The organism is Methylomonas stagni (assembly GCF_050154735.1).
In the GTDB taxonomy this organism is placed as follows: Bacteria; Pseudomonadota; Gammaproteobacteria; order Methylococcales; family Methylomonadaceae; genus Methylomonas; species Methylomonas koyamae_A.
This window is the reverse complement of record NZ_CP189557.1, coordinates 3,203,778-3,434,463: the sequence shown is the minus strand read 5'-3', so window position 1 is coordinate 3,434,463 and position 230,686 is coordinate 3,203,778. Positions and strand designations below refer to the sequence as shown.

General features: G+C 56.0%; 181 protein-coding genes, 3 tRNA genes, 3 rRNA genes and 5 pseudogenes (1 of these 192 running past the window's edge). 135 read left to right on the top strand and 57 right to left on the bottom strand.

Annotation, left to right across the window (positions count from 1 at the left end; genetic code table 11):
- Positions 1-439: 439 nt before the first annotated feature.
- Positions 440-778, bottom strand: a complete 339-nt coding sequence (locus tag ACP4CD_RS15785) for a tetratricopeptide repeat protein (RefSeq protein WP_426994693.1) — start codon at positions 776-778, stop codon at positions 440-442.
- A complete protein-coding gene (locus tag ACP4CD_RS15780; RefSeq protein ID WP_426991593.1) occupies positions 697-1,299 on the bottom strand; it encodes a tetratricopeptide repeat protein in 603 nt (200 codons plus the stop codon). The genes ACP4CD_RS15785 and ACP4CD_RS15780 overlap by 82 nt, the downstream gene beginning before the upstream one ends.
- Before the next feature lie 444 nt (positions 1,300-1,743).
- Here ACP4CD_RS15780 and ACP4CD_RS15775 point away from each other — a divergent pair, with 444 nt between their 5' ends.
- Positions 1,744-1,944 (top strand): (2Fe-2S)-binding protein, encoded by a 201-nt coding sequence (locus ACP4CD_RS15775; protein ID WP_426991592.1) that lies wholly within the window; start codon positions 1,744-1,746, stop codon positions 1,942-1,944.
- Positions 1,945-1,965: 21 nt separating this feature from the next.
- Here ACP4CD_RS15775 and ACP4CD_RS15770 read toward each other — a convergent pair whose 3' ends face one another.
- The 3 genes from ACP4CD_RS15770 to metH form a co-directional block, all read right to left on the bottom strand.
- Positions 1,966-2,196 carry a glutaredoxin family protein gene (locus ACP4CD_RS15770; RefSeq protein WP_426991591.1) on the bottom strand — a complete coding sequence of 77 codons (231 nt, stop codon included), beginning with the start codon at positions 2,194-2,196 and terminating at the stop codon, positions 1,966-1,968.
- Entirely contained in the window at positions 2,196-2,702 is a 507-nt protein-coding gene (locus ACP4CD_RS15765) for a TIGR00645 family protein (protein WP_197471737.1), read from the bottom strand. The genes ACP4CD_RS15770 and ACP4CD_RS15765 overlap by 1 nt, the downstream gene beginning before the upstream one ends.
- Before the next feature lie 62 nt (positions 2,703-2,764).
- Positions 2,765-6,439: a methionine synthase gene (metH, locus tag ACP4CD_RS15760; RefSeq protein WP_426991590.1), complete on the bottom strand. Its 3,675-nt coding sequence runs from the start codon at positions 6,437-6,439 to the stop codon at positions 2,765-2,767.
- 80 nt (positions 6,440-6,519) lie between these two features.
- On the opposite strand from metH, the gene ACP4CD_RS15755 reads away from it, so the two are divergent.
- Positions 6,520-6,708, top strand: a complete 189-nt coding sequence (locus tag ACP4CD_RS15755) for a DUF2970 domain-containing protein (RefSeq protein WP_064026314.1) — start codon at positions 6,520-6,522, stop codon at positions 6,706-6,708.
- Positions 6,709-6,768: 60 nt separating this feature from the next.
- Here ACP4CD_RS15755 and ACP4CD_RS15750 read toward each other — a convergent pair whose 3' ends face one another.
- A complete protein-coding gene (locus ACP4CD_RS15750; protein WP_064026312.1) occupies positions 6,769-7,188 on the bottom strand; it encodes a hypothetical protein in 420 nt (139 codons plus the stop codon).
- A gap of 209 nt (positions 7,189-7,397) precedes the next feature.
- Between ACP4CD_RS15750 and ACP4CD_RS15745 the strand changes: the two genes are divergently transcribed.
- The 3 genes from ACP4CD_RS15745 to ACP4CD_RS15735 all read left to right on the top strand — a co-directional run bounded on the left by ACP4CD_RS15745 (position 7,398) and on the right by ACP4CD_RS15735 (position 9,816).
- The gene (locus tag ACP4CD_RS15745; RefSeq protein ID WP_255189959.1) at positions 7,398-7,526 is read left to right on the top strand and encodes a hypothetical protein; all 129 of its coding nucleotides are present in this window, start codon (positions 7,398-7,400) and stop codon (positions 7,524-7,526) included.
- A 142-nt stretch (positions 7,527-7,668) separates the two neighbouring features.
- A complete protein-coding gene (locus tag ACP4CD_RS15740; RefSeq protein WP_426991587.1) occupies positions 7,669-9,573 on the top strand; it encodes a DCC1-like thiol-disulfide oxidoreductase family protein in 1,905 nt (634 codons plus the stop codon).
- A 105-nt stretch (positions 9,574-9,678) separates the two neighbouring features.
- Positions 9,679-9,816, top strand: a complete 138-nt coding sequence (locus tag ACP4CD_RS15735) for a hypothetical protein (protein ID WP_168030184.1) — start codon at positions 9,679-9,681, stop codon at positions 9,814-9,816.
- Between the two features lie 378 nt (positions 9,817-10,194).
- On the opposite strand, the gene ACP4CD_RS15730 is transcribed toward ACP4CD_RS15735, so the two are convergent.
- From ACP4CD_RS15730 to glyQ, 4 genes are read right to left on the bottom strand one after another with little or no spacing between them, the layout of a single operon-like run.
- Positions 10,195-10,905 (bottom strand): lysophospholipid acyltransferase family protein, encoded by a 711-nt coding sequence (locus ACP4CD_RS15730; RefSeq protein WP_313729304.1) that lies wholly within the window; start codon positions 10,903-10,905, stop codon positions 10,195-10,197.
- Between the two features lie 13 nt (positions 10,906-10,918).
- The gene (gene gmhB, locus ACP4CD_RS15725) at positions 10,919-11,461 is read right to left on the bottom strand and encodes a D-glycero-beta-D-manno-heptose 1,7-bisphosphate 7-phosphatase (RefSeq protein ID WP_426991586.1); all 543 of its coding nucleotides are present in this window, start codon (positions 11,459-11,461) and stop codon (positions 10,919-10,921) included.
- Positions 11,458-13,524, bottom strand: a complete 2,067-nt coding sequence (gene glyS, locus ACP4CD_RS15720) for a glycine--tRNA ligase subunit beta (RefSeq protein ID WP_426994692.1) — start codon at positions 13,522-13,524, stop codon at positions 11,458-11,460. The genes gmhB and glyS overlap by 4 nt, the downstream gene beginning before the upstream one ends.
- Positions 13,524-14,438, bottom strand: a complete 915-nt coding sequence (glyQ, locus tag ACP4CD_RS15715; RefSeq protein WP_426991585.1) for a glycine--tRNA ligase subunit alpha — start codon at positions 14,436-14,438, stop codon at positions 13,524-13,526. The genes glyS and glyQ overlap by 1 nt, the downstream gene beginning before the upstream one ends.
- A 143-nt stretch (positions 14,439-14,581) precedes the next feature.
- Here glyQ and ACP4CD_RS15710 point away from each other — a divergent pair, with 143 nt between their 5' ends.
- Positions 14,582-15,028: a GNAT family N-acetyltransferase gene (locus ACP4CD_RS15710; protein WP_426991584.1), complete on the top strand. Its 447-nt coding sequence runs from the start codon at positions 14,582-14,584 to the stop codon at positions 15,026-15,028.
- Positions 15,029-15,061: 33 nt separating this feature from the next.
- Here ACP4CD_RS15710 and ACP4CD_RS15705 read toward each other — a convergent pair whose 3' ends face one another.
- Positions 15,062-17,167 carry a hypothetical protein gene (locus tag ACP4CD_RS15705; protein WP_426991583.1) on the bottom strand — a complete coding sequence of 702 codons (2,106 nt, stop codon included), beginning with the start codon at positions 17,165-17,167 and terminating at the stop codon, positions 15,062-15,064.
- 245 nt (positions 17,168-17,412) lie between these two features.
- Here ACP4CD_RS15705 and ACP4CD_RS15700 point away from each other — a divergent pair, with 245 nt between their 5' ends.
- The 4 genes and pseudogenes from ACP4CD_RS15700 to ACP4CD_RS15685 all read left to right on the top strand — a co-directional run bounded on the left by ACP4CD_RS15700 (position 17,413) and on the right by ACP4CD_RS15685 (position 20,949).
- On the top strand, positions 17,413-17,631 hold the full coding sequence (locus tag ACP4CD_RS15700; protein WP_064025375.1) for a cold-shock protein: 219 nt from the start codon (positions 17,413-17,415) through the stop codon (positions 17,629-17,631).
- Positions 17,632-17,812: 181 nt separating this feature from the next.
- Positions 17,813-17,889 (top strand) — tRNA-Pro (locus tag ACP4CD_RS15695).
- A gap of 682 nt (positions 17,890-18,571) precedes the next feature.
- Positions 18,572-19,926, top strand: a pseudogene (locus ACP4CD_RS15690) (IS1182 family transposase).
- A gap of 567 nt (positions 19,927-20,493) precedes the next feature.
- Positions 20,494-20,949 carry a hypothetical protein gene (locus tag ACP4CD_RS15685; protein ID WP_139306335.1) on the top strand — a complete coding sequence of 152 codons (456 nt, stop codon included), beginning with the start codon at positions 20,494-20,496 and terminating at the stop codon, positions 20,947-20,949.
- Between the two features lie 212 nt (positions 20,950-21,161).
- Here ACP4CD_RS15685 and ACP4CD_RS15680 read toward each other — a convergent pair whose 3' ends face one another.
- Complete coding sequence (locus ACP4CD_RS15680) at positions 21,162-22,286, bottom strand: GNAT family N-acetyltransferase/peptidase C39 family protein (protein WP_168030176.1); 1,125 nt, start codon at positions 22,284-22,286, stop codon at positions 21,162-21,164.
- Positions 22,283-23,380, bottom strand: a complete 1,098-nt coding sequence (locus tag ACP4CD_RS15675; RefSeq protein WP_426991581.1) for a DUF2817 domain-containing protein — start codon at positions 23,378-23,380, stop codon at positions 22,283-22,285. Before ACP4CD_RS15675 ends, ACP4CD_RS15680 begins: the two co-directional genes overlap by 4 nt.
- Positions 23,381-23,627: 247 nt before the next feature.
- Here ACP4CD_RS15675 and gltA point away from each other — a divergent pair, with 247 nt between their 5' ends.
- Positions 23,628-24,923, top strand: a complete 1,296-nt coding sequence (gene gltA, locus ACP4CD_RS15670; RefSeq protein WP_064025365.1) for a citrate synthase — start codon at positions 23,628-23,630, stop codon at positions 24,921-24,923.
- A gap of 68 nt (positions 24,924-24,991) precedes the next feature.
- Here gltA and ACP4CD_RS15665 read toward each other — a convergent pair whose 3' ends face one another.
- Genes ACP4CD_RS15665 through ACP4CD_RS15655 form a run of 3 tightly spaced genes read right to left on the bottom strand, consistent with a single transcriptional unit; the run spans position 24,992 to position 27,775 of the window.
- Positions 24,992-25,579, bottom strand: a complete 588-nt coding sequence (locus ACP4CD_RS15665) for a phosphoheptose isomerase (protein WP_071160227.1) — start codon at positions 25,577-25,579, stop codon at positions 24,992-24,994.
- Position 25,580: 1 nt separating this feature from the next.
- The gene (locus ACP4CD_RS15660) at positions 25,581-25,952 is read right to left on the bottom strand and encodes a YraN family protein (protein ID WP_396643012.1); all 372 of its coding nucleotides are present in this window, start codon (positions 25,950-25,952) and stop codon (positions 25,581-25,583) included.
- Positions 25,949-27,775 carry a penicillin-binding protein activator gene (locus ACP4CD_RS15655; RefSeq protein ID WP_426991580.1) on the bottom strand — a complete coding sequence of 609 codons (1,827 nt, stop codon included), beginning with the start codon at positions 27,773-27,775 and terminating at the stop codon, positions 25,949-25,951. The genes ACP4CD_RS15660 and ACP4CD_RS15655 overlap by 4 nt, the downstream gene beginning before the upstream one ends.
- 22 nt (positions 27,776-27,797) lie before the next feature.
- On the opposite strand from ACP4CD_RS15655, the gene rsmI reads away from it, so the two are divergent.
- A complete protein-coding gene (gene rsmI / locus ACP4CD_RS15650) occupies positions 27,798-28,655 on the top strand; it encodes a 16S rRNA (cytidine(1402)-2'-O)-methyltransferase (RefSeq protein ID WP_426991578.1) in 858 nt (285 codons plus the stop codon).
- A 16-nt stretch (positions 28,656-28,671) separates the two neighbouring features.
- On the opposite strand, the gene ACP4CD_RS15645 is transcribed toward rsmI, so the two are convergent.
- Both ACP4CD_RS15645 and ACP4CD_RS15640 read right to left on the bottom strand, forming a co-directional pair.
- Complete coding sequence (locus tag ACP4CD_RS15645; RefSeq protein WP_426991577.1) at positions 28,672-30,141, bottom strand: polysaccharide biosynthesis C-terminal domain-containing protein; 1,470 nt, start codon at positions 30,139-30,141, stop codon at positions 28,672-28,674.
- A gap of 64 nt (positions 30,142-30,205) precedes the next feature.
- Complete coding sequence (locus ACP4CD_RS15640; protein WP_426991576.1) at positions 30,206-30,769, bottom strand: TetR/AcrR family transcriptional regulator; 564 nt, start codon at positions 30,767-30,769, stop codon at positions 30,206-30,208.
- A gap of 109 nt (positions 30,770-30,878) precedes the next feature.
- Between ACP4CD_RS15640 and ACP4CD_RS15635 the strand changes: the two genes are divergently transcribed.
- Positions 30,879-31,526: a glutathione S-transferase family protein gene (locus tag ACP4CD_RS15635; protein WP_071160238.1), complete on the top strand. Its 648-nt coding sequence runs from the start codon at positions 30,879-30,881 to the stop codon at positions 31,524-31,526.
- A 22-nt stretch (positions 31,527-31,548) separates the two neighbouring features.
- Here ACP4CD_RS15635 and ACP4CD_RS15630 read toward each other — a convergent pair whose 3' ends face one another.
- Positions 31,549-32,565, bottom strand: coding sequence for an asparaginase (locus ACP4CD_RS15630; RefSeq protein ID WP_426991575.1), 1,017 nt, complete (start codon positions 32,563-32,565; stop codon positions 31,549-31,551).
- A gap of 58 nt (positions 32,566-32,623) precedes the next feature.
- Between ACP4CD_RS15630 and ACP4CD_RS15625 the strand changes: the two genes are divergently transcribed.
- The 6 genes from ACP4CD_RS15625 (at position 32,624) to phoU (ending at position 39,995) form a co-directional block, all read left to right on the top strand.
- A complete protein-coding gene (locus ACP4CD_RS15625; RefSeq protein ID WP_168030164.1) occupies positions 32,624-33,136 on the top strand; it encodes a dihydrofolate reductase in 513 nt (170 codons plus the stop codon).
- Between the two features lie 130 nt (positions 33,137-33,266).
- A complete protein-coding gene (locus tag ACP4CD_RS15620) occupies positions 33,267-34,253 on the top strand; it encodes a PstS family phosphate ABC transporter substrate-binding protein (RefSeq protein WP_064025348.1) in 987 nt (328 codons plus the stop codon).
- Between the two features lie 215 nt (positions 34,254-34,468).
- Positions 34,469-36,745 carry an ABC transporter permease subunit gene (locus ACP4CD_RS15615; RefSeq protein ID WP_426991574.1) on the top strand — a complete coding sequence of 759 codons (2,277 nt, stop codon included), beginning with the start codon at positions 34,469-34,471 and terminating at the stop codon, positions 36,743-36,745.
- Entirely contained in the window at positions 36,742-38,397 is a 1,656-nt protein-coding gene (pstA, locus tag ACP4CD_RS15610; RefSeq protein WP_064025344.1) for a phosphate ABC transporter permease PstA, read from the top strand. The genes ACP4CD_RS15615 and pstA overlap by 4 nt, the downstream gene beginning before the upstream one ends.
- A gap of 35 nt (positions 38,398-38,432) precedes the next feature.
- Entirely contained in the window at positions 38,433-39,266 is an 834-nt protein-coding gene (gene pstB / locus ACP4CD_RS15605) for a phosphate ABC transporter ATP-binding protein PstB (protein ID WP_064025385.1), read from the top strand.
- A 9-nt stretch (positions 39,267-39,275) separates the two neighbouring features.
- Positions 39,276-39,995, top strand: coding sequence for a phosphate signaling complex protein PhoU (phoU, locus tag ACP4CD_RS15600; protein ID WP_064025342.1), 720 nt, complete (start codon positions 39,276-39,278; stop codon positions 39,993-39,995).
- 78 nt (positions 39,996-40,073) lie between these two features.
- Here the strand turns inward: phoU and ACP4CD_RS15595 are convergent, their stop codons facing one another.
- The 5 genes from ACP4CD_RS15595 to ACP4CD_RS15575 form a co-directional block, all read right to left on the bottom strand.
- Entirely contained in the window at positions 40,074-41,543 is a 1,470-nt protein-coding gene (locus ACP4CD_RS15595; protein WP_426991573.1) for an ATP-binding protein, read from the bottom strand.
- A 100-nt stretch (positions 41,544-41,643) separates the two neighbouring features.
- Positions 41,644-42,219, bottom strand: coding sequence for a YfiR family protein (locus ACP4CD_RS15590; protein WP_426991572.1), 576 nt, complete (start codon positions 42,217-42,219; stop codon positions 41,644-41,646).
- A complete protein-coding gene (locus tag ACP4CD_RS15585; RefSeq protein WP_426991571.1) occupies positions 42,220-44,196 on the bottom strand; it encodes a TonB-dependent receptor plug domain-containing protein in 1,977 nt (658 codons plus the stop codon).
- 78 nt (positions 44,197-44,274) lie between these two features.
- Entirely contained in the window at positions 44,275-44,892 is a 618-nt protein-coding gene (locus ACP4CD_RS15580) for a class I SAM-dependent methyltransferase (RefSeq protein WP_064025334.1), read from the bottom strand.
- A 2-nt stretch (positions 44,893-44,894) separates the two neighbouring features.
- Positions 44,895-45,842 carry a Tim44 domain-containing protein gene (locus ACP4CD_RS15575; RefSeq protein ID WP_426991570.1) on the bottom strand — a complete coding sequence of 316 codons (948 nt, stop codon included), beginning with the start codon at positions 45,840-45,842 and terminating at the stop codon, positions 44,895-44,897.
- Between the two features lie 155 nt (positions 45,843-45,997).
- On the opposite strand from ACP4CD_RS15575, the gene ACP4CD_RS15570 reads away from it, so the two are divergent.
- From ACP4CD_RS15570 to ACP4CD_RS15545, 6 genes are all read left to right on the top strand, one after another.
- Positions 45,998-46,378, top strand: coding sequence for a hypothetical protein (locus ACP4CD_RS15570; RefSeq protein ID WP_426991569.1), 381 nt, complete (start codon positions 45,998-46,000; stop codon positions 46,376-46,378).
- A gap of 117 nt (positions 46,379-46,495) precedes the next feature.
- On the top strand, positions 46,496-47,800 hold the full coding sequence (locus ACP4CD_RS15565; protein ID WP_426991568.1) for a TolC family protein: 1,305 nt from the start codon (positions 46,496-46,498) through the stop codon (positions 47,798-47,800).
- 5 nt (positions 47,801-47,805) lie between these two features.
- Positions 47,806-48,888 carry an efflux RND transporter periplasmic adaptor subunit gene (locus ACP4CD_RS15560; RefSeq protein WP_426994691.1) on the top strand — a complete coding sequence of 361 codons (1,083 nt, stop codon included), beginning with the start codon at positions 47,806-47,808 and terminating at the stop codon, positions 48,886-48,888.
- On the top strand, positions 48,888-51,950 hold the full coding sequence (locus tag ACP4CD_RS15555; RefSeq protein ID WP_426991566.1) for an efflux RND transporter permease subunit: 3,063 nt from the start codon (positions 48,888-48,890) through the stop codon (positions 51,948-51,950). The genes ACP4CD_RS15560 and ACP4CD_RS15555 overlap by 1 nt, the downstream gene beginning before the upstream one ends.
- Positions 51,947-52,252: a DUF3240 family protein gene (locus ACP4CD_RS15550; protein ID WP_064025324.1), complete on the top strand. Its 306-nt coding sequence runs from the start codon at positions 51,947-51,949 to the stop codon at positions 52,250-52,252. Before ACP4CD_RS15555 ends, ACP4CD_RS15550 begins: the two co-directional genes overlap by 4 nt.
- Positions 52,253-52,338: 86 nt before the next feature.
- Positions 52,339-53,049, top strand: coding sequence for a DUF3240 family protein (locus ACP4CD_RS15545; protein WP_064025322.1), 711 nt, complete (start codon positions 52,339-52,341; stop codon positions 53,047-53,049).
- Positions 53,050-53,125: 76 nt separating this feature from the next.
- Here ACP4CD_RS15545 and fdxA read toward each other — a convergent pair whose 3' ends face one another.
- The 6 genes and pseudogenes from fdxA to ACP4CD_RS15515 all read right to left on the bottom strand — a co-directional run bounded on the left by fdxA (position 53,126) and on the right by ACP4CD_RS15515 (position 57,908).
- On the bottom strand, positions 53,126-53,449 hold the full coding sequence (gene fdxA / locus ACP4CD_RS15540; protein ID WP_064025319.1) for a ferredoxin FdxA: 324 nt from the start codon (positions 53,447-53,449) through the stop codon (positions 53,126-53,128).
- A gap of 142 nt (positions 53,450-53,591) precedes the next feature.
- Complete coding sequence (gene fusA / locus ACP4CD_RS15535; RefSeq protein ID WP_071160258.1) at positions 53,592-55,703, bottom strand: elongation factor G; 2,112 nt, start codon at positions 55,701-55,703, stop codon at positions 53,592-53,594.
- A 205-nt stretch (positions 55,704-55,908) separates the two neighbouring features.
- Positions 55,909-56,679 (bottom strand): ketopantoate reductase family protein, encoded by a 771-nt coding sequence (locus tag ACP4CD_RS15530; RefSeq protein ID WP_426991565.1) that lies wholly within the window; start codon positions 56,677-56,679, stop codon positions 55,909-55,911.
- Positions 56,680-56,764: 85 nt separating this feature from the next.
- A pseudogene (locus ACP4CD_RS15525) lies at positions 56,765-56,863 on the bottom strand (ketopantoate reductase family protein); the annotation flags it as partial.
- The gene (hda, locus tag ACP4CD_RS15520) at positions 56,860-57,552 is read right to left on the bottom strand and encodes a DnaA regulatory inactivator Hda (RefSeq protein ID WP_426991564.1); all 693 of its coding nucleotides are present in this window, start codon (positions 57,550-57,552) and stop codon (positions 56,860-56,862) included. The pseudogene ACP4CD_RS15525 and the gene hda, both read right to left, overlap by 4 nt.
- A 5-nt stretch (positions 57,553-57,557) precedes the next feature.
- Entirely contained in the window at positions 57,558-57,908 is a 351-nt protein-coding gene (locus ACP4CD_RS15515) for a DUF2069 domain-containing protein (RefSeq protein ID WP_426991563.1), read from the bottom strand.
- Positions 57,909-58,063: 155 nt separating this feature from the next.
- Between ACP4CD_RS15515 and rph the strand changes: the two genes are divergently transcribed.
- The 10 genes from rph to ACP4CD_RS15465 all read left to right on the top strand — a co-directional run bounded on the left by rph (position 58,064) and on the right by ACP4CD_RS15465 (position 70,000).
- Positions 58,064-58,801: a ribonuclease PH gene (gene rph / locus ACP4CD_RS15510; RefSeq protein WP_064025309.1), complete on the top strand. Its 738-nt coding sequence runs from the start codon at positions 58,064-58,066 to the stop codon at positions 58,799-58,801.
- Positions 58,798-59,385 carry an RdgB/HAM1 family non-canonical purine NTP pyrophosphatase gene (rdgB, locus tag ACP4CD_RS15505; protein WP_426991562.1) on the top strand — a complete coding sequence of 196 codons (588 nt, stop codon included), beginning with the start codon at positions 58,798-58,800 and terminating at the stop codon, positions 59,383-59,385. Before rph ends, rdgB begins: the two co-directional genes overlap by 4 nt.
- Positions 59,382-60,443 carry a phosphotransferase enzyme family protein gene (locus ACP4CD_RS15500; RefSeq protein ID WP_426991560.1) on the top strand — a complete coding sequence of 354 codons (1,062 nt, stop codon included), beginning with the start codon at positions 59,382-59,384 and terminating at the stop codon, positions 60,441-60,443. The genes rdgB and ACP4CD_RS15500 overlap by 4 nt, the downstream gene beginning before the upstream one ends.
- A 56-nt stretch (positions 60,444-60,499) precedes the next feature.
- Positions 60,500-61,033, top strand: a complete 534-nt coding sequence (locus ACP4CD_RS15495; protein ID WP_426991559.1) for a hypothetical protein — start codon at positions 60,500-60,502, stop codon at positions 61,031-61,033.
- Positions 61,034-61,190: 157 nt separating this feature from the next.
- Entirely contained in the window at positions 61,191-63,104 is a 1,914-nt protein-coding gene (locus ACP4CD_RS15490; RefSeq protein WP_426991558.1) for a diguanylate cyclase, read from the top strand.
- Positions 63,105-63,287: 183 nt separating this feature from the next.
- Positions 63,288-64,259 (top strand): hypothetical protein, encoded by a 972-nt coding sequence (locus ACP4CD_RS15485; protein ID WP_082885354.1) that lies wholly within the window; start codon positions 63,288-63,290, stop codon positions 64,257-64,259.
- Between the two features lie 44 nt (positions 64,260-64,303).
- On the top strand, positions 64,304-65,374 hold the full coding sequence (locus ACP4CD_RS15480) for an efflux RND transporter periplasmic adaptor subunit (RefSeq protein WP_064025301.1): 1,071 nt from the start codon (positions 64,304-64,306) through the stop codon (positions 65,372-65,374).
- On the top strand, positions 65,371-68,487 hold the full coding sequence (locus tag ACP4CD_RS15475) for an efflux RND transporter permease subunit (RefSeq protein ID WP_426991557.1): 3,117 nt from the start codon (positions 65,371-65,373) through the stop codon (positions 68,485-68,487). The genes ACP4CD_RS15480 and ACP4CD_RS15475 overlap by 4 nt, the downstream gene beginning before the upstream one ends.
- A 52-nt stretch (positions 68,488-68,539) precedes the next feature.
- On the top strand, positions 68,540-68,974 hold the full coding sequence (locus tag ACP4CD_RS15470) for an HMA2 domain-containing protein (RefSeq protein WP_426991556.1): 435 nt from the start codon (positions 68,540-68,542) through the stop codon (positions 68,972-68,974).
- Positions 68,975-69,190: 216 nt separating this feature from the next.
- Positions 69,191-70,000 (top strand): sulfite exporter TauE/SafE family protein, encoded by an 810-nt coding sequence (locus ACP4CD_RS15465; RefSeq protein ID WP_426991555.1) that lies wholly within the window; start codon positions 69,191-69,193, stop codon positions 69,998-70,000.
- 203 nt (positions 70,001-70,203) lie between these two features.
- Here the strand turns inward: ACP4CD_RS15465 and typA are convergent, their stop codons facing one another.
- The 4 genes from typA to ACP4CD_RS15445 all read right to left on the bottom strand — a co-directional run bounded on the left by typA (position 70,204) and on the right by ACP4CD_RS15445 (position 73,991).
- The gene (typA, locus tag ACP4CD_RS15460; protein ID WP_426991553.1) at positions 70,204-72,027 is read right to left on the bottom strand and encodes a translational GTPase TypA; all 1,824 of its coding nucleotides are present in this window, start codon (positions 72,025-72,027) and stop codon (positions 70,204-70,206) included.
- Positions 72,028-72,109: 82 nt separating this feature from the next.
- Positions 72,110-72,502 (bottom strand): rhodanese-like domain-containing protein, encoded by a 393-nt coding sequence (locus tag ACP4CD_RS15455; RefSeq protein ID WP_064029026.1) that lies wholly within the window; start codon positions 72,500-72,502, stop codon positions 72,110-72,112.
- Complete coding sequence (locus tag ACP4CD_RS15450; RefSeq protein ID WP_426991551.1) at positions 72,499-73,089, bottom strand: class I SAM-dependent methyltransferase; 591 nt, start codon at positions 73,087-73,089, stop codon at positions 72,499-72,501. The genes ACP4CD_RS15455 and ACP4CD_RS15450 overlap by 4 nt, the downstream gene beginning before the upstream one ends.
- Positions 73,086-73,991: a LysR family transcriptional regulator gene (locus ACP4CD_RS15445; protein ID WP_064029030.1), complete on the bottom strand. Its 906-nt coding sequence runs from the start codon at positions 73,989-73,991 to the stop codon at positions 73,086-73,088. Before ACP4CD_RS15445 ends, ACP4CD_RS15450 begins: the two co-directional genes overlap by 4 nt.
- 171 nt (positions 73,992-74,162) lie before the next feature.
- On the opposite strand from ACP4CD_RS15445, the gene ACP4CD_RS15440 reads away from it, so the two are divergent.
- From ACP4CD_RS15440 to ACP4CD_RS15405, 8 genes are all read left to right on the top strand, one after another.
- Positions 74,163-74,321 carry a hypothetical protein gene (locus tag ACP4CD_RS15440; RefSeq protein WP_426991550.1) on the top strand — a complete coding sequence of 53 codons (159 nt, stop codon included), beginning with the start codon at positions 74,163-74,165 and terminating at the stop codon, positions 74,319-74,321.
- Between the two features lie 175 nt (positions 74,322-74,496).
- Positions 74,497-74,826 carry a phosphoribosyl-ATP diphosphatase gene (locus ACP4CD_RS15435; RefSeq protein WP_064029032.1) on the top strand — a complete coding sequence of 110 codons (330 nt, stop codon included), beginning with the start codon at positions 74,497-74,499 and terminating at the stop codon, positions 74,824-74,826.
- A gap of 13 nt (positions 74,827-74,839) precedes the next feature.
- Entirely contained in the window at positions 74,840-75,058 is a 219-nt protein-coding gene (gene tatA, locus ACP4CD_RS15430) for a Sec-independent protein translocase subunit TatA (protein ID WP_064029034.1), read from the top strand.
- Positions 75,059-75,061: 3 nt separating this feature from the next.
- Entirely contained in the window at positions 75,062-75,385 is a 324-nt protein-coding gene (gene tatB / locus ACP4CD_RS15425; protein ID WP_064029036.1) for a Sec-independent protein translocase protein TatB, read from the top strand.
- On the top strand, positions 75,360-76,109 hold the full coding sequence (gene tatC, locus ACP4CD_RS15420; RefSeq protein WP_064029038.1) for a twin-arginine translocase subunit TatC: 750 nt from the start codon (positions 75,360-75,362) through the stop codon (positions 76,107-76,109). Before tatB ends, tatC begins: the two co-directional genes overlap by 26 nt.
- A complete protein-coding gene (locus tag ACP4CD_RS15415; protein ID WP_426991548.1) occupies positions 76,106-76,792 on the top strand; it encodes a YggS family pyridoxal phosphate-dependent enzyme in 687 nt (228 codons plus the stop codon). Before tatC ends, ACP4CD_RS15415 begins: the two co-directional genes overlap by 4 nt.
- A gap of 54 nt (positions 76,793-76,846) precedes the next feature.
- A complete protein-coding gene (gene argS, locus ACP4CD_RS15410; RefSeq protein WP_426991546.1) occupies positions 76,847-78,607 on the top strand; it encodes an arginine--tRNA ligase in 1,761 nt (586 codons plus the stop codon).
- A 137-nt stretch (positions 78,608-78,744) separates the two neighbouring features.
- Entirely contained in the window at positions 78,745-79,266 is a 522-nt protein-coding gene (locus tag ACP4CD_RS15405; protein WP_426991544.1) for an SPOR domain-containing protein, read from the top strand.
- Between the two features lie 5 nt (positions 79,267-79,271).
- Here ACP4CD_RS15405 and ACP4CD_RS15400 read toward each other — a convergent pair whose 3' ends face one another.
- Positions 79,272-79,718, bottom strand: a complete 447-nt coding sequence (locus ACP4CD_RS15400; RefSeq protein WP_064029046.1) for a DUF2721 domain-containing protein — start codon at positions 79,716-79,718, stop codon at positions 79,272-79,274.
- Between the two features lie 200 nt (positions 79,719-79,918).
- Here ACP4CD_RS15400 and ACP4CD_RS15395 point away from each other — a divergent pair, with 200 nt between their 5' ends.
- Positions 79,919-80,989 carry a TIGR03790 family protein gene (locus tag ACP4CD_RS15395; protein ID WP_426991542.1) on the top strand — a complete coding sequence of 357 codons (1,071 nt, stop codon included), beginning with the start codon at positions 79,919-79,921 and terminating at the stop codon, positions 80,987-80,989.
- Between the two features lie 10 nt (positions 80,990-80,999).
- On the opposite strand, the gene ACP4CD_RS15390 is transcribed toward ACP4CD_RS15395, so the two are convergent.
- The gene (locus ACP4CD_RS15390) at positions 81,000-82,367 is read right to left on the bottom strand and encodes a diguanylate cyclase (RefSeq protein WP_426991541.1); all 1,368 of its coding nucleotides are present in this window, start codon (positions 82,365-82,367) and stop codon (positions 81,000-81,002) included.
- Positions 82,368-82,511: 144 nt separating this feature from the next.
- Positions 82,512-83,104: pseudogene (locus ACP4CD_RS15385) on the bottom strand (nitroreductase family protein).
- A 101-nt stretch (positions 83,105-83,205) separates the two neighbouring features.
- Between ACP4CD_RS15385 and ACP4CD_RS15380 the strand changes: the two are divergent.
- The 3 genes from ACP4CD_RS15380 to lspA all read left to right on the top strand — a co-directional run bounded on the left by ACP4CD_RS15380 (position 83,206) and on the right by lspA (position 86,924).
- Positions 83,206-83,418: a hypothetical protein gene (locus ACP4CD_RS15380; RefSeq protein WP_157197881.1), complete on the top strand. Its 213-nt coding sequence runs from the start codon at positions 83,206-83,208 to the stop codon at positions 83,416-83,418.
- A 208-nt stretch (positions 83,419-83,626) separates the two neighbouring features.
- On the top strand, positions 83,627-86,452 hold the full coding sequence (gene ileS / locus ACP4CD_RS15375) for an isoleucine--tRNA ligase (protein ID WP_426991539.1): 2,826 nt from the start codon (positions 83,627-83,629) through the stop codon (positions 86,450-86,452).
- Positions 86,445-86,924: a signal peptidase II gene (gene lspA / locus ACP4CD_RS15370; protein WP_071160292.1), complete on the top strand. Its 480-nt coding sequence runs from the start codon at positions 86,445-86,447 to the stop codon at positions 86,922-86,924. Before ileS ends, lspA begins: the two co-directional genes overlap by 8 nt.
- Positions 86,925-87,042: 118 nt before the next feature.
- On the opposite strand, the gene pgi is transcribed toward lspA, so the two are convergent.
- A complete protein-coding gene (gene pgi, locus ACP4CD_RS15365; protein WP_064029058.1) occupies positions 87,043-88,683 on the bottom strand; it encodes a glucose-6-phosphate isomerase in 1,641 nt (546 codons plus the stop codon).
- A 329-nt stretch (positions 88,684-89,012) separates the two neighbouring features.
- On the opposite strand from pgi, the gene ACP4CD_RS15360 reads away from it, so the two are divergent.
- From ACP4CD_RS15360 to ACP4CD_RS15345, 4 genes are all read left to right on the top strand, one after another.
- The gene (locus ACP4CD_RS15360) at positions 89,013-89,564 is read left to right on the top strand and encodes a hypothetical protein (RefSeq protein WP_426991538.1); all 552 of its coding nucleotides are present in this window, start codon (positions 89,013-89,015) and stop codon (positions 89,562-89,564) included.
- Positions 89,565-89,693: 129 nt separating this feature from the next.
- Positions 89,694-90,602: a cupredoxin domain-containing protein gene (locus ACP4CD_RS15355; RefSeq protein WP_426991537.1), complete on the top strand. Its 909-nt coding sequence runs from the start codon at positions 89,694-89,696 to the stop codon at positions 90,600-90,602.
- Between the two features lie 63 nt (positions 90,603-90,665).
- Positions 90,666-91,088, top strand: a complete 423-nt coding sequence (locus tag ACP4CD_RS15350; RefSeq protein WP_426991536.1) for a YqaA family protein — start codon at positions 90,666-90,668, stop codon at positions 91,086-91,088.
- Between the two features lie 6 nt (positions 91,089-91,094).
- On the top strand, positions 91,095-91,856 hold the full coding sequence (locus tag ACP4CD_RS15345) for a hypothetical protein (RefSeq protein ID WP_426991535.1): 762 nt from the start codon (positions 91,095-91,097) through the stop codon (positions 91,854-91,856).
- Between the two features lie 29 nt (positions 91,857-91,885).
- On the opposite strand, the gene ACP4CD_RS15340 is transcribed toward ACP4CD_RS15345, so the two are convergent.
- Complete coding sequence (locus ACP4CD_RS15340; protein WP_426991534.1) at positions 91,886-92,446, bottom strand: MOSC domain-containing protein; 561 nt, start codon at positions 92,444-92,446, stop codon at positions 91,886-91,888.
- Positions 92,447-92,700: 254 nt separating this feature from the next.
- On the opposite strand from ACP4CD_RS15340, the gene ACP4CD_RS15335 reads away from it, so the two are divergent.
- The 11 genes from ACP4CD_RS15335 to ACP4CD_RS15285 all read left to right on the top strand — a co-directional run bounded on the left by ACP4CD_RS15335 (position 92,701) and on the right by ACP4CD_RS15285 (position 118,563).
- Complete coding sequence (locus tag ACP4CD_RS15335; protein ID WP_426991533.1) at positions 92,701-93,486, top strand: FG-GAP repeat domain-containing protein; 786 nt, start codon at positions 92,701-92,703, stop codon at positions 93,484-93,486.
- On the top strand, positions 93,438-96,152 hold the full coding sequence (locus ACP4CD_RS15330) for a HEAT repeat domain-containing protein (protein ID WP_426991531.1): 2,715 nt from the start codon (positions 93,438-93,440) through the stop codon (positions 96,150-96,152). The genes ACP4CD_RS15335 and ACP4CD_RS15330 overlap by 49 nt, the downstream gene beginning before the upstream one ends.
- Before the next feature lie 18 nt (positions 96,153-96,170).
- On the top strand, positions 96,171-98,207 hold the full coding sequence (locus ACP4CD_RS15325) for a cytochrome c family protein (protein WP_426991530.1): 2,037 nt from the start codon (positions 96,171-96,173) through the stop codon (positions 98,205-98,207).
- Between the two features lie 233 nt (positions 98,208-98,440).
- Positions 98,441-99,028, top strand: coding sequence for a hypothetical protein (locus ACP4CD_RS15320; RefSeq protein ID WP_426991529.1), 588 nt, complete (start codon positions 98,441-98,443; stop codon positions 99,026-99,028).
- 390 nt (positions 99,029-99,418) lie between these two features.
- Positions 99,419-102,430 carry a carboxypeptidase regulatory-like domain-containing protein gene (locus tag ACP4CD_RS15315; protein ID WP_426991528.1) on the top strand — a complete coding sequence of 1,004 codons (3,012 nt, stop codon included), beginning with the start codon at positions 99,419-99,421 and terminating at the stop codon, positions 102,428-102,430.
- Between the two features lie 5 nt (positions 102,431-102,435).
- A complete protein-coding gene (locus ACP4CD_RS15310; protein WP_426991526.1) occupies positions 102,436-103,665 on the top strand; it encodes a hypothetical protein in 1,230 nt (409 codons plus the stop codon).
- Positions 103,666-104,102: 437 nt separating this feature from the next.
- On the top strand, positions 104,103-106,835 hold the full coding sequence (locus tag ACP4CD_RS15305; RefSeq protein WP_426991525.1) for a carboxypeptidase regulatory-like domain-containing protein: 2,733 nt from the start codon (positions 104,103-104,105) through the stop codon (positions 106,833-106,835).
- A 335-nt stretch (positions 106,836-107,170) separates the two neighbouring features.
- Positions 107,171-107,491, top strand: a complete 321-nt coding sequence (locus ACP4CD_RS15300) for a hypothetical protein (RefSeq protein WP_426991523.1) — start codon at positions 107,171-107,173, stop codon at positions 107,489-107,491.
- 62 nt (positions 107,492-107,553) lie between these two features.
- Positions 107,554-108,258 (top strand): DsbA family protein, encoded by a 705-nt coding sequence (locus ACP4CD_RS15295; protein WP_426991522.1) that lies wholly within the window; start codon positions 107,554-107,556, stop codon positions 108,256-108,258.
- Positions 108,259-108,294: 36 nt separating this feature from the next.
- Positions 108,295-118,059 (top strand): Ig-like domain-containing protein, encoded by a 9,765-nt coding sequence (locus ACP4CD_RS15290; protein ID WP_426991520.1) that lies wholly within the window; start codon positions 108,295-108,297, stop codon positions 118,057-118,059.
- A 153-nt stretch (positions 118,060-118,212) separates the two neighbouring features.
- A complete protein-coding gene (locus ACP4CD_RS15285; RefSeq protein ID WP_426991519.1) occupies positions 118,213-118,563 on the top strand; it encodes a hypothetical protein in 351 nt (116 codons plus the stop codon).
- A gap of 140 nt (positions 118,564-118,703) precedes the next feature.
- Here the strand turns inward: ACP4CD_RS15285 and ACP4CD_RS15280 are convergent, their stop codons facing one another.
- From ACP4CD_RS15280 to hisC, 6 genes are all read right to left on the bottom strand, one after another.
- Entirely contained in the window at positions 118,704-119,153 is a 450-nt protein-coding gene (locus ACP4CD_RS15280) for a lysozyme inhibitor LprI family protein (protein WP_064031246.1), read from the bottom strand.
- A 4-nt stretch (positions 119,154-119,157) separates the two neighbouring features.
- On the bottom strand, positions 119,158-119,859 hold the full coding sequence (locus tag ACP4CD_RS15275) for a lysozyme (protein ID WP_426991518.1): 702 nt from the start codon (positions 119,857-119,859) through the stop codon (positions 119,158-119,160).
- Positions 119,860-120,039: 180 nt separating this feature from the next.
- Positions 120,040-120,759: a cytochrome c1 gene (locus ACP4CD_RS15270; RefSeq protein WP_064031248.1), complete on the bottom strand. Its 720-nt coding sequence runs from the start codon at positions 120,757-120,759 to the stop codon at positions 120,040-120,042.
- Positions 120,760-120,762: 3 nt separating this feature from the next.
- The gene (locus ACP4CD_RS15265) at positions 120,763-122,160 is read right to left on the bottom strand and encodes a cytochrome b (RefSeq protein WP_168033431.1); all 1,398 of its coding nucleotides are present in this window, start codon (positions 122,158-122,160) and stop codon (positions 120,763-120,765) included.
- A complete protein-coding gene (petA, locus tag ACP4CD_RS15260; RefSeq protein ID WP_064031250.1) occupies positions 122,157-122,756 on the bottom strand; it encodes a ubiquinol-cytochrome c reductase iron-sulfur subunit in 600 nt (199 codons plus the stop codon). Before petA ends, ACP4CD_RS15265 begins: the two co-directional genes overlap by 4 nt.
- Positions 122,757-122,922: 166 nt before the next feature.
- On the bottom strand, positions 122,923-124,011 hold the full coding sequence (hisC, locus tag ACP4CD_RS15255; RefSeq protein ID WP_426991516.1) for a histidinol-phosphate transaminase: 1,089 nt from the start codon (positions 124,009-124,011) through the stop codon (positions 122,923-122,925).
- Positions 124,012-124,359: 348 nt separating this feature from the next.
- On the opposite strand from hisC, the gene ACP4CD_RS15250 reads away from it, so the two are divergent.
- The 10 genes and pseudogenes from ACP4CD_RS15250 (at position 124,360) to rpmE (ending at position 132,441) form a co-directional block, all read left to right on the top strand.
- Positions 124,360-125,496 carry an acyltransferase family protein gene (locus ACP4CD_RS15250; protein WP_426991515.1) on the top strand — a complete coding sequence of 379 codons (1,137 nt, stop codon included), beginning with the start codon at positions 124,360-124,362 and terminating at the stop codon, positions 125,494-125,496.
- A 164-nt stretch (positions 125,497-125,660) separates the two neighbouring features.
- Positions 125,661-126,170, top strand: coding sequence for a YkgJ family cysteine cluster protein (locus tag ACP4CD_RS15245; RefSeq protein ID WP_426991514.1), 510 nt, complete (start codon positions 125,661-125,663; stop codon positions 126,168-126,170).
- Positions 126,171-126,455: 285 nt separating this feature from the next.
- Positions 126,456-127,283 (top strand): ABC transporter ATP-binding protein, encoded by an 828-nt coding sequence (locus ACP4CD_RS15240; protein ID WP_071158608.1) that lies wholly within the window; start codon positions 126,456-126,458, stop codon positions 127,281-127,283.
- Positions 127,284-127,289: 6 nt separating this feature from the next.
- Positions 127,290-128,072: a lipid asymmetry maintenance ABC transporter permease subunit MlaE gene (mlaE, locus tag ACP4CD_RS15235; RefSeq protein WP_064031254.1), complete on the top strand. Its 783-nt coding sequence runs from the start codon at positions 127,290-127,292 to the stop codon at positions 128,070-128,072.
- A 1-nt stretch (position 128,073) separates the two neighbouring features.
- A complete protein-coding gene (gene mlaD / locus ACP4CD_RS15230; RefSeq protein ID WP_071158594.1) occupies positions 128,074-128,538 on the top strand; it encodes an outer membrane lipid asymmetry maintenance protein MlaD in 465 nt (154 codons plus the stop codon).
- Positions 128,538-128,846: an STAS domain-containing protein gene (locus ACP4CD_RS15225; RefSeq protein ID WP_064031256.1), complete on the top strand. Its 309-nt coding sequence runs from the start codon at positions 128,538-128,540 to the stop codon at positions 128,844-128,846. The genes mlaD and ACP4CD_RS15225 overlap by 1 nt, the downstream gene beginning before the upstream one ends.
- Before the next feature lie 28 nt (positions 128,847-128,874).
- Positions 128,875-130,140 carry a UDP-N-acetylglucosamine 1-carboxyvinyltransferase gene (gene murA / locus ACP4CD_RS15220; protein WP_313729253.1) on the top strand — a complete coding sequence of 422 codons (1,266 nt, stop codon included), beginning with the start codon at positions 128,875-128,877 and terminating at the stop codon, positions 130,138-130,140.
- Between the two features lie 14 nt (positions 130,141-130,154).
- On the top strand, positions 130,155-130,787 hold the full coding sequence (gene hisG / locus ACP4CD_RS15215; protein WP_071158592.1) for an ATP phosphoribosyltransferase: 633 nt from the start codon (positions 130,155-130,157) through the stop codon (positions 130,785-130,787).
- A pseudogene (gene hisD / locus ACP4CD_RS15210) lies at positions 130,784-132,084 on the top strand (histidinol dehydrogenase). The gene hisG and the pseudogene hisD overlap by 4 nt, the downstream one beginning before the upstream one ends.
- Positions 132,085-132,240: 156 nt before the next feature.
- Entirely contained in the window at positions 132,241-132,441 is a 201-nt protein-coding gene (rpmE, locus tag ACP4CD_RS15205; RefSeq protein ID WP_082885273.1) for a 50S ribosomal protein L31, read from the top strand.
- Between the two features lie 93 nt (positions 132,442-132,534).
- On the opposite strand, the gene ACP4CD_RS15200 is transcribed toward rpmE, so the two are convergent.
- Positions 132,535-134,835, bottom strand: a complete 2,301-nt coding sequence (locus ACP4CD_RS15200) for a penicillin-binding protein 1A (RefSeq protein ID WP_426991512.1) — start codon at positions 134,833-134,835, stop codon at positions 132,535-132,537.
- A 245-nt stretch (positions 134,836-135,080) separates the two neighbouring features.
- Between ACP4CD_RS15200 and ACP4CD_RS15195 the strand changes: the two genes are divergently transcribed.
- From ACP4CD_RS15195 to ACP4CD_RS14925, 55 genes are all read left to right on the top strand, one after another.
- Positions 135,081-136,142, top strand: a complete 1,062-nt coding sequence (locus ACP4CD_RS15195; protein ID WP_064024049.1) for a pilus assembly protein PilM — start codon at positions 135,081-135,083, stop codon at positions 136,140-136,142.
- On the top strand, positions 136,142-136,714 hold the full coding sequence (locus tag ACP4CD_RS15190) for a PilN domain-containing protein (protein WP_071158586.1): 573 nt from the start codon (positions 136,142-136,144) through the stop codon (positions 136,712-136,714). The genes ACP4CD_RS15195 and ACP4CD_RS15190 overlap by 1 nt, the downstream gene beginning before the upstream one ends.
- On the top strand, positions 136,711-137,322 hold the full coding sequence (locus tag ACP4CD_RS15185) for a type 4a pilus biogenesis protein PilO (protein ID WP_064024033.1): 612 nt from the start codon (positions 136,711-136,713) through the stop codon (positions 137,320-137,322). Before ACP4CD_RS15190 ends, ACP4CD_RS15185 begins: the two co-directional genes overlap by 4 nt.
- Before the next feature lie 2 nt (positions 137,323-137,324).
- Positions 137,325-137,885 (top strand): pilus assembly protein PilP, encoded by a 561-nt coding sequence (locus ACP4CD_RS15180; RefSeq protein WP_082885274.1) that lies wholly within the window; start codon positions 137,325-137,327, stop codon positions 137,883-137,885.
- A 64-nt stretch (positions 137,886-137,949) separates the two neighbouring features.
- Positions 137,950-140,136, top strand: coding sequence for a type IV pilus secretin PilQ (pilQ, locus tag ACP4CD_RS15175; RefSeq protein ID WP_426991511.1), 2,187 nt, complete (start codon positions 137,950-137,952; stop codon positions 140,134-140,136).
- Positions 140,137-140,247: 111 nt separating this feature from the next.
- A complete protein-coding gene (gene lptM / locus ACP4CD_RS15170; RefSeq protein WP_139306267.1) occupies positions 140,248-140,364 on the top strand; it encodes an LPS translocon maturation chaperone LptM in 117 nt (38 codons plus the stop codon).
- A 10-nt stretch (positions 140,365-140,374) separates the two neighbouring features.
- The gene (gene lysA / locus ACP4CD_RS15165; RefSeq protein ID WP_064024039.1) at positions 140,375-141,625 is read left to right on the top strand and encodes a diaminopimelate decarboxylase; all 1,251 of its coding nucleotides are present in this window, start codon (positions 140,375-140,377) and stop codon (positions 141,623-141,625) included.
- Between the two features lie 8 nt (positions 141,626-141,633).
- Entirely contained in the window at positions 141,634-142,464 is an 831-nt protein-coding gene (gene dapF, locus ACP4CD_RS15160; RefSeq protein WP_426991509.1) for a diaminopimelate epimerase, read from the top strand.
- Positions 142,461-143,141 (top strand): DUF484 family protein, encoded by a 681-nt coding sequence (locus tag ACP4CD_RS15155; RefSeq protein WP_168033409.1) that lies wholly within the window; start codon positions 142,461-142,463, stop codon positions 143,139-143,141. The genes dapF and ACP4CD_RS15155 overlap by 4 nt, the downstream gene beginning before the upstream one ends.
- Before the next feature lie 5 nt (positions 143,142-143,146).
- Positions 143,147-144,046: a tyrosine recombinase XerC gene (xerC, locus tag ACP4CD_RS15150; RefSeq protein WP_071158579.1), complete on the top strand. Its 900-nt coding sequence runs from the start codon at positions 143,147-143,149 to the stop codon at positions 144,044-144,046.
- Positions 144,047-144,411: 365 nt separating this feature from the next.
- A 16S ribosomal RNA gene (locus ACP4CD_RS15145) occupies positions 144,412-145,945 on the top strand.
- 60 nt (positions 145,946-146,005) lie between these two features.
- Positions 146,006-146,082, top strand: a tRNA-Ile gene (locus ACP4CD_RS15140).
- A gap of 32 nt (positions 146,083-146,114) precedes the next feature.
- Positions 146,115-146,190, top strand: a tRNA-Ala gene (locus ACP4CD_RS15135).
- Between the two features lie 292 nt (positions 146,191-146,482).
- Positions 146,483-149,376: ribosomal RNA gene (locus ACP4CD_RS15130) — 23S ribosomal RNA — on the top strand.
- Positions 149,377-149,602: 226 nt separating this feature from the next.
- Positions 149,603-149,718: ribosomal RNA gene (gene rrf / locus ACP4CD_RS15125) — 5S ribosomal RNA — on the top strand.
- The 16S, 23S and 5S rRNA genes sit together here with 2 tRNA genes alongside, the layout of an rRNA operon.
- 683 nt (positions 149,719-150,401) lie before the next feature.
- Positions 150,402-151,154, top strand: coding sequence for a bacterial ammonia monooxygenase, subunit AmoC (gene amoC, locus ACP4CD_RS15120; RefSeq protein ID WP_426991507.1), 753 nt, complete (start codon positions 150,402-150,404; stop codon positions 151,152-151,154).
- Positions 151,155-151,268: 114 nt separating this feature from the next.
- Complete coding sequence (gene amoA / locus ACP4CD_RS15115) at positions 151,269-152,018, top strand: bacterial ammonia monooxygenase, subunit AmoA (protein ID WP_426991505.1); 750 nt, start codon at positions 151,269-151,271, stop codon at positions 152,016-152,018.
- A 95-nt stretch (positions 152,019-152,113) separates the two neighbouring features.
- A complete protein-coding gene (amoB, locus tag ACP4CD_RS15110; RefSeq protein ID WP_064028764.1) occupies positions 152,114-153,358 on the top strand; it encodes a bacterial ammonia monooxygenase, subunit AmoB in 1,245 nt (414 codons plus the stop codon).
- Positions 153,359-153,526: 168 nt separating this feature from the next.
- On the top strand, positions 153,527-153,931 hold the full coding sequence (locus ACP4CD_RS15105) for a hypothetical protein (protein WP_071156217.1): 405 nt from the start codon (positions 153,527-153,529) through the stop codon (positions 153,929-153,931).
- Positions 153,932-154,110: 179 nt separating this feature from the next.
- Positions 154,111-155,463, top strand: a complete 1,353-nt coding sequence (tagH, locus tag ACP4CD_RS15100) for a type VI secretion system-associated FHA domain protein TagH (protein WP_426991504.1) — start codon at positions 154,111-154,113, stop codon at positions 155,461-155,463.
- A gap of 59 nt (positions 155,464-155,522) precedes the next feature.
- The gene (gene tssK / locus ACP4CD_RS15095) at positions 155,523-156,863 is read left to right on the top strand and encodes a type VI secretion system baseplate subunit TssK (protein WP_426991502.1); all 1,341 of its coding nucleotides are present in this window, start codon (positions 155,523-155,525) and stop codon (positions 156,861-156,863) included.
- Positions 156,863-158,182 carry a type IVB secretion system protein IcmH/DotU gene (icmH, locus tag ACP4CD_RS15090; protein ID WP_426994690.1) on the top strand — a complete coding sequence of 440 codons (1,320 nt, stop codon included), beginning with the start codon at positions 156,863-156,865 and terminating at the stop codon, positions 158,180-158,182. Before tssK ends, icmH begins: the two co-directional genes overlap by 1 nt.
- 21 nt (positions 158,183-158,203) lie before the next feature.
- Complete coding sequence (gene tssM, locus ACP4CD_RS15085; protein ID WP_426991501.1) at positions 158,204-161,734, top strand: type VI secretion system membrane subunit TssM; 3,531 nt, start codon at positions 158,204-158,206, stop codon at positions 161,732-161,734.
- Complete coding sequence (gene tagF, locus ACP4CD_RS15080) at positions 161,731-163,269, top strand: type VI secretion system-associated protein TagF (RefSeq protein WP_426991500.1); 1,539 nt, start codon at positions 161,731-161,733, stop codon at positions 163,267-163,269. The genes tssM and tagF overlap by 4 nt, the downstream gene beginning before the upstream one ends.
- A 68-nt stretch (positions 163,270-163,337) precedes the next feature.
- Positions 163,338-163,961, top strand: a complete 624-nt coding sequence (locus tag ACP4CD_RS15075) for an OmpA family protein (RefSeq protein ID WP_064028775.1) — start codon at positions 163,338-163,340, stop codon at positions 163,959-163,961.
- A 104-nt stretch (positions 163,962-164,065) separates the two neighbouring features.
- The gene (locus ACP4CD_RS15070; RefSeq protein WP_426991498.1) at positions 164,066-165,943 is read left to right on the top strand and encodes a protein kinase domain-containing protein; all 1,878 of its coding nucleotides are present in this window, start codon (positions 164,066-164,068) and stop codon (positions 165,941-165,943) included.
- A 104-nt stretch (positions 165,944-166,047) separates the two neighbouring features.
- On the top strand, positions 166,048-172,407 hold the full coding sequence (locus ACP4CD_RS15065) for a hypothetical protein (RefSeq protein WP_426991496.1): 6,360 nt from the start codon (positions 166,048-166,050) through the stop codon (positions 172,405-172,407).
- A gap of 3 nt (positions 172,408-172,410) precedes the next feature.
- Positions 172,411-174,246: a ShlB/FhaC/HecB family hemolysin secretion/activation protein gene (locus ACP4CD_RS15060; protein ID WP_426991495.1), complete on the top strand. Its 1,836-nt coding sequence runs from the start codon at positions 172,411-172,413 to the stop codon at positions 174,244-174,246.
- A gap of 334 nt (positions 174,247-174,580) precedes the next feature.
- The gene (locus tag ACP4CD_RS15055; protein ID WP_426991494.1) at positions 174,581-175,864 is read left to right on the top strand and encodes a hypothetical protein; all 1,284 of its coding nucleotides are present in this window, start codon (positions 174,581-174,583) and stop codon (positions 175,862-175,864) included.
- Entirely contained in the window at positions 175,833-176,861 is a 1,029-nt protein-coding gene (locus tag ACP4CD_RS15050; protein ID WP_426991492.1) for a CHAT domain-containing protein, read from the top strand. The genes ACP4CD_RS15055 and ACP4CD_RS15050 overlap by 32 nt, the downstream gene beginning before the upstream one ends.
- A gap of 28 nt (positions 176,862-176,889) precedes the next feature.
- Entirely contained in the window at positions 176,890-177,927 is a 1,038-nt protein-coding gene (gene tssA / locus ACP4CD_RS15045) for a type VI secretion system protein TssA (protein ID WP_426991491.1), read from the top strand.
- Positions 177,928-178,059: 132 nt separating this feature from the next.
- Positions 178,060-178,482, top strand: a complete 423-nt coding sequence (tssB, locus tag ACP4CD_RS15040) for a type VI secretion system contractile sheath small subunit (RefSeq protein ID WP_426991490.1) — start codon at positions 178,060-178,062, stop codon at positions 178,480-178,482.
- A 3-nt stretch (positions 178,483-178,485) separates the two neighbouring features.
- Entirely contained in the window at positions 178,486-179,973 is a 1,488-nt protein-coding gene (gene tssC, locus ACP4CD_RS15035; protein ID WP_064030003.1) for a type VI secretion system contractile sheath large subunit, read from the top strand.
- Between the two features lie 162 nt (positions 179,974-180,135).
- The gene (locus ACP4CD_RS15030) at positions 180,136-180,618 is read left to right on the top strand and encodes a type VI secretion system tube protein Hcp (RefSeq protein WP_064030001.1); all 483 of its coding nucleotides are present in this window, start codon (positions 180,136-180,138) and stop codon (positions 180,616-180,618) included.
- Positions 180,619-180,672: 54 nt separating this feature from the next.
- Positions 180,673-181,467: a type VI secretion system accessory protein TagJ gene (locus tag ACP4CD_RS15025; RefSeq protein ID WP_281022075.1), complete on the top strand. Its 795-nt coding sequence runs from the start codon at positions 180,673-180,675 to the stop codon at positions 181,465-181,467.
- Between the two features lie 11 nt (positions 181,468-181,478).
- A complete protein-coding gene (gene tssE / locus ACP4CD_RS15020) occupies positions 181,479-181,982 on the top strand; it encodes a type VI secretion system baseplate subunit TssE (protein ID WP_071156198.1) in 504 nt (167 codons plus the stop codon).
- Between the two features lie 3 nt (positions 181,983-181,985).
- Positions 181,986-183,878 carry a type VI secretion system baseplate subunit TssF gene (tssF, locus tag ACP4CD_RS15015; protein ID WP_426991489.1) on the top strand — a complete coding sequence of 631 codons (1,893 nt, stop codon included), beginning with the start codon at positions 181,986-181,988 and terminating at the stop codon, positions 183,876-183,878.
- A complete protein-coding gene (gene tssG / locus ACP4CD_RS15010; RefSeq protein WP_064029991.1) occupies positions 183,860-184,906 on the top strand; it encodes a type VI secretion system baseplate subunit TssG in 1,047 nt (348 codons plus the stop codon). The genes tssF and tssG overlap by 19 nt, the downstream gene beginning before the upstream one ends.
- A gap of 34 nt (positions 184,907-184,940) precedes the next feature.
- Positions 184,941-187,622 carry a type VI secretion system ATPase TssH gene (gene tssH, locus ACP4CD_RS15005; protein WP_426991487.1) on the top strand — a complete coding sequence of 894 codons (2,682 nt, stop codon included), beginning with the start codon at positions 184,941-184,943 and terminating at the stop codon, positions 187,620-187,622.
- Positions 187,623-187,791: 169 nt separating this feature from the next.
- On the top strand, positions 187,792-188,322 hold the full coding sequence (locus ACP4CD_RS15000) for a hypothetical protein (RefSeq protein WP_426991486.1): 531 nt from the start codon (positions 187,792-187,794) through the stop codon (positions 188,320-188,322).
- Positions 188,323-188,866: 544 nt separating this feature from the next.
- On the top strand, positions 188,867-189,547 hold the full coding sequence (locus ACP4CD_RS14995; RefSeq protein ID WP_313729234.1) for a hypothetical protein: 681 nt from the start codon (positions 188,867-188,869) through the stop codon (positions 189,545-189,547).
- 206 nt (positions 189,548-189,753) lie between these two features.
- The gene (locus ACP4CD_RS14990; protein ID WP_281022082.1) at positions 189,754-190,224 is read left to right on the top strand and encodes a putative adhesin; all 471 of its coding nucleotides are present in this window, start codon (positions 189,754-189,756) and stop codon (positions 190,222-190,224) included.
- A 175-nt stretch (positions 190,225-190,399) separates the two neighbouring features.
- Positions 190,400-191,101 carry a hypothetical protein gene (locus ACP4CD_RS14985; RefSeq protein WP_313729233.1) on the top strand — a complete coding sequence of 234 codons (702 nt, stop codon included), beginning with the start codon at positions 190,400-190,402 and terminating at the stop codon, positions 191,099-191,101.
- Positions 191,102-191,231: 130 nt separating this feature from the next.
- On the top strand, positions 191,232-191,825 hold the full coding sequence (locus ACP4CD_RS14980; RefSeq protein WP_064029981.1) for a DUF6931 family protein: 594 nt from the start codon (positions 191,232-191,234) through the stop codon (positions 191,823-191,825).
- A gap of 14 nt (positions 191,826-191,839) precedes the next feature.
- Positions 191,840-192,133 (top strand): PAAR domain-containing protein, encoded by a 294-nt coding sequence (locus ACP4CD_RS14975; protein WP_064029979.1) that lies wholly within the window; start codon positions 191,840-191,842, stop codon positions 192,131-192,133.
- 45 nt (positions 192,134-192,178) lie between these two features.
- Complete coding sequence (locus ACP4CD_RS14970) at positions 192,179-194,242, top strand: type VI secretion system Vgr family protein (protein ID WP_426991485.1); 2,064 nt, start codon at positions 192,179-192,181, stop codon at positions 194,240-194,242.
- 308 nt (positions 194,243-194,550) lie between these two features.
- Positions 194,551-197,358, top strand: a complete 2,808-nt coding sequence (locus tag ACP4CD_RS14965) for a DUF6531 domain-containing protein (protein WP_426991484.1) — start codon at positions 194,551-194,553, stop codon at positions 197,356-197,358.
- 29 nt (positions 197,359-197,387) lie between these two features.
- Complete coding sequence (locus ACP4CD_RS14960; RefSeq protein WP_426991483.1) at positions 197,388-198,917, top strand: RHS repeat domain-containing protein; 1,530 nt, start codon at positions 197,388-197,390, stop codon at positions 198,915-198,917.
- Between the two features lie 4 nt (positions 198,918-198,921).
- Positions 198,922-199,329: a hypothetical protein gene (locus ACP4CD_RS14955; RefSeq protein WP_157197912.1), complete on the top strand. Its 408-nt coding sequence runs from the start codon at positions 198,922-198,924 to the stop codon at positions 199,327-199,329.
- A gap of 366 nt (positions 199,330-199,695) precedes the next feature.
- On the top strand, positions 199,696-200,016 hold the full coding sequence (locus tag ACP4CD_RS14950) for an RHS domain-containing protein (RefSeq protein WP_231883694.1): 321 nt from the start codon (positions 199,696-199,698) through the stop codon (positions 200,014-200,016).
- 43 nt (positions 200,017-200,059) lie between these two features.
- Positions 200,060-202,867, top strand: coding sequence for a valine--tRNA ligase (locus tag ACP4CD_RS14945; protein WP_426991482.1), 2,808 nt, complete (start codon positions 200,060-200,062; stop codon positions 202,865-202,867).
- A 3-nt stretch (positions 202,868-202,870) separates the two neighbouring features.
- Positions 202,871-204,310 carry an HDOD domain-containing protein gene (locus ACP4CD_RS14940; protein ID WP_426991481.1) on the top strand — a complete coding sequence of 480 codons (1,440 nt, stop codon included), beginning with the start codon at positions 202,871-202,873 and terminating at the stop codon, positions 204,308-204,310.
- A gap of 3 nt (positions 204,311-204,313) precedes the next feature.
- Complete coding sequence (locus ACP4CD_RS14935) at positions 204,314-205,108, top strand: response regulator (RefSeq protein ID WP_064029959.1); 795 nt, start codon at positions 204,314-204,316, stop codon at positions 205,106-205,108.
- A gap of 95 nt (positions 205,109-205,203) precedes the next feature.
- On the top strand, positions 205,204-205,743 hold the full coding sequence (locus ACP4CD_RS14930) for a PAS domain-containing protein (protein ID WP_064029957.1): 540 nt from the start codon (positions 205,204-205,206) through the stop codon (positions 205,741-205,743).
- Positions 205,744-205,746: 3 nt separating this feature from the next.
- Complete coding sequence (locus tag ACP4CD_RS14925) at positions 205,747-207,234, top strand: methyl-accepting chemotaxis protein (protein WP_064029955.1); 1,488 nt, start codon at positions 205,747-205,749, stop codon at positions 207,232-207,234.
- Between the two features lie 64 nt (positions 207,235-207,298).
- Here the strand turns inward: ACP4CD_RS14925 and ACP4CD_RS14920 are convergent, their stop codons facing one another.
- Positions 207,299-211,282 (bottom strand): hypothetical protein, encoded by a 3,984-nt coding sequence (locus tag ACP4CD_RS14920; RefSeq protein WP_426991480.1) that lies wholly within the window; start codon positions 211,280-211,282, stop codon positions 207,299-207,301.
- A gap of 136 nt (positions 211,283-211,418) precedes the next feature.
- Between ACP4CD_RS14920 and ACP4CD_RS14915 the strand changes: the two genes are divergently transcribed.
- Positions 211,419-212,894 (top strand): RimK family protein, encoded by a 1,476-nt coding sequence (locus ACP4CD_RS14915; protein ID WP_168031142.1) that lies wholly within the window; start codon positions 211,419-211,421, stop codon positions 212,892-212,894.
- A 52-nt stretch (positions 212,895-212,946) separates the two neighbouring features.
- On the opposite strand, the gene ACP4CD_RS14910 is transcribed toward ACP4CD_RS14915, so the two are convergent.
- Together ACP4CD_RS14910 and tssJ are read right to left on the bottom strand one after the other, a co-directional pair.
- Entirely contained in the window at positions 212,947-214,191 is a 1,245-nt protein-coding gene (locus ACP4CD_RS14910; protein WP_071156173.1) for a pectin acetylesterase-family hydrolase, read from the bottom strand.
- A 78-nt stretch (positions 214,192-214,269) separates the two neighbouring features.
- Entirely contained in the window at positions 214,270-214,779 is a 510-nt protein-coding gene (gene tssJ, locus ACP4CD_RS14905; protein ID WP_426991479.1) for a type VI secretion system lipoprotein TssJ, read from the bottom strand.
- Positions 214,780-215,202: 423 nt separating this feature from the next.
- Here tssJ and ACP4CD_RS14900 point away from each other — a divergent pair, with 423 nt between their 5' ends.
- Positions 215,203-215,589, top strand: a complete 387-nt coding sequence (locus tag ACP4CD_RS14900) for a sirohydrochlorin chelatase (protein WP_313729225.1) — start codon at positions 215,203-215,205, stop codon at positions 215,587-215,589.
- Between the two features lie 345 nt (positions 215,590-215,934).
- Here the strand turns inward: ACP4CD_RS14900 and ACP4CD_RS14895 are convergent, their stop codons facing one another.
- Positions 215,935-216,651 (bottom strand): YebC/PmpR family DNA-binding transcriptional regulator, encoded by a 717-nt coding sequence (locus ACP4CD_RS14895; protein ID WP_064029947.1) that lies wholly within the window; start codon positions 216,649-216,651, stop codon positions 215,935-215,937.
- 376 nt (positions 216,652-217,027) lie between these two features.
- Between ACP4CD_RS14895 and ACP4CD_RS14890 the strand changes: the two genes are divergently transcribed.
- The 3 genes and pseudogenes from ACP4CD_RS14890 to alr all read left to right on the top strand — a co-directional run bounded on the left by ACP4CD_RS14890 (position 217,028) and on the right by alr (position 220,044).
- Positions 217,028-217,156: a hypothetical protein gene (locus ACP4CD_RS14890; protein WP_269454764.1), complete on the top strand. Its 129-nt coding sequence runs from the start codon at positions 217,028-217,030 to the stop codon at positions 217,154-217,156.
- Positions 217,157-217,514: 358 nt separating this feature from the next.
- On the top strand, positions 217,515-218,909 hold the full coding sequence (gene dnaB, locus ACP4CD_RS14885) for a replicative DNA helicase (protein WP_064029946.1): 1,395 nt from the start codon (positions 217,515-217,517) through the stop codon (positions 218,907-218,909).
- Positions 218,906-220,044 (top strand): annotated as a pseudogene (gene alr / locus ACP4CD_RS14880) (alanine racemase). The gene dnaB and the pseudogene alr overlap by 4 nt, the downstream one beginning before the upstream one ends.
- Before the next feature lie 117 nt (positions 220,045-220,161).
- On the opposite strand, the gene prlC reads toward alr, so the two are convergent.
- The 7 genes from prlC to hemB form a co-directional block, all read right to left on the bottom strand.
- A complete protein-coding gene (gene prlC / locus ACP4CD_RS14875) occupies positions 220,162-222,252 on the bottom strand; it encodes an oligopeptidase A (RefSeq protein ID WP_426991478.1) in 2,091 nt (696 codons plus the stop codon).
- Between the two features lie 29 nt (positions 222,253-222,281).
- Positions 222,282-223,640, bottom strand: coding sequence for an HDOD domain-containing protein (locus ACP4CD_RS14870; RefSeq protein ID WP_426991476.1), 1,359 nt, complete (start codon positions 223,638-223,640; stop codon positions 222,282-222,284).
- A 1-nt stretch (position 223,641) separates the two neighbouring features.
- Entirely contained in the window at positions 223,642-224,928 is a 1,287-nt protein-coding gene (locus ACP4CD_RS14865) for an HDOD domain-containing protein (RefSeq protein ID WP_426991475.1), read from the bottom strand.
- A gap of 1 nt (position 224,929) precedes the next feature.
- The gene (locus ACP4CD_RS14860; RefSeq protein WP_064029934.1) at positions 224,930-226,210 is read right to left on the bottom strand and encodes an HDOD domain-containing protein; all 1,281 of its coding nucleotides are present in this window, start codon (positions 226,208-226,210) and stop codon (positions 224,930-224,932) included.
- 61 nt (positions 226,211-226,271) lie between these two features.
- The gene (aroE, locus tag ACP4CD_RS14855) at positions 226,272-227,120 is read right to left on the bottom strand and encodes a shikimate dehydrogenase (RefSeq protein ID WP_426991474.1); all 849 of its coding nucleotides are present in this window, start codon (positions 227,118-227,120) and stop codon (positions 226,272-226,274) included.
- A complete protein-coding gene (locus tag ACP4CD_RS14850) occupies positions 227,117-227,659 on the bottom strand; it encodes a hypothetical protein (protein WP_426991473.1) in 543 nt (180 codons plus the stop codon). The genes aroE and ACP4CD_RS14850 overlap by 4 nt, the downstream gene beginning before the upstream one ends.
- Positions 227,660-227,670: 11 nt before the next feature.
- The gene (gene hemB, locus ACP4CD_RS14845; protein ID WP_426991472.1) at positions 227,671-228,687 is read right to left on the bottom strand and encodes a porphobilinogen synthase; all 1,017 of its coding nucleotides are present in this window, start codon (positions 228,685-228,687) and stop codon (positions 227,671-227,673) included.
- Between the two features lie 144 nt (positions 228,688-228,831).
- Here hemB and ACP4CD_RS14840 point away from each other — a divergent pair, with 144 nt between their 5' ends.
- The 3 genes in view from ACP4CD_RS14840 to cmoB are tightly spaced (at most 54 nt apart) and all read left to right on the top strand, a layout consistent with a single transcriptional unit that may run on beyond the window.
- Positions 228,832-229,479, top strand: coding sequence for an MlaC/ttg2D family ABC transporter substrate-binding protein (locus ACP4CD_RS14840; RefSeq protein WP_064029930.1), 648 nt, complete (start codon positions 228,832-228,834; stop codon positions 229,477-229,479).
- Between the two features lie 54 nt (positions 229,480-229,533).
- A complete protein-coding gene (cmoA, locus tag ACP4CD_RS14835) occupies positions 229,534-230,265 on the top strand; it encodes a carboxy-S-adenosyl-L-methionine synthase CmoA (RefSeq protein ID WP_426991471.1) in 732 nt (243 codons plus the stop codon).
- On the top strand, positions 230,265-230,686 hold the 5' portion of the coding sequence (gene cmoB, locus ACP4CD_RS14830) for a tRNA 5-methoxyuridine(34)/uridine 5-oxyacetic acid(34) synthase CmoB (RefSeq protein ID WP_426994689.1). Its footprint extends 547 nt past the window's final position; the window shows 422 of its 969 coding nt (coding positions 1-422); its start codon is at positions 230,265-230,267; its stop codon lies beyond the right edge, outside the window. Before cmoA ends, cmoB begins: the two co-directional genes overlap by 1 nt.

The window sequence follows — 230,686 nt, the reverse complement described above, 5'->3', positions numbered from 1 at the left end:
ATAAGATAACTTATACAGCTAAAACAGCACAGGAAGGCCGCTAATGCGCTCACGCGGATATTTTTCGATGTGCTACGATTCAGTATGCATTGCGGTACCGGAAATTGATCGGGCTGCTTGCGACCCAAAGCGGAAATTGATGCATTTAATCTTGAATGCCGGTTTGAAATTTAAAGCGGCCATTCAAATAATGAAAATTGTAGGGTGGATAAGCGGAGCGTCATCCACCATGAAATAGAAGAATTTTAAATAGGTGGATGGCGCTTTGCTTATCCACCCTACGGTCCTACAATATCAGGATCGGGTGTATCAGCGATAGGTTGGTTTTTTTGCTAAGAGGTTTGACAACCTGACAAAACAATATTCATTAACACTATGATTGAAATGAGTACCTTGAATTGAGTCATGGGTATTTTCCGGGTGATGAGTAAAGAAAAGATCAATATTTAACAGGATTGCCATCATGTTTGACGGCTGTATCCTTATCATCAAAACCAGCTTCCGATTGTGAATTCAAACTACTTTTATCAATATGAAGAACGGGTCTTTTTTCTGCAGTTAAAACCAAACCTGGAGTATTAGGAGCCGGGAATGGCGTTCGCGAATAATTTAACCCTTGTTTTTCAGCTAATTGAAACCATTTTTCAGCTTCTAAAGGATTTTTAGTTACTCCAAGTCCTTCGTTATACATATAGCCTAGTGCATGTTGAGATGATGCATCCCCTTGCTCAGCAGCCAATTGATACCAATTTGCTGCTTCTTTGTAATCTTTTTTAATACCTTCTCCGTTGAAAAAAGATTTCCAAGGTCATTTTGTGCCTCTTTAAACCCTTGAGTTGCCGCCAAACGAAACCATTTTTCGGCTTCTTCCTCTCTTTGAGCCTCTAATAATAAACGACCTATGTTGTATTGCGCCGCCTGGTGATTTTGGTTAGCTGCTGCTAGAAATAATTCTACGGCCTCTTTGTAATCTTGGCTGACTCCTTTGCCTTTTAAATACAAATAGCCAAGATTATACTGTGCGTCAGCATAACCTTGATCGACTGCTAAACGATACCATTTTATCGCTTCTTTAAAATCCTGATCAACACCTAATCCTTTGCTATACATAGTACCTAATTTACTCTGAGCTCGTTTTTCACCTTTTTCCGCTAATGGTCGCCATAATCGAAGTGCTGTATCAAAATCATTGCGGGATAACGCCTCAGCAGCTTTATCAAAATCATCAGCTACAGCTATGTTGATTGTAAGAAACATAAAAAGCATTGCAAATGCTATCTTACATAAATTATTGCACATTTAGTTTTCTCAAAGTTAATATAAGGCACTATAGCTCAATGTAATCGGTCAACTTCAATTCCCGCTAACGTTCCAAATAGGTAGAATCTGCGCGGACTATATCAGGAATATGTGACATTTGTATTTAGTGCAAGAAATTTTTAAGTGTTTTTTTAAATTTGCGGCAATAGTATTTTGGAAACGACGATTTATATTGCGCAACCCTGTTCTTGCGTTGGAATGACCGCTTTGGCGGAATTTCTTTAGATTTGCTGAGGGCAAATCAAATGTGACGACGGTCCGTTGATGGCCGATACCGAGCATCATCCTCCACCAAATTTTGCAAACACCCAAAACCTCGGAGCGGCGGGAGCCGGGATTCGCTAATATAGGAGCCGGTCGCGCTTGACGGCCAACAAACCTCGCTTGCCGATATATCAACATCATAGCCTCGGAACATTCAGCATGAGCCTAGACCAGGACGACGTCCTTTGTTTTTGTAGCGGCACCACTCGCCGCCAGGTCGAACAATTGATCGCCGACGGCGTGACCGACCCGGAGCGGGTGTCGCGCGTGACCGGTGCGGCGTCCGGTTGCGGCGGTTGCGAGTACGAATTCGAGCAGTTGTTTAAAGCCGAAGCTCGCCGGGCGGCCGGCGGCGCATAAGCGAGTGCGCGGGAAAGGCGATTAGCGTTCCGCCAAGAACGCGGCGATCTGTTCCGCATCGAACGGCCAGTTCAGTTCCGCGCCGTCGGCCGGGTCGCGCAGTACCGGAATCCGAAGCGCATAACGTTGATAGACCGCGTCGTCGTTCAGTATTTCTTGTTTTACGAAGTGCGCACCGGCCTGCACCAACAGCGTTTCGGCGTCCTCGCACAAATGACAGCCGTCGCTGCCGTACAAAATCAATTCCGCCATCAGTGTTTGGAAATCTTGTCCAGATAGCCCATGAAGAAGGCCGACACCACCAGCGTCAGGTGAATGATCACGTACCACTGCAATTTGTCGGTTTCGGTGGCGTGCAGATTCATGAAAATTTTCAGCAGATGAATCGACGAAATCGCCACGATGGACGAGGTGACCTTGGTTTTTAAGGAGCCGTAGTCGTGGGTGCCCAGCCACTCCAGCTTTTCGGTGTCGGACTCGATGTCCATCCGCGACACGAAGTTTTCATAGCCGCTGAACATCACGATCACGGTCAGGCTGCCGACCAAGGCCAGGTCGATGAAGGTCAACAATTTCAGGATGATTTCGGTATCCGGCAAGTCCATGACGTGCGGGATGAAATGCCAAAGCTCCTGAAAGAACTTGACGGCCAACACAGCCAGAATCAGCGTCATACCGAAATAAATCGGCGCCATGATCCAGCGGCTGGCGTACATGGTGCGTTCCAGGAAATGTTCGATGCGTTTTGGGGTGCTCATAGTCGTCTTGGGTCGCCGAGTTAAAGACCGAAAATCAGAGCCGGTCTCTAACTCAGCCAAGCTTAGTGGTTTAAATGTGCCGCCAGCCAACGTTCGGCCACTTCAACGTTGATGCCTTTGCGCCGCGCATAATCTTCCAGTTGGTCGCGATCGATTTTGCCGACATTGAAATACTGCGACTGCGGATGCGAGAAATACCAACCGCTGACCGCCGCGGTTGGGTACATCGCGAAGTTTTCGGTCAGTGCTATCGTGGTATTTTCGGTGACGTTCAGCAATTCGAACAATTTGGCCTTTTCGGTGTGATCGGGGCAAGCCGGATAGCCGGGCGCCGGACGGATGCCCTGATAGGCTTCTTCGATCAGGGCATGGTTGTCGTACTTTTCATCTTCGGCATACCCCCAGTAATCGCGGCGTACGGTTTGATGCATGTATTCCGCAAAGGCTTCGGCCAAACGGTCGGCCAAGGCTTTCAGCATGATGGAGCTGTAGTCGTCGTGATCTTTTTCGAATTCAGCCAACTTAGTTTCGATGCCTATACCTGAGGTAACCGCAAAGCCGCCCAGATAATCGGCAATGCCGCTGCCGACCGGCGCGATGAAATCGGACAAACAGTAATTGGGCCGACCCGGCGCCTTGACATTTTGCTGCCGCAAATGATGCAACACTTCCCGTTGCTCTTTACGGCTGTCGTCGGTATACAGCACGATGTCGTCACCGTCGCTATTGGCGGGAAAGAAACCGATCACGGCTTTGGCGGTCAGCCATTGCTCGCTGACCAGCTGTTGCAGCATTTTTTGCGCATCTTCGAACAACTTGGTGGCTTCCACGCCAACCACGTGGTCATTGAGGATGGCCGGATAGCTGCCGGACAACTCCCAAGTCTGGAAGAATGGCGACCAGTCGATGTAGCCAACCAATGTTTCCAGCGGCAAATCAGTGACGACCTTGGTACCCAGAAATTTAGGCTTAACCGGCCGGTGGTCGGCGTAATCGAAACGATTTTTCCGCGCGCCCGCTAAATCGTGCTGCGGGTTCTTGGCTTGCCGGCCTTTATGGCGCTCGCGTACCAAGGCATATTCTTCGCGGGTTTTTTCGACGAATTCGGCGCGCAAGTCTTCGCTTAACAGCGCACTAACGACGCCGACACCGCGCGAAGCATCCGTCACGTAAACGGTCGGCGCCGCCTGATAATTGGGTTCGATTTTGACAGCCGTGTGGGCGCGCGACGTGGTGGCGCCGCCTATCATCAAGGGGATTGTAAAACCCTGCCTCTGCATTTCCTTGGCGACGTGTACCATTTCATCCAACGATGGGGTAATCAAACCACTGAGACCAATCACATCGACTTTTTCGTCACGCGCGGTTTTCAAAATGGTTTCAGCGGGAACCATCACGCCCAAGTCGATAACTTCGTAGTTATTACATTGCAGAACCACGGCGACGATGTTTTTGCCAATATCGTGTACGTCACCCTTTACCGTGGCCATCAGCACCTTGCCGTTGGTTTGCCGTTCGCTGCCATCGACTTCCGCATCCATAAACGGCATCAGATAGGCTACGGCTTTTTTCATGACCCGCGCCGACTTGACCACTTGCGGCAGGAACATCTTACCCTCGCCGAACAAGTCGCCGACGACATTCATGCCGTCCATCAACGGCCCTTCGATGACATGCAGCGGTTTTTCGGCTTCTAGCCTTGCTGCTTCGGTATCTTCTTCAATGTAATCGGCAATACCTTTCACCAACGCGTGTTCCAAACGCTTGCTGACTGGCCATTCGCGCCATTCCAGGGTTTCTACCTTAGCTGCCTGGCCACTGCCGCGATATTTTTCGGCAATTTCGAGTAGTTTTTCAGTGCCTTCAGGCGTGCGATTCAGGATAACGTCTTCGACGGCGTTACGCAGTTCTTCCGGAATATCGGCGTAAATAGCCAACTGTCCGGCGTTGACGATACCCATGTCCATACCGGCGTGGACAGCGTGATACAGGAACACCGCGTGTATCGCTTCTCGCACCGGGTTGTTACCGCGAAAGGAAAACGAGACGTTAGAAACGCCGCCGGAAACCAAAGCATGCGGCAGGGTTTGTTTGATGATGCGGGTAGCTTCGATAAAGTCGACACCATAGTTGTTGTGCTCTTCGATGCCAGTGGCGACTGCGAAGATATTTGGGTCGAAGATGATGTCTTCTGGCGGGAAGCCAATTTGTTCAGTCAAAATCTTATACGCGCGGCTGCAGATTTCCACCTTGCGCGCCATCGTATCGGCTTGGCCTTGTTCGTCAAACGCCATCACAATCACGGCGGCCCCGTAACGGCGCACCAGTTTGGCATGCTTGATAAATGCCTCCTCGCCTTCCTTGATCGAAATCGAGTTGACAATGCCTTTACCCTGAATACATTTCAGACCTGCTTCCAGAATCTCCCATTTTGAGGAATCCAGCATGATCGGTACCTTGGCGATGTCGGGTTCGGCAGCTAGCAAATTCAAAAACCGCACCATCGCGGCTTTCGAATCCAGCATACCCTCGTCCATGTTGATGTCGATAATTTGCGCGCCGTTTTCGACTTGCTGTTTAGCAACTTCCAAGGCTTCCTCGTAGCGTTCTTCAATGATCATTTTTTTGAAGATCGCCGAACCGGTAACGTTGGTACGCTCGCCGACGTTAACGAATAAAGTTTCCGGCCCGATGCTCATCGCTTCCAGTCCGGCCAGGTGGCAGCGCTTTTCCAACTCGGGAATCTTACGCGGCGGATATTTTTCCAATGCGGCGACGATGGCGCGAATGGTGTCCGGCGAGGTGCCGCAGCAGCCGCCTATGATGTTTAAATAACCGCTGGCGGCCCAGTCGGCCAATTCAGCGGCCATCATTTCCGGCGTTTCGTCGTATTCGCCGAATTCGTTAGGCAAGCCGGCATTAGGGTGCGCCGAAACGTAAGTGTCAGCTATGTTAGACAACTCTTCGATGTATTGACGAAGCTCCTGAGCACCCAAAGCACAGTTGAAGCCAATCGAGACCGGTTGCACGTGCTTCAGCGAATACCAAAACGCCGCCGCAGTCTGACCGGACAAGGTGCGACCCGAGGCGTCTGTGATGGTGCCGGAAATCATCACCGGCAATTTGTAACCAATTTTGTCGAAAGTCTGTTCGACCGCAAAAATCGCGGCCTTGGCATTCAGCGTGTCGAATACGGTTTCGATCAGGATGATGTCGGCACCGCCATCGATCAGACCTTCAGTCGCTTCGCTGTAAGCAGAGACCAGATCGTCGAAGGTAATATTGCGGAAGCCGGGATCGTTGACGTCGGGCGACATCGACGAGGTGCGGTTGGTCGGGCCCAATACACCGGCGACGAAACGCGGCTTGTCCGGCGTGAGCGCGCTGGCCTCCAAGGCGGCTTGCTTGGCAACCCGCGCGGATGCGACGTTGATCTCGTAAGCCAGGTCTTCCATCCGGTAATCGGCCATCGCGATTCGGGTGGAATTGAAGGTATTGGTTTCCAGTATATCGGTGCCGGCGTCCAAATACGCCTTGTGTATCGCCTTGATGATGTCGGGCTGGGTGATCGACAGTAAATCGTTGTTGCCCTTCAGGTCGACCGGCCAATCGGCAAAACGCGCGCCACGATAATCCTTTTCGCTCAGCTTGTAGCTCTGTATCATGGTGCCCATTGCACCGTCCAGAAACAGTATCCGTTGTGACAAGAGCTCGTGTAATGGTTGTGTTCTGTTCATCGATCCGAAGAATAAGAGTGGTTACCGACTCGGAGTGGGCGATGCCATCAAGGAATCCGTTTTAAACACCGAGGGGAAAAATGTCGAAACCCAGCATGTTACATGTTATCAAAAGCGTGCTCGCCGCCGGAATCGGCGTACAAAGCAACAAGAACCGGGAAATTGATTTCAAGCACGGTTCGCTACCGGCTTATATCATCGTGGGACTAATTGCGACGGTACTGTTTGTTTTCGCCATCGTGACGGTGGTCTCGCTAGTCACGGGATGATCAGTACCGGTGGGACGGCGCGTAAGCCCAAATTCAGGCTTTAGGGCTTACGCGCGGCGATTAATTGCTGGAGGTTTTAAAGCTGTCTTTAATGCTAATGAGCATTTCCTTGATACCGCTAAACAGGTTGGCCGGTGTCGGCGCTTCCTTCAAAATGACTAGCGTGCGGATGGCGGCTACGGCTAGAACGCCGGCAACCGACGGGAATAATTCGCACAAGCTGTTGACGAAGAAGCCGCCGGGGTTTTCCTGGGTTCTTCTGTCGCTGACGCTCGCTAAATCGCGATCGTAGCTGTCGCCTATATCCTTGCCGCCCAATGCGTCGATGATTTCAATGCAAAAGATCTGGGCAACGAATTCGACCGCGAAAAACACCACCACGCATGCGGCTACCCACATGAGCACATTGCTCTTTTTGGCTTTCATCATGGTCTGGTAGACCCAGATCGCCGTTAAAACCATTACTATGCCGCCTATCATGATTTCTCCCCTATGACTATTGTTATTGTTATGAAATTAACACGCGCCCATACTACTCATATTCTCTCTGGATGGCAATTGCACCGCGATCTTTAACAATCACCCACCAATTGCTTGACTTTGCAAGCAGCTAAAGTAACATATGATGCTCGACCGCCAACGAACTGGCACATTTTATAACAATTAACTTATTTAGGTAGGAGGCACCCATGGGAGCGATCTTAGACTTAACAGAAATGCTGAAAGAACCTTCAGGCATGATCGGCGCGGTAGTGATTATCGCTGCCGGTTATTTTTTCGTAAAATGGGTGTTTGCCGAACCTAAAGACGAAGAATAAGACAGTTCGGTTACGAACAAGCTTTTCTGGAAAAGGCGGCTACGGATTGATCCGTAGCCGCCTTTTTTTTGCCAAAAATTCGGGAGGGAGGTCGCAATACCTTATAATTCCTGATCTTTTTCTTTCGCCGTTTCGATCAAACATGTATAGAGCCCTTGTTTCCAAATTCGCAACGCTTTACTCAAAGAGAGTTCCAGCCACGGGCGTGGGGCTGTTTCGCATGTTGTTCGGTCTGGTCACGCTTCAGGAAGTGTGCTTTCTGATCTATTTCAATCATTTGATCTTCGACCCCATCCCGTTTCTCGATGTCGAATTTCCGATGATCGTATTCGCCCTGTGGCTCTGGGCCGTTGTCGCGCTGTGTTTGGCGGTGGGCTACCGTTGCCAAGCCGCCAGCGTCGCCAACTATCTGTTATGGCTGATTTTCGTCAACTTCACGCCGATGCAGCGTGATTTCGACGGCGGCTTCGATTTGTTCATGATAGGCGGCAATTTTTTCTTGATGTTTATGCCGATGGATAGGGCGTTTGCTATTGATGCGCTCCTCCGTAAATTGCGGGCGCCGTTTGCTATTTACGACCGCACACGAGTGGAGCAAGTGTCAGCGTTAGTCTATATTCTGCCGGTTTCGATCTGTCTAGGTCTGCTCTATTTTGATTCCGCCATCCATAAAATGTTTGCCGAGCACTGGCGGAACGGGTTGGGTGCCTGGTTGCCTTCCTCAATGCCCTATTATATTTCGGCCGTCGATCTGGCTTGGTTGCTGAATATCGAAAGCCTGCAAAAATTTATAGGCTACACCATCATCGTCTTCCAATTCAGCTTCCCGTTTTTTTACTTTTTAAGACGATTGCGGCCGCTGTACTTTTTGATCGGCGTCGCGCTGCATCTGGGCATCAGCTTGTCGTTCAATATTTATCCGTTCGGTATGGGTATGTTGATTTTCTACGCCTTAGTCATGCCGTTTTCCTGGTATCGGCGCATCGGTACTTGGCTGAGAGGCAAGACCAAGCTGACGGTGTTCTACGACCGGCAATGCCCTCTGTGCAATCGCACGGTGTTGACGCTGGCTCATTTCGACGTTTTACGCCGTGTCGAATTCAAGCCGGCCCAGGTGCATGCGATCGAATATCCCGCGTTGGCCGAATTGGACGAACAACAATTGCTAACCGATCTCTATGCGGTGGATAGCGAGGGGCGTGTGTATGCCGGCGTCGATACCTATGCGCAAATCCTGATCGCAATGGCCTATCCTGCCCCAATCGGTTGGCTGATGAATCTCCCGCTATTGCACGGTTGGTTATATCGACGCTATCGTGCGATCGCCGACAGTCGTGCCCGTCTGGCCTGCGACGTGAGCTGCGTTACAGAGACGGCGCCGGACGTAGCGTTTTCCTGGTATGAGCGAGTCTTCGAGCCGGAGCATGCGACGCCGGCGCGTAGCCGAATTCACAAGATTGCCAAAGTCGTAGTGGTGCTGTTGTTTTGTCAGTTCAACAGCAGCATCCATTACGGTTTGCTATATCGCTTGCATGTCGATACGCGGCAAACGATGCTGGCTGGCATGTTGACCGACGCGAGCAACGGGATTTTAATGCTCTCGCATACCTTTCTAGGCATTACTCCTCACGCGCTTTACTTGCACGACCACTTCGAAGGCTACGATCGCATTCTCGGCATCACTTATCTGAACGCCGATGGCGAAGAGTTCTGGTTACCGTTTGTGAATCGGCAAGGACGCTTACTGGCGCCCAATTGGGGGCGGGTGCATTCGATGTGGGCTAACATCGCCGTGACCCCGAATATCGACGAAGTCAGGCTCAAGAAATTCATCATGAAGGTCACCGCTTTTTGGGGAAAAAAGTCCGGACTGGATTTGGAAAACACCCAATTCATCATCAAAATGAAGCGAACCCGTGCACCGTCTTCTTGGGAAAAAGATCTAAGAAATAATAACTTATCTGGAGATTGGGAGGCGATAGGTTCGGCGGCCTGGTCCGGTAAGGAAATCAAGATTAGCCTGCCAAAAGACATCGATTCGCTATGAATATAAGGGGTGTTGCAAGCCGAGAATGATCATGCTATAAAATCCTGGTGCTCGAGATTTGTGCACGAGAACTATAAAAACCTACATTTTTATTCGGAGGATGTTATGAAAAAAGTTTTGTCTCTTCTTGCGATGGCGATGATGATTGTTAGCTTGAGCGGCTGCATGGACGACCCGGACCAAGGTAATCCAAAACCAAAAAACTACGGTACTCCTGCCCAACAAGGTTCAGGCGTCAACTGATCGTAGTTAGGGATTTAGCAAAATCCTTTTATAAGGCCCGCTTTATGCGGGCCTTATTTGTTCTGAAACCGTTCTCTAAAGATATTTTGTTTGCGAAAATCGGCTTTAGTCTGTATAAGTTTCGCCGTGCTTAATTCTTTTTTGATTTCGTACACGAAAAAATATAAAAAACATTCATTTGGAGGATATTGTGAAAAAAGTACTGTCTTTGTTGGCGATCACCCTGATGCTGGTTGGCCTGAGTGGTTGCATGGACGATCCGGACGCATCCAAACAAAAAGTTTCAAGCTCTACTTCCGTACAGCTCTAAAGCTTAACGGCAAGGCCCGCTGTCGGCGGGCCTTGTTTATGGTTTTTTCCTAATATCCTCTTCAAAAATCAAGCGCTCTCGGCGGAAATCTCCGTCATGGCATTCCCAATCCATTCTTCCGCAGCGGCGTTAATCTCTTTAGCGGTTTTGCCGGTGACTTCGATAGTCGGCCCTATCTTGACTTTAATTACGCCGGGATATTTCAAAAAACTGTTGCGCGGCCAAAATTCACCGGCATTGTGAGCCAGCGGTATTACCGGAAAACCGGATTTTTGCGCCAACATCGCGCCTCCGGCGTTGAATTTTTTGGAGTCGCCTGGCGCGACACGAGTGCCTTCCGGAAACACCAGTACAAACAGACCTTCCTTGAGGCGCGCAGTGCCTTGTTCCAGTAACATTTTCAGTGCCTCTTTTTGCGCGCTTCGATCGATCGCAATTGGTTTTAGCGTTGCCAAGCCCCAGCCGCCGAACGGGATGCGTAATAACGACTCTTTCAAGACAGCGGTTTGCGGCGAGATAAACTGACGTAGCGCGATAGTCTCCCAGGCCGATTGATGCTTGCTCAGGATCACCGCCGCGCGATCCTTGGGAACGTTTTCCAATCCCTCCACCTGGCAACTCAAACCGCAACAAAGCTTAAGCATAAACATCAGGTAGTTTATCCAGATATCGGCGATTCGATACCGCAGCTCGAAAGACAACGGTATTGCCGCCAGTATCAGTACGCCGACAATCGGGGTGGAAAACAGAATGTAAATAAAGAATAGGGTGGAGCCCAAATAGACTCGGAAATCAGCTTTGCGTGACGATGAAGTTGGCTGCGTCATATAGAGTGTCGAAGATAGGACAGTAAAGTTCTGGATGATCTTGCATGGTTTTCAGGCCCTTGCCGGTCTTGACCAGGATAGGCTTGGCGCCGGCCGTTTCGGCGGCTTGCAGGTCGCGGAACGAGTCGCCGACCGCGTAGATTTTGCTCAAGTCGGCGCGGTAGTCGGCGGCGAAGCGGCGAAATAGCCCGTCCTTGGGTTTACGGCAATCGCAGGCATCGTCGGGCCCGTGCGGGCAGAAATAGATTGTTTCGATCTCGCCGCCCGCGTCGATTACCAACTGTTTCATCTTGGCGTGTATCGCCTCCAGCGTTGCGAGATCGAACAGGCCGCGCGCCACGCCGGATTGATTGCTGATCACCACGACTTTAAAACCATGGTGGCTCAATAAGGCGATGGCATCCAGGCTACCGGGTAGTGGTTGCCATTCTCCCGGCGACTTGACGAAGGTATCCGAGTCGACGTTGATGGTGCCGTCTCGATCCAGGATGACATAACGGTCCGTCACGCTTGCAGCTTGGAAATGTCGGCGATCCGCAAGAACTGGTTGGACAATTTGGCCAGCAAGGCTAGGCGACTGTTGCGCAATGCTATGTCGTCGGTGTTGACCATGACGTGATCGAAAAACGCGTCGACCGTATCGCGTAGCTGCGCCAAGCGGCTCAGCGCCAGCGGATAATTGCGCTCGGCCAGCAGTGGCAGAATCGCGGTTTCCGATTCCTCGGCGGCAACCAGTAGATTTTTTTCCTGTGCTTCGGCCAGATTACCGATGGTTTCCGAAACCGGCTGTTCGGACTTCTTCAAGATATTGATGATGCGTTTATTGGCGGCGGCCAGACTTTCGGCTTCCGGCAAGGCGCGGAAGGACTGCACCGCTTTAATCCGCAACCAGAAATCGAACGGACGGGTCGGGTTAACCGCGAATACCGCTTCGAATTCGTCGTTGCTGAAACCTTGATCCAAGCAATAGCCTTTCAGACGATCGAAGATGAAGCCAGTCACCTTGTTTCGGGTTTCGGCCTTGTCGAATGTATGACTGAATTGCGCCAGCGCGGCATCCAGCAATTCGACGACATCCAAATCCAGGCCGTTTTCGATCAAGGTCCGCAAAATGCCCAAGGTGGCGCGGCGCAGGGCATAAGGGTCTTTGTCGCCGGTTGGTATCAGTCCGGCGCTGAAAATGCCGGCCAGGGTGTCGATTTTTTCCGCCACGGACAGCGCCACGCTGATAGCCGCCTTGGGAATCTCGCCACCGGATTGTTTCGGGAAATATTGTTCTTCCTGGGCGTTAGCGACCGCTAAGTCCTCGCCGTCCGCCGCCGCGTAATAACGGCCCATCGTGCCTTGCAGGTTGGTAAATTCGCTCACCATATTGGTCAGCAAATCGGTTTTCGCCAGCAAGGCCGCGCGTTTCGCCAACGCGACATCGGCGCCGAGTTTTTCGGCGATCAAGCCGGCCAGATGGGCGATGCGCTCGGTCTTGTCGAGCAAGGTGCCCAAGTCTTTTTGAAAGACGATGGTTTTCAGGCTGTCGACGCGATCGGCCAGGGATTGCTTGCGGTCTTGTTTCCAGAAGAATTCGGCATCGACCAAGCGCGGCAACACCACGCGTTCATTGCCGGCGCGTATCGCCGCCGGATTGGAGCTTTCGATGTTGGCAAAGGTGATGAAGTGCGCCAGCAAGCCGCCGTTTTCATTCTTGACTGGGAAGTACTTCTGGTTGGACTGCATAGTCGTGATCAATACTTCCTGCGGCAATTCCAGGAAGCGGGCATCGAAATTGCCGACTACCGGCACCGGCCACTCGTTCAAGGCCGCGACCTCTTCCAGCAAATCGGCCTCGATATGCGCGATGCCGCCCAGTTCGGTCGCCGCCCGCTGGGCGCCGGTTTCGATTTGCCGCATGCGCTGTTCGAAATCGACCGTCACTTTCGCCGCCAATAGTTTGTCGATGTACTCGTTCGGATGACTCAATTCGATCGGAGCTGGTGCATGCATGCGGTGGCCGAAGCTATGACGACCGGTCTTCAAGCCCAGGATGTCAGCCTCGATAATGTCGTCGCCGAATAGCAGCACCGCATTGTGCACCGGTCGCACGAACTCGTGGTCGTAATTGCCCCAGCGCATGCGCTTGGCGATCGGCAGTTGCGCCAGGCTTTTGCGGATGATGTCGGGGATAAGCTGGGAGGTCGCTTGACCTTTGACAGCCTGTTTGAAAATCAGCCAGGAACCTTTATCGGTTTCCAGTTTTTCCAGTTGCTCGAAGCCGGCGCCGCAACTGGACGCAAAGCCCAGTGCCGCCTTACTTGGTGCGCCATCCGGACCGTAGGCCGCTTGCAAGGCTGGGCCGCGCTTTTCGACCATCTTATCCGCCTGCTGGCTGTCCAGGTTACGGATGATCACGGCCAAACGGCGTGGTGTTGCGTAGGCCTTGGCCTCGCTAAAATTCAAGCCGGCGTCATTCAAGCCGACGACCATGCCGTCCAGCAAAGACTGGCTAAGCTTCTTCAAGGATTTGGGAGGTAGTTCTTCGCCACCCAGCTCGAATAACAAATCATTGGTGCTCATGATTACGCTCCCTGTCTGGCAAGAATCGGGAAACCCAGCGCTTCGCGGCGGGCGTAGTAGGCTTCGGCGACCGACTTGGCCAGATTGCGCACGCGCAAGATGTAACGTTGACGTTCGGTGACCGAGATGGCGTGGCGCGCATCCAGCAGGTTGAAGGAGTGGGAAGTTTTCAAGACCATTTCGTAGGCGGGCAGGGGCAGGTTTTGTTCGAGCAGTTTTTGGCATTCCGCTTCGAAGGTATCAAAGCATTGGAACAGAAAATCGACGTTGGCGTGTTCGAAGTTGAACGCCGACATCTCCACTTCATTTTGGTGGAACACGTCGCCGTAGGTTACGACGCCTTGCGGGCCGCGAGTCCAGACCAGATCGAACACCGACTCCACGCCTTGCAGATACATGGCGATCCGCTCCAGACCGTAAGTAATCTCGCCGCTGACCGGCTTGCATTCCAGGCCGCCGACTTGTTGGAAATAGGTAAACTGCGTGACTTCCATGCCGTTCAGCCAGACTTCCCAGCCCAGCCCCCAAGCGCCGAGGGTCGGCGATTCCCAATTGTCCTCGACGAAACGGATGTCGTGTTCCAATAGATCCAGGCCCAGATGGCGCAGCGAGCCCAGATACAATTCCTGGATGTTGTCCGGCGACGGCTTCATGATGACCTGGAACTGATAGTAATGTTGCAGGCGGTTGGGATTTTCGCCGTAGCGGCCGTCGGTGGGGCGGCGCGACGGTTGCACGTAAGCCGCGTTCCAAGGCTCCGGGCCTATGGCGCGTAAAAATGTCGCGGGATGGAAGGTACCGGCGCCGACCTCCTGATCCAGGGGTTGTAATAACACGCAACCCTGCTCCGACCAGTATTGTTGCAAGGTCAGAATCAGGCCTTGAAAAGTAGAGACATCAGTGTTGGTCGTCGTCACGTCGCAAGCCATTTTAAGGGATTAAAAAATACTGCGATTATACTCCAAAAGCCCCTCGAACGCGGCGGATGGCAACCGACCAGCGCTGATGGTTACTCGGAAAATTCGGTTACACTGGCTGATTCGAATTAGGAGACGACACTATGCGGATCGATTTGGCCTGTGCGGCCGACATCGCGGTCCTAAGCGATTTATTGACTGAGCTCTTCGATCAAGAAGCCGAATTTTGCCCGGATTCGACGGCGCAACAGCGAGGGTTGGCGGCCATCATAGGTGATCCGACGATCGGCGAAATCCTGGTGGCGCGGGAAGACGGCCGGCCTGTCGGCATGGTCAGCTTGCTATACACTGTGTCCACGGCGTTCGGCGGGCGCGTGGCATGGCTGGAAGATATGGTGGTGACCGCGAATCGGCGCGGGTCGGGGATAGGCCAAGGATTGCTGAAAGCGGCCATCGCACACGCCAAATCCGGCGGTTGCCGCCGGATTACCTTGTTAACCGACGCGGAGAATGCGGCGGCGCAAGACTTTTATCGGCGGGAAGGTTTTAACGCTTCGCCAATGCGGCCTTACCGCTTGTCGTTGGAGTGACGCAGCCGAATGCGTTTGACGTCACGCGCCGGATTATTCGCCGGCCGCCGTAAAGGCGTCGCGTAATATTTGTTCGGCGCTGTAACCGGCTTCAGCCAGGGCTTGGGCGCGCAATATCGACAATCCCAGGCCGTGACCACTGCCCACGCCTTCGAATTGCCAGCCCCTCCCGCCACTGAGTGCTTCGATCCGGTCCGGGCAGGACGGCAATTTGAGGGTATTGCGGAATACTTCGCAGGCTAGGACCTCCTCGCTTTCCGGATAGTATAGGCGGACCAACAATTCGCCGGTTTTGCGGCGTTCGCGGCGGATAGCGTCGATGCGTTGTTCCGCGAAACGGCCCCCCAATTCCGCGGCCGCGATTTGGCGAATCCAGCGCCGGTCGCCGCCGTTGGCGAAGGGCAGCCAAGTTTGTCCGTCCGCCAGCGCATCCAGTAATCGCAACAAGTTGGGGTCGGTTCGCTCTCCGCTACGGGAATGGGCGTTTGGCGCCTCGCCCAGAAACACCATGCAGTGGGTGGTATCGCACAGAGCCTGACTCTCCGAGTGGCGATGCTTGCCGTGGCTGCCGTTCCAAATCACGAGGGCTCGCATCGCTCGGCGGGCACTGCCTGCTAAGGTTTGAGCTTCGGCGGCCAACACGCCATCGGCATAGGTTTCCGCGTCGGTTTCCAAAATGTCGGGACCGTCGCCGACGTCGTTCAATAGACCCGCAATCAAGCGAACGGAACGACTGCCGCGCACGCTGGATACCAGTGTAAACGACCCGCAACGGCTAAATCGTCCGGCCGGCCCGTTCAGTTCCGGGCAGTCTGCGTCGGCTTGCCAGCTATTGCGTTCGGTGGCGGACAGTAAGCGTACCCGGACGGCGGCGAATTCGGCGGGATATTGTTGTTGCCAGCGTTGCAGCCGCGGCGACGCATAGGCTAGGACGCCGGCGCCGTTGACGTCGCGCTGGCGGAAAACCGCTAAATAGACCGGATGCCCGGCCGGCCAGGCCACCATCAGATGACCGATCTCGGCTCGGCCGTCCGCGCTCGAGACCGTGCCGGTTTTTGCCATTGCCTGTAATCGGCGCAATATCGCTAGCTCGGAGTCGGGACGAGCGGCCAAGGTCGAACCCGGAAGACTACCGTTTTGGGCTAGGCCTTGAAAATAGCTGGGCTGGCTTAACATGGCGGCTCGCATGGTCAGCGCCAATTCGGGCAAGTCGGCGACGATCGGGAAGCGGCCGTCGGCGTCGCGTTCGCCTAAAAACACGCGCCAACCTTGGTCGTCAATCTGGGCTGTCGGTGGACCTGGCCGCGAAGCTTCCGGCAAAAATCGTCGGTAAAGGTCGGGTTGAAATTGGGCGCGGCGTTGTAGCAATTTGTCGGTGTCGCTGGTCGCTAATTCGGTGGTCAGCACTTCCGGATTGGCGTTTCGCAATGCGGCCGCATAGGGAATCTTCAATAACGAGCCCGGCGGCAAAGCGGTTTGCGAGTCGCCGCCTTGGTCCAAAATCCGCCCCGAAATCAAGTTCATCAGTAAGTAGCCTGCTCCCGCGCTCGCATTGGAGCTCAACCAAGACAGCCATTGTGGCGGCACGCCACAGGCGCGCGCCGGCCAATCGGCTGTCACCGCGAGGCGGCCCAGTAACGATCTGGCTTTAGCGCTCAATTGATTGCCGGAGCGAATGTCTGCCGCTAGGGCTTCCAACTCGGCAGCATTGAGTTGAGACGGGGCATCGACGTTGGATAGTTCGCCGCTAAAACGCATTGCGGCGGCTTCCTCGATCCAGGTCGGCCAAAGTCCCCCGCAGCTGCGATGGCTGGCTTCATGAAACAGCTCGTGGCGCAGATAGACTGCCGCATCCAAACCGCCTTGCGGTTGCTGGCGCAGGTAAATGGCGCCGGGTCGCCAGCCGCCGGCATGGCTAGCGCTGAATTGGCCCTTCGTTAATGTCGGAAACACTCGTACCGGATCATTTTCGCTGGGGACTCGGTAGCCTTGTTCGATCAATTCGGCCAACGCTGCAACGCCGGCGTCGTGCAAATCTGGCGAATGGGCTAGGCTGCCGAAAAACAGGATAGCGGCGCCGGCTTCCGCGCAGTACCCAAAGCGAAGCAAGGGGCGTATCCAGGCCGCAATGGTCGTCAAAGCTAAAATCCTCCAACAAATAATGTCAGGGTACGTCATCTCTCGTTTAAAGACACGAATTAGATTGACAAGCCGGCGAATCAGCCTAGAATAAGGTCAGCTAGAAAATACGTTTTTACCTTTGTTTATCAAATCGGTGTCGGTAAGTTAGACATTCGTCCTTGTTCTTCATTTAGTAATTCCAGCATTTACCAGCGTTACCGGCCTATCGCAGGCCAAATTTTAATATTTTTCTAGGACTTATCATGTCTACTACTTTCACCACCGGCGTCGTCAAATGGTTTAACGCGGATAAAGGCTTCGGCTTTATCGAGCAAAAACAAGGCCCGGACGTTTTCGTTCATTTCAAAAACATTCTGAACCCGAACAACAGTTACAGAACCTTGGACGAAGGCCAGCACGTGCAGTTTAAATTGGGTCGCGGCCCTAAAGGTCCGCAGGCCGAAGAAGTTAGCATTATTTAATGCGGAGAAAGGCCGCCGAGATGTCGGCGGCCTTTTATGAGCCGCATCCGGTTTGGTGCCAGCTTCTCTATCCAGATGGGCGGCGCTAAACTCCCTCTCCTTACTCGATTCGGTTCTGGTTAGCGAAAAGCTTGCGCCGAAGCTACCCATCTTTGTTAGAATAAGCCATCCAAGACGGCATCGGAGTGTAGCTCAGCTTGGTAGAGCACTGCCTTCGGGAGGCAGGGGCCGGAGGTTCGAATCCTCTCACTCCGACCATTCCAAAATGATTGAAAATCCCTCGTGATTGTCAATTGTCATCGATAGTCTCAAGTATAAAGCCGGCGGTTGCCTGACAATGTGGATCACGCCGTTTCCCTGGCTCGAAGCGGTTTAGGGCATTTGAAAACTTCAGCGTTGTTCCGGAATTGTCTTTGTTGAGATCAATTTAAACTTGCCCTGCTAAGCTATTACCAGCTGGATTTTAGAGCGCAAACGGAATGCTGAAGGTGGCCCGCATCTGGTGGCGGATGCTATCGGCGTGCTTTGGACTTCGCAGATGATTTCCCCGGCGGAGTGTACGCGCAGGTATAGCGGCTGCGGACGCGTAGGGAAATCAGCATTTTCATCCCTCGCCATCGGCCGTGGTACCCGGGTTACAAACTGGAGGAGATGGCTGGCGCCAACTTTTTAAATGCTTGGCACCGATGGTTTGTCTTTCACGATTACAAGGGGATCTGAATGCCGTGAGTTACGGTAAAAATAGATCGTCGGCGTTGCCACTCGTTTTTAATTGACTTCTGAAGTCAATTAAATAAGCACCTGAACTGACTTCCTGGAGCCCCGAAGGGATATCAAACCGTCTAGGAGCCTGTCGGACTTAAAAGCCAATAGTCCATTCGGTAACTTGGTTAGATAAAATAGGTGGTATAGAAAGAACCAGCAACCGGGAGAGCCCTTGATGAGTCGATTCATTCCTGTCAACCGCCATCAAATCTATCTATTACCCCCTCGGTGGACGAATGGTTGCCGGAGGATCACTTGGCGCGTTTTGTCGTCGAAGTCATCGAGCAGTTGGATTTAAGCCGGTTGACGAGCCGCTATCAAGGTCGGGGTTCGGCGGCGCACCATCCGGCGATATTATTGGCACTGCTGGTCTATGGGTACGCCACCGGCGTGTTTTCCAGCCGGAAGATCGAACGAGCCACCTACGATTCGGTGGCGTTTCGTTTCTTGTCTGGTGATACCCATCCCGATCACGATACCCTGGCTCACTTCCGCAAGACGTTCCTGGTCGAGTTGGAAGACCTGTTCGTCCAAGTGCTGAGTCTGGCGCAAGCGATGAAGTTGGTGAAGCTGGGGCAAATCGCGTTGGACGGCACCAAGCTCAAAGCGAATGCCTCCAAGCACAAGGCCTTGTCCCACAGCCATATCGAAAAGCTCGAAGCACAGCTACGAGACGAAGTTCAGGCCTTACTGCAAAAGGCCGACGAAACCGACGCGGTGGACGACCGGGACGGCCTTGATCTGCCGGACGAATTGGCGCGGCGGGAAGACCGGCTGAAAGCCTTGCGTGAAGCGAAAGCCAAGATCGCCGAGCGGGCCAAACCGCGCGACGCGCAAGCCGAACAGGCATACGAGGACAAGGTGTCCCGCCGGGAAGCCCAGCGGCAAGCTGGCCAAAAGCCGCGAGGCCCGGAACCCAAGGCGCCGGTAGCCGGCCCCAAGCCCGACGATCAAATCAACCTGACCGACGAGGAATCGCGCATCCTGCCGAGTCACGAAGGCTTTGTGCAAGGCTACAACAGTCAGGCCGCCGTCGATGTCGATACGATGCTGATCGTGGCCACCACGGTCACGCAGCAGACCAACGACAAACAACAAGTTGAGCCGATGCTGGCCGAACTGAAAAAACTGCCCGACGCCTTGGGCCAAGCCGAAGCCCTACTGGCGGACACCGGCTACTTCAGTGCCGCCAACGTCCAGGCTTGCGAACGAAACCGGATCGAACCTTTAATCGCCATGGGCCGTGACAGTCATCATCGGCCGTTGGCGGAACGTTTAGCCCCGGATGCGCCGGAACCGACTGGCGACGATCCGCTGGAAAAGATGGCTTGGTACTTGAAAACCCGCGAAGGCAAAGCCCGTTATGCCAAGCGCAAATGCACGGTGGAACCCGTGTTCGGGATCATCAAACAGGTACTCGGCTTTCGCCAATTCTCCTTACGCGGTCTGGATGCGGTCACCGGTGAGTGGAAACTGGTGGCCATGGCCTTCAACTTGAAACGGATGCATATCTTGGCGAGGGTCGTCTAATGGTCGAAACGATTGGCCAGCAAAAGGCTCGATTGGCGTTATCGGAATCCAACGCCAAAACGCTCGCCTAACCAGTGGCAAATCCTTCCTTCGACCGCCGTCTTCGCTGAGCTGGATGACAACAGAAGTGCCGGTAAGTTAAGTCCGACAGGCTCCTAGGCCCCATATCTACAGCGCCCTTAGGCATTTCCACTGTCCTTAACGCAATCGTTCTAGCCTGGACGGTGCGCTAGCCAATCTCGAAAAAACGGCCCGAAGCAGCGATGGTATCGCTGAATGTCGTGCAAGTGTGGTCGGAGTGGCTGTCCACGCAAGTAATTTTGTTGCAATCCTCGCTTACAATGGCTGCGAACCAAGTTTTGGGTTCGAGCCTGCCGCGACTTTGGCGTTGGAACGGCGGTTAACAAAGTTTTACCTGCTTTTACCTTTTCGGTGGCCCCGTTGAAGGCGATGTCTTCTAGTATTTCGTTGGCCGGTCAAGTCGCAACCTCCCTCTATTCGATTTGGCCGGCTACCGGCGACGGCGTTGCCGTCGCCACATTCCAACGAAAACCAGGAGTTTTAATCATGACTAGAGCATGGCTGATTTCCAGTCTCTTGATCGCGTTGGTCGGCAGTGCGCCGGCTTACGCCAAATCGTCGCAAACCGCGCTACGGACCGCCGAGTTCGAAGCTGCCAATACCGACACCGCCGACGACTTGACCTTGGCCGAGTACCAGACCTATATCGCCGGTTTGACCGACACTCGTTTCGACGAACTGGATGCGGATGATAGCGCCGACATTTCGCTTAGCGAATTCGTCGTCGGCAAGACCGGGAAGGCGCTGACTTTGGAAACCGAAGTTTTCAATTTGGCCGATGCCGATGCCAGCGGTGCGTTAAGCAGCGAGGAGTTCGCCGTGACCGCATTGGGCAACAGTGATGGCGAAGTATTGCGCCGCTTCGCGGATATGGATCGAGACAGCAGCTTGACGGTCAGTCTGAGCGAGTATTTGGTCGGTTGTCGGAAACAACGTCATTGATTCGCGTACTCCGTCGGAGGGTTAACTGGGCGGCAAACGCACAGAGGCGGTTCGCCTTGATTTAACTCCTTACGGCTCGACACGCCTGTCCGCGAGAGGGAGCTTCGCCCTAAAAAGCACGCAAGACCGGCGCTTGGGCCAATTGAAAATGCAGCTCGAAATTTGTCGAAACTGGCGGCGTTTATCGATGCCGGTTTCGGCGCGGCTCGCGTTTATTGGGTTTTGTGAGCGAGAGCGGAGTCGGGTTTCAAAATCACCGCCGTCCGCAGCCTGGATTTGCCGAAACAGCACATCCGCTCGAAATCCTCGCGGGCGATCGGGATGAACTGGCAATCCAGGTCGCTTTGCCGGCCATCGTCGGGGTCGGAGTCGTGCATGTACAAGCAATCGTTGTCGTAGCCGCTCATGACGACCCAATGCGGGGCTTTCTTACGGTCCATCGCATAGGTGCTGATCAGAATCAAGGGAATTGCACCGGTCTCGAACGCGGCGATTAGATCGGCCTGGCTGATGCTGGCGTAATGTACCGGTATTTGCCGACGCTCGGCTTCGCGTTTGAAATATTGATCAGTGAGTTCGATGACGCGTTTTTTCTCGTCGCTGCGTACGCTGTCGATGAACAAGGTCGAGGTTTGGTTGATCCAGGTTTCAACGTGAAAACCGCGCCGGCCCGCCGCCAGCGCCAAACCGAGCGGGTGGCAGCCGCCGTGGCCGGAGGTCATGAAGACTGTGGTGGCCTCGCGCCAAAGATTGATTTCTTCGTCGGCCGACGGCTGGTAGGTTCGGTTCAAGGCGTGCATCGCCATCATCAGCGCGGCCGGCCCGCAGGTAAACGGCGTGGTTTGTCTGAGCCAGTGCACCGAGCGGTGCTGCGGTTTGTCGCGGTAACGGCGGATGCGTTTTTGATAGCGCAGCGCGTCCTTGTGATCCTGATAATAATCGCGATAGACCCCGAAACGCTGGTAGCCTAGCGCTTCGTAGAGCTTGATCGCCGCCGCGTTATCGACGCTGACTTCCAGGCGCAGATAAAGCCTGCCGTCGTCGCGAGCGGCTTGTTCGCCGGCGGTCATCAAGGCCTTGGCGATGCCGTGGCCGCGCAACTCCGGCGCCACGGCCAGCGAGTAAATTCGCGCCAATCGGGTGCCGGGATGGTAAATGATCAAAATGTAGCCCGCCACCCGATGTTCGAATTCGCCGACCAGCAGGGCGCGATGCTCGTTGGTCAGCCAATGCCGAAAACTGCGCCGACTGAGTTTGTCGGTGGCGAAGCTGGCGTTTTCCAGTGCAACCAGCGCCTCCAGATCGGTCGGCAGCGCCGGGCGTATCGCGGTCGTCATCGTGCCAGCCCGGCTAGTGCTTGGCCGATGACCTGACGGGCGCGAAACAGTACCTGTTCGCGCCAGACCGGGTCCTCCGGACAGAAATGCCGGCGCATCGCGTCGCGGTGGATCAGGCGAGCCGCGTCGTTGCCGGTTTGCGCCCAAAGCAAATGATCTTGCAGCAAGACATCGAACAGCGCATCGGTGGCGTAGGTGCCGAACTCCAGCGTGACGTAGCAACCGGCATCGCCGATTGCCGCGTGCCACAAATAATCCAGCAAACCCCATTTCGGTACCGAACTCGAGGTGCCGGCCGCCGGTAAGGTCACCGCGTCGCCGTACCAAGTTTTTGCAAGCGTCGAGCCGATGCTGTTCGGCGCGTGGTCGCAGATGATTTCTCCGTAACCGTAGGCTCCTAGTCCTGTGTGGATGTCGACGACCGCCAGCCGGTGCCGATTGAGTTGATAGCGAGAAATCAACGCTTCGCATACCTTACGGCCGTGAGCCGGCGCGCGGCCGCCGTAAAAAGGCCCGAGCGGATCGAGGTATTGCCCGCCGCTGATCGCGATTTCCAGCGCGGTTCGACCGTGGCGGGCGGCGAATTCGGCGAACGCTTGTTGGCGGCGGCCGGCATCGGCTTCGAACAAGATCGGCCGCAGTTCGCGGTAATGCGGGTTGTCGGGTGGCGGTAGGGAGAAATCGATTGCATTGCGGTTCAAATCGACGCCGTCGGCATCGCAGCGACGCGACCAGGCATAACCCCACGGCGTTAATGCATGCACCAGCACTAATGCGACACCGTTGGGCAGCAGCAAGGGTTGTGCACTCAAACGGTGCAACCAATCGGTTTGTACCGCCGAACCGGCGTAGCCTTCGATGCCGTGGGTGCCGGCCAGAATCACCACTACTTGTTCGGCATCGGCTGGTCCTATCCAAATGCTGTCCGTGAATAAGGCCGCGCCGTCCGGTCCTTGGCCGGGACAGGGAAAATCCAAACTCTCGCAATGCAAGCTTAGTTCCGCCGCCGCCGCTAGCCAGCCCTGGCGCGCTTCGACGTAGTTGCTTGGAAAGCAAGCGAGGTCTAATGGGTTGGAAGTGGTTGAGCTGGACATGGTGTTTTGGTGGCGGGGCGAAGGCCGGTTTTGCGGATCACGGATTATCGGCCTTCCTCGGCTAGCGAGTCCAGCGCTGACTGGAGAAATACCGGCCGGATTTTTGCATGGATTCGTCCGCAACTATCGGTTATCAGTAAATAGTCAATTCGTGAACAATCCCGATTTTCGGCTGTGTTTATTTGCTGTTTGCAATAGAATAGCTGCATCACCGCCATTAAACGCAAGCTTTCAGGAGAATTCCCCGATGACTGACAGAAAAGTGACGATAAAACGGGACGATCAGGACCAGCACTACGAATTGCCGGTGATGCCCGGTACCTTGGGGCCTTCGGTGATCGACATTCGCTCGCTGTACGCGCAGACCGGCCATTTTACTTACGACCCTGGTTTTACCTCCACGGCCAGTTGTACGTCCAAGATCACTTTCATCGACGGCGACGAGGGCGTCTTGCTGTATCGCGGATATCCGATCGAGCAATTGGCTGAAAAGTGCGACTTTTTGGAGGTTTGCTATCTATTGCTGAACGGCGATTTGCCCAACGGCGCGGAAATGAAGAATTTCGTCACGACGGTCAGTCAACACGTGATGGTGCACGAACAATTGACCAAGTTCTACAACGGTTTTCGCCGCGATGCCCACCCGATGGCGGTGCTGGTTGGCGTGGTCGGCGCGCTGTCGGCTTTCTATCACGACGTCATGGACATCAACAGTCGTGAGGATCGTTACATGTCGGCAATCCGGCTGATCGCGAAAATGCCGACCATCGTGGCGATGTGTTACAAGTACAGCATCGGCCTACCCTTCATATATCCCAAGCGCCGCTTGGGTTACGCCGAAAACTTCATGCGCATGATGCACGGCGATCCGTACGACGATTACATCGCCAATCCGGTGCTTACCCGCGCGCTGGATCGCATCCTGATCCTGCACGCCGATCACGAACAAAACGCATCGACCTCGACGGTGCGTCTGGCGGGTTCCAGTGGGGCGAACCCCTATGCCTGCGTCGCGGCGGGCATCGCTTGCTTGTGGGGCGCGGCGCATGGCGGCGCCAATGAAGCGGTGTTGAACATGTTGGAGCAGATCGGCGATGTCTCCCGAATTGGCGAATACGTGGCGCGGGCCAAGGACAAAAACGACTCGTTCCGCTTGATGGGGTTTGGGCATCGGGTCTACAAAAATTACGACCCGCGCGCCAAACTGATGCGGCAAACCTGCCACGAAGTGTTGGACGAATTGAATTTAAACGACGATCGCCTGTTCAAGCTGGCGATGGAATTGGAACGCATCGCGCTGGAAGATCCGTATTTCGTCGAGAAAAAACTTTACCCCAATGTCGATTTCTACTCGGGTATCGTGTTGCGGGCGCTGGGCATCCCGACCGAGATGTTTACCGCGATTTTTGCGCTGGCCCGTTCGGTGGGTTGGATCGCGCAGTGGGACGAAATGATTTCGGATCCGGAGCTGAAGATCGGCCGGCCGCGCCAGCTATATCGCGGGGTCGGCAAGCGCGATGTCAAGTTTATCTCCGGCCGCTAGCTCTTAAGGCCGCCAGCGGCCGGCGCGCGCCGGCCGCGTTCCGCCAAACTCTTGCTCGATCGCTTAGGTTAGCCGCCAAATAATTGGTGGTCGATCAAATCGCACAAACAATGCGAAATCAACAAGTGGACTTCCTGAATCCGGGCCGTGGAATAGGACGGCACGCGGATTTCGATATCGGCTTCGTTCAATGCGCCGGCCAATATTCCGCCATCCTTGCCGCTCAGCGCGATCACGGTCATGTCGCGGTCGTGCGCGACTTTCACGGCCTTGACGATATTGCCGGAATTGCCACTACTGGTATAAACCAACAAGATGTCGCCGGCCTGTCCCAGCGCGCGGAGTTGTTTGGCGAAGATTTCGTCGTAGTGGTAGTCGTTGGCGATCGAGGTGATGGTTGAGGTATCGGTGCTCAACGCAATCGCCGGTAAGGCCGGCCGTTCGCGCTCGAAGCGGTTCAGCATTTCCGACGAGAAATGTTGGGCGTCGCCGGCCGAGCCGCCGTTGCCGCAGGTTAATACCTTCCGGTCGTTGACCAAGGCCTCGACAATTTTCTGCGAGGCGAATTCGATCAACTCGCACAAACTGGCCATCGAATCTTGCTTGGTTTGGATGCTGTCGGAGAAGTGACTGATGATGCGGTCTTGTAAGCTCATGTTAGGTTTGAAATGCGTTTTTGATCCAATGGAGATGCTTGTCGCCGGAGACGGCCACTACATCGAAGCGAACCGATAGGTGGTTTAGCTTGTGGATTATGACATAGTGCTGAGTGGCGGCGATGATCCGGGCCTGCTTTTGCGGCGTGATACTGGCCAGGGCTCCGCCGTATTGTTCGGATTTGCGGTAGCGAACTTCGACGACGACCAGCATTTCGCCATCGCGCATTACCAGATCCAATTCGCCGCCTTTGCAGCGGAAATTGCTGCACACCCAGATCAATCCTTGGCCTTGCAAATGGTTCAGTGCCAAGCGCTCGGCGTCCGCGCCGCTTTGCAAATGGGCGGGTTTGGGTTTGCCGAAACGGATCAATTCAAAAATCCGTCGGCGATCGGCACGCCGGCCTTGAATTGCGCGCAGACCAGCGCCCGGCCGATCCGGTTTTCGCCGGTCAAGGACAAGCGTCCGGTGGCGCCGGCATAAGCGCCGCCGGCTAACTGGTTCAATTGCCCGCTCAGATTGTAGGCGTCCACGCCCAGCGCCACCAGTTTGATTTGGCTGTCCGACAGACCTTGCCAGATGTTTTGCAACGCCGACTGGCTCAGCGGGCCGGGATAGTATTCGCCGAACAACCATGGCATGTCGCAAAAGCGGATGGCGCCCAAGTCCACGTCCCGCACCGGATTTTGCCGGCCGCTGTAAAGGTTGGGCATCGCGTAAATCGACAATTCGGCACTTTGCGGGTACTTGAGCTGCGGCGCCAATTCGCGGGCGACTTCCGGGCTGGCGCTGACGAATACCGCCAACGGTTGCTTCTTACCGTCGATACTGACCGAGGGCGCCAGCAAAGTGGCGACCGATCCCGAGAAATCGTGCTGCTTGGGGTCGTATTGTTCCAGACCTACAACGCTGCCGCCGCCGGCTTGCCAGGCCGAGGTCAAAAAATGGCCGACGCGCTGGCCCTGTGGGGTATTCGGCACCAGAAACACCGCGTTTTGCAGGCCGTCGCGGCGGGCTTTTCGCGCCAGTTGCTCTGCTTCGTCTTGCGGACTCAGACCGAATTGGTACAGGTTGGCCTTGCCGAGATTGTCGACCTGGTTCAACGCCAGCACCGGTATCGTCAGTTCGCCGGATAGCGCCAAGCTTTGAATGTCTTCCTTAACCAACGGGCCGATCACCAGGCCGGCGCCCTCGGCGATGGCCTTGCGGTACAGTTCGCCCGGTTCGCCCTGGCTGGTGTCGTAAAACTTCAATCCCGGTTGCGGCGCGGCACTGGCCGCCAAGCGGTGGGCCACCGACAAACCCTCCGTGATGGCTTTCGCGGCGGGTGCGTAAGGACCGGCACTGGGTAACAACACGGCTAGGTTGGCGCCGGCGGCGGAGGTTGCCGAGGCCGGGCCAATAGCGGATTCACTCGGCGCGGGTTCGGCCGGGGCCGCCGGCGCAGTCAGGTAAGTTTGCAGATATTCGGCGTTGGCCGGATGGTAGGGATAGGCTTGCCGCCAGCCGGCGATTTGCCCGCTCAAATCGAAACCCGGCGAACCTTGCTGCTTCAGGATCTTGGCCAGCGCCATCCAGCCGCCCAGTTCGTCGGCCACCGGCGCAGATGCATTCAAGGTTTCCACCGGCAGTACGCTTAATGCGTCCAGGATTGCCGCGATATTCTGCCTTTGCTGTTCCGGGGCTTGCAGTAATTGGCCGAGCTTCAAGCGGGCGCGTACCGAGGGCAGGACGTCGCCGAGCAAGGCATGCACGAAGGCCAGGGACTGATAGTAAGCAATTCGGTCGCCTTCGGCCAACACCGCCGGCCGGGTGCCTTCCAGTTTGTGCAACGCTCGTTCGGCGTCTCCGGCGCTCAACGAGATTTGCGCGTCGAGCAGTTTATACTTGCTCAGTTGCTCGGGCGTTAGCTGCTCCGGATTGATCCGGTCCAGGGCTTTTTGCGCGGCTTCGCTGTCGCCGGCCTGTATGCGGGTATCGGCATCGAGCAAATGCAAGCCGTTCTGGTTGTCCGTCATTCGGTAGCTTTGGGCCGGTTCGTTGGGCTTGCCGCGTTTCGCCGCCGACTTGGTCCGCGCGGCCTGAGGTTTGACGGATTTCACCGGCTCTTCGGCGCAGGCCGTCAATAACAGCCCGAAAACCCAGCAGGCGACCAGGCGAGCGGGCATAATGGCGGCGAATTTAAAATCAGACATGGCAAGAGGGCCTGCAGCGGAAATGTCCGGGAAATTATACGTGGTCGCCACGCCGATAGGGAATCTGGCCGATCTCAGCTTTCGAGCCGTCGAGGTTTTGAAGTGCGTCGATTTGATCGCCGCCGAGGATACCCGCCACGCCAAGCTGCTGATGCAGCACTACGGCATCGGCAAGCCGTTGCAATCGCTGCACCAGCACAACGAAGAGCATGCCTCGGCGGGCTTGATCGCCAAAATTCAAGACGGCCAGTCTGTGGCACTGGTCTCGGATGCCGGCACGCCGCTGATCAGCGATCCTGGCCTACCCTTGGTACAACTAGCGCGACGCCAACACATCGATGTCGTGCCCATTCCCGGCCCTTGCGCGTTGATTGCCGCGCTCTCGGCCGCCGGCTTGCCGACCAGCCGCTTCAGTTTCGAAGGGTTTTTGCCGCGCACCTCGTCGGCTCGCAAAGGCTTTTTCGAAACAAAATTAAGCGATACTTCGACCTGGGCCTTCTACGAGTCCAGCCATCGGATAGAGGATGCGTTGGCCGATATGCTGACGGTGTTTCCGCCGGAACATCCCATCGTCGTGGCCAGGGAAATCACCAAATTGCACGAGACCATCGTCGGCGATCGCTTGGACAAGGTTGCCGAGCGCGTTAGAACCGACGAAAACATGCGCAAGGGCGAGTTTGTGGTTATCGTCGCCGGCTATCAAGCGCCGGAAACCGCTGGCGAAATCAGCGACGAAGAGCGGCGGATTCTGGCCTTGTTGTTGACGGAGTGCTCGACGAAAACCGCCGCCGCGTTGGCGGCGGACATCACCGGGCAGCGTAAAAAGTTGCTGTATCAAGCGGCGTTGGCGATGCAGGGCGGCGCCAACGCCGCCGATTAACCTACGTTGCCACGGCTCAGCTTCGACGGATTAGGGGTTTCAGATCGAAGGCCGCGACGACCGTCAGATAAATCGTTAAGCCCAGGCCGCCACTCAGCCAGGCGTTCCAATGGAATTCGCTTAGGGTCCAGCGATTGGCGACGTACAAGCCCAACCCTAGGATCAAGTAACTGAACATCCGTGCCAACGGATACGGAACCGGGTAATAGTGCCGTCCCAGCAGCCAGGAAGCCGCCGCCATGAAGGCATAGCAAGCCAGCGTGGCCCAGGCCGAGCCGATGTAGCCCCAAAGCGGTATCCAATAAAGATTCAAGACTACCGTCAACGCAGCACCGGCCAGCGATACCCAGGCACCGAGGCCGGTGCGGTCGCCGAGTTTGTACCAGACCGCCAAATTCACATAGATACCGAGCAACAGATTAGCCATTAACAGGATGGGGACGACTTCCAGGCCGGCTCGATATTCGGCGCCGATGAAATATTGGAAAAAGTCGATAAACAGCGTCACCAATAAAAAGATGAACACCCCGGCGATGACGAAATAGCGCATCACCAGCGCGTAAGCCCGCTTGGCATCGGCGCGGCCGGCGTAGGCAAAAAAGAACGGCTCGCCGGCGTAGCGGAAGGCCTGAACGAACAGGCTCATCAGAATCGATAGTTTGTAACAGGCGCCGTAGATGCCCAGCAGTTTCAGGTTGGTGGACAGATCGTAAGGTAGCAGGATTTTCAGGATGGCCCGGTCCAGCATTTCGTTAACCATGCCGGCGAAGCCGATCACCACCATCGGTAGCGAATAGCGCAGCATGGGGCCGAGCAGCGCCGGATTCAGGTTGACCGGTATCCGGCGGAATTGCGGAATCAGCAGCAGCCATTTCGTCAGACTGGCGATCAGATTGGCGATGAAGATGTAGCCCACGCCCAAGGTGGGGTCGTAAAAGCGTAACCACGCCGCGTCCGGCCAGTGTTGCGCCAGTTTTGGGCATAGCAACAGGAAAAATAGATTCAGCGCGATCGTCATCGCGATTTCGCTCAATTTGATGCCGGCGAAACGCCAGACGCGGTTTTCGGCGCGCAATCGGGCGAACGGCAGCGCGGTGATGCCGTCCAGCGCCAAAATCGCGGCAAACCAGACCAGATACTCCGGATGATCCGGATAGCGCAGCCAATCCGCCAAGTCCTGGCGCCAGTAAGCGACGGCGGCGAGGAATCCGGCGTTGGCCAAGGTCAGCAAACTAAGAGCGTTAGCATAAATCGCGTCGCTGGCGTAAGCGGGATTTTGCCGAAACCGAAAGTAACCGGTTTCCAGGCCCAACGCCAACACGACCGCGAAGAAGCCGGCGTAGGCGTAAAACTCGGAGACCACGCCGTATTCCGCGGCGCTGTAGGTGTAGGTGTAAAGCGGGACCAACAGATAATTCAAGAAGCGGCCGACAATGCTGCTCAGGCCGTAGATGGCGGTTTGGGAAACCAGTTGGCGGAGATTCACTTGATGAAACCGGGGAAACGAGGGCGGCGCTTATTGTAATCGTTGCAGGCGCGAGCGAAATGGCTCAATCGCGGGCCGATGCGATCAGGATTTCGGCGGCCTCGCGCGCCAAGCGCATGTGTTCGGTGCCGCGCCGCATTTGCTCGCCGACCATCGCGCCGGCGATCAACATCGCCAACTGTTTGGATAACGGCTCCGGATCTCGGACGCCGGCCCGAGCGGCTAAATCGGATAACAGCGCGCGAAAGCCTTCCGAAAATTCGGCGGCGGTTTGTTGAATCGGACTGGCGGAGTCGGCGAATTCGGCGGCGGCGTTGATAAACGGGCAGCCGCGAAACGCCGGGTTGGCCTGCAAATCCCCGAAAGCATCGAAAACCGCCAGCAGTTGTCGCCCCGGATCGGTACCGGCCTTGAACAAATATTCTTGGATGTAAGCCTGAAGTTTGGCCCGGCTCTTGCGCAAATGCGCCAACACCAGATCGTCTTTCGACGGATAATATTTGTACAAACTCATTTTGGTGGTGCCGGCCGCTTTGACGACGGCATCGACACCGGTGGTTTTTATGCCCTGGCTGTAAAACAGCTCCGAGGCGACATTCAGGATATGTTCTTGCAGATTGCGGGTCATGGCGGCGAGAGAAAAACGATGTTGCAACTATACCGACCGGTCTGTATTATTTCAATAGACTGACCGGTCTGTTTGGATCGGTCGTTTTTCAACCAAGGGAGACAACAGCATGATTACTCTGTACGGTTTTGCGATCAGCAATTATTACAACAAGGTCAAATTCGCGCTTTTAGAGAAAAACCTGCCGTTCAATGAAGAATTGGTGCGGCCTAGTCAGGACGAAACGGTATTGAAGCGCTCCCCGCTCGGCAAAATCCCGTTCATTAAGACCGCCGACGGTTATTTGTCGGAATCTCAAGCCATACTCGAGTATTTGGAAGACGCCTTCCCCGAGTATCCTCTGTATCCGGCCGATCCTTACCAACGCGCGAAATGCCGCGAATTCATTCAACATATCGAATTGAACGTCGAACTGATCGCTCGCCGCCTCTACGGCGAAGTGTTGTTCGGCACCGCCGTGTCCCAGGAGGTTAAGGACGAGGTAAAAACCAAGGTGGAAAACGGTTTGAAAGGTCTGAACCGCATCATGCCCCGGAGCCCTTACGCGCTGGGCGAGCACTTCACGTTGGCCGACGTGATCGCCTGGCCGCACTTGCAATTGGTGGGGTTCGTGACGCAGAAGATTTACGGCGTCGATTTAGTGGCGGAGCATTTGCCCGACGTTGCCGCTTACATCGCGCTGATCGAAAGTCGTCCGCATGCGCAAACGGTGTCGGCGGGACGAGCCGAAGCTCTGGCGAAGTTTTTCGCACGTTAATTGTCGGGAAGACGGGCTGGCCTTAACTCAGATGTTCCCAGGCGACGTCGGCGCTCAAAAACGCGGAGATGGCCTGGGGCGAGCCGAAATTGGCGAGCGCCAGTATGAGTTTGGCGTAAGCCGCTTCCAGCGATATATTCCAAACCATTTCGGCGCCGGCCGAAAGCAATGCGCGGGTCGAGGCGTAAGCGTCGTCCGAATACAGCGCCGGGGCCAGATACAGCGGAATGCCGCGCTGCCGGCACGCGGCGGTGAACTCGATAAGGTTGTATTCGGCGCCAGCCTCGGCCGATACGCAGGCGGTGCCGGAGTGGTACAGGTCGTGCAGCACTGCATCGCAGCCATCCAGACGGAAGTCGCGGTAATTCAAGCCGGGATAGGGGCGGATCACCAGCAATTTTTTCGAGAAGTAAGGTTTTAGCGCGTACGGGCTACGTGGCGACAGCGGATGATGGAATTCGAAACCGTCGGGCGAATAGGTCGCGTAGGGCCGGGATTGAGCGCTGATGAAATCGCTACCTAGCGGCAGACAGGAGGACAGGCGACTGGCCAGATGTAAGCGCATCACGCCGCCTGGGTTGCGATACGCCGCAAACACGCCGGCCGTGCCGATGTCGCGGATATAAGAAACCGCGCAACTGAAATTATCCAGCCCGTTAGCCCGCGGATCGGCAAGCGGTTTATCGCTGGAGACCAGTACCAGCGGTATAGGCAAACGGTTGAAGTACAGCGCCAGCATCGCGGCGGAAAACGCCAGGGTGTCGGTGCCGTGGGTAACGATGATACCGGCGAAACTCGCCAGATCCAGGGCTTCTATCGCGGAGACCATGGATCGCCAATGGCTGGGGTGTAGATTTTCCGATAGTATGCCAAACGGCTGCATACTGGAAAACGTCACGGTTTCGGCAATGTCCGGGTGGCTTTGCCGGTAGCGTTGCAACAACGCGAAGCCGGCGTCGGCCGAGGTGTTTATCGTGCCCGCCTCCGATTTGGAGCCTATCGTGCCGCCGGTAAATACCACCAGTATGTTTTTCTTCATGGGCTGATGTCTAGTATCATCTTCGGTTTGAACAAGGCTAGCCATCTTAACCCACTCCATGAAAATTTCACTGATCGTCGCGATGTCGTCCAATCGGGCGATCGGCTTGGACGGCCGTATGCCCTGGCATTTGTCGGCCGACTTGCGGCGCTTCAAACGCATCACGCTGGGCAAACCGGTTTTAATGGGGCGTAAAACCCATCAGGCGATCGGCCGGCCGCTGCCGGGTCGGGAAAATCTGGTGGTCAGCCGCGCGAGCGATTACCGGGCCGAGGGTTGTCTGGTCTTTACCGGCATCGACGCGGCGCTGGCGCATTGCCGGGACAATGACGAGGTATTCGTGATCGGCGGCGCCGAACTTTACCGGGCCTTGCTGGACCGGGCCGACTGCTTGTATTTGACCTGCATAGACCGGGATTTCGCCGGCGACACGTTTTTTCCGGAAATCGATGCCGAGGCCTGGCTTGAGGTCGAATCCGAGGAAGTCGACGACGACCCCTCCGTCGATTTCGGCTATCGGTTTTTGACGTTACGCCGCGCCGTAGCCGATAGCGCGGTTAGGCGTGAATGACGCCGGCGGCCGGCTAGGCCTACAATTCGCCGGCAATTGTCACAAAACTGTCATATTCGCTTCATACTATTGTCACGCTTGCTTGGCAAACTGTTTGCAAGTTTTAAAACAAACCTTTTCGAGATCATTTATGAAAAATACTTTCGCGCTGAAGTCACTGGCATTAGGATTCGGGTTCGTATCGGCAACGCTGACTGGAGTCGCGGCCGCCGCGCCTGCCACCTTAGATCCCGCTCTGCCCGAATACGCGCCGGCCAGCGGCGTCTCCGGTAACATTTCCAGTGTCGGCTCCGATACCTTGGCCAACCTGATGACGCTGTGGGCGGAAGAATTCGGCAAGATTTACCCTAACGTCAATATTCAAATTCAAGCCGCCGGCTCGTCGACCGCGCCGCCGGCGTTGACCGAGGGAACCGCGAATCTGGGTCCTATGAGCCGGAAGATGAAAGACAACGAAATCGACGATTTCGAAAGCAAATACGGTTATAAACCAACCGCTATCCCGGTCGCGATCGATGCGTTGGCGGTATTCGTCAACAAGGACAACCCGATCAAGGGTTTGAGCATTCCGCAGGTCGACGCCATCATGTCGTCCACCCGCAAATGCGGCTATGCGAACGACATCGGCACCTGGGGACAAGCCGGCCTGACCGGCGGCTGGGCGAGCAAGCCGATCCAGTTATACGGCCGCAACTCGGTTTCCGGCACCTACGGCTTCTTCAAGGATGAAGCACTGTGCAAGGGCGATTTCAAAAGTAACGTCAACGAACAACCCGGCTCGGCTTCGGTCGTGCAATCGGTGACCACGTCCAATAACGGCATCGGTTATTCCGGTATCGGCTATTCGACTTCCGGCGTAAAAGCCGTGCCGCTGGCCCGCAAGGACGGGGAAGCCTTCGTCGAAGCGTCTCCCGAAAACGCCACCTCCGGTGCTTATCCGTTGTCGCGCTTCCTATACATTTATGTCAACAAAAAACCCAACGAGCCGTTGGCACCGTTGGAAAAAGAGTTCTTCAAGATGGTGTTGTCCAAAGCCGGTCAGCAAGTCGTGATTAAGGACGGCTATATTCCGCTGCCGGCCAAAGCGGTCGAAAAAGCCCTGTCCTTGGTACAGTAATCTAAGTTTCAGGGATGGACGATACATGGATTTCGTTGCAGGGATGCAACCAAGGAACGGCGACTTGCATCAATGCCTATTCCCCACTCCCCCTTTCTACGGGCGTTGATCTTGTATAATGCTCAAGCCGATAATCCCTAAAGGTTATCGGCTTTTTTGTTGGCGCCGCGTCGTTTCCGAGCGGCGCAACCCAAGTTAACTACACATGCCTTGTTATGACTGAAGTCCAATCGATTCCGGCGAAACCTACGTTGCTGCAGAGCGCCTCGAGCGAACGTCATCAGCGTTGGCGGCTGTTAAAAGACAAAATCGTCGCGCGCGGCGTGGTGGCGGGTGGTCTGAGCATCATTGTCGCCGTCGTCCTGATTTTCTTCTATTTGCTGTATGTGGTGTTTCCGTTGCTGTTGCCGGCGACGCTGCAGCCGGCCGGCGGTTATCCTGTGCCGGAGTCGGCCTTGGGCAAGACTCGTTTCCTGGCCACCGAAGAGCAAAACGAATTGGCCGTGCGCTTTACCGATACCGGTAATGCGGTATTTTTTCGGGTCGCGGACGGACAGACAGTGAAAGCCCAGGCATTGCTTGGCGCCGACGCCGCCAAGATTGCCAGTTTTAGCCACGGCAGCCCGGACAGCGGCGTCGTCGGCTACGGCCTGTCCGACGGTCGCGCGGTAATTATGAAGCACGAGTACAAATTAAGTTACCCCGACGGCAAGCGGGTGGTGACGCCGAATATCAGTTACCCGCTCGGCGAGCAGCCGTTGACGATAGACAACTCCGGTCAGTCCTTGCTGCAATTGACGTTCGCGATCGGCGATGAGCATAGCCTGCTGGTTGCCAAGACCGCCGATCATCGTTTGATTCTGGTTAGGCTCAGCAAGAAAGAGTCGATGTTCGACGACGAAGTCACGTTGGATAGAAGCGATGCAACGCTGGATGTACCGGGCGACGATGTCGAATTCATGTTGTTGGATAAGGAACAGCACAACCTTTACCTGCTCTCCAAACAGAGCCTGACGGTGGTCGATGTTGGCGAATCGTCGGCCTTGGCTGTCAAGCACAAAATGAACTTGGTCGATAACGGCCGGCAAATTACCGACGTCGAGTTTTTGAATGGCGAAAATTCGCTGCTGGTCGGCGATTCCAAGGGCGAATTGGCGCAGTGGTCGATGGTACGCAACGAGCAGAATTACGTTAGCTTGCAAAAATTGCGCAGTTTCAAGCTCGCCGACAGCCCCATCGTCAAAATCAATCCTGAGCAGCGCCGGCGCGGCATGCTGGTGGTCGATAACAGCGGTATGCTGGGCGTGTTTAATTCCACCGCCGAGCGCGAACTGATCAAACAGCCGGTAATGCCCGGCGCGCCGATGGCAATGTCGTTGTCGCCGAAAGCCGACCATGTGCTGGCCGAGGACGCCGACGGCAACCTCAAGGCCTGGAAGCTGACCAACGAACATCCGGAAATTTCGATGAAATCGTTGTGGCGGAAAATTTGGTACGAGAGCTATTCCAAGCCGGATTATATTTGGCAATCCTCGTCCGCCAGCAACGACTTCGAACCGAAAATGAGTTTGACGCCGCTGGTGTTCGGCACATTGAAGGCGTCGTTTTACGCGATGTTGGTCGGCATTCCGCTGGCCTTGTTCGGCGCGATTTACACCGGCTACTTCATGTCTTCGGGGATTCGCCAATACGTCAAACCGGGCATCGAAATCATGGGGGCGTTGCCGACCGTGATATTGGGTTTCCTGGCAGGTTTGTGGTTGGCGCCGTTCGTCGAAGCGAATCTGGCGGGAATCTTCGCACTACTGATGATCGTGCCGTTGGCGGTAATGCTGTTTGCCTACGCTTGGCAGTTCCTCCCAGAGCAAAAACGGCAAAAAATTCCGGACGGCTGGGATGCCATTATATTAATCCCGGTCGTGGTTTTCGCCGCTTGGCTGGCCTTTCAAGTCAGTCCCGGTATCGAAGCCTTATGCTTTAACGGTGATCTGCGCACCTGGATGCGCGAGGAATTCGGCATCGCTTACGATCAACGCAATACGTTGGTTGTCGGTCTGGCGATGGGATTCGCGGTCATTCCTATGATTTTTTCGATCGCCGAGGATGCGATTTTCAGCGTTCCCAAGCATTTGACCACCGGATCGCTGGCCTTGGGCGCGACGCCCTGGCAAACCTTGACCAAGGTGGTTTTACTGACGGCCAGCCCCGGTATTTTTTCGGCGATCATGATCGGCTTCGGCCGGGCGGTCGGCGAGACGATGATCGTGTTGATGGCTACCGGCAACACGCCGGTAATGGACCTGAGTATTTTCCAGGGCCTGCGGACCTTGTCCGCGAATATCGCGGTGGAAATGCCCGAGTCGGAAGTCAACAGCACCCACTATCGGGTTTTGTTTTTGGCCGCGCTGGTCTTGTTCATGTTTACCTTCGTGGTCAACACCTTGGCTGAAATGATTCGGCAGAATCTGAGACAAAAATACAGTTCATTATGATGAAAGAATGGTTCAAAAGCGGCACGCCGTGGATTTGGTTTACCGCCGGCGCGGTCAGTATCAACCTGGTTCTGGTGATCGGTTTGCTATTGTTGATTGCGGTGCGCGGCCTGGGGCATTTTTGGCCGGCCGACATCGTCGAATATCACTACCGCGATCAGCAAGGCTTGGACAGCGTTATCGTCGGCGAGCAGGTCGCCACCGCGTTGCTGCCGACCGCGCAAGCCAGGGCCGCCGGTCACGAAGTCTTGAACAATGCCGAATACTTGGAACAGCATCTGGTCAAGACCGGGAATCGGGATATATTAGGTAGCGATTTCCGTTGGATATTGCAGCAATACATTACCGGAATAGCGCATCCGGACGATCTGGCGTGCATCGAGCGCCGCGAGTGGGGCAATTTTTACGGTCGACTGGTCGCTGTCAAGGAGGACGGCAACGTCCTGGCGCAAGGCGGATCCGCTTGGTCGGTAGCCCAGCAAAAACTGAATGACGCGCTGGCCTTGCATGAACAGATCGACCGTTTGCAAAACAAGGACATCGGCGCGATTAATTACAATCTGGAGCGCCTGCGCTTGCGGCAACGCAAGCTGGAGTTGGAAGGTACCTGGAGCGCCGACACCGAGCGCGAATTCGCCGCCCAAAAGCAGGCCTATCAGGTGCAATATCAGCAAATTCAACAACAACTCGCACAGCTCAACCGGGAGATCAAACGCGTCAATCTGGTCGTCGCTGAAGCCGGCGGAAGAGAAGTCAATCTACCGTTGCATCGGGTCGTCAAACTGACGCGGCCCAATGCGATGAGCACCTTCGACAAATCGATCGAATACGTAGCGCGCTTTATCGACTTCATCAAGGAAGAGCCGCGCGAAGCCAACACCGAGGGCGGCATATTCCCGGCCATTTTCGGTACGGTGCTGATGGTGTTGCTGATGGCGGTGGTCGTGACGCCATTCGGCGTGATTGCGGCGGTTTATTTGCGCGAATATGCCAAGCAAGGTTTCATCACCCGGGTGATCCGCATCGCGGTGAACAATTTGGCCGGGGTGCCGTCCATTGTGTATGGCGTGTTCGGTTTGGGCTTTTTCGTTTATATCATCGGTGGCAATATCGACCGGCTGTTTTATCCGGAGGCGGCGCCCGCGCCGGTGTTCGGTACGCCGGGTCTGCTCTGGGCGGCATTGACCTTGGCGTTAATGACCCTGCCGGTGGTTATCGTCGCCACCGAGGAAGGCTTGTCGCGGATACCCAAATCCATCCGGGAAGGCAGTCTGGCGCTCGGCGCGACCAAGGCCGAAACCTTGTGGCGCACGGTGCTGCCGATGGCGAGCCCGGCCATCATGACCGGTTTGATCTTGGCCGTGGCTCGTGCCGCCGGCGAAGTGGCGCCGCTGATGCTGGTGGGTGTCGTCAAGCTGGCGCCGACCTTGCCGCTGGACGGCAATTTTCCCTATCTGCACTTGGACCGCAAGTTCATGCATTTGGGTTTCCATATCTACGACGTCGGTTTTCAAAGCCCTAACGTCGAGGCGGCCCGGCCGCTGGTATACGCGACATCGCTGTTGCTGGTGATGGTCATCGTCGGTCTGAACATGACCGCGATCGCGATACGCAATAACTTGCGGGAAAAATACCGCGCCCTCGAAAACTAACAGCCATCGATATCCCGATGTTCGGACCCGATAACATGACGACACTACAAAAACGCACTCACGGCATTGACATTAATGCGCTGAATCGAGAAGAGAAGCCCGATGCCGGCAAAATCGAAACCTGCATCAAAGTTGAAAATCTGGAATTGTTTTACGGCCAAAAACAAGCCTTGCATAGCATCAATATGGAAATGCCGCGTAAGAAGGTCACGGCCTATATCGGTCCCAGCGGTTGCGGCAAATCGACCCTGTTGCGTTGCATCAACCGGATGAACGATCTGGTTGACGGTGTCAGCATCCGCGGCAAAATATTGCTGGACGGCGACGACGTCTACGACAAATCGGTCAATGTCGCGGCCTTGCGGCGCCGGGTCGGCATGGTGTTTCAAAAACCCAACCCCTTTCCGAAGACCATTTACGAAAACGTTGCTTATGGCTTGCGCATCCAAGGCATCAACGACCGACGGGTTCTCGATGAAGTGGTCGAGAAATCGCTACGCGGCGCGGCGCTGTGGGACGAGGTAAAAAACCGCTTGAACGACAACGCCTTGGGCATGTCCGGCGGCCAACAGCAACGCTTGGTGATCGCCAGAGCCATCGCGATCGAACCGGAAGTGATTCTGCTCGACGAGCCCGCTTCGGCCTTGGACCCGATTTCGACGTTGAAAATCGAGGAACTGATCAACGAATTGAAGGAACAGTACACCATCGTCATCGTCACCCATAACATGCAACAGGCGGCGCGGGTATCGGACTACACCGCGTTCATGTACATGGGCGAACTGATCGAATTCGGTGAAACCAGCGAGTTGTTTACCAACCCGGCTAAGAAACAAACCGAAGATTACATTACCGGCAGGTACGGCTAGGAGGTAAACATGGATAACAGCAAAATCAAACAACACATCTCCCAGCAGTTCAACCAGGAAATGGAGGAGCTGCGTAACAAAGTGATGATGATGGGCGGGTTGGTGGAAGAGCAAGTCGATCTCGCCACCAAGGCCTTCATGAGTTACGACATGGAAAGCGCCGATCAGGTGGTGTTGCAGGATCATCAGGTCGATACGCTGGAAAAGGAAATCGACCACGAATGCACCGATATCATGGCGCGCCGCCAGCCCGCCGCCTACGATTTACGGATGCTGATCGCGACGATCAAGATCATTACCGACCTGGAGCGGATCGGCGACGAAGCTACCCGGATCGCGCGGATGGTGATGCGTCTGGAAGGCACCGACTACTACCAGGACAAATACTACGAAATCGAGCATTTGCTGAATCTGGTCAAGGGTATGCTTAACGGCGCGCTGGATGCCTACGCCCGCAACGACGTCGAGGAAGTCATCGCGATCACCGCGCAAGACGCCAAGGTCGACCGCGAATACAACAGCATCACCCGCCAGCTGATCACCCAGATGATGGAAGATCCGCGCAATATCACCCGCGCGTTGGATATGCTGTGGACCGCCCGCGCCCTGGAGCGGATCGGCGACCATTCTTGCAACGTCTGCGAACATGTAATTTACATGGTCAAGGGCAAGGACGTTCGCCATCTCAGCCGCGAGGAAATGGAACGCACCATCAATTCCGTGCGTTAGCACCGAGCTCGGCCGGAACCCGCAAGCCAGGGGCCGGCCTTGCGCCCTTACGGTTACCGGTGAAGGGAAGTTCCCGCCCTACCCTTGACTGGACTCAGGGGTCACGCCGTATCCGGTATAAACCCCGGGCTCCGACTGGTCGGCGTCGGTGGAGGCGACCGGCAGTAAAATCGTGAAGCGACTGCCCACGCCGGGCCTACTGTCGACCAATAATTCGCCGTTCATCAACTCCACCATGTGTTTGGTGATCAAAAGACCGATCCCGGTGCCTTCGATGGTTTCCTGTTCCAAATGAAAACGGGTGAAGGGTTGAAACAGCAGGGGCATATTCTCGGCGGCGATGCCGCGGCCGCTATCTTCGACGGCGATTGCGACTTTGGTCTCGGCCATGAAGATCGATACCTGGATCGTGCCGTCGGCGCGGTTGTATTTCACGGCGTTCGACAGCAAATTCAACAAGCACTGTTTCAAACGCAAACGATCAGCGCTCGCCGGCGGTAGCGCTTCGCCGCCGCTGATGCCGATTTGCAGTCCCGCTTGATGAACTTGCGGGGTGACAAGTCGGACGGTTTCCTCGACCAGCGATCGGCACTCGATCGGTCCGGGTACCAGATTCAGTTTGCCGCTTTCCACGGTAGCGAGGTCCAGCAACTCGCTGATCAGCGCCAGCAAGTGATTTCCGGAATTCAGGATATGCCGCACAGAGTCGTGTTGCTCCTCGCTTAACGGGTGTTCGGGGTCCGATTCCAGTAATTGGCCGAAACCGATAATGGCGTGCAGCGGTGTGCGCAGTTCGTGGCTCATCCTCGACAAAAACTCGGATTTGGCGCGGCTGGCGCGCTCGGCTTCCCATTTGGCGTGAGATAGTTTGACGATCAGGGCATTCTTGTTGTGTTCCTGTTGTTCGAGTCGGTCTAGCATGTTGTTGAAACTGTGGATTAAAACGCCGGTTTCGTCGCGACTGTCGGCATTTAGGCGCGTGTTGAAACTATGATTGCGGCTGACTTGTTCGATGCTACGGGTCAGACGTTGCAATGGACGGCTGACCCGCCGCCCCAGCCAGCGGGCTAGTAATACCGAAAATAGAATGGCGATCGCCAAGCCGGAAACGGCTTCGTGGACCGTGCGTCTGAAATGTTCCGAAGTTTCCGCCAGCGACAGATGCAGGTCGATGAACCCGACCCATCGGCTGTCCAGTCGAATCGGTACGACGACGGCCAGACAATCGTCGTTAAAGCGGTAGGTCGCGTCGTCGCTGGATAGCGTGTCGACGGCGTGGGAACCCGCTGAAATCCCTTGGTCGATTTCAGCCAATAACGCCATGTGTTGGCTTAAGCGGCTGCGATATTCCGCGAAAACCTGGCGGTCCGGTGTGAATACGTGGGCCGAGATCACGTCGGACTTTTCCTTCAGCGCGGCCAATACCTCGGTCGCGGTGGCCGGATCGTGGTAAATCACGGCGGCGGCCACGTTACTGGCTAGAATGCGCGAGAGCAATTTGCTTTGCTCCAGCAGGGTTTGTCGCTGCTGATGAAAATCGGTAACCAAAAAAACGACAAGGACAGGATTCCGGTCAGCAAGGCAGTGGCAAGCGCCATCGCTAGAATTTTTTGTCTGATGGATGGCGTGCCGCTGAACATAATGCCGCCTACTCGACCAGATGGGAACTGCGCAACAACTTGGAGCTGATCCGCAGGTTGCCGTTCGAGACATTGTGCAGTTGGATCACGGGTACGATCCGCCGACCCTCGCTAGCGAGTCGAATCATGCCGCCGCGTTGTTCGAAATCCGGTATGTCGCTAACCGTCAACACCGGGTATGGCTTGATTTGTTCCAGCGCGGCGGCCGTTATGCGCTCCTGTTGCAGCGGAATGAACAAAATCTGGCATTCGCTCAGTCGATCGGAACCCGGATCGACAATTAGCCGGAACGGACGGTTGTGCAATCGTTCGCCGTCAACCAATCGGGCCAACACCGGCGTCACCGGCGAGGCGGAATAGCTGCAAATGTTGAAGTTCGCATGGATGTCGTCATCGGGCCAGCTGGCGAAATACGCGAAGTTGTATAAGAACGCGGCTTTTAGTTCGTGTTCGCTAAACTGGTGTTGCTCGGTGGCGCAAACGATGCCGGAAAGCAGCCAGCCCAGCAGCCAGCCGCGTCGCGGTCCCTTGGCGGGCCCCGGAAGTCCGGGCTTGCGGATGCGGAAGCTTTGCTTCGCCGGCATTTAGTAGCGCACCGTGGCTTTAAGATAAAAATTGCGTTCGATTTCGCTGGCAACCAGGGCATTGTCCGGGCTGGGTGCGAATTCCAGGTGCCGGTTGTCCAGCAGGTTCTGGGCGCCGAGTGCTAGTTCGAGATGTAAATTAGGCTGCCAGCCCAGTCTCGCGTCGAAGCGGTGGTATCCGTCAATTTGGCTGCGCAAGCGGCCGGTGTAGTACCAGTGTAGGTCCAATTCCAGTTGGTGGGGCAGGTTCAAGTACGAGCTGATGTTGAAGCGGTTGGAGGGGCTAGCGGTCTCGGCGGCTTCGGCGGCGCTATCCAAACTGGCCGGACGCTTGTGCAGCGCCATGCCGAACAAGCTGTAGCTGGCTTGCAACCGCCAACTTTGCGCGGGTCGCCAATTCACAGCCGATTCCCAGCCGTAGGTTTCGCCATAAGCCTGATTGTCGATCAATAGCGGGATCGTTATGGTCCGATTCCCGTTGATGGGATCGAGCGGTTCGGTCGTGGTCAGTCGGCTATAGTCGCCGTAGAACAAGGTGGTGTCCAGACTAAACGCCGAATTGGGAAAGAAGCGATAGCCGATCTCGTAATTGACGACCGTTTCGGCAGCCAAGTTCGGGTTGCCGCGAATGTTGGCGGTCGTGCCCGCGCCCAACGAGAAAAAGGTATTCAGGTCATGTTCGACGCGCGTCGGAACGCGGACGGCCCGCGAAACGCCGGCCCAAGCACTGTGATGGGGTGCCGGTTGCCAAAGTAGGCGGGCGGAGGGTTGCAACTGGTAACCGCTAAAATCGTTATGCTCAAGACGGCCGCCCAAAACCAGGCGCAGTTCTTCCGCCAGTAAGCGCCACTCGTCTTGGGCAAACAGGTTGAACCAATGTCGGTCTCGATGCGTTGGGCATATCGTCAACGACGGCGACTTAAGTTGGAGCATGTCGCCGACGTAACGATAGCCGGCGCCCCAAGTCAACAGATGGTCATGCCAGGGGAAATCGTGCTGCATGTCCAAGTCGAGGGAGTCGCGGCTGTAGTCGAGTAACGACTGGTCGCGGGTGGCATGGTCGAAGTAGCCGCGAATTTGCAGGCGAGCGTCGTCGGCCAGCGCCTGCTGCCAGCGAAGCAGTAAGTTGCCGCCGTAGGATTTACCGGGATCGGCCGAGATGCTCATACCGTCCAGCGGATTGCTTAGAGTCTGGTCGGTGTTACCGTTGTAATAGTCGCCTTGGGCGATCAAGCTATGGCGAGCGTCCAAACTCCAATCGCTACGAAAACCGGCACGGCCGATGTCCAATGCGTCGTAAGCCAGATCGCCGCCGTTCAGATGCAAACGGTCGCGGTGGTTGTATTTGCCGTATACGCGATAATGCAAGTCGTTGTCGAGTTTTCCGCCGTAGCGGACACTGACGAAGCCGGGTTCTTCCTGGCTCGTGCCGGTACTGACCAGCGTGCCTTGGGTCTCCTGCGCGGAGCGAGTGACGATATTGATCACGCCGTTAACGGCATTTGAACCCCACATTGTAGCGGCGGGTCCGCGAATCACCTCGATACGGTCGATATCCTCGAGCGGATAATCCTGTTCGTTCCAAAACACGCCGGAGTTGAGAGGATCGTAGACGGTGCGGCCGTCCACCATCACCAACAATTTATTGGCGTAAAGTCCGTTGAAACCGCGACTGGTGATAGCCCAATGATTTCCGTCCACTCGGGCGACTTCCAGGCCGGGCACTCGGCGGAGAATCTCCGGGATAGACTGCAAACCCGAACGGCGGATTTCTTCCTGATTGACCACGAATACCGCGGAGGGTGTTTCGCCGACCGCCTGGCTGCGCTTGGCGGCGATCGCCACGGTACTGCTGCTTAGCGCCTGGAGAGACAGCGATTTAAGCTCCGAAATCGCTTCCTCGCCATGGGTCGGTTCGGCGGTGACCGCCAACAGCAGTAAGAGGCGCGCTCGCGCGATGATATGTGAAAGTGGCATAAACCCAAAGCCGATTGCGTTAGCGTCCGGCCATTTTAGACCGGGGGGCGCAAATGGTAAAACCGGGATGCCGTTGGCCTACTTGACCGCGCGGATCAGTTTGATCATGTCGCCGCTGGCCGGATCGACGTAGATATGCCGGAAGGGGCAGGATTGGACGTTTTTGACGGTCTCTCGGTTGATGTTGGCACCGAACAGACGGACGGTTAATGGATTGCACAGCCGCATCAGTGCTGCCATGATCCGGTTCGCGCTTAATACGTGTTCCAAAAGCAGCACTTGACCGCCGGGCTTGCAGACTCGGTAAAGTTCCTTCAAGCCCTTGCGCGGACGCGGTACCGAGCAGAACACGAAGCTGGCGATCACGGTATCGAAACAGTTATCGGCGTAATCCAGAGCCTGCACGTCCATCAACGCCAGTTCCGCGCTCAGGCCCTTGCGTTCGCGCTTGCGTTGGGCGATCGTCAACATGTTGGGGCTAAAGTCTATCGCGGTCACGCGAGCGTCGGCCGGGTAAAACGGAAAATTCTTGCCGGTGCCGACGCCCACTTCGAGTATGTGCTGCCCTTGGACCTCGGCCCAAAGTCGCTTGCGCCAGCGGCGGAAGAAAAGCCCTTCCAGGACGCTCTCCAGGCCGTCGAACCACGGCGCCAGCCGGTCGTAGCGCCGCCGAATCTCGCGACTGTCGGCCGCCATGCTCAATTCTCGATTTGCTGGATACCGTCCAGATACCAGCGCGGCTCATTACTGAATTTCGGTTTGGTAAAATGCCAGGCTTCCCTTACGGGGTTCGCTTGACCGCCGTTTTCGCGGATCGTGGCATCGAATAGCACCGAGGCTTCCAGTTCGCTACCGACTTCCCGGACATCCAGTAACTCAGCGGTCAGCGCCAGCACTTCGGTGCTGTGGGTTTCGCCGGAAGCGCGCAGCTGCTCCTGTATCTCGGCGAACACTTTATCGGTAGTGAGGCTGCGGATTTCCGCCAGATCCCGGTTGTCCCAGGCCGCTTGCAAATGTCGATAGACGTTTTGCGCGCCGTTCAGAAAGACTTTCGCGTCGAAACCGGCCGGCAGCTTGTCGGCGTCGAAGGCTTGCGGCGCCGGAGCGCTGCCGACTGCCTTGCCCTTGCCGAATAATAAATCGGTGTTGAAACCGGCCGTGCTTTGCGCGGGTTGTCGGTAGTCCGCCGGATCTGCTTGGGGCGGGTAAGCTTCGCGGGCATGCGCGCCTTCAACGGCGGGCTGGCGCGCGGATTTGGCGGCGAACAGCCGGTACAGGAGGAAGGCGAGGCCGGCGAATAGCGCGATATCCATCAAATTGAGACCCTCGAAGGCGCCTCCGAAGAACATCGAACCGAGCAAGCCGCCCAACGCCAATCCGCCCAGCATGCCCATCAGGCCGCCGCGCCCGGCCCAGTTTTGCCGGGCGACTTGATTTTGCGCGGCGGCTTGTTGCTGAGCCGGCGAGCGGATAGGTTGGCTGGTCGGCGCGCTGGGTGTGGGACGCTGGTACGGCGTGCTGTAACTGGGTTTACTGCCGAACGATTTGCCGCCGCCCATGCGCTTGGCGTGGGCCGCGTCGATGCCGCCGAACGCCAAGGCCATTGCGATCAGCAAGCCGGCTAAAGTACGCGTTTTGTTGTTCATGTTGTGGTTTACCTGGTGTTGATTGAAGTCTATGCCGATAGTCGGGGTAAGATCGTCTTTTTCAAGTAGAATAACGGTTCGTGCCAACGGCAACAACCCGAGCTTACCTGAATCCGCCATCATACAGAGTATTAAACATTAAAATGGTTGCATTCTTGCGTCGGTTTCTCGTGGTGTTTTTGGTGTTGCTGCAATTGGTAGCCCCGCTGGTGCATGCGCATGTCGGCGATGAAGTCGGTGTCGGCGGCTGGCATTTGCATGAATTCGAGCAATGGCGTGCCGCGAACGCCGACGAAGTGCTGGCCCATATCCATCACGAGCTCCATGCGCAAAGTGCCGTGGTTGAAGTCGGTTCGGCAATTAAGCTCAATTTACCGTTATTTTACGCCGATAACCTTTCCCATGCGTTCGACACGTCGATATTCGGCCCAGCACCGCTAGCGTCTGCGACTTTGGTATTCCGTCGTCTCGATCCCCCTCCGGAACTCATCCAGCCCGGTGTTAGTCTCCATTCTTCTCGCGCGCCTCCCTGTTGATTAGTCAAACGTCGCGTTGACGTCCGGCTTGCTTCGGCCAAGCTCGGTATTTTGGCGCTCACCCGTTTCAAATCGGGTATTCTGGATTTCTGCATACCTACATTTTCGGAGAAAAATATGACCGGATTTCGTCATATTCCAAACGCGTTGTTCGGCGCGTTGTTGTCAGCTGGCGCGTGTTGGGCGGAGCCGCCGGCCACTGAGTTACCGCCACCCGTTCACGCAATGTCGGCCGGGCCGATGATCGTCGAGCATCTCGATCCGATAGAAACCGATCCGCAACTGAGTTTACCGGGCTTGATCGAACAAACCTTGGAAAAATACCCCGACCGCTTGATCAGCGAGGCCTTGAGCCAGGAGGCCGAGGCCCTGACCGAGCGTAGCGACAGCTGGGTGGCGGGTTCCACGGCCTTGCAATTGGGTTACATGGACGACCGGATCGCCGACGATCTGGGTTCGCGGGAAGCGTCGGCCCAAGTGGAGATCACCACCTGGAAATGGGGGCAGCGCGAAGCGGGTCAGGTCGTGGCGGATCGCGCCGGCGCGGCCGCGCAAAAACAACTGGCAGCGGTTAAGTTGGAAGTCGTTCGGCTGGTGCGCGATGCCTTGTGGAATATGGAAATTGCCAACATCGGCTTGCAGCAGGCGCAAAACGCGCTGTCGATCTCCGAGCAATTGATGAAAAAGGTCGAGCGCCGGGTCGAGCTGGGCGATTTGCCGCGCGCCGACTTGCTTTTGGCCAAGGGCGAATATTTGCAAAATCGGGCGCTGGTGACGCAGGCGGAAGCCGAAGTCATGCACAGCCGCAAGGCCTACACCAATCTCACGACACTGACCAAGGTGCCGACTAGCTATCGCGAACGCCAGAGCGAGATTACCACGGTCGCCAACGATCATCCGATGTTGGATGCCATCAACGCCATCATCGAGCGGCGGCGCGCCGAGGTCGAATGGATACGCACGACCGATCCGATCAACCAGCCGAAACTAGGCGTAGGCGCAAAGAGCCAACGCGACGGCCGGGGCGGGCAGAATGTCGAAAGCGTGGGCGTGAACGTCGTCATGCTGTTTGGTGGCGATGCTTACAACGCGCCGGAAATCGCCAAGGCTAATCTGGAGTTGAACAATGCGATGGCCCAACGCGAACATTTGTACCGGCAGCTCGAAAAGAATTTGCACGAAGCCGAGCATGCCCTGGAAGTGACCCGCGCGGAACTGGCCATTGCCAACGAGCTGAAAGATATCGCCGAAACCCATTTGAAGATGACCGAGATCAGTTTCTCGGCCGGCGAGATCAACCTGCTGGATTTGTTAAAAATTCAAGCCAGAGCCTTGGAGGCGATTCGTAACGCCAAGCTGCAAGAGGTCAAGTTGGAACGCAATATCGCCTTTTATAATCAGGCAGTAGGAGTAGCGCCGTGAGATCGATGTTTTTGTACGGTCTTTTTATCGTGTCTTGCGGACAGGCGAGCGCGGAACTCTCGCAAATTCGCATGTCCCAACAGCAAATCGACAATCTGGATGTGCGAGTGGCGCCTCTTGCCGCCGGCTCGAACATCCCGCTGTTTTACGCGCCGGCGCGCGTGACTGTGCCGGCCGATCGCGAAGCGCTGGTCGCCAGCAGCGTGGCGGGTCTGGTCACTAAAATTCACGTCAATATTGGCGATCGGGTGGTCAAGGGGCAGGTGCTGGCCACGTTGAATAGCCCGGAGTTGGTCGGTTTGCAACAGGCTTATTTGACGGCCGGTAGCGAGCATAATTTGGCCGATATCGAGCAAGGGCGCGACCAAAAGTTATTGCAGGAAGGCGTGATCGCCGAACGGCGTTTGCAAGAAACCGAAGTGTTGCATGGCAGCAAATCGGCCAAGGCCGATGAAACCAGACAATTGCTCGAGCTTGCGGGCATGTCGGTTGGCGAAATTAAGCAACTGGCGAAAACCAAGCGCTTGAATAACCAACTGGCGATCCGCTCTCCGCTGGATGGCGTGGTATTGGAACGGCTGGTGGTGTTGGGCAGTCGATTGGATATGCAGACGCCGCTGTTCCGGGTCGCCGATCTCTCGCAATTGTGGCTGGAAATCAATATTCCGCAAGAACGGATGGGGCAGGTCAAGATTGGCGACAGCGTCGGCGTCGAAGATAGCGGTATCGTCGCCCGCGTTGCTTTGCTGGGCCAAAGCGTCAACCGAGATAACCAAACCGTCGCCGCCCGGGCCGTGCTCGATGGCAAGGCCGAGGGTTTACGCGTCGGTCAAAGCGTCAACGTCAAACTGCTGGGCGGTGGTCAGACCGGTTTCCGGGTACCGAATACCGCGTTGGCGCAAAACGAAGGCCATAGTTATGTATTCGTGCGCAATGCCGAAGGCTTCGCGGTGACCGAGGTCAGCGTGGCTGGCAAACAAGCCGATGTGACTTTGGTTAACGGCCCGTTGACCGGTAACGAGCAAATAGCCGTCAAGGGCGCGGTGGCGTTGAAGGCTAACTGGTTGGGTTTAGGGGGCGACGAATAATGGCCGGCTTGATCCGCTTTGCGCTGATCCAGCGCCTGTTGGTCATGCTGGCGGTGGCGTTGCTGACCGGCGGCGGCTATTACGCGTTCACCAATATCCCGATCGACGCGTTTCCGGAGGTGTCGCCAACTCAGGTCAAAATTATCGTCAAGGCCAACGGCATGACACCGGAAGAGGTCGAAGCCAGAATTACCGCGCCCGTCGAAGTCGAGTTGCTGGGCATTCCCCACCAAGTCATGCTGCGCTCGCTAGCCAAGTACGCGATCACCGATATTACGCTCGATTTCGAGGAAGGCACCGATATTTATTGGGCGCGGCAACAGGTGGCGGAGCGGCTGAACGGGATTTGGGGCAACTTGCCGGAAGGGGTTCAGGGCGGTATCGCGCCAATGACGACGCCGCTCGGCGAGATGTTCATGTTCGCGATCGAAGGCGGCGATTTGACTCTGATGCAGCGCCGCGAGCTGCTCGATTGGACGATACGGCCGGCCTTGCGGACCGTTAAGGGCGTGGCGGATGTCAACGCCTTGGGCGGCGAGGTTCGCAGCTTCGAAGTGGTGCCGGACAACATTCGAATGGCGGCACGCCATATCGACATCGCACAACTCAGCGCGGCCCTGAAGAAAAACAATGCCAACGATGGCGCGGGGCGCTTGACCGAGGGCGAGGAGGCACTGATCGTCCGTGCGGAAGGCCGGATTCGCGACGAGCACGACATCGCGACGATCGTGGTTGCCGAGCGCGACGGTCTGCCGGTCAAAATCGAAGACGTCGCCGAAATCAGGATAGGCGCGCTGACTCGTTACGGCGCGGTCAGCAAGGATGGGGGCGGCGAGGCGGTCACCGCGGTGGTGCTGGGCTTACGCGGCGCCAATGCTAGGCAGACCATCGCGCTGCTAGAGGAGAAATTGGGGCAATTGCAGCCCAGTTTGCCTGAAGGCGTCAAGATCAATGTGTTTTACAACCGGGGCGTGTTGGTCGGCAAGGCGGTCGCGACCGTATCCCAGGCGCTGCTCGAAGCGATCGTCCTGGTCGTAATTCTGCTGATTGTGTTTCTGGGCGATTTGCGGGCCGCGGTGACCGTGGCCTTGGCACTGCCGATGGCGGCGCTGATTACGTTTATCCTGATGCAGGCCTTCGGCATGTCGGCCAATCTAATGAGTCTGGGCGGCTTGGCGATTGCGATCGGCATGCTGGTGGATGGTGCCGTCGTGGTTGTCGAAAACATCATTACCCAACTCGCCGACCATCGTAAAGCCGAGCGTTTGCCGCGCCTGCACCTGATTTATCGGGCGACCCGGGAAGTCGCCGCGCCGGTGACGTCGGGCATCCTGATCATTGTCATCGTATTTTTGCCGTTGTTGACGCTGCAAGGGCTGGAAGGCAAATTGTTCGGCCCGGTCGCGATGACGATCGTGTTCGCGCTGAGCGGTTCCTTGTTGTTGTCGCTGACGGTGATTCCGGTGTTGGCCTCGTTTCTGTTGAAGAATGTGTCGCACGAAGAGCCTTGGCTGCCGCGTAAATTACTGGCTTTGTATCAGCCGGTGTTGGCGTGGTGTTTGGCGAACGCCAAAACGGTGTTTATCGTCGCGGGAGGATTATTGCTGGCAACGCTACTGGTTTTCAGTCGAATCGGCAGCACTTTCATACCGACGATGGACGAAGGCGACATTATCGTGCAACTCGAAAAATTGCCGTCGATTACGTTGGCGGATTCGGTGGCGCTGGATGTGCGGGTGCAGAAAAACATTCTCGAGCATGTTCCGGAAGTGGCTCACGTGGTGTCCAGGGTCGGCACCGACGAATTGGGTTTGGATCCGATGAGCCTCAACGACACGGATACCTTTTTAATTCTGAAACCGAAAGCCGAATGGCGGATGCATACCAAGGAAGCGCTGATCGAGGAAATCCGCAAGGTCATGCCGCACACGCCGGGTATTGCGTTCGGCTTTACCCAGCCCATCGAAATGCGGGTTTCCGAGATGTTGACCGGTACACGCGGCGACGTGGCGATCAAGCTGTTCGGCAGCGATCTGAATGTATTGAATCATAAGGCGGAGGAAATCGAAGCGGTATTGAAGACAATACCCGGCGCCAGCGACGTCTTCACTCGCAAGAACGAAGGCATGCAATTTCTGCAATTGAAAATCGACCGGTCGGCCGCCGGTCGCTACGGTTTGGATGCCGAAGGTATCGAGAATCTGCTTAGAGCGCAGATAGAAGGTTTGCAGCTCGGCATCGTTCAAGAAGGCGTCAAGCGCACACCTCTGTTACTGCGCGGCGCCAGCAACACCGCGAATTTCGATAATTTGCAAATCACGCTGCCGAGCGGCAGCCACATACCGATTTCGGCGGTAGCGAAAATCGAAGCGGTAGAAGGCGTGGTGTCGATAGATCGGGAAAAAGGCCAGCGCTTTGTCGTGATTCGCTGCAATGTCGAAGAGCGCGATCTGGTCGGTTTCGTCGAAGAGGCTCGCAAGACGGTCGCGGAACGTGTCCGACTGCCGACCGGTTTTCACGTCGAATTCGGCGGTCAGTTCGAGAACCAACAACGCGCCGCAGCCCGGCTCGGTTTGGTGATCCCGTTGGCGCTTGGCTTGATCTTCCTATTACTGTTTTCGACCTTCGGTTCGGTGCGGCAAGCCTTACTGGTGTTGTCTAACATTCCGTTGGCGATGGTGGGCGGCGTGTTCGGACTGTGGTTATCCGGGGAATATTTGTCGGTGCCGGCCTCGGTGGGTTTTATCGCGCTGCTCGGTATCGCGGTATTGAATGGCGTGGTGATGGTCAGTTACTTTAATCAGCTATGCGCGACCGGTATGGAATTGTCGCGCGTCGTGATTGTCGGTTCTTGCCGTAGGCTGCGTCCGGTGCTAATGACGGCTAGTATCGCCGCGTTCGGCTTGATTCCGCTATTGTTCGCCTCGGGGCCTGGCTCGGAAGTGCAACGGCCCTTGGCCATCGTAGTCACCGGAGGGCTGGTGTCGTCGACGCTACTCACGCTGATTTTGTTGCCAATACTGTATCGTGCTTACGGGCGCGGCGAGGAGACCGCTGAATGAATCATGAGGCTTATCTGCTAATGGTCGACGTTCCGCCGGATTTGGAGGAGCAATTCGTGGACTTTTTATTGGCGTTGGCGTGGCGGCAAAGTTTTTCCTGTATGCCGGCGAATATCCACGACGCGGACGACCAGGGCCTGTCGCTGGCCGAGCAGGTCAGCGGTTATCGGCGCAAGGTCCGCTTTCAAATTTTTATCGAAAAAACCAACATTTCCGGGTTATTGACTAAGCTAAAAGCGGACTTCGCGGGCGCCGGCTTAAAGTATTGGTTGTTGCCGGCATTGGAGCGCGGAAAAATCTGACCGCGAGGTATGCAGAATTCAGTACGGAATGCTACAGTTGTCTCGTATGTTTAAAAAACCGACCCTGTCACTTTGCAAGCGAACCGATGAACATATTTCTGAGAAGAATTCCGGCCAACACCAGACACTCTGAAATTACCGAATTCATTAGTCCTGCCTTGAAAAGCGGCTTTTTCCTGAAGCCGGGCCGGATAGTGGACGTGCAGATTCTGGCACTGCAAGACAGTCGCTTTGGTTCCATGGAGTATCACGGCTTGGTGACGCTGGATTCGGAGTTGACCGTGCAGCGGGTCATCAAGGGTTTGAAAAACCGGCGCTTCAACGGCCGGATGGTGGTCGTTAGACCTTATTACCATCGCAGTTGGTATAACGATCCCCGGCAGCATCAGCGAGCCGATAACGAATTTGTCGAAAAACGCAAGGGAGACCGGCGGCGCGGCAAATTTCTGCAAGTCGTCAAAAATGCGTCGGATCGATTCAATAGCGAGGACGACTTTGTCAACACGCTACAGCATCAGCAGTTTTCGATTTCGTTTGTCGTGCCCGGCGATATGGAAGCGGCGGTGATGGAGTGTTTGGACGAGTTCGAAACCATGCGCTTGAACGGGGACGCGGCCAGTCACAAAATCGTCAAGCTGCCCAGCGAGCATGACGAAGCAGAGCCCAGAAATACCAGTTTTCAGATTTACTCGGAAAAAATTGTGATTTCCGCGCTTTTGGAGCGCTTAAAGGCGGAGTTCGCCGGCTCGGGTATCCATTATTGGATCATGCCGGTCGTCGAGAAAGGCGAGATTTGATGCTTTAAAGCGTTAGCCTACGTTGTTGGCGGGGAGCGCCAGCGATGTCGCGGCGCTCCCTGTATCCCGTAACGGATTATTTTTCCAGCAATTTAAATTTGTCCGGCTTGCCGTTCCATTCGTCGGCGTCCGGCATCGCGTCCTTGACTTCTGTGATCAACGGCCAGGTTTTGGCCAATTCGGCGTTCAACGCCGCGAAGTGCTCTTGGCCTTCCGGCAGCTCATCTTCGGCGTGAATCGCACCGGCCGGGCATTCCGGTTCGCACAGCGTGCAATCGATGCATTCGTCCGGATCGATAACCAGAAAATTGGGTCCTTCGTGAAAGCAGTCGACAGGGCATACGTCGACGCAATCGGTATATTTGCATTTGATGCAGTTTTCGGTAATTACAAATGCCATAGTGTTCTCCCAAAGTGGGGTGCGGGATTAAGCTGACGTACATCGCGCAAGCTTTATCGTTAAAGAGACGCCTGAAAGACAGGCGGCCAAATCGCAAAAAAGGCTGCTCGGAGACCTTGCGGTCTCGGGGCAGCCCCACTGTTTACTTGTCTTTGTTTTTGTTGCGTTCGTTGACTTCCTTGATCACTTCGTCGGCCACGTTTTTCGGGCAGGCGATGTAATGCGAGAATTCCATCGAGAATTGGCCGCGACCGGAGGTCATCGTCCGCAAGTCGCCGATGTAACCGAACATGTCGCTCAGCGGTACGTCCGCTTTGATGCGAACGCCGGTGACGCCTGGATCTTGGGATTTGATCATGCCGCGGCGGCGGTTCAAGTCGCCGATCACGTCGCCCACGTGTGCTTCCGGTGTGAACACGTCGACTTTCATGATCGGTTCCAGCAATTGCGGACCGGCTTTCGGAATCGATTGACGATACGCGGCGCGGGCGGCGATTTCGAACGCGATGGATGACGAGTCAACCGCGTGGAACGCACCGTCGGTCAGGTTGACTTTGAAGTCCAAGCAAGGGAAGCCCGCCAATACACCTTTCTCGATACTGGCTTTGAAACCTTTTTCGACGGCTGGCCAGTATTCGCGAGGTACGTTACCGCCGACAACCGAGGATTCGAATTGGAAGCCGCTGCCGGGTTCGCCGGGTTCGATGATGTAGTTGATTTTCGCGTATTGGCCTGAACCGCCGGATTGTTTTTTGTGGACGTATTCGTCTTCGATACGTTTGGTGATGGTTTCGCGGTAAGCCACCTGTGGTTTACCGACGTTCACTTCGACACCGTGGGTCCGTTTCAGGATGTCCACTTTAATATCCAAGTGCAGCTCGCCCATGCCTTTGATGATGGTTTCGCCGGATTCCTGGTCGGTTTCGACGCGGAATGACGGGTCTTCGGCGACCATTTTGCCGATCGCGATACCCATTTTTTCGTTGCTGCCCTTGTCTTTTGGCGAAATCGCAATCGAGATAACGGGGTCAGGGAATACCATCGGCTCCAATGTGGCCGGTTTGTCAGGATCGCACAAGGTGTGACCGGTTTGCACGCTTTTCAAACCGATCAGCGCGACGATGTCGCCGGCTTGCGCGGTTTCGATTTCGTTACGGTCGTCGGCGTGCATTTCCACCATCCGGCCGACCCGCTCGGTTTTGCCTGTGTAGGTGTTCAGGACCGTGTCGCCTTTTTTCAGCTTGCCGGAGTAAATACGTACGAAGTTCAGCGCACCGAAACGGTCGTCCATGATTTTGAACACCAGGCCGCGGAATGGGCGCTCGGGGTCGACAATCGCGTGTTCGCCGGTCGGCACGCCTTCGATGTCGGTTTCCGGTTGCGGATTGACTTCGGTCGGGTTCGGCAGGTATTCGACGACACCGTCCAATACCAATTGCACGCCTTTGTTTTTGAACGAAGAGCCGCAAAAGGTTGGGAAGAAATCCATCGCGATGGTGCCCTTGCGGATACACTTTTTGATTTCTTCGATGGTCGGCTCTTCGCCTTCCAGATATTTTTCCATGATGTCGTCGTCTTGATCGGCGACTTGGTCGATCAGTTTGGCGCGCCATTCTTCGACTTGCTCGACCATATCGGCCGGCACGTCTTGGATTTCATATTTCAACGGGTCGCCGGAGTTATCCCAAATCCAGGCTTTGCGGGTCAATAAGTCGATCACGCCGACAAAGTTTTCTTCCTCGCCGATCGGCAGGGTCATAACCACTGGTTTGGCGCCTAGTACGTCCTCGACTTGCTTGACGACGCGGTAGAAGTTCGCGCCCAAACGGTCCAGTTTGTTGACATAGATAACGCGAGCGACTTTGGAGTCGTTCGCATAGCGCCAGTTGGTTTCCGATTGAGGTTCAACGCCACCGGAGCCGCAGAATACGCCGATACCGCCGTCCAACACTTTCAGCGAACGATACACTTCGATCGTAAAGTCGACGTGGCCCGGGGTGTCGATGATGTTGAAGCGGTGCGGCGGAAATTGGTTGGTGCTACCCGGCCACATACAGGTGGTCGCGGCCGATTGAATGGTGATGCCGCGTTCTTGCTCTTGCACCATGAAGTCTGTGGTCGCCGCACCGTCGTGTACTTCGCCGATTTTGTGGATTTTTCCGGTCAGCTTCAAAATCCGCTCGGTCGTGGTGGTTTTACCGGCATCGACGTGAGCGAAGATCCCGATGTTTCTATAAAGCGATAGATCAGTCATGGTTATACTCTAAAAATGGACATAAAAATTCTTTAACCCCAGCACCATTGCCACGGTTTTAGTGGGTCACATAGCTGCTGTTCTAGCGAAGTATGCGGCCGGACTCCACTTTCCAAGCAACTTGGAAGTCAGCGAGCGGCTTCTTCAAAGACAAGGTCAATGAAAATCTTCACATTCTAACCGAAAAATCGGTAAAAACGGAATGTCAATTGTGTGACGGGTGTTTTCCGCCCAGGCCCGTCGCCGACTGTTGTTCCCGTAAGCGCATCAACGCATATAAGGATTGCAGGCAAGGCACATCCAAACCCAAACGTTCGGCGGCGCGGACAGTATTGCCGAGTATCGCCTCGGTTTCCATACTCTGGCCGGTTTCGAAATCCAGCAACATACTGGTTTTGTAGGGCGGCATGCTTCGAGTCATCGCGATATTTCGCTCGATAATGTCGGCAGGCAGCGGATGGCCGGCGGCTTCGGCGATGGCTTGGACTTCCGTCATGATACGTCTGACCAGTGATTCCTGATTCTGCAGGATGGTCTGAGTCGCCAATCCGCCGGACAGTACCGACAGCGGGTTGAACGGCGCGTTCCAGACGCATTTTTGCCAACGGCCGCCGACGATGTCTTCGCAAGTTTCGGCCTCAATGCCGCTGGTCCGGTACAGGTCCGCCAGGCGGCGGGTTTTGTCCGAGACTCCGCTCGGCATATTGCCTAACAGCAGTCGGCCGTAGGCCAGATGTTGAATTTCGCCCGGTGCGATCCGGTTACAGCAAACGAAGGCCAGGCCGCTGATCAGTTCGTTATCGGGAAACGCGGCCTGCAACTCCGCTTCGATGTCGATGCCGTTTTGAATGAAGACGATCGCGGTATTCGGACCAACCGCGTCGCGAATCAATTCGGCCCGGTCCAAATCGGGCTTGACCTTGGTACACAGCAGCAGGAAATCCGGCTCGCCGCCGTATTCGCCGGCGCGTTGCACCAGGCGCCAGCGGGAAAAATCGCCAGCTGCCCAGTTCCCGGCTGTCGATTCGGAAGCCGCGCCGCTTGACGGTCTCGAAATCCGAACGGCAGGTCATCGTCACGTCGGCACCGGCCTTGGCCAGCAAAGCGCCGTAAAAGCCGCCGATCGCGCCGCTACCCACCACCAATACTTTGTTGCTCATAGCTCACCCGCCAAAATTTGTTTCAGGAACGGCACGGTCAGTTTGCGCTTCGCCGCCAGCGTCGCTTGGTCGATTTTGTCCAATAACAGCCAAAGTGCCGGCAAATCGTGGACGTAGTGGTTCAGTAAAAACCGTCCGACCGATGCCGAAATGTCGAAACCCAGAAAATGCGCCTTGTGATTTAACGCCGCGATCAACTGATCGTCGCGCAAACTCTGGATTTTTAGCGTCAGTCCCCAACCCATTCGGGTTTTCAAATCCAGTAATTCGAAAGGCAGAAATTTAGGTGGACAATCGGCGGCTAATACCAGTTTGTGTCCGTTTTGGCGGTGGCGATTGTAGAAATTGAATAACGCTTGCTGCCAATCGGCACGCCCTGCTAAAACAGGCAGGTCATCCAGGCAAACCAAAGCCATGTCATCCAGGCCTTCCAGCACGGCCGGCGGCGGCAGACGGGCCGCGGTCAGGCACAGGTAAAATGGGTCCATGCCGATCGCCTTGGCGTGTTGGCAACATGCCTGCAGTAGATGGCTCTTGCCGCTGCCGGTATCGCCCCAAATGTACAATTGCTGTTCTCCGTTCGGAGCCGCCAAGCTTTGCAGTTGTCCGACGATTTCGGCATTCTGGCCGGCGTAATAGCTCGCGAAGGTCTGATGGCTCTGGAACTCGAACTGAAGCGGCACTTGCATCGCGGCTAGCCTCTGATTTTCTCGGCTTTATAGACGTAAAGCCCCGCGCCGAAACACAGTAACAGGCTGAAGCCGACCTCGGCCAGTGCGTAGGTCCGGCTAGCCGGATCGACATAGGCTTCGACAATGCCATGCACGAAGTACGGCAAACTCAGGTAGCTCATCCAGGTGCAGCTTTTCAGGTCGCGGTTTAACAAGCCGCGCATCGGCAACAGCAATGGACCGGCGCTGACCAACAATACCAGTGCCGTCGGAATGTGCTTGGGCGGCGCTAGCAGCGTGGGCCAGGCCATCAATAACAAAAACAGGCCGAAAAATCCGGCCAGGCCGGCGTAGTAATAATGGATGCGTTGCATGAACGGGACAGGGCGTTGAGCGATTCGACAGGCGGCTATTATCACAGACTCGGCTCGGGAATGTTGGCCGGCTACCTTCGGCTGCCCGGGCGGCGCTAAGAAATCTTCGGTAGCAGCGCGTATAATCTCGCCATTTTACGACAAGGCAGATCCAGATGAGACCCAGCGGACGCACCCCCGAGCAACTAAGAGAAATACGCTTTACCTGCAATTACACCAAGCATGCCGAAGGCTCTGTGTTGGTGGAGTTCGGGGATACTCGGGTCTTGTGTACCGCCAGCGTCGACACTAGCGTACCGCGCTTTCTGAAGGGCAAGGGCGAGGGCTGGATCACCGCCGAATACGGTATGTTGCCGCGTTCCACGCACAGCCGGATGGAGCGCGAAGCCGGTCGCGGCAAGCAGGGCGGACGTACCCTGGAAATACAACGCTTGATCGGCCGGTCGCTGCGTGCCGCTATCGACCTGAAAGCCTTGGGCGAAAACACGATCACCATCGATTGCGATGTGTTGCAGGCCGACGGCGGCACGCGCACCGCCTCGATTACCGGCGGCTTCGTGGCCTTGTCCATCGCCATCGAACATATGCTGAAAACCCAACGAATCAAGAAAAATCCGCTGCACGGCCAAGTGGCCTCGGTTTCGGTCGGAATCTACGGCGGCGTGCCGGTACTGGATTTGGATTATGCCGAGGATAGTCAGGCCGAAACCGACATGAACGTTGTGATGAACGATGCCGGTGCTTTCATTGAAATTCAGGGCACCGCCGAGGGGCATGCGTTCCGCAAGGACGAACTGAATGCGATGCTGGAGCTGGCCGAACTCGGCATACGCGAGTTACTGGACAAGCAAGCAGCGGCATTGCAAGCCGCCAAGACGCCGGCCGCCGCATGAGTTCCATCGTGCTGGCCAGTGGTAATGCCGGCAAGATTCGGGAAATTCAGGCGATTTTGCAAAACGATTTGATTCTGCCGCAATCGCAATTTCAGGTCGTCGAGCCGGAGGAAACCGGTTCGACCTTCGTCGAAAATGCCATCATCAAGGCGCGCAATGCCGCGCGGCATTGCGGGTTGCCGGCCATCGCCGATGACTCCGGCTTGGTCGTCGATGCGCTGGGCGGAGCGCCCGGTGTGCTGTCGGCCCGCTACGCCGGCGCGGCTGCGTCGGATAGCGACAACAACGCCAAGTTGCTCGATGCTCTGTCGGCTGTGCCCGACCACCAGCGCACGGCCCGCTTTGTCTGCGTAATGGTGTTCATGCGTCATGCCGACGATCCGACCCCGATCGTCGCTCAGGGCGTTTGGGAAGGGCGTATCCTACGCGAACCGCTCGGCGGCAACGGCTTTGGCTACGATCCGTTGTTTTGGGTGGAGACCTTCGCAAGTTCTTCGGCGCAATTGGCGCCCGAGCAAAAAAATGCCGTCAGCCATCGCGGCCAGGCTCTGCAAGAGCTGCGCCGCCGACTCGGCGGCTTGTGAATAGCCTACGCGGCATCGCCGAGCATTTTGCCGGCGGGCAGTCGGTGTTGGCCGTCGAACCGCTCGGTAACGGTCTGATCAACGATACTTACGCGGCGGCAACCGCAACCGGGCGCTTCGTGCTGCAGCGCTTGAATTCCGAAGTGTTCGCTCGGCCCGATTGGGTGATGGCCAACTTGCGGTGCCTGACGGCTCACGCCGCACGGTGCGCCGAAACTAGCGGCTTGCAAGTACCGGGCTTGTTGACCGGCGCGAACGGCGCCGACGTTCTAATCGACGATCGGGGCCAATATTGGCGAGCGCTCGAATACCTCGGTCCGTCGGAAAGCCGAGAGGCGCTCAGCCGTCCGGCCGAAGCGACAGCCGTCGGCGAGGCGCTGGCCCGGTTTCACCGCTTATGCGCGGATTTGCCGGGCGAAGCGCTGCACGATACCTTGCCCGGCTTCCACATTACGCCGACCTATTACGAGACGTATCTGCAACGCCTCGAGCAGCCGTTACGGGTGGCCGCCGATGCCGACTTTGGTGAATGCGTTGCTTATATCGAGCGCCACGCGGCCGCTATTCCGGTGCTGGAGCAAGCCAAACAGCGCGGCGAGCTGGTCGAGCGAGTGATCCACGGCGACCCTAAACTCAATAATTTTCTGTTCCGGCCCGGTAGCGATAGCATTATCGGCCTGATCGACCTGGATACCGTCAAACCCGGCCTGCCGCACTACGACATCGGCGATTGTTTGCGCTCTTGTTGTCATACGGACGGCGACCGTTTCGATCTGTCCACCGCGCGGCGCGTTCTCGGCGGTTATTTGACGGTCTGCGGCGATCTTATCGATGCCGCCGCCGACGAAAGCCTGTATGCGGCCATCTGGTTGATTCCGTTCGAGCTGGGTTTGCGATTTTTCAGCGATTATCTGGATGGCAGTCGCTATTTCAAGGTGAGCGATCCGTTGCACAACTTGCGACGCGCCCTAGCGCAGTTTCGGCTGTGCGACAGCATCGCCGAGCAGCGCGCGGCGTTGGAAAGCAGCATTTCGAAAGCGCGGCGCGGGACGGTTTGACAATCCGCAAGGCGCGGGAACACTGGTTTATGTCAACAATCCGCCAGGAGACGATTATGACAACTACCGTGGTTTCCGGACTGCCTTCCGCCCGTTCCGAATTCTCCAACGCCGTGCTTGTCGGCGCTATCGTCGATCGCGTTTGCGAAAAGATGCTCGACGATTATCGGATCAACCGATTTTTCAACAATCGCCCGGTTGCCGAACACGCCAAGGCACTAAAGGCCTATTTGAACGTGGCCTTATCCAGCGACTTAGACGCGTCCAAGCTGTTGGATGCTTATTTCGCGGTGGCTTTCGGACGCGACAGTCCCAAGCCCAGGACGTCGGCCGGTCATAATTTCGTGCCTTTGCCGGACGTCGTCCGCGCGGAGGAAGCACGCGCGAACAACTTGTTATGTCCGGCGCATCGGTGTTTGATGAAATTCCATCCGGACGACTCGCATTACGACGTAGCGATGGCGCATTTGGCTGCCGTCTTGGGCGAGCTTAAGGTTAGCGAAGCCGGCACCTACCGCCTGACCATGCTGGCGGAATCCGTCAGGGATGCCGTGTTGGGGCGGCGCGTTTATGACCGTAAAGTGGCCTAGGATTCGCTTGAGCGGCGGCCAAAGCCCTGTCCTGATTCGGTCCGGTTCCCGCCGGGCGATTTTTTTCTTTGGCGTTACCGCGGGAGTAAGATACTCCGCCCCGGACCGCGCGCAGCATTGGTCTCGGTCCGAAATCCACGACTCCTGGTGCTTTGCCATGGCCGTTGCCAATCTAAAATTTGCCGATCTTGTCGATGTCGCGAGTTTGCAGACATTGATGGACGGGTTATGCGAGCTGATTGGCATCGCCAACGCCGTCATCGATACCGACGGCGTCGTTATCACCCACTCCGGTTGGCAAGAAGCCTGCGCGCTCTATCATCGCGTCGATCCCCGCACTCGCGGCAATTGTTTGGACAGCGATACGGTATTGGCCGCCAGTTTGCTGAAGGGAGAGGCGTTTGCGATTTACGCTTGCCTGAACGGTTTGGTGGACTGTGCGATGCCGATTATCGTCGACGGTTATCATGTCGCGAATATTTTTACCGGCCAGTGTTTTACCGAGCCGCCCGACTCCGATTATTTCCGGGAGCGAGCACAGAATCTGAAATTCGATGAAGAAGCGTATTTGCGTGCCATCGCCAAGATTCCGGTGGTGCCTCGAGAGCGTTTGGAGAAAATCACCCGCATGTACGCCGATCTGGCGCAAATTCTCGGCGCATACGGACTGGATCGCTTGCGCCAGCGGCAGACCGCCGAGGAATTAGTGACGTTAAGTCAGCGGCTGGCTGAAAAAGTCGAGGAACGTACCCTGGAGTTGCACGAACGCAATAGTCAGTTGCAGCGCGAGAAGCAGGCATTGACGGATAGCGAGGCGCGCTTGCAGGCCTTATTCGAAAACATGAGCAGCGGTGTTGCCGTGTATTTGCCGATTGACGCCGAAGCCAGCGATTTCGTGTTTCTGGCCTTTAATAAAGCGGCCGAGGCAATTGACAAGATTCAGCGTGACCAAGTGATAGGCCGTCCGTTGAGTCAGGTGTTTCCGGGCGCCGCCGAATTCGGTTTGGCGGCGGTATTGCGCCGGGTCGCCGCGACGGGTCGGGCCGAGGCGTTTCCATCCGCGCATTACCGGGACGGACGGGTCGACGGCTGGCGCGACAACTACGTTTACCAATTGCCCAGCGGCGAATTGGTGGCTATTTACGACGATGTGACCGAACTTCGCGAGCGCGAAACCGTGCGTCAGGAACTGGATGCCCGCTTCCGCTCCACCTTCGACGCCGCCGCCATCGGCATGGCGTTGGTTTTACCGGATGGCCGTTTCATGCAAGTCAACGCCGCGTTGTGCAAGATCGTCGGTTACAGCGAGGCGGAATTGCGGGGTCTGACTTTTCAAGACATCACCCATCCCGACGATTTACAAACCGATTTGAGTCAAGTTCAAGCGCTGTTGGACGGTGACGGTACCGGCTATCAGATGGAAAAACGTTATTTTCATAAGGACGGCCGGCTGATTTGGATTTTGCTGAGCGTTTCGGCGGTTCGGGACGGCGAAGACCGGATTTTGTACTTCGTGTCGCAAGTACAGGACATCACCGATCGCCGACATTTGCTGGAACAATTGGAACGACAGGCTCATCTGGATTATCTGACCGGTATCGCCAATCGGCGGTACTTCATGGAGCAGGCCGAACTGGAACTGGCCAGGGTACAGCGTTACGGCAACCACTTGTCGGTGTTGATGCTGGATATCGATCGCTTCAAGGCCATTAACGATACTTACGGCCACGCGATCGGGGATAGGGTTTTGCAGAAAATGGGGCAAATCTTCATCGAGACGCTCCGCGAAATCGACATTCCCGGCCGCTTGGGCGGCGAGGAATTTGCGGTGTTGTTGCCTGAAACCGGTTTGCAAAAAGCGGTCGAAGTGGCCGACCGCTTGCGGGTCATCGTCGCCGCCAGCAAAATTGCGCTGGCGTCGGGGTTGCCGTTACGGTTCACCGTGTCCATCGGTATCGCTACGTTGCGCGAATCCAGCGTCAACATCGATACCTTGCTGAATCTGGCGGACCAAGCGCTATACCAAGCCAAGCAAACCGGGCGTAACAAGGTGTGCTGCCTCGAGGAATAACGGCAACGACAAACGAGAGTCGCGTCTCGCGCTAAACTTACCCTGTCCGACTTGACTTGCGTCGGTACCCTTATCGCGGATTTCGCACGTACCGATGCCATGGATCGCGACTAGCGGAATCGTGCCGGCGATTTGATCGGCGACAATTCCGGCCAATTTTCCGGCGATGTGATCGGTGCTAGCATGTCGGCGCTTAGTCATCGTTGCCAACTCGAACCCAAGGATGTCATGAATTCGGAAATTTTCAGCAAGCTGCATATCGACGTCGCCCGCAACTCCACCGACGACTTCAACCTGTTTCACGACAGTAAGAAGTGGGGTCGGATCAATCGGAATCCGTTCGCCGGTCCGATCGTGATGGGGTTTCAGTTGGAATCGCTGGTCGAGGGCAAAGTGGCGGATTTCCGCCGCAAGCTGGGTGAAGAGCGGTTGATTGCCGAGCACGGTCTGCATTTCAGCAATTACCAGTTTACCTTCGCCAACGCGGTCAAGCCGGGTCAACACGTGGCGGTCGAGATCAAACAGTCGCAATTCAAACTCGAACCCGAGCCGGTACTGAGCAACCGGATCGCGGTCAAGGCCGATGGCGGCCTGGCGTTGATGGGCTTTAAAAAGGAAACCGCCCGGCCGTTGGTGACGGGCAAGCCGGATTTGCTAGGCATCGGCGAGATGCGGATCCAGCCGGATCGCTGCTTTCTGCCGAACGGCTATTTCCTGAAACGCAAGTTCATGATGAACAGCAATGCCAAGAATTTTCTGTGCGGCTCATTGCGGGATCAATCGGAATACATCGACGAAATTCAGGATGTCGTCGGCTTTCCGGAGTTGTTTCCTTGCGCGCTGTTGTCCAGTGCCTTATTGGAAAAAGCGTTGAAATGGCAGCACGACTTCGAGCGTAATCCGATGGTGTACACCTCTCACAAAATCAGCATCGACCGGCGGCTGTTGGCCGAATTACGCAGTAACGACGCTTTACATATTCTGATCAAACCGGCCGCCAATTGCGCCGAACACGATTTCGGCGATCTGCGCGCCACGCCGCTGGATTACGAATGTTACGGGCTATTTCGCGCGGACAACGCCTTGTTGTTCAGCGCCGAAATTTCGTTGGTGCCGCTGGAAACCATCTTGCAGGCCATGGCCGCTTCCGCTTGAAGCCGTATCCCGTCCAACGCCATTTCACCTCTCGAGGAAATTCAATGAAGTTTTTGTTTGCGATGTTGCCGCTGCTGATGTTGATCGGCTGCGAGCAACCGGTGCCGCCGCCGCCGCCGCCCAGGCCGGCATTGGTGACGACGGTGGGGGAACGCACTGCCGAAGCGCCGACCACGCTGGTCGGCGAGGTTCGTTCGCGATACGAAAGTGTGCAGGGTTTCAGGATCGCCGGCAAGATTATCGAACGCAACGTCGACGTCGGCGCCGTGGTCGTGGCCGGTCAGATGTTGGCGAAGTTGGATGCGGTCGATACCGGCTTGTCCACTCAGGCCGCCCAGGCCGAAGTGCGGGCCGCCGAAGCCGATCTGGCGCTGGCGCAGGCCGAATTGGACCGGCAGCGGCAATTGTACGCCCGCAAGTTTATCTCCAATCAGGCCCTGGATATTCAGGAAGCCCAGTACAAGGCCGCCGCCGCCCGCGCCAAGCAGGCACGCGCTCAGGCCGCCGTGACCGGCAATCAGTCGCGCTATACCCATCTATTGGCCGAACGCGACGGCGTGGTGACCGAGATCCGCGCCGAGCCGGGGCAGGTTGTCGCGGCTGGCGAACCCATCGTTCGGATCGCGGTGGCCGAAGCCAAGGAGGTAGCGATCGCGGTACCCGAGTCGCGGATGGCTGGAATTGCGGTCGATACGCCGGCTGAAGTCCGCTTATGGGCGTATCCGGGGGTGACGTATCAGGGCCGGGTCAGGGAGGTGGCGCCGGCCGCCGATAGCGCCACCCGCACCTTCCAGGTGCGGGTGGCGCTTCAGAATCCCGATGCGGCGGTGCGCTTAGGCATGACGGCCGGGGTGCGCTTTTATCGGCAAGATACTGCCGCCTATTTGCTGCCGACGCCGGCGTTGACCGAGCGGGACGGACGGACGGTGGTTTGGGTCGTCAATCCAGCCAATGGCGAAGTGCGGCCCAGACCGGTGCGGGCCGGCGATTACCGTGAGGATGGCGTACTGATCCTAGAGGGTTTGCAAAGTGGGGAGCAAGTCGTCGCGGCGGGTGTTCAGACCTTGGTGCCGGGCCAGATCGTCAGAGCGGTGCCGTCGCGGAGTCGGCCATGAAGGGATTCAACCTGTCCGAGTGGGCCTTGCGCCACCCGGCGCTGGTACTGTACGCGATGCTGGTAATGACGTTGGTCGGGATGGCGTCTTATACCAAGCTGGGGCAATCCGAGGACCCGCCGTTTACGTTCAAGATCATGGTGATAAGAACCGGTTGGCCTGGAGCTAGCGCGGAAGAGGTTGAGCGGCAGGTCACCGATAAACTCGAGAAAAAACTCCAGGAAGTGCCGTGGCTGGATACCTTGCGTAGCTACTCGCGAGCCGGCGAATCGTTGATATTTCTGTCGGCCCTCGATTCGACGCCGCCCAGCGAAGTCCCCAATATTTTTTATCAGGCGCGGAAAAAGGTCGGCGATATTCGCTATACCCTGCCCGACGGCGTCGAAGGGCCAACCTTTAACGACGAATTCGGCGATGTCTACGGCAATTTATATGCCTTGACCGGGCCGGGTTACGACTACGCCGAATTGAAACGGCACGCCGAAACGGTACGCGCCGAATTGTTGCGGGTGCCGGACGTCGTCAAGGTGGATTTTTTCGGCGAGCAAAAACAGCGTATCTACGTCGATTTGTCGAATGCCAAGTTGGCGACGATGGGTATCGATGTGGTCAGCATGCTGCAGACCCTACAGGCCCAAAATCTGGTCACCGGCAGCGGCAGTTTCGACTCGCCCGACGAGCACGTCCGGATCGCCGTATCCGGTCGCTACGACCAGTTGGAGGCCTTGCGGGATGTGAGACTCCGGGTTAACAATCAGGAATTTCGCCTCGGCGATGTCGCGACAGTCGGCAGGGGCTACGAAGATCCGCCCAAGGACAAGGTGCGTTTTAACGGTCAAGAATCCTTATTGCTCGGTGTCGCCATGCGTGACGGCGGCGACATCATTCGGCTGGGCAAGGCTCTGGACGCCGCGGTCACCCAAATTCAAAGCCAGTTGCCGGTCGGTCTGGAACTGCATCCGGTTTCGTCTCAACCTAAAGCCGTGCAGCGATCGGTCAACGAATTCGTCAAATCGCTGGCGGAAGCGGTCGTGATCGTGTTGGCGGTTAGCTTGATGTCGCTGGGATTACGTACCGGCATCGTCGTGGCCATTAGCATACCGGTGGTATTGGCGATCACCTTTTGGCTCATGCATTTGTTCGGCGTCGGTTTGCATAAGATTTCGTTGGGCGCGTTGATTTTGGCGCTCGGCTTGCTAGTGGACGATGCCATCATCGCGGTCGAAATGATGGCTTCGAAAATGGAGCAGGGCTGGGAGCGTACCAGGGCGGCGGCCTTTGCCTATACCTCGACCGCGATGCCGATGCTCAGCGGTACCTTGGTCACCGCCGCCGGTTTTTTGCCGATCGCCACCGCCGAATCTTCGACCGGCGAATACACCCGCTCGATTTTCCAGGTGGTGGTGATTGCGTTGTTGGTGTCTTGGGTCGCTGCGGTGGTGTTTGTGCCTTATTTGGGATTTCGGCTACTGCCGAATTACCGAGATCGCCACGCCCGACCGTCGGTGTTTGCCCGCTGGTTGGCGCGCGCGGGAATCGGCAGCGAGGCGACCGGTCACGACGATTTGTACCAGACGCCTTTTTATCGCCGGTTTCGCGGGTTGGTGGCCGGCTGCGTCTCGCATCGTTGGTTGGTGATTACGATTACGTTGGCAATGTTCGTCGGGGCGATCGTCGGTTTTAAATTCGTGCAACAACAATTTTTTCCGGATTCGACCCGGCCCGAACTCGTCGTGGATCTACGTTTGGCCGAAGGCGTATCTTACGCGGCGACCGAAGCCGAGGTGAAAAAACTGGAAGATTGGTTGAGCCGGCAATCCGGCATCGAAAACTACGTGGCCTATGTGGGCAACGGCAGTCCGCGCTTTTATCTGCCGTTGGATCAACAGTTACCGCAGCGCAATTTTGCCCAATTCGTGGTTTTGACTCAGGGACCCGCGGAACGCGAGGCGCTGCGGCTTCGCTTGATTCAATTGTTCGAACAGGATTTCCCCAATTTGCGGGGCAGCGTTCTGCGTTTGGAAAACGGCCCGCCGGTCGGTTTTCCGGTGCAGTTTCGGGTATCCGGACCGGATTTGAGCGAATTGCGCCGTCTGGCTCGACAGGTGGCCGATACGATGCGCGCCACCCCTTATTTGTCCAATGTGCAATTGGACTGGGAGGAACCGGTCAAAGTCGTCAGGGTCGATGTCGATCAATCCAAGGCTCGTCTGCTCGGCATTGGCTCCAACGACATTGCCAATCTGATCAACGGCGCTTTGCAGGGATTGTACGTCACCGAGTTTCGCGAGGACATCGAGCGCATCGATTTGCTGATTCGCGGCACCAAGGTTGAGCGCCAGCATTTATCGCTATTGCAACATCTGATGTTGCCTACCAGGAGCGGGCATAGCGTGCCGCTGTCGCAAATCGCGATTCTGGAATACGGCTTTGAGGAGGGCGTGATCTGGCGCCGGAATCGGATTCCGACCGTGACGGTGCGGGCGAATCTGTACGGCGACATCCAGGCGCTGATGGTTTCGGCCCGGATCGAGGCCGATCTGGCCGAATTCAAACGTAAGCTGCCGGTCGGGTATCGCTTGGAAACCGGCGGCGCGGTCGAGGAGTCGGCGAAAGGCGGCGAGTCGGTGGCTGCCGGTATGCCGCTGTTCGTCATCAGCGTCTTGACGGTGTTGATGATTCAGTTGCAAAGTTTTTCCCGAGTCGCGTTGGTCGTATTGACCGCGCCGCTTGGCATGATAGGCGTGACACTGTTCTTGTTGCTGTTTCATCAGCCGTTCGGCTTTGTGGCGATGTTGGGCACGATCGCGTTGTCGGGCATGATCATGCGTAATTCGGTAATCCTGGTCGATCAAATCGATCAGGATAAAGCGGCCGGCCGCGCCGATTTCGATGCCATCGTCGATTCCACGGTGCGGCGTTTTCGCCCTATCGTGTTGACGGCGGCGGCGGCGATATTGGCGATGATTCCGCTGACGCGCAGCGCGTTTTTCGGACCCATGGCGGTCGCCATCATGGGAGGGCTCACTGTGGCCACGTTGCTGACCCTGCTGTTTTTGCCCGCCCTATATGCCGCTTGGTTTCGAGTCGACATACCGGCGGCGGGCGACTAGTCGCATCTCCGTGTGCGGCGATCCCTTCAATTTTCAATGATAAACCGATTGCATGAGCAGAATTGTATCTTCGTTGCCTGGACGAATCAGAATACGCGACAAAGGCTTGCGGGACCCGGCTCGACAAACTCAACTTAGCCGGGAGTTGGCAAACATCACGGCGATTACCCAATGGCAAGCCAATCCACGCACCGGCAGTGTCGTCGTGAGTTTCGATCCCGGGGATACACCGATGGCAGAGCTGGAAGCCAAACTCGATGCCGCCGTCGACAATGTCTTGGGCGACGCGTTAACGCCGCCGCTGTTGACCAAGAAGCGCATTAACCGTTACAACAAAATCGCCATGTTGGGGAGTCTGGCGGCCTCGCTGGCACTTACTACGGTGCGCCGAAAACGCTGGCGGCACTGGCATGCGGCGACGGGCTACCTGTTCGTCGCCAATTTAGGCGTGCATTTATATCTTTACCGGAAATCGCTATTCCGCTAAGTACCGCGCTCGCGGTTCTAAAAGGTGGAGCGTGCGACCTTGAGGGGCCGCCGGCGACTTGGCTGGATTGCCACAGTGATGGTGGCAATCGAGGCTGCGGGCTTTTGTATCTGAAAAAGGCATAATAGTATTCATTTTTATCATTAAAATGCCGGCCGGTAACGCTGGCATAATGTCCGCGCTTATCTGAATTAACGAAATAGAAGGCCGGAAATTATGAATTTAATGTATACGCTGTCGGGTTTTGTAGTCGGTTTGCTGGTGGGCGTGACCGGCGTCGGCGGCGGCTCTTTGATGACGCCGTTGTTGGTGTTCCTTTTCGGTTTCAAACCAGCCGTCGCGGTCGGTACCGATCTGTTATACGCGGCGATTACCAAAACCGCCGGCGTTTTTGTTCATCACGGCAAGCACAAGTCCGTGGATTGGCGCATCGTCGGTTGGCTCGCGCTGGGTAGCTTGCCGTTCGCGGGCATCACGCTTTACGTGCTGAAAAATCTGATGGCGGTCGGTAAGGAAACCACCGGTATGATTACTTTCACGTTGGGCGTGGCTTTGTTGCTGACGGCCTGCGCGTTGCTGGTTCGTAGCTGGATGCTACGTCATTCGGCGAAAGAAGAAATCGACGACGAGCATAGCAATCAGGATAACAGTGGCCGGTTTTCGCCGAGTTGGGAGCGATTTGCAACGGTGTTGACCGGTGCGATATTGGGTGTGTTGGTAACGCTGTCATCGGTGGGGGCCGGCGCGCTGGGTACCGTCGCGCTGCTATTTCTATATCCGAGAATGACGACGCTGAAAATTGTCGGCACCGATCTGGCCCATGCGATTCCGTTGACCGCGGTGGCCGGGCTTGGGCACTTGAGTCTCGGAAACTTCGATTTGCAATTGCTGTTGAGCTTGTTGGCGGGTTCTCTGCCGGGTATCTGGCTGGGTAGCCACTTGAGCGCGAAGATTCCGGAGCAATTTCTCCGTCCGGCCCTGGCGACCTTGTTGCTCGTGATCGGTTTGAAGTTTGTGCTGCAATAAACCGAGGTTCAACGCGTGCGGCACCGGTTGGCGCGTGCCGATCTTTGTCGATGATGCTGTTTGGCTGGATTGACTGGGTGCGGCAAGACGGCGTGGCGGGTCGTGGATTCGCCGGTCGGGCAATAGCGGGGTTCCGGGCCGCTCGATCAGATCGCCGGCCTCGAAGCGAGAAACCGGCGATTTTCAGGTTTGCGCGTGCTGGCTTATTCGGCTGAACGCGAGGCGCGTTTGCGGTCGTTCTCGGATAGCAGCTTTTTACGCAGGCGTATCGATTGCGGCGTGACTTCGACCAGTTCGTCCTCGTCGATGAACTCCAAGGCCTGTTCCAGCGTCATTTTTTGGATGCGGGTCAGGATCAGGTTTTCGTCGGTGCCGGCCGCGCGGATGTTGGTGAGCTGTTTGGCCTTGGTCGGGTTCACAACCAGATCGTTGGCGCGCGAATGAATGCCAACCAGCATGCCTTCGTAGACTTCGTCGGCATGCACGATGAACAATTCGCCGCGTTCTTGAAGGGCGAACAGCGCGTAGGCCAATGCCTTGCCTTGAACCATCGAGACCAATACGCCGCGCTTACGCACGCCGAAGGTACCGGGTTTGACCGGGCCGTAATGGTCGAAGACGTGGTAGAACAAACCGGACCCGGAAGTGGCGGTCATGAACTCGGTCTGGAAGCCGATCAAGCCGCGCGACGGTACCATATATTCCAAGCGGATACGGCCCTTGCCGTCCGGGACCATGTTCAGCAAATCGCCCTTGCGCTCGCCGAGTTTCTCCATGATCGTGCCTTGGTGTTCGTCTTCCACTTCGATGGTGACCATTTCGAACGGTTCGGTGGTGACGCCGTCTTCTTCCTTGAAAATCACTTCCGGACGCGACACGCCTAATTCGAAGCCTTCGCGACGCATGTTTTCGATCAAAATCGACAAATGCAATTCGCCTCGGCCGGACACTTTAAATTTGTCCGGATCGCTGGTGTCCTCGACGCGCAATGCGACGTTGTGCTGCAATTCCTTGTGCAACCGATCGCGTATTTGCCGCGACGTGACGAATTTGCCTTCCTTGCCGGCGAACGGCGAGTTGTTGACCTGGAACGTCATGCTGACGGTCGGTTCGTCGACTTTCAGCGGCGGCAAGGCTTCGACCGCGTCCTGCTGACATAACGTGTCTGAAATTTCCAGTTTGTCGATACCGGTGAACGCGATGATGTCGCCGGCTTGGGCTTGCGGCACTTCGATACGTTCCAGACCCTTGAAACCGAAGATTTGCAGCATTCGGCCGTTGCGGGTGGCGCCTTCTCGGTTGATCAAGGTCAGCGGTTGGTTGGTTTTGACGCTGCCGCGCTGGATGCGGCCAATGCCGATCACGCCGACATAGCTGTTGTAGTCCAGGCTGATGACTTGCATTTGGAACGGGCCGTCGATATTGACCGGCGGCGGACTCACCTTGTCGACGATGGTTTGGAACAGCGGGGTCATGTCGCCGCCCTCGACGGTGCTTTCCAGTTCCAGACCCGCGTAACCTTTCAGCGCCGAGGCATAGACGATCGGGAAATCCAATTGTTCGTCTGTGGCGCCGAGTCGGTCGAATAAATCGAAGGTTTGGTCGATGACCCAGTCCGGGCGGGCGCCGGGGCGGTCGACTTTGTTGATGACGACGATGGGTTTCAAGCCCAGGGCGAAGGCTTTCTGAGTCACGAAGCGGGTTTGCGGCATAGGGCCGTCCACGGCGTCGACCAGCAACAATACGCAATCGACCATGGACAGCACCCGCTCCACTTCGCCGCCGAAATCGGCGTGGCCCGGTGTGTCGACGATGTTGATGTGATAGCCGTTCCAGTCGATCGCGGTATTCTTTGCCAGAATGGTGATTCCGCGTTCTTTTTCCAGCGCGTTGGAGTCCATCACGCGTTCGTCGACTTTTTCGTGGGCGTCGAAGGTGCCGGATTGTTGCAGCAATTGATCGACGAGGGTGGTTTTGCCATGGTCGACGTGAGCGATGATGGCGATGTTTCTAAGTTTTTCTATCACAGGATTGTCGGATTTTTAGAGAATAGGGAAATCGATGTAGGTAGAGGCGCTTGCCTCGATACTGAAAAATACTTGCGACGGCTTAGCTTTGTTCCCAGGGCAGGCCGTGGAAACGCCAGCCGCCGAGTTTTCCGCGGTGTTTTTGCTCGTCCAGCGGGCCTTCGAAGCCTTCCAGGATGTTGACCAAATGCCGGTAGCCGGCCGCTTCCAGAGCTTTGGCGGCTTCGACCGAGCGGACGCCACTGCGGCATAACAACAAAATCGGCGCCGATGGGTCCGGGGCGTGTTGTTGCACCTGCTCCACGAAGGTCGGGTTGAGTTGCATGCCGGGGAATTCCTTCCAGGCGATGTGTATCGCTTTGGGAGGATGGCCGACGAAACCGTGTTCGATCGCGGTTCTAACGTCGATCAGTACCGCGGATGGGTTGTTCTGCAGTAAGGCCCAGGCTTGTTTGGGGTCGAGATTGTCTATCATGGTGTCGAGTCAAGGTTGGTATTCTGTCCGATGAAGGCCGCTTCGTTGCGTCGTCCGCGCCGCAAGTCGCCGGTGCGGGCGTATTCCCGGTAATATACCGGCGTCAGCGGGGCAAACAGTTGTAACAATTCGTTGCGGTTCAGCAGGAAAGCGGGGTTGCTGGGGCCGATCGGTTCCGGTTTGTCGCGGATAAAGGTTTGATAAAACAACAAGCCTTCGGGCTTCAAGGCCGTCATTATCGCATTACACAGGGTGCGGTCAAGAAAACGACTGATGACAATTACATCGAATAGCTGATTGCGCAAGCTGTCGGCTTCGATACGGTGTTGCCGGCAGGTGATGTCGAGCGATCTTAGCTTGGCGTGGGAGGCCAGTATTTCCAGTGCGCGCGCGGAGATGTCCCAAGCTTGGACGCGCAGGCCTTGCTCGGCTAAAAACAAAGCATTTCCGCCTAATCCGCAAGCCAGATCCAGCGCAGAGCCCTCGGCCGGTAACAGGAAGGGGTGTTCAGCCAGCACTTCGGTCGGCGGTCCTGGTTGGTGGGCGGCTTGATAGATCGCGTCCCATTTTGCTTGCAGGTCGTTCACGGCGGATCCATGCCGATGCGATGCGGCAGCCAAGCTTGGATAAAGTCCAGAAACGATCGTACCTTGGCCGACAAATATTTGCGGTGCGGATAAACCGCGTAAATTTCCAGCGGGGTGATGCCGTATTGTTCCATCACCACTTGCAAGCGACCTTGTTCGATGTCGCGGCCGACGATGTAGCGCGGCAGCATGATCAGGCCAAGGCCGTTGACGGCGGCATTGCGGATCGGGTCGGCCATATTGGCCTGCATCCGGCCGGTCACGGTCACTGTCCGTTCGCCGAGAATGCCTTTGAAACGCCATTTATTGCGTGGTGGAATCGCCCAGTTGATCAAGCAGCTATGATCCTCCAGGTCTTCCGGGTCTTGAGGAGTGCCGTGCAGCTTCAGATATTCCGGCGAAGCGCAAACCACCAGCGACGAGGTGGCGATTTTGCGGGCGACCAAGCTGGTGTCGTTAAGTTGGCCCAGGTAAATCGCCAAATCGACGCCTTCGTCGATCAGGTCTACCTGGCCGCCTTTTAGCACCATATCGACCGACAGGTCCGGATAGTTTTTCAGATACTCGGTCAGTCCGGGCGAAATGTGGCTGGCGCCAATGACCGGCGGCGCCAGGATTTTCAACATGCCGCGCGGTTCGGTTTGTAAATGGGTGACCGCCGACTCCATCTCGGCGACGTCCAACAGCACCTGCTGACAGCGTTCCAAATAGGCTTCGCCGGCCTCGGTTAGACTTAGGCTGCGGGTGGTGCGGTTGAACAAGCGGGTGTTCAATTCGCTTTCGAGCTGCATGATGTGTTTGGTGGCCATCGCCCTGGAAATGTCCAAGTCCTTGGCGGCGCCGGCAAAGCTACCGGCTTTGGCGACGCGTACAAACACATTCATGCTGGTCAGTTTATCCATCGAAACCTCCTTGGTTGTCTGGGGGGTAGGCGTGCTAATACGCTAATTGTTTCTCTAATGGATACAATTTATTTAATAAATTCCGAATTGTAAACTTTTTTTGTACTGTATAGTATGCGGCAACTGAAAAGCAAACAGATGGAATCTTGTCAAGGGCAAGGTTGAGAGGAGATGAAAGCGATGCAAGACATGAAAAAAGATATTCTGATCGGTACTTTGTTTTTTGCCGGGATTTGGAACTTTATGTCCGGTTTGTTTTTGGTCTCGACGGTTCTGTTTGCGGCGACGTCGATGTTTAGCAATATGTCCAAAGCTCAGTCCAACGGCTGATCCCGAATTTGTAACTACCTCCTGGTGTTGTAATAACGAGCGGTAACCTCCTTCTTAAGTACTCCGCTTGGTTTTTTGCCTTCCACCGCGCAAGCGCTGGGAGGTTTTTTTGCCCGTCGGTTTTTGCGGCGGTCGTGTTATGATTTTGACTTTATTAACCATTGTCCCTGGTTGAATGAGCGACGTTCTGCACCAACTTGCCGAAGTTCTCGAACAGCGCAAGCAACAATCCGCCGATCAGTCTTATGTGGCGGGTCTTTACGCCAAAGGTCTGGATCAAATCCTAAAAAAGATCGGCGAGGAGGCCACCGAGACGGTCATGGCCGCTAAAGACGGCGATCCGGAAAAGATTGTCTACGAAGTCGCCGACCTCTGGTTTCACAGCATGGTGTTGCTGGCGCATCAAGGGCTGGGCCCGGATGCCGTGTTGAACGAGTTGCGCCGGCGTTTCGGCTTGTCCGGACTTCAAGAAAAAGCGCAGCGTCAATCTTCCCAAACGAATTAATTAGGAGCGAGTCATGGGCTTCAGTATTCCGCATTTGTTAGTGGTGTTGGTGATCGTGGTTCTGGTCTTCGGTACCAAGCGCTTAAAAAACGTCGGTGCCGATCTGGGCGAGGCGATCAAGGGTTTTCGTTCGGCGGTCAAGGAAGGAGGTGAATCCGATAAGTCGTTAGCCAAGGAAAATGGCGAAACCCTGGAAGGCGAAGTGACTCATAAAGAAAAAGATCAGGTCTAAGCCATGTTCGAAGTCGGTTTTTCCGAGTTGCTGATGATAGGGCTAGTGGCCCTGCTGGTGCTGGGGCCCGAAAAGCTGCCTAAGGCCGCGCGCATTGCGGGTTTATGGGTGGGTAAGGCGCGCGGCATCATTTCGACCGCCAAGGCCGAAATCAAACAGGAATTGCAGGCCGAGGAAATGCGGCAATTGTTGCAACAGCGAATCGGAGCCGACGAATTGCAACAGGCCTTGAGAGACACCCAGTCCGCCGTGGACGACATCAACTTTAGCTTGCAGGCGCCGACCGAGACCGATCAGCCCAATGACCCGCCCAAATCCGCAGGATAGCGAACAATCTTTTTTCAGTCATCTCGTCGAATTGCGCGACCGCCTGCTTAAGGTGGTGTTGTGCGTACTGTTGGTGTTCATCGGTACCGCCAGCTATGCCAACGAGATTTACGCCTATTTGGCGGAGCCGCTGTTGGCGCACATGCCTAAAAACAGCTCGATGATCGCTATCGACGTCGCTTCGCCGTTTTTCACGCCGTTCAAGCTGGCCTTCGTCGTCGCGGTGTTCGCCGCCATTCCGTTTATTCTCTATCAGTTTTGGGGCTTCGTCGCGCCGGGTTTATACCGTCATGAAAAGCTGATGGTATTGCCGTTATTGGTTGCCAGTACCTTGTTGTTTTACGGCGGCGCGGCATTTGCGTATTTTCTGGTGTTTCCGTTGGTGTTCGGTTATTTGACCGCGACCGCGCCGGCCGGGGTCGCGGTGATGACCGACATCGCCACCTATCTCGATTTCGTATTGGGGATGTTTTTTGCGTTCGGAGTTTGCTTCGAGGTGCCGATTTTTACGATCGTACTGGTTTGGGCCGGCATCGTTTCGCCGGAAAGTTTGGCCGAAAAGCGTCCTTACGTCATCGTCGGTGTGTTTGTGGTTGCGATGTTTTTGACGCCGCCGGATGCTTTGTCGCAAACCTTGTTGGCCGTGCCGATGTGGATGCTGTTCGAGTCCGGCTTGTTGTTTTCCCGTTTGTTCGTGGGTAAGCGGAGCGATGAGTCGTCATGACGACGATAGCAGAGCGTTTCGCGGCGGTGACCGCCGAATTGCGTGCCGCCGAGATCGCCGTCGGCCGGGCGACCGGATGCGTGCGTTTGTTGGCGGTCAGTAAAACCAAACCTGCCGCCGACGTGGCCGCCGCCTATCGTTGGGGGCAGCGCCATTTCGGCGAAAATTACCTACAGGAGGCTTTGATAAAGCAGCAGGCATTGTCGGCGTTTGCGATCTCCTGGCATTTCATCGGGCCGATTCAATCCAATAAAACCAAGCCGATCGCCCAGCATTTCGCCTGGGTGCATAGCGTCGATCGACTGAAAATCGCCGAGCGGCTCAGCGAGCAGCGGCCGGATTATCTGCCGCCGTTGAATGTTTGCTTGCAAGTCAACATCAGCGGTGAAGCCAGTAAATCCGGTGTGGCGCTGGCCGAGCTGCCGGCGTTGGTCGAACAAGTGGCGAAGTTGCCCCGGTTGAGGCTGCGCGGCGTGATGGCCATACCCGAGCCGCAATCCGACTATGCCGCGCAATGCCGGCCTTACCGCTCGCTTTGCTCGGCGGTTCAGGCGTTGAATCTGCCTGGGTTGGATACCTTGTCTTACGGCATGAGTGGCGATTTGCGGGCCGCGGTCGCCGAAGGCTCGACGTTGGTGCGGATCGGCACGGCGCTGTTCGGCGAGCGTTCTAGCCTTCGCTAGGGTTTTCGTGGATAATGGCGAACATTTTTCGACAAATCCGCATCGACCGACGCAATGAAACAAACGCTGGAATCTCTGTTACAACAATCCGTTAACGCACTGAAAGCGGAAGGCCTACTCGACAGCGATTTTGAAGCTCAAATCAATCTGGAGCGGACCAAGGACGCCCAGCACGGCGATTTCGCGACCAATCTAGCGATGTTGTTGGCCAAGCTGGCCAAATCCTCTCCCAGAGTTCTGGCCGAGAAAATCGTGGCAGCGTTGCCTGTCGATACGTTGGTTAGCAAAGTCGAGATCGCAGGCCCCGGCTTCATCAATTTTTTCATTAATCCCGACAGTCAGTTCGAAGTCGTCAAACAAGTTCTGGACGCCGGCGCCGGTTTCGGCTTGAGCACGATCGGCGCAGGCCAGCGGGTACAGGTCGAATTCGTTTCCGCCAATCCGACCGGGCCCTTGCATGTCGGGCACGGACGGGGAGCCGCCTACGGTTCGGCGGTGGCCGATCTGCTCGAAGCCGCCGGTTTCGAGGTCGAACGCGAGTATTATGTTAACGATGCCGGCCGACAGATGGATATTTTGGCCACCAGCGTCTGGCTACGCTATTTGGAGGCCGTAGGCGAAGTCTTGACGTTTCCGAGCAACGGCTATCGCGGCGAATACGTTCGCGACATCGCGGCGAATCTGCAGCGAAATGCCGGCGAGGCCTACCGTCGGCCAGTGGAGCAAGTGCTGGCGGATTTGCCCGCCGACGAGCCGCAAGGCGGCGATAAGGAAAAGCATATCGATGCGCTGATCGAACGCGCTAAAAGTTTGTTGGGTGCCGAGGCTTACGGCGCGGTATTCGATGCCGGCCTGAATGAGATTCTGGCTGATATCAAGGACGATCTCGAAGAATTCGGCGTTGGTTACCAGCACTGGTTTTCCGAACGCTCGCTGATGGACGACCGGTCGGTGCAAACCGCATTGAAGCGCTTGGAAGACGCCGGGTATTTGTACGTGCAGGACGGCGCCACTTGGTTCGCGTCCAGTCGGCTCGGCGACGAGAAGGATAGAGTGGTGGTGCGCGATAACGGGCAGACCACCTATTTTGCGTCCGATATTGCCTACCACATGAATAAGCTGGATCGAGGTTTCGACCGGATCGTCAACATTTGGGGTGCCGACCATCACGGTTACATTCCGAGGGTGAGGGCGGCGATGCAGGCGCTGGGCGCCGACGAGGCCAAATTGAAAGTGCTGCTGGTGCAATTCGCGGTGTTGTATCGCGGCGACGAGAAGGTGCAAATGTCCACGCGATCCGGCGAGTTCGTCACGCTACGCCAGCTTCGCGGCGAAGTCGGCAGGGATGCCTGCCGCTTTTTCTACGTCATGCGTAAGTCCGAGCAGCATATGGATTTCGACCTGAAATTGGCGACCTCGAAAACCAACGAAAATCCGGTGTACTACGTGCAATACGCGCACGCCAGGGTGTGCAGCGTGTTACGGCAGTTGGACGAGAAAGGCCGCCGCCGCGATCCGCAATTGGGCCTGGCCAATCTAAACTTGCTGACCGAGGAACAGGAAAGCGCGTTGTTGACCACCTTGGCTAAGTATCCGGAGGTGCTGGAAAAGGCCGCCGTTCAATATGAACCTCACCAATTGATTCAGTATCTACGCGAGTTGGCCAACCAGTTCCACGCTTATTACAACGCCCACCAATTCCTGGTCGATGACGAGCGCTTATGCAATGCCCGCCTGAATTTGATTTGCGCGGTCAAGCAGGTACTGGTTAATGGTTTGACCTTGCTGAAAATTAACGCTCCAGAAGCGATGTAAATGGCCAGAGATTACAAACATCGCGTCCAGTCGGCCAGTTATGCCAATAGCCGCAGGCGCCCCAGAAAAAAGGGATAGCGCCGTGGCGTTGGTTGGTTGTGATCGGCTTGGTGGCGGCTTTTGTGGTGTTTTTGAATATGATCCGCAAAATGGTACCGGAACTGACCGCCGCCAAGCCGGAATCGGCGACGCCGCCGGCCGCCGAGATCGTCAAGCGCGAATTGCCGGTGCAATCGCCGACGCCGGCCAAGGTGGATTCGAAAGAGACCAAGCCCGAGGAGGCTAAAGCCGAAACGGCCGCGCCGGCGGAGCCGGAAGAGCCGCGTTACGAGTTTTATACCATCCTGCCGCAGGCCGAAGTCGTGGTCCCCGATTACGAAATCAAGACACGGGTGCGCGAGCAGTTGGTCGGCAAAACCAAGGCGACCAAATACGTGATGCAGGCAGGCTCGTTTCGCGAGGCGGCGGAAGCGGAGCGGCATAAGGCCAAGCTGGCTTTGTTGGGGATAGAATCTCGCGTCGAGAAAGCGAAGGTCGGCGAAACCATTTGGCACCGTGTCAAGATTGGCCCCTACGATAACCCGGCCAGCGTATCGACGATCAAGGAATTGCTGCAGAAAAACGGCATCGGCGTGATTGTGACCGAGAACGGTCATTAGTCCGCTTATTTATTCAGATGCCGCTGCCGGCGGCGCGGCGCGATGATGCCGGTCGCCAGTGAAATTTCCCGCAAAAAGCATAACAATCCGGCAATCAATGCCAGCATCGCCGCGACGAATAGCGTCGACACCAAATTCGACAGATCCACCGTGACCTGGACGCCTAGGAACATCGTGACGATCGATAAGCAAATCAATAGCGCGCACACCGTGCACAACGTAATCGCCCAGCGAATCCAGAGGCCGCGTCTGGCCAGTGTTTGCATCTCGGCATAGTGTTTGTCGCCTTCCTCTCCGGCCAGCTTGGACAGCGTCCGAAACCGGTCTACAGCTCGGCCAAGCCGGTTAGTTAGGACACTCAACAAGCCGGCGACACCGGTCAGCAGAAACACCGGGGCAACCGCCTGTTGGATAACGTGGGCGACGGTGGGGATATTGTCTATGGCGTCCATCTGATTTTTTCCGCGAATGAATTGTATTTTGACCGAAGGTGGGGCCTGAACTATTCGGTCGGCTAAGCGATCGAACAGCTATCTTGTGGCCCGCGCATTGGTTTGGGGATTTTACAAATCCTGGTTGCATTTAGGCCAGTGCCGACTACATTGGCGGTTTAGCTTTACTCGTCGGCAGTCGTCTTTTCTGGAGTTCCCCGGTGTCCTATCTTCGAATCCTCAACTTGGCGTTAATCGCTTTATTGGCGAGCGGCGTATGCTCGCGGGCCGGGCTGGCGGCGATTTCGCCGCTCTATCAGCCGTCGCCGGCGCTGGAGGCGGCCGATTTGGCGGTCATTGTAAATGACGCCGATCCGTTGAGCCGGCGCATTGGCGAATATTATCAGGTCAAGCGGCGCATCCCGGCCGATCAGATCATTCATGTCAGCTTCGCGCCGAATCGACCGGTCATGTCTAAGCAGGAATTCACGGCGCTGAAACAAAAGCTGGACCAGCGGACGCCGGAAGCAGTGCAAGCTTACGCGATCACTTGGTTGCAACCGTTCCGGGTTGAATGCATGTCGATCACGACCGCGCTGGCGGCCGGTTTCGATCCGGCGTTTTGCGCGAAAGGCTGTCAGCAAACCCGTGGGAATCCGTATTACGCGTCCGAAACCGATCGTCCTTTTAAGGCGCACGGTTGGCGACCGACGATGGCGGTGGCCGGTGCGACGTTCGAGGAGGCCAAGCGCTTGATCGATACCGGTGTCGCCGCCGACTACAGTCAGCCCAAGGGCGCGGCCTATTTGCTGAAAACCTCGGATAAGGCGCGCAGCTCGCGGGCCGTTTTGTTTCCGGAAATCGCCAAGGGTTTGAGCCAGTTTTGGCCGGTGTATTATTTGGAACAGGATTACATTGCCGGTCGGCAGGATGTGATGTTTTATTTTACCGGCTTGACCAAAGTGCCGCATTTGGCCGATAACCGCTATTTGCCCGGCGCTGTGGCCGATCATTTGACGTCGTCGGGCGGCGTGATGTCGGGCAGCGATCAAATGAACATTCGGGAATGGTTGCGGGCCGGGGCGACTGGCAGTTACGGCGCGGTGGTCGAGCCGTGTAATTTTCCGGCCAAGTTTTCCAATCCCGGCGTCCTGATGTACTTTTATTTACGCGGCAGCAGCCTGATCGAGGCTTATTGGAAGAGCGTCGCGCAACCCGGTCAAGGCATTTTTGTCGGCGAGCCGCTGGCCAAACCGTTTGCCTACCCGCCGCGCGTCGGCGCGGAGCATTGAGTACTTTGCGTCAATCCGCGACGACAACCCGGTTGCGGCCGCCGTTTTTGGCCAGATACAGGGCCTGATCCGCGCGGGTAATCAAATCCAGGCGGTTATCGCCGTGCTCTGGATAGAGCGACATACCGATCGAGGCCGTGACGCTCGTTCTGGTCCCAGCTTCGGTTTTGTAAGACAGGCTTTCCACCGCCGACCGTAGCGAATTCAGGCGTTCGACGGCGGCGTCCACGGCGATTTCGGTCATGACGATGACGAATTCCTCGCCGCCGTATCGGCAGACGATGTCGTTGCCGCGCCGGAAGCGACTCATCAATTGCGCGACTTGCCTTAATACCTCGTCGCCGGTGTCGTGTCCGTAAGTGTCGTTCAGCCTCTTGAAGTGATCGATGTCCAGTATGGCGATTGCCAGCGTTTGGTCGGCTCGGTGCATACGGACCAGCTCCCGATCCACTGCTTCCTCCAGAAAACGGCGATTGAACAGGCCGGTCAACGGATCCCGTATCGATAGCGCATGCAATTCCTCGCGCAAGGTCAGATTGGCGAGCGCCAGACGGGCGCTGTCGGCCGCGGTTTCGGCAATCGAGAATTTGCGCTGAATTTCTTCCGGATCCATGCCGCCTAAGTGGTACTCGATGTGAATCAGGCCTAATCCGTGAGAGTGGGCCAGTAGCGGAATGCAAATATAAGCGGCGGTCGTTTGCTTAACGTGCCGGCAAATTGGATTGATGGCGCGTCCGTCGCCGGCGATATGAATTCGGCCGCGCCGCATGCCCCAGCAATCGTTCGGCATGAACAGTTTTTCCAAGTCCGTCCGGCCCCATTGATCCACCAGAGTCAGTGCGCGGGATTGCGGTTCCATGATGTAAACCCCGCCTTCGGTGTTGGGAAACAGTGCGACCAGCGCCGTTTTGATAATCGGGTAGGCTTCGTCCGTTTTCTGGCAGCTCTGCAACAAGTCCGTCATTTCCCGAATCAATTGCATTTGGGCGATCGCCGATTCGAGTTCCCGTTGGGCTTTTTTCAGCGCGGTGATGTCGCGCGCCGCCGCAAATAGGCCGGCAACATTGCCTTCCTCGTCGCGGTATACCGACGCGTTATAGAGCACCTCGGTGATTTTGCCGGAGGCGTGGCAGATTGCTAGCGGGTAGTCCATTACCGTGCCTTGCGAGAAGGCCAGCTGATAACCGTCTCGGGCTCTCTGTGGTTCGGTGAAGTAATTGGAAAAATCGCTGCCGATCAGGGCTTTTCGCGGGACGCCGGTGACTTTTTCGGTAGCTCGGTTTACATCCATGATTTTGCCGTCGGCGCTAATCGTTACCAAGGGGTCCAAACTGGCTTCTATCAGGCTGCGGGCGTAAGAGCTTCTAGAATGTTTCATGGCATGGGCTCCGGCGACGACGATATGGCGCTCCCTGCGACGCGCGACATAAGGCGGCTAGACGCGCGCTTGGTCTGGACGCGCGAAATCCTTGAGGTTTCAAGAGATTCTTCGAACGGCGATTTTACCTGCCTGGCGCCGGGATTATTCGTCCCAGTGGCCGAAGTATGCACGTTGCCGCAGTTCAGCGCGGCTCCGAACCGCCAGTTCGGCCGTTCGAAATTCCTCGGGAAGTTCCTCGGCGTCCGCTTGATAACCGATCGCCAGCATCGCCATTGGCGTGCAATGCTCGGGTAGGCCGAAAGCTTGCCGGGCCGCCGCCGCGTCGAAACCGCCCATTTGATGGCTCGCCAGGCCCAGCGCGCCGGCTTGCAGGCATAGGTTTAAGGCCGCCGCCCCGGTATCGTACATCGCCCAACGGTTGGCTTGGCCGTTGTGGTTGAAGTTCGCCATCGCGACCGACAGGATTAGTACCGGCGCGTGGCGGGCCCATAGCCGGTTTTTGTCGTTGATGATTTCCAAAGCCCGCGCCCAAGCGTCCGGGTGGGTGGATTTGTCGCAAACCACGAAGCGCCAGGGTTGATCGTTGAAGCAGGAGGCGCCCAGCGCGCGGCTTCCAGTAACGCGGTCAGGTCTTCGGCCGATACCGGACGATCCGGGGCGAAAGCCCTGGGGCTCCAGCGTTGGGCGATCAGTGGGTGAATGGCGACCGAGGTGAGGGCGGGTTTGTTGGACATCTCGACTCCTTGCTGCAGGTGTAGGGAAGTGACTTGCAAAAACCGAAATTAGCGCTAATATAATAGCGAATCAAAATTATAATAACGAGAAGGGGTTCATCATGCCAAAAAGCACTCACTTTTGGACCATGATTTTTTTCGGTATGGCCTTTATTGTGGCGCAGTTTGCCGAATCCGCCATTGCGAAAACGGGGGATTCCGCCGCATTGCGAATGTCCAACCTTTTGGATTACGACCATCCGTTTACCGCGGTCGCCGTCAGCGCCTTGATTGCGGGCGTCTACTGGCTGTACTGGTTGCGACACAGGGTCTGACACGACTCTCTCTTTGACATCCGCGTCAAGCGGATAGCGCCCGTCGGATTCCGGCCGTCATTCGGCTGGATAACCGCAGTCCACGCTTTCTAGCGGTCAGTTAATGATGCTAGAATCGCTCGTTTAATTATGCCATTTAATTCATCAGGCTAATCGATACCGGCGCTTTTCGCTCGCTCGGCGTCGATTCGCCCATCCAGATACGAGCATGGACTACAAACAAACCCTGAACCTCCCCAAGACCGAGTTCGCGATGAAAGCCAATCTGGCCCAGCGCGAGCCGGAGATGCTGAAACAGTGGAACGAAAACCAGCTGTATCAAAAAATTCGCGAGGTTTGCGCCGGCCGGCCCAAGTTCGTGTTGCACGACGGCCCGCCGTACGCCAACGGTGCAATTCACATCGGTCATGCCGTCAATAAGGTCCTGAAGGATATCATCGTCAAATCGAAGACCCTGGCCGGTTTCGATGCGCCCTACGTGCCGGGCTGGGATTGCCACGGCTTACCGATCGAATTGATGGTTGAAAAGTCGGTCGGCAAGGCCGGCGTCAAGGTTTCGCCGGCCGAATTTCGCAAGGAATGCCGCGCTTACGCCAAGAAACAGGTTGGCATTCAAAAAGAAGAGTTCATTCGCCTCGGGGTATTGGGCGATTGGGACAATCCCTATCTGACCATGGATTTCGCCTTCGAGGCCGACATTGTCCGCGCCTTGGGCCGCATCGCCGCCAAGGGTCATCTCAGCAAGGGTTTCAAGCCGGTGCACTGGTGTACCGATTGCGGCTCGGCGCTCGCCGAGGCGGAAGTCGAATACGAGGACAAGCACTCGCCGGCGATCGATGTGCGCTTTGCCGTCGTCGACGAGCATGCCTTCATGGAAAAATGCCATCACGCCGGCGACCGCGAAGGTAAAGGCCCGCTGTCGGTGGTGATCTGGACCACCACGCCGTGGACCTTGCCCGCCAACCAGGCGGTGGCCTTGAATCCGGAACTGGAATACGCCGTCGTGCAATGCGAAATCGGCGGCCAAACCGAACGCCTGCTGCTGGCCGAAGCGCTGTTGAAGGACGCGGTATTGCGTTACGGCATCGGCGAGCACCACATCGTCGGCTATTGCAAAGGCAACGCGCTGGAAGGTTTATTGTTGCAACATCCGTTCTACGAGCGCCAAGTGCCGATCATCCTCGGCGACCACGTCACCACCGACGCCGGCACCGGCGCCGTGCATACCGCGCCCGGCCACGGCCAGGAAGACTATGTGGTTGGCATGAAATACGATTTGCCGGTCGATAATCCGGTCGGCGGCAACGGCGTGTTTTTGCCCGGCACCGAATTGTTCGCTGGACTGCACGTATTCAGCGCCAACGACAAAGTGTTGGACGTGTTGCGCGAACACGGCAAGTTACTGCACCACCATGCTTTGCTGCACAGCTATCCGCATTGCTGGCGCCACAAAACCCCAATTATCTTCCGAGCCACCCCGCAATGGTTTATTTCGATGAACCAAAACGGCTTGCGCGACACCGCATTGAACGAAGTCAAGCGCGTCGATTGGGTGCCGGACTGGGGACAAGCGCGGATCGAGGCGATGATCTCCAATCGCCCGGATTGGTGTATTTCCCGCCAGCGCACCTGGGGCGTGCCGATTGCCTTTTTTGTGCATAAAGAAAGCGGCGAGCTGCATCCGCGCAGTGCCGAATTGATCGAACGAGTCGCGCAGCGTATCGAACAACACGGCATTGATGCCTGGTTCGAGCTGGATGCGGCTGAGTTATTGGGTGCTGAAGCGGAAGACTACGAAAAAGTCGCTGACACGTTGGATGTCTGGTTCGACTCCGGCGTGACCCACGCCGCCGTGTTGGAACGCCGCGAGCAACTGAAATTTCCGGCCGATTTGTATCTGGAAGGCTCGGACCAACATCGCGGTTGGTTCCAGTCGTCGCTGATGGCTTCGGTGGCGATGAACGACGTCGTGCCGTATAAGGAAGTGTTGACCCACGGCTTCACGGTCGATGCCGAAGGCAAGAAAATGTCCAAATCCAAGGGCAACGTGGTGCTGCCGCAAACGGTGATGAAATCGCTGGGCGCCGACGTGTTGCGGCTTTGGGTGGCCAGTACCGACTACCGCTACGAAATGTCGGTCTCCGACGAAATCTTGAAACGCACTTCCGACGCCTATCGCCGCTTGCGCAATACCGCGCGCTTTTTGCTGGCAAATCTGGACGGCTTCGACCCGGCTCAGCATCTGGTCGGTAAAAACGACCTGCTGGCCCTGGACCGCTGGGTGGTCGACAAGGCCTGGCAGTTGCAAGAAGAAATCAAGGCGGCTTACGACAGCTACCAATTCCAGGTGATCTATCAAAAAGTGCTGAATTTTTGCAGCATAGACTTGGGCGGATTTTATCTGGACATCGTCAAGGACAGGCAATACACCGCCAAGGAAGATTGTCTGGCGCGCCGTTCCGGCCAAACCGCGATGTATCACGTCGTCGAGGCGTTGGTACGCTGGCTGGCACCCATTACCAGCTATACCGCCGACGAAATCTGGTCTGTCATTCCCGGCCAGCGCGGCGAATCGGTATTTATGGAAACCTGGTACCAAGGCCTGTTCCCGTTGGAGGCCGATGCCACGATCAATCGCGACACTTGGGACAAGGTCATGGCAGTGCGCGCGGCGGTTTCCAAGGAACTGGAAGCCCTGCGTAAAGACGGGGCGATTGGCGCGTCGTTGAATGCCGAAGTCGAACTTTACTGCGACGAGGTCTACGGCGCGGAATTGAACAAGCTGGGCAAGGAGCTGCACTTCATCTTCATTACGTCGAACGCCGGCGTTTCCGATATGCGATTCTGCCCGGACGATGCGGTCGCAACCGACATCGACGGCTTGAAGGTCAAGGTCAGCGTCTCCGAACAACAAAAATGCGTGCGCTGCTGGCATCAGCGCTACGATATCGGCGAACATCCGGAGCATCCGGAGTTGTGCGGCCGGTGCGTCGAGAACGTGGCGGGCGTAGGCGAGACGCGATTGTATGCTTAAGTGGTTATGGGTTTCCGTATTGGTGTTGGTGCTCGATCAGGCCAGCAAACTGGCGATCGACGCCCACTTTCAGCTCTACGAATCAATTCCGCTGTTGCCGAATTTCAATTTGACTTACGCCCGCAATACCGGCGCCGCGTTCAGTTTTCTGGCCCAGGTCGGGGGATGGCAGCGCTGGCTGTTCGCCGGACTGGCGGTGGTGATGAGCGGTATTATCGGCATTTGGCTGTACAGGCTGAAACGGCACGAAACCATGATGGCCTGGGCCTTGTCGCTGGTGTTGGGCGGCGCGATAGGCAACCTCATAGACCGAGTGGCCTATGGTTATGTGATCGATTTTCTCGATGTTTTTTACCGGGATTGGCACTGGCCCGTCTTTAATATTGCGGATTCGGCGATCTGTGTCGGCGTTGGCTTGATGGTGTTGGAGAGCTTCGGCATCGGGCGACGAACGGCGGAGGTTCTGGAGTAGCGTTGCGCCAACCAGTTGACTTGCCGCAACGAACCCTATCGGTCGCGCGATTGGTATCGGTAAATTGCGGCGTCGGTTGAGGATCTAAGACTCGCCAGTTTGGCGAGCCTTTTTTGTATCAAGCTTTCCGTAAGCGTTTGTAAGCGTTGATCAAACCATTGGTAGAAGAGTCGTGGTCGTCGATGACATCCTCATTCTTCAATTGCGGAAGAATGGCGCGAGCCAGCACTTTGCCGAGTTCCACGCCCATCTGGTCGAACGAATTGATGTTCCAGATCACGCCTTGCACAAAGATTTTGTGTTCGTAAAACGCGATCAGCATCCCTAGCGTTCTCGGCGTCAGCTTTTTGAATAAAAAGGCATTGGACGGTTTATTGCCTTCGAAAATTTTCGAGGCAATCAGCGCGTCGTCCAGATTAGGTTCGTGACTTAGATCGTTACGGACTTCGGCTTCGGTCTTGCCGCGCATTAGCGCTTCGGCCTGCGCCAGGAAATTGGAAATCAGGATGTCGTGATGATCCGGCAAATCGTACTGGCTCTGAGCCGCCGCCAAAAAGTCGCCGGGTATCAGTTTGGTGCCTTGGTGGATCAACTGAAAAAACGCATGCTGGCCGTTGGTGCCGGGCTGGCCCCAGATGATGGGGCCGGTGTTGTAATCGACTTTGTCGCCATTGACCGTCGCGCTCTTGCCGTTGCTTTCCATGTCGCCCTGCTGGAAATAGTCGGCGAAGTATTTTAGCGATTGCGCATACGGTAGGATTGCGTAGGTTTCGGCTTCGAAGAAGTTGTTATACCAAATCCCAAGTAGGCCCATGATGACCGGGATATTTTGCTGATAGGGCGCGGTACGAAAATGTTGGTCGGCCAAGTGCGCGCCCATCAACAGCTCCTCGAAGTTGTCCATCCCGATGTACAACGCGACCGACATGCCGATCACCGACCACAGCGAATAGCGGCCGCCGACCCAGTCCCAGAATTCGTACATATTCCGCGGGTCGATGCCGAATTCCTTGACCTTTTCTTCGTTGGTGGAAATCGCAATGAAGTGTTTGGCCATGTGTCCGGGGTCCCGCGCGGTTTTGAGAAACCAGTTGCGCGCCGAACGTGCGTTGGTCATGGTTTCCTGGGTCGTGAAGGTTTTGGATGAAATCAAAAACAGGGTGGTTTCCGGGTTTAGCGGCGCCAGGGTTTCGACGATGTCGGTCTGGTCGACATTCGAAACGAAGTGGGCTTTCAAGCCCTCCTTACCGTAGGGAGTTAGCGCGGTATCGACCATTTTCGGCCCCAAATCGGAGCCGCCAATGCCGATATTGACGATGTCGGTAATCGCCTTGCCGGTATAGCCGGTCCAGGCGCCGGAACGGACTTGTTCGGTGAATACCCGCATGCGCGACAACACGGCGTTGATTTCGGGCATGACGTCCTCGCCGCGAAAATAAACCGGCGTGTTGCTGCGATTTCGTAGCGCGGTATGCAAGACAGCGCGTTTTTCCGTGGTATTAATGATGGAGCCGGAGAACATCGCCTCGGTTTTTTCCTTCAGCTTGGCGCGTTCCGCAAGCTGAATCAACAGCGGCAGCGTTTCCTCGGTGATGAGATTCTTGGAGTAATCAAACAGTAAATCATTGAAGGTCACCGAGAAGTTGTCGAAGCGATGTTTATCCTTGTCGAACGCATCCTTCATGCAAAATTTGCCGGCAATTTGTTGGTGGTGTTGTTTGACGGCTTTCCATTCGGCGGATTCGATTAGTTTGGACATATATTAGTGAGACAGGATGAGAGATTCTTTCAGCTGATCAGAACAGATCGGCGCAGTTTGGGAGAGAATTCATAACCCCATTATAAAGATTGTCTTTGATTGCTGACAAAAAAATTGAACATAGCCGGTCGCCAACTATTGCCTTTCTTTGGATAGGGTGATGTGCTAGAGTTAGCGCCGGTTTAAGGCCGATTCGAGCGGATTTCTTGCACGGCGGCTTTAACGATATTCGTGCCTAAGCGCATGAATTATAATAAAAAATGATATTAGAACACGGGAAGGGTGTATATGAGAAACTCACGCATAGTTAGAAAAGGCTTGCTGGTATTGTGGGGTCTGTTTTTTCCTCCGCGCTTTGGGCGCACGGTGGCGCGGCCGGTACCGATACGGACCAATGTAAATTCGAGCTGGAGAAAGACCACTGGATCCACTACACAGCCTATCAGCCCCAAGCTTATCCCGCCGAAGAATTCTGCGGCAATATCCCCGATACTGCTACGTTGACTCAATTGGTATTTGACTATCAAGATCAACGCTATCGCGGTATGGCGGTGGAATTCGAAGTCACCAAGGAGCCGGAAGGCAAACGGGTGTTTTTCCAAGGCGCCGAGAAACACAAATCCGGTACTGTCGTTCTGTCGTTGCCGCAGGGCGTGCCCGAGCAAGGCAAATACCTGATTCATATCACGCTGCTGCAAGATAACGGCGAGCGTTTGGATGCTCACATGGGCTTTAAAGCCGGAGCAGGTCAACCGACTAGCAAAGGTAGCATGGGGTTGTACGCCTTGGTTTTGTTTGCCGGTCTGTACATTCTTTATCTGTCCAACGCCGGTTTCAAACGTCAAATCGACGGATTGTTGGGTAAAGCCAAGGAGTTTTAAGGCTTGCGGTATCCGCCATTCCGTCGGTGCTACGCGGCGGAATGGCTTGGGCATTACACACACGTGTATGCCCGCGTCGGAACAGTAGATGGACAGTATTAAGATTCGCCCCTCAGAGGTAAACCCGCCATGTTCGAAAAGAACAAACTCGCATTCCTAGCCCCGTTAATCTGCCTACTCTCGCTATCCTCGGCCCGCGCGGTCGAGATCGAGGATCACAACCAGATGATGAATCACGGCGACGGGCATCTGATGGACATGGAGGGCGCCATGGTGATGGGACAAAACACCGATACACTGCCTGGCGGCTGCGAAAAAATCGCCGCTACCAAAGAAATTACGGTTCGGGCTGGGCACAAGTATTCGGAGAAATTTCCTGGAACGATGTACGCGTTCGATCAGCAGGAGTTTCACTTCGAGCCTTGTACCAAACTCACCGTTCACTTCATCAATGAGGACCAAATTCGCCATCAATGGATGATGCACGGTCTGCCTAAGTATTTGTATCCGAAAGGCATGTTTCACCTGGAGGTCAGTGGTCCCGGTAAAGTGTCCGGCACTTTGATTTTGCCGCCCGGCGATAAAACCTATCTGGTGCATTGCGACATTGCCCAGCATATGGAAAAAGGCATGAAGGGCCAGTTGAAAGTCGGCAAGGGCAGTGAAGATTTGCCGAGTATTCCCGGCGTGACGCCAGCGGTGTTTCCGGACGATTACAGCGGAAAGGTTTACGATCCTAAAGTCGACGCTCCTGTGACGCCGGTTGCCGTCGCTCAGCCGCCGGCACAGCCTGCCGCGCCAGTCGCCGCGCCCGCTCCGGAGCCCGGCTTTATCTCCGGAGGCTCCGTGATCGGCTTGGCAATCGGTCTGGTCTTGGCCCCCTGGCTGGTCAAGCGCTTTAAAGGCATGTCGGCCGGCGAAATCGTCGCGACATTGATTGAGCAAGCCGCTCATTTAGTGAGTGTCGCGATAGAGTTTATCGCTAAATTGATCAAATTGGTCGGTGGCAAAAAAGCGATTCCGCTCCCCGATAAATAATTCGTTACTTATCAAGCCCCTGAAACTTGCGGTTTCAGGGGCTTTTTTGCGGGACAAAACACCATGCCGTTCGAATCCTGGGGCCTGATCGGTTTATTCGCCAGCGCCTTTATCTCCTCGACCGTCGCGCCGGGCGGATCCGAAGCGGTGCTGGCCTATTTGGTAAGCCGGCACGGCCACTCGGTGCTAGAGCTGGTAGCGATCGCGAGTGTCGGTAATACCCTGGGGGCGCTGACCACCTGGTGGCTAGGACAGTGGGGGGCGCAAAAATACCCGGCTGAATCCCTGGTCAAAGATCGGCAAAGATCGTTGCAAACGATCCGGCGCTGGGGGGCTTGGGCCTTGCTGCTTTCTTGGTTGCCTTTAATTGGCGATGGCCTGTGTTTTGCCGCCGGCTGGTTGAGGTTATCCCTTTTGGCCTCGCTGACCGCGATATTTTTCGGTAAAGTGCTGCGCTATATTGCCGTGGCTTACGTTTTCGTTTGATCGCCTATGAGTTTTTTCTCGCTCCCTCATTTTCCGTCGGTCGACTGTCAGGCTGAACACCGCTCGCGCGACTACCAGATCGCCGCGTTCACCTTCGTGACTACCACGATCTGTCTGACCACCGATGGCTTCGCGCCGCAATTCATGCAATATCTACTGGCGTTTTTCGGCTGGCTGTTTTTGTTTGCTTGGTTGCGCGGCGAATGTAAATACGTGCGGACCCAGGTTGCGGTCGCCGTGACGTTTGCGGTGATTGGCGAATATTTCGCGTCGGTCTACATGAAGGGCTACATCTACCGTTTCGGCAACGTACCGGCTTACGTGCCGGCCGGGCACGGTCTGGTCTACTTGACTGCCGTGGCTTTGGGGCGCTCCGGATTGTTTCAACGCCACGCTCGTCGGATCGCCGTGTTGGTGGTCGCTGCTTGCGGCGGTTGGGCGGCGGTCGGTCTGAGCGGCTGGGTTCGGTTGGACATCATCGGCGCAGTGCTGTTTTTGGTGTTTTTAGCTTATCTGTTTAAAGGTCGCTCGCCGATGGTTTATCTCGGCGCGTTCTTTATTACCTCATGGCTGGAAATTGTCGGTACCGGCGCGGGCACCTGGGCTTGGGCCGAGATCGACCCGGCCTCGCATTTGCCCCAAGGTAATCCGCCCAGCGGCGTCGCGGCTTGGTATTGTCTGGTCGATGCGGTCGCGATTGCCGGCGCCGGGCCGGTACTGCAACTATTCGGCAAGACCGCGCAAGCCTTACAGCGGCAACGAGCTTGACGTCGTTGGGCGCGAAGGTCTAGTCGAATTTATTGATTCGCCGATTCGGTCCGCACCTCGATCAAGTTAACCGAATCGCCGACGCGAATTTTGCCGCCCGTCAAGATCCGCGCCGTGACGCCGCCATGCCCTCGCAGCGCGTTATAACTCCCCATGCCCAATTCGGCCGCTATCTTTGAACAAGGATCGCAAGGACCGGTCACTTGCATGCGAACTTCCTCGCCTATCGCCCATTCCAACCAGACACCCGGAAACGGTGAGCGCATTCCGATCAGATTCATGCCGGACACCAGCAGATTTCGCCGCAAGCGAATCGGGTTCAATGTCGCAAGATCGCACCAGTTGGCAACGAGAGGCAAGTGTTCGGCTTGAAACAACGTCAATTCGCGCTTCGATGCCTGCCGGCGGGTAGCGCGGTGGTCGCCGAGCAAGCCTCGTCCCGGTTCGGCGATGGCCTCGCCGACCGATAGCGCCGGTTCCCGGCGCGACGGGCGTAAGATGATCGCTTCGATACGGCCCGTGGTATTGAATTGCTGGCTGAGATCGCGGAGAGTCGTCATGTAGATCGGCGCGGATAAATTGGATGGCATAAGCCCTTGGTATTGGGGTTTCGGTAACCGGCGAGTGGTTCAGTCGGCCGTCAAGCGTTTTTGATATTCCATCGTCTATTCGTCGGCGCTTCTGGTACAAGCGTCCGCGGACGGGTGAGTAACTTCATTTCTTTTTCGGTCCGGTTAGGTTAGATTTTATCGGTCTTTATCGGCCGGAGCTCTTAGGATGTTTCATTCGGTTGCGATAGTAGCGTTGAACCTCACCCCCATCTCCATCGACCGAGAGTTGCCCCATGCCAGTCCGCTCAGTTTTGACGCCGCTCGATGTATTTTGTACCGTTTTATTGGTGGCGTTGCTAGGCGCGGTGATCTTTTTGACGCCGGTCGACATACCGGATGGCTTTCCATTCCGGGCCGAGGCCATACCGACGTCTAAGTTGGTCAAGGCGGCGCATCCGTCGGCGGCGACGTTCGCCGATCGGACCTGGGAGTCGGGATTAATGTTTTCCCATCAACAAGGCGACGAACATCTGGCCGGCATCGACGAGTCTTTAGGTTCGGGAGCGTGCGCGGCGGATTTTAATAACGACGGCTATGTGGACTTGTTTCTGGTGAACGGCTCCGGGCAAACCCGTTATTACGGCAAAGCGTATTGGTGGCAACAAGCCGAGGGTAATGCGCTTTTTTTGAATGAAGGCGGTCGTTTTAGAAATGCCACCGAAGAGAGCGGATTGGTCAGGACAATCTGGGGCATGGGCTGTTTGGCGGTTGATTTGGATAACGATGGCAACACCGATTTATTGGTGACCGGCAAAGACGGCAACCTGCTCTACCGCAATAGCGGCGCGGGGCGTTTCGTCGACGTGACGGCCGATGCCGGGTTTGCCGGCGACGGGTGGGCGACGTCGGCCGCGGCGGCCGACTTTAACCGCGACGGTCTGTTGGACCTCTACGTCGGCCAATTCGTCGATTTCGAGAAAGGTAAGAAAACCTTCGAAGCCAACAGCCAATTTGTCGGCGAAAAAAAGGCGTGTTCGACGCTAGTCTGTATCCGGCGCTACCCAACCGTCTGTATTTGAATGACGGCGGCTTTAAATTCCGGGAAATCGCCGAGGCTGCGGGAGTTCGGGATGCCGACGGCCGCACCCTGGATGTGAGCTGGCAAGATTTGGATAGCGATGGTTGGCCGGATTTGTTGGTGAGTAACGATCGCGGCACCGGCTCTAACAGCGCTTATCTGAACCGGAGTGGTGAGCGGTTCGAAGCCGGAGGCCAAGCCTTGGGCTTGCGGTCGGCGTTGGGCAATCGCGGCATCGCCTCCGGTGACTTGGATGGCGATGGGCGTGGCGATCTGGCGGTGGCCAGCGCCGCCGGTGAAAATACGGTTGCGTTAATCCGGGAAACGGCGGCGGATGGGAGCGAGCATTTTAAGGATAAGGCCAAGGAAAACGGCATCGGCGCCAATCGCTATCTCAGTCTGTCCGGTTGGTCGCCGTTGATTCACGATTTCAATAACGATGGGTTTGACGACCTGCTTCTGGCCGCCGGACATTTGGAGCCCGATCCGGACACCGCCCGAATCAGCCAAGGGCAAGCCAAACAACTTTGGCTAAACGACGGCAACGGTCAATTTGTAGACGCGGGTAGCGAAGCGGGTTTGGCTCTGAAAGACGCTCAGTCGGCGCGCGGCGCGGTGGCTGCGGACTTCGACAACGATGGGGATATCGACGTCTACGTCAGTCATAACAACGATTTGGGCCAGTTTTTAGCGAACGAGTCGCCGCCTCGGCATTGGTTAGGCTTGAAATTGGTCGGCGAAAAATCCAACCGCGATGCAGTCGGCGCGGTCGTCCGTGTGTATGCGGCCGGACGAGTTCGAATCAAATCGGTGCTTAGCGGTGAAGGATTTTTGTCCGATAGCGACAAGCGTTTGGTGTTTGGGTTGGGAGACACCGCTGCGGTCGAAAGATTGGAAATCGCGTGGCCGAGCGGCCTTCGCCAGACGCTGCATCCAACCGTTATCGATCGTTATTGGTTGATACGCGAGGGGAGCGACGAACTCGTCGCATTGGGCGGATCGCAATCCGGTCCACCGGTGCGGCCGCAACTGAGATTGAAATTGGGGGCCGACCGTCCGGAACTGCGGATTCGCTATTTGCACCTGCTAGAGCATCGCCAGTCCGAAGCCGATATTTGGCCGGAATTGACGGCCGGCGCGCTCGACCCGGAGCCAGCGGTGCGACGCGCGGCTATCGATATCGCGGCTCGAGCCGGCAATGGGCGGGGATTAGGCCTACTGATCCAGGCCCTGGAAGATTCCGAACCAGCCAATGCGGTCGCTGCGGTCGCCGGCCTGCGAAGTCTCGAGGACGAAGCGTCGGTGCGCTGGCTGCTCAGGGCGTTCTCGCGGGACAGCGCCGAGGTCAAAATCGCACTCGCCGATACCTTTGCCTATTTCTTTCAGGAAGAAGAGGCGGTGGTTTACCGCAAGTATTTGGCGGTGCCGTATTTGATTCGCCTGCTGGAGGACGCCGAGCCGAGCGTGCGCGTCGCCGCCTCGCGGGCCTTGGCGAATGCTGAACGCTTTCGGGGTGTGCATGCCTTGCTTGCCGGCTTGAGCGACAGCGATGCCTCTGTCCGGGCGGAATTCGTCCGCGCCTTGGGATTGATAAGGCAGACCGAGGCTAGTCCAAAACTGGCTAAGCTACTAACCGATGAAACGCAGGAATCACAGGTTGTCGCCAATGTGTTCGTAGCTTTGAAGCGATTGGGCGATACGGAAAATGCCGGCAGATTGTCGGATTACATTGGTGGACGTGGCGATTTCTCGGGCTTGGCGCAAGACAAGCGGTTGGCGACGCTCGAATGTTTGCTGGCGCTTGGCGACGAAGCGGCGGTATTTAATGCCGATGAAATCAATTCGTTGGTTCGAGAAAGTTTCGGGCGAACGAAGCCGACTGAAACCGCGTTGCGCGCGCGTTGGATTTCTATTTGGCGGTATGTGGCCGACCCGGCGGGTTCGGCTTGGTTGGTGGCTCAAACCAGGGCCGCCGAAGCGGATATCCGCGCAAGGGCTTTCTCGGCGCTATCGACTCAAAACCCTCGCGACACCGAGTTGTTGCGACAAGCCTGGCGCGACCCGGACGAGTCGATTCGCCGATGGGCGCTCATCGAGCTTCTGAAGCGAAAAATCGACCTGGCGCGCGACGAGTACCAGTCGATTTTGAAGAGTTCGGACTGGCGAGAAGTGGCTGTGGATGCCTGGATGGAGCAGGGTTTCCCCGGAGATTCGTCGCGCTTGCTAGAGGCGCTGTCGGCGGTGTTTCCAATGGCCGGCAAACCGGCGACATTGGCATCGGTTTGCGGCAGTCCCGACATGCGAATTCAAGCGCTTTGCCCGGTATTGTTGCTCGCCGATTCGAACGCCGAAAGCCGTCGGCTTGCTGGGCAACTGTTAGCAGACCGTTCGACGGCCTTATCCTTACGTCAGGCGGTGTTGGCGCGGTTGACGCCGGTCTTCGAGCCGGATGCGCTGAATGTCGTGTTTGCTCTGGCTCAGGCCAAAAAAGATCCGTTACGCCACGCGGCAATAGAGAAGTTGTTGACGTTTGATGGGGAATCGTTGGTCGCCTTTGCGCGGAAAATCGCCGACAATCCTAGCGAAGACCCTGAAATTCGATTCCTGGCCGTCGAGTTTTTACTGCGCAACGGTGATCAGGCTGCGCTGGACATACTGTACAGATAACACCACGCGGGGAAGCTTATGAACGTTTCGAATAGCCAAATGATCGCCGAGCGCCGCTTCGCCCGGCCCTTGGTCGCCGTGACGGCCGTGTTGGCGTTGAGCGGATATATCAGTTGGTGCTGGCCTGGGTTCTCGGTAACCGAGCAATGGCTGTATTTGCTGCATACCTTGTTGGGCCTGGTGGTCGCGGCGTTGCTAGCGCCTTATTTAATCTTGCATTTTCGGCGCACGATAGGTCTCAGACGCTCCTGGATTGCGTTTTCCGGCATCTTGACCGCGCTGCTGTTTTTGGCGCTTGCGCTGACCGGAGTTCAGATTGCTTGGCAAGGCCAGTCGGAAGCCGGACGCTGGATTTTCGAATCCCACGTAGGCTTGTCGGTCGGTGTGTTGCTAATGACGCTCGGACATGTGTTGTTTCACGCGGTGTCTTTGCCGGAACGCAGAAAACGAAACGAACCCAGCCGATTTCCCTCGCTAATCGGCGGAATGACAAAGGCGGTCATCGGCTCGGTGGTTGTCGCGGCGATAGCGGTGCTGGTGGCTAGCGCGGCTTATCAATGGCGCACAAGCCCTTATCGGGACGCGCCGGCCGTCGAGCCTTATCTCTACAGCTACGGCGAACATCCTTTTCGGCCCAGTCAAACCGAGACCAGTACCGGCGGTTTTTTCGATCCCCGGCGGATAGGGGCTTCCGAGCGGTGTGCCAGTTGTCATCGCGAGATCGCGGAACAGTGGAAGGCATCGATTCATTCCCAGGCCGCTTCCGACAAAACCTACCAAACCAATATCAAGCTGCTTTCAGAGCGCAAAAACATGGAAGCCACCCGCTATTGCGAAGGCTGCCACGCGCCGGCGGCATTGTTGAGCGGACAACTAACCACGGGCGGTAAGCTTGATACGCCAGGCCATCTGCAGGAAGGCGTCAGTTGCATGACTTGTCATGGCATCGAGCGCATTGAGCATCTAAAGGGCGTCGCCAGTTATCGATTCGCTCCGCCCCAACCATATTTGTTCAACGGCGCCGAGCGAGCGCTGCCGGTGTTTTTGCATAATCTGCTGATTCGCTTGAAACCCGAGCAGCACAGGGCCGATTTGGCCAGAAATGTGTTGTCGACGCCGGAAATGTGCGCCACGTGCCACGCTCAATTTATGGATAAGGATTTTAATAACTGGGGCTGGGTGAAAATGCAGGACGATTACACGGCTTGGCTGAACGGACCGTATTCCGGCCAAACCCGGCAGACTTTCGCTCATGCGCAACAACGCCGCTGTCAGGATTGCCATTTTCCGTTACAGCCGGGTAGCGACCCTTCCGCGAGTAGCGGCGGATTGATCAAGACCCATTTCAACGTCGGAGCCAACACGGCCATTCCCTGGGTGACTCGAAATCAGGCGCAACTTGAGCGAACGCGTCGGTTTTTGACGGCCGATCAAGTCAGGATCACTATTGACAAGCCGAATCGTAGTGACGCCGTTGAAAGCGCCCGTCATGTCGATCCGGCCTTGATCGCGTCTTCAGAGGCGCCGGCGTATTGCTACTTGGGCGAAACCGTGACCTTGAAAGTCGCGGTGACTAATGCCCAAGTCGGTCATGCCTTTCCCGGTGGGACTACCGATATCAACGAAGCGTGGATACACTTTCTGGTTAAAGACGGTCAGGGCCGGACGGTCTACGAATCCGGACAATTGGATGCCGGCAACAATGTCGAACCGGCCGCGTATTTTTACCGCTCCATTCCGATCGATCGGATCGGCAACGCGGTTTGGCGCCACGACTTGTTCAACATGGTCGGCGACAGTTTCAAACGCATCATCCCGCCGGGCGGTACCGATGTGACGAGCTATGCATTCAACGTGCCGGACGACATTAAAGGCCCCCTAACCATAACGGCCGGCGTCAATTACCGCAAATTGAATAACCGTTATGCGCGTTGGGCGTTGAAGGATGAGCAAGTCGAGCTGCCCATCGTGGAAATGGCTTCGACTTCGCTGGTTTTACCGGTACGGATTAAGCCGGAAGTGGTGAATAACCTCCAAGTCGGTTCCGGCCGGTAAGTCATTACCGTGGCAGGGAGTTGTTGGTTTTTTTACACTTTTTCTATATGGTTATGGTCTTCGTCTCTGGTTGAATATATAAGTTATTATTTATTCTATGGAATATTTTGAATGGAACGAAAATTGAGTGCCATTGGCTTCAACAAATTTATTCAGGATGTAGGACTATGCTGAAAACACGCCTATTCTTTTCAAGCTTAATACTCGCGGCATTGAGTTCCGCCAACCCTGCGGTGGCCGGCACCATCGTGAATGGCAGTTTTGACAACGATCTGTCCGGCTGGACGGCATTGACCAGCGGAGGAGCTGCGCAATGGGAAGCCGGCGCCGCCGTTTTAGCGGGTGGACAAGGCGCAAATCCGTTCGCGGCCAGTCTGGTGCAAGGCGATGACGGTAGTTTTAGTTTTACTTCACCGATCATCCTTAGTGCCGGTAACGACTGGTTAAAGTTTGATGTCAGTTTCACTTCGCTAGGCGTTGATGCGCTGGAGACCCCAAGCGGATTTACCGACAATTTGACGCTTACCTTATACGACGCGGACGATATTACGGGCGCCAGCGATGCGTTGATCGCATCAATCGATTCGACGACCGTTGGAGTGGCCTCTATCGCTTTCGACCTGTCGGCGTTTATCGGTCGATCCGTCGCGTTTTCCTTCGAGTTTAACGACGAGAACGATGGTTTCGATTATTCGGCGGCCATAGACAACGTGCGTTTTGAAGCCAGTCCGGTACCCGTGCCGCCGTCGGTTTTATTCGAGGCTACAGCACTAGCCGGTTTCGCGGTTGCCTCTATCATCCGCCGCCGCAGAAACGCTTGATTTGAGCTAGAAAGTTTGAATTGCCTCAGGTGTTGGCCGCTGATAGACTCGGCGGCCAATATTCGCGGGAAGTGTCGGAAGATTTTACGGATATAAATCTTCTCAGACGGCTAAGGTCGCGAATCGTAAACGACAAAGGTTCCCCTTGTAATGGGTGTCTAAGCGATCGATAAAAATTATAAAAGGAGTGAGGGATGTCGCCGAGCCAGCGAGCGATCAAGTCGAAAGTGGAGCTTGATCCAAATACGCCGATTCTAAAGTCAGGCGAGAAGAGGACCGCAAATTCGGCAGTCTGGCTGTTGTTGCCTTTGCTCGTGCTGTCTTTTTTCCAAAACGGCTTTGAGCGTCGCGGCGACGAATTGGGAACCTGTCTCGACCAGCCAAGTGACGGTGAAGGTAGCCAACCCGGTGCGCAATCGGCGTGCGGCGGACGCGACGGTGGCGGTGACGCTGAACAACGTCAGCGGCCAAAGCCTGAAAGGCCCGTTCCGGCTGGTCATCGTCGGTCTGAGCCCGGCGGCGAAAGTGGCTATCGGCAACGCCAGCGGCACCACCGCCGCCGGCGAAGCCTACTACGACCTGACCGGCTATCTCGGCAACGACATCACGCCCGGCGGCAGCGGTCTGGTCTCGGTCATCGTCACCGGCGGCGGCCCCAATACCTTCAGCTTCACGACCCGGCTGGAACGCCAAGTGCAAAGCCCAGCGCTGGCCGTCAAAATCACCAGCCCGGCCACGCTCTTAACCGTCGGCCACACCCCGCAAACCGTCAAAGGCACCGTCAACGACCCCAGCGCCCAAGTCACCCTGAACGGCGCGCCGGTCACTCACGGCAACGGCAGCTTTCAAGCCGACGTCGCGCTGGAAGAAGGCCACAACACCATCACCGCTCGGGCGGTCAACGCCCAGGGCGAAGACGTCAGCGACACCATCTCGCTATCGCTGGACATGACCCCGCCCTACCTGACCGTCGAATCGCCGAAAAATGGCGACACCGTGCGCACCGACCACATCGCCGTGTCCGGCCTGATCAACGACATCGTACGCGGCACCGTCGCCGCCGGCCAAGCCAACGTCAAAGTCAACGGCATCGCCGCCACGATCGCCAACCGCAGCTACCTGGCCCAAAACATCCCGCTCGCCGTCGGCACCAACACCCTCAAAATCGACGCCGCCGACAACGTCGGCAACACCAGCAGCCTCAGCCTGCAAGTCAGCTACCAACCGCTGGCGCCGCAACACATCGAACTGCTCGGCGGCCAAAACCAAAGCGGCAAGATCAACAGCGTGCTAGCCCAAACCCTCAAAGTCAAACTGCTGGACGGCGCCAACCAAGCGGTCGCGGGCAAACCTGTCATCTTCCGCGTCACCGAAGGCGACGGCATCGTCGGCGCCGGCAACAGCGACCAAGGCCAAGGCGTCCTGGTCCAAACCGACGCCCAAGGCATCGCCGCCACCGCCTTCAAACTCGGTAGCCGAGCCGGCAGCGGCAACCAACGGGTCCGCGCCACCTCGGTCGGCTTCGACGGCGAAGCCCTGTTTTATGCCAGCGCCACAGTCGGGGCCGGCGGCAAAGTCACCGTCAACAGCGGCAACAACCAACGCGGCGCGGTCGGCCAAGCGCTGCCGCTACCCTTCGTCGTCGCCGTGGTCGACGACGGCGCCAACGTCGTGCCCGGCGCCCAAATAGAATTCAAAGTCACCCAAGGCAGCGGCCGCTTCCAAAACGGCCAAACCACGCTGACCGCCACCACCGACAGCGACGGCCGGGCCACCGCCGAATTCACGCTGGGCAGCGAAGACGGCCTCGACGTCCACCGCGCCACCGCCACCCTGGTTGGCACCAGCCTCTACGCCGGCTTCACCGCCTCCGCGCTAAAAACCGGCAACGCCGGCCAAACCAGCATCAGCGGCGTCGTGCTCGACAACCAAGAACACCCGTTGCCGAACGTCACCGTCCGAGTCGACGGCACCACCCGCGAAGCACAAACCGGCACCCAAGGCCAATTCAAAATCAGCGAAGTCCCGGTCGGCGCAGTGCGCTTGATCGCCGACGGCAGCACCACCAGTGCCGAAGGCGAATGGCCCACGCTCGCCTTCAACCTGGTCACCATCGCCGGTGCCGACAACCCGCTGTCCGCGCCGATCTACCTGGTCAAACTCGACACCGTCAACGCCAAAACCGTCGGCGACCAAGACGTCACGCTGACCCTGCCCGACGTACCCGGCTTCGCGTTGGAAGTCAAACGCGGCTCGGTCACCTTCCCGGACGGCAAGAAGACCGGCAAGCTCTCGGTCACGCCGGTCAACGCCAGCAAAATCCCGATGGCGCCGCCCAACGGCATGCAGCCGCAGTTTATTGTCACCATCCAACCGGTCGGGGCCAAATTCGACCCGCCGGCCCGGCTGACCCTGCCCAACGTCGACGGCCACAAACCCGGCGCGCAAGTGGAGATGTATTCCTACGACCACGACCTGGAAGAATTCGTAGCGATCGGCCTCGGCACGGTCAGCACCGACGGCAGCATCATCAAATCCAATGATGGCGTGGGAGTGATTAAGGCGGGCTGGCATTGCGGCAGTCAGCCGGGGGGCAGCGGATGCGCGGCCAGTCCTGGGGAATGTCAAAAATGCGAGGGCAATTGCGTTATCGTTGATTTACCCAAGGTGCCGAACGTGGCGGGCGATTGCTTGAAACCCAAGGATTGCAAGTCCTCGGAAGCCGACCCGAGCGACGTTCCGGCGGATGTCGCCGGCGATTGTAAAAAGCCCGCTTGCCCGTCTCCAACCGTGGATACCGGCGACAAACCGTCCGAGGAATGTAAACAATGTCAATCCGACGGCTCGATCGGTAACAAACCGGATGGTCAGTTTCCCGAGTCGACGACGCGCTGTTGCTATCAAGGTGAATCGGTGCCGAAAACGCCGGCCGATTTTGCAAGCTTGGCGAAGTGCCCTCAAAAAAAGCAGAACACCACACGAAATCATGAAATCGACGGTTGCTCCAATTCGCCCGACGACTTGGAGAGTTGGGACAACCTGCCGTTCGCCACGAATTACGACATGTACGTGACCAATCCGATCTGGGGTACCGTGTTGGGTACGATTTCCAATGCAACTGCCGCGACCCAGACCTTGCCGTGCAATTTGCACGACATTTGTTATCAAACCTGCGGCTCCAGCCAAGCTACTTGCGATGCCGCCTTGGGCGCCGGAATTACCGCGAGTTGCGATACCGGCTACCCCTTCCCTTGCCCTTATGCAACGGCGTCGCAATGTCTGGAATACGATGAGGAATACGCGAGTTGTCGTGGTATCGGTCCGGTCTATCAAGACGGGGTTGCCAATTTCGGTAGCTCGGCTTTTGAAGAACGGCAAACTCAGTATTGCGAGTGTTGCTAAGCGCCATGAAAACGATTAGCTGGAGAATCTTTTTAGTGCTGGCGGTGATGTTGCGAGTCGAACTCGCGGCGGCAGACGTCAAAGTCTTCGAGTCATTATTTGCTAGGTATCAGGCAAATATCGATCAACAGTTTATTCGAATGATTCCGGAGGACGCGGATTCCCCTGCGATCCTGTATAAAAAATATCTGGATCACCGCAAGGCAAAAGCGCTTCCAGGCCAGGCCGAAAGCGTCGAATATTTAATCTATGATAGCCGCGCCGGTAAATCGATTAGTTTATGGGAAGCGAGAGCGGCCGATAAAACCGTCGTGGGCAAGATCGTCAAGAGAGATGACGGATATCTGATACCTTTGCTGAACGGAAAAGATCTCAAGATATTTAAATACAGTCCAAAGCAACAAAAACTTGAATCGGTAAATTTGAAGCCGTTCGGTGTTAAGGCCGGTAATTCAGTCAAGCAACTTTTTCACATTTCTACCGGTTATATTGCCTTGGTTGACGCGGGAAAAACTTCAAAATTGGTTTTCCAGGCCTATGGCTCCGATGAGCAATTGTCCGTGGATTTTGCCTACCTCCAATTGCCGATCATCGGAATAGAGGATGTTGCGGAGGCTAATGATACGATTTACATCGCAGCTAAGGCGAAAAAGAATTTGGATGAAACAGCCAGCTTTCTTTTTAGAGTTAATAACAAGTTTGCGGCGGACAGCGTAAAAGTGGAAGGATTGGATGTCGATCCGAGATTAGCGCAGCATGCGTCGTTTATATCGACGACGCATGTTCAGCCCTCGCTACAAATAGTCAGTCGTAAGCGAAACCCTAGTCCGCCAAGTTTGTACTTGTATCGTGTTGGAGAGAAGGCCAAATTGATTTGGCATTTCGACTTCGATGAAATCGAAGCCGGGAGTCATTTGCAGATATCTGGAATTTGTCATGATAATTACCTGTTCGCAAGGCGAACAAAGCCAAACGGTAAAATTTCCGATACTGCTGAATTCAGATTACTGAATGCAGAGGGAAAGGAGTTGATGACTTGGACGAAGCAAATGATGACTAACGGGTCACTGGTTGATGTTCGGCCTGAATCGATTGGACAAAGCGTTTTCTTAATCAGCAATTTTTCAAAACTGGAAGATGCCCGCCGGCAGGACGGTTGGTACAGTTGGATGGGATTACAGATTGATAGAGTGCCGGTTTCAGAAGTATGTTCTACCAATCAAAAGGTTAGTTGAAACAGTATTTCCGGCTCTTAAGGAGTCTATGGCTAATGCAGTTTTTCAAGAAAACCAGGTGTGCAAGGTATTGATTGAAGTTGAAATTCGACATGACGAATTAATCAGAGGCTTCTTAAGGTTTCAAGGTCCTAAAATTTAGCGAAGAAATTAGATTTAACGCGCAGGATTTGATAATGCTTTCCGCGACATTAATTTAGCTTGAAGTTATTTAGGCAGGTTGCGAGGAATGACAAGTGATTAGAATTTTTCGGGGGTACTGATGTCGGTTTTTTGGCACGTATTGAGTAATACGATATCGAGAAAGTTAGTTGGCCAAGTTCGCGGTTCCGTATTGGTTAACTTTATAATGGTTCTGTCGGTAGTCTTAATTAGCTGGATCACCCCCGGCGGAAGCGGCGACGAATTGGGAACCTGTCTCGACCAGCCAAGTGACGGTGAAGGTAGCCAACCCGGTGCGCAATCGGCGTGCGGCGGACGCGACGGTGGCGGTGACGCTGAACAACGTCAGCGGCCAAAGCCTGAAAGGCCCGTTCCGGCTGGTCATCGTCGGTCTGAGCCCGGCGGCGAAAGTGGCTATCGGCAACGCCAGCGGCACCACCGCGGCCGGCGAAGCCTACTACGACCTGACCGGCTATCTCGGCAACGACATCACGCCCGGCGGCAGCGGTCTGGTCTCGGTCATCGTCACCGGCGGCGGCCCCAATACCTTCAGCTTCACGACCCGGCTGGAACGCCAAGTGCAAAGCCCAGCGCTGGCCGTCAAAATCACCAGCCCGGCCACGCTCTTAACCGTCGGCCACACCCCGCAAACCGTCAAAGGCACCGTCAACGACCCCAGTGCCCAAGTCACCCTGAACGGCGCGCCGGTCACTCACGGCAACGGCAGCTTTCAAGCCGACGTCGCGCTGGAAGAAGGCCACAACACCATCACCGCTCGGGCGGTCAACGCCCGGGGCGAAGACGTCAGCGACACCATCTCGCTATCGCTGGACATGACCCCGCCCTACCTGACCGTCGAATCGCCGAAAAATGGCGACACCGTGCGCACCGACCACATCGCCGTGTCCGGCCTGATCAACGACATCGTACGCGGCACCGTCGCCGCCGGCCAAGCCAACGTCAAAGTCAACGGCATCGCCGCCACGATCGCCAACCGCAGCTACCTGGCCCAAAACATCCCGCTCGCCGTCGGCACCAACACCCTCAAAATCGACGCCGCCGACAACGTCGGCAACACCAGCAGCCTCAGCCTGCAAGTCAGCTACCAACCGCTGGCGCCGCAACACATCGAACTGCTCGGCGGCCAAAACCAAAGCGGCAAGATCAACAGCGTGCTAGCCCAAACCCTCAAAGTCAAACTGCTGGACGGCGCCAACCAAGCGGTCGCGGGCAAACCTGTCATCTTCCGCGTCACCGAAGGCGACGGCATCGTCGGCGCCGGCAACAGCGACCAAGGCCAAGGCGTCCTGGTCCAAACCGACGCCCAAGGCATCGCCGCCACCGCCTTCAAACTCGGTAGCCGAGCCGGCAGCGGCAACCAACGGGTCCGCGCCACCTCGGTCGGCTTCGACGGCGAAGCCCTGTTTTATGCCAGCGCCACAGTCGGGGCCGGCGGCAAAGTCACCGTCAACAGCGGCAACAACCAACGCGGCGCGGTCGGCCAAGCGCTGCCGCTACCCTTCGTCGTCGCCGTGGTCGACGACGGCGCCAACGTCGTGCCCGGCGCCCAAATAGAATTCAAAGTCACCCAAGGCAGCGGCCGCTTCCAAAACGGCCAAACCACGCTGACCGCCACCACCGACAGCGACGGCCGGGCCACCGCCGAATTCACGCTGGGCAGCGAAGACGGCCTCGACGTCCACCGCGCCACCGCCACCCTGGTTGGCACCAGCCTCTACGCCGGCTTCACCGCCTCCGCGCTAAAAACCGGCAACGCCGGCCAAACCAGCATCAGCGGCGTCGTGCTCGACAACCAAGAACACCCGTTGCCGAACGTCACCGTCCGAGTCGACGGCACCACCCGCGAAGCACAAACCGGCACCCAAGGCCAATTCAAAATCAGCGAAGTCCCGGTCGGCGCAGTGCGCTTGATCGCCGACGGCAGCACCACCAGTGCCGAAGGCGAATGGCCGACCCTGGCCTTCAACCTGGTCACCATCGCCGGTGCCGACAACCCGCTGTCCGCGCCGATCTACCTGGTCAAACTCGACACCGTCAACGCCAAAACCGTCGGCGACCAAGACGTCACGCTGACCCTGCCCGACGTACCCGGCTTCGCGTTGGAAGTCAAACGCGGCTCGGTCACCTTCCCGGACGGCAAGAAGACCGGCAAGCTCTCGGTCACGCCGGTCAACGCCAGCAAAATCCCGATGGCGCCGCCCAACGGCATGCAGCCGCAGTTTATTGTCACCATCCAACCGGTCGGGGCCAAATTCGACCCGCCGGCCCGGCTGACCCTGCCCAACGTCGACGGCCACAAACCCGGCGCGCAAGTGGAAATGTACTCCTACGACCACGACCTGGAAGAATTCGTAGCGATCGGCCTCGGCACCGTCAGCACCGACGGCAGCATCATTAAGAGCAACGATGGTGTCGGAGTAATTAAGGCGGGCTGGCATTGCGGGTCTCAGCCGGGAGGCAGTGGTTGCGCATATTCTGCGGAATGCCAGACTTGCAGTGGAAACTGCCAGCTAAGCAATAAGCCGGATGGGCAAATTCCCGGCGCGCCAAAATGTACTACCTGTAAAAGTGGTGCAAAGGTGCCACCCAAGACAACCCAACAATGTTGTACGGAAGTGGCCGGCGCAGGCGATGCAGGATGGGTTGATTGTTGTAACGGAACTCAAACTACTTGTTTAGACCCAAATTGGCATCCAGGTGGTACTAAAGGTGAACTGATTGTTCGTGATTGTGTGAGGAAGCATGAAGATGTTCATCATGCCCACGTTGAGTGTCCAACCGGCGCAAACGAATGCGATACAACTAGGCCCCCATTTAAGCCAGGCCAGAATCCGAACGCCGGGGAGTGCGCTGCTTATCAAGTGGAATATGCGTGTTATAACGCAGCGAATTGTGGCGGAGATGCGGCTTGTCAAGCCATTGTGGATGCTGAAAAAGCCATTGCGAAAACAAATGCCAATGGTTACGTCAACAATTGTATCCCTTAGTATTAGCAATCTGTCTAGAGAGGAATTACGCAATGAGGTTTTTACTGACAATGGTTTTTTTCTTTACTTCGTCAATTCCAGGGCTGAGGTTTGTGGCGTGACAGAGTTTACAGACGATCAAATTAGAGAAAAAGTTTCAAATGCTCGGGCATCAAATATTGGCATTGCAAAGGCGTACGAAAAGTTTGAGTGGTCCGTACACAAGGATGGCTGTTACTACATTTACATCGAACATGAGAGTCCGCCAACACCTGGTAAAAGCCAAGTATTCAGATTGAACCAATACGGCGTTTTGGTTGATGCTTTTCGTGGGCGCTAATTAATGAGGTTATCCTATGCAGAAGTTTAGTTATGTGTATCCGCTTACTTTTCTTATTGTGTTAAGCATTTTATTTTTGTCGAGTGCTAATGCGATGGAGTGTCCTGGAACAAAGTTATCTGAAGCTCAGTTGATTGATATAGTTAATAAGGCGCGTTTGTCTAATTTGGATTTGCCCAAGGTATTTGAAAAAAGCAAAACAAAATTAGTAATGGTTCGGTGTCTATACATGCTTCAAGAAGTTGCTTTACCTGAAAGTCTAAATAAATCTAATACGTTCACCATAGATCCGTTTGGTCAGTTGGTGGATTTTTCATCTGATACCAAAAACAAGTAGTCTTTAATTTAAGTGTTTATGCGGAAGTTAAGCTGGTTGTTATATATATCATTAATACTGATTTGTTTTTACCTGGTTTAGCCGCTGATGCTGATGAAAAGTGGGTGGCGGACGAGATATTCACGCAAATGTCCGAGATGCGTAAGGAAATTGGGGCGCTAAAAGAAAAAATAGCGACGCTAGAACAAAAAATTAGTGAAGGTAAGCCGAAATCGTCACCTATTCCGCTGGCGGGCAGCGAGGCAATGACGTTGGGTAAGGCGGATGCCGGTATTGCGATTCTGGAGTTTTCTGATTACGAATGCCCATTTTGCGGAAAGCATTACAAAAACGTTTTGCCCAAACTGCGCGAAAGTTATATCGATAAAGGCAAGGTTAAATACGTGATGAAAGATTTTCCGCTGGATTTCCACGCTCATGCCAAAAAAGCCTCGCTAGCCGCGCGTTGCGCGGGCGAGCAGAAGCAATACTGGGCGATGCACGACGCAATTTTCGAGGCCCGCGGCCAGGCTAGCGACGAATTAATTGCCAGCGTTGCGCAACAATATAAATTGGATGAATCCGCATTGAAGAAGTGTCTTGATGACCCGGCGCAATTAACAAAGGTACAGAACGACATCGCGCTTGGCAGTCGTTTGGGCGTTAACGGTACGCCTGCGTTCTTAATTGGGCGGATCAAGGATAAACAGTTAGTCGATTACCGGCGCTTCGACGGCATGCAGTCGTTCGAAACCTTCGTCGCCGCGATCGACAGTTTAAAAAAGTAATATTCGAAGCGTCTGCGGTATCGGGAGATAAAGACGATGAACACTCAGGTCATGAAAGCTTTTTATGTGTTGGTCTTGTTGTTGGGGCTTGCTGGAAGCGGGCAATCGGCGGCCAACGTGCTGGATGAGAACTGCGTCGTCAATATTCTCAACCGAACCGTACAGGTCGGCAAGGATGGTGCTTGGTCGATGCCTAACGTGCCCTCGCAAATGGGCCGGGTCAGAGCCAGGGCGACTTGCACCAAGCTGGGCGACACCTTCTCCGGAGAAAGCGATTACTTCAATATTGTCCAAAACGGCATCGTTAACGTGCCGGACATCACGTTTGAGAATATTGAACCCATCCCTGTTAGCCTGAAGGTCAGCGAACCCACAGTCGAAACTCTCTCCAGCCAAGGCGCAACCGCGCAGTTAAAGGTTGAAGCAACCTACCGCGACGGTACCGTCAAAAACGTCACCGCCTCCTCGAACGGTACAAACTATAGTTCCAGCAACCCGGCTATTGTGTCGGTCAACGCCGAAGGCTTGGTTACCGCGGTCTCCAGCGGTAGCGTATTGATCACTGCCCGCAAGGATGAAGTCGTCGCCTTCAAACGCATCAGCGTGTCGACGACCGGAGATGCCGATAACGACGGTCTGCCGGACGATTTCGAGCTGGCCAACGGTTTGAACCCGAACGATCCTCTCGACGCGCAAGAAGACCCCGATAACGACGGTTTGACGACCAAACGCGAGTACCAGTTGGGTACTAATTTCCGTTTGGCGGATACCGACGGCGACGGCTTAAGCGACGGCATTGAAGTCGCCGGCTCCAACGGCTACACCACCGATCCGCTGAAAGCCGACAGCGACGGCGACGGTGTAAACGACAACGATGAAATCCTCGCTGGTTACAACCCGACCGACGGTACTGACGGCGGCGGTCGCAGTTTTGTCGAGCTGATCGTCGCGCCGGCTAATCCGACGATGACGTTCAATACGGTTTATAACGAGGCCAATTTACAGGTGAAAGTGTCCGGCAAGCGCGGAAACGGCACGCTTGAGGACATTACCGCTAAATCCACCGGCACTAGTTACAGCTCCAGCAACTTGAGCGTTGTTAGCTTCGGTGCCAAGGACGGTTTATTGTTTGCAGGTCAGGCCGGAACCGCGAATTTAACGGTTCGTAACGGTGGATTGGAAAAAACCGTCACAGTCACCGTCGGTTCGTTCAGCCCGACCGCGCTATCGTCGATTTCAATCCCCGGTTATGCCAACAATGTCGATGTTGCCGGCGATTTTGCTTATGTTGCCGCTGGTAGCAAGGGCTTACAAATCGTTAACGTTGCCAACCATGCCGGCCCGACTATAGTTGGTAGCCTGGATACTGCGGGGACCGCGATCGATGTCAGAGTGGTGGGCAACGTGGTTTATCTTGCCGACGGCGAAGATGGTTTGCAGATTATTGACGTCAGCGATCCGGCCAATCCGCTTCTACTCGCCTCTTACGAAACGGCGGGCGTCGCGCAAGACGTCAAAATCGACAACCAATTCGCCTACGTTGCCGACGGTAACGGTGGCCTGGAAATCGTGGATGTCCATAAACCCGCGCAACCGATCGCGGCTGGCTCTCTCGGTGGACTCGGCGAAGCTAAAGGTGTGGATGCGCAAGGTAATATCGTGGCCGTGGTCGCTGGAACTTCGCTGCATATCATTGATGTAACCGACAAAGCCAATCCTGTTAAAAAAGGCAGCCTTAGTATCGGTCCGGTAAAAGACGTTGCCGTCAAGGACGGTTACGCGTATGTCTCGGCCTATACCTCCGGCTTCAAGGCAGTCAATATAGGCGATCCAACAAATCCTATCATCGTGGCTTCCGATGCGGCGTTTTATCCGTACGACGTTGAATTGACCGATAGCTTTGCGTTTTTCGCCGAAGTCTTGTTTGTCAATTCAGTCCCGTACGTCAATATCGAAGACCCGGAATCCGCGGTGTTTCAAGGCACTGTCGACTTTAGAAATTTCAACGACTACAACGGCACCGGCGTCGCGCTGGATTCCAACTACGTTTACCTGACCGCATCCAGTTCAATCTCCGATTTCGAAGCGAACGGTACCTCGACGTTATTGATCGGACAATACCGTTTGACAGAAGACAAGGGTGGCGTCGCGCCGACGATAGAGATCAGCGAGCCGCCGCAAGATACCGTTGTTGTCGAAGGTAAAAAGGTTACCGTGACGGCGACCGCCGATGACGATATCGGCGTGAAGTCGGTCTCGTTCATCGTGGACGGTCAAACGGTCTACACCGATACCTCTCGGCCTTATCAGTACCCGGTGACCGTGCCGTTCGGCACTGTCGGCAACACGATAACCGTTGTGGCCAAGGCAATCGATTTCGGCGGTAACGAGCAAACTTCAACCAATTTAACCTTGACCGTGCAAGCGGATACCGACCGCGACGGTTTGAGCGACGAACAAGAAGCCATTTACGGTTCGAACGTTAACGACACCGATTCCGACGACGATGGTCTTTCCGACGGCGACGAAGTCGACATGCACACCAACCCGATCGATACCGATTCCGACGACGACGGCGTTCCCGACGGGACCGAGGTGCAAAACGGTACCGATCCTTTGAATCCCGACGTAACGCCGCCGACGGTGTCCGTAACGTCGCCGGCCGACGCATCGATCGACATTCCGGAGAACAATCCGATCATTGTCAGCTTCGGCGAGTCGTTGTCCGCCAAATCGATTAATGCCGATTCCATTACCGTTTTTCAAGGTTTGTTGGAAGGGGGCGCCAAGATTGCCGGGAAGGTGCGACTGTCGAGCGACGGCTTGCAACTGATTTTTACGCCCGCCGATTTATTGGCGGACTATACCGAATATAAGGTTGTAGTCGCCGGAGTGCGCGATCGCGCGGGAAATCCGATCGCGACTCCCTATTCGTTCCATTACAAAACCGGAAACACTGTCGATACGACGCCGCCCACGGTAGCGGCTATCGACCCAGCCGCCAACAGTACCGGCGTAGCAGTCAATGTTGTAGTCGGTATCCGCTTTAGCGAACCGGTGCATGGAGATACCGTTAACGATCAAAGCGTTCAACTCTACGATCAAGTCACGGGGCAACAAATTCTCGGCGTCGTAACGCTAAACGGCGACGGGCAAAGCGCGACCTTCGTTCCGAACGTCGCGTTGGCGGTTGGGCGGCAACACCGGATAGCCGTCACTAACGCCATCAAGGACTTGTTCGGAAACCCACTGGGCTACGTCAATTACTACTTCACGACCTCGTTTGACCGAGACGCGAATGGGCCACGCATCCTTGGATTCAGCGTCGGGGCAGCGCAACTCGACGTCCCGACGAACGCAGTGCTGCAAGTGCAATTCGACGAACCGGTGAGCGGTTTTAGCCTGAGTGGAGTGGAACTGCGCAAGGGCGGCGACGCGATCGCGACGACGCGCGAGCTGAGCGGCGACCGGAAAACCCTGACGTTGAAACTGCAACAACCGCTGCTGGCGAACACCGGCTACAGCCTGCACGTCGAAGGCGTGGAAGACCTGAGCGGCAACGTACTGGGCACGGCACAGGACAGAAGCTTCACGACCGGCGCGGGCGCCGACCTGCTCTCGACCAGTGTGGTGCAATACAGTCCGGCCAACAACACCAGCGGCATCGGCCTGAATAGCCCGGTGGTGATCACCTTCGCCGAACGGCTCAACCCGCTGGCATTGAACAGCGACACGATCGCCTTGTACGACGCGGTGACCGGGCAACGGCCGAGCGCGAGCTACGCGCTGAGCGCAGACGGCAAAACCGTCACGCTGACGCCGAACGCCGCGTTGACCGCCAACCGGCAATATTATATTTACATCAGCAACTGGGCACCGCTACCGGACCAAGCCGGCAACCGGATCAACTACGCCAACTGGTACTTCCGGACCGGGAGCGCCAGCGACCAGGAAGCGCCGCTGGTCAGCGGACAAAACATCGTTGACGGCGCCAGCGGCATCGCGGTCAACGCCAAACTGCGCTTCGTGCTGGACGAACCGATCAGCGCCTTCAGCGTCGCCGGCAGCGTCCGGCTCAGCGTCGGCGGCGTCGACGTAGCCGGCACCGCCAGCCTGGGTAGCGACAACCGGACCATCACCTTCACCCCGAGCAGCACGCTGGCGATCAACAGCGACTACACCGTCGTGCTGGATGGCCTGTACGACTACATCGGCAACCGCCTGAGCGCCGTGACCAGCCACTTCACGACCGGCGCCAGCGCCACCGCCGACACCACCGGCGCGACGGTAACGATCAGTCCGGCCAACGCCGCCACCGGCGTCAGCGCCAGCGCGCCGATCACCTTCAGCTTCAGCGAAGCGATCGACCCGACCACCCTGGACAGCGGCATCGCCATCAGCGCCAGCGGCTATAGCGGCCAACTGGCCGGCAGCTTCGCGCAAAGCGGCAACGTCGTCACCTTCAGCCCATTGACCCCGCTGCCCGGCAACACCCAGATCAACATCACCGTCAACGGCGTCCTCGATCTGGCCGGCAACAGCAACAGCTACCGCTACCAATACTTCACCACCGGCACCGGCGGCGACAATACCGCGCCGCAACTGCTATCCATCACCCCGAACGACGGCGCGATGGACGTTTACGGCAACAACCCGATCGTCCTGACCTTCTCCGAATCGCTCAACCAAAGCACGGTCAGCAACAGCGTCGGCCTGTTCGTCAACGGCGACGTCGTCAGACCGTCAATCAGCTACTCGGCCGACAGCCGCACCGTCACCCTCAACTACAACCTGCCGGCCTCGGCCCTGGTGACCGTCCTGCTGACCGACGACATCAAAGACCTCAGCGGCAACCGGCTAGCCGACACCGTCAAAGTCTTCACGACCGCCGCGGCCAACGACACCGGCCGGCCCAGCATCGCCACCGCCTTACCCGGCAACGGCGCCTACAACGTGCTGTCCAAAAACAAAATCGTGCTGTACAGCAACGAAGCGCTCAAAGCCAGCAGTCTGGCCGGCGCGCTGCACGTCTCGCAAAATGGCGTCCTGATCACCGGCAACCTGCAACTGATCGGCGACGGCCGCACCTTGGTCTACACCCCGGCGCAGCCCTGGGCGAAAGACGCGCGGATCGAAGTATTCCTGGACAGCACCGCCCAAGACCTGAGCGGCAATGCCCTGAACAGCTTCTACACCTCGTTCCGGACCGAAGAAGACCCGGCGACGAAAACCCCGTACGTCCTGGCGTTGAACACCGACGACGGCATCACGCTGCCGCTGAACCCGGCGATCGAGCTGCAATTCAACGAAGCGCTAGACCCGGCCACGGTCGACAACAGCCGCTTCGTCCTGCGCAACTACTACTACGGCGCCGAAATACCGACCACGGTCAGCCTGCTGAAAGGCAACCGCGTCGTCAGGCTCGTGCCCAACGCCGCGTTGCAAGCCAACCAAGGCTATCAAATCGGCATCCGCGCCGGGGTCAAAGACGCCAGCGGCGCCGAATCGACCTACAACAGCGACTACCTCTGGTACTTCGCGACGGCGGTCGGCGCCACGGCGGACAGCATCGTGCCGAAAGTCACGGCGCTCAGTCCGATCGACGGCGCCGGCCAAGTCGGCATCAACAACCGCGTCTCGATCCGCTTCGACGAAGCGGTCAGCCCGCTGAGCTTCCTCGGCGACGACGGCGACCAGCCGCTGGCGCAAGTACCGAACTACGATGCGCGTAGCTACTCGCTCAGCTTCAGCGACGGCAACCGGCAAGTCAGCTACCTGCCGCACGAACCGTGGCCGGTGGACAGCGACGTCACGCTAACGGTGGATCAACCCCAAGACTACGCCGGCAACGCCGTGGTCAGCCGGAGCAGCCAATTCAGCACCGGCAACGGTCCGGACACCGCCTCGCCCAGCGTCGTGGAATGGAGCATGGCCGCGAGCGCGACCAACGTCCCGGTCAACGCCGTCTTCAAAGCACGGATGAGCGAAGCGATCGACCCGGTCACGGTCAACGACGGCGGTTTGTACCTGTACGACACCGTCACCGGCCAGCACGTCCCGGCGAGCCTGGACCTGAGCACCGACGGCCGCACGCTCACCCTCGTGCCGACGCAAGCCTTGGCGGTAGGGCGCAACTACTACTTCTACGTCTACTCCGTTCAAGACATGAACGGCAACAACGCCTATCAGAGCCGCTATTTCACGGCGGCACTGACGGCGGACAACCTGGCGCCCAACGTCGTCGGCTACAGCATCGTCGCCGACCAACTCGACGTCCCGACGAACGCAGTGCTGCAAGTGCAATTCGACGAACCGGTGAGCGGTTTGAGCTTGGGCGGAGTGGAACTGCGCAAGGGCGGCGACGCGATCGCGACGACGCGCGAGCTGAGCGGCGACCGGAAAACCCTGACATTCAGACTGCAACAACCGCTGCTGGCGAACACCGGCTACAGCCTGCACGTCGAAGGCGTGGAAGACCTGAGCGGCAACGTACTGGGCACGGCACAGGACAGAAGCTTCACGACCGGCGCGGGCGCCGACCTGCTCTCGACCAGTGTGGTGCAATACAGTCCGGCCAACAACACCAGCGGCATCGGCCTGAATAGCCCGGTGGTGATCACCTTCGCCGAACGGCTCAACCCGCTGGCATTGAACAGCGACACGATCGCCTTGTACGACGCGGTGACCGGGCAACGGCCGAGCGCGAGCTACGCGCTGAGCGCAGACGGCAAAACCGTCACGCTGACGCCGAACGCCGCGTTGACCGCCAACCGGCAATATTATATTTACATCAGCAACTGGGCACCGCTACCGGACCAAGCCGGCAACCGGATCAACTACGCCAACTGGTACTTCCGGACCGGGAGCGCCAGCGACCAGGAAGCGCCGCTGGTCAGCGGACAAAACATCGTTGACGGCGCCAGCGGCATCGCGGTCAACGCCAAACTGCGCTTCGTGCTGGACGAACCGATCAGCGCCTTCAGCGTCGCCGGCAGCGTCCGGCTCAGCGTCGGCGGCGTCGACGTAGCCGGCACCGCCAGCCTGGGTAGCGACAACCGGACCATCACCTTCACCCCGAGCAGCACGCTGGCGATCAACAGCGACTACACCGTCGTGCTGGATGGCCTGTACGACTACATCGGCAACCGCCTGAGCGCCGTGACCAGCCACTTCACGACCGGCGCCAGCGCCACCGCCGACACCACCGGCGCGACGGTAACGATCAGTCCGGCCAACGCCGCCACCGGCGTCAGCGCCAGCGCGCCGATCACCTTCAGCTTCAGCGAAGCGATCGACCCGACCACCCTGGACAGCGGCATCGCCATCAGCGCCAGCGGCTATAGCGGCCAACTGGCCGGCAGCTTCGCGCAAAGCGGCAACGTCGTCACCTTCAGCCCATTGACCCCGCTGCCCGGCAACACCCAGATCAACATCACCGTCAACGGCGTCCTCGATCTGGCCGGCAACAGCAACAGCTACCGCTACCAATACTTCACCACCGGCACCGGCGGCGACAATACCGCGCCGCAACTGCTATCCATCACCCCGAACGACGGCGCGATGGACGTTTACGGCAACAACCCGATCGTCCTGACCTTCTCCGAATCGCTCAACCAAAGCACGGTCAGCAACAGCGTCGGCCTGTTCGTCAACGGCGACGTCGTCAGACCGTCAATCAGCTACTCGGCCGACAGCCGCACCGTCACCCTCAACTACAACCTGCCGGCCTCGGCCCTGGTGACCGTCCTGCTGACCGACGACATCAAAGACCTCAGCGGCAACCGGCTAGCCGACACCGTCAAAGTCTTCACGACCGCCGCGGCCAACGACACCGGCCGGCCCAGCATCGCCACCGCCTTACCCGGCAACGGCGCCTACAACGTGCTGTCCAAAAACAAAATCGTGCTGTACAGCAACGAAGCGCTCAAAGCCAGCAGTCTGGCCGGCGCGCTGCACGTCTCGCAAAATGGCGTCCTGATCACCGGCAACCTGCAACTGATCGGCGACGGCCGCACCTTGGTCTACACCCCGGCGCAGCCCTGGGCGAAAGACGCGCGGATCGAAGTATTCCTGGACAGCACCGCCCAAGACCTGAGCGGCAATGCCCTGAACAGCTTCTACACCTCGTTCCGGACCGAAGAAGACCCGGCGACGAAAACCCCGTACGTCCTGGCGTTGAACACCGACGACGGCATCACGCTGCCGCTGAACCCGGCGATCGAGCTGCAATTCAACGAAGCGCTAGACCCGGCCACGGTCGACAACAGCCGCTTCGTCCTGCGCAACTACTACTACGGCGCCGAAATACCGACCACGGTCAGCCTGCTGAAAGGCAACCGCGTCGTCAGGCTCGTGCCCAACGCCGCGTTGCAAGCCAACCAAGGCTATCAAATCGGCATCCGCGCCGGGGTCAAAGACGCCAGCGGCGCCGAATCGACCTACAACAGCGACTACCTCTGGTACTTCGCGACGGCGGTCGGCGCCACGGCGGACAGCATCGTGCCGAAAGTCACGGCGCTCAGTCCGATCGACGGCGCCGGCCAAGTCGGCATCAACAACCGCGTCTCGATCCGCTTCGACGAAGCGGTCAGCCCGCTGAGCTTCCTCGGCGACGACGGCGACCAGCCGCTGGCGCAAGTACCGAACTACGATGCGCGTAGCTACTCGCTCAGCTTCAGCGACGGCAACCGGCAAGTCAGCTACCTGCCGCACGAACCGTGGCCGGTGGACAGCGACGTCACGCTAACGGTGGATCAACCCCAAGACTACGCCGGCAACGCCGTGGTCAGCCGGAGCAGCCAATTCAGCACCGGCAACGGTCCGGACACCGCCTCGCCCAGCGTCGTGGAATGGAGCATGGCCGCGAGCGCGACCAACGTCCCGGTCAACGCCGTCTTCAAAGCACGGATGAGCGAAGCGATCGACCCGGTCACGGTCAACGACGGCGGTTTGTACCTGTACGACACCGTCACCGGCCAGCACGTCCCGGCGAGCCTGGACCTGAGCACCGACGGCCGCACGCTCACCCTCGTGCCGACGCAAGCCTTGGCGGTAGGGCGCAACTACTACTTCTACGTCTACTCCGTTCAAGACATGAACGGCAACAACGCCTATCAGAGCCGCTATTTCACGGCGGCACTGACGGCGGACAACCTGGCGCCCAACGTCGTCGGCTACAGCATCGTCGCCGACCAACTCGACGTCCCGACGAACGCAGTGCTGCAAGTGCAATTCGACGAACCGGTGAGCGGTTTGAGCTTGGGCGGAGTGGAACTGCGCAAGGGCGGCGACGCGATCGCGACGACGCGCGAGCTGAGCGGCGACCGGAAAACCCTGACATTCAGACTGCAACAACCGCTGCTGGCGAACACCGGCTACAGCCTGCACGTCGAAGGCGTGGAAGACCTGAGCGGCAACGTACTGGGCACGGCACAGGACAGAAGCTTCACGACCGGCGCGGGCGCCGACCTGCTCTCGACCAGCGTGGTGCAATACAGCCCGGCCAACAACACCAGCGGCATTGGCCTGAATAGCCCGGTGGTGATCACCTTTGCCGAACGGCTCAACCCGCTGGCATTGAACAGCGACACGATCGCGCTGTACGACGCGGTGACCGGGCAACGGCCGAGCGCGAGCTACGCGCTGAGCGCCGACGGCAAAACCGTCACGCTGACGCCGAACGCCGCGTTGACCGCCAACCGGCAGTATTATATTTACATCAGCAACTGGGCACCGCTACCGGATCAAGCCGGCAACCGGATCAACTACGCCAACTGGTACTTCCGGACCGGGACGGAATAGCAGAAGAGGGCAAATCGATGATGAAGTTTCCCAGGCGGGTTACCGAGCCATATGGCGTTTGGTCACCGCGCTTTAACACGCAAGCTATCGACCGGGTTGAATGACGATGAGGCTTCGGTTTAGTGTGGCTGCTTTGGCCATGTTACTAAGTGCTTGTTCTTCCGACGACAGTTCGTCGAACAAACAATCCGTACAACAGACGAGTGCAAGGCCGCCGACTTCCGGGGCGGGGGCGGCGTGCCGCCGGTTGGGCAGAGCGCCGTACCCGATGAGCCGGTAAAACCTAACCGTAGCGAATTGCGGGTGATGACTGAAGACGCCAAGGCTACCGAAAACGCCGTCAAGAATGTTATTGAGCGCTTCGACGCTAATTTAAGCGATCGTCAGGCTCGAGAATCCGCGCAAAACGAATTTAAAGCGATGCTGCCCGACTATAAGGAAAAGATGTTGCAAATCGGTAAGGCCAAAATGAAGGGCGAGTCACATCCAGTTGAAACGCCGTGAACACCCTATTTCGGAATGTCGTTAAAAATCCGCGGGGATTGATACATCGGAGTGATGATCTGTGATGGTTGCCGTTCTCGCGGCGCGTCGGCGTTCCTGCTCGGAATTCCGTAGTCGGCGCGGAGTATGCTGAGTAAGGTCTAATAATTTTTTAGGTATTGCAATAATTCCAATACGCGGCTTTTGATCAGAGCGGTTCGGTAGCCGTGACGGGAAATCGCTGAAGAAGAGCCGAATTGCTCGATGGTCCAATTTCCGTTAATAAAATCCAGTTCAGCATCGCGAAATTGTAGCCATAAGCGTTGCGAACGCAACAAGGTTTGTTTGCTCGGTTCGGGCAGATTTTTCTGCAGAGATGAATACGCGCGGTTAAGCGCCTTATCCAAAAACTCTGCGTAGTCGCGGTAAGCCTGATCGGTTTGTTCCGTGGTTTGCGCGTGTTGGTAAATTGCCTGTTCGAACGCATCGGCGCGAGATAGGAATTCCGCTGTAAGATCCGGGGTGTCGGGGTTGTCGATCGCGTGCGCGAAATTAAAACTTAAGCTCAACACAACCGCGATCAACGCGGAACGGCGACGGAATCCGATCATTTGCTCACCATTTTTTGTAAACGCCTTGTGAAAAAACCACCCATTCGCATGCGCGGCGATTCTCCAAGCCTTTCAATACCTTGCCTTGCGACTTATTCCAAGCCTTCCAGGCGGCTTCCAGATTGGGGTAATTGGTTTTCACGGTGGGGTCGTTGATCATCTTAACCACCGAGGAATCGGCAAAGCCGTTGGCACCGGCGCCGATGTTGAAAGCCAGCATCACTAAGGCATCAAACTGGTGCTGTTCCAAGGAACTCGTAATCCTGCTACGAACCGCCGTGACAAACGGCGTGAGGTCCAGACCGAACAATGTACTCGCAGTAAACTCGGTGATGCCGTTTTTGTACAAATTCCATTCGGCGGCTTTGATCAAATGCCCGTAACCGACGGTTGCTCCCGCGACCCATGCGTTAATTTCCTTGCCGGTTTGGTCGTCGTATGGCTTTAAACGTAATGTTTCGATGTCTTTCAATAGCTTCAATCCGTCTCCGCTCAGGGCTAGTTCCTTGGCGGGGTTGGTGTCGCTTTGCAGCGAAGTGCCACTCAAGCTCGACCTGCCGGCGGAGACTTCCGCGAACAAGCAGTGGTATCCAGTCGTGAGTATGTGCGGGCCGGGTAATGGGCTAAGCGACCGGCATAGCGTGCCTTGGTCGATATCGTTGTCGAACAATCCTTGTAACGGGCCTGGAATGCGGTAGCTCGCCATATCGAATTCTCATTGCAAAAAAGCGCGGCATACAAGCTGTCTGGAATGCGTGTTACCGGAGTATAGACCGGAATTGTTTCTCAGCAGGCATAGGGCCGATGCCGCAGTCCAAATTTTCCGGATAAAAAAACCGGTAGAGAGCCTAGCCCTCTACCGGTTTTTGCTCTACGGCCTTGGCTATTAGTGTACGTCTTTCCAGTATTCCTTCTTCAATAAGTACGCGAGTGCGATGAACATCAGCAGGAAGAACAGCACGAATTTACCCATTTGCTGGCGTTCCAACTGCACCGGCTCGCCGACGTAGACTAGGAAGTTAACCAAGTCGGTCACCATCTTGTCGAATTCCTTGGGCGACAACTGGCCGGGTTGCTCCAATTTGAGTTCGGTGATCACGTCGCGACCGTCGACCTTATGAACCACTGCGGTCTGCGTGCCTTGCAATTGCCAGAATACGTTGGGCATGCCGACATCCGGAAAGACCGAGTTGTTGACGCCTAGCGGCTTGTTTTTGTCGTTGTAAAAGCTCCGCAGATAGGTATATAGCCAGTCCGCGCCGCGTGAGCGGGCAATTAGCGACAGATCCGGCGGCGTAGTGCCAAACCACTTTTCGGCGTCGTGGGCATTCATCGCCGAATGCATCTGATCGTATATGCCGGCACCGAGCGGCGCGACGTTTTTCAGGATTTCGCTTTCATCCAGCTTTAAATCCATCGCGATGCGCTTGTAACGAATGTGCTTCGCGGAATGGCAGCCCAAGCAATAGGTGACGTAATGCTTGGCGCCGCGTTCCAACGATGCGGTGTCGCTGAGATCGATGTCCGGACTATCCAGTTCGATTCCGCTACTGGCGTTAACGCAAAAAGGCAGCAAAAACAAAAGAGTGCAGAGTATCTTTTTCATGGCTTAGTCCAGGCTCTTTTTCAGGTTTTTGACAAAACGAATCAGCACGGCTTGAACGCCGGCCCAATTCGGCCTTTTCTTGGCGATGGTTCCTCCTAAATTGTCCGGAACATGATGAACCTCAACGACTTCGTCGATCAGTGCCAATACCGCTGGGATGCGGTCTTCCAACGTTGGTTGTTCCGTCAGGCGCTCGGGCAGCGGTTTGGTTTTCTCCCAACGGGTATATAACGGCATCAGAAGGAAGAAGCCGAAGTAGATCGCGGTCAGGAAGCGGGCCACCGTCGTCGCCGTCGGCGTGGCCGGTTGGGTGCCCAAATAGCCTAAGCCGATGAAGCTGATCACGAACAGCAACAGCGCTTTCTTGAACATACCGCCGCGATAGCGGATGGATTTGACCGGGCTGCGATCTAGCCAAGGCAGCATGAACAGCACTACGATCGCGCCGCCCATCGCGATGACGCCGGCGAACTTGTCGGGAACCGCGCGCAGAATCGCGTAGAACGGTGTGAAGTACCAGACCGGCGCGATGTGTTCCGGGGTCTTCAGCGGATCGGCAGGGATAAAGTTGGCGTGCTCCAAAAAGAATCCACCCATTTCCGGCATATAAAAAATTACCGTCGCGAAAAAGAACATGAACACGCCGACGCCAACGATGTCCTTGACGGTGTAGTACGGATGGAAGGGGATGCCGTCAATCGGATGTTCTTTCCAGTTCAGATTTTCCTTGATTTCGATGCCGTCCGGATTGTTCGAACCTACTTCGTGCAGTGCGACGATGTGCAGGAATACCAGAATCAGCAAAACCAGCGGCACCGCGATGACGTGGAACGCGAAGAAGCGGTTCAAGGTAGCGTCGGAAACCACATAGTCGCCGCGGATCCACAGCGACAATTCGTCGCCGACTACCGGTATTGCGCTAAACAACGAGATGATGACCTGCGCGCCCCAGTAGGACATTTGGCCCCAAGGCAGTAGATAGCCCATGAAAGCTTCGGCCATCAGGCACACGAAGATCAGCATGCCGAAAATCCAGATCAGCTCGCGCGGTTGTTTGAACGAGCCGTACATCAGGCCGCGGAACATGTGCAGATAGACGACGATGAAGAACGCCGAGGCACCGGTGGAATGCATATAGCGTACCAGCCAGCCCCAGTTGACGTCGCGCATGATGTATTCGACCGAGTCGAAGGCCAGTTTGGCATCCGGTTTGTAATTCATCGTCAGAAGAATGCCGGTTATGAACTGGTTGACGAGCACGAACAGCGCCAACGAGCCGAAGAAATACCAGATGTTGAAATTTTTCGGCGCGTAGTAATGCGCCATGTGTTCGTTCCACAAATCGGAGAGTGGAAAACGCTCCAGCAGCCAGTCGCTGCATTGATTCATTTTTTGCTTCATGCTGATTTCGCCTCGTTGTCTTCGCCGATCATGATCAGGCTGTCGGTCACGTAACGGTAGGGTGGAATCTCGAGATTGGTCGGAGCCGGCACGCCGCGATAGACGCGGCCGGCTAAATCGAACCAGGAGCCGTGGCAAGGGCAGAAAAATCCGCCTTTCCAATCGGGGCCGAGATCGTTAGGGGCGATTTCCGGGCGAAACGTGGGCGAGCAACCCAGATGGGTACACAGGCCGACCGCGACGAAAATTTCAGGTTTCAGCGCGCGCAACGAGTTTTTGGCGTAATCGGGTTGATGGGATTCGTTGGAGACAGGGTCTGCGAGTTTGCTGTCCAAAGTCGCCAGCGTAGATAAAACCTCCGGGGTTCGATTCAAAACCCAAACGGGTTTGCCGCGCCAAGCGACGCGGATCAATTGGCCGGACTCCATTTTGCTGATATCGACCTCGACCGGCGCGCCGGCGGCCATGGCCTTGGCGCTCGGCTGCATTTGCGAGAGAAAGGGAACGGCCAGATAGCCGGCCCCCACGGCTCCGACCACCGACAAAGCCGAGGTCAGAAACTGGCGTTTTGAATGATCGACGCCTTCTTGGTTCATAGGTAACACTCCTGCGTGATGTGCGGTGTATCGGGCAATACACCGATTATTATAGTTTTTGGCAAATATACCTTACTGGCCCGGATTAATGAAATGGTTCTTGGGCTGGCGGCCGCGCCTGGCGTGGGTTGCTGGCGGTTTTGGCCCAAACGGGGAGCTGGCGCCTTCAGCGCGGTAATTCGGCCAGAGCTGCGGCCAGCGCGTTCAGAAAACTCTGGTTTTCTTCGGGTTTGCCTATCGTGACCCGTAGGCAGTCGCTTAGCACGCCGCCTTGGCCGGACAGATTCTTGATTAAAATTCCGCGGGCTTTCAGTCCGGCGAACAATTGGTCGGCGGTGCCGGCCGGTGTGCGAAACAGAATGAAATTGGCCGAACTGGGATAGACGGTCAGCGTCGGCCAGGCTTTTAAGGCCTTGGCCATTGCAGTTCGCTCGGCACGGATGGCTTGGGTTTGTTGCGCGAGGAAGTCGCCGTGTTCCAACGCGAAGCCGACGGTCGCTTGGGTCAGGCTATTAATGTTGTAGGGCAGGCGAACTTTGTCGAGTTCGGCGACGATCTCGGCCGGGCCGGCCAAATAGCCCAGACGTAAACCCGCCAGACCGAGTTTGGAGACGGTACGCATCACTAGCAGATTGGGATAATTCCCTAATTCGCCGACGAAGCTGGCGTCGGCGAACGGCGCGTAAGCCTCGTCAACGACAACCAATCCCGGCGCCGCGGCGATGATGGTTTTGATGGCTTGGGCGTCGAACAGATTGCCGGTTGGGTTGTTCGGATAGGCTATGAAAATCGCCGCCGGCCGGTTGTCGGCGATGGCTGCCAGCATCGCGGACAAGTCCAACGCGAAATCGGTCGCCAGCGGTACGCCGACATAATTTAGTCCCAGGCTACGGGCGATTTGTCGGTACATCACAAAGCCGGGTTCCGGAGCCAGTACCGTGGCATCGGCGGATAGCGCCATCAGCAGAATCTGGATGATTTCGTCCGAACCGTTCCCGAGCAATAGCGCGGCATGATCCGGAATCGCGTTCGCGCGTCTTAATTGTTCGCACAAGGCGGAACCGGTCGGGTCCGGATAGCGGTTGATCGGGCAGGCTTTCAACGATTCCAACCAGCGTTGCTGAATGTCTTCCGGCCAGGTGTACGGATTTTCCATCGCGTCGAGTTTGATCAAGTTGCGGGCATCGGCGACATGATAGGCCGACATGGCGAGAACTTCGGGGCGGAACAGCTTGGTAAGCGCGTGGTTAGGCATGGTGTCGAAATCGGCGAAATCGGAATGGGCGGCGAGGTACTAGGTCCGGTCAATCGGACGGCCGCAGGCAAATTGGGCCGATTCTACCAAAGCGGAGAGCGAAAGCCTAACCTCGGAAAACCGGCGGTCCAGCGTCCCCGTTGACGCACATCGCTCGCTTCGGCGCGAGATCGATGCCGCGCGGATTCTAACACCGCTGGAGATAAGCAGGCAAAGCCCGGCCGCATCCTTCACGGAGTTCCAGAAGGTATGCGCGCAAATGGCCGAAAGCGAACGCCTCCATGCACAAATTCGAACACCGACTACATTTTTAGGCCTAGGTCTAAAGTAGCAAGTCAAGGCTCCGTCGTGCACAAACAAACCCACATCAGCTATCTCGACACGATTCGCGGCTTGGCGGCGTTGACCGTGGTCAGCGAGCATTATGTGATTGCTTATGGCTTGCCCTGTCAAACACCGTTATGCGAACAAATTTTGGATTTTTCGCCGTTGCATTTTTGGTGGGAAGGTTCCGCGGCGGTGTCGATGTTCTTCGTGTTGAGCGGTCTGGTGCTTTCCCTAAAGTACTTCCAGCATGGCCACATGCCGGACTTGACGCGCTTCGATTTGACACGGTTTTTGATCGGTCGAGTGTTTCGAATTTGGTTTCCGTACCTATTGGTGTTGGGGCTCAGCGCCGGATTGTTCAATCACACCTTCGGTCGCCCGGTACCGGTTACCGCGCTGGCGCCGACCGACTGGATCGTAAATATGTGGCATAAATTTCCGTTGGATGTGTCGGCGATGGTCAGGGAGGGCTTTTTGCTGGATATGCCGGATCTTATCGTGCTGTTGCCGCAATCCTGGACACTGGGCGTCGAGTTGGTGTTGTCCCTGTTACTGCCGGTTGGCTTGCTGCTGGTTGATCGTGGCACGTCCTGGGTGGTCTTTTTCAGCGTGTTGGCCATTGCTTTGCTGGGCGTGTCGGCCTTTTTGCTGCATTTTTTGTTGGGTTTGACCATTGCCCGCTATCTGCCTACGATCAAAGCCTATCTGGTCGGATCTCCGGCGCTACGGCGTTTCTTGTTGGGCGTGGGGACGTTGTTTTATACCGGAGCAACTTTGCTACCCAAGTCGTGGATAGCGTGGAGCGACGGTCAATTGGTGTGGTTAGGAACCGGTCTGGGTGCCAGCATGATCTTGCTGTTCGTGCTTGCGTCGGTCCGCGTGCAGGCCATTTTGTCGAAGGCCTCGCTGCGGCAAATCGGCAAGGTTTCCTACAGCACCTACCTGATTCACATGGCGGTCCTGATATGTCTGACCCCTTACGTTTTGATGGGTCTGCAAGCGTTTAGCGAGAACCGCCTGTTCTTGTGGTTGGGGGGATGGTTGCTGACGATGTTGATCGTGCAAGGCTTGGCCTTGCTTTGTTATCGTCTTGTGGAGATCCCCAGTATCGTGGTCGGTCGTTGGTTGGCGGACCGCGTCGTGCTCGCAAGACACTGATCGCACCTCGGGCAATTGGAGCTTAGGAAGGCCGGAACGTCGCCTGGGTTGGTTTGACTCGGTCCGGTGTTTTACGAAAAACACTGAGGCGAACGGGCCGTCGATGGCAAACGGCTCTGCCTCGGGTACTATGTTAACTATCATCGTAACCACTCAGCGCGACCATGTCTCTACTCAGATCGTTGCACACCGATATTGATGCCCGAGTTGCCGCGACCCGCGCCGCGCATTCCAAATGGCTGTGTCGGCGTGGTTGCGAAGGCTGCTGCCACAGGCTGGCGGACATCCCCAAAATCAGCAGTGCCGAGTGGGAGCTGCTGGCCGAAGGGCTAGCGTTGTTGCCGCCGGACGTGATGCGGACGGTGGGTCAAGAGATCGTTGATCTTGCTAAACAAGTCAATCGTCCGTTAGTTTGCCCGCTACTCGATCGCTCAACCGGCAGTTGCCGGGTTTACCTTCAGCGCCCGGTCGCCTGCCGCACTTACGGCTACTATGTGCAACGCGACAAAGGTTTGTACTGCAATGATATCCAAGCTCAAGCCGACAGCGGCGTTTTAAACGATGTGGTTTGGGGTAATCACGATGCGATCGATAGACGGCTCGACGCGATGGGTGCGGCCAAGGCGTTAACGGAGTGGTTTCAAGAGTCGTTGCTCGCCGAGAATTCTGGATGATGTTTGAGTTGTGTCTGTCGCTGGGATGTAACTGTAACTCCTGCTGATTTGACGAAGCATTTGCGTGCGTTTCGAGGGTAATTAAGCAACTTCATGAGCTCTGTGTCGACCTTTCTTCGGCGAATCTCAACCGGTCCTGGTCTTGGACTCCAGCCTGCCATTCGAGCGGTCGACCATCTATTGCGGTCACTTAAAGGAACTTTCCCCAGTCTTGCATTGACTTAAGCTCGAGGACTCATGGAAAATAACCCGTTTAAATCTAATATCCGCCGGCGAACTCCGCAAATGCCCAGCAGCGCAAGCCCCGAAAACCATATCGTTTCCGTCAGCAACTTGAGCTTTGCCAGGGGCACTAGAAAAATTTTCGACGGCGTCGATCTGTCCATACAGCGCGGCAAAATCACTGCGATCATGGGGCCCAGTGGCACCGGTAAAACCACTTTGCTGAAACTGATCGGCGGCCAACTGGCGCCGGACCGGGGTCAAATTCTGGTCGATGGTCAAAACGTGCATCGCCTGAAAACCCGCGAGCTTTACGAATTGCGGAAGCGGATGGGCATGCTGTTTCAAAGCGGTGCCTTGCTGACCGACATGAACGTTTACGATAACGTGGCGTTTCCGTTGCGCGAGCACACTCATCTGCCGGAATCCATGATACGTACGCTGGTGCTGATGAAGTTGCATGCGGTCGGCTTGCGCGGTGCTCACCGTCTGATGCCCAACGAATTATCGGGCGGCATGGCGCGTCGGGTGGCTCTGGCTCGGGCCATCGCTCTCGATCCGTTGATGATTATGTACGACGAACCGTTTACCGGCCAGGACCCGATTTCGATGGGCGCATTAGTGCATTTGATCAAGTCGTTGAACGTGACATTGGGATTGACCAGCATCATCGTATCGCACGACGTGCAGGAAACCGCCGCGATCGCTGATTACATCTACGTCTTGTCGGAAGGCAAAATCGTCGGCCAGGGCACGCCGCAACAGTTGCGACAGTCGGACTCGGCTTGGGTGCAACAGTTTATGCACGGCGACGCGGACGGTCCGGTACACTTCCACTACCCAGCGCCCGATTACCTGGACGACCTGCTGGCCGGCAAAACTACCTTGTAATTAGCGATGCTAGAATTTTTGCAAAACCTGGGCAAAACCACCCGCGACAGCTTTGCCAAGCTCGGCCGCGGCGCGTTTTTCCTGTCCCATACCTTGACCGGCATCGGCGACGTGTTGCCGCGTCCCAATTTGCTGCTCAAGCAACTGTATTCGGTCGGCGTTTTGTCCTTCCTGATCATCACCATTTCCGGTCTGTTCGTCGGCATGGTGCTCGGCTTGCAAGGCTTTAATATCCTGTCGGACTTCGGCGCCGAAGAGTCGCTGGGCGTGATGGTCGCCGCATCGCTGGTTCGAGAGTTGGGGCCGGTGGTGTCGGCTCTGTTGTTCGCCGGCCGCGCCGGTTCGGCGCTGACCGCCGAGATCGGTCTGATGAAGGCTACGGAACAACTGTCCGGCATGGAAATGATGGCGGTCGACCCGATCAAACGCATTATTTCGCCGCGTTTTCTAGCCGGCTTCCTGTCGATGCCGCTGTTGGCGGCTTTGTTCAGCGCGATCGGCGTGATGGGCGGCCATCTGGTTGGCGTCGGCATGCTTGGCGTGGACGACGGCGCGTTTTGGGCGCAGATGCAAGCCAGCATCGATTTTCAGGAAGACATCGTCAACGGTGTCATCAAAAGCGTGGTATTCGGCTTCGTGGTGTCGTGGATTGCGCTATTCGAAGGTTACGACGCTATCCCAACGTCGGAGGGCGTCAGTCGCGCCACCACCCGTACCGTGGTCAACTCGGCGTTCTCGGTACTGGCTCTCGATTTCATACTAACCGCACTGATGTTTGGAGACATTTAACATGCAGCATTCCAAGACACAGGACACCTTGGTCGGCCTGTTCGTCGCTTGCGGCATTGCCGCACTGTTTTACATGGCCTTGCAGGTCAGCAACCTGGGTACTTATACCAGCGACGACAGCTATACCGTGATTGCCCGCTTTCAAAACTCCGGTGGTCTGAAAGTCAAGTCGCCGGTGTCCATCGCTGGGGTCCGCATCGGCAGGGTGTCGGCGATTACGTTGGACCACGAAAGCCACGAGTCTGTCGTGGAAATGCGCATAGAAGCCAAGTACGACAATCTGCCCGAAGATTCCGGTGCCAGTATTTATACGGCGGGTCTGCTAGGCGAGCAGTACATCAATATCGATCCGGGTTCGTCGGACAGTTTTTTAAAGGACAAGAGTAAGCTCGATATCACCAGCTCGGCCATCGTATTGGAGGAAATGATCAGTAAATTCATGATGAATAAGGCGGAAGGCAAGTAATGGCCGTATTGACGCTGAGCGAACTGGCGCCCGGTCACTACGCCGTCACCGGCAATTTGACCTTTGCCAGCATCGACAGACAATCCCTGAAATCGTTTAAGTTCCTGAAAGGCATGGACAGTATCTGCATCGACCTGGCTCAAGTCGGTACCACCGACAGTGCCGGTTTGGCTTTGATGATCGAATGGATCAAGCAGAGCCGGGCCAGCCGGGTGCGCCTGACTTTCAAAAACGTGCCGGCGCAACTGCTGGCGCTCGCCAAACTCAGCGGTTTCGACGAAACCGAATATTTTGCCAACCGCGGCTGATCGCGCCGCCAAACCATCGCATACACCCATGGATAAATTGTTAATAACCGGCGGTAAACCGCTGACCGGCGAACTGAGAATCTCCGGCGCCAAGAACGCCGCTTTGCCGATTCTAGCCGCCACCTTGCTGTCCGAAGTGCCGGTCAGCGTCGGCAACATTCCGCATTTGCACGACATCACCACCACAATGGAATTGCTGGGGCAAATGGGCGTCGGCTTGACCGTCGATGAGAAAATGAACATCGAAGTCGATTCCAGCACCATTCATAAGTACGAAGCGCCCTACGAATTGGTAAAAACCATGCGCGCGTCGATCCTGGTACTGGGCCCCTTGCTGGCTCGCTTCGGCGAGGCTTACGTGTCATTGCCGGGCGGTTGCGCGATCGGTACTCGGCCAGTCGATATTCACATCGATTCTCTGATCAAAATGGGCGCGGACATTACTGTCGAATCCGGTTACATCCACGCCAAAGCCAAGCGCCTGCAAGGCTGCAGGCTGGTGCTGGACAAAATCACCGTGACCGGTACCGAAAATATTCTGATGGCCGCCACGTTGGCCGAAGGCGTGACGATTATTGAAAACGCCGCCAAGGAACCGGAAGTCACCGATCTTGCACACTTTCTCAATAAAATGGGCGCCAAGATCACCGGCATTGGCACCGACATTCTGACAGTGGAAGGTGTCGAAAAGCTGGGCGTGGCCGGCCTGCACTACGACATCCTGCCGGACCGCATCGAGACCGGCACCTATCTGGTGGCCGGCGCGATCAGCCGCGGCCGGGTTAAACTGAAAAACACCGATCCGACGATTCTTGACGCGGTACTGGTCAAGCTCAAGGAGGCCGGCGCCGACATCACCTGCGGCGAGAATTGGATCGAACTGGACATGCACGGTAAGCGTCCGAAAGCGGTCACGGTGCGCACCGCGCCCTACCCCGCCTTCCCGACCGATATGCAGGCCCAGTTCACCGCGCTGAATTCGGTGGCCGAAGGCGTGGGCTTGATCACCGAGACCGTGTTCGAAAACCGCTTCATGCACGTCCAGGAATTGCAGCGGATGGGGGCGCAAATCAAATTGGAGTCCAATACCGCGATCTGTACCGGTATCGAACAAATGAAGGCCGCGCCGGTGATGGCGACAGATTTGCGGGCCTCGGCCAGCTTGGTTTTGGCCGGTTTGGCCGCCGAGGGCGAAACGCTGGTGGATCGGATCTATCATATCGACCGCGGCTACGACCACATTGAGGAAAAGCTGGCGCAACTGGGCGCCACCATTCGCCGCGTTCCCAACTAGCCAAGACATCCGCCATGCTGACCATCGCCGTATCCAAGGGCCGAATTTACGAAGAAGCCTTGCCGTTTTTGGAACAAGCCGGTATCACGCCGACCGACGATCCTGACAAAAGTCGCAAGCTGATTTTGCAAACCACCCGGTCCGACGTGCAATTGGTGATCATCCGCGCCACCGACGTGCCGACCTTCGTTGAATACGGCGCGGCGGATCTGGGCATTGCCGGCAAGGACGTGTTGCTGGAGCACGGCGCGGAAAGCCTGTACGAGCCGTTGGATTTAGGTATCGCCGGCTGCCGGCTGATGACCGCCGCGCCGGTCGGGGCCCCGGCCTTGAAGGCTAACTTGCGGGTGGCGACCAAATATGTCAAAACCGCCCGACGTTATTACGCCGACTTAGGGGTGCAAGCCGAAATCATTAAGCTCTACGGCTCGATGGAGCTGGCGCCGCTGGTAGGTTTGGCCGATTGCATAGTCGATCTGGTCGATACCGGGAACACGTTGAAAGCTAACGGTTTGGAGCCGCGCGAATTGATCGCTAACATCACCTCGCGGTTGGTGGTCAACAAGGCTGCGATGAAAATGAAACATCAGGCTATCCAGGCGTTAATCGACCAGTTCGAAACCACCTTAGCGCGGAGGTCCGCATGACCGCGATGAAGATGCTCAGACTCGACGGCAACGCCGCCGACTTTGAAAAACGCCTGCAAGCCCGTTTGGCTTGGGATGCCAGTGAAGACCTGGAGATCCACAAGCGCGTGTTGGACATTATCGGCGATGTCCGCAACCGCGGAGACCGGGCGTTAATAGACTACACCAACCGCTTCGACCGAACCGCCTTTAAATCCGGTGCGGAACTGGAGCTGTCCAGCGGCGAGCTAAAACTAGCTTGGGATACGCTGCCCAGCGCTCAAGCCATCGCCTTGCAAACCGCCGCCGACCGGGTAAGCGCCTACGCCGAGCATCAGAAGCTGCAATCCTGGCAATTCACCGAACTCGACGGCACGTTGTTGGGCCAAAAGGTCACTCCACTGGATAGGGCTGGTCTGTACGTGCCGGGCGGCAAGGCGGCGTATCCGTCGTCGGTATTGATGAACGCGATACCGGCCAAAGTCGCAGGCGTCGGCGAACTGGTCATGGTGGTGCCGACACCGGGCGGCGAAACTAATCCGTTGGTGCTGGCAGCCGCTTACGTGGCAAGGGTCGACCGGGTGTTCACGATCGGCGGCGCTCAAGCCGTCGCCGCGCTGGCCTACGGCACCGAAACCGTGCCGGCCGTCGATAAGATCGTCGGCCCCGGCAATATTTACGTCGCGACCGCGAAAAAACTGGTGTTCGGCCAGGTCGGCATCGACATGATTGCCGGACCTTCCGAGATTTTGATCATTTGCGACGGTCAGACTAATCCGGATTGGATTGCGATGGATCTGTTTTCTCAAGCCGAGCACGACGAAAACGCCCAAGCCATTCTGATTAGTCAGGATGCGGTTTTTCTAGATAAGGTTGAAGCCAGCATTAACCAACTATTGCCGACGATGGAGCGGGCCGACATTATCCGTGCTTCCTTGACCGGTCGCGGCGCCTTCATCAAAGTCGCCGACTTGGCTCAAGCGGCCGAGGTTGCCAATCGCATCGCGCCGGAACATCTGGAGTTGTCGGTCGAAAACCCGGAGGCGCTGGCCGATAACATCCGTAACGCCGGGGCTATCTTCATGGGCCGCTACACCGCCGAAGCGCTGGGTGACTATTGCGCCGGGCCTAATCACGTATTACCCACTTCAAGCACTGCCCGTTACTCGTCGCCGCTAGGCGTTTACGACTTCCAAAAGCGCAGCAGCCTGATCAACTGTTCCGCCGCCGGCGCGCACAATTTAGGCAAGATTGCGTCCGTGCTGGCGCGGGGGAAAGTTTGACGGCACACGCGAGGTCGGCGGAGTTTAGGGTTTGATCCGGCGGTTGACACTCCGCACAGGGTCATTTTGCGGGTAATTCCATTGCATTGTTCCGTGCGTTCAGCGGTAGCAGGTTGCGTGGCTTGCGATTACGTCGTATCATAAGCGGCTGTCTATCAAGTTAAGTGGCCCCAAGCGGGTATGTGAGCGCTATGAAACCAGAAATCCATCCTCAATATAAACAGATTACAGTGACCTGCGGTTGCGGCAATACGTTCGAAACCGGTTCGGTTTTGGGTAATGACCTGCATATCGAGGTCTGTTCGTCTTGCCACCCTTTTTACACCGGCAAACAACGTGTCGTTGATACTTCCGGCCGGGTAGATAAGTTCCGTAAAAAATTCGGTAAGTAATTTGTTGTGTCCCTCGAGCCTCGGTAAGCGTTATTTGTACGCTTGCCGACGGTTCGCTAATGTTTGGCTGGGTTTTCCGCCGCTCTCTTTCAGTTAAAACAGCGATTCTTCCGGGGTGAAGTCCTCAAACTCAGGTTCAAGCTTGGGTGTGGACATCGCGGTTGGCGCGGTCTCCTTCGCGAAATATTCCCAAATCCCGCCTTTTTGGTCTTGCGGTAACAGTAAGCCGTCCGAAGGATTGATGTAGGCTTGGACGATGCCTTCCGGTACCGTTAGCGGTTTTTCCGGAAAATGGTGCTGTATCGCTTTCATGAATTTTATCCACATCGGCAGTGCCGCTTTGCCGCCGGTTTCGCCGTGTCCAAGCGGCGCGGAGTTATCGAATCCAATCCATGCGGAGGCAACGATGCCGGTCGCAAAGCCATTAAACCAAGCGTCTCGTTGCGCGTTGGTTGTGCCGGTCTTACCCGCTAAATCTGCCCGGTTCAGTTGCTTGGCTTGAGTGGCGGTGCCGCGCTGTACCACGTCGCGTAGCAGGCTGTTCATCAAAAAATTGGTTTTCTCGGAAATAACTCGCGTGGCCATGTTCGGCCGGATTTCGCCGGTCGTCGCGCAGTCCTGGCAGGCCGTCGCCGGTTTCGCGGAGTATATCAGTCGATTCTCGCGATCTTCGATGCGTTCGATTAAGTAAGGTTGAATCGAAAACCCGCCGTTGGCGAACACTGAATAGGCGGCCGCCATCTTTAGCGGTGACGCCGAGCCGCTACCCAGCGCGAGCGAAAACGTGGTCGGCAGTTGGTCCTTGTCGAATCCGAAGCGTTGGGCGGTATCGATAGCGTGAGGGATGCCGACTTCTTGCAACAAGCGTATCGAAACCAGATTGATCGATTCCCTTAGCGCCATTCGCAATGAGGTTGGCCCCAAATACCGGCGATTGTAGTTTTCAGGGCGCCAGTCGTTTTCCTGAGAGGGGTCTTCTATGACGATGGGAGCGTCGTTGATGATACTGGCCGGGGTGTAACCTTTTTCCAGCGCGGCCGTGTAGATGATGGGCTTGAAGCCCGAGCCGGGTTGTCGTTTGGATTGGGTCGCCCGGTTATACTTGCTGTGGTAAAAATCGAAGCCGCCGGCCAGGGCCAAAATCGCGCCGTCATCGGGGTTCAAGGCTACGAACGCGCCTTCCACGGTGGGGATTTGGGTCAACGCCCAGCTTTGGTTTTCGAGTTGTCTGACCCAGATCAAGTCGTTGGTTTTAATAATGTCGCGGCTTTCCCGTGCAGTTTTTGCCGATGCCTTGGCCCAATTCACAGATTCCCAAGCCAGTTCGATATTGGTGCCATCGTGGAGCTTGGCCGCAACGCCGCTGTCAGTCAGACCGGTAACGATGGCTCGATGCGCGTCGCCGAACAGGGTGTCGCCGTCGCTCTGGCCATTTATATGAGGAGCATTCCGGTAGCCGTGACGTTCTTCGTACTCATGTAGCGTCGCTTGCAGGGCGCGATCAGCGGCAAGCTGAAATTCTTGAGTGATAGTCGTGTAAATTTTCAATCCTTGCGTGTAGGCATCTTCACCGTATTTGGCCATGATTTCCTGTCTAGCCATTTCCGCGGCGTAGGGGGCCTGCATTGCGATGCCTGACGGTTGCTGGGCGGCGTCATCGCTGGTACTTAGCGCCGCATCGTAGGCGCGCTGGCCGATATACCCAAGTTCCAGCATCCGTCTGAGTACGTAATTGCGACGCAGCAGCGCACGTTCCGGGTTCGTTAGCGGGTTATAAATTGACGGAGCCTTGGGAAGGCCGGCGATCATGGCCTGTTGCGCTAGCGTGAGCTGGTTTAGTTCCTTGCCGTAGTAGGTTTGCGCCGCGGCCGCCAGGCCATACGCGCGTTGCCCCATGTAAATTTTGTTTAAATACAGCTCGAGTATCTGATCTTTTGAATAGCGCTGTTCGATCTTTAGCGCCAGCATGATTTCCTTTAACTTGCGTAGGTAAGTCTTCTCATTACTCAGCAGGAAGTTTCTGGCGACCTGCATCGTAATCGTACTGCCGCCTTGACGCTTTTGTCCGGTCGAAATCAAGCGATTCGCGGCCCTGGCCAAGCCTTTGAAATCCACGCCGCCATGCTTGTAAAACCGGTCGTCTTCAGCGGCGATGAACGCCTGTAATTGGCGTTGAGGGACGTCGGCGATTTCGATAGGGATGCGGCGCTTTTCGCCGAATTGGCCGATCAACAAGCCCTCGCGGCTGTAGATGCTGATTGGTGTTTGATATTGGACGTTATCGAGCAGGGATATGTCCGGCAATTCTTTATCAAGCTCCAATAGGAAGTAGTAGCAGGCTACCGCCAGGGTGCCGACGAACGTGAAGATGACCAACATCAGCCATTTGAACAAGGTTTTGAGCAATGACTTCGGTTTGGGGGCTTTTTTAACGGCACTGGCGGCGGGGCGTTTGGAGTTTACCGGAAATCGGCAAATATCAGCGTATAAGATCTTAGGAACAACTTAAAGTATGTTCTATAACTTACTGTCATAAATGTGTGAAAATCAAAAAATCTAACTATACTTCGGCTTTAAACGGGTGGCGCGTTGCGGCGCTGCTCCCGAATTGACTTTCAATGTTTGGTAAGGGTTTGTTCATGAGCTGGTTTAGCAGTGGTCAATCGGCTGTGCTCGGTGTGGATATTAGCACCGCGGCGGTAAAATTGTTGGAGTTAAGCCGGGTGGGCGCGCGTTACAAAGTCGAGAGCTATGCGGTGGCGCCTTTGCCGCAAGACGCTATCGTCGATAAGAACATTACTAACGTAGAGCAAATCGGCAGTGTGATCAAGACCGCCGTCAAGCAATCCGGAACGCGCGCCAAGCACGCTTGCGTGGCGGTGGCCGGTTCGTCGGTGATGACTAAAATCATTTCCATGCCGGCGTCGTTGTCGGAGGCGGAAATGGAAGAGCAAATCATGGTTGAGGCCGATCAGTACATTCCGTATTCCTTGGACGAGGTTAATCTCGATTTCGAAGTGCAGGGCGCTACCAAGGCCAACCCGCAAATGGTCGATGTGTTGTTAGCGGCGTCCAGACGTGAAAATATCGAAGACCGAGTGGCGGCCTTGGCTTACGCCGGGCTAAAGGCGGTCGTTGTCGATGTCGAGGCTTTTGCGATGGAAAACGCTTTCAAATTGTTGGCCGATCAATTGCCGGAGGCTGTCGAACACAAGACGGTTGCGATTGCCGATATCGGCGCCACGATGACCTCGCTGAATATTCTGCATGACGGCAAGACCGTCTATACCCGGGAGCAAGGCTTTGGCGGCAAACAGTTAACCGAGGAAATACAGCGTCGCTACGGCTTGTCTTACGAAGAGGCGGGGTTGGCGAAAAAGCACGGTGGCTTGCCGGACAACTACGTCAGCGATGTGCTGGAACCTTTCAAAAAAGCCATGCTGCAACAAATTGCCAGATCGTTACAGTTTTTTGTGTCCTCCAGCGCGAACCGGGATGTCGATGCGTTGATCTTGGCCGGCGGTTGCGCCTCGATAGCCGGTTTGGACAAATTGGTGGAACGTGATTTGGGCATCGCTTCCTATATCGCCAACCCCTTCATCAACATGGCTCTGTCCAACAAGGTTAAGCCGCAGAGCCTGAATAACGATACTCCGGCGATGATGATCGCTTGCGGTTTGGCGCTGAGGAGCTTCGACTGATGGCGAAAATCAATTTACTGCCCTGGCGGGAAGAATTAAGGAAAAAGAAGCAGCAAGAGTTCGTCGCCGGTATCGGCGCGGGTGTGGCGGCGGCGTGCGTTATTTTGGGTTTGGTTTACCTCTATATCGAAGGATTGAAGGAATACCAAACCCGCCGCAATACTTTGTTGCAGAACGAGATCGCGATTTTGGATAAGCGGATTCAAGAGATCAAGGACATTGAAGACAAGAAAAACAAACTGTTGACCAAAATCGAAGTGATTCAAAAATTGCAAGAAAGTCGGCCGGAAGTGGTGCATTTGTTTGACGAGCTGGCCAGGACGACGCCGGAAGGGATCAATCTGAGTAAATTCAGTCAGGCCGGCAGCGATTTGACGTTGGTTGGCAAGGCGGAATCGAACGCCAGGGTCTCGGCCTATATGCGGGCTATCGACAATTCGCAATGGATCAATAGCTCGGTACTCACCGTGATTAAAGGTGAAGGCAAATCCGGCGGACAAATGAACGACTTCACGTTGACGGCAAAGCAAGGCCGAAAAACCGACAAGCCGGCGGGAGGTGCGGGCAAATGAATCTTTCCGAAATCAATTGGGATGTCAACGCGGCTGGAACTTGGCCAACGCCGTTAAAAGCGATTGCTATTCTGCTGATCGCGTTGGTCACCGGCGGTATCGGCGTGTATTTGTTGACGGTACCGCAACTGGAAGAACTCGATACGCTTGAGAAGCAGGAAGAAAGTCTGAAAACCGCATTCGAAGCCAAGCAAAAAAAGGCTGCGAATTTGCAGGATTATCGGGATCAGCTGGATCAGATCGAAGCATCGTTGGGCGAGATGCTCAAGCAAATGCCCACCAAAGCGGAGGTTGCCAGTTTGTTGGTGGATATTTCGCAGACCGGTTTGGCTAGTGGTTTGGAGTTCAAGTTGTTTCAACCAAGCGGCGAGATTAACCGCGAGTTCTATTCCGAGCTTCCCATTGCGATACAGGTTGTCGGCAAATACGAGGAGTTGGGGTTGTTTGTCAGCGGATTGGCATCGTTGCCCCGGATTGTCACCGTTCATGACGTGGTGATGACGCCGCTCGGCAAGGACGGCATGATGACGATGAATGCGACGATCAAGACCTACAACGAAGGCGAGAGCGCTAGTAAGGGGCAACCCGCCAAACGACGGAGAGGCTGATGATGGGAAATCGGACGGCAAGGCCGAAATGGTCTGGCGCCTGTTTAGCGGGCATGACGCTACTGATGCTGGCGGGCTGCGATAACGACGACTTCAGTGATTTGAACAAATACATTCAAGAAATCAAAGCCAGGCCCAAGGGGGCTATTGAGCCGCTGCCGGAAATCAAAGTGGTCGAATCCTTTATTTTCAAACCGGATGGACTGCGTGATCCGTTCCAGCCGATTGAGCGTAAGGACAGCGAAGACAGTATCGATGTGTCCGGAGTTACCGGCGTCAAACCCGATGTCGAGCGGCGGAAGGAAGAGTTGGAAGCCTATCCGCTGGATTCTTTGCGGATGGTGGGTACCTTGCGCGACCCCAAAGGATTTTGGGGGTTAGTCCGGGCTCGCGACGGCACGATACATCGGGTTCAGGTGGGTAATCACCTGGGGCAGAATTACGGCAAGATCATTCGTATTGTCGAAGATAAGATTGAATTGATGGAAATTGTTCCGGATAAGCCGGGTACGTGGCGCGAACAACCGACTTCATTAGCGCTGGCTGGCGACAAAGGGTTATAAACATGGCGAAATTACGAAACACCTTAGAATCTCAATCCGCCGGCGCGGGGGCCTATGGCCGCTGTTGCTGGTCTTGTTGTTGAGCTTGTCCTTGTCCTTGGCGAACGCCGAAGATGCCGCCATCAACAATCTTGAGTTTTCGACGTTAGCGGGTAATCAGGTGCAAATTCAATTGGATATGGTCGGAGAGGTTGTGACGCCGAAAATATTCGAAACCGATAATCCGAATCGGATCGCGCTGGATTTTGCCGGGGTCAAGAGTAATTTGGCCAAGAAAAGCTTTCCAATCAACCAAGGCGCGGTGGGTACGGTCTACGCGGTAGAGGCGTCGGGAAGGACGCGCGTCGTGGTTAATCTGCTGGAGAAGGTGCCTTATGAAATCAAGGCGGAAGCCGGCAAATTCTATTTGGTCTTAAAGTCGGCCGCCACCGTGGCGTCGGTCAGTCAGGTGTCGCCGCTAAAGCAAACAGCCAAGGATTCGGTCGTCAGCAAATTTTTGCCCGAACAAACGATAAAAACCATCGACTTTAGACGCGGCCCCAATGGCGAGGGGCGCTTGTTGTTGGGCCTGTCGAACGCGAACACGGTGGTCGATACCAAGCAGAACGCCGGTAAGGTGGTCCTCAACTTTTTGAACACCAAGCTGCCCGACACATTGACCAAGAATTTCGATGTCTCCGATTTTGCCACGCCGGTGCAAAAGATCGAGGCCTTGCCCAAGGGCGAAAATGTGAGGCTGACGATTACCCCGAATAATGAAAATTACGAATATTCGTCCTATCAAGCGGACAACCTGCTGACGGTCGAGTTCCGGCCATTGACGCCCGCCGAGAAAGAGGCGCAGCAAAAGGAAAAATTTCCTTATATCGGCAATAAGTTGTCTTTAAATTTTCAGGACATTGAAGTCAGGTCCGTATTGCAAATTCTGGCCGATTTCACCGAACTCAATATTATTGCCGCCGACTCGGTAGCCGGCAACGTGACATTGCGTTTAAACGATGTGCCTTGGGATCAAGCGTTGGAGCTGATTCTGAAATCCAAGGGCTTGGCCAAACGTCAAAGCGGGAATGTGGTGATGGTGGCTCCTGTTGCGGAGATCATGAAAATCGAGCAGGAAGAGCTGGATTCCAAAAAAATCTTCGAAGAGCTCGAGCCTCTGAAGACCGAAAACATTCAAATCAATTACGCGAAGGCTGGAGAGATTTGCGGTGTGCTGATGGGGGTGGGCAATAGCTCGCAGGGCGGACAATCCGGCGCGGCAGGCAGTTCAGCAGGGGGCGGTGGCGGCGGAGGTGGTTGCGGCGGTGGTGGAGGTGGCGGAGCGGGCGTTCAGTCTGGCGGAGCCGGCCAAGGCGGCGCTACCAGCATGCGTCTATTGTCGCCGCGCGGTACAGCTATCGTCGATGCTAGAACCAATACGCTGATTGTCAAGGATACCGCGAAGGCGATGGAGGACATTCACAAAATGGTTAAGTTGTTGGATGTGCCGGTTAGACAAGTGCTGATCGAATCCCGGATAGTGATTGCCGACACTAGTTTCGCGCAAAATTTGGGAACTAAGTTCGGAGTCGCCAACAAAGGCGCGGCGGGTGGCGGCAAGCAATATGGATTTACGGCATCCGGTGCGGAGACCAGTGAAAACTCGCAAATTCTGTCCGACTTGGGTACTGCTTTGGCGGCCTCCAGCGGAGGCTCTCTGGCGATGACCCTGGCTCGCGGCGCGGATTACATGCTGAATCTTGAAATTAGCGCGTTGCAAGACGATGGCAAGGGTGAGCTGGTATCGAATCCTCGGGTGATGACCAGCGATCGGGTGTTGGCCTCGATCAAACAGGGGGTGCAAATTCCCTATCAGACTCAGAGTCAGGCGACCGGTCCGGTGACGCAATTGGTCGATGCGGTTCTGGAGCTCAGTGTGACGCCGCAAATCACCCCTAGCGGTAGCGTCATTATGCAATTGGATATCAAAAAAGATTCACCGGGTACGCCATTGGCAACCGGTGGCAATTCTACCGTGCCTATCGATACCCGGCAGTTGAAGACCAAGGTGCAAGTTGAGGACGGCGAGACAGTCGTGCTTGGCGGTATCTACGAGTCGACGGTTCAAGATTCCTACAATAGCGTGCCTTGGTTGGTCGATTTGCCGGTGGTTGGATGGATGTTCAAGAAAACCGTCAAGACCGACAACAAGAAGGAATTGCTAGTGTTTATTACGCCTAAAGTCGTCAAGGAATCGTTGACGATCAAATAATCGGCGACTGCTTCGTAGGCTTGGGAGCGGGCCCGCATGGCCAATGGCAGGTGAATATTTGCGGACGGCCTATGTTATATTGGTCTACGTTGATCTTTTGATGTCTAACCTATGATTGTCTTTCGGCTTTTAATTGCTGTATTCGGGTGGTTGTTGTTGCAGGGCTGCGGTCAGACTGGCCCCTTGTACCACCCGGACAGTCCGCCGCCTATCTACGTACCCAAATAAGCCTCTATCCATGGATTTTTTTAATTATCGGCAGAGTACGCTCTACGCCGAAGGCGTGCCTGTCGATCAAATTGCGGCCGAGTACGGAACGCCTTGCTATATCTACTCGCGAGCGACATTGGAGCGCCACTGGCTAGCTTTCGATCAGGCCTTGGAAGGGCGCCGGCATTTAATCTGCTATGCGGTAAAAGCGAACTCCAATCTGGCGGTCCTCAATCTCCTGGCCAGATTGGGGTCGGGCTTCGATATCGTGTCGCAAGGTGAAATGCGGCGTGTTTTAGAGGCGGGTGGACGTGCCGACCAGATTGTATTCTCCGGGGTTGGCAAGCGTGAAGACGAGATAGTCGCGGCGCTCAAGGTTGGAATTCGCTGTTTCAATGTCGAGGTTAGTGGTGAATTAGATCGGATTAACCGGCTAGCGGGAGAGTTGGGTGTAATTGCACCAGTGTCGTTCCGGGTCAATCCGGATGTGGATGCCAAAACTCACCCGTACATTTCCACCGGACTAAAGGAAAATAAATTCGGTGTTGATATTGCTTCGGCGCGGGATGAATACCTCCGCGCGGCCCGGATGCCTCATATTCGGGTGGTCGGCGTTGATTGCCATATTGGATCGCAATTGACCGAAACCGCGCCGTTTTTGGATGCATTGGATAAAGTGCTCGAATTGGTCGATCAGTTGGCTGGCGACGGCATTGTGCTTGAACATCTGGATTTGGGCGGTGGCTTGGGCATTTGTTACCGCAACGAGCAGCCACCGGAACCGGGAGAATATATTTCCGCCGTGTTAAGTCGCTTAGGCAATCGGAACATCGAAATCATGCTCGAACCGGGCCGTGCAATCGTCGGAAATGCCGGCATTCTGGTGACTCGGGTCGAATACTTAAAGCCGACCGAGAACAAAAATTTTGCGATCGTCGACGCAGCGATGAACGACCTGATCAGGCCGGCGTTGTATAGCGCTTGGCAAGACATTATCCCGGTAATCGCCGAGAGCGGTGGTGCCGGGGAGCGGGTTTGGGATGTTGTCGGTCCGGTTTGCGAGACCGGGGACTTTCTCGGAAAGGAACGTCGATTGGGTTTAAGTCCAGGCGACTTGCTGGCGGTTCGGTCGTCGGGAGCGTATGGTTTCACGATGAGTTCGAATTACAATTCCCGTCCCAGGGTCGCCGAGGTCATGGTCGACGGCGATCGTTGTCATTTGATTCGGCAACGGGAACCCGTCGAAATGCTCTGGGCCGGTGAGCAAATATTGCCTTAGAAGCGCCCATGCGAATTCACTTCACCAAAATGCAGGGGCTGGGTAACGATTTTGTAGTTATCGATGCCATCAATCAGTCGGTACGGCTGGACGCGCGGCAAATTCGCTTTATCGCGGATCGGCATTTTGGCGTTGGTTGCGATCAGTTATTGTTGGTCGAGTCGACTGTTAGCGAAAATGCCGATTTCAAATACCGGATTTTTAATGCCGATGGTAGCGAAGTCGCGCAATGCGGAAACGGCGCGCGTTGCTTCGCTCGTTTCGTGCTTGATCAAAGCTTAACCTCGAAACGTTCTATCGTCGTCGATACCGACGCCGGTCAGCTAGTGTTGAACGCGAATGAGGATGGCGATATCACCGTGGACATGGGTGTTCCGCGGTTCGAGCCTAAGCAAATTCCGTTGCTGATGCCGGAGGAAGCGTTGGTATACACCGTCTTTCTCAATGGAGATCAGGTAACATTTTCCGCTCTGTCTATGGGGAATCCTCACGCGATCATTTGTGTTGAGGATATCGAAACGGCTCCGGTGAGTGCTCTAGGGAAAGTTCTGGAAAGCCATCCGCTGTTTCCCGAGCGCGTCAATGTTGGCTTTATGAAGATATTGGATCGCCAGAGTGTTAAGCTCCGCGTGTATGAGCGAGGCGCCGCTGAAACCTTGGCATGCGGTAGTGGTGCTTGCGCGGCGGTGGTCGCGGGAATCGAGCGGGGGGCATTGGAACGGGTGGTTTCCGTGCAGTTGCCGGGAGGATCGTTAAAGATTGCTTGGCAAGGTCGCGGTCATTCCGTTTATATGACGGGTCCTGCCGTTTCAGTATATGAGGGGCAAATTGAATTATGACTGGTGAAGTATTAACGGATCAGCAAGTGGAGGCGTATTTGCAAGCGCATCCCGATTTTTTTCAACACCATTTGTCGTTGCTGGAAAGAATGCAGATACCGCATCCCAGTGGAAATGCCGTTTCGTTGATCGCAAAGCAGTTGGAGATTTTTCGCGTTAAACACCAAGAGCAGGAAAACCAGCTGACCGCGTTGATCGAAATCGCCAGGGAAAACGACGCTTCGTTCGGGCGTATGCACGAATTAACGTTGGCGATGTTGGAGGCGAATTCGCTGGAGGATGTCGTGGCGAATTTAAGCGAAGTGCTAGCGGAGTGCTTTTTGACCGACTTTGTAGCGGTCAAGATTATCCGAGAGTACGCCGACAGTCCCATCGGGCAATTGTTTGTTTCGCCGGGGGACGAAGGGTTAAAGCTGTTTTCCGCCGAAATGTCCGGAGAGCTGCCTAAGTGCGGTCGGCCGACTCTGGCTCAGGCCAAATTCTTGTTTGGGGATATAGCGCCAGAGGTCAAGTCCTGCGCAATTATTCCGATGATGTACACCCAGCTGGAAGGATTGCTAGCTATCGGAAGTCGTGATGAAGGGCGTTTCCATTACAGTCTGGGAAGTCTTTTTTTAACCCAAATGGGAGAGATTGTAGGTACCCGTCTAATCTCGTTGATGCAGCGTGTGGAGTAAGCTGCGTGGAAGAGTCCTGCGAGGCAGTTTTACAAGCCTACCTTGACTATCTCTCTTCTGAGAGGCGATTAGCAGCGAATACGCTAAGTAGCTATCAGCGAGATTTGTCGCGGTTTGTAGGTTACTGTGGCCAAAAGCAGATTCCAGTATACGGCGTCAAAACGTCAGATGTTCGTCGTTATATTGCCGGTCGGCACCGCGACGGGTTGGACGCTAAGACCATTCAACGCGAATTGGCTGCCATTCGGGGATATTATCGGTACTTGGTGAGGACGGGAGTCTTGGATCAAAACCCTGCTTTGTCGGTTCGCGCGCCGAAGGGTGAGCGAAAAATGCCGAAGGTGCTGGATGTTGATCAGATGTGCGGTTTGCTCAGCGTCAACCCGAATTCGATATTGGAGATTCGGGACTTGGCAATGTTTGAATTATTCTATTCATCGGGGCTGCGGCTGAGTGAGTTGGTCGGGCTGGATGTTCGCGATCTTGATTTAAACAGCGGAATGTTAAGGGTGCGTTTCGGTAAGGGAGGCAGGCAACGATTGCTGCCGATGGGAACGCGTGCCGTATCGGCGGTAAGGCATTGGCTGGAATATAGACCGTCTTCGGAGTGTCAGTCCCTTTTTGTGGGTTTAAAAGGTAATCGTTTAAGCCCTCGAAGTATTCAGTCTCGGTTAGATAGATGGGGTAAGAAGCAGGGCGCTGCTGAGCGCTTGCATCCTCATATGTTAAGGCATTCGTTTGCTAGTCATATGTTGGAAGCCAGTCACGATATTCGCGCAGTTCAAGAGTTGTTAGGACACAGCAATTTAGGAACTACACAGATATATACCCATTTGGACTTTCGCTATTTGGCTGACATCTACGACAACGCGCACCCAAGAGCTAGGAAAGTGAAAAATAGTTGACAGATGATGGTATCTGGCTATAATGAGCGGCTCTTCGTTACTGACTGAGTTGGTAACGAAGAGCGACAGGATTTGTCGGGCTTGCGGTAGTGTTGTGGTGGCTGGTTTTTCGGAAGTTGTTTGTTTCTGGCTTCGAAAATAAAGTGTTGACACTTTCTGAAAGTTCTGTAGAATATGTCGGCTCAACAGGGCGAGATGCTCTGGCTCTTTAACAAGATGAATCGAAATAATTTGTGTGGGTATGTGTGGCGATACGTTTCTGTTAGAAATTATCGGCGCAGAGAATCCACGTCAATTCGCAAGAAACGACGTTCTGTAGTCGAGCCAAGATTGGATACTAATCTTATTTAGTATCAAGCATTATTAAACTGAAGAGTTTGATCATGGCTCAGATTGAACGCTGGCGGTATGCTTAACACATGCAAGTCGAACGCTGAAGGGTGCTTGCACCCGGATGAGTGGCGGACGGGTGAGTAATGCATAGGAATCTGCCTATTAGTGGGGGATAACGTGGGGAAACTCACGCTAATACCGCATACGATCTACGGATGAAAGCCGGGGACCTTCGGGCCTGGCGCTAATAGATGAGCCTATGTCGGATTAGCTAGTTGGTGGGGTAAAGGCCTACCAAGGCGACGATCCGTAGCTGGTCTGAGAGGATGATCAGCCACACTGGGACTGAGACACGGCCCAGACTCCTACGGGAGGCAGCAGTGGGGAATATTGGACAATGGGCGAAAGCCTGATCCAGCAATACCGCGTGTGTGAAGAAGGCCTGAGGGTTGTAAAGCACTTTCAATAGGAAGGAATACCTATCGGTTAATACCCGATAGACTGACATTACCTATACAAGAAGCACCGGCTAACTCCGTGCCAGCAGCCGCGGTAATACGGAGGGTGCAAGCGTTAATCGGAATTACTGGGCGTAAAGCGTGCGTAGGCGGTTTTTTAAGTCAGATGTGAAAGCCCTGGGCTTAACCTGGGAACTGCATTTGATACTGGAAGACTAGAGTTGAGTAGAGGAGAGTGGAATTTCAGGTGTAGCGGTGAAATGCGTAGAGATCTGAAGGAACACCAGTGGCGAAGGCGGCTCTCTGGACTCAAACTGACGCTGAGGTACGAAAGCGTGGGTAGCAAACAGGATTAGATACCCTGGTAGTCCACGCCGTAAACGATGTCAACTAACTGTTGGGTTCTTAAAGAACTTAGTAGTGGAGCTAACGTATTAAGTTGACCGCCTGGGGAGTACGGCCGCAAGGCTAAAACTCAAATGAATTGACGGGGGCCCGCACAAGCGGTGGAGCATGTGGTTTAATTCGATGCAACGCGAAGAACCTTACCTACCCTTGACATCCTCGGAACTTGTCAGAGATGACTTGGTGCCTTCGGGAACCGAGAGACAGGTGCTGCATGGCTGTCGTCAGCTCGTGTTGTGAAATGTTGGGTTAAGTCCCGTAACGAGCGCAACCCTTATCCTTAGTTGCCAGCGAGTCAAGTCGGGAACTCTAGGGAGACTGCCGGTGATAAACCGGAGGAAGGTGGGGACGACGTCAAGTCATCATGGCCCTTATGGGTAGGGCTACACACGTGCTACAATGGTCGGTACAGAGGGCAGCAAACTCGCGAGAGCCAGCAAATCCCAAAAAGCCGATCCTAGTCCGGATTGCAGTCTGCAACTCGACTGCATGAAGTCGGAATCGCTAGTAATCGCGGATCAGAATGCCGCGGTGAATACGTTCCCGGGCCTTGTACACACCGCCCGTCACACCATGGGAGTGGGTTGCAAAAGAAGTAGGTAGTTTAACCTTCGGGAGGGCGCTTACCACTTTGTGATTCATGACTGGGGTGAAGTCGTAACAAGGTAGCCCTAGGGGAACCTGGGGCTGGATCACCTCCTTACAAAGACAGAACACTGTCACACGTACTCACAACAAATTATTTCGATTGAAAGACGCACCTGGGTCTGTAGCTCAGTTGGTTAGAGCGCACCCCTGATAAGGGTGAGGTCGGAGGTTCAAATCCTCCCAGACCCACCAACTAACGAAAAGGCGAAAGTCTGAATCTATTCGGGGCCATAGCTCAGCTGGGAGAGCGCCTGCCTTGCACGCAGGAGGTCGGGAGTTCGATCCTCCCTGGCTCCACCATCACGTGACGTCGATCTTAAGCCAAGATATCAACATCAACGCTATACAGCTTTTCGGTTAATAACCCAAGGCTCGATAGCATTGATATTCGTATCAATACGCTCTTTAACAATATGGAAATCTGTAACCTAAGTCTTGATCGGCTAACGATCAATACTTAAAAACGAGTTGCGGGCGGTAGCCAGCGGCTTTCGAAAGAAAGCGGCCCAAAACCTCCGTAAAACGTTCTCAAGCAACATCAGCGAACATGTCAGCGACTAAAAACCTTAATACAGACGTATTCGGGTTATATGGTCAAGTGAATAAGCGCATACGGTGGATGCCTAGGCAGTAAGAGGCGATGAAAGACGTGGTAGCCTGCGAAAAGCGTCGGGGAGGTGGCAAACAACCTGTGATCCGGCGATGTCTGAATGGGGAAACCCGGCGAGGATAACCTCGTCATCTTTGAGTGAATACATAGCTCACTGAAGCGAACCCGGAGAACTGAAACATCTAAGTACCCGGAGGAAAAGAAATCAACCGAGATTCCCTAAGTAGTGGCGAGCGAACGGGGACTAGCCCTTAAGCTAGGATAAGGTTAGTGGAACGGTCTGGAAAGTCCGGCGATACAGGGTGATAGCCCCGTACACGAAAACCTTTTTCTAGTGAAATCGAGTAGGTCGGCGCACGTGAAACGTTGACTGAATATGGGGGGACCATCCTCCAAGGCTAAATACTCCTTACTGACCGATAGTGAACCAGTACCGTGAGGGAAAGGCGAAAAGAACCGCGGAGAGCGGAGTGAAATAGAACCTGAAACCGTATGCGTACAAGCAGTGGGAGCCCCTTCGTGGGGTGACTGCGTACCTTTTGTATAATGGGTCAGCGACTTACATTTTGTGGCAAGCTTAACCGAATAGGGGAGGCGTAGGGAAACCGAGTCTTAATAGGGCGTTGAGTCGCAAGGTGTAGACCCGAAACCGGGCGATCTATCCATGACCAGGTTGAAGGTGTGGTAACACACACTGGAGGACCGAACCCACTCCCGTTGAAAAGGTAGGGGATGAGTTGTGGATCGGAGTGAAAGGCTAATCAAGCTCGGAGATAGCTGGTTCTCCTCGAAAGCTATTTAGGTAGCGCCTCGTGTATCACTGCTGGGGGTAGAGCACTGTTTCGGCTAGGGGGTCATCCCGACTTACCAACCCGATGCAAACTCCGAATACCAGCAAGTGTCAGCACGGGAGACACACGGCGGGTGATAAGGTCCGTCGTGAAAAGGGAAACAGCCCAGACCGTCAGCTAAGGTCCCCAAATCTATGCTCAGTGGGAAACGATGTGGAAAGGCACAGACAGCCAGGAGGTTGGCTTAGAAGCAGCCATCCTTTAAAGAAAGCGTAATAGCTCACTGGTCGAGTCGGTCTGCGCGGAAGATTTACCGGGGCTAAGCATAGTACCGAAGCTACGGATTCACGCTTTGCGTGAGTGGTAGAGGAGCGTTCCGTACGCCTGCGAAGGTCGATTGAGAAGTCGGCTGGAGGTATCGGAAGTGCGAATGCTGACATAAGTAACGATAAAGGGGGTGAAAAACCCCCTCGCCGTAAACCCAAGGTTTCCTGCGCAACGTTAATCGACGCAGGGTTAGTCGGCACCTAAGGCGAGGCCGAAAGGCGTAGTCGATGGAAAACAGGTTAATATTCCTGTACCAGTTGTAACTGCGATGGGGTGACGGAGAAGGCTATATCAGCGGTCGGTTGGAAGTGGCCGTTTAAGCGTGTAGGCAGGCATCTTAGGCAAATCCGGGATGCTATATGCTGAGGCGTGATGACGAGTGTCTCGAAAGAAACGCGAAGTGATAGATGCCCTGCTTCCAGGAAAAACCTCTAAGCTTCAGGTTACAAGTGGCCGTACCCTAAACCGACACAGGTGGGTGGGATGAAAATTCTAAGGCGCTTGAGAGAACCCAGGTGAAGGAACTAGGCAAAATGATACCGTAACTTCGGGAGAAGGTATGCCGTTGATAAGTGAAGTCCCTCGCGGATGGAGCGTAAGGCGGTTGCAAAAAATCGGTGGCTGCGACTGTTTAGCAAAAACATAGCACTCTGCAAACACGAAAGTGGACGTATAGGGTGTGACGCCTGCCCGGTGCTGGAAGGTTAATTGATGGGGTTAGCGTAAGCGAAGCTCTTGATCGAAGCCCCAGTAAACGGCGGCCGTAACTATAACGGTCCTAAGGTAGCGAAATTCCTTGTCGGGTAAGTTCCGACCTGCACGAATGGCGTAACGATGGCCACACTGTCTCCACCTGGGACTCAGTGAAATTGAAATCGCTGTGAAGATGCAGTGTACCCGCGGCTAGACGGAAAGACCCCGTGCACCTTTACTATAGCTTGACACTGGACTTTGAACCTACTTGTGTAGGATAGGTGGGAGGCTTTGAAGCAGGAACGCCAGTTCTTGTGGAGCCAACCTTGAAATACCACCCTGGTATGTTTGGAGTTCTAACCTCGATCCATTATCTGGATTAGGGACAGTGTCTGGTGGGTAGTTTGACTGGGGCGGTCTCCTCCCAAAGAGTAACGGAGGAGCACGAAGGTACCCTCAGCCTGGTCGGAAATCAGGCAATGAGTGCAAAGGCATAAGGGTGCTTGACTGCGAGACGGACAAGTCGAGCAGGTACGAAAGTAGGTCTTAGTGATCCGGTGGTTCTGTATGGAAGGGCCATCGCTCAACGGATAAAAGGTACGCCGGGGATAACAGGCTGATACCGCCCAAGAGTTCATATCGACGGCGGTGTTTGGCACCTCGATGTCGGCTCATCACATCCTGGGGCTGAAGCAGGTCCCAAGGGTATGGCTGTTCGCCATTTAAAGTGGTACGCGAGCTGGGTTCAGAACGTCGTGAGACAGTTCGGTCCCTATCTGCCGTGGGCGTTTGAGATTTGAGGGAAGCTGCTTCTAGTACGAGAGGACCGAAGTGGACGAACCTCTGGTGTTCCAGTTGTCCTGCCAAGGGCATTGCTGGGTAGCCACGTTCGGACAGGATAACCGCTGAAAGCATCTAAGCGGGAAGCCCCTCCCAAGATGAGATCTCACTGGGACTTTAAGTCCCCTGAAGGGCCGTTGGAGACGACAACGTTGATAGGCACGGTGTGGAAGTCCAGTAATGGGCGTAGCTAACGTGTACTAATTGCCCGTGAGGCTTGACCATATAACACCCAATGCGTTTGGGTAACGTCAAATGACGATCGCTGAAAACAACGCAAGAGAACGAACTCAATACAGATTTCCATCAAAAGCAGGTCAAAGGCAAAACCACGTAAGCGCGAATATCCGCACACGCGGTGGTTAGCGTAATAAATGCCTGAAGGCTAAGCCAGACGGCTTAACCCGACCTGTTGCATGACAGTTGGTCAACAACCAACTTAACCAGTTTGCTTGGTGAACATAGCAAGCGTGAACCACCCGATCCCATCCCGAACTCGGAAGTGAAACCGCTTAGCGCCGATGATAGTGTGGCAGGTTGCCATGTGAAAGTAGGTCATCGCCAAGCGCCTATTCCTAAAGCCCGCCTATTAATCTAATAGGCGGGCTTTTTTTGTCTTGCTCGATTAGTAACTGTCTATTTGGCGACTTATCTTGAACGATAGCCCATCGCTCGTTTCAACGCCCTTGAGCGCAAGGTGAAATAAGCTTCAAGCCGCGCTACTAGATTTTTATAAGGTGTGGCTAGGTATTCGGTTGGGAATGCTTCGTTAAGACGCAGATGGCACAACAACAAGCGAATTCAAACCAGATCCAAAAAGACTGAAATAATCTCCATCTACCGGCCAAAAATGCTTTTCTTGCGATTTCCACCGAACATATGCCAAGAATACCAGAATAAGAGCGATTTCATGTATGTATTGCTGTATGGACTTTAGAAGCGGTCTGACCGCTACCAACTGGGCGTTTTCATTTGCCAATTTGCCAACAGAGCGATGCGTTAAGTATCCAAATTTATGGTCGGAGAGCTAAACCAGATTCGACGATGCGGCTGAACGTAATATGCTGTTTAGGCGGGCGCAAGCACTTATTGTAGGAAACGATGAATTGACTTGACAAGGATTTGCAAGATGGTAGACTGCCTCGCACCTCAAGGGAGGGGTGTCTTCTTAATTTAGAAGGCTTGAATTCAGGAAAAACAAAGAACTCCCGATATGATCGGGGATTTAGACAATCTTTTAGGAGGTAGAAATGGCTGCTACAACTGAATCAGTTAAGGCTGATGCTGCGGAAGCACCGCTTTTAAATCAAAAAAACCTGTGGGCAGGCGTCGCACTGTACTTGGGTTTTTATTCATTCATTCGTTGGTACGAAGGCGTTTACGGCTGGTCAGCTGGTCTGGACTCATTCGCGCCTGAGTTCGAAACATACTGGATGAATATGCTGTACATCGAGATCGTAGTCGAAGTTATCCTGTTCGCAGGTATCAACGGCTATATCTGGAAAACGCGTGACCGTAAAGTAATGTCGATCACTCCACGTGAAGAGCTGCGTCGTCACTTTACTCACTGGACTTGGTTGGTTTGCTACGGTTGGGCAATCTACTGGGGTGCTTCTTACTTTACCGAGCAAGATGGCACATGGCACCAAACCATCGTTCGTGATACCGACTTTACCCCAAGTCACATCATCGAGTTCTATCTGTCATACCCAATCTACATCATCACTGGTTCTGCTGCTTTCATGTATGCAAAAACCAGACTGCCTACCTATCAAGAAGGTTTACACCTGATGTATTTGATCGCAGTTATCGGTCCGTTCATGATTCTGCCTAACGTTGGTTTGAATGAATGGGGTCACACATTCTGGTTTATGGAAGAGTTGTTCGTTGCACCTTTGCACTACGGTTTCGTATTCTTTGGTTGGGCTGCTCTGGCTATAATGGGTGTTGTGAACACCGAAGTAATGGCAATTACCAAATTGCTGAAAAAAGACCTGGCTTAAGTTCGGGCTTTTAAAAGTAAAAACTATCTCCTTTCTTGCTCCGGTCCGCCATTGGTCGGAGCAGGATAAGAGAGTGGTAAAAAATATAATTTTAATTCTTTAGGAGGTAAGCTAATGAGCGCATCTCAATCAGCTGTACGTTCTCGTGCGGAAGCGGTACAAGTTTCCCGTACGTTTGACTGGATGATTCTTTTTACACTGTTCACAGCGGTTCTGGGCGGTTATCACATTCACTACATGTTGACCGGTGGTGACTGGGACTTCTGGACCGACTGGAAAGATAGACGTCTGTGGGTAACCGTGGCGCCTATCGTTTCTATTACTTTCCCTGCGGCTGTTCAAGCGTGCTTGTGGTGGAGATACCGTTTGCCGATCGGCGCTACGATTTCTGTTGTTGCTCTGATGATTGGCGAGTGGATTAACCGTTACATGAACTTCTGGGGTTGGACATACTTCCCAGTCAACATCTGCTTCCCTTCAAACCTGATTCCTGGCGCAATCGTGCTGGATACAATCCTGATGTTGGGCAACAGCATGACTTTGACTGCGGTAGTTGGTGGCCTTGCTTATGGTCTGTTGTTCTACCCAGGTAACTGGCCAGTAATCGCACCTCTGCACGTTCCTGTAGAGTACAACGGTATGATGATGACTTTGGCTGACTTGCAAGGTTATCACTATGTTCGTACCGGTACTCCTGAGTACATCCGGATGGTTGAGAAAGGTACTTTAAGAACTTTCGGTAAAGACGTTGCTCCTGTATCAGCGTTCTTCTCCGGTTTCGTTTCTATCATCATCTACTTCTTGTGGCATTTCTTCGGCAGATGGTTCGCTAAAACCGATTTCATCGCTGACGACGCTTCTTAATTAGAACGGTTCGATAAAAATGAAGCTGGCAATTTAATTGCATATAGATTGCCAGAAAGTCTTAATTTAAATTCTCTAGTGATAGAGGAGGAAATATGAAAATAATAAAAGACAAAGTTGCAAAACTGTCCTTTGTCGCACTGTTGGTCGCAATGACAGCAGCGATGTTTTACGCTCCAACGGCATCTGCTCATGGTGAAAAGTCACAGGCTGCGTTTATGCGGATGCGGACTATTCACTGGTTTGACTTGAACTGGTCAAAAGAAGAAGTACCCGTTAACGAAACGATGACCATTTCTGGTAAGTTCCTGGTATTCGCAGGTTGGCCTGAAACCGTTGATAAACCAGAAGTTTCGTTCTTGAACGTTGGTATTCCTGGTCCAGTATTTATTCGTGCTGGTTCTTGGATTGGTGGTCAACTGGTTCCTCGTTCAGTTTCCTTGGAATTGGGTGAAGTATACGAATTTAAAGTTCTGCTGAAAGCTCGTCGTCCTGGCGACTGGCACGTTCATTCCATGATGAACGTACAAGGCGGTGGTCCTATCATCGGTCCTGGTAAATGGGTAACCATTACCGGTTCAATGAAAGAATTCGTAAACCCTGTTACCACTCTGACCGGCCAAACCATAGACCTGGAACACTACGCTCTGGATAACGTCTATTTCTGGCACGCAGTATGGTTCGTAATTGCGTTCGCTTGGTTGCTGTTCTGGATCAAACGTCCTCTGTTCGTTCCACGTCATATCGCTGTAAGCACCGGTAAAGCAGATTCTTTGATCTCAGCTGGTGACAAAAAAGTTGGTATGCTGTTCGCAGTTGGTACTATGGTTATCGTTGCCGCCTCAATGGGCACAACCAACGAAAAATACCCTGTAACAACTCCGCTGCAAGCTGGTTTGTTGCGTGGTATGAAAACTTATCAAATGCCAGAAGCTACTGTTTCTGTAAAAGTTGATGACGCTTCTTACCGTGTACCTGGTCGTGCGATGCAAATGACCTTGACTATCACCAACAACGGTGATTCTCCTGTTCGTTTGGGCGAGTTCAACACAGCGGGTGTTCGCTTCCTGGATCCTGCGGTTCATGAAGACGATACAGCTTATCCTGACGACTTGTTGGCTGAAGAAGGCCTGACTGTTAGCGATAACAGCCCTCTGGCTCCAGGCGAAACCCGCACTGTCGAAGTTACAGCTTCTGACGCTGCTTGGGAAGTATACCGTCTGGCCGACTTGATCTACGATCCAGACAGCCGCTTCGCTGGTCTGTTGTTCTTCTGGGATGCTAACGGCAGCCGTCAATTGGTAACTATTGACGCTCCGCTGATCCCGACTTTCATCTAATTAATGAAAGTCTAAGCGTAAAAGCTTAGAGGATTGAAAGCCCTCGCTATTGAAAAATAGCGGGGGTTTTTTTTAATCCGTGTATTTAATTTGCCAGGCAACGCAATGCCCAAGGCTTAAATGTGTAGCACGGATTGAGGTTGTAACAGGATTATTTAAGAGCAAGGCATGAAAAAAATCTTATTAATTGTACTGTCAGTAACTATCTTGGCAGGATGTTCGGAAAAAGAAGACTATAAACTAGCCGTATTAGAACAAATGAAAGCAGATAAGGACATACAGGATTACAGAATATCACCGGAGATTATGACTAATTGCGTAGTAGCTTCAACGTCAAGCAATATGCCTGGATTGTTCTTATTAGATCCAGTACGTCGAGTAGCCTACAAAAATTACACAAAAATGTTGAGCTTGAATAAATCTCCTGATCCTAAAAAAACGCTATCGGAATTGAGAAGCGACTTTGGTGATCCAAAAAAACTTGCGGATGCACATTCAAATTACACCGAGAGCGTAGTTGAATGTATGTCGAATCAGGTGACCAGCACCGAAGAGAGTAATCCGCAAAAATAAGATTTGCCGATAACTCAGTAGCCAAGCTTGTATCTGGTTAATACGTATCGCACAGGGGATAAAATGTGCACTACACTTTACGACGCAGAAAAATGAAGAACAAACCTTCGGCTATGTTTCGAAGCAAGCCGTCGTTCACAATTTGGATATTTTGTCAAAGTTAGGTAAACGCAAACTTTATGAACCTCACTCTGCAAGTGCTGACTTATAAAGGGGTGCCTATTGCTCAACCGCTGAACGCGGAATTCGATGAGAAAGGCGGGACGATAGGCAGAAAGCCGGGAAATACGTTAGTCTTGGTTGATCCAGAGAGCTTTATATCCGGTCACCACGCGAATATCTCTTTTCAAGCCAACTGCTTTTATATCCAAGATGCCAGTAAAAATGGCACACACTTGGTCAATGAGGGACTAACGTTAAATAATGAATTACACTTATTGCCTGATAATTCCTTAATACGTATCGGTGAGTACGAGCTAATCGCTAACTATCGAGCTAGCGAGCCAATTACTTCGCCGGTAACTGAAAACACAAGCGGAGCGTTTGAGTTTTCAATACCGGGCCCTTTCAGTGCGGATAACTCTCCGTTTGCCGCTGTGCAAGATGACATTGCTCCGTTTCAAAAAAATGCGTTCGCCGAAGAGCTAATATCTTCATCCTTTAATGATAGCTTTACACCTCCTCCGGCATTAAGTGTTGGAGATGCGCCTAAGGATATTGGAGATTTATTGAAGGGACTCGATGCGCTGGCAAAAAGTAGTGACGAATCGGAACTATCACCCTTTCAGAGTGCCCCTGATTTCTGTATTGATGCACCAAGGGAGATACCTGAGATTAAGCAGTTTGAGGTAGAGGCACCGAAATCCAGTGTGGCGCAACCTTCGCCTTCTTTCCCCGAGGCTCCAAAACCGTTTACCGTAGCAAAGTCTTCAGATGAAGATGCGGTATCCGGAACGGCAACCGACACGAAACACCTACTCTCATGTTTTTTGGAAGGCGCAGGTGTGCACGAAGCGGCGTTTTCATCGCCCGAGCAATGGCCCGAAGTTATGCGGACAGCTGGGATATTATTCCGGAGTTTAACTGTAGGCCTAATGGACGTGTTAAGGGCCCGGGCAGAAATGAAAAGCGAATTCAGAGTTTCGGTGACGACTATCAAATCATTCGACAACAACCCGTTAAAATTTAACCCGGATGTCGAAAGCGTGCTGAAACTCATGTTAATGCCTGGAAATCCAGCGTTTATCGACCCGAAATCAGCGGTGGATGAGGCGTATAACGACATTAGTTCGCATCAAATGGCCATGACTGCCGGAATACAGGCATCGCTTGTCGCGATATTAAAACGTTTCGATCCAGATTTATTCGAAAAGTCACTCGGTGAAGGTATCGTGTTTCAAAAGAAAGCGAAATGTTGGGATCAATACTGCGAAGCCTATCCGCATTTGACAAAATCGGCACAAGAGGATTTCTTCGGTGAAGAATTCGCTAACGCGTATGAAATGCAAATGAAATTGCTCATGCGCCGGTAAAAGGCCGAGAGCGGAGCGCTAAACGACTTCCCTGTAACTAGCAAAATGTTTGACTAAATATGTCTAATAACAACAGGATCGTTTGGTCCGAGGGTATGTTTCTTCGCCCGCAACATTTTCAGCAGCATGATCGCTATTTGGAAGCGCGGATAGACGGACGCTGCCATGGCATTCGTGCATTCGATTGGGGTTATTCTGCCCTGGAAATTGATCACGGATCATTGGCGATTGGAAAAATCTGCCTGTTAAGGGCAAGGGGAATCTTCCAAGACGGTACACCATATAATCTGCCTACGGAAGACGAATTACCGTTACCACTGGATATACCATCAGGGACTACTGACGAAAGGGTCTATTTTGCCTTGCCTATGCGTCGGTCAGAAGCTGCGGAAACCGATGACGAGTATACGCCCGATTCATTGGCTCGTTACCGGATAGCAACTAGGGATGTGAGAGATAGCAATGCTGGGAATGATGGACGCTACCCGGTTCAAATTGGGGTTATTCGCCCGCGCTTAATGTTGGAAAGCGAGGAGCGCTCGGGTTTTTTGTGTTTGGGCGTTGCTCGAATAATTGAAGTTCGCGCGGATAAAACTGTGCTACTGGATGAAAACTATATACCCCCTGTTTTAAAGGCGGGTGCGTGCGGCTTATTATCCGGCTTTTTACGAGAACTGAACGGTTTGTTACACACTCGTGGGGAAGCTTTGGCCTCGCGAGTATCCGGCGCATCGCAAGGTGCAGGGGTTGCGGAAGTCGCCGATTTCATGTTGCTGCAAACCATCAATCGCTACCAACCGCTGCTTCAGCACTTAGCCAACGAAACGAGTCTCCACCCGGAAAGCATGTTTAGTCTAGGCTTGCAAATCATGGGAGACCTCTCAACTTTTTACAGGCAGAACAAGCGTCCGGCGAAAATGCCGGACTACCAGCATGACGATTTACGGTTAAGCTTCATTCCGTTGATCGAAGAATTACGTCGGTTACTGAGTATGGTGCTTGAGCAGAACGCCATCCAGATTCCGCTAAACAAACATAGTCAATCCGTTTACTACTCCGGTCGTCCAGACGTCAAACTGTTGGATAATGCGATATACGTGTTGGCGGCGGGCGCGCAGATTTCGTCGGAAATGCTACGTACTCACTTTCCGCCACAAGTCAAAATAGGTCCCGTCGAAGAAATCACTCAACTAGTGACAGCGGCGCTACCTGGAATCTCTATTCACCCACTACCGGTCGCCCCAAGACAGCTGCCCTATCACGCCGGCTATTCATATTTCGAACTCGACAAACATAGTCCGTACTGGAAGAAGATGGCGGATTCAGGTGGTTTCGCTTTCCATATCGGCGGTAATTTTCCAGGCTTGGAATTGGAATTTTGGGCCATCAAAAAAGGGTGATGATTATGGTGCAAGGTGGACCTTTCGGTGACGACGACAAAACCGTACTTCGGCCCATGCCTGGCGGGCGATCACCGGATGTTGGCGCCAGCCGGCCAGCCGCTCAGATTCAGCCCCCACTAAATATTCAGGCGCCTGTCAACTTGATAGAGGCTTTGCCGTTTAGGCAATCCGGCTCCTTGGTCGATTTGGCTGCGGGCTTGTTGTCACTAGCGTCCAGATTGAAACAAACGGTAAGCTACCCTGCGGTTGATGAACTCAAGCAAAAATTGGGGAAGGAGGTACGCGAGTTCGAAAATCGCACACTGGCCGCCGGCATTCCGACTGAACAAGGCCGAATGGCCAGCTATTGTTTATGTACGTTTCTGGATGAAATCATTCAAAACACCCCTTGGGGCAGTCAAAGTAACTGGGGGCACCAGAGCTTGTTAATCGTGTTTCATAAGGAGGCCTGGGGTGGAGAGCGTTTTTTTCAAATCGTCGATTATCTGGTCAAGCAGCCGGCGCAAAGCTTGTCATTATTGGAGTTTTGCTATGTATTAATGAGTTTTGGGTTCGAAGGGAAATACCGAGTTATTCCGAATGGTTTAAACGATATAGAGCGCCAGCGCTTGGAGTTATATCAGCTCATCCAACGAGTTCGGGGCGACTTTGAACCGGAGTTGTCGCCACGCTGGCGCGGCCAAAATACTGGAAAAGGCAACTTGATGAAGCAGGTTCCCCTCTGGATATTCGGAGCGGTGGCGGCGGGTTTGCTGATACTGTGCTATCTAGGGTTTGCCTATTGGATCAATTCGACTTCAGACCCGGTATACCGAGATTTATTAACGTTGACCGCCGCGCCAGCCCAAACTACCGTTGATACGTCCGCGGCGCAATCTGCTCAAATGCAAGTAAAAGCGGTGCCGCGTTTGGAGCGGTTCAAGCCGCTGCTGAAGGACGAAATCGCCGCGAATATGGTAGAAGTTGTCGATGATAGCGTCATTCGCGTCCGTAATTCGTTTCCATCCGGTAGCGATCAGGTGAAACCCGAGTTTCTGCCAATGCTCAAGAAAATCGCCAAGGAGCTGGAAAATGGTCAGGAGAGTATATTAGTAACCGGCCACACCGATGATAAGCCCATTGTGTCGGCCAAATTCCCGTCCAATTGGAGTCTGTCCACCGCTAGGGCAAAAAACGTATTGACTATTTTGCAACAGTCGGCCCAATTGGCAGGCACTGCCCGAGCCGAAGGCCGGGCTGACGGAGAGCCGCTGGAGCCTAACGATAGCCCGGAACACCGGGCGTTCAATCGTCGTGTCGATATTTTGGTGAAGTGAGATAGCCGCGTGGGACGGATTATGGTTTTCTTGAAAACAAAATGGGTGCTGGAACTGCTTGGCGTGCTTGCCGTTGCGCTGCTGATCTGGTTTATCGGTCCGTTGATTGCGATAGCCGGAGCAGTTCCATTGGAGTCCGAATGGGCTCGCTGGTTGGCGATAGGGATTTTGGTCGCTGTCTGGTTGGCATATCGTATGCTGCATAAGGTACTCTCGACCAACCGCGAGAAAAAACTGATCGCGGACTTAGCGACGGCCGATGCCAACGACGCGGCTTCCGCCAGCGAAGCGGAATTGGACGTGCTGCGGCGCGGCTTTGAGGATGCCCTACAGCTATTGAAAACGCCGACCGGTAAATCGCGCGGTAGCCAGTATTTGTACGAGCTACCCTGGTACGCCATCATCGGCGCGCCGGGCTCCGGTAAAACTACCGCACTAATCAACTCCGGCTTGCATTTTCCTCTGGCCGAGCGCTTGGGCAAACATGCGATTAAAGGCGTCAGCGGGACCCGAGATTGTGATTGGTGGTTTAGCGACGAAGCAGTGCTGTTAGATACCGCCGGTCGATACACAACCCAAGATAGCCATCAGCAGGTCGATGCATCGGCTTGGCACGGCTTTTTGCAGTTGTTAAAAAAATACCGGCCGCGTAGGCCGTTAAACGGGGTTTTCGTCGCCGTCAGCGTCGGCGATTTAATGCGGCAAACCGAGGAAGAAATTCGCCAGCATGCCACGGCTGTGCGCCAGCGTATCATGGAACTAAACGGCCAATTGGGCGTGCAGTTGCCCGTTTACGTATTGTTCACCAAAACTGATTTGCTGGCCGGGTTTACCGACTTTTATGCCAATCTGAGCGAGGACGAGCGTGGACAGGTATGGGGTGAAACTTTTGCGCCGGGAGCGGGCGTTCAAGACCTGCCGCAGCACCTCGATCAATTTCGGCTCGCGTACGACGAATTGGTGGACCGCTTGCTGCAGCGCCGCCTGAAGCGCATGCAAGAAGAGCGCGACCTACAACGCCGTGCGGCGATATTCGATTTTCCGCAGCAAATGATGTTGTTGAAATCGTCAGCTTTGCAATTTCTCGAAACCACGTTTGCGGTTAGCCGATACGAGGAGCCGTTTTTACTACGCGGGGTTTATTTCAGTAGCGGTACTCAAGAAGGCACGCCTATCGACCGGGTGTTGTCAGCCTTGGCGAGCAGCTTTCGCTTGGAACGTCAGGCCGTGCCGATGATGAGCGGACGCGGCAAGAGTTTCTTTCTCGGCAAATTGCTCAAACAGGTCGTATTCCCGGAAGCCGATTTGGTGGGTGTCGATCCGAAGATCGAACGCCGCTATCGATTGTTGTCGCTTGGCGCTTACGCCGCCACGGCGGGCGTCGTCGTTATTGCCGTGGTTTGCTGGTTTGTTAGTCTGACAGCAAATAAACTGGCGCTGGCTGAAGTCGAGAAACATGTAGCCGCGTTTCGCGCCAGCAATGCGGTCGGCACGGACACCCGTAGTGGATTTGTCGCGTTGTTGCCCAAACTCAATGCTCTTACCGATGCACGAGAGGTTTATCGCCAAGTGGGTTGGAGTGGGGGTTTCGGCCTGTACCAGGGCGACAAGATCGAAGCCGGTGTCAATGTGGCCTACGAAAAACTGCTGAGGGATAACTTCTTGCCGTTAGTTGTCGTGCGCTTAAAGGAACGTATGCAGGGCGACGAAGGCGCTAATCTGGATGTGTTATATCAGTTGTTGCGCGTATACCTGATGTTCGGCGATCCGAAGCGCATGGATATCAAGGTCGCGCAACCCTGGGTTAAGCTGGATTGGGAGCATCAGTTTTCCACGGACCCCGAAACGCAGGCCCAGTTGCTGACTCACTTGGACAATTTGCTGGCGCTCGACTTGGATTCGGCGCCGATTGATAACAGCTTCGTCACGTCGGTTCGTAATAAACTCACCCAAGTACCGCTGGTCAACCAAGTTTATAGCCGCTTCAAAAGCGAAGCCCTATTCGATCACGATCACGATGTCATATTGGCCGGCCAGTTGGCGCCGAACGGCGATCGAGTCTTTTCCGCCGCCAATGGCAAGGGCTTGGATAGCCTGATCGTGCCTGGATTGTTTACCAGTTACGGCTACACCGACTGGTTTTTAAAGAAGGGCATGGATTACGTCAAGGAAGCCGCCTCGCAAAATTGGGTGTTGGGTGTCAGCGCCACCGATACGGTGTTGGAATTGGATCGCCTGTACGGCGACTTCAAACGCCTGTATCTGGCCGATTATCAGAAGACGTGGGATGGCGTGCTGACGGCGGTCAAGTTTCGACCGCAACCGAGTACGACGCAACTGGTCGATACCCTTGATTTGTTGTCCCGACCCGATTCGCCGTTAAAACTGCTGCTGGAGTTGGTCGAGAAAAATACCTCGTTGAGCAAGCTGTCGGCCAATCTGGCGGATAGTTTGACCAAAGCGGCCGGCGGCGGGTTAGCCGTTCCGGAAGCGGCAACCCAAAAGTTGCTAGCCATGGCCAAGCAAGGCGACAGCGGTATTGATCCGGTTAAAGCTTTGGAGGCTTATTTCGAGCCCTTCAACTTACAAGTGCGCGGCGCGGCCGATAGGCCTGCGCCGATAGCATCTACCCTGACCAGTCTGAAGAATTTGCACGACTATCTGATGCAGATCGGCGCGGCCAGTAATGCCGGAGGCCAGGCACTGTCCACCGAGGCCGCCAAAGCTGCCGGCGGCGGCATCGATCCCATCCAAGCCGCCAAAATGGAGTTCGCGCGTTTGCCAGGTCCGATCGCCGCGTCGTTGAACGCATTGACCGCGACTGGCGGCCAGCAAATCAAGACGGGCGCCAAGGGCCAGTTGAACGATTTGTTGAAGACTTCGGTCAGTTTGCCGTGCAAAGCCGCATTGACCGGTCGCTACCCGTTCGCAAAAAACACTCCGCAAGACGTGTTGATGGCCGACTTCGGCAAGGTCTTTGCCGCGAACGGCGTGGTAGATCAATTTTTCAACACCAATCTGAAGGCCTTTGTCGATACCGCGCAGGTGCAATGGCGGGAGTTGGCCTCCGATAACGCACTGGGCTTGGCGCCGGCGAGCATCCGCCAATTCCAAATTGCCGCCAAAATTCGCGACGCGTTTTTCCCGAACGGCGGGGCGGTGCCGCAAGTGCAATTCGAGTTAAAACCGTTGACCCTGGACGACCGGATCGGGACTTTTCGGCTGAATGTCGAAGGCCAGGAGCTGGTTTACCGCCATGGTCCGGAGCAGTTGACCAAATTCCAATGGCCCGGCACCAACAACAGTGCCGGGGTTCGGGTCGTGTTCGAAGCCTTGGACGGCAAGCAAGTCAGTCGGACTAAGGAAGGGGCATGGGCTTTATTTCGGATGCTGGACGAATTCAATATCGAGCCGACTAGTCTGCCGGACCGCTTCAATTTGACCGTGCAATTGGAGGGTTATAGCGCCCGTTTCGAGCTGCGTGCCGCTAGCGTCAATAACCCGTTCGGCATCAGCGAGTACCAAACTTTTCGTTGTCCGGAGTCGTTGTGAGCGTTCCGGAAAATCACCGCGTCGGTTTTTTCGGCAAAGTACCGGCGCTGGGCGATTTTGTCAGTCGGCGCTTGCCCAGACAGTTTATCGATCCCTGGGATCAATGGCTGCAAGGATCGTTGCGTGCCAGCCAGGAAATGTTGGGCGACCAGTGGCTTTCGCTATTTCTGGTCAGCCCGATTTGGCGCTTCACACTTAGTCCCGGCCTTTGCGGGCCGTCGGCTTGGGCCGGCGTGATGATGCCCAGCGTCGACCGGGTGGGGCGTTATTATCCGCTGACCTTGGCGCAGGCGGTCGATGCCAATGCCGTTTCAGCTTTGTTTTTGCCGGAGTCCGATTGGTTTTCCCGTTTGGAGGAGGCGGCTTTGGCCGGCTTGGCCGAACAGTTTGATCTGGATGGCTTTGATCGCGAGATTCTGGCGATCGATGCGGTGTCGGCCGGTCAGTTCGCGCTGGATTCCACGGGAGAACGCGTAGGTTCCGCTAAGCAAGCGGTTCGCTTCGACCTGGACTCATTGGCGCAGGTAGGCAACGTGTTCCCGCGCTTGAGTCAGTTGTTGCTTGACCGCTATTTGGGCAATTACAGCCTATGGGCTTGTCATGGCACTCAACAGGGCCGGCCGAATTTTTTGTATTGCGAAGGTTTGCCGCCGCTCGATGCCTACGCTGGTTTCCTACAAGGCGCGCCGCGCCACAGCAATGCTTGGCAGTGCCAGGTTTTCAGTCTTGCGACGCCGCCGGTTTCCGAGGCCGTCGGTGCCGTGAATTCGGAGCCGCCGCCGCTGCCACCGCTGCCGGAGTTATCCGGCGTTGAGCCGAGTTTGGCTTGGGATTCTCACGGGATTACCGTGGTAGGCAACAAGCGTAAACACAACGAGGACGCGATGCTGTGTCGACCAGGCCAGGGTTTATGGGTGGTGGCCGACGGTATGGGCGGCCACCAGTCCGGCGATTTGGCTAGCCGCCTGTTGGTAGACAGTCTCGCGGAAATGCCTGAATTGGCCGACTTGGATGCGGAAATTGCCTGGGTCGGTAGTCGTTTGATTAAGGTCAACGACGATTTGTGCCGCTTTGCGCTAAGTTTGCAGCAAGGTGCGGTGATCGGTACCACCGTGGTAGTGCTGCTGGCCAGGGGGCGCCAGTGTGCGGCAGTCTGGGCCGGGGACAGCCGCTTGTACCGGTTTCGGGCCGGCCGGATAGAGCAGGTCACCCGCGACCACACATTATTGGACGAATTGATGGAAACCGGTTTGATGAGCCGCGAAGACGCCCTGCAGCAAGTCGGCGCCAACGTGATTACGCGGGCGGTTGGCGGTCAGGCCAAATTGGAACTGGATACACTGCGCTTTGTTGCCGAAGCCGGCGACCGCTATCTGTTATGTAGCGACGGATTGGATAAGGAGCTGGCGGACGATGAGATTGCCGACATGTTGGCCGGTGCCAGCTGCCAAACGGTTGCGGAAGCCTTGATCAATGCCGCGCTAAATCGCACGGGCCGGGACAATATTACCGTCGTCGTCGCCGAGTGGGCATGACTGCGGTTGAGTGGCTTCGCGAGCGGTGATAGTTTTATACTCATTTTTTGGAAAGCAGGGGGAAGGCCATGAACAATAACGCCAGTTGGTTGGGTTTAACGGTAATTGCCGGATTGCTGGCTACCGAGGTCTGGGCCGAAGACAAAAACTTCGGTAAGGCTACTCCCAATCCCAACGAGATTATCGAACATTTCAAGGAACCTGCGGCGCAGCCGGCACCGGCGGATGCCGACGACTACCAGGACGTACCCGAGTCCGAGTTAGAGAATGTCAGGGGGCTGAAGAAAATCAGCAATATCGACAAAGCCACCGGTCGTAAGGTGCAGTTACCGACGACGGTGGCCGAGAAGGCTATTTCGATGGAGATTTTGTTCGACTATAACTCAGCGACCCTGAATGCCCAGGCCAAGACTCAGTTGGAGCCGGTCGGTAAGGCCTTGGCTTCCGGCGAACTGGAAGGGATCAAATATCGGATCGAAGGTCATACGGATGTTGTCGGGGGTGATCAATTCAATATCGAATTGTCGAGGCGGCGCGCGGAGGCGGTTAAGGCGTATTTGATCGATAAATTCGGTATTGCCGGCAATGCGATTCAGATTGAAGGGCGCGGAAGACAGGAATTGGCCGACGCCAAAAATCCAACCGCCGAGGCGAATCGACGGGTACGTATCGTCAGTCTGGGTAAGCAATAGCCACGATTTCGGCGGGACGAGAAGAGAATTCACTTGAGCGTAAGCAATCTGCCCGCTGCTGATGCCGTGCCGGTCGAAATGACAGCCGGCGACGGAGAGCGTCCGTGACGCCTGCTGAAGACGACGACAAAACTCACTTGTTTACCGCAAGCGCGGGTCAGGGCGTGCCAGTCGCCGATGCGCCTAATTCCGACGCCACGGTATTGGCCAACGAGGCCACCGAACTCGCCAATGACAGGCCGCCGCCCGCGTTTCAGCAAATCGCCCGCCCCCCGGCCATCGGCGATTTGCTGAAAGAGCGTTTCGAGCTCATTCAAAGTTTGGGCGAGGGCGGTATGGGTATGGTGTTCAAGGCCGTTGATCGACGCAAAGTTGAAGCCAGGTCGAAAAACCCCTATGTCGCGATCAAGGTATTGAATCCCGCACTGGCGCTGAACGAAATGCTGGTGGCAGGTTTGCAGCGCGAATGCGAAAAGGCCCAGGAACTCTCGCATCCCAACATCATCACGGTCTACGATTTCGATAGAGACGGCGATCACGTGTTCATGTCCATGGAATACCTGGCTGGTCGGTCTTTAAGCCAGTTGATCCGCGACGCCTCGGCGTCCGGCGGTGTTGCATTAAAGAGGGCCTGGCCGTTGATATTGAGCATGGGCGAGGCCTTGGCCTACGCGCATCGCAAGGGAATCGTGCATAGCGACTTCAAGCCGGCCAACGTGTTCGTCACCGAGGGCGGTGACGTCAAGGTGCTGGATTTCGGCATCGCTACCCGCACCAAACAAAGCGGCGATCCGGACGCAACGGTTTTCAATGCCCGGGTCGAAGGCGGGCACACGCCGCCCTACGCCAGTTTCGAGATGATGAACGGTGCCCAGGCCGATCCGCGCGACGACATCTACGCTTTTGGGTTAGTGGTTTACGAATTATTAACCGGCCGGCATCCCTACGGCCGCAAACCAGCGTCTACCGTGTTTATCGGGCAGCAACGCGGGGAGAAGCTCGCGCCGGCGCCGGTCAAGGGCTTGAATCGCCGCCAATGGCAATTGTTGAAATCGACCATCGAAATACTGCAGGAGCGTCGGCCCAGGGCGCTGGAAGAGTGGTTGGAACAATTCGATCCGGAAGCAGGTTGGTCGCCGCAATTGGTCGGCGGCAGCGTGGCGATCGCTTTGGTTTTGGCGGGCGGACTCGCCAATTGGTGGTTGACCCGGCAGTCGCCGGAACCGTTGCCGGCCTCCGACGCCCAACGTTGGCAGATCGCCGCTCCGCCTCAGGTTGCGGCGCCGCCTTCGGCCGATGCCGGCGCCGATCGGCAAGCGACCGTCGGCGACAGCGTCAAACTTGACGCTAGTGCTTCCAGATCCGGCGACGGGCAGCCGCTGACTTATATCTGGACACTGGCGCAAAAGCCGGATGGCAGTGCCGTTTCTTTGCAAAATGCGGATACAGCGCATCCCGAGTTGACTCCCGACAAAGCCGGCGATTACCGCGTGGAGTTGACGGTCATGGACGGCCATACCCGTTCGGCCGCCGACACTGTCGAAGTCAGGGTGGAGGCGGTTAAGGCCGCAGAACCGAAGCATCAGGCGGCTAGTGCCGACGGCGTTCTCAGTTTGGCATCCAGTAAACCGCAGTATCGGATCGGAGAGGAGCTGAAGCTGACGCTCTATACGGCCAAGTCCGGCTATCTGCGCGTGGCTTACATCGGTGCGACCGGCGAAATCAGCGAGCTGTTGCCCAACCAATACCAGAATGGCAAAGTCAAGGCGGACACCGAATACCGAATTCCGCCGCGGCCCGACAAATTCAAGCTGGAAATCACCGGCCCGGTCGGTACCGACAACATCGTCGCCGTTTTCAGCGAGCAAGCCTTGCCAAATGTCGAGAGTATCGCCAATAGCGATGGTTCGTTGGCCGAGGCCCTGCGAGCGCCGACTATTTCCGTGGTCAACATAAGCTATCAGGTGACAAACCGGAAATAATCCTTGAGAATGCTCGGCAACATCCAATCGATTTTGCCGACCAGCCTATGCCTACGCTTAAGCTCACCAGGTATCCCGTAGCCGTCTATGCCGCCGCGGCCGCATTGGTTCCCAGCATCGGTCAGGCCGTTAATTCCTCCGTCATCGTCGACGGAACCTTACAAACCAGCAATAACAACCCTAGTTCTCCGACGCCGCAAACTCTTAGTCCGAACGGCAGCGGCAAGATTGCAATAGACGGTGCCGATAACGGCCGGATTGTCGGCACCAATCTTTTATTCAGTTTTTCCGAGTTCAATCTGAACGCGAATCACACCGCCGAGTTTGCGTGTACGGCTTGCTCGGCCGTGAGCGACGTCATCAGTCGGGTGACTGGAACTAACTCAACAACAATAGACGGCACGCTGACTTCGACGATTGCAAACGCCAATTTTTGGTTTTTCAATCCTAACGGTATCGTGATCGGCTCGGGAGCGGTGATCGATGTGCCTGCCGAATTCCATATCGGCGCTACTGGGGTTTTGGGGTTTCAAGGCGACGGTTACTCTACTTCCACCAATAATACGGATGCCGGTCTCTTGATTGTACCGCCTGATACGTTTGGCTTTACCGGCGCAAATTCCGTAACAATTGAAGGTGCTAGCCTCAAGGCCAACGGTAACCTGGAAATTTTCGGTTCAACGCTGGTGGTGAGTTCGCCGGTTGCTACGCCTGTTACCACGCTGCAAAGTCATACCCCGAACGGGAATCTGGATATCGAGTTGAGAACCAGCGCCATGCAGGTGACGACATCGGGTACCACAACCTTGCAAACCAGCGGCGGCGCTCTGCTATTGGAGTCCACCTCGGATGGCGGTAATACCGCGAATATTAGCAATATCGGTACCTTTGCCGGCAGCCTGACATCTTCGAGCGGGACAATCACCAACGCCGGATCCTCCAGTACGATTACCGGTGACGCGACAGCGGGCACCAGCTTGACCAACGACGGTACCATCGGCGGCAACGCCAGTGCCGGCACGGTGCTGACCAACAGCGGCACCATCAATGGCAACGCGACCGGCGGTACCTCGGTCGTTGGCGTTGCGGGCCTGAGCGCCGACGTCAACGGCAAGATTTACACCGTGGTGAACCAAAACGGCGCGACATTGGGCAATGCCGTCGGCGATACCGTCAGCAGCCAGAACGGCACGGATATTCAAAACCTCGGCACGACCGGCGGCGCGGTGACGGCGGCGCGCTATCTGGACAACAGCGGCACGATCGGCGGCCTGGCCCGCGCCAATAACGGCGGCAGTCTCAGCGGCGTGACCAGCTTGACCAACGCCGTGGGCGGCAGTATCAACGGCGGCGCCCAAAGCCAAAACGCCACCGATCTGAACAACCAGGGATCGATCACCGGCACAGTCACCGCGTCGCGCAACTTGAGCAACAGCGGTACAATCACTGGCGACGCCACCGCCACCACCGGAACGCTGAGCAATGCGGCAAGCCAAACCATCACCGGCAACGCCAGCGCCGGCACTAGCTTGACCAACGACGGTACGATCAACGGTAGCGCCACGGCCGGCACCAATTTGAGCAACACTGGCGGTATCAGCGGCGACGCGACGGCAACCGCCGGCACCTTGACCAATGCGGCCAACAAAACCATCGGCGGCAACGCCAGTGCCGGCACCGTGCTGACCAATAGCGGCACCATCAATGGCAATGCGACCGGCGGTACCTCGGCCGTTGGCGTCGCGGGCCTGACCGCCGACGTCAACGGCAAGATTTACACCGTGGTGAACCAAAACGGCGCGATATTGGGCAATGCCGACGGCGATACCGTCAGCAGCCAGAACGGTACGGATATTCAAAACTTCGGCGTGACCGGCGGTGCGGTGACAGCGGCGCGCTATCTGGACAACAGCGGCACGATCGGCGGCCTGGCCCGCGCCAACAACGGCGGCAGTCTCAGCGGCGTGACCAGCTTGACCAATGCCGGCATCATTAACGGTGGCGCCCAGAGCCAAACTAACACTGATTTGAACAACCAGGGATCGATTACCGGCACAGTCACCGCGTCGCGCAACTTGAGCAACAGCGGCACGATCACCGGCGACGCGACCGCCACCACCGGAACGCTGAGCAATGCGGCAAGCCAAACCATCACCGGCAACGCCAGTGCCGGCACGGTGCTGACCAACGCCGGTACGATCGGAGGTTCTGCCACGGCCGGCACCAATTTGAGCAACACTGGCGGTATCAGCGGCGCCGCGACGGCAACCGCCGGCACCTTGACCAATGCGGCCAACAAAACCATCGGCGGCAACGCCAGTGCCGGCACCGTGCTGACCAACAGCGGCACCATCAATGGCAACGCGACCGGCGGCACCTCGGCCTTTGGCGTCGCGGGCCTGACCGCCGACGTCAACGGCAAGATTTACACCGTGGTGAACCAAAACGGCGCGATATTGGGCAATGCCGTCGGCGATACCGTCAGCAGCCAGAACGGCACGGATATTCAAAACCTCGGCACGACCGGCGGCGCGGTGACGGCGGCGCGCTATCTGGACAACAGCGGCACGATCGGCGGCCTGGCCCGCGCCAACAACGGCGGCAGTCTCAGCGGCGTGACCAGCTTGACCAATGCCGGCATCATTAACGGTGGCGCCCAGAGCCAAACTAACACTGATTTGAACAACCAGGGATCGATCACCGGCACAGTCACCGCGTCGCGCAACTTGAGCAACAGCGGCACGATCACCGGCGACGCGACCGCTACCACCGGAACGCTGAGCAATGCGGCAAGCCAAACCATCACCGGCAACGCCAGCGCCGACACGGTGCTGACCAACGACGGCACGATCGGTGGTAGTGCCACGGCCGGCACCGACCTGACCAACAGCGCGACCGGTACGATCAACGGCAGCGCCGTGGCGACAACCGGCAACTTGCTCAACCAAGGCCTGATCGCGCTGACTGGGTCCACCGATCAAAGCGTGACAGCCGGCGGTACGCTGACCCTGGACGGCAACGGCAGCAGCACCGGCGTGATCACCGTCAACAAAACCACCGGCACGGTCAGCGTCTCGTCCGTCGGCGCGCTGAACCTGGGCACCACCAACGTCGGCGCGATCCGCAAGACCGTCGGCAGCGGCAATCTGAGCGTGACCAGCGGCACGACCCTGAATATGACCGCCGGTTCGGTGATCGAAGACAGCAGTGGTGGGGCGGGGAATCTGACGGTAACGGTTGGCAGCGGCAACCTAGTGCTGAGCGGGGGTAGCGTCGTGACCAAAACGGGTAGCGGCGCGCTGAGCGTGGACGTGCAAAATGGCGACCTACAAACCAGCGGGGTCGGCAGCGGAATCAGCGCCGATCAAAACGGCGCCAGCGACAGCATCCACGCCAGTGGCGCAATCCAAATCGGGAGCGACACCAACCTGCAAGCCGACAGCGTGACGGCCGGCACGACCTTAAGCAATGCCGGCACGCTCAGCGGTTCCGCGACAGCCGGTACCGATTTGACCAACACCAGCGACATCAGCGGCGACGCCACGGCCACCGCAGGTGGCTTGAGCAACGTGGTGGGCAGCAGCATTGGCGGTAACGCCAGCGCCGGCACCAGTTTGAGCAACGATAGTACGATCGGCGGCAGCGCTACTGCCGGTACTGATTTGACTAACAACGGCGACATCGGCGGCGATGCTACCGCGACGGCGGGGGCTTTGACCAACGCGAGCGGCAAGACCATCGGCGGCAACGCCAGCGCCGGTACGGTGCTGACCAACGACGGGACGATCGGCAGTTCCGCGACGGCCGGTACCGACCTGACCAACACCGGCGGCATTACCGGCAACGCCACGGCCACCGCCGGTGGTTTGAGCAACGCGTCGGGCAGCAGCATCGGCGGCAACGCCAGCGCGGGCACCGGTTTGAGCAACGACGGCAGGATCGGCGGCAGCGCCGTCGCAAACGTCGGCAACTTAATCAATGGCTTGACTAGCGAGATAGGCGGCGAGGCCAGTGCCGGAGCGGTATTGGACAATAGCGGCACGATCACCGGGAATGCGACCGCGAATACCGGCGGTAGCCTGAATGGTGCCGTCGCGCTGACGAATAACTCGGCAGGCCGAATCGAGGGCGGCGCGGAAACTCGGAACGGCGGTCATCTCGACAATTTGGGAACTATCGTTGGCAGCGTGGCGGCTGGCGGAAATTTGACTAACGACGGTGCGATTACCGGCGACGTCAATGCCAGCGGCAGCGTGGTTAATGTTGCCAGTCGCACTATTTCCGGTAACGTCGAGACTGGAACGAGTTTGATCAACGAAACCGGTGCCAGTATTTCGGGGTCGGCCAACGCCGGAAGCGACTTGACCAACGATGGGACGATAGGCGGTAACGCCAGCGCGGCGACCGGTACGTTGGCCAACGCCGGCAGCGTCGGCGGAAATGCGACGGCTACGTCAGGCGCACTGACCAATGCCGCGGCCGGTTCAATCAACGGTAACGCCAGCGCCGGGACGACGCTGGTTAACGCTGGCGACGTCGCTGGCTCCGCCACGGCGGGTACCGATCTAGTCAACACCGGCACGGTCGGTGCCGCCGCCATAGCCGGTGCGGGAGCGTTAACCAACAGCGGTAGCGTCGGCGCGTTCGCTAACGCCGCGAGTTCGCTAAGCAATACCGGAAGCATTTCCGGCAACGCCGATGCCGCTGACATCGATAATGCCGGCCAAATTGGCGGCGATGCGAGCGCCGGTAACGACCTGATCAATTCCGGCGCGATCTCAGGTAGCGCCCGGGCCGACCGCGATGTCGACAACCGGACCGGCGGCGTGGTCGGAAGCGGTATTCATGCCGGCCGGGATGCATTTAACAACGGCACTGTCCAGGCCGGGGGTATCTCCGCCGACCGGGATATTGCCAGCCTAGCCGACGGCGATATTACCGGTGCCGCGGCTGCCGGACGGGATTTGAGCAACGCCGGCCGAATTCGTGGCGACGGTCAGGCCGGTGCGTCGTTGACTAACTCCGGACGGCTGGGTGGGGACGCGGTGGCCGGTGGCAAAATCACGAATACCGGTACGATCAACGGTCGTGCGGACGCGGCCGGTTCCAGCAGTCAAGCGCTGTTAATCGCGCTCGAAGCCGACGGAAACCGCATCGGCTTGCTGAATACCGGGACTATCGACGACGGCGCGGAAAGCCTAAACGCTACCGATATCGACAATCGCGGCCGTATCGGCGGCGATACTGCCGCAGCCGGCAATCTGACCAATGATGGCAGCATCGGCGGCAATGCGGTGGCGCGGGGAGGTTATCTGCTGAACAATCGCGGCATTGTCGCGGACGCCGATATTGAAATCGACGGCGACGCCGAGGCTGCCAGTTATTTGGTCAATGCCGGCCGTATCGGCGGTCAAGCTTGGGCCAAGGCAGGCGATTTGACCAATGCCGAAGGCGGGCGGATCGGCGGCTTGGCCTTAGTCGGAGACGGGGCGCCGGCGGCGGGCGACACGGCCCATGCCGCGTTGACGATGGCGGCGGCGCCGGCCGACGCCGCCTACAATATCGTCAATGCCGGCAGGATCGACGGCGATACCAGCGCGCCGGGCAATATCGTCAATAGCGGCACGATAGGCGGGCGGACGACGGCCGGCGGCAACGTCGAAAATACCGGCACATTGGACGGCCGAGTTCGCGCCGGCGGTAGCGTCACCAACTCCGGTAACATCGACGGCGATATCATCGCCGGCGGCGATATCGACATCGGCGGCCGCGTGAATGCGGCCTTGCTGCAAGCTGGGAACAACATCCTGGTTTCCGGCAGTTTGACCGGTAGGGCCGATAGCGGCCTGACCCTACAGGCGGTGCAACTGATTTTGGCCGGCGCGCGGATTTACAGTCCGGCCGCAATGAACATCGGCACGCCGTTGCAAATCACCCAAGTGATTTTTTCAGGCGGAGGTACGACGGTTTGGGTGCATGGCGATTTGGGCGTTAAAAACGAGGTTTACTATCGGCTGCCGGAAGGCGGCGATTACGGCAATATTCTGGGTAGCGAGACCGGAAAACTTTGGGTGCAGGCCGACAATTTGAAAGCGATCAAAGCTAATCCGCAATACCAGGGCTATTTGGCACCGGCCGGTAGCAGCCGCTCCGATTGGACGCCGGCCGCCGGGTTGAACCTGTTCGTCAACGGTTTCCAAAGTGGACAGCCCGGTAATTTGGTCAATGTCGATGTCTCCATCGTCGCCAAACCGGTGGATTTGCCGGATGTTCCGAACGATCCCTGCGGTAACGGCAGTTCGCTGGAGTTTAAGCAGAGCAACGGCGTTGTTCTGGCTTACGAGCAAATTCTGCCGTTTTCGGTATTCGGCGATGCGCCGCTCTCGCTGAGTTTGGCGGCGGCCGATCGCTTAAGCGTAACTTTCGACGCCCCTTCGACCGGCCGTTCTTGCGGTAAGGCATAAGCGATGGCGATACGGCGAAAGCTTGGGATGTTGGACGGTCGCGGTTTGGTACAACGCGGAGCCAAGCCGGCGCCGGATGCGGGGACTGTCGGCCCGGACAGATTGAAGGCCGCCACGGCGCTCGCTAAGCGAAACCCGATTTGGTCTCGCCGCTTGGGAATTGGATTAGTGATTGCCGCCTTCGCGACCAAGACCGTGGCGGACGAACCGCCGCCGCTGAATGCCGACCCGACCAAGTCCCGACAGCCGACCTTGGCCCAGCCGGAGCGGCCGGCTGTTGGCAGCGGCGGTTTCGTGTTGCCGGAACTGCCTAAGTCGGGTGCCCCGGCGTCGACCGGCGGCAGCGTCGAGCTGCAGCGTGTCATTTTCGACGGCAATACTGTTTTCGAAGACGCGGAACTACAGAGCGTCGCGGCGGCATTTTTGCACCGTCGAATCGGCGCCGCCGACATCGAAATGCTACGACGCGCGGTCAGCCAATACTACATCGATCACGGCTATATCAATTCCGGCGCCGTGCTGGCGAGTCAGTCGCTGGCCGACGGCGTGCTGCACTTGAATATCGTCGAAGGGCGGTTGACCGAAGTCCGGCAGAGCGGGCAACAGCGTTTGCGCGAGGGGTATTTGCGAGACCGCTTGTTGGTTGGAGCCGGCGAGCCTTTAAGGGTCGAGGATTTACAAGACAGTTATCGGCAATTGCTGACTGATCCGTTGATTCAGCAATTGAACGGTCGCTTAGTGCCGGGAGAAAAGCTGGGCGAGGCGATTTTGGATTTGCGAGTCGAGCGGGCCAGGCCTTACCAGTTATATTTGGGCGCCGACGATTACCAGACGCCGGCCGTGGGCGCATATACCGGCCGGGTCGGCGGTTGGGTCGACAACCTGTTGACTCTCGGCGAGCGGATCGACGGTCAGTTCATCGTCAATGAAGGCGTGCAGGGTTACAACACCGGTATCAGTGTGCCGCTGACCGCGCGCGATTTGCGGGCCAGTTTTCGCTACAGCGACACCTACAGCAGCATCGTCGAACCGCCGCTGGAGACTCTGAACATTACCAATCACATCGTCGGTTTCGAAGCCGGACTTAGCCATCCGATCTATCGGCGCTTTAACGACGATCTGACATTCAGCGTGAATATGGCGTTTCGCGAAAATCGCAGCCAAGTCAGTAATACTTGCCAACCGATTTCCGGCGGCGAAGGCTTGGGGTGCGCGACCCAAGCCAGCGTCATGCGAATTGCCCAGCATTTTTCGCATCGCGGCGAGGACACGGGATTGGTGTTTTGGTCTACCTTCAACGTCGGTTTGGATATGTTGGGGGCGACGACTAATCGACCGGGTTTGCCCAGCGGCCAATTTTTCAGTTGGTTGGGCCAGAGTTTGTTTTCGGTGAAGTTGCTGGAGAACGGCGCCGCCCTGTTGGTGAAGGCGAATATTCAGTTGGCGGATAAGCCGCTACTAAACTTGGAACGTTACGCGTTGGGCGGGGCGTATACGGTCAGAGGTTATCGGGAAAATACGTACGTGCGCGACAACGGCTTCAATGTCGGCGCCGAAGTCAAATATCCGCTTTACCTGGATGTCGGCGGCCGCGACGGCCTGCATTTGGTGCCGTTTATCCAATACGGCGGCGCTTGGGACAGCCCGACCGCGACCAATGCTCGGCCATCCACTCATTATCTGTATTCGGCCGGTATCGGCTTGCAGTGGCAGTTTCGAGGTTTGACGACCGAATTTTATTGGGCGCATGCGTTTACGCCGGTGCCGAATCGGCAGCGCAGCAGCCACAGTATTCAAGATGACGGTATCCATTTTCGGGTCAATTTCAACGTTTTTTAGCGGAATAGACCCTAGCGGAGTGGCGATATATCGCGAGTCTTACGAAATCCCGTGCCGATTTCGGTTGGCGAATGGCGGTTCTGACGTTCGGCGCTCCGCGAGATATTCGTTAAATCCTTTTCAGAACAAGTTGTTATCGGAAGCGAGGCGGCTTCGGTCGTGGTTGGCACGCTTGTTGACACATTAAGCTGGTTGGAGACGCCAACCTCGCCGGAGCGACGATAGCGAAATCGGTTCTCGGCGGATCGGCAGGAGGGGGATCGGTCGAATAGCCGCGATAGCGATTGCCGAAAATCCGGTCCAGCCATGGCCAATCCAAGACGAGGAAATCGAATTGCCAAATTTAATGCTAGAAGCGCAAATGCGGCTAGACTTGATTGCCATAACTGTTCTGGCGCTGGGAGTGGCGGTTGGAAATGCCGCGTCGGCCGAGATGCCGGTGCCGGTTTCCGCCGCCGAGATTCGATCGGTAGTCTTGCGCGGCGAGCAACTGCGAGACAACGGTGAGTTGCAAGCGGCGCAACAACAGTTCGATGCCGCGCTGCAAGCGGTGGTCGATGTTAAGGGCGATGTAGGTTTATTGGCGGCGGTCGAGGCGGCGGCGGGTTACAACCTGTTCTTGTTGAACAGTAAAGAGGCCGCAGAACCCTTGCTCAAAGCCGCTTATCGGAATACCGAGACCGGGCCGGACTATTTACGCGGATTAGTTGGGCTCTATTTGAGCGAACTGGCTCTAGCCGGGGGCGATCGGCAACAGGCCTTGCAATACGCAGATCAGGCTGAAGCGGCTTTGCGGAGCCAGGGCGACAGCCCGTTACGAATGAGCGTGGCGTTGAGTCGGACGGCGGCGGGTGAAGATAAAAGCGGTCGAGTTGCCGCATTGCTTGAGCTGGCTGCCAGAATTGAAGGTTTGCCGAACGATTTTCCGGCGGCCAAGGTACGGCTGAAAACCGCCGAGGCTTTGCTGGCCGAGGCGGCGCCGAGCGATGGCCAGGGCTGGGTTGGCGCGGCGTATGCCGCACTGGACAAGGTATTGGCGGGCGCTAACCCGCCGCCGCGCATGCGGGTGGAGGCCTTGTTGGGGATGGCCAGATTATATCGCCAGCAAAACCGCGATCGCGAGGCCCTGGCACTGACCGAGCAAGCGTTGGCCTTGGCCGGAGATCGACGCTACCTGGAATTGCTGGCCGAGCTTGAAGCACTGCAAGGCGACTTGTTGCTGCGGTTGGGACAACAGGTACCGGCGCTACGCGCCTACGAGCAGGCGGTGAACGATTTGTTGGCGATTCGGGGCGATTTGCCGATCAATTTACCCGATGGTCGTAGCGCGATCGATACCGTGATCGATCCGTTACACCGTGGCTACGTCGATTTGTTGTTACGGCAAGCCGGCACCGGCGATTCCGAGCAACAGGCGCTGAACAAGGCCATGTCCAGCATGGAAGCGATCAAGGAAGCCGATTTGCAGGACTTTTTTGGGGCGGTGTTCGATCTCGGTGCAAACCCGGGACGATTGGCGAGAACTGGCGTTTCCGGAAACCGTCATCGTTTACCCGATTTTGTTGACCGACAGGCTGGAGTTGTTGATGAAGCATGGCCCGCTCGTTGTGCGACGTAGCGTGCCGGTGTCGGCCGAGCGGGTACGCGAACAGGCGCAAATCCTGACGCAGCGATTGCATGCCGGCAAGGACTACCGGGCCGCGGCCAAACAGCTTTACCAGTGGCTGTTCGAACCGATTGCCAACGATGTCGCGGCGGCCGGCGCGAAATTGCTGCTCTACGTGCCCGACCGCAATTTGCGGGCGGTGCCGTACTCGGTGTTACAGGATGGCGGCCGGTTTTTGGTCGAACAATACGCGATCGTGACATTGCCGGGTTTGACGTTTCAAAATTGGGACAAGCAGGTCGCGAAACGGAAGAACTTGCGGGCCCTGGTCGCCGGTTTGAGCCGGCCGGACGGCGCCGCGATCGACACGCTGCCAGACAACGTCGTCGAACGTTTGATCGGCAATAAACCCGCCGATGTCGCGCAGAAAGCCATGGACCGTTCGCGCTTGGTCGAAGAATTGAGCTTGCCCAATATCGAGCGGGAAATCGATTCGGTCGCGAAACGACAGAACAGCACGATGTTGTTGAATAATCAATTCACGGCGTCGGCGTTGAAGAGGGATATAGAAACCGGCGATTACGCGAAGGTGCATATCGCTTCGCACGGGTATTTCGGTAAGAACGCCAAGGAAAGTTTCGTGATGGCTTACGATCAGAATCTGACCTTGCTGGATTTCGAGGGCAGCTTGGGTGGCGATCGATTGAAGAGCGAACCTATCGATTTATTGACGCTGAGTGCTTGCGAAACGGCCGAAGGCGACGACCGGATGCTGTTGGGTTTCAGCGGATTGGCGGTCAAGAGTAACGTTTTAAGCGCGGTCGGTAGCCTGTGGTCGATCAACGATCAGGCCGCCACCGAATTCATGCATTTGTTTTACGACGGATTGGGCAATTCCTTGAACAAGGCGGAAGCGATGCGCCAGGCGCAGATCGCGATGATTAAGTCCAAACGTTTTAAACACCCGTTTTTTTGGTCGCCGTTCATTCTGATCGGCGGGTGGCAATAACCGACCCTAACAGGAGCAGGACTGAACCATGGCCGATTTATCCGGTTTACTGGACGAGATTTCCGCCGACAACCCTTGCGGCGACAATCTGGAATACGACAACGCCAGGGTGGCGTTGGATACCGATATTCTAGGGACGCCGGAGAATCAATTTTCCGGCGAAAAAGCCATGCCGCCCAATTGGCGGCAAGTGCAAAAGGATGCGTTGGCCTTGCTGGGGCGGTCCAAGGATCTGCAGGTCGCCCTATATTTAATCCGTTGTCTGATTCCGACCGAAGGCGTGCGCGGTTTTCGAGACGGTTTAAACCTGTTGACCGAGTGGATAGATCGCTACTGGGAGCACCTGCATCCCCAGCTTGATCCCGACGATGGCCTCGATCCGACCCTCAGGATCAATATCATCGAAGAACTGAACAATTTCGATTGGGTGCTCAGGCCCTTAAGTCAGACGATGTTGGTTGAGTCAAAATCGGTGGGTCGGTTTTGTTTGCGCGATATGCAATACGCCACCGACAAGCTCGACCTCCCGGCCGGCCAGACCAAGCCGGAAATCAGCGCGATCAACGCGGCGTTTCTGGATGTCGAACTCGAGGAGCTCGCGGCCAATTTTCAAGCCATCAATGACAGCATGGCGCTATTGGACCGCTTGGATGCGGCCGTTGTCGATCGAGTAGGCAATAGCCAGGCGGCCAGTCTGAGCGCGGCCAAGGCCTTGTTTAAAGAGATTCGGCATTTTTTCGAGCAATTTGCCGGTAGCCGCTTGGCTGACCAAGCCGAGCCGGAAAGCGACGTTGCCGAGGAGGATGTGGCGGATGCCGGCGAAACGGTCCGAGTGTCCGCCAAGCCCAAGGCGGGGTCAGGCGAAATAGCGACGCGCCAGGATGTTTTGAAATCGCTGGATTTGATTTGCAAGTATTACGCGGAGAACGAACCCTCCAGTCCGGTACCGATTTTATTGTTGCGGGCAAAACACCTGGTGACCGCCGATTTTCGCGAAATTGTCCTAAATTTGATGCCGGATGCCCTGACGCATATCGATGCGTTGAAAGGCCCCGATCCACACTAACCTTTTTTGTAGTCGTTAAATATCTCAAGCGGAGAATATCATGGCAGAAAGCAGTCAAAAGTTTATTCAAAGGAACCGGGCGCCCCGGGTCCAGATCGAGTACGACGTCGAGTTGTACGGCTCGGAAAAAAGGTGCAGTTGCCGTTCGTGATGGGCGTCATGTCCGATTTGTCCGGCAAGCCGGCGGAACCGTTGGCGCCGGTGGCGGATCGTAAGTTACTGGAAATCGATGTCGATAATTTCAACGAACGCTTGAAATCGATGAAGCCGCGCGTGGCTTTCCAGGTGGCGAATACTCTGACCGGCGAAGGAAACCTGAATGTCGATATTACCTTCGAAAGCATGGACGACTTTTCGCCGGCCGCCGTCGCCAAACGGGTCGCCGGCCTGGATAAAATCGTCGAAGCCCGCACGCAGTTGTCCAATCTGATCACTTATATGGACGGCAAGACCGGAGCGGAGGAATTAATTGCCAAATTGATCAACGATCCAGCGTTGCTGCAAACCTTGGCCGCCTCGGCCAAACCGGCCGACGCCGAAGGCAGCGAGGGTTAAGTCATGGCGGAATTGGAAAATCAAGCCGCGCAAGGCGCAACCCAAACTCTGGAACTGGACGACTTTTCGGCGCTGTTGGCGAAGGAATTCAAACCGGGCACCGAAGCCGCCAGCCAAGTCAATACCGCGGTCGGCACCTTGGCTCAATACGCGTTACAGGACGTCACCAAGGTCTCCGACGATGCGATCAAGAGTATCCAGGCCATCATTGCCGGCTTGGATCAAAAAATCACCGAGCAGCTTAACCTGGTTCTGCACCACCCGGATTTTCAAAAACTGGAAGGGGCTTGGCGAGGCCTGCACTATTTGGTGAACAACACCGAAACCGACGAGATGTTGAAAATCAAGGTATTGAACATCTCGAAAAACGAATTGGGTAAAACCCTGAAAAAATTCAAGGGAACGGCCTGGGATCAAAGCCCCTTGTTTAAAAAGATGTACGAAGAGGAATACGGCACCTTTGGCGGCGAACCCTTCGGCTGTCTGGTGGGCGACTACCACTTCGACCACAGCCCGCAAGATGTCGAGTTGTTGGGCGAGATGGCGAAAGTCAGCGCCGCCGCGCACGCGCCTTTCATCTCCGGCGTCGCGCCTTCGGTGTTGCAGATGGAAAGTTGGTCGGAGCTCGCCAATCCCCGCGACCTAACCAAGATTTTCCAGACTCCGGAATATGCGGCCTGGCGCTCGTTGCGGGAGTCCGAGGACTCGCGTTACATCGGCCTGGCGATGCCGCGTTTCCTGAGCCGCTTGCCTTACGGTTCGAAAACCGATCCGGTCGAGGAGTTCGATTTCGAAGAAGATACGTCCGGCGCCGACAGCAGCAAGTACACCTGGGCCAACGCCGCGTACGCAATGGCGGTCAACATCAACCGCTCGTTCAAGCTTTACGGCTGGTGTTCGCAAATTCGCGGCATCGAGTCCGGCGGTGCGGTCGAAGGTTTGCCGGTGCACTCGTTCCCGACCGACGACGGCGGTGTCGATATGAAATGCCCGACCGAAATCGCAATCACCGATCGGCGCGAGGCCGAACTGGCGAAAAGCGGCTTCATGCCGTTGTTGCATAAGAAAAATACCGATTTCGCGGCCTTCATTGGCGCGCAGTCCTTGCAAAAACCGTTCGAATACCAGGATCCCGACGCGACGGCCAACGCCAACTTGGCGGCCCGCTTGCCTTACTTGTTCGCGACCTGTCGCTTCGCGCATTACTTGAAGTGTATCGTCCGCGATAAAGTCGGATCTTTCAAGGAGCGTCAAGACATGCAGGCTTGGCTGAATACTTGGATCAGTCAGTACGTGTTGACCAATCCGGCGGTAGCCACCGAAAAAGACAAGGCGCGCAGGCCGTTGGCGGGCGCCGAGGTGATTGTCGAGGAAGTGGAAGGCAACCCAGGCTACTATCAGTCCAAGTTCTTTCTGCGGCCGCATTATCAATTGGAAGGGTTGACGGTGTCCTTGCGTTTGACCTCTAAATTACCGTCACAAAAAGGTTAGACCGGTTCGGCGAACCGAGTTTGGTATGTGTTGGCGGCGGCCGCCTATTTGGTCGCCGCCAGCGGCAGATGTTTTATACATCCCGGCGCGCCGGGGCTATAAATCTCAGGGTAAAGATACCCGTTAAATTTTTCTTAAAACTTGATCGGAAAGGAGAGCACCATGATTTTATTAAAATTCGCAACCGAAATTAAAGGCGACAGCACCGTAGCCAGCCACAAGGACTGGATTACGCTGGACAGCCTGCAAATGGGCGTGGGCCGGGCGATTTCGCAAAGTGGCGGCGGTAAGGACCGCGATACCAGTAATCCATCGTTTTCGGAAGTAACTTTTACCAAAAATATGGACGTGGCGTCGGTGGATTTGTGGATGCAAGCCATTTGCGGCAAAAGTTTGGGAACCGCAACCATTCACTTCATCCAAACCGGCGGCAGCGATGCCAAGGGCCAGGTTTATTTGGAAATCGAACTCGCGGATGCGATTATCAGCAGCTACAGTCAAGGTAGCGGCGGCGATCGTCCGACCGAGAGTATCTCGATCAATTTCAACGAAATTAAAATGAAATACAACTCGTTCGGCGAAGGCGAGGCACCGATTACCGGTGCGTTCAAAGGTTGGAGCGTCAAAGCCAACGAAACCGTTTAAGGGCCTATCCCCGGCGGTTTTCCGCCGGGGTTTTTCCATCTTTTGGAGTCATCCATGCAGGACGTTTCACGCTTGATTGCCGACGGCGACTTGGACGAGGCGTTGCGGAACACGCAACAACTCATCCGGCAAAACCCAGCGGAGCCTAAATCCCGCATCTTGCTGTTCCAGCTTTATTGCCTGATTGGTCAATGGGACAAAGCCCTGACCCAATTGAACGTGTTAAGGGACCTGGACAAGTCCACCCTGCTGATGGTCGGCACTTACGAACAAGTATTGCAATGCGAGGCATTGCGCAAGGATGTTTTCGCCGGACTGAAAACACCACTGATTTTCGGCGAGCCGCGGGAATGGCTGGCTTTGTTGCTGGAAGCGCTAAAGCTGGAAAATAACGGCAACTATCAACAGGCCGCCCAGATGCGCGTCCAGGCCCTGGAGCAGGCGCCCGCCACCTCGGGGAGTGTCGACGGTACGCCGTTTGCGTGGATCGCCGACGCCGATAGTCGGCTTGGGCCGTGTTTGGAAGCGATCATGAATGGTCGCTATTACTGGATTCCGTTTATGCAAATCGGCAAGATTCAGTTGGAGCCGCCCACGGATTTACGCGATTTGGTTTGGGTCCCGGCCCACTTTACCTGGGTCAACGGCGGCGAGGCGGACGGTTTGATTCCGACCCGTTATTCCGGTTCGGACGCATCCGACGACCCGCGGATACGCCTGTCGCGGCTGACCGACTGGCAAGCGGTCGCCGACGGAATCGTTCACGGACTTGGGCAACGTTTGTTGGCCACCGATGTCGACGATTACGCGTTGCTGGACTTGCGCCTGATCGAATTGGCTAGCGAGTAGGGGCACGCGAAATGGCTGAATTGTTGCATTCCGAGCGCCTGCAACCCTCGTTGCTGGATCGTCTGACCGACGATGCGCCGGAGAATCGGACCGAGGCGCGCGAGCAGCGGGTGATGTCGTTGCGTCAGTTGCGGCAAAGCGTGCTGCGCGATTTGAGTTGGTTGCTCAACACGGCTGCACTGGAGAGCATGGTGGATTTGTCCGAGGTGCCGCATGCCGCGCGTTCGGTGATCAATTTCGGTTCGCCGGTGTTTTCCGGCGTGGCGGTGACCGGCATCGACGTGCGTAAGGTCGAAACCAAGGTTCGGCAAGCCATCGCTCAGTTCGAACCGCGCATTTTGGCCGACAGCCTCAGCGTCGAATTGATTAAGGACAGCGAACAAATGAGCAATAAAGCGCTGTCGTTTCGAATAGAAGGCGATTTGTGGGCGCAACCGCTACCCGTGCATTTGTATATCCGTAGCGATCTGGATTTGGAAACCGGGGAAATCACCGTGAAGGATTGGGACGGTTAGGCGATGGACCCCAAGTTGCTGAAATATTACAACCGCGAGCTGCAATACGTGCGCGAAGTCGGTGCGGAATTCGCGGCCGAATATCCCAAGATTGCCAGCCGTCTCGGTCTAGACACTTTCGAATGCTCCGATCCCTATGTCGAACGCTTGTTCGAAGGCTTCGCCTTTATGGCGGCGCGGGTGCAGCTTAAGGTCGATGCCGAGTTTCCCAATTTTACTCAGCAATTGCTGCAAATCGTTTACCCGCATTATTTGTCGGCAACGCCGTCGATGGCTGTCGTCGAGTTCAAACCGGATTTTGCCGAAGCGGCCTTGGCCGACGGTGCGACGATTCCCAAGGGGACGGTGCTGCGTTCGCAAATTGCCAAGGGCGAACAGACGGCTTGTGAATATCGCACCTCGCAAGCGGTGGAATTGTTGCCGCTACAGATTGGCCAACTCGAATACCTGCCGACCCTGGCGGCGGTTTCGAGTCATGGCGTGTCGGCCGGCAAATATGCCGTGCCGGTCAAGGCGGCCTTTCGCATCGTGCTACGCAGCTTGGGCGGCGCCAAATTCAATAAAATCGCGCTCGACCGCTTGCCGCTGTTTCTGCGCGGGGCCGGCAATATTCCCTATCGGCTCTACGAACAATTGTTGGCCAATGTCGTCGGCATCGCCGGAAAGCACACCCGAGCCAATGCTTCCACGGTGCGTTATTTGGACGGTGGTCGTCATTGGGTGCGAGGAATGGGCTTCGAGCCGGAAGAGGCCTTACTGCAACAAACGCCGAGGTCGTTCGACGGCTACCGGATTTTGCAGGAATATTTCGCGTTTCCGGAGCGGTATCTGTTTATCGAATTGGATGGCTTGACCGAACTGGCGGCGGCTTGCGACGGCGAGGAACTCGAATTGTTCGTGTTGCTGGACCGTAGCGACGCTCAGTTGATTAACGTGCTGGATCAAAACAATCTAGCCTTATTTTGCGCGCCGGCCATCAATTTGTTCCCGAAGCGGACCGATCGGTTGCAGATCGATCAGCGCCAATCCGAATATCACATTGTCGTCGACCGCAGTCGCCCGATGGATTACGAAGTCTACAGCGTCGCCGAAGTGACCGGTTATAGCAAGGATCAGGGCAGCGAACGCGCGTTCCTGCCGTTCTACGGCTCGAAAACCGCTTACCAGGGTCACGGCGAGACCGCCTTCTACTCGCTCAGGCGCGTGAAACGGGTGCTGTCATCGAGACAGCGGCGTAAGGGCGTGCGCTCCAGCTATATCGGCAGCGAGGTGTTCGTCGCGTTGGTGGACGCCGCCGAAGCGCCGTATGCCGGCAATTTGGCGCAATTGGGGCTGGAGACGCTATGCACCAATCGAGACTTGCCGTTGGTGATGCCGGTCGGTCTCGGCGATACCGATTTTACGTTGCAGATTAGCGCCCCAGTCAAGGCGATACGTTGCATCGTCGGGCCTACCCGGCCGTTGCCGGCGGCCTACGAAGCGGACTCGGTCTGGCGTTTGGTAAACCATTTATCGCTGAATTATCTGTCGCTGATCGATACCGATCCGAAAGTCGGCGCCGGCGCGTTACGCGAACTATTAAGTCTGTACGCCGACCAGCGCGAGCCGGCGGTCAAAAAGCAGATCGAGGGGGTGATCTCGGTCAACGCTAGAAACGTGGTCAGGCGTATCGACGCCAACGGGCCGATGGTCTTCGGCCGCGGGCTGGAAATTACCGTGGTGTTGGACGAGTCCGCCTTCGAGGGCGGCGGTTATTTTCTGCTGGGTACGGTACTGGAACGCTTCTTCAGCCGCTATGTGTCGATCAATTCGTTCGTCGAAACCGTGATTCGCAGCACCGATAGAGGCGAGGTGGCGCGTTGGCCTGCGAGGATGGGATGTCGTCACACGATTTAATGGCCGAATTGATCAAGGACGCGTCGCGATTCGATTTTTTCGAGGCGATGCGCTTGATCGAGTGCGCCAATCCCGACAAGCCTCGGCTGGGAACCAGCGTTAAAGCCGTGGACGATCCGGTGCATTTGTCGCAAGAGCCGGAGTTGGAATTCCCGGCTTCGACGGTGGCTCGCTACCACGCCGACGGCGCCAAGCCGCGCTTGGCGGTGAATTTCATGGGTTTGTTCGGTCCCAACGGACCGTTACCCTTGCATTTGACCGAGTACGCCCGCGAACGTCTCCGGCATCATCACGACCCGACCTTCGCGCGCTTTGTCGACGTGTTTCACCACCGGATGATAGGCCTGTTCTACCGGGCCTGGGCCAATGCTCGGCCGGAGGTGAGCTACGACAGGCCCGAGACCGACCGCTTCGGTTTCTACGTGGCGGCCTTGCAAGGCACGGCCGGCAACGCTTTTCAGGATCGCGACGCGCTGCCGGATCGGGCTCGGCTATTTTATGCCGGCCATTTTTCGGGACAGGCCAAGCATCCGGATGGGTTGCGGTCTATTCTTTCCGATATTTTGCGGGTTCCGGTGCGGATCGCCGAATTCGTCGGCGAATGGATGGATATACAGCCGCGCGAACAGACTCGTCTGGGCTTGAGCATGGTCACCGCCGCGCTGGGACAGTCCGCCGTGATCGGTGCCAGCGTGTTCGGTTGTCAGCACAAGTTCAGAGTCGTGCTGGGGCCGTTGCCGTTGGTTTTGTATTTGGCGCTGCTGCCGGGCGGGATCTTGCTGCCGCAACTGGTGGCCATCGTCCGGCAATACGCCGGCGACGAGTGGGTGTGGGATGCTCAACTGAGTTTGCAGGCCGATCAAGTGCCGGCCGAGCTCTGCTTGGGGCAACCGGCCCAGCCGGCGGTTCTGGCCGAGCGCGGTGGCGGGCAGCTGGGCTGGAGTCTGTGGTTGGGGCCGCGCTCGACCTGCGCCGATGCCGACGATTTAACGCTTAACCCGTTCATCGCCGCTGTCGGCGCCCGATGAGCGATACCTAAAACGATAACGATGGGAACCAACGATGGCGGAAATTAGCCGAGTCAAGCTGTTCGGGAAGTTAAACAAGGTTTGCTACAAAGCCGTGGAAAGCGCGACGGTGTTTTGCAAATTACGCGGTAACCCTTATGTCGAACTGGTGCATTGGTTGAGCCAGTTGCTGCAATTGCCGGACTCCGATATTCACCGTCTGCTCAAGCATTACGGCTTGGACGGTTCGGTGATCGCCAAGGAAGTGACAGCGGCGTTGGACAAATTGCCCCGCGGTTCCACCGCCATTTCCGACTTCTCGCCGCACATTGAGGACAGTGTCGAGCGCGGCTGGGTTTACGGCACCTTGCTGTATGGCGAAAATCAAGTGCGTAGCGGGCATCTGTTGATCGGCATGTTGAAAACCAAGGCGCTACGCAACGAATTGATCGGCATTTCCCGCGAGTTCGACAAACTGAAACCGGACACCGTTACCGACGAATTTCCGAAAATCACCGCCGGTTCCCCGGAAGAAGGTTTGGCGGCCAGCGACGGCTCGCATATCGCCGCGACGCCCGGCGAGGCCAGCGGCGCGATCGCGCCGGCGGCGATGGGCAAGCAAGAAGCATTGAAGCAGTTTACCGTCGATCTGACCGAACAGGCCCGTAACGGCAAGATCGATCCGATTGTCGGTCGCGACGAGGAAATCCGCCAGGTTATCGACATCCTGATGCGCCGCCGCCAGAACAACCCGATCCTGACCGGCGAGGCGGGCGTCGGCAAGACCGCCGTCGTCGAGGGCTTCGCGCTGAAAATCGTTGCCGGCGACGTGCCACCGTCGTTGCGGGACGTCAGTTTGCGCACCTTGGATGTCGGCTTGCTGCAAGCCGGCGCCAGCATGAAGGGCGAATTCGAAAACCGTTTGCGTCAAGTGATCGAAGAAGTTCAGGCTTCGCCGAAACCGATCATTTTGTTCATCGACGAAGCCCATACCCTGGTAGGCGCCGGCGGCGCGGCGGGTACCGGCGACGCGGCCAACCTGCTGAAACCGGCCTTGGCGCGCGGCGCATTGCGTACCGTGGCGGCCACAACCTGGGCCGAATACAAAAAACATATCGAAAAAGATCCGGCCTTGACCCGCCGCTTTCAAGTCGTGCAAGTTCACGAACCCGACGAAGCCAAAGCCATCGGCATGATGCGCGGTGTCGTATCGGTGCAGGAGAAGCACCATCAAGTCTTGATTCTGGACGAGGCGCTGGAAGCCGCCGTCAAACTGTCGCATCGCTACATTCCGGCTCGGCAATTGCCGGATAAGGCGGTCAGCTTGCTGGATACCGCCTGCGCCCGCGTCGGCGTCAGTCAACACGCGGTGCCTGCCGAAGTCGACGATTGCCGCAAGCGCATCGACGCGCTGGAAACCGAACTGGCGATCATCGGCCGTGAAAAAGCGGTCGGCGTCGAAGTGGCGGGGCGCGAGGAACTGGCCAACGAAAAACTGGCGGCCGAACGCGAGCGCCTAGTCGGTTTGGAGGAGCGCTGGAATGCGGAGAAAGCATTGGTCGAACAGATTCTGGCGCTGCGCGGCAAGCTACGCGCCGCCGGGCACGCGGTGGACGGGGCTAGTGACGCCGAGGCCGGCGGCGAGGATCGCGACGCATTGCTCGCCGAATTGAAAGCCCTGCAAGCGCAGTTGCACGAACAACAAGGCGAATCGCCGTTGATTCTGCCGACCGTCGACCATCAGGCCGTCGCCTCGGTGGTACAGGATTGGACCGGCATTCCGGTCGGCCGGATGGTCAAAAACGAAATCGAGACCGTGCTGAAATTGGCGGACAATCTGGAGCAGCGCATCATCGGCCAACGCCACGCGTTGGAGATGATCGCCAAGCGCATCCAGACCTCGCGCGCCGGTCTCGACAACCCCAACAAACCGATCGGCGTGTTCATGTTGGCGGGTACCTCCGGCGTCGGCAAGACCGAAACCGCGCTGGCGCTGGCCGAGGCCTTGTACGGCGGCGAGCAAAACGTCATCACCATCAACATGAGCGAATATCAGGAAGCGCATACCGTCTCCACATTGAAAGGCGCGCCTCCCGGCTACGTCGGTTACGGCGAGGGCGGCGTATTGACTGAAGCGGTGCGGCGGCGGCCCTACAGCGTGGTGTTGCTGGACGAGGTGGAAAAAGCCCATCCGGATGTCCACGAAATCTTCTTCCAGGTGTTCGACAAGGGCTGGATGGAAGACGGCGAGGGCCGGGTCATCGATTTCAAGAACACGCTGATCCTGCTGACCACCAACGCCGGTACCGATTTGATCGCGAACCTGTGCAAGGACCCGGATCTAATGCCGGAACCGGAAGGCATCGCCAAAGCCTTGCGCGAGCCCTTGTTGAAAGTGTTCCCGCCGGCGCTGCTGGGCCGTCTGGTTGTGATTCCGTACTACCCGCTCAGCGACGAAATGATAGGTGCGATCGCTCGCTTGCAGCTAAATCGCATCAAAAAACGCGTCGAGGAATCCCACAAAGTGCCGTTCAGCTACGACGACGAGGTCATTAAACTCATCGCCAGCCGCTGCACAGAACTGGAAAGCGGCGGTCGAATGATAGACGCGATCCTGACCAATACCGTGTTGCCGAAAATCAGCGAGGAATTTTTGATCCGGATGATGGAAGGCACGCCGATCGAGCGGGTGCATGTCAAGGTCGAGGACGGGGAGTTTGGGTATGGGTTCCAGTGAATGGCCAAATCGGGTAGATATTATTTATTAATAAGTACTATTTGAAAATTGTGGCTAATTGAATATGTAGTGGAAATATCCATTCTTGAATATTGTTTTATTCAGGAGTGTTTCGCCTCGGGCTAGCAAGAGGTTTCAATTTCTGGGCTGAAGAATATTAGGGGGGATGATGTGTGACTTTGTCGATTTTAGTTGGGGGCGGTTGCCCAAATACTATTTGAATGCGCAGGTTGATAAACCGGATGCGAATATGTATTTCTATGAGTTGGAAACGCCTATTAAGGGCGGGAAGGGATTTTTGGTCGATGATGAGAAAATATCGGCGTTTGGGCGAACCGGCCAAAATAAGATCCAAAAGCCGCTTCATATTAACGTGACAAGGCAAAAGCATAGCTTTCAGGCTGGTTTTCATTTGACGTGGAAGATTAGAGGTGTTGGTGGTTTTCCTGGTATGCAAAAAGCATATTTTTTCTGGGATCTCGTGCCTGCTAGAAATGGGAATAGATCATTTGAGTACCGAAGTGGGAATGCCGGGAAGGTTTGTGTATCGGCAAATGGGTTCTACGAAGGAACTGATTCTCCGTTCGACGAGGCTTCGGACGCAAAAGTGTTAGAAGAACACTCCTTTAGAATAGCGTATGGATTCATTGAAAAAATTTGTAAATTAAATGGAGATATAATACATCCTGATTTGGCTTAATGAGCAATCTGGATGAAGCCTAATGATAGTCTGAGTAAGGGCTCTTCAAAATTGGCGGGGCTGATTAATAGATTATTCGATCGAGGCCTTTTTCTGAAATCGCACTAAATAAAAAGAAATATATTCAGCTAGTGGTCGGTATAGAGTATGGTTGCGAATTTTTTGGTGCTAATAAACCAGAGGGGGCTGCTGTTCGGATGCATTTAAGCGAATAAGCTAATAGAGAAGTTTAAAAGCCTAGTGCTTTGGAGTGTCTACGGGCGCTGTTTCTTTAGATATTTTCAATAAATCGAGTTTTAGGTAGTCTCTGATTTATTCGCAATATTAAATTTCAATAACAATTAAATCAATGGCTTAAGCATCAATTTGTCTTGAAAAACTGAATTAATCAGAAGTTCCTTAGGCGCTTGGTTTTAAAGGTGTAGTGCTTTTGTTAAATGATTTCGGCGCCTACGCAGTAGGATACTGAGGGACATGTCACTGTGCTAAGTCTTTTTAAAATTATCCTCTTTCTTGGTCGAAAGATATATATGGGAGTCTGTTCATGCAAATGAGCAAAACGTTGGTACTTAACACGCTTTCCGGTTTAGGGGCTACCAATAATAATTGGGGTATTTGTGGAATCAATGCTTGCATGATGTTGCTGTTTGATTTTAGAGCCGGGCCGAGGAGACGTGAACTAATCAATCATACGCAATTTCATACGGTATTGATTGCCATCAGCAAATGGTTGGAAAAAATCGAGCAAACGGGTGACCCAATTAAGCAGAGTATCATCGCGTTTGCCGGCGATTTCGGTATGCCGAATGGGACTAAGTTGGTGTGGGACTATCAAAAAACCAGGGGAGAAATCCTGAAGGTTTTGTCTGGTGACAAATCTCAAGTCACCGAAGAGAATTTAGCGAAATTGGAAATTAATCTTCCGCTGCCGCCGGAAGCCGTGACGCACTTTTTAAATAGCATGTATGGCGTGGACGCCGCTTGGGAATCAACGAGTAGTCAGACGGCAACCGGTATTATCGGTGTCAAGAGTCCTTTAGCAAAAGGCAATACCAGTTATGGCGGATTGGGGCATTGGATTTATGGCGGAAGAGGTAAGTATTATACTTGGGGCTCGGGATACGACTCTATTAAAGAAATAAAGCCTTGGGATTTTGAAGCCGTGTATAGGGTTTATTTGAAGAGTAATTTGAACGTTAGGACGACAACCCAATCTCTGGGCTAGATTTGTCGATGTTTTGGGTTTGTCCTTGCGGAGTTAGACAAATGGTTCCACGACTCGGGTGTTTTCGGTGGGGGCGTAAATTACGATTGTTGTGTTATTTCTGGGTTCAGACTGAGTGACTCAATTGAGGTGGGGTAGCGTTAAATGGATTTCTTGTTTCTTTAATATGGTGCGTGTTTTAAAAATTATATATTCGGAGCAGTTAGATGGCTAATTGGATTATTTCTTGTCACGGTTACAGCGACGTTAAGTCAGGGAACAAATTAGCGCTTACCACGAGACAATCTTACGAGAATTGCGCTATACCCATGGGTGTCGAGTTGGTGACTTATACCGAGCAAGACCAGAATCTTTCGATGGCCGATGGTTGGGATCTTTGGACTAAACTGACCGGCAATCAGGAAGCGGCCGCTTATGCTCTTAGGCATAAAGGTAAAAAATGGCCGACGTCGATCATCAATTACGGTCTTAGTGGTCCCCACGACGCTTCGGATTACCAAGGGTGGCTTGATGCAAACGGCGACTACGCGTGCGGATTGTTTGAAGTTGGTAACCGGCAGCCGTTTTGGGCATTTCAAATTGGCGTGCAGGTTACCACGCTAAAGGATGTATTAAATCAAGCTAAGACGGCGAAGGTTGCCCGCGTTTATTATCTGGCCTGCCAGGAGTTGGGGTAGGCTTTTCGAACGTAGTGAGAATTGGCTGAATCGACTACGGAAAATGTAGTTCGTTGCTGGGCAAATTGAATTTTGAACGGATGGAAAGGCGACGAAACACCGTTGTTTGCTTGTTCGATGATTGGAAGGTTACGTTTCCATTTTCCCCACATATACAATCGACCGAAGAAAATATATGGCCACCTGCTTGGACTACGCAAAAATCGCCATCGCCGCTTATTACAAAAGCGCCAACCAATATTACGCCGAACCTCCCGGTCATATGGTGGACGATTGGCAGGTGCAGAAATGGGAATCGGGGACTTGGTACGGCGATGGTTTTCAAGGCGGCATATGGTGCAATAGCACCGACGTCGTGGTTGGTTGCTGCGGCACGAATCCGGGGCAAAAAGGAAAACTATTCTCCGATATTGGGGCGGACCTGAGAATCGGTTTGCGCATCCTGCCCAACCAATGTTCGTCGGCGCGGCAGATGCTGAAGGCCGCCAAGCAAATCGCCAACGGCCGGCGGTTGTCGTTAACCGGCCATTCGTTGGGCGGCGGTTTGGCGCAAGTGGTTGGCGTTTGGGAAGGCGTGCCGTTCGTGACCTTCAATGCGCCGGCGATGGCGCAAGTGATTAAGGCCGCGCACGTGAATATTCTAAAACCGCAAATGATGATTCGGACTTGGCAATCGAAAAGTGCGTCCGATTGCCCCGGCGTCAATTTTCGGATCGCCGGCGATCTAGTCAGCATCGAAGGTCTGGCCGGCGATCATGTCGGCATGGTGGTCGATTTGCCCAATGCCACCGGCGGCGGCGCTCACGGCAAAACCAATTGCTGGCAGGCGGTTTTGCAGACCGATTGGGCGAATATCGATCCTTTCGAAGCACTGTAATGTTCGGCGCTCGTTAAGCGTGCCCGGAGTGGCTCGAGAAATGCCAAGCAAGTGTTGATTTCGCTTACCGGGATGACTTTTTGCAATCATTCGCCATCGGATTAGATCGACGTCGGCGACAGGAGACAACATGACAGGTGCGGTTACTTTACAAAAAGTGACGATACCCAAGGCGGTGCAAATCTGCCAGGATATTCAGCTCGACCCGGCGGCGATGCAATGCCTGGCGGCCGACACGACGCCGGTGGCGTTTTTGTTGGCTTTGATCGAACTGAAACTATTTCCGGACGCCGTACGTTTTCTGGCCCGGGCCTTGCCCAAGCGCGAGGCGGCCTGGTGGGCCTGTGTCTGCGCGCGTAGCTCGATTGACGACAAAACGCCGCCTGAAGTCGTAAAGGCTCTGGAGGCCGCCGAGCTTTGGGTTTACAAACCGACCGAGCCCAACCGGCGCAACGCGAACGCGGCCGCTCACAGCGCGTCGTTCGAGAATCCGGCGGCTTGGGCGGCGATGGCCGCGTTCTGGAGCGACGGCAGCATGGCGCCGGAAGACGCGCCGTCGGTTCCGCCCGCCGATAACTTGACCGCCAAGGCCGTCGCCGGAGCGGTGATGCTGGCGGCGGTGCTCACTTATCCGGAGAAGGCCCAGGAGAAATACCGGTTTTTCCTGGAACAAGGCATCGACATCGCCAACGGCGGCAACGGCCGCATTTGGCAACCGACTTAATCAGGAGTAAAACCATGGGTCAGCCCGCCGCGCGCATCACCGATATGCATGTTTGCCCGATGTTTACCGGTCCGGTGCCGCACGTCGGCGGTCCGATATTGCCGCCGGGCGCGCCTACCGTGTTGATCGGCAAGATGCCGGCGGCGCGCGCGACCGACATGGCCGTCTGCGTCGGTCCGCCCGATACCATCGTCAAGGGCTCGGCGACGGTGATGATTGCCAACATGCCGGCCGCCAGGATGGGCGATAGTTGCGCTCACGGCGGAACGATCATCCTGGGCTGCCCAACGGTATTGATTGGCGGTTGATTCGCGCTCCAACCATTAAAACAGCGTTAGTTTTAGGATTTCAACATGGCTCTCATACAATCTCAACGTGCCGCAAAGGTGACTACCGCGCTCGGCGAAGGAGCCTTCGTGCTTTACCGGATGACCGGCACCGAACCGGTCAGCCGGTTGTTCGAATACGAGCTGGAATTACTGAGCGAAAGCGAAACTCTGGATTCTCAGGCCTTACTCGGTACCGGAGTGACGGTCGAACTGGCGCTGGAAGACAATGCCAGCCGGATCTTCAACGGTATCGTTACCCGGGTAAATCAGTTCGGCATGATAGGCGATTTGTATTACTATCGAGCCACCGTGCATCCCAAGCTATGGTTGCTGACGCGGGCCGCCAATTGTCGGGTGTTATCGCCGGCCATCGACGCCGATAGCGGTGCCAGCGAAGCCGCGCCGACCACGGTGCCGGAGATTGTCAAGAAAGTCTTGGCCCAGCACCAAGTCACCGATGTCGTCCTGGATTTGCAGGAGACCTATCAGCCGCGCGAATTTTGCGTGCAATATCGGGAGACCGATTTCAATTTCATCAGCCGACTTCTGGAAGAAGAAGGTATCTATTATTACCACCAACATTCCACCACCGGCCATACTCTGGTGTTATGCGACAACATGCTCGCCCACTTGCCCAGGCCGGTTAGCTCGACCGTCAAGTACTACCCGCTGGCGAATCAAGGGGGGCGCGACGAGGAACACATGTTCGAATGGAGCATTAGCCGGCAAATCCAAACCGGCAAGTACTCGTTGAACGACTACAACTTCGAGACTCCCTCCGCCGATTTAAAAAACTCGACCACCATCGCGGGGACGCATGCCGGCGCGGACAAGGAGGTTTACGATTACCCCGGCGAATTTGCCGTGGGATCGGCCGGCGAGCGCTATTCCAAATTGCGGATGGAAGAAGTCCGCGCCGAACATGAACAAATCGTCGCCAGGGGTAATGTGCGAAATTTGGCGACCGGCTTGACCTTTACCTTGTCGCAATTCCCGCGCGACGATCAAAACCGCGAATATCTGGTTTTGGCCACGCAATTTCAGATTCAGAACAACGATTTCGGCGCGGGCGGCGCTGGCGATCCCGAAGAGTTTCAATGCACGTACACCTTGATCCCGACCAGCTACGTGTACCGTCCGCCCAGGATGACCAGAGTCCCCGTGGTACAGGGCGTGCAGACCGCCGTGGTGGTCGGCGCGGACGGAGACGAAATCCTGACCGACTCGTATGGTCGGGTCAAAATCCAGTTTTATTGGGATAGATTGGGTGTCAGAAACGAAAACAGCTCTTGCTGGGTTAGGGTCGCGCAAATCTGGGCCGGTAAGAACTGGGGTGGAATATTCATTCCGCGGGTTGGTCAGGAAGTGATCGTCGATTTTCTGGAAGGCAATCCGGACGCGCCGATCATTACCGGCCGGGTGTATAACAACGAAAATATGCCGCCCTACGCTCTGGATGCCAACAAGACGCAGAGCGGCATCAAAACGCGCAGCACGCCGGGAGGCTCCGACCAAAACTTTAACGAAATCCGCTTCGAGGACAAGAAAGACGAAGAAGAACTTTACGTCCACGCCGAGAAGAATTGCACCCGCATCGTCGAGAACAACGACGTCCAAAAAATCGGCTTCGAAAAGACAGACGCCGGCGACCAGACGATAGACATATACAATCACCGCACCGTCACGCTGGATCAAGGCAACGATACGCTGACGATCAAAACCGGCAACCGCGTGGTCGAGGTCAAGCAAGGTAACGATAATTTGACCATCAGCACCGGCAATCGAACCGTCAAGCTCGATCAAGGTAACGATGATCTGACGATTAGTTCGGGAAACCGGACCGTATCGCTGGGCACGGGCAATCTGACGGTGAAATTGGATGCCGGTAGTATTTCGAACGAGGCCGCGCAGGCCATCGAGCTCAAGGTGGGGTCCAACAGCGTTAAGATCGATCAGAGCGGCGTGACGATCAAGGGTGTGATGGTTAAGATTGAAGCCGATGCGCAGGCCGAGCTGAAAAGCCCGATGACGACGGTCAGTGGCGACGGCATGATGACGGTCAAGGGCGGCATGGTGATGATCAACTGAGGCGGTCGCCGGCAACCTTGTTCGGTTCCGTTCGGAAATGGTTGCGCCAATTCATACTCACGATCATGAAAATACGGCATCGTCCCGGAACATGAAAGCCAGTGGAGTGGGAGCGGCTTTAGCCGCGATTGACAGGGCTCCGACCCTGGATTCGGTAGCGGCTCCTCTGACTTTTATATTACCGCTCGGGCGAGAAGGAATACCCGCAATGCATACATCGGTAACGGACCGCCAAAATCCCTCAATGTTGAAATTCGATCCCATCCAGGCTCTGTCGTGTTTCATTCGACAAGCCGGGAGCTTCGACCGTGACTAGCTCTCGCGATCCCCGACCAACCGGCGCGGAACTCAAGCCCCGCAATTTGAACGACGGTACCACGACTCGCGACTTGTCGCCGCGGCCATTACCGGTCGGCGTCAAGTCGGCCAAACCCGGCGCTAGCCTTAAGTCGCCCCGCGTCCGCGCCGCGAAATCCGCGCCACCGACGCTCAAGCAGGGCCAGCAAGGCGACGACGTTCGCCGCCTGCAACGATTACTTAATGCCTGTCTGAAGCCCAGTCCGCAGTTGGACGATGGCATTTTTAATTTGGCCACGCTGCAAGCCGTGCGGCAATTTCAAACCGGCGTTGGCCTGACCGCCGACGGCATTGTCGGCATCGACACCTGGTTTTATTTGTTCAAGGGCGAATCGGTTCAAGGCGCGGCGTTGGCGGCGCCCAAGCCGGTTGCTCCCGGCAACGTGACGGCCGTATCGGCGGTGCCGGTCAAGCCCGGCGTCGCGGACTGGCCGCTGGCCGATAAATTTGCCGAGGTACTGCGCCGCACCTTGCCGTTGTTGCCGGCCGGCGTGCGTGGCGAATTCGAGGCGATGATTAGCCCGGAAAATTTGGGGATTACCGCCGGTGTATTGGTGGTTTGGGCTGGCTCGCATGCGTTTGGCGTTGGCGAGGTGGTCGATGTCGTGATGCTGATCGGCGGCGCGTTTTTCCTGGGAATGGCGGTATTCGACGTGGCGGCCGATATTGGCGACTTCTTGACGTTGACGATAGACGCCGGCAGCGACCGCGAACTCGACGAAGCCGCCCGTCACCTAGCGAGCGTGATCGCGGTGATCGGCGTCGCGGCGTTCTTTGCGCTGTTGGCGAAGGTGCGGGCCATGAAAGGACGTAAGGGGCAGGCAAGGGTGTCGGCGTCCGAGTCGCCCGGCAACGCCGTCACGCCCTCGGAAGCCGCACGCGGATCGGGCGGTACCGGCAACGCGAAGAGCCGAAGCCCAGCGCCACCGGCCGATGCGAATTCAGGACCGCCGACGTCCAATCAGACGGCCAATACTCCGAGCAATTTATGCAAGAAAGAAGGTTGCCCGATCAGCATGGTCACCGGCGAGGAAATGCTGGAAAAGGTCGACTTTACCTGGGAAGGTCCGCTACCTCTCGACTGGCGACGGTTTTACCGTAGCGGCCAGTCCGACATCGACCGGCAACTGGGTTACGGTTGGCTGACGCCGCTGGACGAATGGCTGGAAATCGGCCAACGCGCAACCTTTTGCAATGCCGACGGCCAACGCATCGATTTGCCGCTGCCAGCGGTGGGTGGCTACAGCATCAATCTGCCGGAACAATTGCGCTTGTACCGGGAAAATGATCATTTTCGCCTGGTCGAGCAAAGCGGATTGGCGAAAACCTTCACCGGTCGGTCTGGCCGTTGCCCTCTGCGGGCCTGGCACAACAGCCAGGGCCAAAGCCTGTATTTTCATCGCGACGCCAACGGTGATGTCGAGCGCATCTCCTCTAGCTGGAACAAACATTTACTGTTCGAGCGCCAAGGCCGGCGCATTGTCGGGATTCGTCCCGGCAAACGACACGGAAGCGGATTCGCAGCGGCCGGCGAGCCGCTGGTGAGCTATCGGTATAGCGACGCAGGCGATTTAATCGGTGCTCGCGACCGGCTCGAGCAAGGCGAAACCTACGCCTATCGCAATCATGTCATCGCCCGCCGTACTCTGGCTAGCGGCTTTAACTTTTATTTCGAATGGGATCAAGACACGCCGCAAGGCAAATGTCTGCACAACTGGGGCGATAACGGCGTTTACGATTACCGCTTCGAATGGTTGCCGGACGGCGTCAGTCATGCCATCGACTCGCGCGGCGGCGTCGCGGTGTATCGGCACGATCCGCAAGGTTTGTTGCTGCTGGAACGTAGCCCGGAAGGCCGCGAAACCCGCCACAGTTACAATGTCGATAACCAACTGGCGCAAACCGTGGCGCCGGACGGCGGTATCACCCGGTTTAGCTACGATAAGGAAGGCCGCTTGGTCGGAGTATCCGATGCGCTGGGTTTTAGCCAGCGCGTCAAATACGACAAACAAGGCAATCCGGTCGAACTGATCGATGCCTTGGATCAGCGTTGGCTACGCCGCTACGACGCCAGCGGCCGACTGGAAGAAATCGTTGCCGCCAACGGCGCGATCACCCAATACCAATACAATGCCCAAGGCGTGCCGGTACGCATCACCGATGCGCTGGGCCGGACGCGCTCGCTGTTGTGGGACGAACAGTTGCGCCTGGTCGGCGAGATCGGCTTCGACGGCATCAAGACCCGCTACCAATACGACGATGACGATCGTATCGTCGCCATCGTCGATCAGGACAAACGCACCACGCGTTACGGCTACGACGCGGCCGGCCGCGTTACCGCAGTGCAACACGCGGACGGCAGCACCGTGCAACTGCGCTACAACGCCGCCGGTTTATTGACCCACTACATCGACGGCCTCGGCCACACCACCGAATACCGCTACGACGACGGCCTATCCCAACCCACCGCCCGCATCGATCCGCTGGGCCACGAAATGCGTTATCGCTACGACAGCGAACGCAACCTGATCGGCCTGATCAACCCGAAAGGCGAAACCTACAGCCTTAACTACGACCGCGACGAAAATCTGATCGAAGAAATCGGCTTCGACGGCCGCATCCAACGCTACCGCTACAACGCCGCCGGCGCGCTGGAAGCCTACCTGCAACCCGGCGCCGACGGCGATTGGAGCGTCACCCGCTTCGAACGCGACCGTCTCGGTCGGCTGCTAAAAAGCGTGCCGCCGACGGCAGCCTGAGCCAATACGGCTACGATCCGCTGGGCCGCTTGCAACTAGCCAAAAATGCCGACAGCCTAGTGCTGTTGGGTTACAACGCCCTGGGCCAGATCAACCAGGAAAACCAGAACGGCGCCATCGTCCGCCACAAATACGACTTGCTGGGCCGGCGCATCCACACCGAAACACCGGACCGGCATCGCATCGACTACCGTTTCGGCGAGCGTTACCTGGACAGCATCGAATTCGACCGCCAAACCCTCACCAGCCACCGCTACGACGAACTGGGCCGGGAAATCGGCCGTAGCCAAGGCCAACTCAACACCGACTACGACTACGATCCGCTGGGGCGTTTGTTGCAGCAACGCGCCGCGCTCAAAGGCCAAGCGGTGCTCATCGGTCGCCAGTACAACTACGATGCGGCCGGTAAGCTCCGCGAACTGGACGACCTGCGCCAGGGCCGCAGCCAATACCACTACGATCCCGCCGCCCGGCTGATACGTAGCGAAGGCCTTAGCCCGGAAAGCTTCGTCCACGATCCGGCCGGCAACCTGCTGGGCGTCAGCGCCGAAGCTGGCCGAATCGAAGGCGACCGCTTGCTGATGATGGGCGACCGCCACTACGCCTACGACGTCGCCGGCAACCTGATCGAAGAAAAACGCGGCAAGGCCGGCCACATCGTCACCCGCTACCAGTACGATAGCGACAACCGCCTGATTCGCGCGGACACCCCGCAAGGCATCACCCAATACCGCTACGACGCCCTGGGCCGGCGCATTGCCAAACACACCGCGCAAGGCGAAACCCGCTTTCAATACGACGGCCCGCGCCTGCTGGCGGAAACCGATAGCCAGCGCAGCCGTACCTATCTGTTCGAACCCGGCAGCTTCCGGCCCTTGGCGCTGCACGAACAGGACAACACCCAAACCAGTGGCACCACCTACCACTACCACCTGGATCATCTCGGCACGCCCAGGGAGCTGACCGATACCGATGGCAGAATCGTCTGGTCCGCCCGCTACCGCGCCTACGGCAACCTGGCCCTGGCCGACGTCGAAGCCATCGACAACCCCCTGCGCTTTCAAGGCCAGTATTACGACGCAGAAACCGGCTTGCACTACAACCTGAACCGGTATTACGATCCTAATGTGGGGAGGTTTATTCATCAGGATCCGATTGGGTTGGAGGGTGGCACTAACGTTTACCGGTATGCGCCTAATCCTTTGAATTGGGTTGATCCTTTAGGCCTAGTTAATTTAAACACCAACTCGGCAACGGGAAATTTTGGAGTTTATGAAATTCAGATTGATGATGTGCTTTACAAATATGGGAAAGCTGACTTGAGTAGGGTAACGCAAAGCTCCGGCCTCCCTACTAGGTTGCATCAGCAAGTTGTAAAATTGGGAAAACAAAACCCCGATTCTGAGGTGGTTGGTAGAGTTATTGATAAAGGTATGTCTACGACAAAAGAGGCAAAGGCCGTGGAGACTAAGAAATTACAAGAGTATTTTGATCAGACTGGTAATATACCGGAAGGTAATAAGAAAAGCTTTAAGCCGACAAAAACTAAGGATTGTTGAAGCAATGAATATATCTACATGTCAAGTTTATCCGGAAGTTGATGTCAGTTATAAAATTCCTAGTTTTCTTATGAAAGAGTTGCGTAAAGGATTAAACTCCTTGGGTAAGGAAATAACTTCTTTTAAGGAAAAATTCAAAGGACAAGATTTTGAGCTTGGCATTGTTATTTCGGCAACGCGTGAAAAAGATAAGCCTTTAGTCATGGGGCCTACATTTTTTAATCGATATAGGCGTGTTGATTTTGTATTACATATTCCTTATAAAAAATTCGATAGCTCTTATGATGAGTTTTCTTATATTGTCGAAAACCTGCGAAGTGGATTGGTGAGTATTTTTGATAAATATAGTGAGGATAGCTCTGGTATAAATGAAGTCTTGCAGGGTATATTGGAAATGGCGCCGCATCCCTAAATCGGAATAGCCCGAATAGAAAGTGTTAGCGTCAGCCTAATCGCTGGCCTGGAAGTGTACTGATTCGCTGCAAAGTCCTGAATCAGAAAGTTTCGTCCTCGCTGGGCCGGCAACCTGATCGAAGAAAAGCGCGGCAAGGCCGGCCAAATCGTCACCCGCTACCAATACGACAGCGACAATCGCCTGATCTGCGCGGAAACCCCGCAAGGGACCGCCCGGTACCGCTACGACGCCCTGGGCCGGCGCATCGCCAAACACACCGCGCAAGGCGAAGCCCGTTTTCAATACGACTGCCCGCGCCTGCTGGCGGAAACCGATAGCCAGCGCAGCCGTACCTATTTATTCGAACCCGGCTGCTTCCGGCCCTTGGCGCTGCACGAACAAGACAACACCCAAGCCAGCGGCAGCACCTACCGCTACCACCAGGACCATCTCGGCACGCCTAGGGAACTGACCAACAACCAAGGCCACATCGTCTGGTCCGCCCGCTACCGCGCCTACGGCAACCTTCCTGGCAGCCGTCGAAGCCATCGACAACCCGCTACGTATCCAAGGCAAGTATTACGACCAAGAAACCGGTTTGCAGGACACGCTTACGCGGATGGGGTTTTGCCGGCGCGGCGGATATTCGAAACCGATCCGTCTGTATCGCTCCGAGAGCCGACTCGTAACGTGTTTTACGGTTAAAATACCTGTTCTGTTTTCAATGCAAGCTGATCCGACACACCTCATGGACAAAACCTATTCCCCGCACGCGATCGAACAACGCTGGTACCAACATTGGGAAGACAGCGGCTATTTTGCCGCCAAGCGCGAAGGCGCATCGTATTGCATCATGATTCCGCCGCCCAACGTCACCGGCAGCTTGCACATGGGGCATGCGTTTCAGGACACCATTATGGACGCCTTGACCCGTTACCACCGAATGAAGGGTTGCAACGCGTTGTGGCAGCCGGGTACCGACCATGCCGGTATCGCCACGCAAATGGTGGTGGAGCGCATCATTAACGCCGACGGCAAGACCCGCCACGATTACGGTCGCGACGCCTTCATCGAGAAAGTCTGGGAATGGAAGGAACAATCCGGCGGCACCATTACCCGCCAATTGCGGCGGATGGGTTCGTCGCTGGATTGGGAAAAAGAACGCTTCACGATGGACGACGGCATGTCGGCCGCGGTGCAGGAAGTGTTCATCAAATTGTACGAAGAGGGTTTGATCTATCGCGGTAAGCGTCTGGTGAACTGGGATCCGGTGTTGCACACCGCCGTCTCCGATCTGGAAGTATTGTCGGAAGAAGAAGCCGGCTCAATGTGGCACATGCGCTATCCGCTGTCCAACGGCACCGGTTATTTGATCGTAGCGACCACGCGCCCGGAAACCCTGCTCGGCGATGCGGCGGTGGCGGTGCATCCGGACGACGACCGTTACAAACATTTGATCGGCGAGTTGGTGGAACTGCCGCTGACCGGCCGCTTGATCCCGATCATCGCCGACGATTATGTCGATCCCGAATTCGGTACCGGTTGCGTCAAGATTACCCCGGCCCACGATTTCAATGATTACGAAGTTTGGTCGCGGCACAAGCAAATGACCGTCATCGCCGATCAGCCGCACGGCGGCTTGATCAACATCTTCACCGTCGACGCGGCGATCAGAGCCAACGATGATGGTTTTGCAATCCTTCCGGAAGCTTACGTCGGCCTGGACCGCTTCGAAGCCCGCAAACGCATCGTGGCCGATCTGGACGCCCAAGGCCTGCTGGAAAAAATCGCCGACCACAAACTGATGGTGCCGCGCGGCGACCGCACCGGTGCGGTGATCGAACCGTTTTTGACCAACCAGTGGTACGTCAAGATCGCGCCACTGGCCAAGCCGGCCATCGAAGCCGTCGAAACCGGCGCGATCAAATTCGTGCCGGACAACTGGAAAAACACTTATTTCGAATGGATGCGCAATATCCAGGACTGGTGTATCTCCCGGCAAATCTGGTGGGGTCACCGCATCCCGGCTTGGTACGACGACAAGGGCAACACCTATGTCGGTCACAACGAAGCCGAAATCCGCGCCAAGCACGGTTTGGCAGCCGATTACCCGCTGTTCCAAGACGAAGATGTGCTGGATACCTGGTTCTCGTCCGCGTTGTGGCCGTTCTCGACGCTGGGCTGGCCGGACAAAACGCCGGAACTGGCCGCGCATTATCCGACCAGCGTGTTGGTCACCGGCTTCGACATCATTTTCTTCTGGGTTGCCAGAATGATCATGATGGGCTTGAAATTCATGGGCGACGTGCCGTTCAAGGAAGTCTACATCCACGGTCTGGTGCGTGACGCCGAAGGCCAGAAGATGTCCAAGTCCAAGGGCAACGTACTCGACCCTATCGACATCATCGACGGCATCGAACTGGATGCGCTGGTGGAAAAACGCGTGTCGGGCATGATGCAACCCCATCTGGCCAAGAAAATCGAGCAAGCCACCCGCAAACAATTTCCGGACGGCATTCCGTCCTACGGCACCGACGCCTTGCGCTTTACCTTCGCTTCGCTAGCCTCGACCGGTCGCGACATTCGCTTCGATTTGCAGCGCACCGAAGGCTACCGCAACTTCTGCAACAAGCTGTGGAACGCGGCCCGCTACGTGTTGATGAACACTGAAGAGCAAGATAACGGCGTCGATTGCGCCGAGTGCCGCTACAGCCAGGCGGATTTGTGGATTTTGTCGCGGTTGAACAAAACGATAGCCGCAACCACGGATGCCATCGACAGCTACCGCTTCGACTTGGCCGCGCAAGCGATCTACGAGTTCACCTGGAACGAATACTGCGACTGGTATCTGGAGCTGGCGAAAATCTCGTTGCAAAGTGACGATGCACTATTGCAGCGTGGTACCCGGCAGACCCTGGTCAAGGTTCTGGAGACCGTGCTGCGCTTGGCGCACCCGATCATGCCGTTCATCACCGAGGAAATCTGGCAACGCGTAGCGCCGTTGGCCGGTGTCACCGCCGCGACTATCATGTTGCAATCCTATCCGGAAACGGATGCCGAAGCGGTTAACGCCGCCGCCGAAACTCAGGTGCAATGGGCGATGGCCTTCATTCTCGGCATCCGCCGTATCCGCGGTGAAATGAACATCGCACCGGGCAAGCCGCTGAACGTGTTGCTGCAAAACGGCTCGGCAACCGACCAAACCAATCTTAAAGAGCTGGAAAGCTATCTGTTAAAACTGGGCCGCCTGGAAAGCATCACTTGGTTGAACGCCGGCGACAATGCGCCGGAATCGGCGATTGCGCTGGTCGGCGATATGAAAATCCTGATCCCGATGGCCGGCTTGATCGACAAGGACGCCGAACTGGCAAGACTGGATAAAGAAATCCAGCGCATCGAAAAAGAACTGCCGCGCATCGAAGGTAAATTGGGCAACGCCGCCTTCGTCGACAAGGCGCCTGCCGACGTGATTGCCAAGGAACGGGAAAAACTGGCCGGTTTGCAGTCGTCGTTAACGAATCTGAAGGAACAGTACGCGAAGATCAACGCGCTGTAGCGGATGCCCGGCAACATGCCAACGCCGCCTAAAACCCTGGACGAATGGGCCGAAATGCTCCGAGTCCAGGAAATGCCGATCTTTTCCAATACCGCCAGTCATATCTACGCTTATCTGGACGATCGTAATAAGGGGGCGATGGAGTTGGCGGCCATCATCCTGCAAGATCCCAACTTGACCGCGAAATTGCTCAAGGTCGGCAATAGCCCTTATTACAACCCGTCCAAGCAGAAAATGAACACGATCTCGCGCGCCATCGTGGTGTTGGGCGCCGAGGTGATTCGCGAGCTGACCTTAGCCTGTTCGTTTTTCGAAGCGATACTGACGTCGTCCAACAAGGAGCGCGCCAACCGGGAAATCGCGTTGGCGCTGCATGCCGCCGTGCAGGCGCGGGAGTTGGCGGTCATCGTCGGCGATACTTCGCCGGAGGAAGTGTTCATCGCGGCGCTGTTGCACAACATTGGCCACATTGCGTTTTGGTGTTCGAATAATCCGCAGGCGCGCAAAATTCACGAATTGATCGAGCGTAGCGGTTTGCGGTCGAGTGAAGCGGAAAAGCAGGTGCTGGGCTTTTCATTACGCGATTTGGGCAAGCGCCTGGGCAAGTCCTGGCACTTAGGTGGACTGATAGAGGAGGCGATGAGCCGGCCGGAGGCGGCCGATTCGCGCATTCGTGCCGTAACGATGGGGCATAAGATCTGCGAAGCCTTGAAAGCCGGCGGCGATTCGGCATCGATGCGCGATTGTCTGAGTAAACTGGCCGGCATGACCGGTAAAACCACCGACGAACTTAGCGAACGCATCGAGAAAAGCACTCGGCAAGCGATACAGATTGCCCGCCAGTTCGGCGCCAACGATGCGTCGCGCTTTATCGGCGGCGGGTTGGCGGTCGCCAGGGCCGCCGACGAAGAAGCCGACGCCAAGCCTGACAAGAAACAACTGCAAATTCAAATTTTGCAAGACATCAGCAGCCACATCAGCGGCGCCATTGATTTGAACGTGTTGTTTCAGATGGTCTTGGAAGGCATACACCGCGGCGTCGAAATGGATAGAACGCTGTTTATGTTGCTGACGCCGGACAAGCACACGCTGAAGGAGAAGTTTTCGCTGGGATGGCAAAAGCCGGTCGGTGGCGAGAAAATCCAAGTGCACAACAGCGAAGCTCAGGCCAATTTGCTGTTCGGCGCGCTGCATCAATCCGAAGGCGTCTGGCAGTATCCGGATCAACAGCCCACCTTGTACACGGCGCAAATCGTCGAGCGTATCGGTCGCCATCCGTGCTTTGTCTTTCCGGTCCATGCCGAAAACAAAGCCATAGGCTTGATTTATTGCGACCGTTCGATTAATGGACTACCCTTATCCGGCGAAGATTTTACCGCCGCCAAGCACTTCGCCAAACAGGCTCATATCGGCCTCACGCTTTATCGGATGAAAGCCCATTAGCGAATGAACAGTCCAATACTCAGCAACTTGCGCGTCTTTCTGGTCGAGCCTTCCCACACTCAGCAGCACATTATTGTTCAGTATCTCAACCGTTGCGATATTCACGATATCGACATGATAGGCAGCGGTGCCGAGCTGTTCGAACGCCTGCGTCAGGAACGGCCGGATTTAATCATCAGCGCGATGTATTTACCGGATATGACCGGGGTCGAACTGGTTCACGAACTGCGGCAGGACTCGGCGTCCTACGAAATGGCTTTCTTGCTGATTTCCAGCGAAACCAACATCAAGTACTTGGAACCGATCCGGCAGGCCGGCGCGATTGCCATATTGCCCAAACCGTTCACGCTGCAAGCCTTGTCAACGGCTTTGCATTCGACGCTGGATTATGTCCATCCGGAAAAAGCGGCGTTGGAACATCTCGATATCGAGGACTTGCGAGTATTGCTGGTGGACGACAGCGAGTTCTCGTTGAAATATCTGACCAAGGTTTTCAACAACATCGGCATCGATCAAATCAGCACCGCGACCGACGGTCGTGAAGCGCTGGACTTGTTCAACCAGCAATATTTCGATTTGATCGTTACCGATCTGAACATGCCGGACATGGATGGCTTGCAGCTCGTCGATCATGTCCGCAAGCATCCGGAGCGCGGTAGCGTGCCGATTCTGATGGTCACCAGCGAGCAAAACCAGAATCGGCTCGCCGCCATTGAAAAATCGGAGGTTTCGGCAATACTGGACAAGCCGTTCGAGCCAATGTCGATAAAACGCCTACTGATCAATTTGCTGAATTAGATCGCGCATTTGGCGGCCGCGCCTTTGCGGAGGGCGTGGCATCAAATAATAACATTACAAATTTCGAGGCATTTTCAGCCTTCAGGCACGGTCAAATGAAACCAGCGATCACCCCGATCAATCAAGAACGCAAACTTGCCGAAGACGACTTTATCGTTTCCAAGACCGATACGGCGGGACGCATCACCTATGCCAACCGGATCTTCATGGAAATCGCCGGCTACCCCGAGCAAGAATTACTCGGGGTGCAGCACAACATCATCCGTCATCCCGAGATGCCGCGCGGCGTATTCCGGTTTATGTGGAATACCTTAAAAGCCGGCAACGAATTCTTTGGGTTCGCCAAAAACCTGTGCTCCGATGGTAGCTTTTATTGGGTTTTTGCCAATATCACGCCAGATTACGACAAGAATGGCAAATTGCAGGGTTACTATTCCGTGCGCCGTAATCCGCCGCGTTCGGCGCTCGAGGCGTTGATCCCAGTATACCAAGCGATGTTGGCGATCGAGAAAGCCAGTTCCGTAAAGGACGCTCCGGACAAATCGTTGGAATATCTACTGGATTTCGTTCAACAAACCGGTGCGAAGAATTATGACAGCCTGGTTCTGAGCCTCTACAAACCGCACGGAGTTTAAGTCATGAAGAAAAGGGCCAATTCCAACGCGAATATTCCGTTTCTGCGTACTCGCCTCAATTTTGCGGTAGCGATTATCCTGGTTTCGTCGATCGGACTTTTTCTCTACCACCTGCTTAGCGACGGATTCTCGATAGTCACGCTCGGTTTGACGCTGCCTTTACCGGCGGTGGCTTACTACCTTTGGAAAACCGGCAAGCAAAGTTTGACGGTGCTGGAAAGGATAGAAGACGTGTTGCGACTGACCAATAACGGCGAACTTTATCATCGCGTCACTCAAGTCCACGGCATGGGTGAAATCGGTAAGGTGGCCTGGGAGTTGAATGAAGCGCTGGATTTGATGGAAGCCTATTTCAAGGAGGTCAATTCCTGCTTCAAACATTCGGCGGAAGGCAATCACGGCCGTTATGCGTTGGTGGATGGCTTTCCGGGCCTGTTGAAGCAGTCGGCGGTTAGCGTTAACGACGCTATCAAACACATGCGGGAAAACGAGCGCTTGATGATTCGGCGGCGCTTGTCCGCTGGACTGCACGCCTTGAATACCACTAACTTGCTGGGCAATCTGAAGGGCAATCAAAGCGATTTGCTCAATATCACCGAACAGCTGGAAAAGGTCGAGATCATTGCCGCCGACACCGGCCGCAATGCCGATGCCAGCTTGTCGACCGTCGAAACCATCAGCGGGTCGCTGACCGACATCAACGCCAACGTCCACTCGGTGTCGGAAGTGATCGGCGCCTTGATCGCCGATAGCAAGAAAATCACCGAATCGCTGTCAATGATTACCGGCATTGCGGATCAAACCAACTTGTTGGCGCTGAACGCCTCTATCGAAGCCGCGCGTGCCGGCGAGCACGGTCGAGGCTTCGCGGTGGTGGCCGACGAAGTGAAGAATTTGTCCGAGCATACCAAGAATGCCGCGCTGGAGGTGTCGAAAACTTTGAACGCCTTCAACAAGCGGGTGCAACAGATGCACGCTGAAGCCGAAAATTCGGCAGGCCTGTCCCAGCAAATTCTCGAGCAGGTCAGCGCGTTTCGTCACCAATTCTCGAATCTGTCCGAATCCGCCAAGGCTTCCGTTGGCTACATAGCTTATGCCAAGGATAAATCTTTCGGGCTACTGACCAAGCTCGATCATATCGTTTACAAGCAAAACGGCTACATTTCGATCGAAGCCGCTGGAGAGTGTCCGCAGCAGCAAGCCATACTGGTCGACCATCACAATTGCCGTTTGGGCAAGTGGTATTACGAGGGCATGGGCCATCAAAGCTTCCGGACCACCCAGGCCTACGCGAAACTGTCGTTGCCGCACGGCGATGTCCATGACGCAACGCAAGCCGCTTTCAAAATTTCCAGGGATCGCTGGATGGAAGATCCCAGGCTACTCGACGAAATTATCAATCAAATGCGCCGAGCCGAGGACGCCAGCGCGATCGTGATGCAATGCATAGATGAAATGGTTCGCGAAAAACACGTCGACGATAAATATTAAAAAACCGTTGAGGCTTGCGAGAAAACTCGGCGGGCAACACATTCGGTCGCGCGGACGGATACGCCTATTCGCCTGCTCCGCGCCAAATCCCCCCAACGGACCAACACAACCAAGCCCAACGCAGCCAGTTGAGCAAGGCTCTGGCCAGCCACAGCGCCCAGGCCAGCATCAGCAGATGGTAGGCGAAAATCGGTAGGCTGACCACGCCGGCCGTCGGCAATCGCGCTGGATTGCGGTCTTGATACCAGTTCAGTCGATAGGCGTCGGAGTGATTTCCGGCAATTTGCATGTCCGGGGTGCCCAGCAATCCCTGTCGCACCGCCAGGCCTAGCAGGGTCAGCGCCAGCAAGCCTAACAAGGCCAAGCCGATCTGGCTGGCGTTAAAGGCCAGTCGGGAATGGGCCGGCCGTCGGGTGCGCCAATCCAGTGCAAACAAGCAAGCGACCACGGTCAGCGCGGCGGCGATATGTAGCTGGCTCAGGCCCACCAGCAACAAAAACCAGGCGCCGCCGCCGAGCGGCACGCGGCCAATTTTCGCTAAGCCCCAGGCCGCGCCGGCCAGCACGACCAATAAGCCCCAAATCAGCGCGGCCGGTCCGAAACGCGGTCCAACCGTCCAGACTGGCCAGCGATCACGAGGTATAGTCATATGGATATCGCTGTTGACGCTAGGCGTGCCCAAGTCCACCTGCGGGGTTTCCAACCAAAAGCCGGGCTCGGCGGCGGCTTGCCAATGGACTTCGATCCGTTGTTCGCCCGGATGAATCGGCAGACTCAGCGTCGCGCCTTGTTGGCGTATCGGTTGACTGGCGCCGTCTATCGTCACGCCCTGCAATTCCGCGCCGGCCGGCAGCGTCAGCTTATGCTGCCCGCCCTTGGAGCTACGTAAGTGCAGACTTAAGCGGCTATCGACGCCGCGTTGGCCAGGCGTAACCTCCAGATCGCTATGATCGATGGTCAGCGTATCGCCCGCTAGGGCCGCCGGCCTGTCTATGCTCAATTCGACCGTTTCGCCCGGCCACGGCCGCCACTCCGGCAGCCAGACGCCGGCATCGCCGTGATGAACCACCGCGATGCCGGCGATTCGTAAATGCCAAACCGGGCTGACGTCGGCTCGCCAGACTTCGGTCCATTGAGTCGTGTCCGGCGCCTTCAGCGTCAAATGCGCGGATTTTTCCAACAGCGATTCCCAAACCAAACCCTCTTGGCCGGCAGCCATATTGACCAGTACCTTGCCGTCCTTGACGCGGACCTCCGAGCTGGTGACCGCTTCGCCCGGCAATAGCGGCAACTCCAGCAAAACGGGCTGACCACTGGCAACTAACGGCTCGATGCGGGTGGTGACGCGCCAATCCAAGCCCAGATGCAAGGTCCGTTCGACGCGGACGAAAGCCGGTAGCGGTTTGGCCGCTTTTTGGCCTGGTTCGCCGGACTCGCGCGGCTCACGGCTAAATTCCAACTGCGGTCCGGCCAAGCCGTCTTCATAGACGCCGCCGATCGTCCAGCCTAGGGCTTCCAGCGTGACATGGCGCGGCGCCAACGGTAGTGGTAGCGCGAACTTGTCCAGGTCGGCGTAGCGACCTTGCAATTTGAAAACATGCACGCCGGCCGGCACCAGCACGCTCAAGCCACCATCTTCGCGGCGAATTGCTGCCCGGGCGGGGCTGCCGTCGACATCAATGCGTTCGGGAAACCAGATGCCCAACTTGGCGGGCAGCGGCACGGCCACTTCGCGCTCGGCGGCGATTCTCAGTTCGATGGTCAAGGTGTCCTGGCGGGCAAACACCTGCATCTCGGCAATCTGCGCGCATTGCGGGACGCAGGCTGGCGGCTCCAGCAGGCGAGTTTTCAGTTGTTCCAGCAAGGCCTGATCCGGCCAATCAGCGGCATGGACCGGTGGGTGAGGGGCGATCAGCAGAATCAAGATCAATGACGCGACCGAGCCTTTGCCCAGGCGCAAGGCGGGCAGTGTGAAGCCGGTCAGACGCAGGACCAATAAGGCCGCGATAGCCGTTTGCAACACGCGTAGCAGCGCGGTGGCCCACGGCGGTAGATACCAGAACCGCAAGCGTTCGGTGCTATCGACCGGACCGTTCCAGTTTAAACGGACCCGTTGCCAATGCCAATTCGGCAAACCGGGGCCGGTTTGTAGATTGGCGTCCGGATCGATGCGGTCCAGGTTGGCGGCCGATGAGATTGGCGCCGACATCGGCAAGGCCTTGCGCATATATGCGCGCCTCGGCGCCTCCTCGGCGCTGGCGGATTCGGCCAGTTCGGCGGGCGCCTCGGCCGTCATCGCGTCGGCGCCGGCCGGCACCTCGGAGTAGCCGAAATCATTGAAGGCCGCCGGCTCGGCCAGCTGCGGATAGACGGCCGCGCGCAATTGGTCGATCGCGAACGGCACCGCGACAATCACCAGAGCCGCCAAGCTGGCGCCGCGATACCAAGTCAGCCAACGGGCCAAGCGTCCGCTCGGTACCACGCGAAGGAGTCCGGCGATGGCCAGACCGTTCAGCCACAACCAGCGGGGTGCATCGGCTTCGTGCCAGATCAAGATCAAGCCGAGCAAGGCCAAGCCGCCCCAAGCCGGCGACCAGAGCCTGCCGGCCGCGATCGCGGCCAGCGCGACCAGAAACAAGTCCAGCAAAGTCCAGCGCGCCAGCCAGGTGTCCGAGCTGTTGTCGACGCCGGTCACGGCCAATATTCGCCAACCCGGCGGCAGGTTGAGTTCGGCGCGCAGCGATTGAAAACGTTGCTGCCAGCCGTCGGCGGCTATTTCGGAGATGCCGTTTTCGATGCGGCTATCCGCGCTGAGCTCGATCGCGCCGCGCCGGACTTCGATGCCGTCGGATTGATCGAGCCGGGTCAGCAGTTGGTTTTGGCCGTTCAATTGCACCTGCCCGAGCCGGGTTTCCGGCAGCGCGTTCAGCCGCCAATCTCGGCTCATCGTGCCGCTGATCTTGTCGTTAACGGTGTAGCCGCCGCCGTCGAAATCCAGCCACAAGGTCCGGACCAGGGACAGTTGATTGGGTTCCGGCTCCGGATCGCCTCGACGCAGCAGTTTGAAATGCAGACTTTGCCCCGGTGTTACTTGATAGGTCGGCAAGTGCCGCCAGTCTTCGGGTAAATTGGTCTGGCTGCCGTCGATCGCCGGCAGATTGTCGATTTCCACCAGGCGCAGGGCAGGCATGGCTTGAAAGGTCCACAGTTCGGCGCTCGGCCATGAGGCTTCGCCGGTCGGCAAGGTCATCTCTTCGACGGGGCCGGGATGGCGGGCGAGCAATTCGACGCGCCAGCGTCCAGGGCGCAGTTGTAGCCAAAGCCGGCCGTCGCCGTCCAGCCGGGCCGGCAACGGGCTGGTCAGCTCGACGGGAATTAGGCCGGGCAGCAAGGCCAGCGGCAGCGCGATTTCCCGGGCGGCGCCGGACACTTCCAGATCGAGGCGAGTGAGCACTTGCAAGGGGATATCGTCGATGATTTGGCGGAATACTTGCACGTCCAAGCGATCCTGACCGGTGCCGCCGGCATCGGCGCGCGGCCAAACCGCGCCTTGCTCGATGGTCGGATAAGGAATGGTTAGTCCGGCCACGCTGAGTTGCAGCGGACCCACAATCTCCGGTAGCGCTAACTGTTCGGGTAGCTGTTGCCAGCGAAACTCGCCGGCGATCCGATAGCGTCCGGCCGGCAGATAGACCGCCGGCTTGCCGTTGCGAATCAATACCGGCAAGGCTTGCCGGTCGGCGCTTACCGCTTGCGGCCAATGGCGTTCGTCGCCGGGCAGTTCCAGCCAGTCGCGGCGATACAGGGTCCAGTCGCCGGCGAACCGGCCGCCGTCGCTTTCCAGTTGCAATTGCAACGGTCCCGGCCATAGGCACTGCTTGGATTGAAAGTCGTCGTGGCCGAACGGACAGCCGTGTTCGGGCTGGTCGTGCAGCACCCACTCGGCCCAGGGTACCAATGGGGCTGGCAGCGCATCGGGCGGGATGGCGCCGGCCGTACGCCAGAACCAGAGTCCGAAACATAACACCACGCACATCAATCGCCACATTCTTGCCTCCCGAATCAATTCCCGCTCAAGCGCCGATAACGGCGTCATTATGCGGCATGGATTGGTGCTTGTGAAAATCCGCGGTCGGTTTCAGAATGCCCAGCTTGTTTCCACTCTCCGCAAGGCAATTTCCGCGATGGCAAGTACGCTACTGGTAGTCGACGACCTTTCCGACTGGGGACCTTATTATCCCAGCGAACATGTCATCACTTTCGAAACCTATCTGGCAACCGCGCATGCCGATCCGGATCGGCGGATGCGGATCATCAATTTGTGCGGCGACTATGCCTATCTATCGGACGGGTACTACTGTTCGCTGCTCGCGGAAGCGCGCAATCACCATGTGATTCCGTCGGTAAAAGTCATCAACGATTTGGGCAAGAATGCCTTGTACCGTCTGCAACTGGAAGATTTTACCGAGCCTTTGCTGCGAGCATTCAAGAAGCAGAACAAGGATGGCGAGTTCGCGCTGTACAGCTATTTCGGCACCACACCCGATCCGGCGTTTCAAGAGTTGGCGCGCTTGCTGTTCGAGCGCTTTCCCTGCCCGATTCTCAAGATTACGCTCCGCCCGCAACAGCAATGGGAAATCACCGATTTGACCGCGGTATCGCCGCGCCAGTTGAACGACGACATGCAAACCTTGTTCGCCGACGCGCTGGACAAATTCAGCAAGAAGGTCTGGCGTAAGAGTCGGGCTCGCAAGTCAGCGCGATTCGATTTGGCGGTGCTGATCAACCCTGCCGAAACCTTGCCGCCCAGCAATCGCGGCGCGCTAAAGAAATTCATTCACGTGGGCCGGCGGATGGGCATCGACGTGGAGTTGATCACCCAGAACCATTACGGCCGTATCCCAGAGTTCGACGGCCTGTTCATCCGTGAAACCACCGCGATAGACCATCATACTTACCGCTTCGCGAAAAAAGCCGAGGCCGAAGGTTTGGTGGTGATCGACGATCCTAATTCGATTTTGCGTTGCGCCAACAAGGTGTATTTGGCCGATTTATTCCGTACCCACCGCGTGCCGTCGCCGCGCACGTGGATTTTGCACAAGGGCAATGCGGCACATCTGGACCAATTGGAAGCCGCCGCCGGTTTCCCGGTGGTGATCAAGATTCCGGACGGTTCGTTCTCGCGGGGTATCGTCAAGGTGAATAATCGGGCGGAATTGGATCAAAAAGTCGCGGAACTATTTCAGCAATCGGCGTTGCTGTTGGCCCAGGAATTTTTGTATACCGATTTCGACTGGCGTATCGGCGTGTTTAACCACAAGGCTTTGTACGCTTGCCGTTATTTCATGGTGAAAAATCATTGGCAGATTTACCGGCACGGCGCTAACCGCACCGATAGCGGCAGTTTCGCGACGTTACCGACCTTCGAAGTACCGAGAGCGGTGCTGGAGGCCGCGCTGAAAGCCACCCAGCCGATAGGCAACGGATTGTACGGCGTGGATGTCAAGGAAGTGGCCGGCAAGGGCTATGTCATCGAGGTCAACGACAATCCCAGCATCGACAGCGGCGTCGAGGACCAGTATCTGGGCGACGAACTTTACCGCGCCATCATGGCGGAGTTTCTGCGGCGGATGGAAAACCGTGGTAAGGGTTTGGCGTGAATGCCCTGCTCGGCTTATTGGCGAGGCAGGGCTACGTAGAGTTAACCGCAAGTTAAAAAAGGCGGGAATAAAATCGATTCAGACAGGCTTCAATACCGTCCGTTGTTAACGTTTCTTCGCCACAATTCTCGCCCAGCGTGCAACTCAGGTTGCGCCAGCGATGCTTTTTGCTATAGGACTCTCCAGTCTGGGTTTTGATCCAGTCTAGAAAGCTAATACCTTCTAACGCCGACGTATAAAACTCACTGTAGCTTAATATCGTATGGTCACAACCGGGGTCGATATAGCTGCGATAATTGTGTGGCAGGTTGGTTTGATTAGCTACAGTCATTTCCAGCATACGAGTGCTCCAGGTCGCCAGGTCTGGTAAAGGTTGCGGGATTGGTTGCATAAGATTCCAAAATATTGCTTGAACATAATCGTATGCGTTGGTGTATTGGCTGAATCGATCTTCGGGATATTGATTAGCGAGTATCCTCAGTGCTGAAGGTATAAAATTTAAACCTTCAGTTACCTTCGATAATCGCCTCAATGCGGGGTGCAAGGTTTGCTCTATCGACCAGGATGTATTTGTTCCAAACAGTGAGTCTTGGATGAATTCATCGGTCAGTACTCCGATACTGCCGTCACTGACCAGAGAAGTTTTCGCATTGCGGCCCAGAATTTTCTTAATCCAGGGATAGTTCAGCGTACTACCGTATCCGCCAGCACTGGAGCCGGATACCAAAATTTTATCAAGATGTCTGTATCGGCTATCCAGGTAGTTCATCACGTACAGGAAGTTATCGAAACCGCGGTGATGAACAGTAAACACATCGGGAACGGCGTTGTTCGGACTGAGCTGCGGGTTGCTGTAAACGGTTTCTTTCGCCCCGATGAACACGTCGCCCGTACAGTAAGGTAGAAAGACTATTGTCCAGTCCTTGTATGGGTTGCTAGGGTTGTCTATCGCAAGAAGGCCATCCCAAGTTGCCGGATTATTGGCGAGATTGGTGCTCGGTATAAAAGTTGCCTGACTCGGATCGTTGCCGAATGCGGTGGAACAGGTGCTGTAATTCCAGCAAGCGCCACCTCCGTTGAAATACACCACCAACTTTTCAGAGTTGCCTGGCTTCAAATAAAACTTGTACCCATCCTCAAACGCGCAGCTCGGATGAATTCGCCGCGCTTGGCCGGTTACATTAACCCGATAGTCTCCAGGAGCAACGACAACTTCTTGCCAAGTGTCCTTGGCTTGCACACAGGTAGTGGCCAATAATGCGGCGGCACCAAAATAGCGCCAAAACTTCGAATTCATAGTTTTTCCTCGTAGTCATTGAACAAATTAAGAAACACCCCGATTCGCATCGAGTGGTTATAGGTTCGGTTCGACAAGTCATTCCGCCGGCTTGACCGCTAGCGCGGGCGGCGGCTCGGCGGAGGCATCGGCAGCCAGTGTATTCCCCTTGATTTTCAAAGTCACCATGTTGTTTTGATGCGCGACCACCGGCGCGACGGCGCGCCATTGAGCGTTATCCAGCTTTCGAAAAGCCGCGAAAAACCCTAGTGAGCGAGTGTCGCCGGCGGGTTCGATATGTATCGCTTTGTTCTCGCCGGGTTTGATCAGCAATTCCTGCTTACGGACCAAATCGGCGGCCAGCGTGGCCTGATCTTTATCGAACAGTGCAAAAAAGTCCGCGCCATTGAACGAGCTTTGTTCACGCAGCTCGTAAACCCGCAGCAAAACCGGGGCGGCCTTGCCGTCGGCGTCGGGGTTGATCATCGGCGCGCTTTCGATCTTCAGATCGACCTGAGTCGGCGGTAAGGGCGCCGGTTGCTCCGGGGTTTCGGCACATCCGAGAACCAGGAGTAAGGGCAAGTTGAACAACAGTCTGGTTAACCACATATTGAAAGTCTCATCGGTGTTGGTAGACGCCGAACGCCGCTTAGGATACGGCGTCAGGGTTTGCGGACAGTATAGTCCTATCCGGTGTTTCGGTGGATGGTAGGCGTCGGAGCCGGTTAGGCGAATCGCGCGCGGAAAATTTCTCTGCAACGGTCTGCAATCGCGGCACACTGGCGGAAACTTTTGCGGTGCTTTTGTCATCGCTGGCGCAAAGGACAAGGTTGCTGGCGAGGTTCGGACTGAGGGAAGAATGGAGGTTTCAAACGAGTGTCGTCTCAGTACTCGGTAGACCAATTTGCCGATATCAATGCCTGAACGCCTAGCAATGCGCAGGTTTTGTCGCGGGAACCTCTCCTCCCTGGTGTCGCCGTTCGCGACGTATGTTAGTGGGTCGCGACGCCACCAAATCTCTAAGGACATCGAATGAAAACGATGAACACTCACTTGTTACTGGTCGCGCACGGCAGTCGCCGAGAACAAGCTAACGACGAGATTCGTCGATTGGCGGACACCTTGGCCATCGGCAGCCGTTATGCCGGTGTCGCGTGCGCATTCCTGGAAATTGCCGAACCGAGCATCTCGGACGGTTTACGTAGGCAAATTGCGGCCGGCGCGCGGCGTATTGTCGTCTTACCTTACTTTTTGGCGGCCGGTCGTCATGTTGGCATCGATATTCCGGCGCAAGTAGAGGGCATGCGCTGTCAGGCGCCGGAGGTTGAAATTCTGATTGCCGAGCATTTAGGCAGTGCGGCCGCGATGCGGCCGGTGTTACTCGATTTGGCGTTCGATTGTCTGGGCGAGCTTTCGTGAAAACATAGCGGATGAGAACAGCGATTTCGGTCGTTCCGGCGTGCTAGCGATTTTCATTTTTTTCGCTGATTTTGCTCGGGGCATAAAAAAGCCCGCATATTGCGGGCTTCGTCCGGTTTATTATTGTGTTTTGGACGTCTGTCGAATTGATTTCGACAGCTTAACTTGCTGCGCTTATTGTTGTTGTTTTACCAGCGAACTGGCCGCTCTCCTCCCCCGTTGAAAGATGACGATTCTTGCCAATCGCATCGACCTAATTCAAGGTGAATGCATTCTAAGAGATTAAAACCGGGTTGTCCAGAAAAACTGCGACAAATTGCCGCAGTTTTTCCCGATTCCTCGCGGTCAATAGGCGGCGTCGTGATAAACGTTTTGCACGTCATCCAGTTCATTCAGCATATCTAAAAATTTTTCGAATAACACCGCGTCGTCGCCCGCGATCGGCGTTGAACCCTTCGGTAAAAACTGAATTTCATCGACTTCGAAATCGATTTCACCTAGCAAGTCGGTCAGCGCCTGCTTGGCTTTGAAATAGTCGGCTTGCGGCGTGAATACCGTTAACTTGCCTTCGTCGTTTTCAATATCGCTGACATCGACGTCGGCGCTCAGTAGGGCTTCGAGAACGCTGTCTTCGTCATCGTGGCGAAACGCCAGAATCGCGGCGTGATCGAACATGTGGCTGACGGTGCCCTGCGTACCTATCTTGCATTTGGTTTTAGTAAAACACAGACGTACGTCGCCGAAAGTGCGATTCGGATTGTCGGTCAAGCAATCGACGATCACCATGCAACCGCCCGGGCCAAAACCTTCATAGCGAGCCGGTGCGAAATCCTCGCCGCCGCCGCCCTTGGCTTTGTCTAGGGCTTTGTCGATGACGTGGCCGGGAACCTGATCCTTTTTAGCCCGGTCGATAAGTCCGCGTAAGGTCAAATTGCCGGACGGGTCGACGCCGCCGGACTTGGCGCAGACATAAATTTCGCGGCCGTATTTGCTGTATACCTTGGTCTTCGCATCGGCCGTTTTGGCCATCGACACCTTTCTGTTCTGGTAGGCTCTACCCATCGGACTGCTGCTCCATAGACAACGCGGTTAAAGGCGCGGATTTTAACGCCAAGTATTTTTTCGCGGGAAACTTTTCGCTGTCGGCGGGTCAGCGCGACGCAGTCGAGCCGATTGGCGAGGATGGCCTTGATGAATCTTCTTTGTATCCGACTCCGGCAAAAATGCCGCAATCCGGTCCGGCGTAGCCGAAAATCGGAAAACTTCCGCGAGATGTTGAAATTTAATTTACTTTAACAATGAATTTTAACGGCTTGTTTTAAATTGTATTGTTGTTGTACTTCATTGATTGTGTTGCCAAAACCCCTGAAAGGGGCTATTGAGTTTTATCGGGAAAGTGGCAAACTCGCCAAACGGGAGGCTTTAATTGGGAGGTACTATGAAAATACTAGCTATCTTGATCTTGGCGGGGCTCGGCTACGGCGCGGTCAGATTTATTCTTACAGTGGTGAAAGAACTGGCGTTGTTTGCCGTCGAAGCTTGGCGCGATATCGAGGTTGAGCAATAACGCTAACCAAAAATCAATTCATACAAAAGGGCTACGGGCCTATTATTGCAGATCAGCAAACAGCCGGGTGAAACCGGCTTTTTTGTGCCCTAGAGTCCGAGAAAGCCGAGCTTGGCTAATAAAGGAAGACGTAGCGTAAAACAGCTGTCGCAGTGTTGTTGGTGGTCAATTGCCGGTGAGATGTGGGTAGGCCCTGACAAAATTGAAACCGCTAGTCGTCCGAGATGTATTGGTACGCGGCCTACTCGCCGAACGATATACTTTGCATTTTCCGTCGGCATGCGACGTCGTCGCCATCAGTCTGTCCGAGTAGTTAGCCGGTTATAATGCGCGGCCAGTATTCGCCCTTTCCGTTGCCATGTCCGAAGATTATTACTTTTCTCCCGATCAAGCCGTCGAGTCTCTGAAAGTCCCGCCGCATTCGATCCAGGCCGAACAATCCGTGCTGGGTGGCCTGCTGCTGGATAATCGCACCTGGGATTCGGTGGCCGATAAAATCGTCGAGGGCGATTTTTACCGACGCGACCATCGTTTGATCTTTCGCGCGATCGCTCAATTGGCCGAGAAACAGGATCCGTTCGATGTCGTGACGATTTCGGAAGTCTTGGAAGCCACCGGCGAACTGCAGGACGGCGGCGGCCTCGCGTATCTGGCTTCACTGGCGCGCGACACGCCCAGCGCCGCCAATATCGTCGCCTATGCCAACATCGTCCGCGACCGCTCGGTCTTGCGGCAGCTGATTCATGTCGGTACCGAAATTTCCGACTCGGCCTTCACCACCGAAGGCCGGGAAACCGCCGATTTGTTGGAAAACGCCGAGCGCAAGGTATTCGAAATCGCCGAGCAACGCCAACGCGGTCAAGGCGGTTTTGCGTCGATCAAATCCTTGCTGGCCAAGGCGGTGGACAAGATCGAAATGCTGTACGAGCAGGACGGCGACATCACCGGCGCCAGTACCGGCTTCACCGACCTCGACGAAAAAACTTCCGGACTGCAACCGTCCGACTTGATTATCGTCGCCGGCAGGCCTTCGATGGGCAAGACCACGATCGCGATGAACATGGCCGAAAACGTGGCTTTGAAAAGCGGGATGCCGGTCGCCGTATTCAGTATGGAGATGCCGGGCGAAGCGCTGGCGATGCGGATGATGTCGTCGCTGGGCCGGATCGACCAGCACAAGGTACGGACCGGCAAACTGGACGACGACGACTGGCCGCGCTTGACCTCTGCGATCAATCTGTTGGCCGAGACCAAAATGTTTATCGACGACACTCCGGCGCTGACGCCAACCGAGGTGCGTTCCCGTGCCCGCCGGCTGACTCGCGAGCATGGTCAACTGGGTTTGATCGTGCTCGATTACTTGCAGTTAATGCAATCGCCGTCCAGCGGCGATAACCGTGTCCAGCAGATTTCCGACATCTCGCGCGGCCTGAAGGCGCTGGCCAAGGAGTTGAATGTGCCGGTGATCGCGCTATCGCAGCTCAACCGGAATCTGGAGCAACGCCCGAACAAGCGGCCGGTGATGTCGGACTTGCGCGAATCCGGCGCGATCGAGCAGGATGCCGATTTGATCATTTTCGTGTATCGCGACGAGGTGTACCACGAGGACAGTCCGGACAAGGGCATCGCCGAAGTCATCATCGGCAAGCAGCGGAACGGTCCGCTGGGCACGGTGCGACTGACCTTCCTCGGCCAATACACCCGCTTCGAAAACTTCGCGGGCGTTTATACCGGCAGCGAGGATTACGAATGACGCCGGCCGCTTATGTGCATCTGGATCTGGACGCCGCCCGCCACAATCTGGCCCAGGTTAGACGCTACGCGCCCAATAACCGGATCATGGCCGTCATCAAGGCCAACGGCTACGGCCACGGCATGGATAGGGTGGCGGCGGCGTTGGCCGAGGCCGACGGTTTTGCGGTGGCGCGAGTCGACGAAGGCGTGCGCTTGCGCGAGGCCGGTTTTTCCCAACCGATTACTGTGCTGCAAGGCTTCGTCTGTCTGGACGAGCTGCGTTTGATGATATTCCACAAACTGGCGGCAGTGATTCATACGCCGCAGCAAATCGGCATTTTGCGGCAACTGCCACCGGAATCCGCAAAATTACCGGTTTGGTTGAAAATGGATACCGGGATGAACCGTCTGGGTTTCAAGGGCGGCGACTTCTTAGCCGCTTATCAGGCGCTGGCCGATTGTGTCGCCGTCGCGCAACCGATCAATCTGATTACCCATTTCGCCAACGCCGACGACTTGCTCGACGACAAAACCCGCCGCCAGATCGATGTGTTCAACCATGCGGTCAAAGACTTTCCCGGTCAGCGTAGTATCGCTAATTCGGCCGGCATCATTGGCTGGCCCAACGTGTCCTCCGACTCGGCACAGGTTAGGGGGGCGATTGGGTCAGGCCGGGATTGATGCTGTACGGCTGCTCGCCGTTCGCCGGTAAAACCGGCGCGGATTTCGGTCTGCGGCCGGTGATGAGTCTGCATTCGCGGTTGATCGCGGTCAAGTACGTCGCCGCCGGCGAGTCGGTTGGTTACAGCGGCACTTGGACTTGCCGGCAACCGACCCGGCTTGGCGTGGCCTCGATCGGTTATGGGGACGGCTATCACCGCCACACCCAAAGCGGCGCGCCGGTGTTGGTCAATGGTCGGAGGGTGCCGTTGATCGGGAGGGTGTCGATGGACATGATCACCGTCGATCTTAACAGTCAGCCGGACGCCCAGCCCGGCGATCCGGTCACGTTGTGGGGCGAGGCCTTGCCGGTCGAGGAAATCGCCCGTAACGCCGACACGATACCTTATACCTTGCTCTGCGGGATTACTCAGCGGGTGCAAGTTATCGAACGAAGCCCGGCGGAAAGCTTGGTTTCAGCGACGACTGGCTGATTGAATTCGCCGTTGCGGCGTGGACAGCCAAGCTTAGCGCTGCTCACGCCCTTTGAAAAACGCCAGCGCTGGTCGGCCCGGTGCGCGGGCTCTTGACGAGCCCGGTTGATGTCGCCCTTAAGCCGCAATCCCGTTGTGCCGTAGCAAGGCGTCGATTTGCGGTTCGCGGCCGCGGAAGTTTTTAAATAAAGTCATCGCGTCGCTGCTGCCGCCTTGTTCCAGGATATTGCGCAGGAAGGATTCACCGGTAGCGCGGTCGAAAATGCCTTTTTCCTCGAACAGCGAGAAGGCGTCGGCCGACAGGACTTCCGCCCATTTATAGCTGTAATAACCGGCCGCGTAACCGCCCGCGAAGATGTGCGAGAAGCTGTGGGCGAAGCGGTTGAATTCGGGGGGCTTGACCACCGCGACTTGTTCGCGCACTTGCTGCAAGGTCTGATATATCCGTCCGCCCTTGGTCGGGTCGTAGTGCTGGTGAATTTTGAAGTCGAACAGGCTGAATTCCAGTTGCCGCACCATCATCATGCCGGCTTGGAAGTTTTTCGCGGCCAGCATCTTATCGTACAGCGCATCCGGCAATGCCTCTCCGGTTTGGTAATGGCCGGAAATCAGGCCCAGGGCTTCCTTGTCCCAGCACCAGTTTTCCATGAACTGGCTGGGCAGTTCCACCGCGTCCCATTCCACGCCGTTGATGCCGGACACGCCGAGGTGGTCGATCCGAGTCAGCATGTGGTGCAGACCGTGGCCGAATTCGTGGAACAGGGTTTCCACTTCGTCGTGAGTTAGCAGGGCGGGGGCGTTGCCGGTCGGCGGTACGAGTTCCATACTCGTTACCGCACTCCCACCATCCCTGGCGATCGGCGGCGTGAAGTTGCAGGTCAGGTAGGCGACCGGCGTTTGCAGGCCGGTCGAGGTTTTCTTGCGGCAGACGCAATCGTCCATCCAGGCGCCGCCGCGCTTCTTGGCGCGGGCGTACAAGTCCAGGAAGAAGCGGCCGCGTAGTGCGCCGTCCTTGTCGACAATTTGATAAAAGCGCACATCCGGGTGCCAGGCGTCGAACTCCCGGATTTCGCTGATTTGCAGACCATACAGGCGTTCGACGATCGCGAACAAGCCGGGTACGACTTTGTTGTCCGGAAAGTAGGTCTTCACTTCTTCTTGCGACAATTGATAGTAGTGCTGGCGCATTTTTTCCGAGTAGTAGCCGATGTCCCAGGCTTGCAGATCGTGCAGGCCGTGTTCCTGGGCGGCGTATTCCTTCAGCTCGGTCAGGTCGCGGCGCGCCTGGCGCCAGGATTTGTCGGCCAGGTCTTCCAGAAATTTGACCACATCGTCGGTGGACTTGGCCATTTTGGTGGCCAGTGAATATTCCGCGTAATTGCTGAATCCCAGCAATTGGGCCTTTTCGTGGCGCAGAGCCAGAATCTGCTCCATGATGTCGGTGTTGTCCCATCGGCCTGCGTGCGGACCCTGGTCGGATGCGCGGGTACAGAAGGCTTCGTAATGCTCGCGCCGCAGCTCCCGATTGTCGGCGTAGGTCATGATCGCCAGATAGGACGGAAATTGTAGATTGATCAACCAGCCGTCCTTGCCTTCGGCTTCGGCAGCCTGTTTCGCTTGGGCGATGGCCGACTCGGGCAGGCCGGCCAAATCGTCGAGATGGGTAATTTGCTTGTGCCAGGCGTTGGTGGCGTCGAGCAGGTTTTCCTCGAACTGGCTGGCCAACTTGGACAGTTGCTGACTGATCTCCTTGTAGCGCGCTTGTTGCTCGGCTGGAAGGTCGACACCGGACAAATGAAAATCGCGTAGTGCGTTATCGATAATCTTTTGTTGGGCGGGTTCGAGATTGGCGAATTCATCGCTGTCGCGAATGGCTTTGTAGGCTTGTTGCAGCGCCTTGTTTTGGCCGGTTTCGGTGGCGTAGGCGCTGAGTTTGCCAAGGCAGGCGTTGTAGGCGTCGCGCATGGCGTCGCTGTTCACGACCGAATTCATGTGGCTGACCGGCGACCAAGCCTTGTTCAAGCGGTCTTCGGCTTCCTCGATGGGCTCGATCAGGTTATGCCAAGTGTAGGGGCCGCCGCCTGCTAGCTGGGTATCAATGGCGGCGCGAGCATTGGCCAGTAATTGATCGATCGCCGGTTCGACATGTTCGGGCAGAATTTTGGAAAATTGCGGGAGTTCGGTACGTTCTAATAAAGGATTGGTCATTACGGTAGCCGGAAAGTAATTGGAAAAAATCAGGATAACAGTTGCATCGCCGCCTGCACGCGGGCCTGAGCCTTTTGTAACACGGAAAGCGAAAAATCGGGGTTGAGCTTGCCCTCGCTGAGTTTGGCGTAGGCCGGTATCGAGCAAATATAGGGTAGGTCGCGGGATTTGCCGCTACCGAAATAGCTGTGTAATTTGGCTAGCATGACAATGTCGCTCAGCGTCAGTTCCGGGCCGCTGTCATACAGCCAATTTTCGGCGAGTGGCGGAATGCCGGTTAGGGTTTCCGAGAAGCCCAAGGTATGCAGTACCAGAGTGCCGACCGGAGCGCGCAGATAGGTTAGCGAGGCTTGTAACTCCTCCAGGCTGGGGCTGGCGTCCGGGAAGTGTTCGGCAAAATGCAGTAGCGGTATCGCGCCAATGTCGGCGACCAAACCGGCCAGCAATGCGTCTTCCGGGTTGATGCGGCTGCACGCCTGGGCCAGCACGAAGCTGAGGCTGGAGACGTACAAACTGCTCCGCCATAACGCTTGCATGGCTTTCATCAGCGCTGGGTCCTTGCAATGGAACAGTTGCTTCAAGCTGATGCCCAGAACCAAGTTGCGAGTCGCGTTGAGGCCGATGCGCGATACCGCGTCGTGGCAATTGTGGATCGAGTTGCCGGTGGAATACAGAGCGCTGTTGGCAACCTGAATCAGTTTGGCGACGATGGGCGGATCGAGTTGAATAATTTCGACGGCGTCGGCTATCCCTATCTCCTTGCGCATCGCTTCCTTGAGTTTAAGCGCGACGTCGGGTAACGAGGGCAACCTTAACTGATTTTCCCGGTAGGCTTGGGCAAAGCTGATAAAGAACTGGTGGCCGTTCAACGACTCGGGGAGTTCGATATCCACCAGTTCAACACAGCTGGTCGATTCTCGGCAGTGGTCGGACCATAGCCGGTTCAGCTCTATCGAGACTTCCAGGATCAAGACGTCGTCGAGCGCGGTGGCGGTGGCGCCGCAACGCGTGGCGCTGTTTAACGGCAGATGGGCTCGCGGGGTGTCGGCGACGATTTCGTAGCTGCTTTCGCTGTCGGGTTGCATGTTGAGCCGCCCTCGCACTAAATAAAACACGCTGTCGGTGCGCTGGTCGAAGGTGAAAATCACCGAATGTTTGGCGTAGCGGAGGGTTTGGCGCGGCAGCGCGGCCAAATGGGCATCGTCGAGATTGCGTAGCGGGACGAATTGCTTGAGTTCCGCTGGAGGCAGGGATTGTTTGAGCGTCGACATCGGCGGTGTCACGCCCGGTATTTCCACCGGTATGTTTACGTTTTTCGCGGCGATGTTGGTTGGCGCCGAAGACGTTGGCGGCGGCGTTTTTTTGAAGAGGCGCGTGAACCAGTTCATGTCAGGCCCGGAAAAATGCCAAGGCCTCGGCGATTTGCTGTTTGGCGTCCTGCAGTACTTGCAGGGACATGTCGGGCGTTAAAGCGCAGTCGTCCAGTTTATGAAACGCCGGCAAGGTGTTCAGAGGCGGCAATTTGTGCATCCGGATGCCCCCCAACTGACTGTGAAATTTGGCCAACAATACAATGTCGTGCAATTGCAGGCCCTCGCCGGCGTCGTAATACCAGTTTCCGGTTTGCGCCGGAATTTGGATCAGCGTGTCCGGAAAATGCCATTTTTTCAGGATGAAAGTGCCGAATAGCCCCTGTAGGTAGTCGATGCAAGCGTCGAGTTCGGCCTCGGTGTACTCTGAAGCGGGCAGGCTACCAGCCAATGTAATGATAGGCAAGACGCCGATATTGTGAGTCAGGCCGGCAAGCAAGGCTTCGTCGGCGTTGATCTTTTTACCGAGACCGGCCAAGGTACAACTCAAACTGGCGATTTGTATGCTCTGCTTCCAGGTTTGCTGGGATTTTTGCTGAAGCACTTTATTGGTGCTGCGGAACAATTGGTGCAGGCTGACGCTGGTGACCAGATTTTGAGTAATTTTGAAGCCCAGATGATTGACCGCATCGTGGCTATTACTGACCGGCTTTAAGCCTCGGTAGATCGGACTGTTGGCGACCTGTACCAGTTTGGACGAAATCGCCGGGTCCAGATTGACGATTTTCACCGCATCGGCGACGCTGATGTCTTTTTGCAATGCACTACGCAGCCTTAAGGCGACGTCGGGCAGGCTGGGGACTTGCAGCGCGTCGGCGTCGTAGGCCGCGCAAAGTTTCGCGAATAGCCGGCTATTACGCAGTTCGGCGGGCGGATTGGCGCGGTTTGCCAGCGGATTGTGTGGCTGAGCGCTGCTTTGTCGCAGTAACGATAGTGGTAGGTAAATCAGCTGGGATGGGGTTTGGGCAATGGCGCTGACGCTATGTTCGCCGTGAGCCGCCAACGGATAGCAGGCCTTGAAGGTATTCTCTTCAACCGTGTATCCGCCGTTGGCCGACTCCAGAAACACTTTGCCGCTGTAGAGATAAATCAAGGTGTCGGAGGCTTCGCCGCGATTGAAGACGATGTCCCCGGCATTGAACTGGCATAACGCAATCGGCAGTTTTATCAGTTCTTTGCTGTCCTGCTCGCCGATCGGGATCAGTTTGCGTAAAAACTCGATGGGCAGACGGTGGGCCGGACGTTCGCCGTTGCTTGCCGCGGCGACGGGTTTGGTCGCCGCCCGTTTAAATAACTTGCCGAACATATCAAGTGATGAAGGTGTTCAAAGCTTCCTGAATCTTGGCTTTGGCGTCGTGCAGGATCGCCAGCGTGTTTTCCGGCGACAGCGAAAAGGTTTTCAGTTTGGCCGCCGCCGGGATCGCGCTGATTGCCGGCAGATCGGCGTTGGCCTTTTTGCCGATCAAGGCATGTAGTCGAGAGAGCACGACAATGTCGGTCAGTGTTAACGTGTCACCGCTAGCGTGAAACCAATCGCTGGAATGTTTGGCCGCCTGAATGAACTCATCGGCAAAATCCCATTCCTTGAGCACGACCGCGCCGACCGGCGCTCTGACGACGGGGATCGCTTGTTCGATTTCGGTCTCATTGTGGTACTCGAGCGGCAAGTCCGCCACGAAGCTGAGAAACGGAATCACGCCGATGTCGCAGGTTAACCCGGCCAACAGCGCATCTTCCGGATTTTGTTGCTGGCTATGGCTGGCCAGCACGTGACAAAGGCTGGACAAATACAGGCTTTGTTTCCACAAATCTTCGAGGTAAGTTTTCAGCAGCGGCGATTTGGATTTGAAAATCTGCTTGATACTCAGTGCCGTGACCAAGCTGCGCGTGGCGTTCAGGCCGATGCGGATCACCGCATCCTTACAGTTTTTGGCGGGGACAGTGGTCAAGTACAACGGGCAGTTGGCCACTTCGATCAGTTTGGCGGAGATAGCCGGGTCGAGTTGAATGATCTTGACCGCGTCATCGATATTGACGTCTTTTTGGATGGCTTGGCGCAACTTGATCGCCACTTCCGGCAGCGACGGAATTTCCAGTTCGTGGTGGTGGTGCTGGAAATGGTCGGCGAACAGCGATAACAGGCGGTTACCTTGCAAGTCTTCCGGTACGTCCAGTTTGCCGTGGTCGAAGCGGCCGGAGGTGAGCATGATTTTTAACGACACCCGCAGAATACTAATGTCGGTTTTGGCGGTGGCCGTCGCGGTTTGTTTGGCACCGCTACAGATCGGAAACTTGGCTTGCGCGCTGCCGGCGCTGATTTCGTAACCTTTACCGTGCTGGTCGGCCAAAACCACGGTTCCGTCAAGCAAGAAAATCGCGCAGGTTGAAGGCTCGTTGACCGAAAACAGGGTTCGACCGGCTGAGTAGGTTTCGACGTGGTTCTCGGCCGCGAAGGTTTGCAGGATTTCTTCGCTCAGGTTTCTGATTGGGAAGAGTTGCCGCAAGGTTTCGGTCGTGATGGGCTGTGTTCCCAGCGGGGCTGGGGATTTGCCGGAGACTTTCCCGAATAATGATTTGATGGCCTTCATGTTGGTCCGTTAAGCAATGATGGATCGTGGAAGAGTGATTGTCGTTGGTGGTGGACGGAGGTCAATCGTTTCGAAGCGGCGGCACCGTTCGCTCGCGGTTCAGCAAATCGATGACCGGACAGGTGTCCGGTCTGACACCCCGCCAAAGATAGAAGGCCTCGGCGGCCTGCTCCACCAGCATGCCCAAGCCGTCGAGGCTTAGCGAGGCGCCGTGCCGAAGGCCCCAGTTTACGAATGCGGTAGGCTGGTTGGCATAAGCCAAATCGTAGCAGCAGCCGCCGTCGGCGAGAATATCGTCGGCCAGCGGCGGCAGGTCGCCGCCCAAGCTGGCGGAGGTTGCATTCAAAATGACGTCGAAGCGGCTGTTCAAATCTGCGTAGCCGCAGGCGTGCAACTCTCCAAGATCGGCAAACTCGTCGGCAATGGCCTCGGCTTTTTCGAGTGTCCGATTGGCGATGACGAGCTGCGCCGGTGCCTGTTCCAGTAGCGGCGCGACGATACCGCGTGTCGCGCCGCCGGCCCCGAGCACTAAGATCCGGCTGGCGCGCAACGGAATGCGATGGTTGATGGTCAGGTCGTTGAGCAGACCGACGCCGTCGGTATTGTCGCCGAGGATGCGGCCGTCGGTCTGGCGTGCCAGGGTGTTGACGGCTTTGGCGAGCAGGGCGCGGTCGCCGAGGCGGTCCGCGAATTGCCAGGCGAGTTCCTTGAGCGGCACCGTGCAATTGAGACCCTTGCCGCCGTCGGCAAAGAAGGTTTCTACCGCAGAGCGAAACAGCTCGGCCGGTACGTCCGCCGCCCGGTATTGCAGACGTTGACCGGTTTGCTCGGCGAACAGGCCGTGGATGCGCGGCGATTTGCTGTGGTTAATCGGGTGGCCGAATACGGCGTATTGGTCGATGGCTGTCATTGGTCGGCTTGTTTGCGGGATTTGAATTCCCAATACAGGGTGACGATGACGAGCAGGCCGGCGAGCACGCTGACGGGCAACATGAACTGTTCAACGTAGGCGATAATAATCGCGCATGCGCCGAGAAACAGGCCGATCAAACCCAGTTGCCAGCCGATACGGATGCCGTCCAGCATCGTGGCCAACGACAGAATCAACAACACCACCAGCGTCGAGGCGTTTTCGTCGATACGGCCCGATTTCTGCAGCAGAAACGCGCCGCCGGCGACCAATACCGCACTGGCCCAATGCAGCAATTGTTCCTTGAACGCAGCGGCGAAGTCGAACGTGTGGTTTTTGGCTTTCATCCGGCCGATGGCGATCGAAATGCCGGCGAATACGGTGACCATGAACAACCAGAAAGCGTAACCGTCTTCCGGCGAAAAGCGGGTGACGGCGATACCCAGCATGGACAGCAGCAGGAGCAGAATAAATACACCTTCCTCCAGCCGTGATTGCCGACGCTGTTCGGCATTGCGGATGTCGCGCGCGGTCGCCATGGCTTGTCGATCTAGGTTTGTTGCAGCCATTGTGCCGCCGGTTTGGCGAAGTAGGTCAAAATTGCGTCGCAGCCGGCCCGTTTGAAGGCAAGTAAGGATTCCAGCACGACCTGACGTTCGTCTAGCCAGCCGTTTTGGGCGGCGGCTTTCAGCATCGCGTATTCGCCGCTGACTTGGTAAGCGAATGTCGGAACGCCGAAACGATCCTTGGCGCGGCGAATGATGTCCAGATAGGGCATGCCCGGTTTGATCATGATCATGTCGGCGCCTTCTTGTAAATCGAGCGCGATTTCTCGGATCGCTTCGTCGGAATTGGCGGGGTCCATTTGGTAGCTGTATTTGTTGCCTCCGCCCAGATTGCCGGCCGAGCCGACCGCGTCGCGGAACGGGCCGTAGAAACTGGAGGCATATTTGGCCGAATAGGCCAGAATGCGGGTGTTTGGGTGGCCCTGGGACTCCAGGACGTTGCGGATCGCACCGATTCTGCCGTCCATCATGTCGGACGGCGCGACGATGTCGGCACCGGCCTCGGCATGGGATAGGGCTTGTTTGCACAGCACGTCGACGGTGGCGTCGTTGACGACGTATCCGTCAGCGTCAATCAGGCCGTCCTGGCCGTGCGTGGTGAACGGGTCGAGCGCGACGTCGGTAATTACGCCGAGCTCCGGAAATTCAGATTTCAGCGCTCGCGTACAACGTTGCGCCAGGCCGTCGGGATTGTAGGCTTCTTCTGCGTTCAGCGATTTTTGACCGGGGTCGACGACCGGAAAGAGCGCGACGGCGGGGATACCCAACTTGACTAAGGATTCGGCTTCCCGCAACAGCCGGTCGATGGACAGGCGGCGGACGCCGGGCATCGACGCCACGGCTTGTTGGACGGATTGGCCTTCAACGACAAATAATGGGCAGATCAAGTCGTCGGTAGTCAGGCGGTTTTCCTGCATTAACCGGCGGGAAAAATTCTGGGAGCGCATGCGGCGCATCCGGGTGGTTGGGAAAAAGTCGTTAGGGGTAGACATCTTTTCCATAGTAAAATAGTGAGGTGTTTGCCGATCCTCCGCGGGTTGGTCGAGCCTGAGGCTGGGTTTTCCGCTTCGGACCTTAATTGTAGCAGTGTATGGTTTGGGAAGGCTGAAATTAGCGCCCTGTATCCTTATTAAGAGATGGTTTATATGTATATCAAACGTTATTTGCAGTTTTTATTGATGGCGATTTGGGCGGCGACGGCGTTGGGCTGGGCTTCCGGCGCGGCGGCGGAAGGCGAGCCGCAGAAGATTATCGAGGACGCCTCGAACAAGCTGAAGCAACGCATGCAGGAGCCTGGGTTTACGCAGGATTTCAAAAAAATCACGGTGTTCGTACACGACGTGATCTACCCGCATGTCGATTTCGACCTAATTTCGACGTTGGTGCTCGGCAAAATGTGGAAAGACGCTACGCCGGCCGAGAAGGACGGTTTTAAGAAGGAGTTCCAAACCCTGTTGATTCGCACCTATTCCAGAGCGTTTGTCGAGTTCAAGGACTGGTCGGTGCGTTTTCTACCGGTTAGCAGCGAAGGCGACGATAAAAAGGTATTGATCAAAACCGAAATCTTGCAACCTGGCTTGCAACCGATCGCGGTCAACTACCGTATGCTGAACGAGAAAGGGGCTTGGAAAGTCTACGACATCCTGATCGAGGGTGTTAGCTTGGTCACCAACTATCGGACCAGCTTTAAAAACGAGGTCGAACGTTCCGGATCGTTGCAGGAAGTGATCAATCAGTTGGCCAAGCGCAATACCGAGGCGCTCAGCAACAACAACGTCCCCAACAATTCTTAAGTATTCGCCAGTCTTGCTTGGCCGCGCTTGTTCAAACCAGCGCGGCCGCTCCTCATGCCAGCTTCGAAAGATTCTTTATACGCCAGTCCGCTAGGCGAAATCGCGGCATTTAGCTTCGACGAGAACGTCGTCAAGGTCTTTCCGGACATGATTCGACGCTCGGTGCCGGGCTACGGCACGATGATTTCCGCAATTGGTTTGTTGGCCGGCCGTTACGCCCGCGAAAACAGTCGATGTTACGACTTGGGGTGTTCGTTAGGTGCGGCGGCATTGGCCATGCGCGCCAACATTGCTGTCCGAAACTGCAAAATCGTCGCGGTCGACTGTTCGGAGGCGATGATCGAGCAATGTCGGCGCGATATTGAGCTTGCCCCGGCGGAGGTCGACATCGAATGGCGTTGCGCCGATATTCGCGATATTGAAATTCGCGATGCATCGGTGGTTGTGCTGAATTTCACGCTGCAATTCATACCTCTCGAAGATCGTGGTCGCTTGATCGCTGGGCTTTACGACGGCCTACTGCCTGGCGGCGTGTTGATCTTGTCCGAGAAGCTGGCGTTCGATGACAAGCGCCAGCAGGATCTGCAAACCGAAATGCATCATCTGTTCAAGAAAGCGCAAGGCTATAGCGAACTGGAGATCAGTCAAAAGCGAACTGCGTTGGAGAACGTCTTGATACCGGAGACTTTCTCCGAGCATCGCGCGCGCCTGGAAGCAGCGGGGTTTTCCAGTGTCGAGGTTTGGTTCCAGTACTTCAATTTCGCGTCAATGATCGCGTTGAAATGATCGATTACCGGCCTTTATTCAACTTGCTTGTCGAGGCGGGAGGTCAGCGCTGGGCGGCATTATTGCCGGGGCAGTTAGCTACGGCATTCGATGAAACCGGGCATGGCGATTTGCGACGCTGGCGGAGCGTGGTCGATGCATTGCCGCCTCTGACACCGAGCGTTTGCGACTTGCTCGATCAAGTACAAATCGGCGGCGACTCGGACATTTCCGAAACGGCACGCTCCGAGTTACGCGAGCGGTTGATGGCCTTGCATCCTTGGCGGAAGGGGCCGTATCGTCTTTTCGGTATCGAGATCGACACCGAATGGCGCTCCGATTGGAAGTGGCGTCGTGTTAAAGATGCCATTGCGCCGTTGCGCAACCGATTGGTGCTGGATGTCGGTTGCGGAAACGGTTACTACGCCTGGCGGATGTGGGG

Excerpts from the sequence above, each read along its gene's own strand:
- ACP4CD_RS15560 (WP_426994691.1), top strand. The coding sequence starts at position 47,806 with ATGTTTTTGTACGGTCTTTTTATCGTGTCTTGCGGACAGGCGAGCGCG.
- lysA (WP_064024039.1), top strand. The coding sequence starts at position 140,375 with ATGGATTTTTTTAATTATCGGCAGAGTACGCTCTACGCCGAAGGCGTG.
- pstA (WP_064025344.1), top strand. The coding sequence starts at position 36,742 with ATGATGAAAGAATGGTTCAAAAGCGGCACGCCGTGGATTTGGTTTACC.
- prlC (WP_426991478.1), bottom strand. The coding sequence starts at position 222,252 with ATGACCAATCCTTTATTAGAACGTACCGAACTCCCGCAATTTTCCAAA.
- metH (WP_426991590.1), bottom strand. The coding sequence starts at position 6,439 with ATGAACAGAACACAACCATTACACGAGCTCTTGTCACAACGGATACTG.
- tssA (WP_426991491.1), top strand. The coding sequence starts at position 176,890 with ATGGCCGATTTATCCGGTTTACTGGACGAGATTTCCGCCGACAACCCT.
- ACP4CD_RS15640 (WP_426991576.1), bottom strand. The coding sequence starts at position 30,769 with ATGACCCGCAATCTGCAAGAACATATCCTGAATGTCGCCTCGGAGCTG.
- ACP4CD_RS15655 (WP_426991580.1), bottom strand. The coding sequence starts at position 27,775 with ATGTCTGATTTTAAATTCGCCGCCATTATGCCCGCTCGCCTGGTCGCC.
- ACP4CD_RS14995 (WP_313729234.1), top strand. The coding sequence starts at position 188,867 with ATGCAAATGAGCAAAACGTTGGTACTTAACACGCTTTCCGGTTTAGGG.
- fusA (WP_071160258.1), bottom strand. The coding sequence starts at position 55,703 with ATGACTGATCTATCGCTTTATAGAAACATCGGGATCTTCGCTCACGTC.
- ACP4CD_RS14915 (WP_168031142.1), top strand. The coding sequence starts at position 211,419 with ATGGCAAGTACGCTACTGGTAGTCGACGACCTTTCCGACTGGGGACCT.
- ACP4CD_RS14865 (WP_426991475.1), bottom strand. The coding sequence starts at position 224,928 with ATGTTCGGCAAGTTATTTAAACGGGCGGCGACCAAACCCGTCGCCGCG.
- ACP4CD_RS15380 (WP_157197881.1), top strand. The coding sequence starts at position 83,206 with ATGCCAAAAAGCACTCACTTTTGGACCATGATTTTTTTCGGTATGGCC.
- ACP4CD_RS15440 (WP_426991550.1), top strand. The coding sequence starts at position 74,163 with ATGAAAGCGATGCAAGACATGAAAAAAGATATTCTGATCGGTACTTTG.
- mlaE (WP_064031254.1), top strand. The coding sequence starts at position 127,290 with ATGCTAGAATTTTTGCAAAACCTGGGCAAAACCACCCGCGACAGCTTT.
- hda (WP_426991564.1), bottom strand. The coding sequence starts at position 57,552 with ATGCAAGTGCCGCTTCAGTTCGAGTTCCAGAGCCATCAGACCTTCGCG.
- ACP4CD_RS15390 (WP_426991541.1), bottom strand. The coding sequence starts at position 82,367 with ATGAAACATTCTAGAAGCTCTTACGCCCGCAGCCTGATAGAAGCCAGT.
- fdxA (WP_064025319.1), bottom strand. The coding sequence starts at position 53,449 with ATGGCATTTGTAATTACCGAAAACTGCATCAAATGCAAATATACCGAT.
- murA (WP_313729253.1), top strand. The coding sequence starts at position 128,875 with ATGGATAAATTGTTAATAACCGGCGGTAAACCGCTGACCGGCGAACTG.
- tatB (WP_064029036.1), top strand. The coding sequence starts at position 75,062 with ATGTTCGAAGTCGGTTTTTCCGAGTTGCTGATGATAGGGCTAGTGGCC.
- ACP4CD_RS15290 (WP_426991520.1), top strand. The coding sequence starts at position 108,295 with ATGAACACTCAGGTCATGAAAGCTTTTTATGTGTTGGTCTTGTTGTTG.
- ACP4CD_RS15335 (WP_426991533.1), top strand. The coding sequence starts at position 92,701 with ATGCCAGTCCGCTCAGTTTTGACGCCGCTCGATGTATTTTGTACCGTT.
- ACP4CD_RS15490 (WP_426991558.1), top strand. The coding sequence starts at position 61,191 with ATGGCCGTTGCCAATCTAAAATTTGCCGATCTTGTCGATGTCGCGAGT.
- ACP4CD_RS15455 (WP_064029026.1), bottom strand. The coding sequence starts at position 72,502 with ATGATAGACAATCTCGACCCCAAACAAGCCTGGGCCTTACTGCAGAAC.
- ACP4CD_RS15700 (WP_064025375.1), top strand. The coding sequence starts at position 17,413 with ATGTCTACTACTTTCACCACCGGCGTCGTCAAATGGTTTAACGCGGAT.
- tssJ (WP_426991479.1), bottom strand. The coding sequence starts at position 214,779 with ATGTGGTTAACCAGACTGTTGTTCAACTTGCCCTTACTCCTGGTTCTC.
- tatC (WP_064029038.1), top strand. The coding sequence starts at position 75,360 with ATGACCCGCCCAAATCCGCAGGATAGCGAACAATCTTTTTTCAGTCAT.
- ileS (WP_426991539.1), top strand. The coding sequence starts at position 83,627 with ATGGACTACAAACAAACCCTGAACCTCCCCAAGACCGAGTTCGCGATG.
- ACP4CD_RS15625 (WP_168030164.1), top strand. The coding sequence starts at position 32,624 with ATGAAAATTTCACTGATCGTCGCGATGTCGTCCAATCGGGCGATCGGC.
- ACP4CD_RS14925 (WP_064029955.1), top strand. The coding sequence starts at position 205,747 with ATGAAGAAAAGGGCCAATTCCAACGCGAATATTCCGTTTCTGCGTACT.
- ACP4CD_RS15465 (WP_426991555.1), top strand. The coding sequence starts at position 69,191 with ATGAATTTAATGTATACGCTGTCGGGTTTTGTAGTCGGTTTGCTGGTG.
- ACP4CD_RS14900 (WP_313729225.1), top strand. The coding sequence starts at position 215,203 with ATGAAAACGATGAACACTCACTTGTTACTGGTCGCGCACGGCAGTCGC.
- ACP4CD_RS15240 (WP_071158608.1), top strand. The coding sequence starts at position 126,456 with ATGCCCAGCAGCGCAAGCCCCGAAAACCATATCGTTTCCGTCAGCAAC.
- ACP4CD_RS15740 (WP_426991587.1), top strand. The coding sequence starts at position 7,669 with ATGTATAGAGCCCTTGTTTCCAAATTCGCAACGCTTTACTCAAAGAGA.
- ACP4CD_RS14840 (WP_064029930.1), top strand. The coding sequence starts at position 228,832 with ATGTATATCAAACGTTATTTGCAGTTTTTATTGATGGCGATTTGGGCG.
- pstB (WP_064025385.1), top strand. The coding sequence starts at position 38,433 with ATGACGACACTACAAAAACGCACTCACGGCATTGACATTAATGCGCTG.
- ACP4CD_RS15340 (WP_426991534.1), bottom strand. The coding sequence starts at position 92,446 with ATGCCATCCAATTTATCCGCGCCGATCTACATGACGACTCTCCGCGAT.
- ACP4CD_RS15615 (WP_426991574.1), top strand. The coding sequence starts at position 34,469 with ATGACTGAAGTCCAATCGATTCCGGCGAAACCTACGTTGCTGCAGAGC.
- ACP4CD_RS15270 (WP_064031248.1), bottom strand. The coding sequence starts at position 120,759 with ATGAAAAAGATACTCTGCACTCTTTTGTTTTTGCTGCCTTTTTGCGTT.
- ACP4CD_RS15435 (WP_064029032.1), top strand. The coding sequence starts at position 74,497 with ATGAGCGACGTTCTGCACCAACTTGCCGAAGTTCTCGAACAGCGCAAG.
- ACP4CD_RS15590 (WP_426991572.1), bottom strand. The coding sequence starts at position 42,219 with ATGCCGGCGAAGCAAAGCTTCCGCATCCGCAAGCCCGGACTTCCGGGG.
- ACP4CD_RS15775 (WP_426991592.1), top strand. The coding sequence starts at position 1,744 with ATGAGCCTAGACCAGGACGACGTCCTTTGTTTTTGTAGCGGCACCACT.
- ACP4CD_RS15405 (WP_426991544.1), top strand. The coding sequence starts at position 78,745 with ATGATCCGCAAAATGGTACCGGAACTGACCGCCGCCAAGCCGGAATCG.
- ACP4CD_RS14975 (WP_064029979.1), top strand. The coding sequence starts at position 191,840 with ATGGGTCAGCCCGCCGCGCGCATCACCGATATGCATGTTTGCCCGATG.
- petA (WP_064031250.1), bottom strand. The coding sequence starts at position 122,756 with ATGAACCAAGAAGGCGTCGATCATTCAAAACGCCAGTTTCTGACCTCG.
- hisC (WP_426991516.1), bottom strand. The coding sequence starts at position 124,011 with ATGCCTAACCACGCGCTTACCAAGCTGTTCCGCCCCGAAGTTCTCGCC.
- ACP4CD_RS15000 (WP_426991486.1), top strand. The coding sequence starts at position 187,792 with ATGTGTGACTTTGTCGATTTTAGTTGGGGGCGGTTGCCCAAATACTAT.
- rpmE (WP_082885273.1), top strand. The coding sequence starts at position 132,241 with ATGAAACCAGAAATCCATCCTCAATATAAACAGATTACAGTGACCTGC.
- hemB (WP_426991472.1), bottom strand. The coding sequence starts at position 228,687 with ATGGAAAAGATGTCTACCCCTAACGACTTTTTCCCAACCACCCGGATG.
- ACP4CD_RS14850 (WP_426991473.1), bottom strand. The coding sequence starts at position 227,659 with ATGGCGACCGCGCGCGACATCCGCAATGCCGAACAGCGTCGGCAATCA.
- aroE (WP_426991474.1), bottom strand. The coding sequence starts at position 227,120 with ATGACAGCCATCGACCAATACGCCGTATTCGGCCACCCGATTAACCAC.
- ACP4CD_RS15675 (WP_426991581.1), bottom strand. The coding sequence starts at position 23,380 with ATGTCCAGCTCAACCACTTCCAACCCATTAGACCTCGCTTGCTTTCCA.
- ACP4CD_RS15585 (WP_426991571.1), bottom strand. The coding sequence starts at position 44,196 with ATGCCACTTTCACATATCATCGCGCGAGCGCGCCTCTTACTGCTGTTG.
- ACP4CD_RS15555 (WP_426991566.1), top strand. The coding sequence starts at position 48,888 with ATGGCCGGCTTGATCCGCTTTGCGCTGATCCAGCGCCTGTTGGTCATG.
- ACP4CD_RS15105 (WP_071156217.1), top strand. The coding sequence starts at position 153,527 with ATGAAAAAAATCTTATTAATTGTACTGTCAGTAACTATCTTGGCAGGA.
- ACP4CD_RS15275 (WP_426991518.1), bottom strand. The coding sequence starts at position 119,859 with ATGGCGAGCTACCGCATTCCAGGCCCGTTACAAGGATTGTTCGACAAC.
- ACP4CD_RS14890 (WP_269454764.1), top strand. The coding sequence starts at position 217,028 with ATGAAAATACTAGCTATCTTGATCTTGGCGGGGCTCGGCTACGGCGCG.
- ACP4CD_RS15025 (WP_281022075.1), top strand. The coding sequence starts at position 180,673 with ATGCAGGACGTTTCACGCTTGATTGCCGACGGCGACTTGGACGAGGCG.
- ACP4CD_RS15780 (WP_426991593.1), bottom strand. The coding sequence starts at position 1,299 with ATGTGCAATAATTTATGTAAGATAGCATTTGCAATGCTTTTTATGTTT.
- ACP4CD_RS15190 (WP_071158586.1), top strand. The coding sequence starts at position 136,142 with ATGGCGAAAATCAATTTACTGCCCTGGCGGGAAGAATTAAGGAAAAAG.
- tssM (WP_426991501.1), top strand. The coding sequence starts at position 158,204 with ATGGTTTTCTTGAAAACAAAATGGGTGCTGGAACTGCTTGGCGTGCTT.
- ACP4CD_RS15480 (WP_064025301.1), top strand. The coding sequence starts at position 64,304 with ATGAAGTTTTTGTTTGCGATGTTGCCGCTGCTGATGTTGATCGGCTGC.
- ACP4CD_RS14860 (WP_064029934.1), bottom strand. The coding sequence starts at position 226,210 with ATGAAGGCCATCAAATCATTATTCGGGAAAGTCTCCGGCAAATCCCCA.
- argS (WP_426991546.1), top strand. The coding sequence starts at position 76,847 with ATGAAACAAACGCTGGAATCTCTGTTACAACAATCCGTTAACGCACTG.
- amoB (WP_064028764.1), top strand. The coding sequence starts at position 152,114 with ATGAAAATAATAAAAGACAAAGTTGCAAAACTGTCCTTTGTCGCACTG.
- ACP4CD_RS15685 (WP_139306335.1), top strand. The coding sequence starts at position 20,494 with ATGACTAGAGCATGGCTGATTTCCAGTCTCTTGATCGCGTTGGTCGGC.
- ACP4CD_RS15345 (WP_426991535.1), top strand. The coding sequence starts at position 91,095 with ATGAGTTTTTTCTCGCTCCCTCATTTTCCGTCGGTCGACTGTCAGGCT.
- tatA (WP_064029034.1), top strand. The coding sequence starts at position 74,840 with ATGGGCTTCAGTATTCCGCATTTGTTAGTGGTGTTGGTGATCGTGGTT.
- ACP4CD_RS14955 (WP_157197912.1), top strand. The coding sequence starts at position 198,922 with ATGAATATATCTACATGTCAAGTTTATCCGGAAGTTGATGTCAGTTAT.
- mlaD (WP_071158594.1), top strand. The coding sequence starts at position 128,074 with ATGCAGCATTCCAAGACACAGGACACCTTGGTCGGCCTGTTCGTCGCT.
- ACP4CD_RS15075 (WP_064028775.1), top strand. The coding sequence starts at position 163,338 with ATGAACAATAACGCCAGTTGGTTGGGTTTAACGGTAATTGCCGGATTG.
- ACP4CD_RS15765 (WP_197471737.1), bottom strand. The coding sequence starts at position 2,702 with ATGAGCACCCCAAAACGCATCGAACATTTCCTGGAACGCACCATGTAC.
- ACP4CD_RS15325 (WP_426991530.1), top strand. The coding sequence starts at position 96,171 with ATGAACGTTTCGAATAGCCAAATGATCGCCGAGCGCCGCTTCGCCCGG.
- tagH (WP_426991504.1), top strand. The coding sequence starts at position 154,111 with ATGAACCTCACTCTGCAAGTGCTGACTTATAAAGGGGTGCCTATTGCT.
- ACP4CD_RS15635 (WP_071160238.1), top strand. The coding sequence starts at position 30,879 with ATGATTACTCTGTACGGTTTTGCGATCAGCAATTATTACAACAAGGTC.
- ACP4CD_RS14970 (WP_426991485.1), top strand. The coding sequence starts at position 192,179 with ATGGCTCTCATACAATCTCAACGTGCCGCAAAGGTGACTACCGCGCTC.
- ACP4CD_RS15350 (WP_426991536.1), top strand. The coding sequence starts at position 90,666 with ATGCCGTTCGAATCCTGGGGCCTGATCGGTTTATTCGCCAGCGCCTTT.
- ACP4CD_RS15630 (WP_426991575.1), bottom strand. The coding sequence starts at position 32,565 with ATGAAGAAAAACATACTGGTGGTATTTACCGGCGGCACGATAGGCTCC.
- ACP4CD_RS15735 (WP_168030184.1), top strand. The coding sequence starts at position 9,679 with ATGAAAAAAGTTTTGTCTCTTCTTGCGATGGCGATGATGATTGTTAGC.
- ACP4CD_RS15580 (WP_064025334.1), bottom strand. The coding sequence starts at position 44,892 with ATGGCGGCCGACAGTCGCGAGATTCGGCGGCGCTACGACCGGCTGGCG.
- ACP4CD_RS15155 (WP_168033409.1), top strand. The coding sequence starts at position 142,461 with ATGACTGGTGAAGTATTAACGGATCAGCAAGTGGAGGCGTATTTGCAA.
- amoA (WP_426991505.1), top strand. The coding sequence starts at position 151,269 with ATGAGCGCATCTCAATCAGCTGTACGTTCTCGTGCGGAAGCGGTACAA.
- ACP4CD_RS15225 (WP_064031256.1), top strand. The coding sequence starts at position 128,538 with ATGGCCGTATTGACGCTGAGCGAACTGGCGCCCGGTCACTACGCCGTC.
- lspA (WP_071160292.1), top strand. The coding sequence starts at position 86,445 with ATGCTTAAGTGGTTATGGGTTTCCGTATTGGTGTTGGTGCTCGATCAG.
- tssK (WP_426991502.1), top strand. The coding sequence starts at position 155,523 with ATGTCTAATAACAACAGGATCGTTTGGTCCGAGGGTATGTTTCTTCGC.
- ACP4CD_RS15355 (WP_426991537.1), top strand. The coding sequence starts at position 89,694 with ATGTTCGAAAAGAACAAACTCGCATTCCTAGCCCCGTTAATCTGCCTA.
- ACP4CD_RS15445 (WP_064029030.1), bottom strand. The coding sequence starts at position 73,991 with ATGGATAAACTGACCAGCATGAATGTGTTTGTACGCGTCGCCAAAGCC.
- ACP4CD_RS15030 (WP_064030001.1), top strand. The coding sequence starts at position 180,136 with ATGATTTTATTAAAATTCGCAACCGAAATTAAAGGCGACAGCACCGTA.
- ACP4CD_RS15710 (WP_426991584.1), top strand. The coding sequence starts at position 14,582 with ATGCGGATCGATTTGGCCTGTGCGGCCGACATCGCGGTCCTAAGCGAT.
- ACP4CD_RS15310 (WP_426991526.1), top strand. The coding sequence starts at position 102,436 with ATGAAAACGATTAGCTGGAGAATCTTTTTAGTGCTGGCGGTGATGTTG.
- amoC (WP_426991507.1), top strand. The coding sequence starts at position 150,402 with ATGGCTGCTACAACTGAATCAGTTAAGGCTGATGCTGCGGAAGCACCG.
- ACP4CD_RS14935 (WP_064029959.1), top strand. The coding sequence starts at position 204,314 with ATGAACAGTCCAATACTCAGCAACTTGCGCGTCTTTCTGGTCGAGCCT.
- ACP4CD_RS15415 (WP_426991548.1), top strand. The coding sequence starts at position 76,106 with ATGACGACGATAGCAGAGCGTTTCGCGGCGGTGACCGCCGAATTGCGT.
- ACP4CD_RS15060 (WP_426991495.1), top strand. The coding sequence starts at position 172,411 with ATGGCGATACGGCGAAAGCTTGGGATGTTGGACGGTCGCGGTTTGGTA.
- tssG (WP_064029991.1), top strand. The coding sequence starts at position 183,860 with ATGTCGTCACACGATTTAATGGCCGAATTGATCAAGGACGCGTCGCGA.
- ACP4CD_RS15185 (WP_064024033.1), top strand. The coding sequence starts at position 136,711 with ATGAATCTTTCCGAAATCAATTGGGATGTCAACGCGGCTGGAACTTGG.
- hisG (WP_071158592.1), top strand. The coding sequence starts at position 130,155 with ATGCTGACCATCGCCGTATCCAAGGGCCGAATTTACGAAGAAGCCTTG.
- ACP4CD_RS14940 (WP_426991481.1), top strand. The coding sequence starts at position 202,871 with ATGCCCGGCAACATGCCAACGCCGCCTAAAACCCTGGACGAATGGGCC.
- rdgB (WP_426991562.1), top strand. The coding sequence starts at position 58,798 with ATGAGTTCCATCGTGCTGGCCAGTGGTAATGCCGGCAAGATTCGGGAA.
- ACP4CD_RS15475 (WP_426991557.1), top strand. The coding sequence starts at position 65,371 with ATGAAGGGATTCAACCTGTCCGAGTGGGCCTTGCGCCACCCGGCGCTG.
- ACP4CD_RS15495 (WP_426991559.1), top strand. The coding sequence starts at position 60,500 with ATGACAACTACCGTGGTTTCCGGACTGCCTTCCGCCCGTTCCGAATTC.
- ACP4CD_RS15280 (WP_064031246.1), bottom strand. The coding sequence starts at position 119,153 with ATGATCGGATTCCGTCGCCGTTCCGCGTTGATCGCGGTTGTGTTGAGC.
- tssE (WP_071156198.1), top strand. The coding sequence starts at position 181,479 with ATGGCTGAATTGTTGCATTCCGAGCGCCTGCAACCCTCGTTGCTGGAT.
- ACP4CD_RS14930 (WP_064029957.1), top strand. The coding sequence starts at position 205,204 with ATGAAACCAGCGATCACCCCGATCAATCAAGAACGCAAACTTGCCGAA.
- ACP4CD_RS15550 (WP_064025324.1), top strand. The coding sequence starts at position 51,947 with ATGAATCATGAGGCTTATCTGCTAATGGTCGACGTTCCGCCGGATTTG.
- ACP4CD_RS15680 (WP_168030176.1), bottom strand. The coding sequence starts at position 22,286 with ATGACGACCGCGATACGCCCGGCGCTGCCGACCGATCTGGAGGCGCTG.
- ACP4CD_RS15745 (WP_255189959.1), top strand. The coding sequence starts at position 7,398 with ATGGGAGCGATCTTAGACTTAACAGAAATGCTGAAAGAACCTTCAGGC.
- rsmI (WP_426991578.1), top strand. The coding sequence starts at position 27,798 with ATGTCCGGGAAATTATACGTGGTCGCCACGCCGATAGGGAATCTGGCC.
- ACP4CD_RS15755 (WP_064026314.1), top strand. The coding sequence starts at position 6,520 with ATGTCGAAACCCAGCATGTTACATGTTATCAAAAGCGTGCTCGCCGCC.
- ACP4CD_RS14945 (WP_426991482.1), top strand. The coding sequence starts at position 200,060 with ATGGACAAAACCTATTCCCCGCACGCGATCGAACAACGCTGGTACCAA.
- dapF (WP_426991509.1), top strand. The coding sequence starts at position 141,634 with ATGCGAATTCACTTCACCAAAATGCAGGGGCTGGGTAACGATTTTGTA.
- ACP4CD_RS15515 (WP_426991563.1), bottom strand. The coding sequence starts at position 57,908 with ATGCAACGCATCCATTATTACTACGCCGGCCTGGCCGGATTTTTCGGC.
- ACP4CD_RS15265 (WP_168033431.1), bottom strand. The coding sequence starts at position 122,160 with ATGAAGCAAAAAATGAATCAATGCAGCGACTGGCTGCTGGAGCGTTTT.
- rph (WP_064025309.1), top strand. The coding sequence starts at position 58,064 with ATGAGACCCAGCGGACGCACCCCCGAGCAACTAAGAGAAATACGCTTT.
- ACP4CD_RS14870 (WP_426991476.1), bottom strand. The coding sequence starts at position 223,640 with ATGAACTGGTTCACGCGCCTCTTCAAAAAAACGCCGCCGCCAACGTCT.
- ACP4CD_RS15665 (WP_071160227.1), bottom strand. The coding sequence starts at position 25,579 with ATGAGCTTACAAGACCGCATCATCAGTCACTTCTCCGACAGCATCCAA.
- ACP4CD_RS15750 (WP_064026312.1), bottom strand. The coding sequence starts at position 7,188 with ATGATAGGCGGCATAGTAATGGTTTTAACGGCGATCTGGGTCTACCAG.
- ACP4CD_RS15050 (WP_426991492.1), top strand. The coding sequence starts at position 175,833 with ATGAAGCATGGCCCGCTCGTTGTGCGACGTAGCGTGCCGGTGTCGGCC.
- dnaB (WP_064029946.1), top strand. The coding sequence starts at position 217,515 with ATGTCCGAAGATTATTACTTTTCTCCCGATCAAGCCGTCGAGTCTCTG.
- ACP4CD_RS15300 (WP_426991523.1), top strand. The coding sequence starts at position 107,171 with ATGCAGAAGTTTAGTTATGTGTATCCGCTTACTTTTCTTATTGTGTTA.
- tssF (WP_426991489.1), top strand. The coding sequence starts at position 181,986 with ATGGACCCCAAGTTGCTGAAATATTACAACCGCGAGCTGCAATACGTG.
- ACP4CD_RS15485 (WP_082885354.1), top strand. The coding sequence starts at position 63,288 with ATGTCGGCGCTTAGTCATCGTTGCCAACTCGAACCCAAGGATGTCATG.
- ACP4CD_RS15180 (WP_082885274.1), top strand. The coding sequence starts at position 137,325 with ATGGGAAATCGGACGGCAAGGCCGAAATGGTCTGGCGCCTGTTTAGCG.
- ACP4CD_RS15620 (WP_064025348.1), top strand. The coding sequence starts at position 33,267 with ATGAAAAATACTTTCGCGCTGAAGTCACTGGCATTAGGATTCGGGTTC.
- phoU (WP_064025342.1), top strand. The coding sequence starts at position 39,276 with ATGGATAACAGCAAAATCAAACAACACATCTCCCAGCAGTTCAACCAG.
- gltA (WP_064025365.1), top strand. The coding sequence starts at position 23,628 with ATGACTGACAGAAAAGTGACGATAAAACGGGACGATCAGGACCAGCAC.
- cmoA (WP_426991471.1), top strand. The coding sequence starts at position 229,534 with ATGCCAGCTTCGAAAGATTCTTTATACGCCAGTCCGCTAGGCGAAATC.
- ACP4CD_RS15770 (WP_426991591.1), bottom strand. The coding sequence starts at position 2,196 with ATGGCGGAATTGATTTTGTACGGCAGCGACGGCTGTCATTTGTGCGAG.
- ACP4CD_RS14910 (WP_071156173.1), bottom strand. The coding sequence starts at position 214,191 with ATGAATTCGAAGTTTTGGCGCTATTTTGGTGCCGCCGCATTATTGGCC.
- ACP4CD_RS15470 (WP_426991556.1), top strand. The coding sequence starts at position 68,540 with ATGAGCAGAATTGTATCTTCGTTGCCTGGACGAATCAGAATACGCGAC.
- ACP4CD_RS14985 (WP_313729233.1), top strand. The coding sequence starts at position 190,400 with ATGGCCACCTGCTTGGACTACGCAAAAATCGCCATCGCCGCTTATTAC.
- ACP4CD_RS15575 (WP_426991570.1), bottom strand. The coding sequence starts at position 45,842 with ATGAACAACAAAACGCGTACTTTAGCCGGCTTGCTGATCGCAATGGCC.
- ACP4CD_RS14980 (WP_064029981.1), top strand. The coding sequence starts at position 191,232 with ATGACAGGTGCGGTTACTTTACAAAAAGTGACGATACCCAAGGCGGTG.
- pgi (WP_064029058.1), bottom strand. The coding sequence starts at position 88,683 with ATGTCCAAACTAATCGAATCCGCCGAATGGAAAGCCGTCAAACAACAC.
- lptM (WP_139306267.1), top strand. The coding sequence starts at position 140,248 with ATGATTGTCTTTCGGCTTTTAATTGCTGTATTCGGGTGGTTGTTGTTG.
- ACP4CD_RS15245 (WP_426991514.1), top strand. The coding sequence starts at position 125,661 with ATGTCTCTACTCAGATCGTTGCACACCGATATTGATGCCCGAGTTGCC.
- ACP4CD_RS15565 (WP_426991568.1), top strand. The coding sequence starts at position 46,496 with ATGACCGGATTTCGTCATATTCCAAACGCGTTGTTCGGCGCGTTGTTG.
- tssH (WP_426991487.1), top strand. The coding sequence starts at position 184,941 with ATGGCGGAAATTAGCCGAGTCAAGCTGTTCGGGAAGTTAAACAAGGTT.
- ACP4CD_RS15195 (WP_064024049.1), top strand. The coding sequence starts at position 135,081 with ATGAGCTGGTTTAGCAGTGGTCAATCGGCTGTGCTCGGTGTGGATATT.
- ACP4CD_RS14990 (WP_281022082.1), top strand. The coding sequence starts at position 189,754 with ATGGCTAATTGGATTATTTCTTGTCACGGTTACAGCGACGTTAAGTCA.
- ACP4CD_RS14895 (WP_064029947.1), bottom strand. The coding sequence starts at position 216,651 with ATGGGTAGAGCCTACCAGAACAGAAAGGTGTCGATGGCCAAAACGGCC.
- ACP4CD_RS15545 (WP_064025322.1), top strand. The coding sequence starts at position 52,339 with ATGAACATATTTCTGAGAAGAATTCCGGCCAACACCAGACACTCTGAA.
- icmH (WP_426994690.1), top strand. The coding sequence starts at position 156,863 with ATGATTATGGTGCAAGGTGGACCTTTCGGTGACGACGACAAAACCGTA.
- ACP4CD_RS15400 (WP_064029046.1), bottom strand. The coding sequence starts at position 79,718 with ATGGACGCCATAGACAATATCCCCACCGTCGCCCACGTTATCCAACAG.
- ACP4CD_RS14920 (WP_426991480.1), bottom strand. The coding sequence starts at position 211,282 with ATGTGGCGATTGATGTGCGTGGTGTTATGTTTCGGACTCTGGTTCTGG.
- tssC (WP_064030003.1), top strand. The coding sequence starts at position 178,486 with ATGGCGGAATTGGAAAATCAAGCCGCGCAAGGCGCAACCCAAACTCTG.